This window comes from Brumicola pallidula DSM 14239 = ACAM 615, assembly GCF_000428905.1.
In the GTDB taxonomy this organism is placed as follows: domain Bacteria; phylum Pseudomonadota; class Gammaproteobacteria; order Enterobacterales; family Alteromonadaceae; genus Glaciecola; species Glaciecola pallidula.
Genome location: NZ_AUAV01000005.1, coordinates 173,015 through 343,949, shown reverse-complemented (window position 1 = coordinate 343,949; position 170,935 = coordinate 173,015). Strand labels below are relative to the sequence as shown.

The following is a 170,935-nucleotide window of genomic DNA, read 5'->3' as shown; positions in this document are numbered from 1 at the left end:
GCTATCGTTTCCAATAGTTATCCCCCACACTAAGGCAAATTCCCAGGCATTACTCACCCGTCCGCCACTCGACATCATCTAGCAAGCTAGACATGTTTCCGTTCGACTTGCATGTGTTAGGCCTGCCGCCAGCGTTCAATCTGAGCCATGATCAAACTCTTCAATTAAATTTTTTGTAAATCGTTTTTTGTTGTCGACACTCTCAATGAGTGCCCACACAGATTGTCTTGTTATAAATTGTTAAAGAACTGGCCAGCTTCTTTCTATTTCACTGGCGGCTTGAAAGTCACGTTCTGTGCCGTATCAAGCGGGATGCATATACTACCTACATCATTTTTATTGTCAAGCCAATTAATTAACTATTTTTAAATTAACTTTCTTGGCCAACTTACATTTATTTATGTTTAACAAACAACAATAAATGTAAACTTTCATGAAATTCTGTAGTCATATACTATTAGGTATCGACGTTATCTTGAAAGCGACGCGCATTGTAGCCATTTATACGATTAGATCAATAGTAATACGCAAAAAAGTTGATATATATTTCACTTAAGCGTAATTTAACATTCCTATTACAAACTCTTGTTGTGCCGATAAGATTAAAACGGAAGAGGAAAAAACATGAAATTCTCAGTACTAGCAATTAGTGTATTTATCATAAGCAACGGCTCAGCCATTGCACAGACGCAGAACACTAATGAACTAGTCAATGCCTCAGAACAATCAAGTCAATTTCTAAAACAGCAAGTCCGCAGTAGTAATTCGGTAGGCAGAGCAATTCGAACGGTTTTAGCGCGTTATCCTGAAAACACACCTGAGCTAGTTGAAATAGCATTGGATACTTATCCTGACAAGTACCGTGAGATTGTCTCGGCCGCCGTATCATCCCAGCCGGCATATATAGACGACATCCTTGAGCTTGCGCTTGCAAGGGATCTTGCGCCAGCTACTGAACTTGTGACCTTAGCTATTAATGCAGAACCTAGCTACGCAGAATATGTAGCAGAAGCCGCATGTAAATTGTCGCCAGACCAATTTAACGAAATTGTTAAGACTGCTGTATCGATGGCACCAGACTCGGCTGATCAAATAGCAAAAAGATTGGCGAAAACCTATCCAAACAAAATATTGGAGGTTTTAGTAACGACTATTCAAGAAGTTCCTTTGGTAGGTAAGTATGTTGTAGACGCACTACTGGCATTATTTCCAGTTGACTCCTCGGAGTCTGAATCAATGATCATTATATCGGTCGAACAATTGGCTAAACATCCGGAAGCACTGGAACGTTTAGTTAAAATAGCTGAACGCCGTGGTATCCAACAAGATTTAATCAGTGCCAGTGCGATGAGAGGCGGGTTAACCGATACTCAAGCGCGGCTGTACGTTGAACGACATTATATAGAACAATAAATATCTTGATGACTATGCAAGTCATCAAGATATTTACTAATTCTTATATAACAAAAAACCCGGCAACAGCCGGGTTTTTTAATTTCATTCTCTAATTCGAGATTGAATCCTATTCTGTTACTTCTACTATCTCTTCAGTAGTTTCAACAACAGGACGGTCAACTAGTTCAACGTAAGCCATTGGAGCTTTGTCACCTGTACGGAAACCACACTTCAATATACGACTATAACCACCTGGTCGTGCGCCGTAGCGCGGACCAAGTTCGTTAAACAATTTACCTACCACTTCTTTATCACCCGTTCTTGCAAAAGCAAGGCGACGATTAGCAACACTGTCTTGCTTTGCTAATGTGATTAGCGGCTCAATTACTCGACGTAGTTCTTTCGCTTTAGGCAACGTAGTCTTAATAACTTCGTGCTTAACCAAAGAACCAGCCATGTTTTTAAACATTGCTTGTCTGTGGCTGCTATTGCGATTTAACTGTCTACCACTCTTGCGATGGCGCATAGCTATATCCTTTTTTACAAATCAGTTTATCTAAAATCTGATTAATCTTTTTCAGCGATTGATTCTGGAGGCCAGTTTTCTAGGCGCATACCTAGTGACAAGCCACGAGAAGCAAGTACATCTTTAATTTCTGTAAGCGACTTCTTACCTAAGTTAGGCGTTTTAAGAAGTTCAACTTCAGTACGCTGCACTAGGTCACCAATATATTGGATAGCTTCGGCTTTCAAACAGTTAGCAGAACGAACCGTTAATTCTAAATCATCAACTGGACGAAGTAGGATTGGATCAAATTCTGGCTTTTCTTCTTTCTCAACTGGCTCTGAAATGTCACGTAATTCTACGAACGCATCTAATTGCTCAGCTAAAATAGTAGCAGCACGGCGAATCGCTTCTTCTGGATCTAAAGTACCGTTAGTTTCCATATCGATAATTAGCTTGTCTAGGTCAGTACGTTGTTCAACACGCGCTGACTCTACAGAATAAGCAATACGCTCTACTGGGCTGTATGAAGCATCAACTAATAAACGACCAATTGGACGATCATCATCTTCAGAGGAACGACGAGTTGAAGCTGGAACATAACCTCGGCCCATCTCTACTTTAATACGCATGCTAAACTCAGCTTCGCCGGTCAAAGTACAAATAACATGCTCTGGATTTACGATCTCAACGTCACCATCGTGCTGGATATCACCGGCAACAACTATACCCGCACCAGACTTAACTAATGTTAGCGTTGCTTCGGTTTTACCTTCAAGACGAACTGCTAGTCCTTTAAGGTTAAGCAAAATTTCAATTACGTCTTCTTGAACACCTTCTTTAGTGCTGTACTCATGTAACACACCATCGATTTCTACCTCAGTCACTGCACAACCTGGCATAGACGAGAGTAAAATACGGCGTAATGCGTTACCTAAAGTATGGCCGAAGCCTCGCTCTAAAGGCTCTAGTGTTACTTTTGCACGAGTAGGTGAAACATTTTCAATTTCAACTAATCTTGGCTTTAGGAATTCGGTCACTGAACCCACAATGTATCCTCTTTAGTTAATCTTTACTTAGAGTAAAGTTCGACAATCAACTGTTCGTTAATGTCCGCAGACAAATCCGTTCTTTCCGGAACGCGTTTAAAAACACCTTCCATCTTCGTATTGTCGACTTCCAACCAAGTTGGTTTTTCGCGTTGATCTGCTAATTCTAGTGCAGAAACAATACGGGCCTGTTTTTTCGCTTTTTCACGAACAGCAACCACATCTTCAGCTTTTACGTTGAATGATGGAATGTTTACTACTTTACCGTTTACTACGACAGCTTTATGGCTGACTAGTTGACGGGCTTCAGCGCGCGTGCTTGCAAAACCCATACGATACACAACGTTATCTAAACGTTGTTCAAGAAGTTGCAACAAGTTTTCACCTGTGTTGCCTTTTAGACGTGCTGCTTCTTTATAGTAGTTTCTAAACTGCTTTTCTAATACACCGTACATGCGACGTACTTTTTGCTTTTCACGCAACTGCACACCATAATCAGACAAGCGACCGCGACGGGCGCCGTGCTGACCAGGAGGAGTGTCAATTTTACACTTACTTTCAATTGCTCTTACGCCGCTTTTAAGGAACAAATCAGTTCCTTCACGACGACTTAGCTTGAGTTTTGGACCCAAATATCTAGCCATGATCTTTCTCCAACTGTCCGTCGATTAAACGCGACGTTTTTTCGGTGGACGACAACCGTTGTGAGGTATAGGCGTCACATCGGTAATATTTGTGATCTTGTAACCCGATGCATTTAATGCACGGATTGCAGACTCACGACCTGGACCTGGGCCTTTAACGAACACTTCGATGTTCTTTAAGCCGTATTCCTGAGCAGCTAATCCAGCTCTTTCAGCAGCAACCTGTGCAGCGAAAGGAGTCGATTTGCGTGAACCACGGAAACCAGATCCACCAGAAGTTGCCCACGATAGAGCATTACCCTGACGGTCAGTGATAGTCACAATTGTGTTGTTGAAAGAAGCATGGATATGAGCCATACCATCTGCAACTTGACGTTTTACGCGCTTGCGGGCGCGAGTAGGAGCTTTAGCCATTGTAACCCTCGCTTACTTTTTAATAGGTTTGCGAGGACCTTTACGGGTACGCGCATTTGTTTTAGTGCGCTGACCACGTAGAGGTAAGCTACGACGATGGCGAATACCACGGAAGCAACCTAGGTCCATCAAACGTTTAATGCTCATTGATACTTCACGGCGAAGGTCACCCTCGACTGTAAATTTAGCAACTTCTTCACGAAGTTTATCAATGATCGTTTCATCAAGATCTTTCATCTTGGTTGATTCTGATACACCTGCACCAACACATATTGCTTTCGCTCGTGTTGCGCCAATACCGAAAATTGCTTGGATAGCAATGACAGCATGTTTGTGATCAGGAATGTTAATGCCAGCGATACGGGCCATTAACAGCACTCCTTATATTTAGTGTTACTAGCCTAAAAAGCCCGATAGGATACTTACCCAGTAACAAAAATGCAAATAAAGGTTTTAAGGCTCGGGCGCTAGTACAGCAACCCGATATTAAAAACCATGTTTATACTCTAATTTAAAAGAGCTTTGGATTAACCTTGCCTTTGCTTATGCTTAGGCTCTACACAGATCACTCTAACAACGCCGTTACGTTTTATGACCTTGCAGTTACGGCAAATCCGCTTAACGGATGCACGAACTTTCATCACATCACTCCGTAAATAGCTAACTTGAAGGGTTAGGCAAATTGCCTAGCCCTTAAGATTCGCTTTCTTAAGAACATCCCCATATTGATGTGACATCAAATGAGTTTGTACCTGCGCCATAAAGTCCATTACCACCACACAAATAATGAGTAGCGATGTACCACCAAAGTAAAACGGAACGTTAAACCATAATAGTAGGAACTCGGGCACCAAACAAACAAAGGTAATATAGAGGGCACCGGCTAATGTTAAACGAGTCATCACCTTATCGATATATCGAGAGGTTTGCTCACCTGGACGAATGCCAGGAACAAAAGCGCCAGATTTCTTTAGATTATCAGCTGTTTCGCGTGGATTAAAAACTAACGCCGTATAAAAGAAGCAGAAGAAAATAATCGTTGCAGCATAAAGCATAACGTATAAAGGCTGCCCCGGAGACAATGCTAATGATACATCAGTCAAGAAAGAAAATGTTTCGTTCTGACCAACCATACCAGCAAGCGTGCCTGGGAAAAGGATGATGCTTGATGCAAAGATAGGTGGGATAACACCCGCCATATTCACCTTTAAGGGTAAATGTGAACTCTGCGCAGCAAAAACCTTGCGACCTTGTTGGCGTTTTGCATAGTTAACAACAATGCGACGTTGCGCACGTTCTACGAAAACAACCAAGTATGTCAACGCTACGATGATGGCACCGATAACTAACAAGAATAGAAGATTAATCTCACCTAGTCTTGCTTGCTCAGCAGTTTGACCAATCGCTGTTGGCAAACCGGCTACGATACCAGCGAAAATAAGTATCGAAATACCGTTTCCAATGCCGCGTTCTGTAATTTGCTCACCTAACCACATCAAAAACATGGTACCAGTAACCAAACTCACGATAGCTGTAAAATAGAAACCAATGCCAGGGTTTACTACTAAACCTTGGACCAAATTTGGCAGACCAGTAGCAATACCGACAGACTGGAAAATAGCTAACATCAAAGTAAGATACCGTGTGTATTGACTAATTTTCCGTTTGCCTGCTTCACCTTCTTTTTTCAGTTCCATCAATGGAGGGTACATATGCGAAAGCAACTGCACAATAATAGAAGCAGTAATGTAAGGCATAATCCCTAACGCTAGTACTGAAGCACGTTCAAGGGCACCACCAGAGAACATATTCATCATCTCTACTATGGTGCCTTTTTGTTGTTCAAATAATTGAGCCAACACGTTGCCATCAATACCAGGGATAGGCACATAAGAGCCCAGCCTAAACACGATAATTGCTCCAAGAACAAACAGTAAGCGGGCCTTAAGCTCGCTTAGTCCACCTTTTGCTCCTGAATCTTGTCCTGGTTTTGCCATTTAGCTTATTCCTCTACTTTACCGCCAGCCGCGTTAATCGCTTCGAGAGCACCTTTGCTAACTCGGATACCGCTTAAAGTAACAGAACGCTTAATGTCGCCACTCTTCATGACTTTTACAAACAGGATTTCTTTTTTAATAAGACCCGCTGCTTTCAAAGTTTCAAGATTAACGATATCGCCTTCCACTTTAGCAATTTCACTGAGAGTAACTTGGTCAGTTACGAACGATTTACGTGACGTAAAACCGAATTTCGGTAAACGACGTTGAAGAGGCATTTGACCACCTTCAAAACCAGGTCTAACAGTACCGCCTGAGCGAGACTTTTGACCTTTATGACCGCGACCACCAGTCTTGCCTAAGCCAGAACCGATACCGCGACCTGCGCGCTTACTTGCTTTGTTAGCTCCTTCGGCAGGAGCGAGAGTATTAAGTCTCATAGATTACTCCTCTACTATCTCAACCATGTACTGAACACGGTTGATCATGCCACGAACTGACGGAGTATCTTCCAACTCACGTACTTGTCCGATTTTACGTAACCCTAAACCAACTAACGTTGCTTTATGTTTAGGAAGACGCCCGATTGAGCTTTTAGTTTGCTTTATTTTAATCATCTTAGACATGTTCGATTACCCCAAAATATCTTTGACTGACAAACCACGTTTTGCAGCAATCTTTTCTGGTGAATTCATTTCCACTAGAGCATTGACTGTTGCACGTACAACGTTTATTGGGTTTGTAGAACCGTAGCATTTTGAAAGTACGTTCTGAACACCAGCTACTTCAAGTACTGCACGCATCGCACCACCGGCAATAATACCAGTACCTTCAGATGCAGGCTGCATGTAAACTTTAGAGCCAGAATGACGACCTTTAATTGGATGCTGTAATGTATTGCCGTTTAGATCGACGTCAACTAAGTTGCGACGAGCTTTTTCCATTGCTTTTTGGATTGCAGCAGGAACTTCACGCGCCTTACCATAACCAAAACCAACGCGACCATTGCCATCACCAACCACTGTCAAAGCTGTAAAACTAAAGATACGACCACCTTTAACAACTTTTGATACACGGTTTACAGCGATTAGCTTTTCTAACAGGTCACCCTGTTGTTGAACTTCTTGCTTAGCCATTTTAAACTCCTAGAACTGAAGGCCCGCTTCACGAGCGGCATCAGCCAGTGCTTTCACACGACCATGATATTTAAATCCACTTCTATCGAAGGCGACTTTCTTAATGCCTTTTTCGATAGCACGTTCTGCGATCGCTTTACCAATTGCCGCTGCTGCCTCTGCGTTGCCTGTGGCTTTTAAAGAACCATTAAGTTCTTTTTCCACAGTAGAAGCTGCTGCCAATACTTCAGAACCACTTGGAGCGATTAACTGAGCATAGATGTGGCGAGGTGTGCGGTTAATAACCAAGCGATGTGCACCTAACTCACTAATTTTCTTACGAGCGCGAGTAGCGCGACGTAAGCGAGCTGATTTCTTATCCATCGTATTACCTACCTACTTTTTCTTAGCTTCTTTACGACGCACAGTTTCATCTGCGTAACGAACACCTTTGCCTTTATATGGCTCTGGTGGACGGTATGCGCGGATGTTCGCTGCAACCTGACCTACGACCTGCTTATCAATGCCTTTAACAATGATTTCAGTTTGTGTAGGGGTTTCTACGGTAATGCCTTCAGGCATTTCGTAGCCGACAGGGTGTGAAAAGCCCAACGTAAGGTTGAGTTTGCTACCTTGTGCGTTCGCACGGTAACCAACACCATTAAGTTGAAGTTTCTTTTCAAAACCATCAGTTACACCAACCACCATTTGTTCTAATAATGCGCGGGCAGTGCCAGCTTGAGCCCAATGATTTGCAAACGCTTCACGAGGAAGTGCTTTCAATTGGTTCTCTACCTGGACTACTTCAACGGCCTTATTAAAGAGGCGAGTCAATGTACCTTTACTTCCTTTGACTGTGACTTCTTGGCCGGCGATTGTAATTTCTACGCCAGCTCGGATGTCGACAGGTGCTTTTGCTATACGTGACATAATTATTCCCCTGTTATGCTACATAACCGATGATCTCACCACCCATGCCCGCTTTACGCGCCGCACGGTCAGTCATCACACCTTTTGAGGTAGACACGATAGCAACCCCGAGTCCGCCCATCACTTTTGGTAACTCATCTTTTTTCTTATAGATGCGTAAACCAGGACGGCTAACTCGTTCGATTGTATCAATTACTTTTTTACCTTCGAAATACTTCAAAGTAACTTGTAATACAGGCTTTACGCCTTCAGTTACCGAAGAACCTTCGACATAACCTTCTGCTTCTAGTACTTTTGCAATAGCAACACGTACTTTAGAAGAAGGCATAGAAACCGCAACTTTAGAAGCCATTTGGCCGTTACGAATTCGGGTAAACATATCTGCTATAGGATCTTGCATGCTCATAGTCTGCTCTCCTTACCAGCTGGCTTTTTTAAGGCCAGGGACTTCACCACGCATAGCAGCTTCACGAAGCTTTATACGGGAAAGACCAAATTTGCGTAGGAACCCATGTGGACGGCCCGTGATGCGACAACGATTATGTTGGCGCGACGGAGACGAGTCACGTGGAAGTTTTTGCAGATCAAGAACAGCTTGCCAGCGCTCTTCGTCAGAAGAGTTTACGTCACTAATCACCGCTTTAATCGCTGACCGCTTCGTTGCATACTGTTTAACCAGCTTGGCACGTTTTACTTCGCGTGCCTTCATTGATTCTTTTGCCATAACCCTTACACCTTATTTTCTAAACGGGAAGCTGAACGAACTCAATAGAGCGTGCGCTTCGTCGTTAGTCTGTGCACTGGTAGTGATAGTAATATCCATACCGCGTGCTTTATCCACTTTATCGAAATCGATTTCAGGGAAGATGATTTGTTCACGAACACCCATGCTGTAGTTGCCTCGACCGTCAAATGATTTCGGGTTAAGACCACGGAAGTCACGGATACGTGGAATTGTAATTGAGATTAATCTCTCAAGGAATTCCCACATACGTTCGCCACGTAGGGTTACTTTACAGCCAATCGGATAACCTTCACGGATTTTAAAACCCGCAACAGATTTTCTAGCGACAGTAACAATTGGTTTTTGACCGGCAATCGCTGCCATTTCAGCTTGCGCTGACTCAAGAACTTTCTTGTCTGCTACCGCTTCACCTAAACCCATGTTTAGAGTGATTTTCTCAATCCGAGGGACTTGCATGACGCTTTTGTACCCGAACTGCTTCGCAAGTTCAGCTACTACTGTTTCTTTATAGAAATCATGCAGTTTCGCCATCGTACTCTCCATTTATTATACTAGGTCGCCGTTAGATTTAAAGAAACGAACTTTCTTTTCATCTTCAACACGGAAACCAACGCGATCAGCTTTACCCGTTGCTGGGTTTACTAACGCTACATTAGACACATGAATGGTTGCTTCTTTCTCAATAATACCGCCCGGCTGTTCAATCTGTGGATTGGCCTTCTGATGTTTCTTGACGATGCTAACACCTTCAACTACTAAACGGCTTTCTGACGAAAGTACTTTCAAGACTTTGCCTTGTTTTCCTTTGTCTTTACCCGCTAACACGACTACTTCATCATCACGACGAATTTTATTAGCCATTATCGTGACTCCTTATAGTACCTCTGGGGCCAATGAGATAATCTTCATGAATGAATTTCCACGAAGCTCACGAGTGACCGGGCCAAAGATACGCGTACCAATCGGTTGCTTGTTTGCGTTAAGCAAAACAGCTGCGTTGTTATCGAAACGGATGGTTGAACCATCTGCGCGACGAACGCCTTTTCTAGTACGCACCACCACTGCATTCAGAACATCACCTTTCTTAACTTTACCGCGAGGAATTGCTTCCTTGACAGTAACTTTAATGATGTCACCGATATGTGCATAACGGCGATGCGAGCCACCAAGAACCTTAATACACTGAACCCTGCGAGCTCCCGAGTTATCGGCAACATCCAGGTTAGATTGCATTTGGATCATGTTTAGTGCTCCGCTGTTAAATATTATAACTCTTTCGAGTCTCTTAGCTGCTATTTGTTCCTTGATTTCAAAAGAAATTTTAGAAAAAATAGACGACACCCCTACAAAAAGGGCGCGAAACTATAACAGAAAATAACGGTGAGCGGTAGTTTAATTTCAGATTCAACTAGGTTTATTTGTTTGCTGTAGGTGAGGTTCCTCAGCGTATGAACAACTATCTTAAGGAGATACATAAAAACACAATCGCGTTATGGATATTAGCTGATAATACGCGCTTGATTAGGTTTGGCACGCATACGATTGTGCGCTGTTTTTATAATAATCCGCAAGTACAAACTACAAGGAAAGGAAAGGAAATGAATCCATTATAGTGAGCGTTGCCTAACGATTTCATATAAACAAACACCGGTTGCCACTGACACATTCAAACTACTCACTGAGCCAGCCATAGGTAATTTGATTAACTCATCGCAATTTTCGCGTGTAAGACGACGCATGCCTTTACCCTCTGCCCCCATTACTAACGCTGTAGGGCCAACCAACTTACACGTATAAATTGACTGTTCAGCTTCGCCAGCAGTACCAACAACCCAAACACCTGCATCTTGCATGGCTTTTAAACTACGTGACAAGTTAGTGACCTGAATTAAAGGGATAGACTCAGCAGCACCACAAGCTACCTTGCGCACGATTGGTGACAATGTTGCAGATTTATCCTTGGGTACCACCACTGCATGAACGCCAGCAGCATCGGCTGTACGTAGGCAAGCGCCCAAGTTATGCGGATCTGTAACACCATCTAATACCAACAAAAGTGGTGACGCTTGGTTTTTAAGTATAACAGACAAGTCGTGCTCATCCAGAACCTTACCAGGTTTAGCTCGAGCAACAACGCCCTGATGCTGTTCACCGCTGCATTTATCATCTAGCGTTTTACGCTGGCAAAATTGAATACCTATATCATGTCGCCTAGCTTCATTAATAATGTAAGCTAGTCTTTCATCTTCTCGACCTTTCAATACAAACAATTCAATCAAACGTTCTGGCTCACGATCAATGACCGCTGTCATCGCGTGTAATCCATATATTAATTCTTGTTGCGCCATACCTACGTCCGTTTTTTATTTTTTGATGACTTTCTAACTTTCGACGCTGGCCCTGGTTTCCTTTTACCTACAGGCTTTTGCTTTGCGGTAGGTTTATCGTTTGCAGACGATGTATCTTTCGGCGCTTTGCCACCAGCATCTTTCTTACCGGCTTTTTTAGCACTGCGCTTACGAGGAGGATTTACTTTTCCTCGAGTATTGGTAACGCCATCAATCATTAAATCAATTTTTCGCTCATCCAGATTTACACCGGCGACTTTAATCTTAACTTCGTCACCTAACCTAAAGACAACACCGGAACTCTCACCAACTAAACACTGCTTTTGGTCATCATAGCGGTAGTAGTCACTTGCTAAGGAAGTAATATGAACCAATCCATCGATTTGAAATTCAGTAATACGAACAAATAACCCAAAATTGGTCACAGACGCAATAATACCCTCAAACACATCACCAACATGGTCTTGCATAAACTCACATTTCAGCCAATCAGAAACATCTCTGGTAGCATCATCTGCGCGACGCTCGGCCATCGAACATTGCTCACCAAGTTGCTCGACTTCTGCGGCGGAGTAAAACTTTCCACCGGTCTTTGATTTACGCGTATTGTGCTTATCAACAATCGCCTTTATCGCTCGATGTACTACTAAATCAGGATAGCGGCGAATAGGTGATGTAAAGTGCGCATAAGCTTCCAGTGCTAGTCCAAAGTGACCTACGTTGTCTGGCGAATAAACCGCCTGTTTCATTGAACGCAACAGCATAGTCTGGATAAGCTCTTTATCTGGCCTATGCTGAATTTTTTTCATCACACTGGTGAAATCAGCTGGCGTTGGCACCTCATTGACCGTAAATGGAATACCGATTTCGGAAAGGTAAGTCTTGAACGCGACTAAACGGTCTTCGTCAGGCTTGTCGTGTATTCGGAACAAGCCTTCTGCTTTGTTCTTTTGCAAAAACTCTGCCGCGCACACATTCGCCATAATCATGCACTCTTCAATTAGCATGTGTGCTTCATTGCGTTGTACAGCAATAATATGGGAAATTTTTCGTTGTGCATTAAAGACGAATTTACTTTCAATTGTTTCGAACTCAATAGCACCACGACCTTGTCGTGCTTTCTTTAATGCTTTGAACAAATGATTGAGATTATTTATATGTGGTACGTGTTTCTCATAGCGCTGAACTAAGGTTTCATCATGCTTAAGAATACCCCACACTTTATTGTATGTGAGCCTTGCGTGAGAGCGCATGACAGCTTCATAAAACTCGTATTCACCCAACTTACCCTCGGCAGAAATTGTCATTTCACAGACCAGACACAACCTATCAACATCTGGATTGAGTGAGCAAAGTCCGTTGGATAACACTTCTGGCAGCATTGGAATAACTTTCTCAGGAAAGTAGACAGAAGTTGCTCGATTTTGAGCTTCACTGTCCAACGCTGTTCCGGTTTTTACATAAGAGCTAACATCAGCAATAGCAACCCATAGTTGCCATGAGCCGTCTTTGTTAGGCTGACAATATACTGCGTCATCGAAATCTCTAGCATCTTCGCCATCAATCGTCATTAAGGGTAATTCACGCAAATCGATGCGATCTTTTTTCGACTGCTCTGGAACTTCTTCTGCTAAACCTTCAACTTGCTTTAAAACGCCTTTTGGCCAATTGTGTGGAATATCGAAATTGCGTAATGCCATTTCAATTTCCATCCCCGGCGCCATGTGTTCGCCAAGTACTTCTAGTATTTTACCAATCGCGTTTATTTGACGTCTCGGGCGTTGTGTAATCTCAACCACGACAACATGGCCTTGTCTTGCGCCATTTCGAACTTCTGGTGGGATCATTATTTCATGGCTAATACGGTTATCATCTGGAATAACAATAGAAACCCCTTCTTCCATAAAAAAGCGCCCTACAATGTGTTCTTTTCTTGGTTCAAGTACTCTATTGAGACGAAATTCTGCTCGACCGCGTCGGTCTACGCCGCTTTGTATACCCTCCACGATATCGTCATGCAATAAGGTTTGCATTTGGCCTTGATGGATAAATAAATCTTTTTCAGTATCAGAATGTTTTAAAAAGCCATAACCATCGCGATGGCCAATAACTCGACCTCTGATGAGTGCTTCTGCTTTTTGTACTTCATATTTTTTATCGCGAGTAAAAGCGACTTGCCCCTCACGCTCCATGGCGCGCAGTCGTCGCTGGATACCAATTCTAGCATCTTCATCTTTCGCATTGACAATATTGCAGACTTCTAAAAAGGAGAGTGACTTGTTAGCGTTGGAAAGTGTTTCGAGCAGAAACTCTCGGCTTGCTACCGGGTTTTCGTATTTTTCTTTTTCTCTTGAGTAATGCGGATCTTCTGACATTCATTCTTTTCGTTGTTAAATTCGCAAGCATTGTATCAAGCTTTGTGTTGCAAGTCTGTGACAATTATTAAAGCTTATAAATTGAGCACTAATTTAGCCTCGTTTTATTTTTTAATCAGCATAACCTATTCCCACGCCAGCCAATGCTAATTAACCATAGGTTTGCGCGCATTTCTAGCCGCTCTAGGGTGCATAAGGGATTCAAGCTCTGCCATGTAAACTGCTATACGTTGATGGGTTCGACTATCGTCACTGATGGCGTTATACAACCAATGATACAAATCCTCAAAGTCGTATGGACTGCCATAACCATCAATAAATAACTCCGCTAATTGTAATTGTGCTTTTAGATTGCCTAAAGCTGCTGCCTCACGCAAATAGATAACCGCACGTTTCTTATCTTCTTGCACTAACTTACCCACTGAATAATAACGACCCAACTGCTCTAATGCTGCTGCCAAACCTTGTGCAGCGGCTTCTCGCATATAATATATACCGCGATCTGGTTCGGCATCAACGCAAATTCCCCAAGCAAGCATATCTCCCCACAAGAATTGATATGCGGGCACATTTAGTACTTCCGCCCTAGCTTCAATATCTTGAACTAACTGACAGCGGTCAGCAACAACGCGTTGCAAATGCACATTGCTGTTAATCATTTTTATCAAGTCATCTTGACTGTATATCTGCACAGCCTGTAACTGCTGAGCTTGACTACTGCCAGTAAAAGCAAAAAGAAAAACAATAAAAATAGAAACTTTGTACACAAACACTCCAGATATTGCGATATTTTTGGCTATTCACTATCTATCGGCAATAATAACAAAAAGTAAAAAATAATTGCATTCTGCAAGTTGATCAATGCTTATGTTTATGCAGTCAAAACGTTTGTATGAAATACCTGTATTGTTGCCATACAACAATATTTTACGCTGCGATAACATAGTTATGGAGACACAAAGAATGATGTCTGTGCTTGCGAGGTTTTTTGTTAGCCTTTCCCTACAATTCTAATTCTCAGTGCTAATGAGCAACAGAGGACAGCAAATTCAAGTTGACTTATCAGTAGTAGCGGTCATTTATTCGACGATTCATGGGCACTAAATTTGTGATAGTCTGTGCCGCTGACGCAGTGTACGAGTTTAAAATGATGTTATTTAGACAATAACTACCAGAATGAACGCAGTTCGAGATACAATGTAGATGCAAAACGTTCCTATTGATAACATCTGGAACGAACATGGACCGCTTTATATCGCGCCAAAAAAAACAAATAATCTTAAAATAAGTTAATAAAGGACTTTCATGAAAGTGATTAATTGCACGGTTGAGTCAACTGAAGCGCAAACCTCAATTGTGCACAAAGTAACATTATTGCCGGAGTTCCCGCTAGAATTTTTAGCAGGTCAATACCTACAAGTAGTTATGGGTGAAAATGATAAGCGTCCCTTTTCTATTGCGAGTGCACCCAGCGAGCCTCATAAAATAGAGCTTCATATCGGTGCTGATCCCGCGAATGGTTATGCTTTCGAAGTACTAACGAAATGCAAAGACGAAGGTAAATTAGTTATTGAAGCCCCTGCAGGGAAGGCTTTTTTAAGAAATTCGACTATGCCGGCAATCATTGTCGCAGGCGGAACCGGTTATTCTTATGCAAAGGCTATTCTTTTAGATTGTATTGAAAACCAGCCCGATAGAGAACTAAAACTTTACTGGGGGGCAAAAACCATTGGGGACTTGTATGAATTTAAAGCATTAGAGGCGATGAGTCGTTCATACCCTAACTTTACTTTTATTCCTGTTGTTGAGCACGCCAATGATGATTGGCACGGGCACATTGGCTGGGTTCACAAGGCGGTACTCAAAGACATCACTGACTTGTCTGGTAAACAGGTATATACGGCGGGTCGATTTGAGATGTCAGCGACCATTAGAGATGAGTTTTGTGCGCTAGGGTTGAGCAAAGCCGACTTATTTGGCGATGCGTATGCGTTCATCTAGTTTTTTTAGAGTAGCAGGTTGAGCAAACACATAATAGTTCGCTTTATCAATATGTTAATAAAATATAAATTTGAAATCACTTTTGAGGGCGTTAAATGCGCAGATCATTTTATTCGATAAAAAAATTAAGTCGCACTGCTGCCTGTGGCGTGCTGGTTTTTTCTTCGTCACTGTTGGTTAATAACAATAATATTGCGCATGCTCAACAAACACCACCAACCTCGCTTAGTTACACTGATAGTGTGCTCTTACATCAAATAGCTAAAGAGGTATCTGCGGATAGAATCGAGCAAGACATTCGCACGCTAGTTAGTTTTGGCACAAGACACACCCTATCAGAAACGGAATCCGAAACTCGTGGTATCGGGGCTGCACGTCGTTGGATTAAAGAAGAGTTTGATAAAATTTCTACTGAGTGTGGAGGCTGTTTAGAAGTGTTCTTTCAAACTAAGGTTATATCTGGCGAAAAACGGATCCCAAATGCAACCGAAGTTGTCAGCGTTATCGCTATTCAAAAGGGCACTACCGACACAAATCGCTATGTAATGATGAGTGGCGATATTGATTCACGTGTAAGCGATGTGATGGACAGTGTATCTGACTCGCCAGGAGCCAATGATAATGCGTCGGGTGTCGCTGGCACCTTGGAAGCAGCAAGAGTGCTAAGCAAGCACTATTTTGCAGGCAGTATTGTTTATGCTGCGCTTGCAGGCGAAGAACAAGGGTTATTCGGTGGGAAAATATTAGCCGAGTATGCTAAGGCAAATAATTGGCGTTTAAAAGCGGTGTTAAACAACGACATGATCGGTAATATTGAAGGTGTAAACGGCGTTATTAATAACACCACAGCCCGAATATTCGCAGAGGGAACAAGAAATACTGAGACCGCTGATGAAGCAACTTATCGCCGATTTACCGGCGGCGAAGTTGACAGTCCAAGTAGAAACCTAGCTCGCTATATCGATTTAATGGCGGACCGCTATATACAAAACCTAGACACAATGGTGGTATATCGATTAGACCGTTTCAGACGCGGCGGACACCATCGCCCGTTCAACGATTTAGGCTATCCTGGCGTACGAATTATGGAAACTAACGAACACTATGCAAGACAGCACCAAGACTTGCGAACTGAGGATGGTGTTGTATATGGTGATACTATCGATGGTGTTAATTTTAACTATGCAGCCAAATTAACAGCCCTTAACGCGGTGTCGCTTGCTGGCATGGCTAGCGCGCCAAATCCACCGGCCGACGTCACGATCACGGGTGCAGTTCAGCCTTCAACTACCCTGAGTTGGAAACCCCATGATGATACTTTAACACCGCCTATTAATGAGCAGTTAAAGGGATACAAGATATATTGGAGATTAACTGATGCGCCACAGTGGCAGTTCAGCAAGTATGTCGGTAACGTAACCACAGCAACACTTGAGAATGTTGTTATAGATAACTACTTCTTTGGTGTTGCTAGTGTTAGCCAAGACGGCTTTGAAAGTCCGGTGGTATTTCCTGGCGCCGCAGGTGCATTCGGAGAATAATCCAAAAGTGACTGAAAACTCGTACTAACAGTAACTATGTTTTAAAGGTGGTAGAATGAGTAATACATTGTCAGTGCAAACAAACAGGTTAACTAGTGTAGTTAGCATACTTATTTATAGTAGCCAAATGAGTCAAAAAATTAAAATGATTAAAAAAAGTGCCCTACTGTTAATCTCAATTGGCTTGTTAGCATCAGCCAGTATCCAAGCACAAACCGTCAACCTGGTTGGCAATAAAGTAGCCACCTATATTGATGAACATGAAGAACTAGCCGCTCGTCAAATGGACTTAGTTACTGCTGCCTTAAATAAAGATTGGCAGGCCAACATAGTGGCAACCACCCAAGCTTGGTCTGGAAGCGGTCTAAGGTCAGGGAAGTTTGCGGGCTACATCGACCATTATTCGCTTAATGACCAAAGAGACGATTACATCTACTCCAAACCATATATGCAAGTTAACTTACACGCAGTGTCTCGTTATCAAAGAGCTGAAAATATTGTTCGCCTTGAGCAGCTTTACAGAGAGCGTGTTGGAATTGAAAATCGTTTCGCTAATACAGATCAGTTACGCGGTGAGAGAGATGTTCTGTGGGCACGGTCACCTTGGTTTTTTGACAATATAGAACAACTTGCGGAACGCCGTGTCGACTTTCTATTGATCGACAAAGCAATGGCAGATGAAATGAACCTATTGCTCAAGAGCGTCGGTGAGAAACCTATTTATGTATCCAGAGCCCCATTAATACAGGTCAATATATCGTTAGCAATGAATCGTAATTATGCAGACACAAAGGCCATTATTACTGACTTTGACAAAGGAATTGAAAGACTAAAAGCGAGTGGGAAATACTTTGAATTACTCAAACAAGACCTAGCCCGAGAGAGTCTGCTTGACGCACGCATGTATGCTGACATGTTGGTTAGATGGTAATTAAAAGATAGGTAAATAATGGGTCGAGTATCAATTTTAGAGTATACTCGACAGCATTTTTAATACCTAAATGTGACTAAGCGCAATTAGAAAAATGCTTGTAAACCCGTTTGTGCTCGACCAAGTATAAGGCCATGTATGTCATAAGTACCCTCATAAGTGTTGACTGTTTCTAGGTTGATCATATGGCGAATAACGTGAAACTCATCACTAATACCGTTACCACCATGCATATCACGAGCTTTACGAGCAATGTCCAACGACTTTGCACAATTATTACGCTTAACCATCGAAATCATCGCTGGGTCATATTGCTTTTCATCAATTAATCGCCCTACTCGCAATGAAGCTTGCAAGCCGAGTGTAATTTCTGTTTGCATGTCCGCAAGTTTGGTTTGAAACAATTGTGTTTGCGCAAGTGGCTTATTAAATTGTTTTCGATCGAGACCATATTGTCTTGCCGCATGCCAACAAAACTCAGCTGCGCCCAAAGCCCCCCAAGAAATGCCATACCTTGCCATATTTAAGCAACTGAAGGGTCCCTTCAAGCCAGACACCTTAGGCAGAATATGTTGCTCCGTCACAAACACATTCTGCATGACTATTTCACCAGTAATAGACGCTTTTAATGATTGTTTACCTTCGATTTTAGGCGCTGATAAACCTTCCATGCCTTTGTCTAAAATGAATCCATAAATCTTGCCATCCTCTTGTTTCTTTGCCCAAACCACGAAGACATCAGCTATTGGTGAATTTGTGATCCACATTTTACTGCCTGAAAGTAAATATCCGCCATCAACCTTCTTAGCAAGGCTTTTCATAGAGGCGGGGTCGGACCCAGCATCAGGCTCGGTTAGTCCAAAACAACCAATCCATTCGCCCGTTGCTAGCTTGGGTAAATATTTTTGCTTTTGTTGCTCATTCCCAAATAGGTTAATAGGATGCATAACTAAAGACGATTGCACACTCATTGCACTGCGATAACCGCTGTCTACGCGTTCAATTTCGCGCGCTACTAAGCCATAACTAACGTAATTGATGCCCGCACAGCCGTAACCTTGTATGGTCGACCCTAACAGACCAGCCTCTCCCATCTTTAACATAATTGAGGGGTCAAACTTTTCATGACGGTTTGCCATTAATATACCAGGCATAAGTTGAGTTTGGGCGAACTCATAAGCAGCTTGTTGAATAAGCTTTTCATCTTCAGTTAACTGATTATTAAGTAAAAGTAAGTCATTCCAATGGCTCAACATAATTGTTTACCTTGTATTTGTGGTTTTAGCTATTTCTGACAGCTTAGATTTAGCTAATAACATAGCTCCATCTTGAGCTGGTCGTTGCATTAACTGCACAGCTCGCCCCAGCTTCTTTTCTAACAAAGGTTGGTAACTTTTGGCTATGCCACCGGTCATGAATATTGGCAGCCCGTAGTGAAGCGAATTTAAGGTTAATACTGAGTACAAATAATCTACCCCTTGGCTGACAAGTGTATTGGCTGAGCTATTTCCAGCGCGTTGCAGATTAATGATACATGGCGCGAGCTGCGCATAGTCTGAAGCGAGTTTTGATTTAAAATGATTTAAAATATAATCGACATTGGCATTGTGTTCGTTATTCATAAACGTTTTTTCATTATTCAAACCAATGGCATGTGATATTGCCTTACAGAATTGTTGGTCATTTATAAGGTTATCATTACTTTTCAACAATAGTTGTATCGCACTCAAGCCTAACCAAGCGCCACTGGCCTCGTCACCATGAATAAATCCATGGCCACCATACTGAGTAACTTGAGCATTCTGATAATGTGCAATTGATGAGCCCGTGCCGGTAATCAGAATGACACAATCTTGACCATTGTTAGCGGCTGCGCAGCTTGCATGCAGATCACTCGTCATAAATACATGTTTATAGGGCGAAGCCCATGTTGCGAGACTCAATTGTGCTTGATTTGTTTGACCACCAGCACAACCGGCACCAACAATAAGCGCTTTTTTGTCGATAGGTATATTCGACGCATTAATAGCTAAGTCGATTGCAAGGTCAATTTGTTGCATCGCTGCAGCGAAATCACTAAAAACGTTCGCCCCCCCTGCTTTGCCAGTACCGATGGAATTCCCCTCATTATCATACAACGAGGCTCTCGAATGAGTGCCTCCCGCATCGATGCCAATAAAGTAGTCCATTATATAAGCTTCCTAGGCACTCTTTTTGATACACGCGTCATTAGCTCATAGCCAATTGTGCCAACCTGCTTAGCAATCACATTAATGGCTAGGTTGTTACCCCATAATTCTACTTTTGTACCTATTTCTACCTTTTCGATATTGCTTACATCAAAGGTCAACATGTCCATCGAAACTCTCCCTACTAATTCACCAACAACGCCATCGAATAAAGCAGGCGTGCCAATTGGTGCATGGCGTGGGTAACCATCTGCATAGCCTATCGCTACCGTGGCAATAACCGAACGTTTGCTTGCTGTCCATGTTGCTCCATAACCAACTGACTCTCCGGCAGCTATTTCTCGCAACGCAATGACTTCGCTGTTTAACTGCATAACTGGTTTAAGAGAAATCGACATTTCATTATTTTCAAAGGGCGAACTCCCATACAAGGATATGCCTATTCTATTCCATGTTTTTGCAGACTCAGGTAAACAGATATTAGCGGCCGAATTGGCAATAGATAAACAACTGTGCCGGTCGGCCATCACACTCAGGAATTGATTGACTGCTGTTGAAGACGCTTTATTCTCAGGTTCGTCTGCCGTTGCTAGGTGAGTTGCCATCACCGTTGTAGGATGAAATATATGTGTATAATCTGCGTTCAAACGGTCGTAGTCCTCAAGCATTAAACCTAAACGGTGCATGCCTGTATCAAACTTAACCCAATGGTGAAGATTACTAATCTCGTTATTTTGTATACGTTTATTTATCCAATTCAGCTGTTGCTCAACATGCAGCATCCAGACTATGTTAAGTGTTTTTGTTAGCTCACACTCGCGTTCTTCATGTGGGCCTTGAAGGACAAGAATTGGCTGTGTTATGCCTGCATCTCTTAATTCAAAGACCTCATCGATAAACGCGACCGCAAACATATCAGCCTGACTTTGCAAACATTTGGCAACAGTGACAGCACCATTACCATAGGCATCGGCTTTTACAACAACGACTTGTTTGCTGCTTGGCGAGAAACGACTCATTGCCATGAAATTGTATTTAAGCGCATTAAGGTCGATTGTTGCGTGGGTGTATCTAGCCAAAAAGAAGCTCCTTATTAATAAGTACGTCGATAGTAAACTAGTGAAACTTGTTTTTCATCATGATTAATGGGTTAATGACAACATAAATCGAACGAATGTGGAAAAAAAGCCAGTGTCTCTATTTTTGCAGACAGGCATTCCCATTAAAATACCTATAAGAGCGTTATGATTGATCAATTTTCCACTATCGATTGGCTGATTTTTGGAGGGTACGGGCTCCTCTTAATTGTAAGTGGTTGGCTATATAACAACCAAGCGTCTACCTCAAATGATTATTTTCTTGGCGGAAAGTCAATGCCAATGTGGGTAGTCGCTATTTCAGTGTTAGCCACTTCGCAAAGTGCTGCCACGTTTCTTGGCGGGCCTGACCAAGGTTACCGGGGAGACCTAACTTATTTAGCAACCAACATTGCTGGTTTTCTTGCTGCATTTTTTGTTGCCACTTTTTTATTACCCAAATTTTATAAGTTCAAAGTCTTCACGGTATATGAACTATTAGCCCAACGTTTTGGCGAACAAGCAAAATACCAAGCGGGAACGGTATATTTAGTGGGCCGCTTATTTGCAAGCGGAGCCAGACTGTATATGGCAGCAATAGCCATTGCAATGATATTATTCGGTGATATCGACGCATCCAGTGTCATAATTTCAATTGCGTTAATTGCTACTGTTGGCCTTCTATACACAGTTTACGGTGGTATTCGCACCATTATTTATAGCGATGTTATTCAATGTATTGTTTATATCTCTGCCGCTATATTAGTACTGGGCTACCTACTGTATAGTATTCCAGCCGATTTCAGTACTATTATCAACGCATTACAGTCACCGATCGATGATTCTCAATCTAAGCTGACCGTGCTTGATTTCTCATTGGATTTTACACCTTCAGGCGTTTTCGGATTTTGGTCCGTTATTACCGGTTTTGTATTGCTAAATATCGCCGCATTCGGCATGGACCAGGACGTCACGCAGCGCATGTTAACCTGTAAAGACGCGAAAGAAGCTACCAAGGCACTTACTTCTTCAATATTGATGGGCATTCCCGTTGTTTTAATTTTTGTGGTTATCGGAATGTTGCTCTATATTTACTATCAACGCCCTGACTTAATGAGCCAAAGTGTCGCAAATGGTGATGTACCCACTCCGAAATTTGTAGGTCAAACAGTAACGATCTTTATGTATTACGTGCTCACCGACTTACCCAATGGAATTAAAGCGGTAGTGACCATTGGTATTATTGCAGCGGCATTGTCTACCCTTAATTCTGGACTTAATTCGATGTCTTCAGTTGCAGTGCAAGATATTTATCGCGGCATATTACTCAATAAAGGTAAAACACTTTCAGAAAAGCAGATGGTAAAAGCAGGTAGAATTAGCATGATTATTGTTGCAATTGCCTTGAGTATAATGGCTGCATTATGCTTTTACTGGCAACAATATAGCGATATGCCACTATTGGCATTTGCGCTAAGTGTCATGATTTTCTCATACAGTGGCTTGCTTGGTGTTTATTTTACTGCTTTGTTCAGTAGCAGAGGTTCTTCGCTATCGATTTTGGCAGCATTGATCATTGGCTTCCTTATCCCGGTGCTAATGCAGCCTTACATAATGGACTTATATCTTCCTGATACATATCAATTTAGTTTGGGATTTTCATGGCAATTAGTGATCGCTACATTTGCTGCTACAACGGTGTGTTTACTTGGTAATAATAATTCAATAAAGGTCAAACTATGAGTAAAACACAGCAAATACTAGACCAGTTAAATTACATTCCTTCAGAAGGTATTAACCCAGCAAGCGAACAAATTGACCTAATGAGTACTAGGGATGCGCTTCAGTGCATTAACCAACAAGACAGTCTTGTCGCCAGCGCGGTGGCCAAAGCGATACCACAAATAACCTTAGCGGTTGATGCTGCCGTGGTTTGTTTAAAACAAGGTGGACGGCTTATATACATTGGCGCAGGCACCAGTGGTCGGCTAGGTATTTTGGATGCAGTTGAATGTCGACCAACGTTTAGTGTGCCCGACAATATCATTGTCGGTATTATTGCTGGCGGTGAAATGGCACTAATCAGCGCCGTTGAGGGCGCAGAAGATGATATTGACGCAGCTCAACGAGACCTCGACAATATACAATTTAACAACAAAGACATGTTAGTCGGTATAGCGGCTAGTGGCCGCACACCCTATGTTATTGGGGCGCTAAATTACGCTGTATCCATCAATGCCATAACAGCATGTGTTGTTTGCAATCCTAACGCACCTCTTATCGAAATAGCTGATATTGGTATTTGTGCGAACGTAGGCCCCGAGGTGTTAACCGGCTCAACCCGCATGAAATCGGGTACTGCACAAAAACTCATATTGAATATGATAAGCACTGCTAGCATGATTAAATTAGGCAAAACTTATAAAAATTTAATGGTCGATGTGAATGCAACGAACGAAAAATTGGTGGCAAGAGCAATCCATATCGTAATGCAGGCAACAGATTGCGACCAGCAAACTGCGGTCGATGCATTATCAATTGCAAAGAGTAATGCAAAACTTGCAATACTCAAGGTTCTCACAAACAGCGACATAACTACATGTGAAAACTTATTGAAAAGCAACGATGGTTTTTTACGTAGAGCCTTAGACGCCGGTTAGTCAAACATCACGAGGAATAACTGTATTGGATAAGCCCCTTTCAATGCGCAGAACAATAAAGCCAGCTAAAAAAACCTCTGTTTTTACTTATCATTTTGTATCTTAATCGTATCTTACTGTCTGCAATTTAAGCAGTAAAAGTTTATAAAAACAATAATTTATAACAAGTCAGACACAAAAAGTCACTTTAAAATATAGACAAAAAACTATTTTTTTAGCACTATCACAAGATTAAAAAGCGGGCCTTGGTGTTAACTAAACGTCAGGAGCAAAAGTACGGTATTTAGTCGATGCACTGCTATACAACAATGTCGACATTGTCACGTTGTTCGCACCCGAACACGATGTTTTAGGAACGAAAAAGGCGCTGAGTTTGTCGCGGCCGTAAGGATAGAAAAAGGATGGGAAAATGCCGCTGACAAACTGTCACTTAAGGTGGTAGAGATACATAACTAGGGTAAATCAGCAAGTAATTCAAGTGCAAACTCTTTTATCACCATTTCAGCTGTATAAAGCCTACTAAAAACATTATAGTAAAGCGCTAATATTCGAACTGATGGTTTATTGATGGACATACTTTTATCCAACGAGCTTAGCTCGCTCTACGAAAATCGTGTAGCTAATCTCGATAAACAGCAATTAATGCCTGAACATATCGATGCAATAATCGATGATTTCGCTTCTTGTGATGGTGTGACTAAAACTATTATTGGGCAGTCTTTTTGCGGTCTGCCTATCAGTTGCCTAAGTTTGGGTGATGGCCCCAAAAAAGTGCTTCTGTGGACTCAAATGCATGGTGACGAGTCAACTGCAACCGCCGCGGTGTTAGATATTATCCACCTTATTACTGCAAAACTGAGCACTTCGTTGAATGCAAATTGGCATAACCTGCTCACAATACACATCATTCCTATGCTTAATCCTGATGGCGCATCTGCCGGCACACGAGAAAATGCCCAAGGTATTGATATCAATCGAGATGCATTGGCGCTGCAAACACCCGAAGGTAAAGCACTAAATGCAGTGGTCGAAAGAATTCATCCCGACTTTGCTTTTAACCTGCATGACCAAAAAGACTACTTCCGTTGTGGTGCTCATGGCAAGTCGTCCACTTTGGCTTTTCTAGCTCCTGCATTTGATTCTCAAAAAACAATTAACCATGCTCGCAGAAATGCAATGGCCTTGACTGCTCTCATGCAAGTAAATGCCAACGCTTTACTACCAGCAGGTATTGCTCGTTATGATGGTGAGTTTTCTGCTCGCTCATTCGGTGATCAGTTCACTGGGCGTGGGATAAGCACAATATTAATTGAATCAGGCCACTACCCAAATGACCGATACCGTCAGGTTGCACGAACGATGAATGTATTTGTGTTACTGCACGCATTAAATATGCTTTGCGAAGAGTCATATTGGACGACCGATGAAAAACTAACAGAGCTTGAGATTAAATATTGGCAAATCCCTGAAAATAAAGAAAACAAGCTTTGCGATTTACTGATCAAAGATTTGGGGTTTGCAGGAAACTCCTACACAACTGATATTGCTATGCGCAAACAATCTCGTTTTTCATCGCTTACCTTGGTTGCTGATATTGGCGACTTACATCAACAACATGGGCTGAATACAGTTCAAGGATTGGGCTATACGTATGATCCGGGGCAGTCATATTTACTGAATGAAGAATTGTATTTAAGCAATGAAAGCTATATCGAGTTGCTCAAAAAAGGCTTTAGCCACTTTGTAGGCAACATCAACTTAATAAAAAATCACTCGGATTATACTATTATCGAAAATCCCAAGTATTGGCATGATGATAAAAAGATGATGAAAGGTGTGACGCCCGCCGGCTTCTTGTGCAAAGAAGGTGAACGTAAATTTGCTTTTGTAATGGGAGAGATATTACCGCTCTAAGCTAAAAACTAAACCCAGTAGCGAGACACACTTCACTAATAGAATTCCTTTAAAAACCCGTTTAGAGTTACAGATTATTGGTTTATATTAGCGCTCTTTATGATTGTAAAATAAATACAAAGTGAGCAATCACGTCCTAGGATAAAACAATCGACAATTTTATGGGCTTCTACAGTTGTCTTGTACACTTTGCCTTGTTAGATTTACCCAATACAAAATAATGTTGGGCAATGTAACTCATTGATGTGTATATTTTATGCAACACAATGACGTGTTAACCTTACACATAAAATACAGTTTGATAAACCTAAGTCATCCGATTCTAACCAAGTAAAAGCAATAAGTTTGTAAAGGAAAAAGAATGCCAAATTGGACAAGGCTAGCCCAGTCTTCAATTTTCGCTAGTGCTGTTTTTCTCATGAGCTGTTCGAGTATGTCAGATATTGAAAGCATGGCGTCTGAAAACTACAGCTATCGAGTTAAATCTTTAGTCATGCACTTCACCGCAGTGAATTATCAAGAGTCGGTTGCTGCATTGGTAGCAGAAGGCAGTGTCAGTTCGCATTATTTAATTCCTAAAGCGGATGATCCAAGCTATCCGTATAAAGACATCAAGGTGTTTCAATTAGTGGATGAAAATAAGCGAGCTTGGCATGCTGGCATTAGCTATTGGCAGGGTCGCTCTGGGATCAATGATCACAGTATTGGCATAGAAGTTGTTAACATGCCTTTTTGTCAAGAAGACAACCCCGCGGATGCTTCATTGGCGGCTATCATGCCACAAATTATGGGTGCCGAAAAAAATCGAGACTTATGTGTTTACCCTGAGTTCGAAGAAAAACAAATACAATTATTGATTAAATTGAGTAAACAGATACTCGCAAGAAATCCAGACATCGAACCGACTGCTGTTGTTGGTCATTCAGATATTGCACCCTCAAGAAAAAATGACCCGGGTCCTAAATTCCCTTGGTATAGATTATACAAAGAAGGAATTGGCGCTTGGTATGACAACGAGAATTTGACTCATCATTGGCTAGCCTTTAACCAAACCTTACCTAGCTTAGCGCTCATTCAAAAAGCACTGAGTGCTTATGGTTATGATTTGGCAGCTACCGGCAGGATGGATCAACAAACCATCGACACTTTGGCTGCGTTTCAAATGCATTTTGTGCCTTGGAAAGTGACTGGCGAGCTGGATAATCAGACCGCTGCTGCAGTATTCGCCTTATTGGAAAAGTACTTTCCAACGAGTTACCAACAATTGCATAAAATTTATCAATCTGAGGTATTAACAGCGCAAATAAACCAACGACAAGTGGTTGAAAATACACAGCAGTCTCAGCTTTCTAAAGTGTTTCCAGAGTTGCAGTATAAAACCACCGATAAGATCCGCAATAGAGATAAATTTGCTGCTTATGAAGGACGAGGTGAGCTCATTATTGAAACTGATAACGCAGTCTCTGCCGACGTATATATTAATGGTCAGAAACTGAATTTAGCCACCTTTGATCAATCCAAGCGCAATCGAGTCTCTTTACACAAACGCACGGTCAATGGACTCAATAGCCTGCGAGTTGAGAATGTACTTCCACAAGGCTCGAACATAAAAATTAGTATTCCGTATCCGACCCTTGCGTATGACGTTGCTCCTTATAAATCTCTGTTCCGGTCGGTAGACCGTTTTATTAGAGACGAGATAGACGCGGGCTTCCCTGGTGCGACTATTGCGGTTGTATATAAAGGTAAAATAATTAAGAGAACGAGCTATGGTTATGCCAAAAAATACGATAATAAGGGCGAATTACTAGCACATTTTGAACCTATGACGTCGGAGCATATGTTTGACCTCGCTTCGAATACAAAAGTATTCACCACCAGCTTGGCGATCATGCAATTAGTGAATGCGGGTAAAATCGATATCTTTAGACCCATTCAGTACTACATACCCGAATATCGAGGTGATGGGCGAGAGATGATTTTAGTCAAAGATTTGCTTTCACATGGATCGGGTTACTCTGATGAACTCAATTTTTACCGTCCCGATAACAAATATGGTGACTATTTTTATTCTCAAAATAAACTAAAAACAAGTCGTTTATTGCTTACTGCATTGCCTTTCGAATCGGTTATTGGCGCCACACAACGATATAGCGAAACTAATTTCATGCTACTCGGTCTTTTGGTCGAGCGAATTACGGGGATGCAATTGGACCAGTTCAGCCAAGATACAATATACGCACCGCTAGGTCTTAAAAACACCTTATTCAATCCATTAAAAGCACGCTTTACTGCGGATCAATTCGCGGCTACCGAAATTTTTGGTAATACCCGAGGGTCGAACATCGACTTTCCGAATGTGAGAGAGCATGTGCTGCAAGGAGAAGTTCATGATGAAAATGCCTTCTATTCAATGCAGGGGGTGTCAGGTCATGCAGGACTTTTTTCAAATACTGACGACTTGGCCATACTCAGTCAAATGATGTTGAATGGCGGCGGCTATGGTGATGTAAAACTGTTTAATCAGGCTACCATGGCTCGATTTTTACGTCCTGCAGGTCAATCTAATAATATTGGCTTAGGATGGCAATTGGCTAATGATAAAGCGCAACAAACGCTTTTTGGACCTTATGCCAGTGCGTCAGCATATGGGCATACAAGTTGGACTGGCACTGCAGTCGTTATTGACCCCGTCTACGATTTAGCGATTATTTTATTAACTAATAAGCGCCATTCAAAAGTCACCGCTAATGAAGACAACTTTGAATTTGCAACTGATACTTTTGAAACTGGGAATTATGGCAGTATCATTAGCATGATTTATGAAGCACTCATCGAATTCGAAGCACAAAATCAACTTCAAGATAAAAACTAGGAAAGAATTTATGGAATGGCTTACTGTCCTCCCGCCCGTCATCGCTATTGCTGTTGTTATCTGGAAAAAGGAAGTTATTCTTGCTCTTTTTTTAGCTATATTAAGCTCCGAACTGCTTCTAGTCGTATCCAGTTCACCTGGAAATTGGCTGGTTACACCGCTCAACACCATTGATCGTATCGTAGACACGGCTGCCTCTGTTGGTACTACGAGGATACTTATTTTCAGCTTACTGGTTGGTGCTCTACTTGCGTTTATTCGTGACTCTGGTGGCGTAAGCGCAACCGTTGATCGGGTGATCAGCAGCGGACTCATAAATTCTAAAAAGCGGGTTGGTGGTGTTACCATGTTTACTGGCATTATGATTTTTATTGAATCTAATTTAAGTGTATTAACTGCCGGTATTTTTGCTCGAGGATTATTTGATAAATATAAGATGAGCCGAGCAAGGCTGGCATATATCATCGATTCGACATGCGCTCCTATTTGCATTCTCATACTGCTAAATGGCTGGGGAGCTTACGTGCTGGCGCTAATCAGCACCTATGATTTAGGTCAAGACCCACTTGCCGTTTTGTGGGGGACATTGCCGTTTAATGTCTATGCCTGGTTAACCCTTGTAGTCGTGGCTTACACCATCGTTTTTGACAAAGTGCACGGCCCAATGAAACAGGCTGAAGAACGACTAGAATCTGTTGACTCATCTATGGACTCGAGCCCTGCGACTAAATCGCGATTTATGCTGGTGCCACTTCTGGTTATGATCATTGGTATGTTTGCTTTCATGTTTATGACCGGTGAAGGTGATATTACCAAAGGAAGTGGCAGTAAATCAGTATTGTATGCCACTTTTTTAGCCTGTATTGTCGCCTACGGTCAATTGCTTTGGCATAAACGTTTTACACATCAACAGTCGATTAAGATTGGCTTCCGTGGAATGGGTGAGCTACTCCCTTTAGTCACTATCGTATTGTTATCTATTGCGTTGGGTACCAGTCTCAAAGCACTTGGCACGGGTTTATTTGTTTCTGGCTTGGTCGGAGAAAATTTACCCCTGATATTGGTTGTCCCGATGTTATTTATTGCTGGCGCGATAATGTCATTTACAACAGGAACTTCATGGGGAACCTTCGCCATTCTCATTCCTATCGGAATGCCTTTGGTTACCACTTTGGGCCTACCTCCATCACTCGTGTTAGCGGCTATTTTAGGTGGTGGCATCTTCGGGGATCATTGCTCTCCTATTTCGGATACCACCGCTATCTCTTCTCTGGCAGCTGGCTGTGATCTATTAACTCACGTAAAAACCCAAATGCCATACGCCTTGTTTGTCGGTGCAATAACCATCGTCGCTTATGTATTATTGAGCTTGCAAATACTCTTCTAGTATTTAAATAGTGCGTGTTTTACGCACTATTCTATGTACTATTCTATGTACTATTCTATGTACTATTCTATGTACTATTCTATGTACTATTCTATGCACTATTCTATGTACTATTCTATGCACTATTTTATGCACTATTTCGCAAATAACTGAGAATCATCTGCAAAACCTTTGAACTCAAGTGCATTTCCCGCAGGGTCAAGTAAAAAGAAGGTTCCTTGTTCGCCCACTTTTCCCTCAAACCGAATGTAGGGTTCAATCACAAAAGCTTGCTCAGCAGCCACTAACTTCTGGGCAAGCGCTTTCCATTCATTCATGCTCAAAACAACACCAAAGTGGGGAACTGGGACAGCTTTCGAGTCTACTTCGTTTGGTTCTGGTAATATCGGCATCGTAGCAACAAGATGAGTAACTAGTTGGTGACCAAAAAAATTCCAGTCTATCCATTGTTCAGAGCGCCGCCCCTGCTCGCAGCCCATAAGCGTACCGTAAAATGAATTTGCTTGGGCTAGACTTGTCACGGCTATAGCTAAATGAAAAGGTACGGGCATCTCTTTATCCTATTAAAACTTTTTGAGTAACATCAGCTTAAACTTACTAAAAGGCGCATATCGTATGGCTGCATCAAACTTAAAACTGCGTTTCATAACGGACTTTGTATGACTAAAAGTATCAAATCCACATTTACCGTGATATTGCCCCATTCCACTTGTGCCAACACCACCAAACGGTAGATCGTGATTTACTAAGAAAATATTTGTGTCGTTGATACATATGGAGCCAGCACTAACGCGCTCAATAAATTCAGCTTCAAATTTAGCATTAGAAGTAAATACATAAGCTGCCAGTGGTTTCGGTTTGGCAGTAATAAAGTCGAGTATTTGCAGTTTACTTTTAAGGGTAATAATCGGTAAAATTGGACCGAATATCTCTTCCTGCATTAATGCGGAACTAGCGGCAGGTTGAATCACAACCGTAGGTTCAATAAATTTATTATCTAGGTTGTGTTTACCCCCATGAATGATATTCTCACCCTCTAAGTAATTAATTAGACGCGAACAATGTCGTTGGTTAATTATTCGCCCGTAATCTGTATTTTGTGATGGTTCTTTACCATATTGTTTTTTAATCTCGGCAATCAAACGTTGACTGAAATCGGCCAGATATTTTTCTTCAATCAGAACATAGTCAGGGGCAACGCAAGTTTGCCCTGCATTCATCCACTTACCCCACACAATGCGTCTAACCGCTACATCTAGGTTTGTTTCACCATCAACTACACAGGGACTTTTACCACCAAGTTCCAATGTTACTGGTGCTAAATGCTGAGCCGCCGCAGCCATAACAATACGACCGACTTGCTCCCCGCCGGTGTAAAAATATTTGTCGAAGGGTTGCGCTAACAACTCTGTGGTTTCGTCTTTACCGCCTTCAATAACTTTAAAAGCCGCATTATCAAGATACTTGGGCACAAGTTTAGCAAGCAGTGCTGATGTTGCCTCAGATAACTCTGAAGGTTTAATAACCGCGCAATTACCAGCCGCCATAGCAGCAACGAGCGGTGTAATAACCAATTGAAAAGGATAATTCCACGCACCAATAATTAAAGCAACGCCAAGTGGTTCGCTAATAGTGTAACTTTTCCCTGGTTGAGTGATCATTGGCGTACTGATTTTTGTCGGCTTCATCCAAGACTTAAGTCGTTTTAAATTCCCCTTGATATCGGCTATTGAATAACCAATTTCAGTTAACCACGATTCGGTCTCAGATTTGCCTAAATCGGTGTGCAATGCCAAAATAATTGCATTGCTATTCTCTTGTATTAGTTGCTTTAGTGCAGTTAATTGCTCAACTCGCCACTGATAAGGCTTAGTTCGGCCTGTGGCGAAAGTGCGTTTTAATTCATCTATATTAGTCTCACGATGAGACGAGAAATTAGCTTGGTGAACAGTTTCTGAGACTTTTTGCATTCAACACACTCGAAATAATTATGGGGTTTATATATAGCGTAGCAAAGGCATCCGGTAAAGCGAATAATAGACACCTGTTTACGCGCAATTTAATGGGTCGCTTCTGCACTTTTTAATAATCAAATCAATATTTAAGTCAATATTCAAATCGCTAGTCAGAAACAATGCCGACAAAGTGTCAGCATTGTTATCATCTTATTGAGTGAATCAATACATTATTTGTGCGGTTCCCCGCCCAAATAGATTATTCATCGAATGGATTGAGCAAGACCATGGTGTGTTTGCGGTCAGGACCGGTTGAAATTATATCGATCGAGATACCTGTCAGCTCTTCAAGACGCTTAACGTAATTTTGAGCAGCAACGGGAAGGTCAGTATACATTGTTACGCCATAAGTGTTATCAGACCAACCAGGCATGTCTTCATAAACGGGAGTGACTAAGTCATAACCTTCTGCAGCTAGTGGTGGTATTTTACTAACGTTACCGGCTGCATCTTTATAACCAATGCAAATGCGTAATGTTTCTAAACCATCTAAAACATCTAGCTTAGTCAGGCACAAACCAGAAATAGAATTTAATTGAACTGCGCGTCGCATTGCAACAGCATCAAACCAACCAGTGCGACGTTTACGCCCGGTAGTTGCGCCAAACTCATGGCCTTTAACACCAAGATGTTGGCCAACTTCACAATCCAACTCTGTCGGAAAAGGACCCGAACCAACACGAGTAGTGTAAGCTTTGACTATACCCAGCACATAGTCGAGATTGAGTGGACCAAAACCTGCGCCAGTGCAAACACCACCGACCGTTGTATTTGAAGAAGTTACATATGGGTAGGTACCGTGATCAATATCAAGCAAGGTACCTTGCGCACCTTCAAACATGATCGATTGATTATTTTGTCTTGCCGTTTCAAGTAAATCAGTTACGTCCACTACCATTGATTTTAATAGATCAGCAACCGAAAGGGCTTGCTTCAGAACAGTATCGTAATCAACCGCGTCAACTTTGTAATACTCAGTGAGCATAAAGTTGTGATAGCTGAGTACCTCTTTTAACTTAATAGCGAAGTCTGTTGGGTTGAAGAGATCGCCAACCCGCAAACCGCGGCGCGATACTTTATCTTCATAGGCTGGGCCAATACCGCGCCCAGTAGTACCTATGGCTTTGTTACCACGCGCTTTTTCTCTTGCGATGTCTAATGCAATGTGAAAAGGCAAAATTAATGGGCAAGCTTCACTGATGACCAATCGTTCTTTTACCGGCACACCGCGCTCTTCTAACATCGCCATTTCTGTTAGCAATGCCTCAGGGCTTAAAACAACGCCATTTCCGATCACGCACTTGACGTTTTCACGCAAGATACCTGAGGGAATTAAGTGAAGTACGGTTTTTTCGCCATCAATAACGAGCGTGTGCCCCGCATTGTGTCCGCCTTGATAGCGCACGACAAAAGAAGCTTTCTCAGTAAGAAGGTCAACGACCTTACCCTTTCCTTCGTCACCCCATTGGGTGCCGAGTACTACAACATTTTTAGCCATGAGAGGTATATTTCAGAAAATTAGGCGGAGATATTAGCAAAAATATGAGGTAAAAATCACCCCATATTTGCTATTTATGTATTCATTAGTAAGAAATAAGCACTTATAGCACCGATAACCACTAAAATACCACCCATTCGGCGCAAAGATTGACTAGGCTGTAACGCCATTTGCATCAAAAATTGTTTCCATTTATCTGGCATTAATAAAGGCATCAATCCTTCTACAATTAACACAAAACAAATAGCCAAAAGAATACTGTCTAACATTTAAACATCGTACCTAATATAGTAGGCTGTAAATTTTACGGCGATATTGTGATTTTAACGGGTCGCCATCGGGAAGTGCATTGATCATATCCAATGTAACTTTTTTCGCATCGCCAAAACCTAATTCTTGTCTTAACACTGATAATAACAACATTAAGGCTTCTTCGGTGCGGTGCCCTTGATGCAGCTGCACTGCAAGGCTAACTTTCAGCTCCATGTTTTGTGGATCAGCTTCAAGTTCAGTTTGTAACTGTTGTATTTCTGGTGAATCAGCCGCTTGTTCTGCCAGTTGGATTTTACCAACAATAGCCTGATACTGGCCGTCTTGGTCTACTAACTTCACTTGATCCACTAATTTTTTAGCCAGTTCCACTTGGCCTACTTCAACATAACAGTCAGCCATCATTAAGCGAATATCAGCACGTTCACTGCTTAATTCCAACGCTTGCTTGGCAAAGCTAAACGCGTCGTGGTAGTTGCCCTGCAAAACTAATTCCATTGCCGATTGCAATAAGCCATCTTCTTCTTTAGGCAGGTGTTTATCTAACATTTCACGAATTTGTTTTTCTTCTTGAGGACCTGCAAATCCATCTAAGGGTTGACCGTCTTTAACCAGAATAACGGTGGGTAGACCTTTTACGCCGAATTGACCCGCAATTTCCTGTTGTTCGTCGCAATTTACCCGAGCGAATAATAAATCACGTTGATATTCTGCAGCGATACGCTGAAGCACTGGTGCTAATTCCGTACACGGTTCACTCCATGGCGCCCAAAACTGAATCATCACCACCTTGGTTTTTGATTCTTCCAAAATAACATGTTGGAAATTCTCTAATGTTATATCAATCTGGTTTGCATTTACTTCTGGCAACATAACTCTACTTTCTTATTTTATTCAATAACACAGAGTATTGGGTTTTATTCATAGAAAGCAACCTGTTTTGAGTATACAGAGACCAATTGTTTCTCCGCAATGATGTGCTAATATCGAGTAATATTAGCGTAGAAGAGGGTGTCGGACATGGAACAAAAATATACGAGCTTTAGTGATTTTTATCCTTATTACTTGTCAGAACATGCAAACAGTACCTGCCGTTTGTTGCATTTCATTGGATCTTGGCTTGTCCTAATACTCATAGCCTTTGCGCTAATCACCAACCAATTGCTATTCCTCTGGCTTATCCCCGTCATTGGATACGGGTTTGCATGGGTAGGACACTTTTTCTATGAACGCAACAAGCCCGCTACATTTCAGTATCCATTATACAGTTTCATGGGCGATTGGCTTATGTTTAAAGACATTCTGACTGGCAAGGTCTCATTACAGAATTAGACAGTTATTGGGATTCTGAGGTATTTTGGACTGCCACTAAAGAAACTGCTAGCATTTAAACCTAGCCGTTTGGTTGATTTACAAAGCGAAATTTAGCCCTTTGTTAACCTTAATACTTTACCGTTGACATCATCAGTGAGCAGATAAATACTGCCATCTGGCGCCTGTTTTACATCGCGAATGCGTTCGTTGCGTTCTTTAAGTAGCTCCTCCTGCTTCACTACTTTTTCACCGTCCATATCCATTCTATTAAGGTATCTAAACTTTAAAGAACCGATCAGCAAGTTACCTTTCCACTCAGGAAACTCATTACCCGTGTAAAACGCCATTCCGCTTGGGGCAATAGAAGGTACCCAGTAAGTGAGCGGCTGAAGCATACCATCCATCTCAGTTTTATCGGTGATTGAACTACCGTTGTAATTTACCCCGTAGGTGATTTTAGGCCAACCGTAGTTACCACCTTTGGCTAGAATATTAACTTCATCACCGCCTTTGGGCCCATGTTCATGTGTCCAAATTTGGCCACTTGCAGGGTACAGTGCCATGCCTTGCACATTGCGATGACCATAGCTGAAGACTTCTGGCGCTTGGCCGTCTAAGAATGGGTTGTCGCTTGGCACAGAGCCATCATCATTCACTCTTACCACCACCCCAATATGATTACTGGTTAATTGCGCTTGATCTTGTTTGGTCCTGTCACCCAAAGAAATGAATAACTTTTTATCGTTATCAAAAACTAGTCTGCAACCAAAATGATGACCGGTATCGAGTTTAGGGTTAGCGACAAAAATCTCTTTGACATCTTCCAGTGTTGTGCCGACTAACTTGCCGCGATGAACTTCACTGCCTCTTTGTTTACCATTAGCAACAGACAAGCAAACATAAACCCACTTGTTATCATCAAAGTCAGGATGCATAGTTACGCCCAACATTCCCCCTTGTCCAAATACTGAGGATTCAGGCAAACCGCTTATTGCAGGACTCAGTTCACCACTCTTTGAAAGTAGGCGCAAACCACCAGCACGCTCAGTGACCAAGGCATCGCCATTATTCATGAAGGCAATACTCCAAGGGTTTTTTAATCCACTAGCGAGCTCTTCAACTTTTATTTCAGTTGCAATGGTAAACGTAGGCAGAGCAGTAAGAATGGTGGCGGCAATAAGCGTTCTGTTCATAAGTATTATCTCGTTTTAAGGCGTGCGGAACGAGACGAAAATCGATTTATATCGCCTCATTTCCATGCACACAATTTGTTCGATCTCAGCTTTTTGTGATCGACAATTTGAATTAATTTTTATAGCGTCGCACGTAACATCCAAGCTGTTTTTTCGTGCGCGCGCATGCGATCGCCAATTAAAGATGCGCTGGATTCATCATCAGCCTGCTGAGCAATTTTCAACACTCCCCGAGCAGTACGAACTACCGTTTCATGTGCTTGCATTAAAATATTAACCATTTCAGTAGCTTCAGGCACGCCATCCACTTCTTTTACCGTGCTGAGTTCAGCAAAGGCTCTGTAGGTGGCTGGCGCAGCGAAGCCTAAGGTTCTAATTCGCTCAGCTATTTCATCCACCGCGAGTGCAAGCTCAGTGTAATGTTCTTCAAACATCAAATGTAATTCACGAAATTGTGGACCGGTTACATTCCAATGAAAGTTATGCGTTTGCAGGTATAATGTGTATGAGTCGGCCAACAGTTTGTTAAGGCCGTGGGCTATTTCTTGTCTGCTAACTTCGCTTATACCAATATCTATTTGACTCATTAAATTTTCTCCAGTTTAGTTGATTTTTATCGAGCATCTTTTACTTCAATAGGAACTCGTACTACTTTGTTATTTTCAAATATCAAAGACAATATAAATTGCTCGCCTGTCTCGAGGGGTTTTTCAAGCCCCATTAACATTACGTGCTTCCCACCGGGCAAAAATTCAAGGCTTGTGCCTGAAGGAATTTCAAATCCGTCTTGGGCTTCGCGCATCATCATCATTTCTTCTTGCATTAAGGTTTCATGCAACTGAGCCTCACTCGCAACAGCAGAGTCAACGCTAACCGATAAGAGTTTTAAGTCGCTTTTACTTTGATTATCTATACTCAAATAAACGGCACCTGTTTTTGCTAGCGCAAACGTCGCTCGCGCCCAAGCATTCTCGACAGCCACTTTTCCTTTCGCCTGCTTGTGCTCGTGAGCGTGAAGACTGGCTGAATTAGCCATTAACACAAGGATTATAGAAAAAATAAATCCTATTTTGTGACGCTGATGCATAGATACTTCCTTTATCAAAAGTCATTTTAGAATTGACAATAATGTCTACATTGCACGTATATTTGAAAAAGAAAAAAAGGTGGCGATATACTGGCTTAATCAATAGCATTCAAAAATCGCCATTAGACCTCATTTCCGCAATTCAATTGTATATTTAATTATATAGTAGTCTAATTAATCAAGACTGCTTTATCTTTTTTGCTAGACCATGTGAGATGTTTATTCGCCTTGACACTAGACTGTAGGACCGACGCATCGTCTTATGCCAAAATAGCATGTTTGATGACCAACAGTGATAACACCAAAATCATACTGGTTTCGTATATCCTATACGCTCCTTAAGACACTTATAAAGTAATACAGGAATTATATGACAGATTTAGCAAAAAAGACCATTTTGATGGTAATTACCTCACATGATAAATTAGGCAACACAGGCGAAAAAACAGGTTTCTGGGTTGAAGAATTGGCTGCACCCTATTACGTTTTGAAGAATGCTGGCTTTAATGTTGTTTTAGCAAGCCCATTAGGCGGGCAACCACCTATCGACCCCAAAAGTGAGTTAGCTGATTTTCAAACTGAGGATACACGAAAATTCGATAAGGATGCAAAAGCACAAGCAAAACTAGCAAATACTTTAAAGCTAAGCGACATTGAATTTGATCAAATAGACGCTATTTTTTACCCCGGCGGCCATGGCCCACTGTGGGATTTAGTTGATAATGTAGATTCAATTTCATTGATTGAAAACTCAATTAAGCACAACAAGCCAGTTGCCGCGCTCTGTCACGCTAGTGCTGTATTTCTAAATGCTAAGGATCCACAAGGTGGATCAATCGTTAATGGCAAAACTGTTACCGGTTTTAGTAACACTGAAGAAGATGCGGTTGAACTCTCGCAAGTGGTCCCTTTTCTATTAGAAAATGAGCTAAGAGCAAAAGGTGGCGTTTACCAAAAAGGCCCTGACTGGGCCTCATTCACAGTTGAAGATGGTCTAATCATTACCGGGCAAAACCCGTCAAGTTCGGCGGCTGCGGCAAAGAGACTAGTCAGCAAATTGAACGCGTGATTACACTTAATTACTAATAGTATACAGAGGTGCCTTAAATGTCGTGTTAGCACCAATCTTAGCGCCTTATGTTAGACATCGGGTTTTGAGTTTGGCGGTCAATTTTAATGAAATACTCCTTTAAATAATCAAGCAACAGCCTCAGTTTTTTTGAGGCGGCACTGCCAGGAGGAAAAACGCCATATATGTCAATGTCTTTTAACTGGTAATCATCCAATACGGATGCCAAAGTACCTGCTTGAATTTTGGGCCAAGCATCATATACTGGGATCCGGCCTAAGCCATGACCACCCTCGATAAAAGCGGTTCGTGCCGCCGCATTATTAGTACTAATGCCACCTCTAACCAAAACACTATACACATGGCCGCCCTTATTCAGTTCGATGGCTGGTGAGGTCATTTGATACACTACCCAGTCGTGCTCTTCTAGATCTGCAGGGGTGCTTGGTCGACCTCGTCTTTTGAAATAATCTGGGGCTCCACATAAGCAGGTCGCTAATGTAGAAAGCTGACGGGCTTGTAAGCCTGAATCAGGCAATGGTGCGCCTCGAATTGCGAGATCGATGCCCTCTTGCATAATATTAACTACCTCGTCGGTGAGCATTACATCGAGGTCAATTTTGGGATACAAGCTGCGAAAGTGATTTAATGCAGGCACTACCATTTGCAAACCCACGTTGACAGGGCAGGTTATCTTCAATAGGCCCTCGGGTTCGTTTTTAATATTCTCTATTTGCTGGTTAGCAGTTATTGCTCGCTCTGCGATGACTCGGCAAGACTGATAATACTCAGCTCCAGCTTCGGTTAACGCAATTGAGCGTGTAGTGCGGTTAAGTAATTTCACCCCAAGCTCAGATTCCAGTTTTTTAATGTGGTAGCTGACAACCGCTCGGGATAATCCAATATGTTTTGCCGCGGCGGTTAGATTGCCCTGCTCAACGACTTGAGCAAAGACCACCATACTTTTGAGTTGTTCAAAATATAGATTCATACGCCATCATAGCAAAGATTGTATTAATTTTTAGAACAATGTTATCTATTTTCTTGGTATTGTTAGAAATCATCTTAAGATCTACACTATGCGTACACTAAAACAGATGCGAGAAAGATAATGAATACACAACAAACAGCTAAGCACGTATTAATGGTGTTAACTTCCCATGCCGAGCTAGGCAATAGCGGCGAAAAAACAGGGTTTTGGGTAGAAGAATTTGCCGCGCCTTACTATACGTTTATCGATGCAGGCTTAAAAGTGACTATAGTTTCGCCTGAGGGTGGCCAACCACCTATTGATCCGAAAAGTGAATTAGCAGATTTTCAAACGCCGTCAACCAAGCGCTATGACGCCGATAACGGAGTCCTAGCATTAATGGCTAATACAACTAAGTTGGCTGATGTAAACGCGTCAGACTACGACGCTGTTTTCTACCCAGGTGGTCACGGGCCATTATGGGACCTTACTGACAACCTAATTTCTATTTCATTGATTGAAAGCTTCTTAGCTGCCAACAAGCCAGTCGCCGCAGTTTGTCATGCAACAGCTGCATTTTTGAATGTCAAAGACGCTGCTGGCAAACATATAGTTAAGGACAAAGCAGTAACGGGTTTTACCAATAGTGAAGAAGATGCCGTGCAGCTAATGGATATTGTTCCTTTCTTGCTAGAAGATGAGTTAATTAAGCGCGGTGGCAAGTATCAAAAAGTAGCTGATTGGAATGTACTTGCGATCCAGGATGGCTTAGTAATAACAGGTCAAAACCCTCAAAGCTCAGAATTAGCTGCACAAAAATTACTTACAGCCCTAGCTTAGATTAAAATCCCTGAACTTTTTTTAAAAATAATGAGAAGTAATATCCATGCTAAATTTTAGTTTCCAAAACACCACTCGAATTCATTTTGGTGAGGGTCAAATAGCCTCATTAAGCAAGCAGATCCCTAGCGATGCGAAAGTACTCGTGACCTACGGCGGCGGTTCAATCAAAAGTAACGGCGTTTACGAGCAAGTTACAAAAGCATTAGCCAATCATACTTGGTTTGAATTCTCTGGTATCGAGCCAAACCCAAGTTACGACACGCTAATGAAGGCACAAGATATTATAAAAGAAAACAATATCGACTTTATTTTAGCGGTTGGCGGTGGCTCGGTTGTTGACGGATCCAAATTTATTGCTGCTGTAGCGTTGTTCGAAGGTGAAGACCCTTGGGACATCGTAAGCAAGCACGCACGCATTCACAAGGCCTTGCCACTTGCTTGTGTATTGACTCTACCAGCAACCGGTTCTGAGTCGAACACGGGTGCTGTAGTGACACGTAATGGTAATAAGCTGCTATTCGCAAGCCCGCTAGTTCGCCCTATCTTTGCGATACTGGATCCCGCGGTAACACTGTCATTGTCCGATCGCCAAATCGGCAACGGTGCAGTGGATGCATTTGTTCACACCATGGAGCAGTACCTGACCTACAGCGTAAACGCTAAAGTACAAGATCGTTTTGCTGAAGGACTACTTCTTACTTTAATTGAAGAAGGACCAAAAGCACTGGCTCCTGAGACTGCTAAAGACCTAGAAGTTCGCGGCAATATTATGTGGGCGGCAACAATGGCGCTTAATGGTTTAATTGGAGCGGGTGTGCCGCAAGATTGGACAACTCATATGATTGGTCATGAACTAACAGGTACTCACGGCATTGATCATGCTCGAACATTATCAATAGTGTTACCTGCCGTAATGAAAGTGCGCAAGGAAGCTAAACGTGAAAAATTATTGCAGTACGCCGAGCGTGTCTGGAATGTGACAGACGGTGATGAGGATTCACGTATTAATCGTGCGATTGAATTAACCGAGCAGTTTTTCGAAAAGATGCAAGTTCCAACGCGTTTATCACATGTCGATTTAGGTGCAGCGGATATTGATTTATTGATCGAAAAGTTAACTCAACATGGTATGCTTAAGTTAGGTGAACATAGTTCTGTTACAATTGACGTAAGCCGTGAAATTTTAGTCACTGCGCTTTAATTGGCAGTATCAAAAGGATACAAGCATGATTGAATTTTCATTGAACGGTAAAAAGATAAGAACGGATGCAGAGGCCGACACGCCTTTATTATGGGTGATCCGCGACGAATTCGGCTTAAAGGGCACTAAATTTGGCTGTGGTATTGCCATGTGTGGCGCCTGCACGGTGCACTTAAATGGTTCGCCCGTGCGTTCTTGCTCACTCCCGATTAATGCAATCGCTAATACAGACATTCGAACAATTGAAGGTTTAGAAAACCAGCATCCATTACAAAAAGCGTGGATAGAACACCAAGTACCGCAATGCGGCTACTGCCAATCAGGACAAATCATGCAAGCTGCTGCGTTACTCGCAACCAATGCCAATCCGAGCGAAGATGAAATCGAAACCTATATGAGCGGTAACTTGTGTCGCTGCATGACTTATATCCGTATTAAAGAAGCTATCAAAGAGGTTGCAATGCAATCCGACTCGGTGGTCCAAATTTACAAGCCGAAGACAGCAACCCGAAACACTCAGGGAGTAAGTTAAAATGACTCGATTAAGCAAAGACACATTTGTGCCCAGTCGACGTAGCTTTCTGATTGGCTCAGTTGGTGGTGGTCTAATGATGGCATTTGCTCCAGCTATTAACGCCCTTGAAGTTGTTTCAGGTGGCGTAGCAAAGCAACTGTCGGATAAGCTATTTAGCCCAACCGTTTGGTTTGAAATTGATATTAATGGCCAGATTTTGGTCAATATCGCGCGTGCAGAAATGGGCCAACATGTGGGTACCGCCATCGCCCTTATCGTTGCCGACGAACTAGGTGCCGATTGGGACAAGATTGAAATTAAGCATGTTGATACTGACCCTAAATGGGGCTACATGGTTACCGGTGGCTCATGGTCAGTTTTTCAAACCTATGTGCCTATGTCTCAAGCAGGAGCCGCCGGGCGCACGGCGTTGATTGATGCTGGAGCCAAATTACTCGGCGTCAATCCGCAAGACTGCACAGCAGAAAACAGCATGATCGTTGCCGGTAATCAATCGGTCAGTTTTGCCGACATTGTAAAAAACGGTAATATTGACCGCATATTTAGCGCCGAGGAGTTGGCAGAATTCAAACCCAAGAGTCCTGCCAACCGTCAGTTGATATCCAAGCCCAGCAACGCGCTAGACATTCCGGCTAAAACCAATGGCAGTGCGAAATATGGTATCGATGTTGAACTTGACAACATGGTTTATGCAAGACCTGTTATACCTCCTACTCGTTATGGGAGTGTCATCAAAAGTGTTGATGACAGTACTGCTAAGAAAGTAAAAGGCTATCAGGGTTACCAAATACTCAAGGATCCTAGCGATACCGTACAAGGTTGGGTGACTGTACTAGCCGACAGCTATTACGGCGCAATTAAAGCCGGCAATGCACTGCAGGTTGAGTATGACCTAGGCGAAACAACCAATGTTAGCGAACAAGATATTATCGCAGCAGGAGAAGCACTTGTTCAGGATAAGAGGTCTGGCACATTGGTGGTTGAAGAAGGTGATGTAACAAAAGTCGCTGAGACTGCAAAAACAGCCCTTGAATCTGTATATCGCACTTCGTCTGTATTGCACTTTACTTTGGAGCCTGTAAACGCAGCAGTAGAGATCAAAGACGGAATATGTCACGTCCATTGCGGCAATCAGTGGCAGTCATTATTTCTACCCGTGGTTGCCAAAGCAATGGGTATGAGCGAAGACAAGGTCATTATCCATCAGTATTATTTAGGTGGTGGTTTCGGTCGCCGCTTAATGGGTGATTACATGATACCTGCGGCATTAACAGCCCAGGCTATCGGCAAACCGGTTAAGCTCGTATTTACACGTGAAGATGACTCGCGTTTTGATTGTGTACGCTCTCCCTCTGTGCAGCAAATGAATGCGTACTGGGGCGACGATGAACAATTACTCGGAATTGAACATGGCGCCGCTGCGGGCTGGCCTACGCTAGCTGTGGCACCGAGCTCGATGCCCGAGGGTGTGGACAAAAAGGGTACTTATGACCCGTTTGCTATTGCGGGTGCCAACCATTGGTATACCTTAGCGAACCATAGGGTACGTGCGATTAATAATCCGCTGGCACAAAAAACCTTCGTCCCAGGCTACCTGAGAGCGGTAGGGCCCGGTTGGACGGGCTGGGCGGTTGAGTCTTTTATGGACGAAATAGCGCATAAGCAAAGTACTGACCCTATCGATTTTCGCTTATCTTTACTCGATGCCAGTGGCAAGAATGCAGGTACATCGCCTGTTTCTTTGGGTGGTGCGAGACGTTTAGCTAAGGTGTTAACTGATATCCGAGAGCGAGCTGATTGGGGTCGTAAGCTGCCGAAAAATCAAGGGCTTGGTATCGCAATCGCTGCTGGACAAGAGCGCGACATGCCAACTTGGGGCGCCTGTATTGCTCATGTTGAAGTTAATCCTGAAACCGGTGCCGTTAAAGTACATAAATTAACTGGCCTACTGGACTGCGGAACAGTGGTGCATCCAGACGGCGCATTAGCTCAAACTGAAGGTTCTATGTTGTGGGGAATGAGCTTAGCCTTATTTGAAGGCACAGCCTTTGAGAAAGGCCAGGTTAAAGATACGAACCTTAATACCTACTCGCCTCTTAGGATGAATAATCTACCTGAGTTGGATATCAGTTTTGTGCAAAACACAGAGTTTCCGACTGGCTTAGGTGAGCCGGGCTTAATTGCAGTCGCACCCGCTATTGCAAATGCAATCTTTAACGCCGTAGGGGCGAGGGTAAGAGACTTACCCATCCGTCCTGAAACAGTATTAGCAGCGATGCCAAGCTGATTTGAGTAGACCGATAAAGTGGGTTAATAAACAAACCCACTGCTTTTTTGTAAGCGTGTCGCTTCACCTTCCAATTTTGGGAAGTGCTCAAGCGGCAAAAATTCAATTAGTTGCTTCAGCTTCAGACCTAAATTAGCGTGTGAATCTGCAATAACATTGATATGGCCCATCTTGCGTTTTACACGGACTTCTTTGCCGTACCAATGTAAGTGTACATTGGGAATACCTATTAAGTCGCGGTTAAACGTTGTACAGCCTATAATATTAACCATTGCACTTACACCAATCACCTCAGTACTGCCTAAAGGTAAACCCAAAACCGCTCTTATGTGTTGTTCAAATTGACTTGTAGAGCAACCTTGTTGAGTCCAATGCCCTGAATTATGCACACGCGGTGCTATTTCATTTACATATAGCTCTTCGCCACATTGAAATAATTCGACAGCTAACACACCAACATACTCCATCGAGGTTGCAAGGGTTGCAAAAATGTCATTCGCTTTTTGTTGCAAAGTATCGGAAAGCTTGGTGATAGGAGCAACTGACACATGCAATTGTCCTTCATGATGTAAATTTTCAGCTAAGCTAAAACACACGACTCGTCCGTCTTTACTTCTGGCGCCCAGCAAAGATATTTCGCGCTCGAATTGCATCATCTTTTCTGCAATCAATGGCACTTTTTTTAAGTCGAGCAATGAAAACTCGTGACGTAACGCTAGTAATTCTGCAGCTGTGCTTATTCGCCACTGGCCATAACCATCATAACCATCGCGGCTTGCTTTAAAGATGACTTTTTCGCCCAGAGCAGCAACCACACCATCTAACTGATCGACATGGTTAATAATCAAATAATCACAATTAGGGATTTTATTCTTACTTAGTAAGACTTTTTCTCTGACACGATCTGCACCGGCCAAAATAGACGCGACATTAGGATAGAGCTTTCCACTTTTGTCTGCTTCTAATAATAAATGTTCAGGTACGTGCTCAAATTCGATAGTAATTGCACTTGCATCGTATATTGCTTGGCTCAGTGAAACCCCGGTTGGTTTTTTTGAAACCGGATCCACAACGGTTTCCGTGAATACATCAACTGCACTCACTATTACTCCAAGCGGTGCCGCTGCCAAATACATCATTTGTGCTAGTTGGCCTGAACCGTAAACTAAAACCTTCAAACGTCTAATTCCAAGGTTTGATTTTTCATCACTGTGTCAGTTTGTTTTTTTCGAAATGCAATAATTGCGTCTCTCACCTTAGGCTCTTGCAAAGCGATAACTTGAGCAGCAAGCAAACCCGCATTAGCAGCGCCCGCTTCGCCGATAGCGAGCGTTCCTACTGCAACACCTTTAGGCATTTGCACAATGGAAAGTAATGAATCTAAACCGTTGAGTTGACTTGAACGAACAGGACAACCAAAAACAGGGAGATGTGTGTGAGCGGCAATCATACCGGGCAGGTGAGCTGCGCCACCAGCGCCAGCAATAATTACTTGCACGCCCTGCTCAGCTGCACTTTCAGCAAACTCGACTAATAAATTAGGGGTGCGATGAGCTGAAACAACCTTCGCTTGATATGAAACACCTAGCTCTCTAAGCATAAGTGCTGCTTTCTGCATCGTAGGCCAATCAGATTTTGAACCCATTACAATTGCAACTTGCGCCATTTTAATTACCACTTCAATCGGTTAAGGCTATCAAATCAGCTTGATAATTTTTTCTAGCCATTAAAAAAGCACGATATTATACGCAATATCGTGCTTTTTTATAGCAAAACTTACTGCTTATTTTGCGTTTTTCATATAATCCAGAGTCATGTTAGTCAAAAGCTTTACGCCTAACTTCATACCACTGTCATCTACAAAAAATTCTGGCGTATGGTGAGCTGGTGAATCTGCCTCAGATACATCCAATGGTTTACCACCTACCCATAAATAAATACCTGGTATTTCCTGCTGGAAGAAAGAAAAATCTTCTGCGCCGGTTACCGCTTTTGAGTTAATTACGTTTTCCTGCCCAGCGGTGCGAACTAGCGTAGGTAGTACTTGATCCATAAGCGCATGATCATTGAATGTAATTGGATAGCTATAATCCAATGGCAGTATGACTTCAACTTCAGCTCTCATGCTATCAGCAATGCCTTTGGCTTTGCGGGGTATTGCTTCGTACATATGCTCACGGGCCGCTTTGTTTAATGTGCGAATAGTACCAACCAAAACAACTTCATTTGGAATGATATTCGAACGATTTCCACCGTGAATAGAACCTATAGTGACTACAGCGGCATCGTCAATCACCTTAATTTCGCGGCTAACAACAGTTTGTAATGCCATGATGATTTGAGCAGAGGTAGTGATTGGGTCGACACTCTTCCATGGGTATGCGCCATGAGCCTGCTTGCCTCTGACAATGATTTTAAACGGGTCAACGGCGGCCATAATGCCACCGTGCTTATAGCGTACTTTGCCCACATCAGTATTGGAGCTTATGTGCAAACCAAAAATCACATCAACATCAGGGTTCTTTAAAACGCCCTCTGCAACCATGACTTCAGCACCCCCTTTCTCTCCTGAAGGCGCACCCTCTTCTGCCGGCTGAAAGATGAATTTAACTTTACCGCGCAATTCACTTTTCATTTCTGTTAGGATTTTTGCTGCCCCCATTAGCATAGCCATGTGAGTATCATGTCCGCACGCATGCATAACGGGTACTTCATTTCCATCTAACATGCCTTTTGCGATAGATTTAAAAGGTAAATCATTTTTCTCAGGAACCGGCAAACCGTCCATATCGGCTCGCAATGCAACCGTTGGGCCAGGCTTTCCTGAATCTAAAATAGCAACAACACCAGTAATAGCTACACCTGTAGTAACTTCTAGCCCTAAGCCACGTAAATATTTTTCAACGTACTTTGCAGTTTCAAACTCGCGATTAGATAATTCTGGATTTTGATGCAAGTGATGACGCCACTTGATTACTTCAGGCTCAATTCTATCAGCCATCATAGCCACAGTGTCAGTCTCTTGGGCACTCACCATACCGGAAATAATAAGCGACAGAGCTGTAAACAGAGGAAGTAAGCGTTTCATATATATGATCTACCTTGGTTTTTATTATTGTTTGATAATTGAATTCGATTGAGTGTATTAAATGTACACTAAGTAGCAACCAAAACAGTAGCGTAAAATAGATTTCATTACGAACGTTACAATAATGACCTCGACATTTTTTCCCGAAAGAGACAGTCAATCTGCATTGTTTGAGGCATCCCCTGCAGTTTCGTTAAGCTGATTCAATTCCCCCTCGACAGCAACAAGCGATCGCGATAGACAATTTTTCGCGATACAAGAAAACCGCAATATAAAAATATCACGGCTCGAGTTTAATAACGGTTGCTAAAACTTAATCCGCATATTTAAGTTGTGCTATAAAAAAACTAGCTCTTCAAACGTTTCATTGAGTCAAAGAACTCATCGTTTGTTTTTGTCATCGCTAGACGACCAATTAAAAACTCTATCGCGTCTATCTCACTCATTTCATGGACAATTTTACGTAGTATCCACATTTTCTGCAATTCGTCTTGGGACGTTAATAGTTCTTCACGACGTGTACCTGAGCGGTTCAAGTCAATAGCAGGGAACACACGCTTTTCAGCAATCTTACGATTTAAATGCAGTTCCATGTTACCCGTACCTTTAAATTCTTCGTAAATTACTTCATCCATTTTGGAGCCCGTATCGATCAAAGCGGTAGCGATGATTGTTAAACTGCCACCTTCTTCAACATTTCGAGCTGCACCAAAGAATCGCTTAGGCTTGTGCAGTGCATTCGCATCAACACCACCGGTAAGTACTTTACCTGACGAAGGAATAACCGTGTTATAAGCGCGCGCTAGACGAGTAAGTGAATCAAGCAAAATAACCACGTCTTTTTTGTGTTCAACTAGACGTTTGGCTTTTTCAATGACCATTTCAGCAACCTGAACGTGACGACTCGCTGGTTCATCAAAAGTGGAAGCAATAACTTCACCTTGCACCAAACGCTGCATCTCTGTGACTTCTTCTGGGCGCTCATCAATTAACAAAACCATTAACTGAGCTTCTGGATAGTTTGCCGCAATTGATTGTGCGATGTTTTGCAGTAAGAGTGTTTTACCTGCTTTTGGCGGTGCCACAATCAAACCACGCTGACCACGCCCAATTGGGGATGCTAAATCAAGTATACGTGCAGTGATATCTTCAGTACTGCCATTCCCACGTTCTAGTCTAAAACGTTCATTGGCATGCAAGGGAGTTAGGTTTTCAAAAAGGATTTTGTTGCGAGAGTTTTCAGGTTTATCAAAGTTTACTTCACGTATTTTAAGCAATGCGAAATAACGTTCACTGTCCTTTGGTGGGCGAATTTTCCCCGCAATAGTGTCACCTGTGCGCAAATTGAAGCGTCGAATTTGACTCGGTGAGACATAAATGTCGTCAGGCCCAGCTAAATAGGAACAATCACCGGAGCGCAAGAATCCAAAGCCATCCTGAAGGATTTCAAGAACACCACCTCCAAAAATGTCTTCACCACCTTTCGCATGGGATTTTAATATTGAAAATATAATGTCTTGTTTTCTAGCTCGGGCTAGATTTTCTAATCCCATCTCTTCAGATAAGGATACTAATTCACTGATGGGTTTGTCTTTTAATTCGGTCAAATTCATATTGGTAGGTCTTTATGTTTAGGCGGCGTAATAAGTACAAACTATTTGTTCTTTTTAACAATGCCCTATCAAAAGTAGTCTCTGGTTAAAATTGTCAGTTATTGGAGTATGATTTTATGTTTTCTTTCAATGCTACATTTATAGACTGTTTGACTAGAGAGAATAACAACATAAGGTTGATACCAGCTGTAGACGATTAGCTGTTTACACAGCTACTATTAACAATTGTATTTCACACTACTTTAACGTGAGTAACTAGCTAACAGTGGGCACTGAAGGAATATAAAAAAAGCTTTGCTCGGGTGAGCGCTCAAATAAGTTAGCACTAAATTAAGTTATCGTCCAGTTTTACAAAAAAATAACTTTTAAATAAAAAAGGCCATCAAAATTGATGGCCTTTAATGGTTTGTCCGGCAGTGATAAATGCCAGTAACAGTGTTTAGATATTTTCGTTCAAAAATTCAACTAATTGAGTTTTTGACAGTGCTCCCACTTTGGTCGCTGCAACTGCACCGTTTTTGAAAAGCAATAGTGTTGGAATACCACGAATACCATATTTAGGTGGTGTTTCGTTATTTTCATCGACATTAAGCTTACCAACTGTTACCTTCCCTGCAAACTCGTCAGCAATCTCAGTTAAGATTGGGGCGATCATTTTACAAGGGCCGCACCATTCAGCCCAGAAATCAACTAAAACAGGACCGTTAGCATTGATTACATCTGCTTCGAATTTTTCGTCACTCAACGAGATAATTTTGTCGCTCATTCTTTTCTCCAAATTTGGTCATCCGCTGAGACTTTCAGCCTTGCCTTATAGTGTTAATAGAAATTGTTTTTAATGCAAGCAATGATAAGCTATAAGCTATGCCACAAACACATTTAACAAATACATCTTTTTCCGATCTTCCGATCCATCCGCTTATTTTAAGAGCGCTTGAGGAAGCCAATTTTACCAAATGCACGCCAATTCAGTCAATGTCACTGCCTCAACTTATTGAAGGACACGATATTGCGGGGCAGGCACAAACTGGGACAGGCAAAACTATTGCATTTTTGGTGGCTACTTTCCACCACCTCTTAAATAACCCAAAACCTGACAACGAGCCAAGTAAACCGAGTCCCAGAGCCATTATTATGGCACCAACCCGAGAGCTTGCGGTGCAAATTTACAATGATGCAGAATTGCTCAGTAAACACTGCGGCCTATCACTTGGCTTAATATATGGGGGTGAAGGTTACGAAAGTCAACGGGATCGACTAACAAAAGGTGTAGATATTGTTATTGGTACTACTGGCCGTATAATTGATTATTACAAGCAAGATATTTTTTCGTTGAAAAATATACAAGTAGCTGTACTCGACGAAGCTGATCGAATGTTTGATCTCGGCTTCATCAAAGATATCCGCTATTTATTTAGACGCATGCCAGAACCAACTCAACGCTTGAGTATGCTATTTTCTGCTACCTTAAGTTTCCGCGTTCAAGAGCTCGCTTATGAACATATGAATAATCCAACTCATGTACAAATTGAACCCGAAAAGAAAACGGCAACGAGAGTAACTGAAGAATTATTTTATCCATCAGATAAAGACAAGCCTCTGCTGTTGTTAACTCTGTTCGAAAATGAGTGGCCCGACAAAGCTATTGTGTTTGCCAATACCAAATTTGGTTGTGAAACCGTATCTGCTTGGTTACAAGCTGACGGACATCGAGTAGGTATGTTAAGTGGAGATGTGCCTCAAAAGAAACGTTTGAGTATTCTTGAGGACTTTACCAGCGGCGCAATAGATATATTGGTAGCTACCGATGTTGCTGCTCGCGGTTTGCATATTCCCAAAGTTACGCATGTATTCAACTATGACCTACCCGATGACGCAGAAGATTACGTGCATCGCATCGGCAGAACAGCTCGAGCGGGTGAAAGTGGCATTGCGATTAGTTTCGCTTGCGAAAAATATGCATTGAATTTACCAGCTATTGAAATGTATATTGAAGGTCAAATTACCGTAACTGACTATGATCCTAACCAGTTACTGAAAGACGTAAAGGCGCCTGTATTTCATCGTAAGCCACGAGGCAGAACTGATGGTCGACCAGGTAATCGAGGTGGTCGTTCTTCTGGTGGGCAGCGTCCAAGTGGTCCAAAAAGGAACCACCAAGGAAGAAACTAGAGGTAGTCGCGCTTGATCCAAGAAGTACCCAATACTGTTATACAAGACGAATATTATGCTGCCGTTGATTTAGGCTCAAATAGCTTTCACATGGTGATAGTTAGAGTGCTCAGCGGTAGTGTTCAAATAGTCAGTAAAAATAAACGCAAAGTAAGACTCGCTGCAGGTCTCGATGACGATTTCAATCTATCAGAAGAGAGCATTCAGCGTGGTCTTGAGTGTTTAAAAACCTTCCGCGAACAATTAGACGACATCCCTAAAGCAAACATTAAAGTTGTCGCCACAGCTACCTTGCGTATTGCTAATAACGCAGCCGATTTTGTCACCCGTGGAGAACGTATCCTTAATCACAAAATCAACGTTATATCGGGTGAAGAAGAAGCCCGTCAAATTTATTTAGGGGTTGCTTATACCTCTGCAAACCAAGGCAATACTTTAGTTGTTGATATCGGTGGTGCGAGTACCGAAGTTATCGTTGGCCGCGATATGCAACCGCTGCATTTAAACAGTGTGGACATGGGTTGTGTCACTTTCATGGAAAGGTATTTTAAAGGGGGGTTGATAAATAAAGAAAACTTCGAGCATGCGCTCGCAGCCGCGGAACAAATGCTAGTCCCGTATGCAGCGACGTTCAAATGCTTTGATTGGCAGCAATGCTTAGGCGCTTCAGGCACTCCTCAAGCTGTTGTCAGCATCTTGGTTAAACAAGGTATAAACGACGCTATCAGATTGGATTACCTGTATCAATTACGTGACCAAGCTGTTGCTTGTCAGCATATTGATAGTCTACAGATTGATGGACTTGCCGATTCACGCAAGCTCATTTTTCCGGCTGGCCTGGCTATCCTAATCGCACTATTTAAGCAATTGAATTTAAAAAACATGCAAATCTCAGGTGGTGCGCTTCGTGAGGGGATGATTTACGGCATGTTGGATAATTACCAACGAGCTGATCGCAGAACTCAAGGCATCAATCAACTGGTTTCACGTTTTCATGTCGATACAGCACAAAGCGACAGAGTGCGTAAAGTAGCTATGGCGTTAAGCCGTCAGATGTGTGCACAGAGCAAATTCTGTGACTTTGACACAGAAGCACTCATTTCTTCTGCGGCAGCGCTACACGAACTTGGCTTACACATCGGCTATAAGAAGTTTCATGAACATGGTGCGTATATTTTGACACATGTTGAATTAACCGGCTTCACCACACTGCAACGTATGTTTATTCGAGATTTAGTTGGCATGCACCGCCAAGACATTGATTTAACCGTATTTAATAACTACCAAGAAGACTTTAAAGAAATGCTCGTCAACGCATTGCGTATTGTCAGGATTTCCGTGATTTTATGTACTCGCAGACGAGACGACACTATTCCCAGCCCTAACCTTACTGTATCAGGCGATGATTGGCATTTACACTTCGGCGATGGCGTTTTACTCTCACAGCCACTAGTACATGCCGAAGTCATCCATGAAACTTGGTTGCAACATAAAGCGGGCTGGAAGCTAGCTTGTGAATAATGCGTGACGCAGCGCTATTCACAGGCAGAGCTGATATCGACTATCGACTATTGATTACTGAGTCGCTTACCAAATGAAATTGCATAAGATGGTGAACGCATTCTTAACACAGGATCAGCGCTTGGCGTGAAGCCAGCGGACATAATATTCGGGTCAAAGTTAGTGTTCTTGCACGCGTCGCCACCATTCGCCGTTACAGTCACTGTGCCTAACGCAACTTGCGGACGCTCAGCGGGCCACTGTTGTGAAGGATCGATATCGCTATCTTGCTCTTCACCTAAACTCGCCATAATCGTAAAGCTAACTGCGCCTTCTTCAAGCTGTTTAGTAAATGTGTCAACTAGGAACTCTTCAGGCATTTTGGCTGCTTCATCTTTATCCAAGGTTTTGACCCCTAAACTTGGTTGAATATCCCAACGAAATTTGGTTTTTTCACCACTCGCTTGATTAAAATAGAACGTGTGTAGGCCAAAGAATCCGGTGTTTGCAAAAGAAGCAGGTGTTTTAGCTTGTTGGTTCCACATTGCATTTGCTTGCACTGAAGGATTTGCCTGAATGAAAGCCATTGTTTTAGCTGGATCTGTTTTACCATTTTCGTCTGGTAATAATGTGGATAAGAAACCAAAGAAGGTTTCTGGATCTTTACCCGCGAAAACAGGGAAATTGTTCCCTGTGAACGTGTGGAATGAACCATTTGGTAATTTAATTTGCATACCTAAACCGCGAGTACCCGGCGCTCGTTCATCACTATTGGGGTTAGCACCGCCTAAAGAAAATCGCATAGCAACAGGCAAGTCGCTGTTTGCCAATAACGCAGCACCTTTAAAATGTTCGTTAGGTGACGGCACAAAAGTACCTATTGCGCACATCCCTTTGGCATGCGCTTTTCTGAAACCAGGATGCTTACCACCTAGTTTTTCGAAAATATCCACTAAATCTGTAGCCTGGACTTCTTTGTCGCTTGCGATTGCGCTGAAAGGCGCCGTTGCCCCTGCCATCAATAAACAAAGTGCAATGCTTGATGCAATCAATGTGTGCTTCATATGTGTCCCTTATGGTTGTTAATTATGTTGGTTCTAACCTAAGCTGCTAACAAATATAATTATTCAGATAGCTAGTTTTAAAATAAAATTGTTGTCTAAGACAGCTTACGCCACGACATCAACCAGCAAATACCACCGAAGAGGCCTAAACCAATACTGCACCAAACTGGCTTTTCAAAAAGGTACATCAATACCGCCACCACTGAAAATGCGGCGGCGAGATGGCTATAAAAACGGGCTTTTTGGGCGCTCTTAATGGCTTCAATGTGCATTTCATGGTGTTTTTGTTGTTCAATTGGAAGGCGTTTCAATTGCTTCATACCGTCATATATTAAGTCAGGCATCTCTGGCAACTTCTCATTCCAAAATGGTAAGTTTTCATACACCTTTTTAAACATCGCTTTGGGTCCAACTTGCTCCTTCATCCAGTTTTCTAGAAAAGGCTTCGCGGTTTTCCAAAGATCTAACTGCGGATAAAGCTGACGACCAAGACCTTCAACATATAACAGTGTTTTTTGCAGTAGCACCAGTTGCGGCTGAACCACCATGTTAAAGCGGCGGGCGGTATTAAATAGTTGCAGCAATATATTGCCGAAACTGATGTCTTCCAGTGGTTTTTGAAAAATCGGTTCGCAAACTGTGCGTATACCCATTTCAAAATCAGCAATATTAGTATCAGCCGGAACCCAACCAGAATCAACATGAAGTTCCGCTACTTTGCGGTAATCCCGATTGAAAAAAGCAATGAAATTTTCTGCCAAGTAACGCTTATCTTCTTTACTTAATGTGCCAACAATACCGAAGTCTATGCCAATATAAAGTGGATTTTCGGGGTGTTCCCTGCTGACGAAAATATTTCCTGGGTGCATATCGGCGTGAAAAAAGCTGTCTCTGAATACTTGGGTAAAGAATACTTCGACACCGCGTTCAGCAAGCAATTTCATATTTGTATTTTGCGCTCTCAATGCAGTAACATCTGATATCGGAATACCAAAAATCCGTTCCATTACGATAACGTCTTTGCGGCAATGTTCGCTATAAAAATAGGGGACATATAACGAATCAGAATCCTGAAAGTTGCGTTTAATTTGTATTCCATTTGCCGCCTCTCTCAATAAATCTAGCTCATCAAGAATGGTACGCTTGTATTCTTCCACCACTTCAACTGGACGCAAACGCTTACCGTCAGGAAGCCATTGTTTTAAAATACCCGCGATACTCAATAACAAGTCAACATCAGCTTCAATAGTTTGTCGAATGTTTGGACGCAATACTTTAATAACAACTTCTTTGTTATTACTTTTTAAGGTTGCAGTATGCACTTGTGCAATCGAAGCAGAGGCTAAAGGTTTGGCCATAAATTCTGAAAAAAGCACAGACAAATCTGTAATTTCTAATGAACGTTTGATCATATCTTGTGCTATTTCAGGATCAAATGGCGGCACATTGTCTTGTAACATACTTAATTCTGTTGCTATGTCATCGCTTAGTAAATCGCGACGCGTGGACAGCATTTGCCCAAACTTAATATAAACAGGGCCTAAGGTTTCTAGTGCCAAACGCAGTCGCCGTCCTTCGGATTGATTCTTGTGCTTATTTGGCAACCAAAACACACAGCGACGAGCGAAGCGCACGTACCATGGCTTAAAACGTGCTGGTATAATCTCGTCGAGTCCGTGCTGTAACAACACTTTACCTATGTCATAAAAGCGTCTAATTTGCACGTTAACTGCCCTGCTTAAGATGGTTAGAAAACTTATTTACATGCTCTAAACTGAGAACATTCATGGTGTTGTTGGCATCGCCTGAATAGCAATAAGAAGTGTATTCGACGACCGCATTTTGTTTCTTCATATTCATTACTGCTTTTTCCTAGCTTTGTTCTCTAGGATCGCCAACCGAGCTTCTAGTCTAGCTGCCGTATCTCGCACTTCGGACACTTCTTGTATATAATTCTCGAGCATAATTGGCCTAACACCAATCGGCTTTTCATCCAGTATTACGTCGCTCAAGGCTTGCATTGCTAGCGTATGCTTGCGTTTAATGAACTGACCAAAAGAATCCACGCTCTGCATTGCATGATGTGCTGTAATATCACCAAGATGTTTAGAAAGAATTTCTTCGATATCAATATTTAATCCAGCAAATAATTCACTCATATTCCTAGCGATTTGTAAGTCACCATCAAAATCAAGTTTATTTTCACGAATGAGCCGAGTGATATTACTGGTATCTTTTAGCTCACTAATAATAAATATCGATAGGCTTATGGCGCAATAGTTGTGGCTTTTTTGATGTTTTTCTTGCGCTGCGACCTGCTCGCCTATATCTCTTGGCAAAGGACTGACATCAACTCTTCTCGCGTGAAAGTTAAACACCAGTGGAAAGGGTAACTCTTGTAACTTTATTTCGCATTGTTTACCAACTAGAGGCTGCAACAATGTGTCACTGTCTTCATCAAAGGACAATATTTTATTTATTGCAAATTCAACTGCAGCGGTCATAACTTGAGCTTCATACATTTAGAATTTGAACCCTCTATGCAAAGCCACAATGCCACCGGTTAAATTTGTATAAGTGGTTTGTTCGAAGCCCACCTCTTTCATCATACCTTCAAGCGTTTCTTGATCCGGATGCATGCGGATGGATTCAGCTAAATATTGATAACTCTCAGCGTCGTTGGCAACTAACTGGCCTATTTTTGGCAATAGATGAAATGAATAAGTGTCATAAATTTTGCTCAATACGTCACTGGTGGGTTTTGAAAACTCCAATACTAACAAGCGACCGCCCGGCTTTAAAACACGAAAAATAGAAGCGAGTGCATTCGATTTCTCTGTCACATTACGCAAACCAAAAGCCATGGTAACTAAGTCGAAATGATTGTCTGGGAATGGCAGAGCTTCGGCATTGGCCTGCACATAATTGAGATTAGACATAATACCCATATTAGTGAGTTTTTCTTTACCCACCAAGAGCATAGAGTGATTGATATCAGCCAATGTCACTTGCCCCGTGGCACCAACCATGCGGCTAAACTTGGCGGCTAAGTCACCGGTTCCACCCGCAAGATCCAATACTTTTTGACCTGAGCGAATACCGCTGCAATCAATGGTGTAGCGTTTCCAAATACGGTGTATACCTAGTGACATCAAATCATTCATCACATCGTATTTAGCGGCAACGGAATGAAAAACATCGGCAACCATCGACTGCTTTTGTTCTTTAGCAACTTGCTTAAAACCAAAATGCGTTTGCTCCGAGGCTGTTTTTTCTGAAGCTGTATCCTCTGGAGCGCTTAAATGATCGAGTAGATTCTCACTACGCTCATCATCGGGTTTTTCTGCTGATGTTGGTTTCGTACTTTGCATTTTAGTTGCTTCTTTTAAGAATTTTGATACTGGTGAATTAGTTAACAGTGACTTTCTCTAAGTGAAATTTTATAACTAGCTAACTGATTATAAGTCTCTTTTTAATAAACGACTGTCCATGAGTGGCTTAAAGAGCGTTAATTTCTACAAGTAACTTCTACAGGTAACTTCTACAAGTAACTTGCTAGAGAAGAGCTTAGTGAAAATTCATACTCTATCTACTGAGTTAATTGTAGCTAACTAATGGCTTAATTGTAGCTAAAAATAGGAATAAATACATCAACTAAGCTGAACTTAGGCTAGGAAAATATGCGCAGTATTCATTTATCGCTGTTTTACGTTTACTGAACCATACCGACATAGTTATCACCACAACTAAAAGACACAATTTGGCTGAGTTCTTGTAGCGATAAACCACTCTCTTTTTGCCAATCAAAAAAAGTATTTTGAATTGTATTTAAACTGCGTTTCGATCTAGCAGAGCCGCTAATTAATCCATGTTCAACGAAATAAGCTTCTACATCACGACTTAATAAAAATGTGTCCACGCCGAGCGTGCGCAGAGCATAAGGCCCGGTGTTGCCTCCTAGTCTTGCGCCTTTTTTCCTGAGATAATCCCATAAACCAATAAGATCATCTTGCGGCCATTGCGTGACGAAATTTGCGAAACTGCCGTGGCTGCGACGAATGTCATCAATCATCCATGCATTTTCACGGATTGTTTTTACTTTATTAAAGTTGCGAATAATCGCGGGGTTTGTTGCTTTTTGTTCTAGCATTTCATCAGGCATTAATAATATTTTATTGATATCAAAACCAAAAAACACCTCTTCAAAATTTGGCCATTTCTGACGTACGACACGCCAAACAAAGCCTGACTGAAACACTTTCTTAGTAAACTCTGCTAAAAAGCGGTCATCTGGTGTATCTAGTATCTGTTTTCTGCTAGCGGGCTGTGACAGTAAATCTCTAACCATTGCCTCACTACCTTTGCGTTTGCATACTCGGTCATAAAGACTCGCAAAGGCTTCTGCTTTGATATCAATATCTTTTGACCGAGCTAAACTCATGCCGCAATACCCGAGTGGCGCAGCAATGCATCAACTTCTGGTTCACGACCTCTAAACGCAACAAACAATTCCATGGGTTCTTTACTGCCACCCATTTCAAGAATGTTATTCAGAAAAGCTCGGCCCGTTTCTTGATTAAAGATACCTTCCTCTTCAAAGCGACCAAAGGCATCAGAGGACAGCACTTCAGCCCATTTATAACTGTAATAACCGGCGGCGTAACCACCCGCAAATATATGCCCAAAGCTGTTTTGAAATTTATTAAACTCAGGTGGAATAACTACCGCCACCTCTTGTCTAACTTCATCTAGTATTTGCTGTACTGATTTTTCAGCATTGCTTTGCTGGTGAAGCGTAAAATCAAACATGCTTAACTCTAGCTGCCTGACCATTTGCATTGCCGATTGATAATTTTTCGCTGCTAGCATTTTTTCTAGCAATTCGCTAGGCAAGGCTTCGCCAGTTTCATAATGACCAGAGATAAAACTCAAGGCTTCGGGTTGCCAGCACCAGTTTTCAAGAAACTGACTAGGTAACTCTACCGCATCCCAAGCAACACCGTTGATACCTGACACACCACCGGCTTCAATTTTGGTTAACATGTGATGAAGACCATGTCCGAATTCATGGAACAACGTAACCACTTCATCATGCGTAAATAGCGCCGGTTTGCCATCAACAGGGCTACTAAAGTTACATACCATGTAAGCGACTGGCAGCTGTAACTCGCCATTGGGTAATCGGCGTCTGCTTCTGCAATCATCCATCCATGCACCGCCACGCTTTTTTTCGCGAGCATATAAATCGAAGTAAAAGGAACCACGATGTTGATTGTCGGCATCATATATAGTGTAAAACGAAACATCTTCATGCCACACATCAACGTTTTCTTGTTGCTCAATGCGCAAGCCATACAAGCGCGAAACGACTTCAAATAAACCATTCAACACTTGTTTTTCAGGAAAATATGGGCGTAATTCTTCGTCTGATATTGCGTATTTTTGTTGTTTTAATTTTTCGCCAAAATAAGCGTAATCCCATGGCTGTAAATCTTTTTGAGCATACTGCTGGGACGCAAGATCGACAATCTCCTGCAATTCATCTTGCGCTTGCGGTTTTGAACGTTTTGCCAAGTCTCTTAAAAACTGTGTGACTTGCTCTGTGGATTTTGCCATTTTGGTTGCCAGCGAACGTTCCGCATAGCAAGTGAAGTCGAGTAAAGACGCGGCTTCTTGCTTTAACGAAAGTATCTCATTGATGTTAGCGGTATTATCAAAATCACCTGCGTTAGGCCCTTGGTCTGAGGCTCTTGAGCTATATGCGCGATACATTTCTTCACGTAATGCGCCGTTATCGGCATACAACATGACCGGCAAATAACTTGGAATATTGAGCGTAAACAACCAACCATCAACGTCTTTTTTTCTCGCAGTTTGGGCTGCCGCTGCCTTTGCAGAATCAGGTAAACCGGCAAGGTCTGCCTCATCCGTTATCTGTTTAGTCCACGCCATCGTCGCATCCATAACATTATTACCGAAGGTAGACGATAAATCTGACAGGCGGCTTTGTATGTCTGCGTAGCGTTTCTTTTTATCGTTCTGTAAGCCAACACCAGAAAGCGTGAAGTCCCGAATGGCATTAGTGACCACTTTTTGTTGCGCTTCATCTAATGTAGTAAATTCTTGACTGTCCCGAAGTTGCTGATACAGGCTGAATAATGCTTGGTTTTGGCCAACCCAGGTACCAAATTCGGATAACATAGGCAGGCAAGCATCATGGGCTTCACGAAGTTTGTCAGTGCTAACCACCGAGTTCATATGACCAATCGGCGACCACATTTTTGACAATACGTCGTCAGTATCTTCTATACGTTCAACAACTTGGGCATAGGTAACTTGTCCGTTTTCAACTACATCTGCAATCACTGCCTTGCAGTTTTCGATGGCTTTTTTAATGGCCGGAACAATATCTTGGGTATCAATTTGTGAAAAAAGAGGAAGCCCGCTCACGTTTTCGATTGCATTCATAAAGGATCTCATCGTTATTCGTTGTTGTCAGCAAAAGTACTGACATCTTAGTGTGTTTATAATTGGGTATTCAGGATGGGATCACAATGGTAAATAAAACTTTTTTTGAAGGAACACTTGATAATTGCGGTCTAGTAGGCATATTTGACGTAGTAAATACAATACAGTGACCCTTTTAGGAACAAAATGAATTCAAGTACACAGAACGCGCAAGTAAAAAAGCATTTCGATTATATCTCCATTGGCGGCGGTAGTGGAGGTATTGCATCCGCAAATCGTGCATCAAAATACGGCAAAAAAGCAGCTATTATTGAAGCCAAAGACATTGGCGGTACCTGCGTGAATGTAGGTTGTATTCCTAAAAAAGCCATGTGGTTCGGTGCACAAGTCGCAGAAGCTATTCATAAGTATAGCCCCGACTATGGTTTCGACATTACCGTAAATAGCTTTAGTTGGGCAAAGTTAGTTGCTAGTCGCACAGCATATATTGACCGCATTCATCAATCTTATGATCGCGGATTAGATAAAAATGGCGTTGAACTTATCAAAGGCTTTGCCACGTTTATCGACAATCACACCATTGCTGTTGATGGTGATATATACACGGCAGACCACATTACTATTGCTACCGGTGGGCGTCCCATAAAGCCAGCTATTCCAGGGGCAGAACTAGGAATTAATTCAGACGAATTTTTTGACATAAGTGAACAACCCAAAAGAGTCGTAGTGGTTGGCGCCGGCTATATAGGAGTTGAATTAGCCGGTGTAATGCATTCACTGGGTTCTGAAACACACTTTTTAGTACGTCGTGAAAAACCACTGCGTAATTTCGATGATATGTTATCCGATACATTGGTTGAAATTATGGCAGAGGACGGGCCAAAACTGCATCCTCATACCGAAGTCACTGCTATTGAAAAACAAGCAGATGGGTCATTGAAAGTTAAACTTAATACCGATGGACATATTGATTGTGATGCCTTGATTTGGGCTATTGGCCGGGAACCTGCCAACGACAAACTCAATATCGAAAATACTGACGTAGAGCTAGACGAGCGAGGCTACGTTAAGGTAGATAAATACCAAAATACGACAGCGGCGGGCATATATGCTGTCGGCGATAACATCGGCAAAGTCGACTTAACACCTGTTGCAGTCAAAGCTGGCAGATTGTTGAGCGAGCGATTGTTCAATTCTAAACCTGACGCACACATGGATTATGACCTTATTCCAACCGTGGTATTTAGCCATCCTGCTATTGGTACCATCGGCTTGAGTGAGAAAGAAGCGCTTGAAAAATATGGCGAATCTAATATCAAAGTATACAACTCTAGCTTTGCTGCTATGTACACTGCAGTGACCTCGCACAGACAAGCGACAAAAATGAAACTTGTTTGTCAAGGTATTGATGAAAAGGTAGTGGGTCTCCACGGTATTGGATTTGGTATGGACGAAATTCTGCAAGGCTTCGCTGTCGCAATTAAAATGGGCGCAACGAAAGCAGACTTTGATGCTTGTATAGCGATTCATCCAACAAGTGGCGAAGAGTTCGTTACATTAACGTAAGGCACGATCGGCACTAAAAGGCATTCAAGTAATTGCTAATAAGGGTTTTTATTTAAAACTCGCGTGTATTTAAATTTTGCTTATGCCCCACGCCCCCGAAAAAGTTGTTTAACTTTCAGGGGGCACTTCAAAAATTAAGGCGTTTTTTTTCAGTTAATTCGGCTCATTATTTTCACTTCATTATTTTCACTTCATTATTTTCACTTCATTATTTGTGCTAACTCATTGAGAACATCACGTAAGCCTGCGATGCGTTTATTAGTATTTATGCCTTGTTTTGTTGCTTTGATGTCACGCGCTAACGCAGCAAGTGAGGCGGATAAATTTGCCGATTTATCACCATTAGACATCGCAATTTGTGCTTTACCTAATAAGGTCTTAGCAGCATCAATATTTACTTGGGCCATGCCTTTATCGCGCTCTAACTGGTCAATATAAGCTAATCCAACAACGGGGTTTAGTGGCCACGTGACCTGAAACTGCTGTTGAGGATTAAACGTATCACCCATGTCCGCTAGTTTCGCCGCCGCTAATTCGTTTTCAGTTAGGAATTCGCTAGCCTGCAGCTCGAGGACATCTAGACCACGCAGTATTTCAGTTCCATAAATTTTCCCGTTATACCAATATGTTGACCAATAGCCACCAATTACCATACGCTCATCATGAACAGGGCCACGGTCAAAATAGGCGATTTCAACGGGATTAACCGTATCGGTAAAATCGATAACTGACAAACCACCTTGATACCAAGCTTGAACAAAAATATCGCGCCCCGGCACCGGCACTACTGAGCCATTGTGAGCCACACAATTCTCTTGTTCCGATTGTGGTGCATCAATTTTATAATAGCTTTGAAAGATCAACTTACCATCTTTAACATCGTAAAACGCGTTGGCTCCCCACGATTTTGGATCAGACGCTCGGCAACGAGGCTGCGTACCACCGCCCCACTCATCGGTGAATAGGACCTTGGTGCCGTCGTTATTGAATGTTGCTGAATGCCAATAGGCGAAACCTGGATCAGATACTTCATCAATACGTTTTGGCTGCAATGGGTCAGAGATATCTAGTAATATACCGTTACCTGAGCAAGCACCTGCGGCTAATTTTAATGCTGGAAATACCGTAATATCATGACATTCGTCAGTCATACTTGTGCTCTGAGTGCCGTCACCGTGATCGCCACCACGCCATAAGCCGGACAAACGTCCTTCATTGTCAGAAAAAACCGCAGGACTTGAGGTAATACGCGCTTTTTCTGGGGTTTTCACCGGTATTTCTATTACGTCTATACGGAATAACGCGGTGCGATTATCACCCGCAATGTCACCAATACAACCTTCTAATTCTTCTTCATCGCGCACACTTGCCGTACCTGAGTTGTAAACAACAATTGTATCTTCATCTGAGGACACGATTGAATGCGTATGCGATCCTCTGCAGGTTTGTACGAGCCCTACTTGTCTTGGCATGGTGATATCTGAGATATCAAAAATACGCAATCCACGAAAACGTTGATCACTGATATCGTCGCTAATACCTTGCAGACCGCAATCAATGCGACCGCGGGTTTGTTCTACTGACATGATCAGTAAATCACCCACAATAGAGACATCGCCCTGACCACCTGGACAAACAATCGAACTTGCTAGGCTTGGCTCGCCATTCTCACTTAAGTTATAAATATTAAATCCATGATAATTCCCAGCAACCAAAGTATTGCCCGAAAATGCCATGTCTGTGTTCCAAAAACTAAGTAATGGCCAGCGTTCTGCCCACTCTGTTTTTATATCTCCGCCGTCTTCATCCACTCGACTTTCAGACTTATCATCTGCTGAGGGCATTTTAACTGGTGGTATGTTTGACGGGTTATCAGGATCAAAAAAACCATTTGGTCTTGGCAGTGTTTTAATTAACTTTAGATTTAGGGCGGCTTCACCCGCATCTCTAAAGCCGGCTTTGAGTCCTACTCTTTGATCCGTTGAAAGGCCTGAAAACAAAGCGTTCATTCGCGTAATTTCAACCTTTTGATCGTTCACAATATCATTCATGAAGTCATACAAAATTGGATCATATGCCGAACCTGACTGCTCAAGTAAATCATCCACCATTCTTACTGCACCCTCATGGTGAGGTATCATTAAACTTAAGAATAAGCGGTCAAAATCAGTGCCTTTCGCGGCCTCAAGTTGATCCATTTCATTTGCATTCGCCATGCCCATTAAGCTGTGGTCCATGTGCATGGAATGATCAATATCCGTGGCTTCACTGCGTTGCTCTAGCCAGTCTTGCATAAAAGCAATTTCATCGGCTTGTGATTTGCGAATACGACCTGCGATATCAATTAAATCCTCATTGTTAGTTCGATCCTCCACCAACACAGCCATGTCCACAGCCTGTCCGTGATGCGGGATCATGTTTTGCATAAACAGAACGTCGTCACGAGTAAAACTTGTATTCGCTATTTTGACGGCATCTTGCGCACTCAAGGTGCGTGATATTTGTCCGGGCGCACCAGGCTGAATAATAGGAGGCGCTTGTGCAACGCAGGCTGAACTTAAAACGCTCAAGCTAAATAAAGCAGAATACGACAAACAAGTTAGCGGTTTAGTATTGATAATTGGCATAAAGGGCAAATCCTTTTGATGAATTGTAGTCTGGGGTTCTAGCGTCACATTAGTTCGAAAATCAATCAGTGTAAAGCCTTCGACAACGCACTGTATAAAAAAAACTCCGAATAAATGTAAAATAATTGAGTCTTTTTTGTAAAAAATGATGTATTAATGATTCTCCTTTTATTAAACAAATACAAACAGTTGATTCAATAATGCATGCTAAAGAACTTGTTTGTATTCAAATTATAGTTAAATACTGAGAATAATAATATGGCAAAGACAAGACTTGATGGAGAGGTTCAACCCGGTTTTAAATGGGGTCCGTTCACGATGCGGATCCCACTGATTCATTTACGTTTTTCATTAGCTGACATGCTACAAGGCCTAGCCGTAGCAGGTGCAACCGGAATGGCGTTGGTGCCTTATTTTATGGCGTTGTTAGGCCTTAACTTCGAAGAAGCCGTGACTATGGCAATGTTCCATAGTTTACTTATTTCTTTTTCTTGGCTATTTTTTGGCGACCCCTATGCACCGGGTTGGTTAACACCCGCAATTCCCTTCGTAGTGGCATTTATAACAGCACCGGCCTATTTAGGAGACCATACTTCTCAATTTCAGGCCATGACTGCACTTTCATTAAATTTTGCATTTATTTTAATCTTTTTAGGCGCTACCGGCCTCGGAGAAAAGTTAATTAAGATTGTGCCCAATGTGTTTAAGGGCGGCATTATACTGGGTGCAGCCGTCGCTGCCTTTTTGCGCGTAACCAAAGACGGTGATGCGGCAAATGTGTTTCAGTCGGCCCCAATAGCAGGTACCTTAGGTGTTGTTGTTTGCTTAGTTTTTGCTTTTTCTAAACCTTTGCATGCCATTGCGACGGATAAGAGATGGTTGGCAAAGCTACTTGGATTTGGCTTACTACCGGGCTTTATTGTGGCTGGTACCGTTGGATATTTCACAGGCGAATTTGAATACAATATTCGCTGGGAAATTTTAGATGTTGGCACGTCGGCAAATGCACTGTGGCAAAAAGCGTCACCATTCGTGATTGGCTGGCCATCAATAGACACTTTTATTGCTTCGTTCCCATTAGCCTTAATTACCTACATTTTATTTTTTGGAGATGTGGTCACCGGCAATGAAATGATAGAGCAAGCGCAAAAAGCTCGCAGCGATGAGAAATTAGAATTAAACAGTAGCCGCGCGCACATGGCTACAGGTATCAGAAACATATTAATGGGGATCATCGCCCCGTTCTTTGCGACTCAAGGAGTGCTGTGGACAGGAATTCAAGTTGTTCTTCTCAAGCGTTGGACGCAAGGTCGCGACAAGCTAGATTCGATTTTCGACAGCATTGGCAGTTTCTATGCGTTTGGTCTGCCATTTTTGTTTGTCTTCCTGCCATTAGTCACTTTATTACAACCACTGTTACCAGTGGCCTTGGCGGTGACCTTAGTACTCACTGCGTTTGCTTGTGCCACCCTGGCTTTATCGCTTGTACAGGACGCGACAGAGCGTGGTGCGATGGTTATAACCGCAATGGCATTTAGCGTGTTTGAGCCGTGGATTGGATTACTGGTCGGCATTATCACTATCATCGGTTTATGTGGATTTAAAGTATTCAAACCCGAAGAGAAAAGTTAATTAATGATATTTGAGAAAGTATATGCCTTAATTTGTATGTTTAGACGGCGCCACTATTGCAGATGTTAGCAACACTCAATCACTTAGTGTTGAGCATAAATGGACTAATTTAGACAAAAAAAATTCAGTACAAAGGCTGTATGAGCGCAACACGCCGATCTAATGATGACTAATATAGTGAATTAAAGCGGCGTGCACTTACAAGGTTAACACTTACAAGGTTAACACTTACAAGGTTAACACTGGCAAGTAAGCCCCTAAATTGGGCTATTAGTGTGTATAAATAAGGCGATAAATTAGGCTTATTTAATAAGCAAAAAAACCCTAAATATCCATTGCAGTTTATTTCATTTGATGTGAATCTACGCATATTATCACGCCCCTTTATGGAGACTTTAGTATGTCTGAACCATTACCCGATTTGATTGAAGAGGTCATTAGCCACTCGGAATTGAGTGACAGTGGAATAGGCGTGGCTGCAATTATTGCGCAGGCTGATGAAGATGAAATGGCATTGCTTCTCGAGTCATTGCCGATAGAACAGCGTTTAAGCCTTTGGCAAACTCTGCCGGATCATAAAAAGCTCGATATACTTATTGCCATGCGCGGTGATCCTCGTGAAGTATTGGTGCGAGCGACCGAGCCTGAACAATGGGATAAATTGTTTGTCGGTATTGAAGCCGAAGACTTGCTTGAACTTGCTGACTCATTACCTGAAGAGTTAGTTGAGCGCGCATATGCGGCGATGGATAGAGTACAAAAGCAGTATTTTACTGAAGCGAATCAATATCCAGAAGAACAAGTGGGTCATTGGATTACGCATGACTATTTAGTGCTTCCTTTGAATGCCAGAGTACGTGAGGGTATTCGTCTTATACGCCGCGAAATGCCACGCCATACGGATGTGATTTTTCTCATCAACCGCTCTGGCCATTTTTCCGAAGCCGTGCCTATTTCTAAGCTCTACGCGTTGCCCGAACACGTTCCCCTTGTTGACGTTGCACTGCACGATTTTCCAGTGATTAATGCCACGGATGAAGGCCAAAAGGTAGCAAAAGACGTTTTATTTTCAAGCTATGGTGCGTTACCTGTTATCGATGAAAATCGTAAATTAATTGGTAGAATTGACGTTACCACTGCCTCTGAATTGAGCGAAGAATATTATGAGCGCCAGCTGATGGCTAGCGCGGGTATGGATGAAAACGAAGATTTATTTTCACCGGTTCGCAGGAGCGCCAAGGCGCGTGCAATATGGTTAGGTATTAACTTACTGACTGCATTATTGGCCAGCGCGTTTATTGGGATGTTTGAAGCAACCCTTCAGCAGGTTGTGGCTTTGGCCGTATTGATGCCTGTAGTAGCAAGTATGGGCGGCATTGCTGGTAGTCAAACACTGACACTCATTATACGAGGCTTAGCACTAAAACAAGTTACCCCAGCCAACACCAGGGTACTACTATCTAAAGAATTGAAAGTGGGTGGACTGAACGGCATTATATGGGCTGTTGTAATTGGTATCGTGGCGTTCGCATGGTTCGGTGACCCGTTACTTGGCGTCGTAATAGCGATCGCGATTTTCTTAAATATCGTTGCTGCCGCATTTGCCGGTGTTTTTGTGCCGGTAATACTTGCTAAATTAAAAATTGATCCGGCGCTATCGGGCTCAGTAATTTTGACAACGGTTACTGACATAGTCGGATTTGTCGCGTTCCTTGGCTTGGGAACAATGCTGCTGTTGTAGCTCTTTAGGTTATAGCTTTAGGTTATAGCTTTAGGTTATAGCTTTAGGTTATAGCTTTAGGTTATAGCTTTAGGTTATAGCTTTAGGTTAATTTGAGCGGCGAGAGTACCCACTTGCTCTCGCATTTGTTTTACTGCATTGGCGTAACCGTCAATGCTCAAATCATCAACGAATTGAAAGCGAGAGAGTGTATTTTCAGCATTTTTTGATGATATTTCAAAAAAGCCTGAGAGTAGCAGCTTACCGTCTGCCCCTGGATAGAAATGTTCTATCGTCACACTAATACTGTCGCAACTATTGCACCTACTAACAAACTCACTATTTTCATTTAAATTATTCAGGTCGTTCAGTAATGCACGCCCAATAGCATCATCTAAACTGTCAGCCCAACTGTGATAATTCGCTTTAATAAGCACCTGCCCAGTATCACGCATAACTAACTGATTAGTACTTAAATAGTCAGGTAGGTTAATTTTTTCTAGTTTAATTCTAGCATTCGTGGTTCTTTGCTTTTGCGCTGCCGGTTCAGCATCAAATAGGTAATAAGTTGGATCAGGCGATCGTGATATTGTGCCGCATGACATAACCAACAAACAAAACACAGTTAACATAAACATTTTTTGCATATTAGTTTCCTTCTTCTTTAGACGCTTGTGGCTGTTTATCACTTCCTACCGGCCCACCAAATACAAGAGAGTTGGGCTGGTTAGTGACTTCTTTTACAATAGGTTTTATTTCGTCTAAGGCGACTTCAACTTTCTTTATCAATTGCTCAACCGAGCGATATACTTGCGAGTCCGGTTGCATGCCTTTTAATGTCGACTGCAATTCTTTCAGGCTGTGCTCTAACGTACTCAGGGTCATGCTCGCTTTTTCAATTACCTTAGCCGACGTTTTGACCGTTTCATCTGCGCTATCTCTTAATTCATTTATATTTGCAAGCGTGGCATTCAATGGTAATTTTTCGAGCTCGCCCAGAATATTTTCTAACTTTTTACTTAAACTCGCAAAGCCACCTTGCGCCGCCGGGATAACAGGGTATTCACCAAATCGACCGACTACGTTTATCGGCTTTCCGCCCGGCTGGAGGCTCACTTTCAGGTTTCCGGTTATCAAGTTCGCATTTTCAATAGACGCTGTTAGGCCTTCTTTGATCCAGTCATCAACCATTGCTTTGAAAATATCAATTGATATATATCCATTCTTCATCAAGCGCTCGGGTTCAAGTTTGATCACAACAGGAATGCGATCTTCTTTGCCAACACCGGCTATATCAATAATTTCCCAGAATTCCATATAGGGTTCGCTGACCGTGCCCAGTCTAATGCCTCGATAGTCTACCGGCGCTCCTTTGTGTAAACCACCGACGCTGTCTTCAACTAAAATAACGTACTCTATAAACTTGTAATCTCGTTGCTCATCGATACTTTCTTGTGAATCATAAACTTGAAATTGATAGTTTTGCGGCACACCTACTCCCGGCTCTGCATCATCAATAAGTCCAAATTCGACACCACCAGCAACTAGTGCATCTAACGATGCCATTGTTAGACTGACGCCTTGAGTCGAGGTCGTAATCGACAATCCATTTACATTCCAAAATGAGGTGTTTTCAGTCACTAGATTGTGAAAAGGAGCATGAATAAAAATGTCATAGTGAGCTTCTTGCTCAAGGTCGTCATAGTACTTTGACTCAACAGCACCTACTTCAAACCCTTTATGCAACACAGGGTTACCGACTTTAAGTGGCTTATTGCCACGTGAAATTAGTTTTAAGTGAATACCATCTGCATTAAGTGAGGTCACCGGTGGTGTTTCAAGACCCACAAATTCGACTGTTTCAATATTCGATTGCCCGGGTGATACTTCAATATAGGCGCCAGATAGCAGTGTTCCGACGCCGGTAAAACCGGTTGCGCCAAATCTAGGTTTTACGACCCAGAACTCACTGTCCTCTACTAAAAAAGAGTCCATTGACTTGTCCACCTCAATATCCACTAAAATAGTTTTTTTACCCGAACTAAAACTGATTTTTTTGACCAAGCCAATGTCTACATTACGATTTTTTAATACCGTCTTCTTCGCCTCCAATCCCTCTGCGGTTTCGAATTCAACTTGAATGTGAATACCACGATTTTGCCAGTCGTGGTAAACCATGCCAATACCAATAAGCACGGCAATCATTGGTAATATCCATATTATCGAAAAATTTGATTTATTGACGATAACCGGTACATTAGCAGCGCTGGCTAAAGTCGTATTCTGGTCAAGGTCATTAGTTGGCTTTGCTTTGTTTTGTTGTGGCTGCTGTTTGCTTTTATCTTTTGTCAGTTGGTCTGCACTTTTGGTTTCAAGCGGACTATCGGCATTGGAAGGATGACTACTTTGGGAATGAGCCGGTTTAGCATTTTCAGATTGTGCATTTTCTTCATTCTTGTTGCTAGTCATTCTTAGTCCACTTTATCCCAAAGGATCCTTGTATCAAACTGATGAGCACTGATCATCGTCATTATTACGACAGCAGCAAACGCAGTTGCCGCGAAGCCAACTTTAATTGACATTATCTCACCCAGTTGTATTAGAGCCACTAAAATAGACACAACAAATACATCAACCATCGACCACTTACCTATGAATTCAGTCACTCGATATAATTTAGTCAGTTCATACTGCTTGATGTCGTCAGCCCTAGTTGCACAATAGCACAGCCAAGCGAGAGCAAACATTTTGGCTATCGGTACAATCACACTGGCGATGAGAATGACCACCGCAATAAAATAGGAACCGTGTTCTAAGAACAAAATTATCCCACCAATAATAGTGCTCTCCGTAGTTTTACCGAGTAATTCTGTACTCATTATAGGGTAAATATTTGCAGGTATATAAAGCAAAATCGAAGTAACTAAAAGACTCAATGATATTTGTACACTATTTTTGACTCGAGATGACAATGCTGTACTGCAACGTTGGCAATGCGTTGTGGTGATAGGTGCTAGTTGATGGCACACCCGGCAATTAACCAAGCCGCTGTTTGCCGCCGTTTTCGGTTTTATTGAATTAACCATGGGGAGATGCCCTCGCCTGCTCTATCCAATCCCATAATCTATGGCTGTCTATAACGGATACAATATGCGTGAATAACGGTGCAAAAATCACATATGCCCAAAAAGACGATTCAAGTGAGATATCGGCCATCGAAGTCATTTTAATCAGCGCAACTAACACGCCAATTAGAAATACTTCGGCCATTGACCAAGGCAAAATATAACTCATCAATTTACCTAGCCATACCGAAGGTAGTATTTCAAAATTTCGATAGGTCGACAAAATAATAAGGCAAACAGACGTTAAGTAAAGTGTAGGGAGCAGCAATATAAAGGAAAAAACGAGAACCGCAACAAAGTAGTACTCTTGCGTATATAGCTCTGTAAATGTTTGTAATAAATTAATCGTGCGGATTTGTTCATTGGAAGAAAAAGAGATAAATGAAAATGTGCATGCAATAACCATTAAAATGAGGGCGGTAAAACTCATCGCCAATACATATTGTTTGGCGTTATTGTGTCCCATGGCAATGCTGTGATTACATCTTGGGCAGTGAACATTGGTACGATGTGAAATAACATCAGGCATATCTATAAGCAGATCGCATTCCAGACATGCGTGAAGATGCAGTTGGGCTTTATTCATTTGCAACAGGTTAGCCTAAATATCTTATACACAGAAGTATAAACCATGTTCATGAACAGTAAAGACGTGTTTGCGAATGACCACCTGCCTCTAAAATTAAGATCTAACAACATTAGTACCAGATTTGCAGGTGAAGTTGTTATAGACTAGAAGCAAGCACGTATTTTAGGCATTATTCAGTGGTTGCAGAATGAAATCAGCGCAAATAAAATCAATTAAAAGTGGTCATCTAGCTAAAGACCCATCAACTGCAATGGACAAAAAAACCAATGCAAAACCTGAAATGCATCATAGAAATGCGCACAACCTTGGCTACGACTTTGTTAAATTAGCGGAGGTACATGTTCCCTTAAGAAAATTTTTATTTGCTAATCCCGCTGGTAAACTAAGCATCGATTTTTCACAGCCTTGTGCAGTAAAAGCACTTAATGCTGGGTTACTAAAGCAATTCTATCAAGTCCAAAATTGGGACATTCCTGACGGTTTTTTATGCCCTGCAGTGCCTGGGCGAGCTGATTATATTCACTACATCGCCGATTTACTCGGACAAGATAAAAACGGTCAAATTCCTCAAGGAAAACAAATCAGAGGTTTAGATATTGGCACCGGCGCGAATCTAATATATCCAATAGTGGCGAGCCAAAGCTATGGTTGGAAAATGATAGGAAGCGATATTAATCAGGCTTCATATTCCGGTGCGAGTCTTATCGTTGAATCTAATCCTAACCTGGTTAAGCTGGTAAAAGTGCGTCTTCAAAAACAGCAAAATGCAATATTTGCTGGCGTTATTAAAGACGATGAGTTGTTTGATTTTAGTTTGTGCAATCCACCATTTCATATTTCTGCAGATGCTGCTTTAGCTGGCAGTCGCAAAAAGAATAAAAATTTGGCGAGACACAGCCAAAAACGCAGGGGCAAAGACTCCACAGCCATAAACCAGTCTTCACTCAATTTTGGTGGGCAGCATAATGAATTATGGTGCGAAGGTGGTGAATTTGAATTTGTCAAAAACATGATCACTGAAAGTGTTTCGTTTAAAGGCCAAGTGAAATGGTTTACCTCATTACTATCCAAAAAAGACAATGTCGTTCCTCTGCTAACGCTGGCAGAGAAACTTGGTGCAACCGAATGTAAAACCATTAATATGGCACAAGGTGCAAAAGCGAGCCGTTTCATTGCATGGCGTTTTTGACTCAAGCGTATTTGATTCAAGCGTATTTGATTTAAAGAATATTAACCCAAGAATGGTAAAAACGGACTCACTATGACTTCTTCGGACAATCCCAAACAACACTCTTTTGACCTCGACCCCTCGTGTCGTGAAACAGAGAACAAAAAAGGTAATGAGTCACTTATTGAAGCTACTGAAGAAAGCGTGAATATTGTTGAAGGCAAAGATACGGTTGGGAGCGTTGATACTCCTGAAAAAAGTAGTGATAAATCAGAACTCGAGTCGCCTATTGAGAGCGTTCATATACCAACAGGAGTTCGCTCATTTGATGATGCAAAATCGAATCCACCGCATACACAAGAAAGTGCCAAACTAAGCGATAAAGAAACACGTGAAATGGTTACCCCGTACGCTTTTACTGTTTCTCCTGAATTACTCGGTCAATCGCTAGCAACACCCACTCGAAGAGGTGTTGCAATGATGATTGATGTGTTTCTTATCGCCGTGTTAAGTGGACTCAGCGCCCTTTTATTTGCTGGTTTTGTTGCCATGACTTTTTTTAAAGCGGGTGATCGCTTAAAGCAACAAAAGCGCTTCAATTTTACCCGACTTACGCTGCGCGCAAGTGCTGCATGTTTATTATTCTTTATCATATTTGCGATTATTTCAGATATGGGCGAACCCGATGAACCGGTGTTGACTGAAGCTGCACAACGACAAGAAAACAAAGAAACCATGGAAAGCCTTCTTGATCTTGCTGCAGCGCTGATCGATGTCAGTTGCAAAGAAAATAGTGAGTGCTTGCTTAAGTATGCAGAAGGCGTCGCAATTAGCGCTGCTGCAATGGAAATTCCTGTCGAAGACATTAATGCGACAACCAGTGATATTGTCTCTCAAAAGGAATGGAGCGATGAAAAAAAATCCTTATTTATGGACAAATTCGTCAACACATTAAACGAAGAGCGCAATGCCTACACCGACGATATACTCAAAATTACTCAAGCAGCCGACGCCGCTGAGCAAACAAGCGCAGTTTACAGTGTAATTGAATTGGTTAAAGGTATTATGTCTGACCTTGGCCTGGGCTTAGGCTGGGCAGCATTGTATTTCAGCGTATTTACCGCCTGGTGGCGCGGACAAACTATTGGTAAAAAAGTTGTTGGAATTGAAGTGGTTAAACTCGACGGAAATTACCCCTCACTATGGGAAAGTTTCGGTCGCTACGGTGGCTATGGTGCAGGCTTCGCGACCGGCCTATTGGGTTTTTTACAAATTTATTGGGACCCTAATCGACAGGCCATTCAAGACAAAATATCAGAAACTTTGGTGCTCCGTTTAAAACCTAATGTAAAGAAACACTTTTAGTTATTGTTGTCTGACGTAAAGCGACATAATTGGAAAATAATTGGAAAATAATTTAAACGTGATTAGATTTTTTAATGCAACCTGAAGCAATCACTGTTTTGGCTTAAGTAACCGGTTTTAATAGGATTCTACAATGAGTGTCTCAGTTTTACTCGCCGGTTTCTCACTCGGATTTTCACTCATCCTAGCGATTGGTGCACAAAACGCATTTGTACTCAAACAAGGTTTAAAGCAGCAGCATGTATTTGTGGTTTGCATTATTTGCGCCTTATCTGACGCCGTTTTAATCACCGCAGGTATTGCTGGTTTTAGTGTCGTCGTGCAAAAATTTCCATTGCTCGAACAAATTGCAAGATACACTGGCGCCGCGTTTTTATTCTTCTACGCTGCAATCAGTTTTAAGGCTTTTTTTACCGCCGAGCATGCATTGCATGCGCGAGGCAAGGACGTCAGCAGCATTTTCACGGCTATATTGACCTGTTTAGCATTTACTTGGCTAAACCCGCATGTGTATCTAGACACAGTGGTAATACTAGGCTCTATTTCTACCCAATATGACGGCCAGCAACTGGCTTTCGGTGTTGGTGCGGTCACGGCATCTTTTGTCTTTTTCTTTTCACTTGGCTATGGTGCCAAACTTCTTATTCCCGTTTTTAAAAATCCCAACGCGTGGAAAATCCTTGAATTTATTATTGGATTTGTCATGTTAGCGTTGGGCATCAATTTGCTGGTTTAAGTAGCAAGTCAGTTTTTATTTTGCTGAGACAAAGGTAAAACGCAGATTTTATAAATCCAGGTCCAACTCTTTCAGTTTTCTGGTTAATGTATTGCGTCCCCAACCGAGCTTTTTAGCAGCATCTTGCTTATGTCCATGGGTATATTTTAAAGCTCGCTGCAATAGAATCTTTTCAAAGGTTGGCATTGCATCACCCAAAATATTGTCATATCCCGCTCCTAACTGCGAGTCGGCCCAAAGAGAGAGTAAGGTAGTCCAGTCATTACTATGCTGTTCTACCTTTAAATCATCAGGGGTGTTCAACAGTTCTGGCGGTAAATCAGCAGGATGAATTTCTTTTCCACTGGCCATAACAGTTAACCAACGACAGGTGTTTTCTAGCTGGCGGACGTTGCCAGGCCAAGCTAGTTGAGACAGCACTTTGGCGGCAGCCTTACTTAAAATTTTAACTTCAACACCCAATTCTTTTCCGGCTTTAGCTAAGAAATGATTAGCCAATAAGTGAATGTCTTCGCGACGCTCATTCAATGATGGAATATGAATACGAATAACGTTTAAACGATGATATAAGTCTTCTCGAAATTTCCCCTCGGCAACGCGCTTTTCAAGATTTTGATGTGTCGCTGCAATGATCCGCACATCCACACTGACTGGATTATGCCCCCCAACTCGATAAAATTGGCCTTCTGCCAATACTCTTAACAACCGAGTCTGCACATCAATCGGCATATCACCGATTTCATCTAAGAATAAGGTACCGCCATCAGCTTGTTCAAAACGACCTTGACGCGCGGCTTGTGCTCCAGTAAATGCTCCTTTTTCATGCCCAAATAATTCGGACTCGACCAAATCGGCCGGAATAGCAGCCATGTTTAAGGCAACAAATGTGTTAGCTGATCTCGGGCTGTGCTTATGTAGCGCAAGAGCAACAAGCTCTTTACCCGTTCCTGACTGGCCATTAATTAAAACACTTATTGATGAACGAGACAAACGCCCCACGGCACGAAAGACCTCTTGCATTGCCGGTGCTTCACCAATGATTTCTGCTGTTGGGTTAACCTGAGCAACCTGTTTTAGCTTGCTTTGCTCCTTGGCATGTTCAATTGCACGTTTGGTTAGTGTCACTGCTTCATCAATATCAAAGGGCTTCGGTAAATACTCAAAAGCACCGCCCTGATAGGCATTAACCGCACTGTCTAAATCAGAATGTGCGGTCATAATTATAACTGGCATTTCCGGGTATTGCTGATGGATCTCATTGAGTAATGTCATGCCATCCATTTGCGGCATTTTCACATCGGAGATAATTATTTGTGGTGCTTCGCCAGATTGAAGTTGAAGTAATAAATCTTCAGGGTTTTCAAAACTGACACAGGCAATGTTGGCTGCTTGCAATGCTTTTTGCAAAACCCAACGAATAGAGCTGTCGTCATCGACAATCCAAACTGGTTCATTCATAACTATTCGTGCCTTTTCTTAATAGGTAGATAGAGGGTAAATTCGGTATGCCCTGGATAACTGACTACATCAATTTTGCCATCGTGGTGGTTAGTCAGGTTTTGCGCTATTGATAACCCCAAGCCACTACCATTTTGCTTAGTTGTTACCATCGGATAAAAGACAGTATCTTTGAGTTCCTTGGGAATGCCGGGACCATTGTCAATGATACTAATTAATGCGCTTAGTCCATAACGCTTACCTTTGATAACTGACTGCCTTTCAATGCGCGTTTTTAACTTTATACGTGCACTTTCTGTGTTGTCTGATTTCAATGCTTGCATGCTATTTCGTGCTATATTCAACAACGCTTGTTGCAGCATGTCAGGGTCAACATATAGATCCGGTATTGATGGATCATAATCCCTTTCTATTTCAATATTGTGTAAAGTATCTGCGTAAATAACTGAGCGCACTTTCTCAATTACCTGATGAATATTAATCCACTTCCTTTGTGGCAAGGAATTTGGACCAAGAAGTCTATCAACCAGCGAACACAGGCGATCGGATTGATCAACGATCATTTGCGTAAATTCTTTTTGTTCTGGATCCGTCAGTTCTTTTTCAAGTAACTGCGCCGCGCCCCGAATACCACCCAAAGGATTTTTAATTTCATGAGCTAAGCCACGCACAAGTTCCCTTGCTGCCTCCTGCTGCGCATGCTGTAGCGTTTCTTGAGTTATCTTTTTCTGCTTATCAATTTGTTTTATTTCTAGCAACATCATGCGTTGGCCATCAATTTCAAAACAACTAGCCGTGATATCAGTTAATACACTGCGTCCGTCTTTGAAGCACAGTTGTACCTCCGTTTCACTGAAATCCTCTTGATGACGAAGTGCTATTTCAAATGTCGAACGCTCAATACCATCATCGAGAAAGAACTCATAGAATTTGCGATCGTGAATTTGTTTTAATCCCGTCTCTAGCATCGCTAAAGCGGCATCATTGACATATAAAATATCGAAATGCTCATCAATAATGATCACAACTGTTTTCAACATATTGCGCAGTTGAAACGGCGATAGGTTTATTGCAGCTAAACGGTCGTCCATAATGCCCTTGTGTGTTGCACTACATTTGTGCAATGCACTATATTATGCGATTTTAGTGCGCAATCAAATAATTGGTGAAAACTCGCTAACACCCGGTTAAACCATGGATGCAGAGTTCACAACGCGGTATTACTTAATTGCTGTTATTTTGAGGCTTAATTAGCGCTGAAGGTTTGTGCATAAAAAAGCGTCTTACCGAAGACGATGCAATTACCTTGCCCGAAGTGCTAACGAAGTTAATTTGGTAGGAATAAGTTCCTCTAGGCAGATCTTTTACCAAAAAAGTACCTGAACTGGAGCGAAGTTTTTGCTCATGCAGTGAAAGTTCATAGTGCCCTGGAGCATTCGGCGAGACTGACGCACTGATGGTTACATTACCCGTTGTGTTTCGAATAGTGCCATCGCTAGCAGGAGAGGTAACGTTAAGTGAATGCTCAACAGGTTTCTTCTGTTTTATGGTTTTGAGTAGCTTAGTTTGCGTGTTTGGATTTTGCACTATCGTGGTTGTGTTAGAGGCAAAATCAACCTCAACAGACCCCGGCGTTGGCTGGTCTGAATAAGTAATTGTTCCATCTGTGTTTACCGTTTTATATATTTTACCTGCTTGCACAGAAGCAGAGAGCGCAAGACCGAGTATAATCAGCACCATAAAACCTTTGGATGTTAAGAACTTTGCTATATTCATTAAATTAACCTAGACGACATTTCATTAGTGTAGCCGTTTTCAAATAAAAAAAAGCCTGTAAACACAGGCTTTAGTATAAATATTTATATTTAGATAACGAGGAGCCGGTGTATTAAGTAAATATCGGCACTGCGTTCTAAATAATAAACGTTTAAACGCTGTAGTACATTTCAAACTCAACTGGGTGAGTAGACATGTTGAGCTTTTCAACGTCGGCCGCTTTAAGTTTAATGTAAGCGTCAATCATGTCGTCGCTCATTACGCCACCAGTCGTTAAAAATTCACGGTCTGCATCTAGTGCCGCCAAAGCTTCCTCTAGTGAACTAGCCACCTTTGGGATCTGCGCTGCTTCTTCAGGTGGTAAGTCATACAAATCTTTGTTCATTGACTCACCTGGATGGATCTTATTCTTTATACCGTCAAGACCCGCCATCAACAAAGCAGTGAACGCTAAGTATGGGTTGGCTGATGGGTCAGGGAAACGAACTTCGATACGACGTGCTCTTTCGCTCGTTACATAAGGAATACGAATAGAAGCCGAACGGTTACGGGCTGAGTAAGCTAACATAACAGGTGCTTCGAATCCGGGAACCAAACGCTTGTAAGAGTTAGTTGATGCATTTGCAAACGCATTGATTGCTTTCGCATGCTTGATAATGCCGCCAATATAGAACAATGCATCATCAGAAAGACCGGCGTAGCTATCGCCTGCAAACGTATTTTTACCATCTTTGGTAATTGACATATGGCAGTGCATACCAGAGCCGTTATCGCCAACTAGCGGTTTAGGCATAAAGGTCGCTGTTTGTCCGTATGCGTCAGCAACATTGTGAACAACATACTTGTAGATTTGAATTTCATCTGCTTTTTTAACCATTGTGTTAAACTTACAGGCGATTTCGTTTTGGCCAGCAGTGGCAACTTCATGGTGGTGAGCTTCAACAACTAAACCCATTTCTTCCATTACAAGACACATTGCTGAACGGGTATCATGTGCAGAGTCAACTGGCGCGACGGGGAAATAACCACCTTTAACACCGGGACGATGTCCCTTGTTACCGCCTTCGAATTCTGCACCAGAATTCCACGCTGCTTCTTCTGCATCAATTTTGAAAAAAGAACCTGACATATCCGTATGGTAACGAACGTCGTCGAATAAAAAGAACTCTGGCTCTGGACCAAATAACACAGCGTCACCTATGCCAGTAGACTTTAAATATTCTTCAGCGCGTTTTGCAACTGAACGAGGATCACGGTCATAACCCTGCATCGTTGATGGTTCTAATACGTCACAAGTAATATTAATCTGAGTCTCTTCAGCGAAGGGGTCTAAAACCGCCGTCGTTGGATCTGGCATAAGTACCATGTCGGATTCATTAATGCCTTTCCAGCCAGCAATTGATGAACCATCGAACATTTTACCTTCTTCAAAGAAGTCTTCATCTACTTGGTGAGTAGGAATAGTAACGTGCTGCTCTTTACCTTTTGTATCCGTAAAACGCAAATCAATAAATTTCGCTTCACTTTCTTTAATTAACTCTAATGCCGACTCAATTGACATACTGTCCTCCGATAAAAAAATTTCCTTGTGCGGATTTGTGCTCCGTACAAATGTTAAAAACTATCTAATAAGCTTTCAAAAATAGTTATGCAAAACTATAAGCGATATTCGTGCCATATAGCAATGAAATAAAAGTCCTTGTAAACACTGGCTTGCCATTGATGCACTCGCTGAGCCAAACCGTCTAGTTGCACCAAAAAGATCCCAAAATGAATTAATCTGGTGCAAACGGCGCTTAGCGTATTGTTTTGGTGCAAGCGCTAAAAATAGTGTGCATTTGAACTGCTTGACTTGTTTATGCGGGATAGTCGTTTTATTGTTAAATTAATTGTGCAACAAAATCACCCACTTTTCGCTCGTATTCGCGTATCTTAAGATGTGCTGATAAACATATTACAGACGTTGAGCTATTATGCTCGATGTTTAGACTGCAAAATCACAAAAATGGATGACATGATGAATTATTTAAAAATGGTTATTTTTACTTCGGTACTTAGTTTGGCTGGCGGTGTTTCCTCGGTATTTGCACAAAGCCCATTCAATGAGATGCCTAGGGGCGAATATGTGGTCGACTTGAGCCATGCGTCTGTGGTTTGGAAAGTATCACATTTAGGTCTATCTAGTTATGTCGCTCGCTTTGCAGATTTTGAGGCCGCTATTGACTATGACACTTCAGATATTACAAACAGCACAGTCACGGCCAAAATTAATCCGATGTCAATTCAAACGGCTTATCCGAATGCAAAAGAGAAAGATTTTGACAACATCCTCGCTACTGACGAGAGCTGGTTCAATGCCGGTGAATTTGCCAGTATTGATTTTGTATCCACTTCGATAGAAATGACGGGAGACAAAACCGCAGTAATGATAGGCGAGCTTACTTTCTTGGGTGTATCAAAACCGGTTTCATTGGATGTTGAATTTAATGGTGCAATGCTTCGCCAACCTTTTAGTGGCAAACCAACGATGGGATTTTCTGCAACTACAACTATACAGCGTACAAACTGGGGGATGAGCAAATATGCGCCTAACATTGGTGATGAAGTTGAAGTGATGATTGAAGGTGAATTTGTTAAAACAGATGGTTAATAACGTCATCGTCAAGCAACATCGATATCATAGTCTGAGTATTTTATTACACTGGACCGTCGTCTTAGGGCTTGTGTTTATGTTTGTGAGTGGCTTGTATATGGTTAACGCAGATATCAGTAAAGCGGATCAATACAAGCTCTTTCAGATCCATAAAGCGGCGGGCGTTGTTATGCTTTGGACCTTGTTTGTCCGAGTGTGCGTGCGGATATTTACATACGCACCCGAGCTCCCTATAGAATTTTCAAAAAGCGATAAAAAGAAAGCAAAAGCAGGCCATATATTACTTTATATTGCCGTTGTTGTTATGCCTCTGTCCGGCTGGCTAATGGTATCCGCTAGTCCTTTTGGCTTGCCTACATTTGTATTTGTGGATTGGATAAAATGGCCACACATTCCTGGAGTAGCTAGGAATAAGATGATTGAAACTATCGCCAACAATATACATTGGATAACAGCGTCGATTTTAGGTTTTCTGATTATAGGTCACATCGGCGCCGTTATCTGGCATAGAAATAAACATGGTGTAAATCTATTGGATCGTATGTGGTGGTCAAAGACTAAAAGATAGTCTATTAGCAATTATGACAACTTAAATTTTGGAAAAATAATAATATGTTAGAGACACAATTAAGATTTGAAGGCGCTCTGAAAACCAGACAGCAAGGGAACGGCGATTATTCATTTTATTTATCACTATTGCTATTGTTAATGACTGCGTTTATTTACACGCCGTCATCTTTTGCACAAGAGAAATTTTCTGTTAGTGCAAAAAACAGCCAAGTTACTTTTGCTGGAGTACATGTTGGTATGCAGTTTTCAGGCGTTTTTGATAAGTGGAATGCTGATATTGTGTTGCCACCCGCTGCGTCACCACAGATCCTAGCTACCTTTTACGTTGCATCCGCAAAAACCGGAGACAGCACCTACGACAGCACGTTGCCCGAGGGAGATTGGTTTGATGTTGAAAATCACCCTAAAAGTATATTTGAAAGCAGCCAAATTGTTGCCAAAGACAAAGATTACGCAGTAACAGGCACTTTAACATTACGCGGCATCAGCCAACCTGTTGCATTCTTATTGAAGAATAACGAGACAACACTGACGGCTAGTTTTACTATAGACCGACTGGCTTACAATATTGGAATGGAGTCAGATCCTGACGCTGAATGGGTAAACAAAGAAATAAAAATGACATTAACCCTACAAAAACAATAAAAAAAAGATTTTAAGGTAAATAATAAATCAAAATGTGTCGCAAAATAATGAATTCGTTGATTGAAAATAAAGGGTTTATTCGATTTTTGATTATATTTAGCGACTAAATGCTAAAGTTTGTCGCTAATTGCGGAATAAATCTGTAGAATCCGCGCCCAACAATCCTAGGGGCTTTTTCCCTTCGCATTTATTTATTGAGAGTAAAACATGCCTTCAGCCATTGCAAATCTTCGCAATATCGCGATCATCGCTCACGTCGACCACGGTAAAACGACCCTAGTTGATAAGCTTCTTCAACAATCAGGCACATTGGAAAGCCGAGGTGTAGCCGAAGAACGCGTAATGGATTCAAACGACATTGAAAAAGAACGTGGTATTACGATCCTTGCTAAGAATACAGCTATTAACTGGAATGAATATCGCATAAACATTGTGGATACCCCAGGACACGCCGATTTCGGTGGTGAAGTTGAGCGTGTTATGTCGATGGTCGACTCTGTGCTTCTGTTAGTCGATGCGCAAGAAGGCCCTATGCCGCAAACCCGTTTCGTAACGCAAAAAGCCTTCGCACAAGGCCTTAAGCCAATTGTTGTTATTAACAAAATTGACAAGCCAGGTTCTCGCCCTGATTGGGTCATTGATCAAGTGTTCGATCTTTTTGACAATCTAGGAGCGACTGACGAGCAGTTGGACTTCCAAGTGATTTACGCCTCTGCAATTAACGGCTGGGCAACAATGGATTACAATGTGCCAAGCGATAGTATGACACCCTTGTTTCAAGCCATCGTAGATCAAGTAGAACCGCCAAACGGCGATCCTGCAGCCCCATTGCAAATGCAAATTTCACAACTTGATCATAACTCTTATGTCGGTGTGATCGGTGTAGGCCGTATTACTCGCGGTACAGTTAGGGTGAATCAGCAAGTCACCGTGGTTAACGCTAAAGGTGAAAAGCGCAACGGCAAAATTGGTAAAGTCTTGGGCTATTTAGGTCTTGAACGCCATGATATTGAATCTGCAGATGCAGGCGATATTGTAGCCATTACTGGCTTAGGTGAGTTAAAAATCTCTGATACGGTTTGTGATGTTAATAACGTTGTGGCACTCAAGCCGCTGTCCGTTGATGAACCAACCGTGATCATGACTTTTCAAGTAAACACATCTCCCTTTGCTGGTAAAGAGGGCAAGTACGTTACGTCACGTAACATTCTTGAGCGTTTGCAGGACGAATTAGTGCATAACGTTGCCTTGCGTGTCGAAGAAATGGCCGACCCAGATAAATTCCGCGTTGCTGGTCGCGGCGAACTTCACTTGGGTATATTAATTGAAAATATGCGTCGAGAAGGTTACGAGTTAGCAGTATCTCGTCCTGAGGTTATCTTAAAAACAGTAGATGGCAAACTAATGGAACCGTTTGAAACGTTGACTATCGACGTTGAAGAGCAGCATCAAGGCACGATGATTGAGCAACTTGGCAAGCGTAAAGGTGAAATGACCAACATGACACCCGACGGCAAAGGTCGAACTCGTGTCGACTTCATTATTCCAAGCCGTGGCTTAATTGGTTTTCAAACTGACTTTATGACGCTAACATCCGGTTCTGGCTTAATTTATCATTCTTTTGATCATTATGGACCGCACAAAGGCGGAGATATTGGTACGCGTAAAAATGGTGTTTTAGTTGCCAACGCGACGGGTAAAGCACTTACCAACGCCATATTTAACTTGCAAGAACGTGGTCGCATGTTTATTGGTCACGGTATTGAGGTTTATGAAGGTATGATCATTGGTATTCACAGCCGTGAAAACGACTTAACCGTGAATGCGCTTAAAGGCAAGCAACTTACCAACGTTCGTGCTTCAGGTACTGATGAAGCGCAAACACTAGTGCCACCAATTGTTTACACACTTGAGCAGGCGCTAGAGTTTATTGATGACGATGAGTTAGTAGAAGTAACACCTCTTAGCATACGTCTTCGCAAGAAATTATTGAGCGAAAATGAGCGTAAGCGCGCAGGTCGCCCTAAAAAGGATTAATTCTTAGTCTTTTTTAATTTAATTAATAAAAAACCCAGCAATATCTGGGTTTTTTATTGTCAGCGCTTGATGATTCGCCGCTGCAGAAATAAAAGATTAACTAAATCCACTCTCATTAAGACTCATGGATGCTAGAACGAATACTCTGCATATAAGCCTATGTTACGGCCCATTTCAGGTACTTTTTGTGCAACTGCTATTTCGCTGCCAGAAACTCTATTAATACCACCTAAGTGCTGGGCATATTCTTTGTCCAACAGGTTCTCTGCAACTAAACTCAGTGCCAGTGTTGGCATCACTTGATAGTGCAGATTGAAATTCCAAACAGCATAACCCGGTGTTGGTCTTTCATTTTGTAATAACGACACATTGTTTTGGCTGTCTGCGATATTCAATGACAGCGATGCGTCAAGATCGGCCTTGCTCCAACGTAAAGATATATTGCCACTCAAAGGCGCTATACGGTATAGCGGGTAGCGTTGGCCGTCAATACTATCGCTTAATTTACCTTCAACCCATTGACCGCTCATAGTTGCTTGCCAATGTGTGCCAATTATTTTGGATATATATAAGTCAGCTCCATGTAATTTCGCTTTGCGGTTATTCCACTGCAAGGGTGGTTGTGCTCCCATCATATTGGCTATCATGTTGGCTGACATATTGCTTGAGAGTACACCGATAATATAGTTATCAATACTATGATAGAAAACACTGCCCATAATAGTCAGACCATCACTCTGTAATTGCAAACCTATATCAATCTGCCCAGCCGTTTCCTTTTTAAGCGCTAAATTACCCAAGTAGTTTCTTCCATCGGCTAAGCCAGCTGATACACCGAGTGGAAACCAAGAATAAAGCTCATTATAACTCGGTGCTCGTTCTTTTTGGCCCAATGATAGCGTTGCTCGTAAGCTATCGTTAATTTTTGTTTCGGCTTTAACTACTAAATCGATTAAATCAAAATCAAGTGTTCCTTGTGAAGTATTAAAATTATTTGCCAGTGTGGCAATATTTGGGTTGACCAAAACCATATTGGAGTCGACTTCATCAGTGCTGTAACCAATATTACTGAATCTGCCACCGAGTTGCCAATGCACATCGTTGCTATGGATATTGGCAGACTCTTTTGAGTTAGCTGTAATATTATATTGCACGTATGCACTCCCTACTTCGCGCTGAATATTATTAAAATTCTGAATAAAGAAAGAGCTAGTGTTCGGGTTAGTTATTCGAGAGTTGTGAGCTTGTGAATAATAGTTAAGCCCCAGTTGCCAATTTCTTTTTGCCGAATTTTGAATAACATCAAGGTCTACCCCAACGGCCTTACTATCCACTGTATTTTGTCTGTATGAAGCCAAAGTAGGCGCTGTACGAAGACCAAAATTATTCATAATGTGTTGGTTTTGATTACCAAATACCTGCACTTTAGTTTTCCAATCGTTGCTAATATTTTGTTCAAAACTAAGCTTGTACCACAGTGCATCTACAAACGATATATCCATAGCAAGTGCCGGGGTTCCTGACTCATTGGTGTTACGAGAACCAATTAAAAGATCTAACTGGTACGCATCGGTGTGTTTTCCAAGTTTAAATTTTAGGCCACTGCGCTCATAAAAAGTTGATGGAATAATCAATCCATCACCACTTTCATAATTTTGTGCATCCTGATATTGGCCCTGAAATGAGGCATAGTTTTCATCATTGGCAAGAACAGTGCTAACACCTAACATTTTAGCGTCGTTATTCGTAAACCAACTTGCCGACAACGTAGTTGAAGCAGCAAACGCTTTAGAGTCACCAAGTGATGGTATTGCATCCTTTATTTCAATCGCGCCAGCGAGCGTTTCATAACCAACAGATACCGGAGCTATACCCTGATACAACATAATTTCGTGGCTATTACCAATAGCATGAGATAATGGACTATCCATTGCATTTGGTCCTGCACCTGCAATCTCAATACCGTCAATTTTGACCTTGAGCCGGTCACCGAATAAGCCTCTATACTGGACAATCCCGCTAACCAACCCATTGCCGTTTACACTGACACCAGGGAGTTGTGACAATTGCGAACGCAGATCAGGTGAACTGGTTTCGGCCAATGCAATTTCAGATTCCATTAATCCCGTATTTATTTGACCAATAATTTCAATTCTTTCAATTACTTTAGCTTCCCTATCCTCACTATGAAGTGGCGTTTGTTGATCATCTTTTACTCTCGAGATTGATTTTTGTGTACTGTTTTTAAGTGCAGACTCAGCAAATGCATTATTTGGTGCAGTGAGAGCGAGTATTACCGCCGCATAAATTAGTGAATAAACACTGTGTTTAAACTTTATCGGCTTACTTTTTGCTCTCAATTGAATGGTCTTTTTGTTGTTTTTAGTGCTCTTATTATCTGAACACACGGGGCTAAAGCAATAACGTGAAGTCATGTATCTGTTTCCTATAAAAGTTAGAATCTAATCCATATGTTGCGGATTAGTTTTCGTGTCAACTTGGCTTATAGAAAAGCAGGGGGTCCTCTGGCAAGGAAATTATTGACGTAGTCTGTTGCAACGAATAAGCGTTTTGTAATGTTGACTAGAGGCGTAACGAAGTCATTTGTTAGGGTCTTGAGTTTACAAAATTGGTCATCTTTTGGTGAATCGTTAAATTGCGCGAAAATACAGGATACTTCATGCAGATCCTCTGGGGTATCACTTGGAGCATCGATCTCTACAATATCATCGGACTGATAGAATATAGCCGCCGATATCCACTTTACGCTTGTGCCTGTGCAAATCGCTAGGGTATCTTCATCCGCATAGCTCTGCATTACGGACATCGCATTGGCACTACTCAGCATGCCGAGGCCTTGGTTAAATATCAAGGCTAGCAGAAGCAGCGTGCTCAGAATGTAGTGATTCGCAGTTTTAAACGGCATGCTTACGTTAGCTGGTTACCTTTTTTTTGCTGTGCCTTTAAAACCTCATAATGATTCATGCATTGCTGCAATCAAAGCGCCAACAAGAGTAATGTTAATCAATATTCAACCTCAAATTGAATGTAAAAACAAGACATAAGGTAAATTTGTCAGGTAATTTATGACATAAATCAATATCGTTGTGGTTTTCAATGTCCTTTTTCGTTTTACTCAATTTATGCAGCTTGGCTTCCCTGTTGTAAGCGTAAGTTTCTGTTAACATAAGATAGTTTGTTTTAAACACATATCAAACAAGCTAAAAACCTGATCTTTAAAGGCACTTATAGCGTAGTGGTATGTCTGAAATAACAATAATTAAATGAGACCCTTTGTTTATGTTGACTCTCCGCAGTTTGCTACCTATTTTTATATTTGGATTAATATTTACCAGTACTGCCCACGCACAGTCTTGGGGTGGGCGAGCTGAAAGCAAAACACAGGTTTTGGTCGAACCATTAGCATATCAAGCACAGGAGTCAAACATCGAAGCTGTTGGCACAGCCGAAGCCGTAAAATCTATTATTTTGTTTCCGGCCGTAAGTGAACGAGTGATTTCGGTCAACTTTATTCCCGGTCAACAAGTTGAAAAAGACCAAGTGTTATTAACGCTATACAACGAACGTGAGTCAGTCGCGTTGGAGCGCGGCAAAATACAATTAAAAGATGCGAGCCGAGAATATAATCGTTTAGTTGAAAGTCGTAAAAAAGGCGCTGCATCACAAAGTCAAGTGGATATTGCCAGCACCCAGCTTGCATTTGCCGAAATTGCAGTAAAAGAGGCTGAAGTAGCGCTCAGAGAACGGATTGTCAAAGCTCCTTTTAACGGCATTGTTGGCTTCACGGATGTGGAGGTCGGTGATCGTATTACTCAGCAAACCATGATCACCACACTCGATGATAGAAAGACCCTTTTTATTAATTTTTCAGCACCTGAAGTGTCTTTGGCGGTGCTGAGTAATAAGCCAGAAGTAACGTTAACACCTTGGCAAAATCGTGACATTAATATTAGTGCCAGCATTGCGCAAATAGATACGCGAATTAATGAGCAAGATCGAACCATCCGAGTGAGGGCAAAGCTAGATAATAGCGAAGATAGATATCGGCCCGGTATGAGCTTTAGAGTGAAGTTATCGGTTAAGGGCCAAGAATATGCAGCAATTCCGGAAACAGCACTATTGTGGGGCGCAACCGGCGCCTACGTTTGGCAAATGTTTGACGGTAAAGCCAATAGAGTTGATGTACAAATACAAGAGCGTTTGCGCGGCACAATTTTGGTCATCGGAGAATTTAACGCCGAGGCAATGTTAGTTGTTGAAGGTGTGCAGCAACTACGACAGGGGCAAAGTCTTGAGGCAATTAATACGCCTGAAGGGATCTCATGAGCAAAAATAATGGCAGTCAAATAAACGATTTACCCTCACTATCCATACGCCGACCTGTGCTGGTGATGGTGCTAAACTTGCTCATTATTTTAGCAGGTTTTGCCGCCATTAACGACCTAGAAATAAGAGAATTACCTGATGTAGATCGCCCAATTGTCACAGTTTCAGCTAGTTATCCTGGCGGTTCTCCTGAGACTGTTGATAGTGAAGTAACTAGCCGTTTAGAGGGTGCCGTTGCCAGAGTCAGTGGAGTGGATTCTATCAACGCCTCCAGTGAGGAAGGCTCTTCACGGATCCGCGTTGAGTTTCGACCGGGCACAAACCTTGAAGATGCCGCTAATGAACTCCGTGAGTCGGTCAGTCGCGTGCAGCGCAGATTACCTGCAGAAGTTGAGCAGTTATCGATTATAAAAGCAGACAACGACGCTCAGGCAGTTGTGAGCTTAGCTATAAGCAGCGACTCACTTGATATGGAAACCTTAACCGAGCGCGTTGAAGTTGACCTAGCACCGTTATTCTTGAGCATTCCCGGCGTTGCTGATGTATCGCTAGACGGTCAGCGCCAGCGAGTCATGCGAGTATCCGTTGATCCACTGCGCTTAACAAGCTTCAATTTGTCGATGACCGACGTCTCTGCAGCCTTACGCTTGGCACCGTTTGATGTACCTGCTGGTAGTGTTAAATCGCAAGACCAAGAACTCATTGTGAGAGCAGAAGCAACCTCAGTCTCTACACAAGATATTGAGCAAATTTTAATCTCCGGAGACACTCGAATAGGCGACGTTGCGAGCGTTTATTTCGGCCCCGCTGACGCCAATAGTATAGTCCGACTTGATGGTAGACCCGTTGTAGGTTTAGGTATTATCCGACAGGCACGTTCAAATACGATAGAAATTTCGGATGAAGTACTGGCGATGGTTAAGGCCCTGGATACGCGATTTGCTGACCTGCATATTGTGGTTACATCCGATGATGCAGAATTTATTCGTAGCTCGGTAGATGAAGTTGTGTTTTCTCTAGCTTTGACTATATTGCTAGTTATTGGCACCTTGTGGTTGTTTTTAGGTAACTTAAGAGCGACGTTAGTTCCTGCCCTGTCGATACCAGTCTCATTGGTTGGCGCGTTAGTCATCATGTGGCTACTTGGTTTCTCTATTAATATTTTAACCCTGCTCGCATTGGTGCTTGGAACCGGACTTATCGTTGATGATGCCATTGTCGTATCTGAAAATATCCAACGCCGTCGTGCTCAAGGTATGGGTTCAAGAGCCGCTGCAGTTTTGGGTACCCGAGAAGTGTTCTTTGCGGTGGTTGCCACCACTGCGGTACTTGCTGCGGTTTTCATTCCTATCGCTTTTTTACCATCTACCGCAGGTAGATTGTTTAGGGAGTTTGGTGGTGTGCTTGCTGGCGCTGTTATCATTTCTTCATTTGTTGCATTGAGTTTAGTACCTGCGTTAACCGCTAAGTTACCCGTCAAGACGAAAAATAATAGCTTTTTTGACCGTACCCTTGGCGCCTTTGGTACCCTCATGTTAAATGGATACATGGCAGTACTGCATCAGACGCTGCGTTTTTCATGGTTAACGGTGCTGGTTTCAGTTTTATCAGCTGGTGGTGCAGCATTACTATATGAACAAATTGAAAACCAACTTTTACCCTCCGAAGATAGAGGAGTAATTCGCGTATTTGCCCGAGGTCCCGATGGTGCTGGCTTAAATTATATGAACCGGCAAGCCGAGAAAATGGAACAAATTCTGCTGCCTTATGTCGAGGATGCAGATGTTGATTCGATTTATACCGTTGTTGGTAGATGGGATCCCAATATTGTTTTCATTACTGTACCACTAGCACATTGGGACAATAGAGAAAAGTCACAGCAAGAAATTATAAATGAAATGCGACCTAAGCTTGGCGCTATCCCTGGGGCGCCAGCGCGGGCTTTTGGTAGTAATAGTTTGAATCTTCGCGGCCAAGGTGGCGGTTTGGAAATGGCGCTTACAGGAGACACTTACGAGCGTATTTATGGATCGGCATTGGCCTTCGGTAAACTGATTGAAGAAAGGCTGCCCGAGCTTGGCAGACCTGATATTGGCTACCAGCCAACGCAACCGCAACTAAGAGTGAATATTGACAGACGCCGGGCCGAAGAACTGGGCGTCTCTTTCAGTGATATCTCAACTACATTAAGAGCGGCTATCAGTGGCGATGACGTAACCGATCTCAATATTGGTGATCAAGCGATCCCTTTAATATTGCAGTCGTCGAATAGAAACAAAGCCAATCCGTCGGATTTAACCAATCTCTTTGTAAAATCTAATAGTGGTATTTTAGTACCATTATCTAGCCTTGCGTATATTACCGAAGAGGGCGTTGCCGCCGAATTAGAGCGCCACGCTCAACGCAGAGCCATTGAAATTGGATTAGAACTACCCGATGGCATACCGATGGCCGATGCTGTTAAACAAATACGTGATATCGCTAATGAAAACCTAGCCGACGGCATCGGGTTAGTGTTTTTGGGTGAAGCACTTACCTTTGAAGAAACCTCGAACCAGATCACCATGACCTACTTATTTGCGTTCATTATTGTATTACTCGTATTGGCGGCACAATTTGAGAGTATTAATAGCGCAATTGTGGTGATGCTAACCGTTCCTTTTGGTATTGCAGCCGCAATTTATGCGCTCTATTTAACCGGAACATCAATTAATATTTATTCTCAGATCGGACTGGTGATGCTAATAGGCTTAATTGCCAAAAACGCTATCTTACTTGTTGAATTCGCTGACCAATTGCGCGATCGAGGGATGGCAGTTAATGATGCCATAGTGCAGGCGGCTTCGGTTAGGTTACGCCCAATTATGATGACCTTGATGTCGACTATATTGGGTGGTCTGCCCTTGATACTCTCAACTGGAGCAGGCGCTGAAGCAAGGAATTCGATCGGTTGGGTGGTGTTTGGTGGTTTAGGTATTGCCGTTGTGTTTACTCTTTTTTTAACGCCGGTGCTATATAAACTTATTGCGCCATTCTCGAAGCCGAGAGCAGATGAAAGTAACCGTTTGGAAACTGAACTTGAGGCAGTTGAGCAACAAAATGCGTAATATCGTTTGTCACTTTAAAAGGGGAATAGACTTCTGCGATTAGTTGATCTGAAGCACTGACGCTGTGATCAACATGATGAAATATTCCTACTAGCTCTTTAGTAATTAAAGTTTGTGCTTTAGACTCAGTAGTGATGATGCCTATGAACCGTTTTTTCTATAAACGTCTTTTATTTGTATACGCTTTTTACTCTATCAACAACGCAGTGCTGCCAATAATCAAAGGACCCGCAATGAATTTTAGTAACAAACCAGACCGTACAGCATCAAAAGCCTATAAGTGGGAAAAGTACAAAGGCACCGATATATTGCCTATGTGGATTGCCGATACTGAGTTTCGTTGCGCTGAACCTATTCTAGACGCATTACATCAACGTATTGAAGATGGATTGTTTGGTTACACGCTACCAGCTCATGATACTGATGCAGTTAATGCTATTGTTAACTGGTGCGAAAAACAATATAACTGGAAGGTCGATCCTAGCTGGATAATATGGACGCCAGGCGTCGTGCCGGCATTCAACGTCGCAATAAAAGCCTATTGTAATGCAGGTGATACTGTCATCGTGCAAACGCCTAATTATCCGCCGCTATTAGCAGCGCCTAAGATCAATGGACTTGATCGAGCTTGCGTACCGACCGTCGAAATAGACGGCCGCTGGACTTTGGATTTCAGTGCGTTAGAAACAGCCGCCGCCGACCCCAAAGCGACACTCTTTATAATGTGTAACCCTATGAACCCCGTCGGTTCAGTTCTAACTCAAGAAGAGATGGATAAAGTGGCTAGCATTTGTCGAAAGCACCAGGTCTTAATTTGCTCTGACGAAATTCACTGCGATTTAATATTAGATGATGTTAAGCATTTACCCGCCGGTGCACATAAAGACTTAATCGAGCACTCAGTTACACTGATGGCTGCCAGTAAAACCTTCAACGTAGCTGGTTTAGGTACTTCTTTCGCGATAATTCCAAATACGACATTACGGGCTACGTTTAATAAATCGACTCGAGGCATTGTACCTTGGGTGACAGTCACGGGCTTAACCGCAACAAACGCGGCCTTTAGACACTGTGACGATTGGCATCAAGGCGAACTCGATTACTTAAAAGCTAACCGCGATTACTTGGTCACTGAAATAAACAAAATACCTGGTTTAAGAGCACTCTCACCGGCAGCGACGTTTTTACTTTGGGTTGACGCGAGTGACCTAAACGTATCGGACACCCAAAAATGGTGTGAGGAAAAGGGTATAGGCCCTTCGCCCGGCAGAGACTTTGGTAAAAAAGACTTTTTTAGGCTCAACTTTGGCTGTTCTCGTGACTATTTAGTAGAAGCCATTGAGAAACTGTCTTGCTAACGCATATTTTTACGTTTTAGGGATCATGACACTATCAGCAACAATTTCATAAACAACGCCTTCTTTCATTGCATCAGAGCCACCTTGCATGTCTTGATTGAAGTGCGCTACTTGCTCTGCAGTCATTTCCTTTTTGATCAGTTCGCCTGCTAGAGTCACGGTTTTCCCGGCGCTGTCTGTAGGCACAAAAAAGCCATAATCTCGAAAAGCAACACGCATAACGTCATCGTCCTGTTGAGCAATAAAAAAACAGCCTTTTTTCTGACAAACTTTAGCCACTTTAGCATCGACCTGAAAAGCGTTACCTACATACAACGCCGAATTTGCAGCCAATTCGTTCAATGTTACTTTTTGCAAGGACTTATTAAGCACTACACCAAAGGTTTCAGAATTAGCATCTGTTGCCACCGGTACCGATAATCTGAGGACGTTACTCATTTTATTGCTATCAGGCATATCCGATGCTAGCGTAGACAAAGTCATTGCAGAGAGTATCACCGTAGCGCTTAAAAACTGTTGAAACTTCATAGTAAACCTATCCTATTTAATTAAATGTATACTTTTTATTGTCTTTCATCTTAACTACATGACCGCAATAGTGACACCCGCGTGTTTAGCTAAGCGCTCAATTAGAGGTTCATTTAACGCCGAAGCAGGAGTCCAAAAGCCACCGTTCAAATCTGGAATATCTTTTGATAAACAGAGCACGGTCTGCGCCAACATTTTTGCTGTGGAACCATAACCGGGGTCACGATCACCCTCTACTTTCAAGACTAATTTGTTACCGTTGGGCATATCAGCGTAAAAACGCATATCAAACATGCCGTCCAATTGTTGCTCAGCAGTAGGGCCTTCACCTGGTTTGGCTAAAACGTAATTGGCTAATAGCTTTCTTAATGGCGGTAGACTTGCTGCTAGCATAAAAGCGCCTAAACCCAGCGTAAACGTCCACGCTTGAAAGCCACTTTTCGCGGTCATAGCTTCATCGTAAAGAAAATCTTCCCCGTATTGATTTCCTAATAACGCATTTGAACGATGCACAATGCGCTCGTTAATTGATGCCATCACAAAAGGCATCGTCCAAACACCTAATGAATTATCACGTTTCGCACCCTTATGATTCTTCTGACGCTGTTTAAACGGGTGTCCAACTGGACAAAGAACATAAGGATTTATCAACACTGTGCGCAACTGCGGATTTTCTTTTACTTCTTTGAACACGTTTAACATACTGGCAATCGTGCCGCCCGATGCAGCGCCTTTAACTTTTCTTACTCGCATTTTGATGTATTTTGCAGGTGCTGCAGTTTGTTCAATAACCGCTTGTTGTAACTTATAGACACCTAAGTCGGACGGAATCGAATCAAAACCAGTACAGTGTATAATACGCGCACCAGAACTTTTTGCATCGGCTTCATACTTGCCCAGCATTTGCTTTATCCACTGCGGTTCACCGGTTAAATCACAATAATCAGTGCCTGATTGCGCACACACTTTGACCAGTGTTTCGCCATAAAGCGCGTAGGGTCCAACTGTACTCACGACCGCTTTGGTTTTTTCACATAGCGCTTTTAGCGCAGTTTCGTCAGTAGCATCAGCAACAAAATGAGGTACTTCATTTAAATTTAAGCGTTGTTTCAATTCTTGCAGCTTACTCTCGCTTCTACCCGCCATTGCCCAGGTATACTCTTCGCTTGTGTAGCCAGCTAGATACTCAGTCATAATTTGCCCGACAAAAGAAGTTGCGCCATATAAAATGAAATCGAATTGTTGGCCACTGTTGCTCATATTGTTTTGTCACCTTTTTATTTTTAATTTGTGCTTTTACTTATTCTTTGTTGCATTTGTAGTAGCGTTTTCTTCAACATAGGCACTTTTTTATAGTCACAGTGGCCAATACCTCTCTCCCAAGTAAAAACCGCATCAGACTTTGGTTCTTCTTGTTTTTCGAGCATATTTTGGTACAGGTTCATTGCATTATTCAAATAGAAGTTGTCCATGTCCCCCATCCAAATATGTAATTTACCGGCCAATTTGGGTCCCAAAGTCGCCCAGTTGTTCTGCGTGTATAAACGCAGATCATAGTCCTCCCAGGCTTTTGCAACCTCCTTATCAATTTCACCAGTAACAGGATCCCATATTACCGAGGGTTGTCCATTTTGTTTTTTTGGTCCAAAAACAGCATTCCACCCGCCCCACTGGCCACCGCTAAATGCAAATGAATCCTCTCGACCAATGACGTTCTCCATCATTATTTCGCGTTGAATACTAAAAATAATTTCACCATCCTTAGCTCTATAAGAAGGCCTCTCATTTCCGTGTTCATTTATGAATGCGTTATTGTCGCTATAAATATCCACGAGCTGGAAATACTTAAAATCGACGCCATCCGCACTAAATGACCACGCTCCATTGAACTGCTCAGGATAAAACAGCTGTAAGGCTAAACTCACCCAACCACCGGTTGAACACCCTGTTGTAAAACGTGAATTACCGTCATCAACTAGCTTATATTTTGCAGTTAAGTAGGGGAGCAACTCCACCATATTTGCCTCGCCATAAGGCCCATTGTTTTGTGAGTCGATTTGATAGCTATCACCTAATGGAGCCTCTCCATCTAAAAAAATCATGACCATTTGTGGTGCGTCATCGCTAAACCAGAACGCTTTAAAAGCGTCGTTCTCATATAAATTTTTCGCACGCGTATATCGAGCGTGATAACCACCAATATCAAAGACCACAGGAAACTTATGGGATGGATTGTCATAATAGGTTTTTGGCAAAATAACGCCAACTCTCAGAAACATCTCATTTTGCCAAAAGTCAGATAACAGCTGGCTTGGTACTTTATCAAACTTAAGAAATTGCGCTTCTTTAGGTAATGACTCTTTTGCAATCTGCTTTTCTAAATTCAACGTTAGTGCAATATCGCTGTTGCCATCAAGATCCAACTCAACGACATTTGAATAAAAATTTAAAGGTGAATTTATTCTGGAGTCTAAAAAATCAGTGTCGTAAATCGCCTGCACATACCATTTATTACTCGGTATTTGAGCCATTTTTTTATATGGAAACCCGATAAAATCGTGGGTAAAGCTATGTGTTTCATTGACTTTAAATCCGCTGATATCTTTTGCAAAAAGAGGTTCGACATTACTAGTGGGCCAAGCACTATAAAAGCGAGGCTCTTCCTCAGCAGAAGGAGAGAAAACCAGATAAAGTCGCCCTTCAGATGGGATCGACTGCGTACTTGTCACATCAACTTTAGTATTTTGGCCGTTAGCATTTATGTTTATATTGGCGTTAGCGTTAGAAAAACCTAAAGCCAATAGTAAAATAACGCACATCGATGGTAGTTTTTTCATATAAATCCCTGTTCCATTATCCGTTTACCTCAAACAATCAAAAAATTGATGCTATTGCTGCAGCCCGTCAACAAACACCATACCCGCTGTCGGCATGTTATTTTGTGTCGTGCCGTTATTACAGTTTATTCCACATTATACGTAAACAAAATATAATAATCTCTCACATGAGTTATAGTTTACATTATTCGACGATAACTATTCAGTCACAATAGAGAAACAAATGCCTACATCAAACCTAGAAAGCTACAGCACAATCGCAATAAGTATTGCCGATGAAATTGCGCATATACAGTTATGCCGTCCACAGGAAATGAATAGCATGATTACTGCTTTTTGGACTGAGCTTCCAGAAGCAGTTAGATATATAGATGAACATGCATTGGCGCGCGTGATTGTGATTTCCTCTCAGGGTAAACACTTTAGTGCGGGCATGGATTTATCTGTTTTTCAAAATATGAGCGCTAGCTTTAATGGCGAACCCGCCAGACGAGCAGAAGCGTTTAGGCGCCACGTATTGAAGTTACAAGACGCATTTAATGCGCTAGAACAAGTTAGGATGCCTGTTTTGGTTGCTGTTCAAGGCGGTGTTATTGGAGGCGCAGTCGATATGATAAGCGCTTGTGACAGTCGTTACTGTACCCAAGATGCGTTTTTTTGTATCAAAGAAACTGAAATTGGAATGACCGCCGATGTGGGCACATTACAGCGTCTTCCCCACCTTATTGCACAAGGTTTAGTCAGAGAGCTTGCTTATACTGGTAGAAATATGATGAGCCAAGAAGCACAGTCTAGTGGCTTGGTAAATCATGTGTATGCTGACCAAGAAACAATGTTGAGGGCAGTAATGAAAATTGCAAAAACGATTGCAGGACACTCACCAATGGCCGTGGCTGGTTGCAAGGAGATGATCAACTACACCAGAGACCATAATGTTGCGGATAGCTTAAATTACATGGCGACTTGGCAAAGCGGTATGCTACAAATGCCAGACGTAATGGAGGCCATGAGCGCAGGACAACAAAAACGTCAACCAATGTTCGAGAACCTGTTGCCTAAAACCGTTGATTAATGAAGGCAAATACCATTAAGCCTAATGTTATCGCCATACCAATTGAACCGACTGTTAATAATGGCTTACGACCCAATTTATCAGCTAAAACACCAGCAAAAAGAGCACCGATGCCACAACCTAAGAGCATACTCGCTATATTGAACCCGCCGTACAAATCAGATGTGTTAAAAGCAGCCGCTAAACCGTCATATGTGCCGTTTATAACGCCACTATCGAAACCAAATAAAAAGCCACCAATAGTTGCTGCGCAAATAACTAAAACAATATACAGCATGTTTTCATTTGCTTGATCCGAACTCATTTCTTCCCCTTCATTAATAAATTTATCCACTATTTACCGCCCATGGATATTTATAATGGCATTATTATATTAACGGGGAACAAATATTGTGTCTAAGACTCATTTGAATTGTCACACTCAAAAATAGATGAAAGTAACCGAGGTGACGGGTCTTATTCGGATGTATTAGGAAAGAAATCGCAATAAATGCATTGGTTTTAAAAGCTAAGCTTTTAAAAATAGAATTGTCGAATAAGCAAGCCATGAGTCAGTCAATTATTAAGTAGCTTACATTATGTTGTCATTCACATAGCACCTAATAAGACCGACTCATTGCTTAAATACATTCGAACTTTAGCAGATTAATTTAAAAATGAGCTCTTGCACCCAATATAAATGAACGACCTTGCACCGGTGTCAAATCTTTTAAGAAGGACGTATGCACTCGTGCTTCTTCATCTGCCAAATTACGCCCCTTTAAATAAAAGGTAACGTCGGTATTATTAAAAGAGGTGACATAACTAACATCAAGATCGACTAAGGTATAGCCTTTAGTTTCGCTTTCAAATTCAGCCACTCTGTCTTGAGTAAAGTACCTATGAAGTGATAAACCAGCTTGCCAGTCTCCGACAACGTAGTTAGCACTTACACCAAGTCTCGATGGCGGTGTTCTTGGAAGATACTGACTCCCACCCAAGTTTTTATCGAGCTTGGTACGCACTAAATCACCCTGAGCTTGCAGTTGTAATGATGCTGTGGCTTGCCAATTAATTTCTGCTTCAAAGCCATATAAATCGACGTCGAGGGCAGTAAAAAGAAATACCGGCATTTCATCTTCGTGGCCTTCGTGCTCGTCAGCCATGACATCTTCTCCCAGATCTGAAGCAATATCGTCATGTCCCTCTTCAACAACGAAACCAGAATCTGCAGAGAAATAGTAATCATCTACTTGATTATAAAATGCATTTACAACAAAACCAAATTCACCGCTAAACTTTCGGAGTGAGATATCCACATTATTTGATTTTTCCACTGCCAAATCTCGTCCATTAAAAACCACATCGCCATCTTCGGTAATATCATAAAAGGCACCAACTTCGTATGTGCTGGTCCCAATATGCGGGCCAAAACTGTATATTTCCGCGCTAGATGGTGCACGTTGAGCGTGCACGTAAGACAATCCTAAGTTATAACCTTCGGTAAAATCCCAAACCGCACCAATTGATGCACTTAACGGTGTAAAAGAAACACTGCTCGACTGACTTGCGTCCAGCAGACTGGCGTGACCGTCCTCATCATGATGTTCCATTTCACCGTGTTCTGCTGCAGAGTGAATTGCTTCAAACTCAGTTTCACCGATTTGAATTGTAGGCACATCAATTTCTACTTGTTCAATTCTTGCACCCAATTGAAACAAAACGTTACCGAAGTGCTGTTCCTCTATTATACCAACGCCAAAACTATTGGTTTTTGAAGGAGGTGTAAATGCCTCTTCACCAACCGCTTCAAAATCACTCGCTTTGTAATGAAAACTTAGGCCTCCTCGCCATCCAGCTAAAGGCTGATGGATCACTTCAACACGAGCCTCATGTGATTTGTTCTCAAAAACAGTCCCTATTTCTCCATTTTCAATTTCGGCATGCTTATAGTCAGTGAAAGCAAAACCAGTATTAATGGCACTGATAAAGTCTGTACTTAATTGGTGTTTGCTTGAAATTTGGTAGCGATTTTGCTGTAAATCACCTTGAACGACCTCTTCGCCAAGTCCTTCATCAGAGTCTTCACCGTGTTCTTCGCCGTGTTCTTCACCGTGTTCTTCACCGTGAGCATGTCCAGGAATACCATAAAAGCTAGACATGTGCTCTACAGAGAAACCAATATATCCATTATCTAATAAATAACTTGCGCCAAAGGTAATTCCTTTGGTTCTGCTGGAGGAGTTTTCAACCACACCTTTACGCTCGCCTTCGTGCTCTTCATGTTCTTCATGTTCTGCACCTAGGTCATCATCATGCTCCTCATCGGAGTGAGTGTCTGGATTCTCAGCATAACCTGGGATCCGATAATCGTCGGCATCACGATAATAGCCTTGCAGGTTAAACGCAAGATTACCCTCGCCGCCTTTAATAAAGCCTGAAAAAGCTTCTTCGCTATTATTTGTATTGCGATCTGTCGATACACGTCCTTCCCAATCGTTATTGTCAGGAATACGTTGATCAACCACGTTGACAACGCCACCAATCGCGCCGCTACCGTAAAACAGGGTCGCAGGACCGCGCAGCACCTCAATCTGTGTTGCTGTTGAGGCGTCCGTAGCAACTATATGATCGGGACCAACGCGAGATGCATCTCCTGAATCCAAGCCATTTTGTGTCACTAATACTCGGGGACCGTCAAGTCCTCTGATAATTGGCGAACTGGCAACTGAACCATAAAAAGTAGAATGTACACCGACTTCGTTTTTCAGAGTATCACCTAGCGTCGATGCTTGTTTTCTGCGCAACTCGTCACCCGCCAAAACGCTAACAGGGGCTGCCGACTCAATTGTCGAAGCATGAAAAGCACTTGCCGTGACGTCAAAGATTTCAATACTCGAATTGGCAACTACAATTTCAATATCAAATAGGCCTGACTCAGGAACTGTCAATTCTGTTTTTGAATGGATGTGCCTTGAGCTTGCAACATGGATTTCCATATTTCCGGGCCTTACATTCTCGAAAATGAAACGTCCATCTGACTGAATAGAAGCCGTTTTATTAGTCCCCATAATTTGCACACTGCCATTGATTAGGGGTTTTCCCGCCTTGTCGAGAACAAGACCACTTAGCGTTTGTGCTTGAATTGAAATAGCAAAAGTAGATAAAATAGAGATTGACAGCAGAGTGAGCGGTTTAGGTAAGCATTTCACAGTTGATGATCCGTAATAGAAGTGATTTAGATATTTAATAAGATGTTATACTATAACATTTTGAGTGTAAAGTTATAATCTAACATTAATTAAACCGCTTAATTAGCTAGGAATTAACAGCTTATTGGTTAGTGGTTAGTGGTTAATAAAAAGTGAGGCGTCCTTTTATGGGAATAAAGTAGCCTTTTAAGCAATTGGACTTTACGTATTTCTGAGCCTGATTGTGCACCTAAGTTTCGCTAAACTAAATGCTTTTAGGAGTCCTTGGTCTAAAATCAGCACTAACAACCGTATTTCGCCCCATCGCTTTAGCTTCGTATAAACAAGCGTCAGTAGTTTCCAGTAGGGCTTTACTATCAAGACTACCACCATCGTTAGAGCTTGTTGTTACTCCAACGCTAATCGTCAGTGTTCTATTAATGTTTGATTTAATATGCGGGATTGCTAAATCTTCTATTTTTTGACGCACTTTTTCAGCAAGCAAGGCCCCCTCTTTTTCACTAGAGTCGGTAAGTAATATGACAAACTCTTCTCCACCATAACGGGCAACTAAATCTAAAGGCCGAGTGACCCCTTGCTCAAGTGCTCGTGCCACTTGCTGCAGGACAACATCACCTTGTGCATGACCATAATAGTCATTGTATTGTTTGAAAAAATCAATATCCAATAAGATAAGGCAAATCCTGCGTTTACTGCGCACGGCATATTTGCAGGCTTCAAAATAGCGTTTATCAAATGAACGTCGGTTTGGAATACCGGTTAAACCATCAATCCATGCCAGTTGCTCAAGCGCAGCCGTTTTTTGTACTAATTCAATTTGATTGCGAATACGCACTTTAATAAGCGGCACTAAAAAAGGTTTGCGGAAATAGTCAATGGCACCTAACTCTAGTCCTTTGAGTTCATCTTCTGGTAGGCTTTGTGCCGTCACAAAAATAATAGGAATATGCGATGTTTGCTTGTTATTTTTTAGTGCTTTACAGACCTCGTAACCGCTGATGTCGGGCAAAATGATGTCAAGTAGAATAAGGCATGGACGGGATTCTAAAGCCACTTTGATCGCTTGCTCACCGCTCATAGCTGCAAGAATATTATATTGGTCACTCAATGCATTATCTAAGATTTGAATATTGATACGTTCATCGTCGACAATAAGGATTGTGGCTCGTCGTTTTACCATATAAGTCCTACCTCATTATATTATGGCTAATTAATCTGTCGTTGGGCTGTGCATAAATATATGTTAGCTTAGAAATCCTCAATTCATTGGGTTATAAATCAAGTAATTGACATCAATCGCGCATCGACTAGTGCTCAAAAAACACTCACATTATACCATCAATTGAGTAAGTTACCAGTTCAAAGCTCTTTCTCAGCGAATTCCGCTAGACGACTCCTAACCACCCCGTCTAAATTAAAAGTCGCACTGCCTGAAAAGTTTTTAAACTTCTCCACGATATAGGTGAGACCAGAGGTTACCGCACTTAAATAATTACTATCAATTTGCGCCAAGTTACCCCCGCAAATTAATTTCGTGCCTTCACCGCAGCGGGTAATAATGGTTTTTAGTTGTGATGCGGTTAAATTTTGAGATTCATCCAAAATGACGATAGCATTTTGAATACTGCGTCCACGCATAAAGTTAACCGATTTGAACTGTATGTTGGCCTTTTCCATGATATAGCTCATAGAGCCTTTAGTATTTTCATCGTTTTTATGCAGCACTTCTAATGAATCAGTTATCGCAGCTAACCAAGGCGCCATTTTTTCCTCCTCGGTACCCGGCAGAAAACCAATTGATTCGGCGATTTCTGGTGTTGAGCGCGTTACAATAATTTTGTCATACATATTTTTTTCAATGACCATCTCCAATGCCGCGGCTAGTGCGAGTAATGTTTTACCGCTCCCGGCTGGGCCAGTTAGAATACACAAATCGATATGTGGGTCGAGCAATGAATGCAGGGCCATAGCTTGCCCAATATTTTTCGGCGATATGCCCCAAGCACGCCGAGACATAAGACGCTCATAGCCCAAGTCTAGTACTTCTAATGAATTGCTAGTAATTGATTCCACTATACCGGCAAATTGTCGAGTTTCATCAATCAGGAATTCGTTAATATAAGCTTCAGGCAAAACACTTCTTGGAATATTGTGAATAGTGTCTCGCCCTTCAGTGTGACTCTCAACAAGTTGCACCTTCTCCCAAAAGTTACCCTCGAATACATGATAACCCTTGCATAAATATTTAATATCACTGATGAGTTGGTCCCTGCGGTAATCCTCAACCAAGCCCATTCCGGCGCCCTTCGCTTTCAGACGCATATTAATGTCTTTGGTCACTAAAATGACTTGTCTAGGCGCCAATTTTACCTGCAAATGCAAGGCAACATTGATAATCCTGTTGTCGTTTTCATTACTAGTAAAAATCTGTTGGTTATCCGGCATCAACAAATCTGCAAATATCGACAGTGCACCTGTAGGTCCGTTTTCTCCAGCACCTAGCCCAGACATGCTAACCCCCGCGAGCATTTGCTCAGGCGTTGCATCGTGCAGCAAATCCTCCATCGCTCTAATTGACACTCTCGCATCGCGCGCAACATCTTTGTTACTATCCTTGATGTAATCCAATTCTTCCAACACAGTCATGGGCACGACAACGTCATTTTCTTTAAAAGACGTGAAGGCAAGCGGTTCATGCAAAAGAATATTGGTATCCAGCACATACAATTTAGTATTGGAAATTGACACGACATTAGCGTCAGTTTGATCATTCGAGTTAACAGGTGTAATTTGTGTTTGTTGTGGCATCAGCGACTCCAATAATACTAAGAAACAGCCTGAGTTCGTTGCCTCAGAGGTAAGAAAATAATGTTTCTGCGTAGCCGGTGTGAGTGCGTTAATGCGGCCACACAGTGTGCATTAGCGTCAGCAAGCATTGACAACAAAACCACCTTAAATGAGTTTGCTACAATTATCACGACCTTTTTTAAGCTAATTTGAACAGATAGCTGACAGTGGCGCCGAGTATCAGTACAATACGCACCCAGTTTATTTTTCACATTGGATTTTGTTTATGTATGCAGCACAAGAGTTTACCGTTGGCCAGCGTTGGTTAAGCAATACAGAAGCTGATTTAGGCTTGGGTGTTGTCATTGCAACCGACAACCGTACGATAGACATGCTCTTTCCTGCAGTTAAAGAGGACCGTACTTATGCGATCGCTCAGGCACCTATTACTCGTCTAATTTTAAGCGAGGGCGAGCTAGCCCTTCATAGCGATGGGTGGGACTTAAAAATCACCAGTGTCACCTCACAAGACGGCCTTTATATTTATTCTGGTATGCGCTCGGACAATGGTGAACAGGCCTCCATCATTGAAGTAGCACTGGATTGCAACGTCAAACTAAATCAACCTGAAAAACGCTTGTTTAGCGGTCAGCTTGATTCACCTAAATGGTTTGATCTTCGCCACGAATGCCTGCAAAAACAATACGAACATGCAACTTCTGGTGCCGTTGGTTTAGTTGGCGCTCGTGTCGAACTTATACCGCACCAATTACATATTGCAAATGAAGTAGGTAGCCGTTTTGCGCCACGCGTATTGTTAGCAGATGAAGTAGGCTTGGGTAAAACGATTGAAGCTGGATTAATTTTGCACCAGCAATTGCTCACAGGCAAAGCCAAACGTGTGCTCATTATAGTACCTTCGAGCTTAGTGCATCAGTGGTTAGTTGAAATGCTACGCCGGGTTAGCTTGCCCTTCTCAATATTTGATGAAGAGCGCATGGAAGCGATGGCTGAAAGTGGCGACAATCCTTTTGAGCAAGAACAACTGGTGCTATGCAGCATCGACTTTATCAAACAAGAGAAAGTACTGGAAAAAGCAACCGACGTCGATTGGGACATCTTAGTTGTTGATGAAGCCCATCATTTGCAATGGTCATCGGAGCATGTTTCAGAGGAATACAGTGCAATTGAACAACTTTGTAAAATAAGCAAAGGTGTTCTGCTATTGACCGCTACACCAGACCAACTCGGCCATGAAAGTCACTTTGCACGTTTACGTTTGCTAGATCCAGCACGATTTTACGATTATCAACAGTTTCTTGAGGAGGAAACCCACTATGGCGAACTAGCTGAAGCGGTGGCCCCTCTTATTGATAATGCACATATGAACCAAGCGCAAATTGACAAGCTAAATGCGGTGGTTAAAGATGAAGAAATAACGGATGCCATGTTGGCAAGTGGCGAACAACGACATGCCCTGCTAACTAAACTCATTGACCAACACGGTACTGGTCGTTTGTTATTTAGAAATAGTCGAGCTAGCATAAAAGGTTTCCCCGACAGGATTGCCCTGCCGGCGCCATTAAAGTTGCCAAAAGAATATGCAGTATCGTTGTCGTTGGAGGAGGATGTTGTACTCAGTCTGCACCCTGAGCGAGCCCCCTTGGTAAACGACAACTGGACTAAATATGATCCACGTGTGACCTGGTTGGTTGATTTACTAGAAACCAATAAAGGTGAAAAGGTGTTGGTTATTTGTGCTTATGCATCAACTGCGCTGCAATTAGCTGAATATTTACGTCAAAAAACCGCGATCAGGCATACTGTTTTTCATGAAGGAATGAGTATTATTGAACGCGATAAAGCCGCGCATTTCTTTGCCACTAACGAACAAGGTGCGCAAGTTTTGTTGTGTAGCGAAATTGGCAGTGAAGGCCGCAACTTTCAGTTTTCACGTCACTTGGTTTTATTTGACTTACCAATGGTGCCAGATTTGTTGGAACAACGGATTGGCCGCCTTGACCGAATTGGACAGAAATTCGATATTAATCTACATATCCCTTACTTTGAAAATACCGCACAAGAAGTATTGTTTGATTGGTATCAGGATGGATTAGGTGCGTTCGAATCTACCTGTCCCGTTGGCAGCGATGTATTTAAGCAATTACAATCTGACTTAATGTCGGCACTCAAAAATCCCGAAGACACTGAGCTAAAACTAGATATCATTGGCCAAACCACAGCACTAACAAAAGACCTTAAACAGAAAATAGAAAAGGGCAGAGACAAACTTCTCGAATTAAACGCCTCTGGTTTTGGTCGAATTGATGATTTACTAGACAAAATTATTGCTGCTGAAAACCCAGTTGGCTTACTCAATTTTATGAGCAGATTGTTTGACGCCTTGGGCGTAACTCAAGAAGAAAAGGACGACCACAGTTATATTCTTCGTCCAACTGAACAATTAATACATCAAATTCCAGGCTTAACGGAAGACGGCTTAGAAGTGACTTATCAACGCAATAGTGCGACTAAATTTGAGCAGCTGCAGTTTCTTAGCTGGGACAGTGAAATAGTGAGTCATTGTTTAGAATCAGTCACCACAGATGTTTTGGGTAAAAGTAGTATTGCGTTTACAAAAGATCCGACCCAGCCTACCGGTGCATTTTGGATAGAGACAACGAGTGTTTTATCTGCCAGCGCCGAAGCGAGTTTGCAATTGTATCGATTCTTACCACCGACACCTGTGCGCCTTTGTCTTGATGCTAAAAGCCAACCTGTAGAAGTTGAATTTGAGCAATTATTTAAAGTGAAACGCAAAATTGCACTGCAACTGCTGCAAGCGCTTGCAGACCCAATTACCGGGGGTGTTGAGGCAAGTCTAAAATTAGCTCATGCCGACTTGGCTGAGCAGCAATCAGTTGCACTAAATGCAATGCAATCTGAACTGAGTGGTGAAATTGAGCGATTACGTTCTCTACAAAAAACCAATCCTTCTATTCGAAATGAAGAAATCGACTTTATTGAAGTGCAAAAAACGACTCTCACCAATATTATAGGCAATGCTGAACCTTATCTAGATAGTCTGCGCATTGTTGTAAATAACCCATAAAATGACACTATCGCACTATTCGCCGCCTACGCATCCTTACCTCGAGATATTATATCGCGATGAGGATGTCTTGGTGTTAGATAAACCTGCCGGGCTACTTACAGTGCCCGGTAAATCGACAGACCTTAGAGATTCATTGCAAGTTCGGGTACAGCGGGTGTTCCCGACAGCTACTATTGTGCATCGCCTAGATATGGCCACGTCAGGTATTCTGATGATGGCACTAAATAAACCAGCGCACGTGCACTTGTCTCGCCAGTTTGAGAACCGTCAAACAGAAAAAATTTATTTTGCCCGCGTGTTTGGTCATGTTGAGGGTGAGTCTGGTAACATTGATTTACCACTGATATGCGACTGGCCGAATAGACCGAAGCAAATGGTAGACCATGAAAGGGGGAAACCTTCACAAACCCATTGGCACGTTGTGCAGCGTGACCGCAATTCAACGTTAATGGAACTGACTCCAATTACAGGGCGGTCGCATCAACTACGAGTTCATATGTTGGCATTAGGCCATCCAATTTTAGGTGATCGATTGTATGCACATCAAGCAGCCCGAGCTAAAAATCCACGTCTTTGCTTACATGCACAAATGCATGAATTCTCGCATCCTGTTAGTGGTGTGAAATTGCGATTCGAATCGCCGCATTCATTTCAAAAAGAGTTATAGATAAGTAAAATAAATACTTAGCCCTTATTCGCAAATTTGCTCTCCCTTATGGCACTACAGTTACAAATAAGTAACAGATTTATAACAAAAAAGTCTTTTTAGTATTGCTTAGCCTATAAAATACGTTTATTCTAAATTAATCACGCAACATCGATTTAACATGCGTGAAACGTTAACTAGGATATCAAAAAAATGAGTCAGCGGTGATATAGGGTTGAATGAACCATGAGGTTACGACCGGTAACTTTTATGTACTTAATCTTATACTCAAATAAAATAACAATTCCTCCGTAATATGATGAGAACACAAATGAGTCAATACTTACCGAAACAGTTTAAAACCAAACCCTTAGCGTTGCTTGTAGCTATGTCGCTGGGTTTTATGTCTAACAGTGCATTGGCTCAAGAAGAAGCTGATGCCGAAGAAGAATTTGAAACAATTGTCATCACAGCATCAAAACGCTCAACAGGATTACAAGAAACGCCAATAGCGGTGACTGTTGCTAGTGCAAAAGATATTCTGCAAACCAAAGTCTTGGATATGGGTGATTTACAAAGCCTAGTACCAACTTTGCGTGTAACGCCACTGCAGCGCTCAACCAATACTAACTTTTCTATTCGCGGTTTCGGCAACGGCACCAACAACACAGGTATTGAGCCCTCAGTTGGTGTTTTCATAGACGGTGTTTACCGCTCAAGAGCTGCAGCTCAAATTGGTGATTTACCACGCTTACAACAAATAGAAATATTAAGTGGCCCGCAAAGCACTTTGTTTGGTAAAAATGCCTCCGCTGGTGTTATTAACGTTCGAACTCAAGCGCCATCATTTAATCTTGAAGGTAAAATTGAAGCGACACTAGGTAACTATAACCAACAGATTTTAAAAGGTTTTGTGACCAATGCAATTACCGACGACCTTGCGTTTAGTTTGTCTGGTGGCATGAACACACGCGATGGTTATACCAAAAGCGTCGTGGGCTTAGGTGACATCAATGATAGAGACCGTTGGAATCTACGAGGTCAATTCTTATATGAACCAACTGAAGATGTTACTTTCCGCTTTATCGCAGATTACAGTGAAATAGATGAGTCTTGCTGCACCGTGGCCGATGTTATCAATGGTCCAACAACCGCAGCAGTTCAAGCTCTTGGCGGTGTTGTATTAGATGCGGCAGAACCATTTGGGTTTGAATCAGCACTGAATATCGACCCTACTAACAAAATTGAAGATGGCGGCATTTCCTTACAAATAGATGTAGATTATGACACTTTTGCCTTTACCTCAATAACGGCAATGCGTAACAACAAATCAAAGTACCTAAGTGATGTGGACTATACATCCTTGGATATTTTGACCGAAGAAGGGCATACCGATATAGATACCTTCACCCAAGAGTTTCGTTTGACTTCAACTGGCGACAACGCGTTTGATTGGATGGTGGGCGGTTTCTACTTCAATGAAACTGTGGATACTGGCGATACTTTGTTTTACGGAACAGGGACGCGGAATTTCTTTAATGTACTCGGTTTTGGCGCTTTATTTCCCGGTGTAGAGGGGATTTATGGCTTAGCACCAAATAGTTTCTTTGCCGCCGATCAATATATTAATAGCGAATTTATGCAGGACAACGAGTCTTATTCTTTATTCGTTAGCCTTGATTACGACCTAAGTGATGCATTAAGCGCTACCTTAGGCATAAGCTATACCAATGACGAAAAAGAAGTCACCATCGAATCAGATAATACCGAAATATTATCGTCTATCGATTTTACCTCTACGCCAACTATACTTGGTATACCATTGACGCAATTCCCACCCTTAGCTCCATTTGTACCAACGTTACAAAGTGTGCAATTTTTGCCACCACAACTTATATTTCCAAATTCGCTAGAGAGTGGTAAAAGCTCAGACAGCAAAACCACGTGGAGCTTACGTTTAGCTTATGAAGTTAACAAGAACGTGAATGTTTTTGCAACCGCAGCAACTGGCTTTAAAGGTACATCTTGGAACTTATCGCGTGATACACGTCCGTTCCCTGGTGACCAAGCAGCACTTGCAGCAGCTGGTTTGTTGCTGGCTAACCAGAGCTACGGTACTCGCTTCGCTGGTCCTGAAGAATCGGAAGTTTACGAGCTAGGTATTAAAACTAGATTCAGAAATGCAGCCATTAACTTGACTGCGTTCGATCAGACGATAAAGGGGTTCCAGTCAAGTACGTTTGTTGGAACGGGCTTTGTATTAGCAAATGCGGGTCAACAATCGACAAAAGGGGTGGAATTTGATTCAACCTTTAATGTTAGTGATAGCGTTGATATTACTATAGCGGGTATGTTGCTTGATCCAGTCTATGATTCATTTATAGGTGCATCAGGCTTAAATGGCCCGGTAGACTTATCCGGAGAGAAACCGCTGGGTATCTCTGAACGTACTTTAAATGCGGGTATTACGTATAACTTTGAATTTGACAATGGCATGTTCGGTTATATTCGCACAGACTATCAATATGAAAGTGAAGTAGGATTGGTAGCTAACGTACCACCGGAAATAACCCGCGCTGTGAGCACCATAAATGCGAGTGCTGGTTTAACTATGGAAAATGGCGTCAGCTTCCAAATTTATGTGCGTAATTTGAATAACGATGAGTATTACTTATCTGCATTCCCACCACCAATTCAAAGCGGCAGTTTCAATGCTTATCCAAACCAACCTAGATTATTTGGCGCGTCAGTGTCGTATGAGTTCTAAAATAATTAGAGTGTAAAAATAGAGTGTAAAAATCTAAAAACTAAAAGCAGCTCTTGGGCTGCTTTTTTTATCCTTAGATAAATCGGCGATACTTATTAAGCATCTTGTCAACCAAGCCGATAATCTTTGTAATGCGCTTTAACAAATACTAATCTATGGCTATGCGAACAACCCTAAAACATGCTTTTGCTTCATTCTCAGTTGGCTTTGTATTGGTAAGTAGCGTTGTTTCGATTGACGGTGCAGCACAATCGGCGTCTTTTGCTGAATTAACCAGTACTGACATGCGAAATCAATTGCATAGCGACCAATTTACGCTCATCGATGTGGGTGATAATAGACTGCCCATTTTAATATCATTATCTGAGCAGCCTATCACCAAGGGCGTTATCCTTATTATTGGTGACGCCGATATGCCCTTAGGTAGACAAGATTCACTCTCTCATGTTGCTAAATACTTACCCTCAATTGGCTGGACTACCGTGGTAATGCCATCTTTAGGTTTAAGCCTTGGGCCTAATATCGCACTCCCCATTGAGAGTAGCGATACCCAAGCCGTCAACGATAAAGCTGTTGATAATAAGGATAGCAACAATGCACAAAAGGCCAATGAGGATGATGTTGCAATCGCAGTTGCAGAACAAGCATCAAAAAATTCAATAAATGAAAAAAGGGAAGATACAGTAGCACATAGAATAAATAGCAGCTCCATTGTGCCTGCAATAAGTGAAGCTGCATTGGTTGTTTATTCGCAAGAAGTAGAAGCCTATCTTGCTGCCACTCTCACTTATATGGAAATGACGATGGGACATCGTATTGTGGTTAGTCAGGGCATCACAGCAGCAACTATTACCAAGCTAGTTATCGACCGTGACGCGTTGATGCAGCAAATAGATACACTTGTAATCAATAATCCGTATTGGCCAATCCGCAAATTAAACAATAAACTACCGATGCTCATTGCACAAACCTCAATACCGGTTCTGGACCTCGTCAGTCAATGGGATAATAGTTGGAGCAAACAAACTGAGCGGACACGAAGGATAAAAGCAAGGACGGAACTCAAACAAGTATATCGGCAAGCTGATATTATTGGTCAGCCCTTGGACCAGATACAAATGCAATACATTGCCGGTCAAATTAAGGGTTGGACAACTTATTTAGGTTGGTAATGCTTCTTTCGATTTTTTAATCCTTTCTATATATTTATATTATACAGTTACTTAAGCATTCACCTGAGTTGTGGTTCCACGAATTTATTTTCACTACCTATACTTTATACACATCCTAATAAAACTACGTTGGCAGATGACTTTGTTGGTTCAACATTTTATCGATCGCAAGGCAAAACAACTTGCTTTTTACATGCGTTCTTACTGGCAAAACGAGCTTCCCTATGCTGAGCTCGAATGTTTTTTGTGGGACACGTTTGAAGAATGGTCACTAGTAAAAAACCCGCAGTCACAAGCTTATAGCCATAAAGAAAGAATATTTTGGCACGTACTGCACCAAACTCATTATTGGGAGGAACCATTAATACGCAACGACGATTGTATTAAAACTCAATTATTGATGTGTATTTTGTGTTTAGAAGGGCAAGGTTTATGTCCATTAGATGTTGTCGGTATACGCCCCTAAAGTAACCGAAATTAGCATAATTATATCAAAGGCTTGTGGTTGGTGTTCAACGAACAAAATATCGATTTATGATACAATTTTAGACAGAAAAAGGGTAGACGATGGCATCGTGGTGCTCATAACCTTCAAGCATAAAGTCATCGGTCGTTACCCATGTTTCCAGATCTTTCAGTGACGTGATTTTAGGGTTGATCGTCAAGCTGGGGTTAGGAAATGGTGTTCGAGTCAATTGCACATCTCTCATCAATTCGAATTGATTCTCATATATATGAGCATTAACGATTTTATGGTACGCTTTTTTTGGATTAGTCCCCGTAATTTGAGCCACCAGGGCAAGCATTATATACACCTGAATTTGATTAAAATTTAAGCCTAAAGGAACATCACAAGAACGTTGATAGCTGGTTAGATACAAATCCTTGCCTAATAGTGAAAAGTTGTGTGTGTGCATGCATGGACGCAAACAGCCAAGGTCAAATTCACCTGGATTGTAGAATGTAACAATTTCGCCGCGATCATCGATACCTTTGGACAAGTTATCGATAACTTTAGCCAGTTGATCCAATGTCGATCCATCTGGCTTTTGCCAAGTTCTACCTTGAACCCCATAAACTCGACCCATGTCATCCTCACCTTTACGATGCGGATTTGTTAGCCAAGCTTGATTTTCATTTGCATTTGCATTCCAAGTATTGCAACCAATTAAACGGAACTCAGCTGCGCTTTGATAACCCCGTAAATAGCCAAGTAACTCAGCAATAGCAGCCTTATAAAAGCTTTTGCGCGTTGTTATTAGCGGAAAAGACTTATTTTCAACATCATATTCAAGCTCAGCATTGATAACTGTCAAACACTTTTGCCCTGTGCGTTCATTGGTTAACCAAGTCCCTTCATTGACAATGCGCTGACATAGTTGCTCATACTGACTCATGATGACAATTCCTTACCTTTAATTTAACACCTAACATTACTTTTACTAACTGTGAATTAGGCTTTTTCGCCTTTTTTAACGGCATACGCAATCAATGCTGCACCAGCCAGTATCATTGGAATACATAGCATTTGTCCTTGCGATAATCCAAGCGCATTTAAATCAAGATGAGCGTCTGGTTCACGGAAATACTCAACAAAAAACCTAAAAGTACCGTAACCTAATAAGAACAAGCCTCCTACCGAACCAATCGGACGCGGTTTAGCTGAATAGAGCCACAAAATCACAAATAATAAAACACCTTCGAGTGCAAATTCATAAAGCTGTGATGGGTGACGCGGCATGGCACCGGCACCAGGGAACACGAATGCCCAAGGCACGTCAGTAGTCCGGCCCCATAACTCACCATTTATAAAGTTGCCAATACGTCCTGCCCCCAAACCAATGGGCACTAATGGAGCAATAAAATCACCCACGCGTAAAAATGGCCAACCTTGTTTTTTAGAAAACCAAAACGCAGCAACAATGACTCCTAAGCAGCCACCGTGGAAGGACATTCCGCCTTCCCAAATACGGAAGAGATAGAGTGGATTATCAACAAAAACGCTAAAATTATAAAACAGTACATAACCAATGCGGCCGCCTATTACGACACCCATAAAACCCCAAAATAGCAAATCGCTGAGCTGTTCTTTACTCCAATCAGTACGTGAAAGTCGCCTGTTCGCAAGCCAAAACGCAGCTAAAAAGCCAATTAAATACATAACGCCGTACCAGCGCAGCGCAAGTGGGCCAATTTCGAAGATAACAGCGTTTATTGTTGGAAAATCTAAATGCGCAGGGATATTTTGTGCTGAGATGCTCATGTATTACTCAATTCCTATGATCATGCGTATGCTTACTAACACCAAGAAAGCCGCAAAAACTTTCTTCAATTTAGCCGTATCTAATTTCTGACCTAGTTTAACACCAATTGGTGCGGTTAGCATCGACGTTGCAATAATGCCCAAGGTAGCAGGCAAATAAACGTAGCCTAACGACCATTCTGGCAAATCCGGGTTTTTCCAGCCCATAATGACAAAATTCAATGTACCAAAAACCGCGACTATGACGCCGCTAAAAGCTGCACAACCGATGGCTTTTCGAATATTAACCTGAAACCACATTAGTGCAGGAACGATTAATGCGCCACCACCTATGCCCATTAGCGCACAAATAAAACCGGTGGTAGCACCTATTCCGCCAAGCCCGGGTTTACCGATTGTATGCTGTGAGGCTTTTCGAGAACCAAACACCATTTGTAGTGCAATTAAAATAACTAGCACAGCAAAAATACGCTGTAATAAAACACCTGAGATAAAACTAGCAAACTGTGCACCCAAAGTCGCACCAATCGCAATACCAAAAGCACAATAGGTAATTATACGTTTGTCTAAGTTACCTAGTTTATAATGGCTTCGTGCTGAGGAAAGCCCGGTCATAATAACCGTGGATAGAGATGTTGCTATAGCAATCGTCATTCCAATTTCAATATCTATTTGTAGAAAAAAATGCAGTAAAAAGACCATAGCAGGAACGATTAATAAGCCACCACCAATACCCAGTAAACCGGCAAATACACCGACAATAGAACCCAACATTACGCACAATAAAAATATTTCAAAATTTGGATCCATTTACATCTTACTCATTATATAAAAAACGGTGATATGCGATAAAAACGTCAAGATCCCGCTCTTACTAGTCCACCGAGCCCTCTTATTTCAAGATATTGGTCGACAATCTGTTTAACTTGGTCTGGACCAGCACATGACAATATTTGAGGTAATAACGCCTCGAGTTCACAAATAGCGACATTGCGGATAACCCAATTAATCTTACGCAGACTATGTGCATTCATACTCAATTTACGATAGCCCATAGCCATTAGAATTATTGCCCCACTTGGCTCGCCAGCTAATTCACCACAAACAGTTACTGGAATTTTACAAAGCTTGGATGTTTGCACAATTTGATTGAGGGCGATTAATACCGACGGATGATAGCTTGAATATAATTGAGCAACACGAGAATTATTACGATCAACCGCTAGAAGATATTGAGTTAAATCGTTTGTACCGACTGAAAAAAAATCGACTTTTTTTGCAATCTGTTCTAACTGAAAGATTACTGCAGGAACCTCTAACATGACACCTATAGCGGGTTTGAACAACACCTTATTAGTCTTGACCGCTTCTTCTTTTACTTCATGGAAAGCTTGCTTGATAAGTCTATTTGCTTCATCAACTTCGCTAATACTCGACACCATAGGTAACAAAATATGCAAGTTGGTTAAGCCTATACTAGCCCGTAACATTGCTCTAATCTGCATCAGGAAAATTTCTGGATGATCCAGCGTAAGACGAATACCACGCCAGCCCAAAAACGGATTTTCTTCTGATATAGGAAAATAAGATAAAGGCTTGTCGCCTCCGACGTCGAGCGTACGCATAGTCATTTCTTTATCCGGATGCGCACTTAACAGACTATGATAAAGCTCAAATTGCTCCTGTTCAGACGGAAAACGTTCGCGCAACATAAAGGGAATTTCAGTTCGATATAAACCGACTCCAGCACCCTGTTTGTTTTGCTCCATTTCTAAACTTGCCGAAAGACCTGCGTTCACCAATAATGTCATTTCACAGCCATCTGCTGTTTTAGCCGGTTGATCCGCTTCACTTTGAATACGTTGATGCAGCGCCTCTTCTTCGGCAATCAATTGCAGAAATTCAGTCCGAGCTTGATCCTCTGGGGCCAAAACAACCTGTCCTGAATAACCATCAACGAACAGCTCTTGATGATTTAACAAGCTAAGCGGAACGCCACCTAAACCCATGACAGCAGGCACTCCCATTGCACGCGCTAAGATGGCGGCGTGCGAATTGTTGGAGCCTTGAATCGAAACTATTGCTTTTAATTTCCCCGCAGGAAATTCAGCTAGCATCGGCGCTGACACTTCGCGCGCAACAAGAATGGCACTCTGGGGTATGTTCGTTGCAGTATTTATGGGTGAGCCTGACCCATTCATAATGTTATGCAATATACGATTAGACAAGTCGATTATATCAACGGCCCGTTCTTGCATATACGGGTCTTCCATAGCTGCAAATCGCGCGGCGTAGCTATCCACAACTAATTTTAATGATGATGCTGCATCCCAGCATTCACGAATTTTTTGCTCTACTTCTCGTCCCAAACTATTAGCGTCAAGTAGTTGCTCATACAGCTGAAATATAGCTTTTACGTCTTCGGGTAGGCTGTCACCTAGATTATCCGACAATCTGGCAACTTGAATTCTGGTGAGCTCAACAGCCTCCCGATAACGCTCTATTTCTTTTTGTTGATCGGTAGTTTTGCGAACGATGAGTTGGCTTAGTTCGTGCTTCATATTGAACACAACAGCCTGACCTAAAGCCAGACCAGGAGCGCCAGGCACGCCATTAATACTTTTGTGAGCATCAATAGTTGTTTCAGAGTTAACGTCCAGAACGCCACGAATTTCCGCATTCGCAATCTCGAGTCCAATTTGCGTAGCCAGAGTCACTAAAAAAGCTTCTTCGTCTTCGCTAAAGCGCCGAATAGACTTTTGCTGCATTGACATAACACCCAACAACTTCCGCTGATGAATTATCGGTGTGCCGATAAATGCAAAAAAGGCGTCTTCATTAACTTCAGGATAATGTTTGAAACGGGGGTGCAGAGGCGCATTTTCGATATTGAGTGGTTCTTCTCTTTGACCAACTAAACCGATCAGGCCTTCATTAAAACCTATCTTAACCTGATTAATCGCTGTTTTATCAAGTCCATCAGTGGCTTTTAAAACTAGTACTTGGTTCTTATAATCAGCCAAATAAATAGAACACGAATCCACTTTCATCGTTTCTCTAACCAACATAGCAAGGCGCGCCAAAGCAGGCTCCAAACCCGGAATTTGGTTTACTTCTTGAACTATTCTTTTCAGGGTTGTTAGCATGCATTAGGCTCCATTGCGGTTAACAAAACGAGTAAGGCAAACTTTAAGCATTAACTGCCTTAGGGCTATGTTTGCGGTCTTGGGCGACGCCGTTTGTTTTTTCGGTTGTTGTTAGGCAAATGAGAATGAGGCTTTTGCGCAGGCAATACGATAGGCGCAAACTCTTTCATGACTTTTCGATAAACATCACGTTTAAACGAGACAACATTGCGTATGGGGTACCAGTAACTGACCCAACGCCAATCGTCAAATTCAGGGTGCCCTGATTGTAAAAGATCGACATCTTTTTCATCACACTTTAAGGTGAGCAAAAACCACTTCTGTTTTTGGCCAATACATACAGGGCTAGATCCCTTTCTTACAAGGCGTTTAGGCAATTTATAACGAAGCCAGTTTCGGGTCACCCCCACTATACTTACGTCTTTTTCAAGCAACCCCACTTCCTCGTGAAGTTCCCTATACATTGCCTGTTCAGCAGTCTCCCCTTGGTCAATTCCGCCTTGTGGGAACTGCCATGAATGTTGGCCATATCGACGAGCCCAAAATACTTGACCCATTTTATTGCATATAATAATGCCAACATTCGCGCGGAATCCTTCGGCATCAATCACTTAGATTACCCAGCGCATTTATACTTTTATATTTGTCTATTCTTCCATAAACTAGGGATTATGCAAAGCAATAGCGTTAATTATTTAATAAGTGAAGCCTTAACCCCATGCAATCAATACAAACACCACAGAATCCTCCTTCATCTATAGAGGACCTTATGCAACGAGCGCGGGCTTTGGCAGGCCTTACCCTAGGTGACTTAGCGAGAGCGGCGAATATAGAGATACCGGTTAATTTCAAAATTCAGAAAGGTTGGACAGGACAATTAATCGAACTTTGGCTAGGGGCAAGTGCGGGGTCGAAGCCTGAGCAAGATTTCCCTGAACTAGGTGTTGAATTGAAAACACTACCTCTGTCATATGACAATAAGCCACTTGAAACTACCTATGTCTGTTATGCACCGCTCACTAATAACACTGGCGTAAATTGGGAAAACTGTAACGTACGCAATAAATTACAGTGTGTATTATGGTTACCCGTGCAAGGTGAAAGAGAAATACCACCGAGTGAGCGCATCGTAGGATCCCCTATTTTGTGGCAACCTAGCGCGCAACAAAACGCGCAACTGCAGTACGACTGGGAAGAATTAATGGACATGATTAGCTTAGGTCAAGTTGAGCGCATAGACGCAACCGTGGGAAGTTATTTGCAACTTCGTCCCAAAGCCGCTAATGGTGCAGTCGTTACAGAGGCTATTGGTGAAGATGGACAGTTCATAAAAACACGCCCAAGGGGCTTCTACTTGCGTAAAAATTTCACTCAACATATTTTAGAGAGCGCTTTTGTAGGCTAAATTGACTGATTTATTGCGCCGGATCAATTATTAATTAAGTGCTTATTGCAGAATTTCTGTTGCCTGCTATTTTCTGAGTATTACTCCTTAGCATATTATTTTTCAATGGAACGTCCTTATCCATTGAGCTGTTCAACCGAGGTACGCTGGTATGGCACTTTTTATTACTGAAGAATGCATTAATTGTGACTTATGTGCAGAAGAATGTCCAAACGAAGCAATTACAATGGGCGCTGAAATTTACGAAATTAATGCTGACAAATGCACCGAGTGCGTTGGTCATTATGAAGAGCCAAGCTGTGTTGGTGTTTGCCCCGTAGAATGCATTGAAGTTAATCCAAAACGCAAAGAAACGGTAGCGCAATTAACTGAAAAATTTGCGCGTTTACAGGCCTAAATATGTTCGTGCGATTTAGATCACAAGGTGAGGTGAGCCCTGCGGATGAGATGATATCGACAGTCGCATGTACTGTCTTGTTGTGAAACTGATGCACTCTTATAGCTTTGTTTGCAGGTATCAGTCCAGACGACAAAGATGGGTCTTGAGTAGCTACTCCCGTTGGGCATTTATTGGTATTGCAAGATAATGATTGGACGCAACCCAATGCCAACATCATGCCTCTCGCAGTGGTGAACCAATAGAATTAGAATATTCTGGCGGCGCAGCACCCGTTCCACCCTCTCCACCGTCGACAGTAACAAAATCAAGCGTGATATTGAGCTCAACCATGGCTTTGCAAATAGCCACAAATTTGCTCCGTCTGCCCAATGCAAGCTTTATCCCAATCGGCTTACCGCCACTAAGGTCACGCAAGGTTTGTACAAAATTAACCAGCTCAATAGGCGTGCTAAAAGCACTATGCGTGGATGGTGAGTCAACTTGAGTACCCACTTTCACGCCGCGAATATCAGCAATTTCTTGCGTATTCTTGCTTGCCGGTAGAATTCCTCCATGGCCAGGTTTTGCGCCTTGAGAGAGTTTAATTTCTATCATTTTAATATTTATATGTGCTGCTTGTTGGCTAAATTTTTCTGCGTCGAAACCACCCGCATCGTTTCTGCAGCCAAAGTAGCCCGTTCCAACTTGCCAGACAACATCAGCACCGTATTCAAGATGATAAGGGCTAACACCACCCTCCCCCGTATTGTGATAAAAACCGCCTAACTTCGCTCCTTTGTTCAGCACTTGCAGTGCTGGTTTACTCAAACTGCCAAAACTCATGGCTGAAATGTTTAGGATACTCGCAGAATAGGGCTGTTTGCAGTGACGACTGCCGATGATGATACGCGGATCCAAGTCAATATCATCGACGTTTAGCGCAGACAAAGAATGAGCAATCCATTCATAGCCTGTTTTATAGGTATCAACCTGTGTGCCAAATGGAATAGTATCGCGGCTGTTTTTCGCTCGCTGATAGACAATATTTCGAAACATGCGACTGATAGGCGCACCGCCAGCGTCGGTCTCTAATATGTATTGTTGAACAAATGGTCGAACGCTTTCAATAATCCATCGAGCTCTTCCGATCAATGGAAAGTTGCGCAATATTGCGTGTTTTGTTTGCCTACCATCGTATATCGCAGTCATCAACTGAGGTAACGTAATAATCAAAACTAAGCAATAAGGGGAACAAGGAGTGAAATCAACACGACAAATAGGTTAATCCCAATCAGCACTTGAAAAATAGTTTTACGCACAGTGCCCCTTGTCAAGTGATGAATAAATAATAGTCATTTAATTTCTGCGGTGTTTTTTTGCTTGCTATCGCGATGCGCTAGATCCTCGGATGACATCACAACACCGTCCTTAGTGCCATTCTTGTCGCTCTTCTTGTCGCTATTCTGGTCGCTATTGCTTCGTTCGCCTTCGCTTTCGTTCTTAGCTAATTCGTCACGAGCCTCACAAGTCACTGTGATGCTATACGTAAATACGGCTCCTAATAAAACCACAACCCAACTCAAGTACACCCAAACAAATAGAATGGGAATGACAGCTAATGCGCCATAGATGACCTGGTATGATGGAAAACTGGTTACATACAGCGCAAAGCCCTTCTTAGATAACTCAAACAATACGGTGGCTAATAGGGCACCGCAAAATGCATATTTTGCTCTTACCGTTCGATTAGGGACTATCATGTATAAGATTAAGAACGCGCCGATAGCAGCAAAACTTGGCACCAGCTTGAGAAAGAAGGTTCCCAGTCCTGGAGTGTATTCTTCGGCAAAATTAGCAAGCCCTGCAAGGTAAGAACTGACTACTATGCTGGAGCCTATTAAAAAAGGACCTAGGGTGATAACCATCCAATAAATCGCAAAGGTATAAATGAGTGGACGTTCGGCTTGCGTTCGCCATATATGGTTAAAGGTTTTATCGATATTGGATATCAATAGTAGCGCTACCAGTAATAGAGAGACAATACTAACAGCGCCCATACCTGATGCATTGGCCACAAATTCAGCCACATAATCTTGCACTACATCGCCGGCGGTAGGTACAAAATTACTGAATATAAAGTTTTCTAGTTGACCTCTGACTTCAGCAAATGCAGGAAAGGCTGACATGATCATAAAAAAAACCATGATTACAGGAACCAGCGAAAGCAAAGAAACGTAAGCCAAGTGCCCCGCCGAAATGGTGATCCGCTCAGAACGCATATGTTCGATGAAAGCCTTACCAACATCAATAATTAGCGGTTGATAATAACTTACTTGTTTAGTGACACGATTGGATAAATTCAACTCAGCAAGCTCCACTTGTTGCTGCTAGTAGCGTCTTTTGATAGCTAAAAATGAAAAATAACCGACGCATTATAAGATTGTTAGTTTACCTCTAACAGCATCGAACTTAAACCTATCTTATAAGAATGCCTAATAAAAATGCTTATTTTTGACTGCGTAAACCTAACATATGACAAATCGCATAACTTAATTCACAGCGATTCAATGTATAAAAGTGAAAGTGCTTCACACCTTCTTTTGCCAATACTTTAACCATATCCATCGCAATATTCGCGCCCATCAAATTTCTGGTTGCTTGGTCGTCGGCATCCAAGCCTTCATACATTTTATGTAACCAGTTAGGTACATGCACGTTGGTGAAGCCGGCAAATCGCTGCAGTGTTTGGTAATTCGTTACAGGAAGAATACCTGGCACAATATCTAAATCGATACCAGCCGCTGCAGCTCTATCTCTGAAACGCAAAAAGACGCTAGTATCAAAGAAGAACTGCGTAATCGCTTCATTTGCGCCCGCTTGTGCTTTGCGTTTTAAATTCAATAGGTCAAATTGTGCATTCGGTGCTTCTGGATGTTTTTCTGGATACGCAGCAACGGAGATATCAAAATCAGCAACGTCTTTCAATAAAGTCACCAGATCACTAGCATGCATGTCAGTTTTATCGACGCCTTTTGGCAAATCGCCGCGCAAAGCCACTATGCGTCGAATTCCCGAATCCCAATAGTCCTTTGCAATTAACTTAAGTTCATCGGGTGTTGCATCCACGCACGTCAAATGTGGTGCGGTTGAAACGCCGGTTTCTTTATAAATTCGTTTAACAACCGCGTGAGTTCTGTCTCTTTCACCGCTATTCGCGCCGTAAGTAACCGACATATATTTTGGTTTTAGCGGTGCGAGGCGTTCTACCGACTTCCACAATGTATTTTCCATCGCCTCTGAATTTGGCGGAAAAAATTCAAACGAAACATCTATATCTCTCAATTCTGATAGAGACTGATTCAGTGCATCGATGCCTTGGGCATATGAAACCATTGTTTTTCCGCTTATATCTGGACGTTTAGACGTCTAAACTACGTTTTAAACGCTTAGACGTCAAGAAGTTTACACTTCTAGATTGATATTTTTCCTATACGGGTTAGAATTTTAAAATAACTAAAACAACAAGGATTCACATGGCAGAGTGGAATGGTAAATATATACACCCTTATGCGGAGCATGGCAAAAAAAACGAGCAAGTTAAAAAGGTCACCGTTTCAATTCCAATTAATGTACTAAAAGTGCTTACGGATGAACGCACCAGACGCCAAGTGAACAATCTGCGTCATGCGACTAATTCAGAATTGTTATGTGAAGCATTTTTGCATGCATTTACAGGCCAACCGTTACCTTATGATGGTGACCTGAAAAAAGATAATCCGAATCGTATTCCAGCCTCAGCAAGAGAAATCATGCGAGAAATGGGCATTGAGATTGATGCAGTAGAAGCGGAATAAAATCTCACTATCAGATTGTGCGATTACTTTTATAATCGAATGAGCCCTATTCTAGGGTTCATTCATGATAATTTTAGTCGCTTTTGGTGCTTTTAATGAACTCATCTAACGCTAAATAAAATGGCTCTTTCGCTTCTTTTTGAGAACCTAGAACGTTCCCTTTATGAGCCATCAACATGTCTTATTTTCAACACCAAGTTTCCCCCACATACTATATTATGCTTTGTCTGCAGCTGATCAACAGCCATCTAAAGAAAGCGAACAACTACAAAATAATAAACGAGCCATATTAATTCCTTTTTGTTTGTAGTAATCGTCATTTTTGCATGCAGTATCTTGCCAATCAAGACAGGTGACACCGAACTAAACGACGCTAAAGTCAATTATAGTCAATACAATAATTAAACAAACGCCATTAAATTGACTTAAAGACCTTTAAAATCGTATTATAAAATCTGGTTATTACAAATAACAGCTTACATTTTGTTGAAAAATCAAAAGGAGAATGTCGATTCTCGTAAGTTTTTTATGTTTCAGAATATCAATTTATAGGGCGTCGTCCATTGCGGGATATTAACCCAAATTTTCACACTAACGTTGTTTACCAGCATCAAACTATCAAAGTTTCAGGTGGACATGAACTTTACATTGAGCAAAGCGGTAACCCCCAAGGCATCCCTGTAATATATATGCACGGTGGCCCAGGCGCTGGTTTATGCGAGAACTATCAATGGCCCTTCAACCCAAAAAAATACCACATTATTGGTGTTGCGCAGAGAGGTTGTGGACGCTCTATGCCATTTGGAGATACCAATAACAATACGACTCAGTTGTTAGTTCACGATTTTGAAACTGTTCGCCAACAATTGGGCATTGATAAATGGGTGGTGTTCGGCGGATCATGGGGCTCAACTTTGGCCTTACTTTACACAATTAAATACCCTAAACTTGTTATTTCAATGGTTTTACGCGGCGTATTCCTAGCACGTAAAGAAGACGCCGAGTGGTTTTTACTGCCATCAGGTGGCGCGGCGCAAGTATATCCAGAGGAGTACGAAAAATTTTCAAGACACCTTATTGACTCATCTTCAGCGGATGCAGTGTGCAAACGATTTATTAGTTTATTCCAAAATAATGACCCTAGCATCAGCCTCCCAGCATTAAAATCATGGTTTGATTGGGAGGGATGCATCTCCCGACTGACTGCTCCAAATGTGATGATGAGTGATTTTAGTGCTGATAGGCAAATAAAAAGCTTAGCACTGCTGGAGTGTCACTATCTTCTCAATAAATGCTTTATTGAAGAAAACTACATAATGGACAATATTACAAAAATTATAGATATCCCATGTCATATTGTCCACGGGCGATATGATATGGTTTGCAAACTAGAGGCAGCCTATTGTGTCCACAAAGCACTGCCTCAATCTACGCTAACAATCGTTAATAAAGCAGGTCACAGTATGTCTGAAGTAGGTATTGCCAAGGAACTCATTAATATAATGAATGAAATGTTTGAAACAGGTGAAGATTTTTGAAAGGCCTGATTCAAAGAGTAACCTCAGCATCTGTAAGCATAAATGGAAAAACAGTAGCTAACATTGGCACTGGTATTGTTCTTTTACTTGGCGTTGAAAAAGATGACAGCGCATTACAAATCCAAAAAATGGCTCGAAAGGTTTTCAATTATCGAATATTTACTGATGCTGATGGTAAAATGAATAAAAGCCTTTTTGATATGAATGGCGAGTTGCTAGTGGTATCGCAATTTACATTAGTCGCCGATACGACAAAAGGTAACAGGCCAAGCTTTTCGAAAGGTGCAACACCAGAACACGGAGAGTTGATCTATCAGGCGTTCATTAAACATGTTGCAACTGAATTCCACGAGTGTCAGACAGGCGTATTCGGTGCGGATATGTCTGTATCATTAGTAAATGACGGGCCCGTCACGTTTTGGATTGAAACGTAGATCCAACGCTACCCATACATCTGCTATCGAAGCGCATAATCCTATTAGCCACTAGTCAACGATGCGCCATTCAAGATACACTAGCCGACTACCAAAAGACGACGTCAACGCGAAACAACGAACGAGGTTAGCTATTGTTTACCATATCAACACCTAGATCAGAACAAGAACGCAATGACTATTTTCATTTTAGGTGGATGTGGCTTCGTGAGCAATGGGGGTTTCCTCCTGGTTCTGAGAAAGATGAATACGAGACAGTCAGCGAACATAGAGCTGTTTTGAGTCCGTCTGGCGATATTGTTGCTTGCGGTCGGATACATTTAAACTCCGCGGAAGAGGCGCAGATTAGACATATAGCGGTTGATAAGAAATACCGACGCAAAGGGGTTGGGCAACTCATATTAGGCGCATTGGAAGTGGTAGCTCGTGATTTAGGCGCCAAGCGAGCTGTCACAAACTCTCGTGAAACCTCAATGTCATTTTTCTCTGCATGTGGTTTTGAAATTGAAAGCAAAGCACCAACAGAGCTTGGCAAACTAAAACGCAAGCACATGTTCAAAATACTAGTAGACAACAACGTACTCATATTACATCCACAGTGGTGTAAAGAATTACAAGATACCTGGCATGAAAAAATTCCGATCACAGAGCACATGGGTATCAAGTTATATCAATATACTGAACGTACAATAGAAACTAGGGCATCGTTAAATAAAAACATCAACCTGCACGGTTCAATGTTTGCTGGCAGTATCTTTTCACAAGCAACTCTAACCGGTTGGGGAATGATATTTTTGCAGCTTAAACAAAAAGACTTAAAGGGAGAAATTGTGCTCGGTGACGGCAATATTCATTATCATAGACCGATTACAATTCGCCCTCGTGCTATTTGCAATATTGAGTCAGTGAAAGCCCGTTTTGATTTACTAAAAGCAAACAAAAAGTGCCCTATTGAACTTACTGTTGATATTCATGATGATGACACTTCGGTAGCAAGTTTTACCGGGAAATACTGGGTTATTCCACCTAAAAAAGACGAAGAATAAAGTTGCCAGAACAATTGCTGCAACCCTGTGCAAACCTCAGTCCCTGGGCGCTAAGCCAAATTGAGCTTACGTTGAGAGCGCCAATTATCTATGCTAAATTCGCCAGCTCCTCTTGCAGACAAGACCAATAACCCAGCCATAATTGCCATATTTTTGAAGAAATTTTGGGTTTCATGCACCACATCTGCACCCTCAGGCAGGTCCCAGAAATTATGCATATACAAACTAATGAGCAGTGTTATCCCAGCCAATAAGAATGCAGATAGCTTTGTTTTAAAACCGAAAATAACAACGAATCCTAATAAAATTTGTAATACGATGGTGACCGGAAGTAATACGTCAATAAATGGCACATTGTGTTTCGACATGTATTGCATCATGAATTCATATTGCGTGATTTTTTGGACACCCGGTATAATAAAATAGGCACCGAGTAAAAAACGGCCCAATAATAAACTGAGCAACTCAAGCAACTTAGTTATGTTGTCCATCGCTAATATCCTTTTTATAAGTGCTTTTTATAAGTGCTTTTTATAAGTGCTTTTTTTAAATTAATTACTTCGCTTACGTTAACGATAATGTTAAAAAAAAAAGTGCCCATGTTTCCATGCGCACTTTGTTGCATATTTCTAGCAAATAAGCGGACAACAAGCCTCAGCAATATCTAATTAAGCCATCGCTGCTTGTAGTTTTTTCATTGCGTTTTTTTCGATTTGGCGAACACGTTCAGCTGATACTTGATACTCATCCGCTAGATCTTGTAGCGTCATTTTATCGTCCGACAACCAACGCGTTTCAATAATGTGCTGACTTCTTGGATCTAGCGTTTTGATTGCTGAATGTAGACTGTTTGATGCATTTTTGTCATGGGCGTTGTTGATAACGTCCATTTCAACATCAGTTGATTTGTCCTCTAGATACTGAGCTGGCGCAAACGTGCTTGACTCATCATCGTCAGCTGATAAATCGAAAGATGCGTCGTGGCTGCTCATGCGAGCTTCCATTTGCAATACTTCCTTAGTACTCACTCCGAGCTCTTCTGCAACTTTTTGTACTTCTTCGTGAGTAAACCAACCTAAACGCTTTTTCGCTTTACGAAGGTTAAAAAATAATTTACGTTGCGCTTTCGTTGTTGCAACTTTTACGATCCGCCAGTTTTTCAATACGAACTCGTGGATCTCTGCTTTTATCCAATGCACTGCAAACGATACCAAGCGCACTCCAACATTGGGATCAAAGCGTTTAACCGCCTTCATTAGACCAATATTACCTTCTTGAATTAGGTCCGCTTGTGGTAAACCGTAACCAGCATAAGACTTTGCAACATGCACAACGAAGCGCAGGTGAGACATAACCAATTTACGCGCAGCTTCAAGATCGCCCTCATCAAATAGACGCACAGCTAAAGAATTTTCTTCGTCTGCTGTAAGCATATTGATGCGACTAACCGCTTGAACATAGCTTTCGATACTGCCAATCCGCGGGACACTCAATGCCAATGTTTGCATTTTTGTACTCATTTTTACCTCATTACTTAATTCTATAAAACGACTTTCAGTGCTGCTGATTTCACTGTGTCTGCATCGACACTGTTATATACAGTTTTATGCACACTTTGTATAGACAATATACAAGAACCAAAGTTCGATTAAATTATTAGGTTTAATATAGGGATTCTTTATCAAAGTTCAAGCCCAGAGTAATAAAAAGTTGGCCATTCAAATGATTTTCTTTCTAATTAAACAATTACACACTATCATTATATGCTAAATTCGTAAATTGATCACAAAATAAGCAATTTATTTCTATAGTTGCTTACATCTTTGAGCACTTAATTAATGTTTTCATATGTTGCAAGGCAAGCTATTTATAATGTTGAAAAACGTGTATTTGCTTATGAGTTATTATTCAGGGACGGTGATAGCAATTGTTTCCCCGACATGTCTCCCGACGAAGCGACTAGTAGTATGATTGCGAACAGTCATCTGACTGTAGGTATTGAAGATATTACCTTCAAAAAACCCGCTTTTATTAATTTTCATAAAGACACGCTGTTATACCGATTCCCTTCAACGCTGGACCCCTTAAGCGTCGTAATTGAAATAGTCGAAACGGTTGAAGTTAACGATGAGCTAGTGCAAGCCTGCAAACACATTCGCGACCTCGGTTATCAACTCGCACTCGATGATTATGATTTTGCCCCACGCTGGGATGTATTTCTTCCTTTCATTGACTTTATAAAGGTTGAAGTAGAGGAAATAGATAAGCAAGGCGCCGCTGCAATAGCAAAAATTCAAATACTGAATGCCCGAGGCATTAAGATTATTGCTGAAAAAGTAGAAACTCATGAACAATTTGAACGATTCAAAGCCATGGGAGTAAAGCTCTTTCAAGGGTATTTTTTAGCCCGACCAGAAATGATCCGACATCGTGATTTGAATGCGTCACTAAATTCAGTCACCAAACTTGTTAGTTTAAGTAGTTCACCTAATTTTGATACTAAAGAAGTCATCAAGGTTATTGAAAAGGATGTTGGCTTAGCTTATAAATTGATGCGCTTTATCAATAATCCAATGATTAATAAACGGCAAAAAATTGAATCGCTGCAACACGCCATTAATTATATGGGCCATGTTGAAATTAAGAAGTTTATTGCACTGCTTGCACTCGCTAATATGCGTGGTGAAAAACCCACTGAACTGCTCATTCAATCCCTAGTTAGAGCACGTTTTTGCTCTCTTATGTCCATTGAACTAGAATTACCCGAAAACCCGCCAACCAGCTTTTTGCTGGGCTTGTTTTCAATGCTTGACGCGTTGCTCGATCAAACCATGGAAAATTTGGTTGGAAAGCTTCCGGTTGGTCAAGAATTACGCGACGCCTTGTGTAAAAAGAACATCGACTCGACGATGGGACTGCAAATGCGAGCCTGCTTCGCATTTGAGGAAGCCAATTGGGACGAGGTAGATTACGTCGCACTTCAATTTGAGCTTACGGGTGAGCGTTTGTACACGCTTTATTATGAAGCAATGCATTGGGCTCAAAATATGAATGGTTCAATTAGCTAAAACCTAATAAAGGAAGCAGAGATGTTTGCATTTATTGCTCGCCAGCCAATCTTGGACAAAGACCAAGATCTATTTGCCTACGAACTTTTATTCAGAGATGGTGCCAATGGCGCATACCCTGAACATGAACCCAAAAAATCAGAGTTAATCAGTTCAAGATTCAATACATTGGGTATCGATGACATTTCGGGTAATCAACGTGCTTTTATCAATTTTCTGCCAGAAACCGTGATTAACCGTTTTCCCGAAGAGCTGACGGCAGACAATATCATCGTTGAACTAACCCAAAATCCGGCATTCAATACCAGCTTAATGAATGCCTGTGAGTTTCTTAAGAAGTCTGGGTATCAAATTGCATTGAATGACAACCTTCTTCAATCAGCTGTGTTAGCGCCATATCCTTATATCGATATTGTTAAGGTTGATATAAATAAAATCAGTCCTCGAATGCTCGAGAAACACATCCCCACGTTAGCCAATTCAGGTATTCAACTGGTCGCTGAGCAAGTGTCAACACTCGACCAATTTGCCATGTGCCTTGACTTAGGTTTTGATTATTTCCAAGGCTACTTTTTTACTCAAGCTAATACTAAGACTGCAAAATCCTTACCCTCTTCTAAACTAACCTTGTTAGAGTTGATGTCACACAGTGCAACTTCTCAATTTGACTTAGAAAAAGTCGTTTCCATTATTGAACGTGACGCTGCACTGTCGTATTTATTACTACGCTTTATTAATAACCCAATGATCAATAAACGCGAAAAAATTACATCGCTGCGTCATGCCTTGCGTTATCTTGGTGAAGTTGAAGTCAAAAAATTCATTGCACTACTATCCCTCGCCAGTCTAAATGACGAGAAGCCTGTTGAGTTACTACAAGTGTCGGTGGTTAGAGCGAAGTTTTGTGAGCTCTTCGAAATGCATAAGCATGGCAAGAAAAAAGCGATGTCCGCATTTATTGTGGGCTTGTTTTCGCTCCTCGATACAATTTTAGATGGCGAAATGGCGATTATTCTAGAAAAACTACCTATTAGTGAAGATATAAAACAGGCACTACAGGGCGTTGAGGGTGATTATTTACAGTACCTTGAAACAGCGAGAGCATTTGAAAGCGGGTTGTGGGGAAAAATAATGACACAAGCTGCAAAGTTAGATATTTCTCAGAAGGAACTGCATGGTATTTTTAATGATGCCATACGTTGGAGTAATGAAATGCGTCAAGCATTATCGGATTTCTTCCCAAGGGCTAGGCCTTAACGCGAATTAAATAGCACAACATACATACCCAAACAGAGAAGTATCAAATGGGGAAAAACAATCGTTGGTTTCACTAAGTGTCGCAAGTACTCTGATACCAGCGATACTTGTCCTCTTGGCTTTAAGTCCCATGCTGTATTAAACTGAATATGGCCACTGTTAGAGGTGCTAGATAAGTCGCTTTCTATTTTAAGCAACCTATCAGCAAACCTTGACTGAAAGGTCTTCCAGATAGCATCTTGACCCCAGCAGATACTATTGAGTACCAATATTATTTCAGGCTGTTTTAGCTCAAAAACAAACAAAGCGGCAATCAAAATAGCAACTAATTTAATGACCAAAGAGAGCTTTTCAAAAGCATCGAACTGATTTTGTAATGTTGCCCATTCAATCAGTAAAGGATTTTCTTGCAAATGAACTCATCCCTAAATAGAAATAATTGAAAGCGTCTTAAATAATCTCAGTAGACTAAAAAACACAAAAAAAGTAAATACCATTAACGCGGTTCTATATCTTTCACATGACGTTGCACTGATAAGAGTGACCCGGCTATTCCTAAGCTCACAGAAACCGACAACATTACAATTAACGTGCTTAAATCCATCACCGTCAAATCAAAGCTGACTTGGTATTTTTGCATAAAATCTTGCATGCTGTAATCAACCCATAACAAAATGATCAGTACCGTTACCCAGGCCATAATACCGCCTAAAAACCCGTACCAAAAACCAGTATATAAAAAGGGTCTTTGAATGAAAGCATCAGTTGCTCCCACCAGTTTCATGACCACAATTTCATCTCTTTTACTTAAAATATTAAGCCGAATTGTATTACCTATTATGAGCACAACAGCAAAAAATAGCAGCACTGCTAACAGGGTGACTAGATCTTTTGCGATACCGATAAGTGCGTAGAGGCGCTCTAACCATTCAATATCTAATTTACCAATCTCAACTTCTCTTTCTTTACGTAGTTTGTTTAGTAATATACCCGCCGACGTTGGGCTCGAATACTTAACGGTAGGCACAACTAAAACGACGCCTGGTAATGGATTTGTTTCGAGGTAATTCAATGCGTCACCAAGCCCAGATAAGGCTTGAAATTCTTTCAAGCCTTCAGCTGGATTAATATACACGACCTCGGCAACTTCAGGCCATAATCGCAATCGCGTTAATAGCTGTTGAGCACTCGCATCAGTCACTCCGGTCCTTAAAAACAATGAAATCTCTGATGCTTGTTCCCACTGTTGACTGATTTGTTCGGTATTTTTAACTAGCACGTATAGCGTACTGGGTAGGGTGATACTGAAACCTAACACACCAATTGTCATCAAAGAGGCAAATGGCGAACGCCATAGCTCGCCAAGGCTATTTACTGCTTGGCGCAAATGGTCTGTAAAAAACATAATTAGCAATTGGAAAACGCCAATTTTGATAGTTTCAGCACCTTGTGCACGCCCTTTAAACAATAGACTCATACGTACAAACCTTGGTTGGGTTGCTCATCTAGCCCATCGGTTATCATTTGCCCATTTTTAAGCGTCAACGTGCGATACTTCATGCGTGCGATAAGGCCCAAATCGTGGGTTGCTATAAACACAGACACACCGGCTTGATTAAAGTCTTCAAACAGCCTAATAATTTCCATCGAAAGCTTAGGATCAAGATTACCCGTGGGCTCATCTGCTAGTAGTAGCGGAGGACGATTAACCACTGCTCTGGCAATACCAACGCGTTGTTGTTCTCCGCCTGACAATGTAATTGGAAGATTTTTTGCTTTATCACGCAAGCCAACCATTTCCAGCGCAGCGTCAACCCGCTTTGCAATATTTTTTCTGGTGTGGCCTTCAATAACTAGGGGGAGTGACACATTATCAAAAACTGTTTTGTCCATGAGCAACTGATGACTCTGGAAAATCATGCCTATATCTCGGCGAATATAGGCAATTTCTCTGCGCTTTATCGAGCTTAAATTATGACCATTGATGAGCACTCTACCCACAGTAGGCCTTTCCATAATGCTGATTAACTTAAGTAATGTACTTTTTCCTGCGCCGGAATGGCCTGTTAAAAACGCCATTTCGCCCTTCTCGACATGAAAGTCGACTTTTCGCAACGCTTGCTGGCCTCCGGGATAGGTTTTGCTTACCTGCTCAAATTTTATCAACCTAACATCCTTTACTGTTGCTCGGTAACATCCTGGCTAAACAATGCATCAACAAATTGCTGAGCTTCAAATGGACGAAGGTCATCAATACCCTCTCCGATCCCAATATAGCGAATGGGAATACCGAATTGGTCGGCGAGTGAGAAAATGATACCACCTTTTGCCGTTCCGTCTAATTTTGTTAAATTAATACCACTTATGCCAACCGCCTCGTTGAATATTTTGGTTTGACTTACTGCATTTTGGCCTGTGCTTGCGTCAAGCGTTAACATCACCTCATGCGGTGCATCCAGATTAATTTTTTTCATTACTCGAACTATTTTTTTGAGTTCTTCAATTAAATGTTGTTTATTTTGTAGTCGTCCTGCTGTATCAGCAATAAGCACATCAACGCCTTTTGCTTTTGCCGATGCCAGGGCGTCAAATATCACAGATGCACTGTCTGACCCTGTTTGTTGAGCAACCACTGGGATATTATTACGCTCACCCCAAACCTGCAATTGTTCCACTGCAGCGGCTCTGAAAGTATCACCTGCAGCGAGCATTACTTTTTTACCGTCGTTTTGAAACTGCTTAGCTAATTTACCAATGGTGGTGGTTTTACCGACACCGTTAACACCGACCATCAAAATCACGAACGGTTGCTTATTGCCTTGTTCATCGCTTTGAGTGGTTAAATTAAATGGCTGCGAAACCGGTTGCAATAATGCTTTCATTTGCGCTTTGAGGAGGTAGTAAAGCGCTTCACCATCTTTTAGCTGAGAGAGCTTTGCACTTTCAGTGAGACTATTAATAATTTTGGCAGTCGTTGCAATACCAACATCCGCTATAAGCAGCTGCGTTTCTAACTGTTCATATAAATCACTGTCAATCTTTTTACCCGCAAACAGGGATATAAAGCCTGTACCAATGCTTTCTTTAGTGCGAGATAAACTTTGTTTTAAGCGGCTAAAAAAACCGCTCGAACTTGGCTTCTCTATGGTGACAGTGTCGACGGACTGAGGAGTTTGCTCTAATTCGATAGTCGATGAGTCACTTTCAAGAGTCATATTGTCGACATTATCAGCACTCTCAATCTCTGATGTTGATAAATTATCGACCGCAGTTTCTACTATATTTTCAGCTTGAGAAGCGTCATCAGAGGATGCAATGTCTTCTTGCACTGCCCCATGCGCGTTTCCTTCAGTCGTTTCAAGCTGGTTTGTAGGTGGGTTTTTAGCTTGGTCTTTTTTAAACCAATTAAACAGATTTGCCATATTGTTCAAAAAATCCTTAACAGCAGATGGGTAGATTCAGATATAGTTATAAATACAATTCAATACTAACACTTTCATAGCACATGACGCGAGCAAGAAAACAAGCCAATTCAAGCACAGGTTCTATTCGGATAATTGGCGGCAGCCACCGTGGTCGAAAGCTGCCAGTACTCAATGCAGAAGGACTTCGTCCAACAACTGATCGGACTAAAGAAACCTTGTTTAATTGGCTAATGCTAGACGTGCAAGATGCAAGTTGTCTTGACTGCTTCGCTGGGGCGGGATCACTCGGTTTTGAAGCGTTGTCTCGAGGTGCAGAGGTAGTCAGTTTTATGGAGTTGGACAAACAAGCTGCCAAGCAGTTAATGGCCAATAGCGCATTACTTAAATATAGCCCAGAGCAAGCCGGCATTTTGCAGGGCAATACTTTACATCTACTAAGCCAATTTTCAACAACGGTAGATATTATATTTATCGACCCGCCATTTCAGCACAATTTAGTACAACCTTGTATTACGCTTATCGATTCCAGAGGCATTGTGAAGCTAGGTACTAAAATTTACATAGAAAGGGAAGTTAACGGCGACTTATTGCAATTACCCGACCGTTGGCGACTCATTAAAGACAAATCAACTCAACAAGTCAGTGCTCAATTGTATGTAGTGGAGTAGTGGAGTAGTGCAATAGTGGAGTAGTGCAATAACGCCAAAGTCATCCAAGCTAGTCGCCTAAACTAAGACCAATATTAGACATCTCTTGCGCTTTCATTTCGTTACGCAGCGACTTGAAGTCGATAGACTTATCCTTGCACATTGCTAACACTTCAAGTTGAGTTTCAATTTCGAACTGCATCAACGGGTCTTGCTTTATCTCTTCATTACTCAAGTCTGTTGCAGATAGCGCTAGCAAATACGCTTCAACCCCGCCCTGACTCAATTTCGCGACTATGACGGCTCCACCAGGCTCTTCGTCGGACATGAGTTGCAATGTTGCGGTAAGTGCCATGCAAAAATCTAATGCTGGATATACACCAAAATTATCAAAATTTTCTACGTCGGGCGTCACTTCCTCTAACTTTTCTAATTGCACTGCAATATTAATTTTTGCTTTTGATGCATTGAGCCATTCCCAAATCAGGTCAACTAGCTTGGCGGCGAGTTCTTTGTCACCAAATTCACTGACATCACAAAATAATTCATAATTAGGCAGCATTCGTTGCAGCAAGGCGGCAGAAAAAGCAACCGCTGGCTTCTTTGAAAGGTCCCTAACTTGCTGAAAAGTACTCAGCTTGTCGCCCGTGAAATCGCATTTATTTTTTTGTTTAGCGTTTGCATTTGACATTATAGATAACTCAGTTTAAAAATTAATTGCTTGTGCCATATGCACGATTTTTTAGCTTAGCTGATGTTGGAAATAGGTACCAACACCATTCAGCAACATTTGAATTGCTATCATAACGAGTATCATACCCATTAGGCGCTCAACGGCATTCAATCCTTTTTCACCCAGCAAGCGATGAAAAGTATTGGACATAATTAAAATGATTGCACTCGCCAACCAGGCTGCGAACAAGGCAATACTCCATTCAGTCATCTTGTTGGGTCCTTGATTAGATAACAAGATAAGAACAGCCATCGTTGAAGGTCCTGCAATCATAGGCACAGCCAAAGGGACAATAAATGGTTCCTCTCCAGCGGGTAAGCCCATAATACCGCCCGGTTGCGGAAAAATCATTTTAAGTGCGATGATAAACAAAATAATACCACCAGCGATACTGACTGTTTCCTGCTCTATTTTAAGAAAATCGAGAAGGACTTGCCCGCTGTGCAAAAACACCATCAAAATAATTAATGCAAACAACAATTCGCGGATAATGACGATGCGACGACGCTTGGGGTCGATCGTTTTCAAAACCGACATGTAAATTGGTAAATTTCCCAGAGGATCCATGATCAGAAAAAGCATCGTTGCTGCGGATAATATTTCGATCAAATTAGTCTCTCCTGAAAAAGCGGAAGTATGCGCTATTGTGCATTGAAATGGCAGTAAAACACCAAAAAATTCAAGAATATTATCTATATCAACCGCTTTTTATGCTTTTTTCAATACACTAAATAAACGCACTTATGTCGTGATTTTTCTCATAATTTTGTTATACCTGTCGTTAACTAAGCATAGAGCGATTTTCTTATATTAATAAACGGGAGCAAAAAATGGCGTTGATGACTGTGAATGAAGTAGCTGAGTTTCTTGGTGTTCAAGACCTAAGAGTTGAAAGACTCGAAAGAGAAAGTCTATTACTAGCAAAAGAAAAGAACCAAGACAGTGGCCCTTTGTTTGACAGCGCCGACGTTGAAAAATATAAAGAATTGGCGGCAAGACTAGGCGGTCTATAAACCGCCCTGTCCTTGACTCTAGCCGATAAGTTGGTCGGCAATTGTTCTTATACCTATTGCAGTTGCGCCATTTGGCATAATGTCGGTTCCATTTCGATTGTACGCTGCCGCTAGGTCGATATGCACCCAACCTCTTCCGTCATTGCCCACAAAGCGCGATAAGAAGCCGGCTGCATTAGACGCACCGCCTCCACCACCACCTTTAACTGCGCGGCTGTTTGCGGTGTCTGCAAATGGTGACGCACACTGATCTTGATGCCAAGTCATAAGAGGTAAGCGCCAATGCGGTTCATGCACTTTTTGGGCACTGCTTAGAAAAGACGCCTGAAACTCTTCGTCTAAACTAAAAATAGCATTGAATTCCTTACCAACCGCCATGACTGCTGCGCCAGTTAACGTTGCAGCATCAATAATTTTGCGTGCACCTGACGCTGTTGCTGCCATTAAACCATCTGCAAGCACCAAGCGACCTTCCGCATCGGTATTGACTATTTCAACGGTTACGCCATTTTTATACGTGATGATATCGCCCAATTTATAAGCATGGTCGCTTATTAAATTTTCTGCACAACAAAGAAAAAGTTTGGTTCGCTTTTTGAGCCCTTGCATAATTGCAAGTCCAAGCGCACCCGTCACTGTTGCAGCGCCGCCCATATCACACTTCATATCCAACATACCTTCGCTGGATTTAATGCTATAACCGCCACTGTCAAAGGTAATCCCCTTACCTACCAACGCAAAATCAACAACTGCGTCAGGATTGCCAGTTGGATTGTAGTCCAACTCAAGCAGCACCGGTGGACGACTACTGCCGCGACCCACTTCATAAATACCATGCCAGCCGGCTTTAAGTAGTTCTTCGCCGGTTACCATAGTCGTTGTAACATGCTCGGGCGACAATGATTTGATCCATGCCGCAGCCTCGGTAGCTAAGGATACTGGACTAAGTTCTTCAGGTGTTTCGTTCACCAACTGTCGAGTAAACTGCATCGCAGCAAAACGAGTACTTAGGTCGTTTTCATCTGAATTTTTGCACCAAGTAATATTACCTTGAAAACCAGCACCGCAATAACTGGTTACAAATGCCCACTGCTGTTCGGCATCCCACCGGCCCAAGAATTCAATATTTTGTATGCCTAGTGACGCTATTTTTCGCGTTGATTGCTGAATTTGACGCAAATGCAAACTTGCATCGGGAAGGTGCAGTACTGCGCCACCTTCAACAAATGATAGTTTGCTGCTTGCGCCCCATGCAGCAGATGCAGGTTCATGGCTCAATGAAACAAGGAAATTTGACATTATGACTCCAACAGGGTTTTATAAATCGTGTTGCGGCGTATCTCCGCTTGTTCGTACAGTGATTAGTGCGGGCAAATTCGCAAAACGCAATGTTTACGTCAACAAATAATAGTAATAAAAATAACAGCAAAACCATAGAATAAGTACCATAATGTAATATGTACAACGCGCCAATAGGAAAAAACTTGCATGGTTAGGTTCGACCCACCTTTGATACAAGCTGTCCTAATGAAGCGTTATAAGCGTTTTTTAGCTGATGTAAAATTACAAAATGGTGAAATATTAACGGTGCATTGTCCAAATACTGGTTCGATGACAAATTGTGCGCAACCTGGTTGGACAGTATTGTTGAGCAAGTCGGCTAATAAAAAACGCAAATATGCTTATACATGGGAAATGGCAGTCGATAATCAAGGACAATGGATTGGGATTAATACCAATAACGCGAATAAAATAGTAAAAGGCGCACTTGAGCAGCGCAAAATAATAGAATTAGCTGAATATAACCAAATTACGCCTGAATACAAAGTAGGCGATAGCAGAATAGATTTTTTATTGCAGGGCGACGGTATGCCCGACTGCTATGTCGAAGTAAAATCGATGACTCTATGCGAAAATTCACTTGGGCTTTTTCCTGATACCGTTACTCAAAGAGGAACCAAACACGCCAACGAATTAGCTAAATTAGCGAAAGCAGGACATAAAGCAATTTTACTATTTTGTGCGCAACATTCGGGTATAACGCATTTCAACATTGCGAGCCATATTGATGCAGAATATGCTCTAGCAGTGGCAAAAGCAAAAAAAGTTGGTGTTGAAATAATTTGTTATGGTTGCAATTTTTCCAGTGATTTTATTGAGTTAGCTGATTCGATACCAAATTCCAATTAAAAAAAGATTGATTTTTGTGTAAAAATCACCATATTGACGTCCTTAAAGTAAAAAGTGATTTGCAGAATTATTGTATTTACTGCGAAATAATGCATTAAATAAACAAGAAACGACATTATTGTATGATGTTATTTGCCAGTTAACATCAGGCAGAGGGATGCAAAGTGTCGACGTTTAGGAGAAATGGCAAATGCCAACAGGAAAAGCAATAGGATTACTTGGTTTAGCTGACGTTACGCCATACCAAGAAAAGTCCGACGAAGAATATATGAACGATGCTCAAATGAATCACTTCAGGTTGATTCTAAAAGCATGGCGTAACCAACTTCGTCTAGAAGTCGATCGTACCGTTCACCATATGAAAGAAGAAGCGGCTAACTTTCCAGATCCGGTTGACAGAGCGGCGCAGGAAGAAGAATTTAGTTTGGAATTGAGAGCGCGAGATCGCGAAAGAAAGTTAATCAAGAAAATCGAAAAAACGTTGAAGCGCATCGAAGAAGACGATTTTGGTTTTTGCGATACTTGTGGTATTGAAATTGGTATTCGCCGGTTAGAAGCGCGTCCAACTGCAGACATGTGTATAGATTGCAAAACAATGGCTGAGATCAAAGAAAAACAACTACAGGGTTAATCCTGCGGACATTTCTATCGAATTGGTTAAAACCGTGTTAGCGTATGCTACACGGTTTTTTATTGCATATTAAACCACTTATTATTTTTTAATGATCAGGTTTTTGTAATGCACTCCTATGTTGGTCGATTTGCTCCATCCCCTAGCGGACCACTTCACTTTGGTTCATTAGTGTGCGCGTTAATAAGCTTTCTGCATGCTCGCCAAGCAAAGGGTCAATGGTTAGTCAGAATTGAAGATGTTGATACTACGCGAGTCAAAGCAGGTGCCGACCAAATAATATTATCTCAAATCATTGCACATGGAATGTACTGGGACGGTAACATTATTTACCAAACAAATAGACAAGACGCTTATCAAAACGCCGTAGACATATTACATAAAAAACAACTGATTTATGCCTGCTCGTGTTCTCGACAAGCGATCAAGTCAAAAGCAAAATATTACACAGGTACTTGCCGGGATTTGCATTTGCCGTTTAAAAATAACGCCATTAGAATTATTAACACGTGTCATGACTGTCGCTTTCAAGACCTTAACTTAGGCGAAGTCTTGGTTGATCCATTATTCTGTAACGAAGACTTATGCATACAACGAAAAGATGGTCTATTTGCTTACAACCTCGCCGTAGTCGTTGATGACATTAAACAAAACATCACCCATGTAGTTCGCGGTGCTGATCTTATTGATACTACCTTACAACAGCGCCACCTATATTACGTATTAGGTGAAAATTGTCCAAAATACCTGCATTTGCCTACTATTTGTAGCGAAGATGGTAAAAAGTTAAGTAAACAAAATCACGCTACGGCAATTGAAAACAGACGAGCGTCGAAAAACCTAGTGGATGCGTTGACGGTCATTGGCATGTCAAGCAACTCATTGTCAGAAAAAATGACGGTCGAGGAGCTTATTCATTGGGCTTTAGCGCATTGGTCGCCTAGTTTATTAGCAAAGCGAAGAGAAATTCTGATTTCTGCCATAAATACAGTATAATTCATCCACTTAATTTACATTGCGATATAAAGTGCGATTATAGATTGAGGTTATAGATCGCGGTTATAGATCGCGGTTAAATAGAATCTAAGACGGTTTCAAAACAGTATGAGTACGACATACACTACAATAATAACAAAGACGACGCTTAATAGCGTTGTTAATAATAGGTCAAGGTGGCATGCCAAGCACCCCAGCAACAAAAAAATCAGTGATTAACCCGGTAGTTATCCCGAAAGGACAGCACCCAGTAACGTTTTCTGACATTAGTGACAACGCGCTCTCAGTGCTTCGACGACTAAACACGAAAGGATATGAAGCTTATTTAGTAGGCGGCTGTATTCGCGACAAATTGATGGGCAAAGCGCCCAAAGATTTCGATATTGCGACCAATGCAACTCCTGAACAAATAAAAGACTGCTTTCGCAACTGCCGATTGATAGGTCGACGCTTTCGTTTAGCGCACATCGTTTTTGGCAGAGATATTATCGAAGTAGCCACATTTCGCGGACACCATGAAGATGTGAATGCAAACGAAGAAGATAATAAGGTCCAAGTAAAAGGACGCCGCGGCAACCAAGTTGATGATGTGCTGGCAAAACAAGACCAACAAGGTCAATTGTTGCGTGATAACGTATTTGGCAGTATTGAAGAGGATGCCGAACGCCGTGATTTTACTTTTAATGCGATGTATTTTAGTGCAAAAGATCAAAGCATCATTGATTTTGCTGATGGAATGACATCCATCAAAGAAAAGAAAATAGAACTCATTGGGGATCCTGCAACGCGTTTTCGCGAAGATCCAGTGCGCATGATCCGCGCTATTCGCTTTAGTTCGAAACTAGGTATGTCGATCCCTGTCGAAGTCGGTGACCAGATTAAAGAACTAGCGCATTTACTTGCCAACATCCCTGCCGCGAGATTGTTTGAAGAAGTACTTAAGTTGTTAGTGGGTGGTTGCGGACTTCGCACTTTCCATTTGCTGCACGAATATGGGCTATTTGCACAGTTATTCCCACAACTTGCTCCTTTACTCATTGATGATACGTGTAGAGAAATAAAACTCGTTGAAAAAGTGCTTAAAAACACCGATGACCGCATTAACAATGAACAGCGTGTCACTCCAGCCTTTCTGTACGCGGCGTTTCTTTGGTATCCTGTCGAAGAACGCACCCAGTTAATAATGAGTGAGTCTGGCGTTGCATATCATGATGCATTTAATATTGCTGTCGGCGAGGTTTTACATAAGCAAACTCAGCGTATCATGATCCCTAAACGCTTTAGTATGCCGGTGCGCGAAATATGGCAACTGCAGTTACGCTTGCCTAAACGATTCGGACGTCGCGCATATCAAACATTAAGTCACCCGAAGTTTAGAGCTGCTTATGATTTTTTACTGATTAGAGGCGAAATTGAAGGTGGTGATTTGCTTGAATTAGGAGAATGGTGGACAGAGTTTCAAGAAGTGACGCCCGAGCAACGCAAAGATATGATTGCTGATTTGCGTAAAGAATCTGGCGCTCCCAAAAAAAGAAAGTTCAATAAAAAACGGAAAGCTAATTAATCATGTTGTCGGATATTGCTTATATTGGCCTAGGAAGTAATCTTGGCGCTCCTGTAAAACAGCTTGAAAAAGCATTGGAAACGATAGGCATGCACAGCCAAATGGTTTTGCTTGCTAGTTCGCATTTTTACTCCAGTTCACCAATGGGACCTCAAGATCAACCTAACTACGTGAATGCTGTTTGTAAAATTAAGACATCCCTGCAACCGCAAGAGTTATTGGCAACACTACAAAACATTGAAAATCAACAAGGTCGTCAGCGTCAAGGTGATCGCTGGGGTCCTCGTACATTAGATTTAGATATATTGCTCTATAATGATATGTCCTTAAAAACTAAAGACCTCACGCTACCTCACTATGGCATGCACGAAAGAGAGTTTGTGTTAGTGCCATTATTTGAACTTTCGCCCGATTTAATCATGCAGGATGGGCATCCTGTCGCTACCTGGGTTGCCAAATGCAATTTAGAGGGGCTGTATCGTCTTGATACAAAAACGTTTAGTATCAAAATAAACGCTAGTGCGACGTAATTAATAGAGATAAGCAGATGAAAAAAGTGACCACATCAACGCTAATGCAATTAAAGCAAAAAGGCGAAAAAATAGCAGCGCTTACGGCATATGATGCCAGCTTTGCAAAAATGTTTGATGAGCAATTAATCGATGTCATTCTCATTGGTGACTCACTAGGCATGGTACTGAAAGGTCACGACGACACATTGTCTGTTAGCGTCGATGATATTACCTATCATACTGCTTGCGTCCGTAACGGAGTCAACCGAGCCTTTGTTGTAGCGGATATGCCATTTATGAGTTACGCAACGCCAGAACAAGCTTATAACAACGCGGCAAAGGTAATGGCAAGTGGCGCAAGTATGGTCAAGGTTGAAGGTGGTGAGTGGCTCGCACAGACAGTCACCGGACTGGTTGAACGCGGGATCCCTGTCTGCGGACATTTAGGTTTAACGCCTCAATCGGTGCATGTTTTTGGTGGCTTTAAAGTGCAAGGAAGGGAAAATGAACAAGCCCAAAAAATGGTAGCCGCTGCGATTAAACTTGAAACCGCAGGTATTCAATTACTGGTTTTAGAATGTATTCCAAGTTCAGTTGCTAAACTCATCTGTGAAACCTTAAAAATTCCAGTAATAGGGATCGGAGCCGGAGTCAGTACCGATGGACAAATTTTGGTGATGCATGACATGTTTGGTATTAGCGCCAATTATATGCCTAAATTTAGTAAAAACTATTTAGTCGAAAACACTGACATGCGCTCAGCCGTAACCGCCTATATAGACGACGTTAAAGCGACACGTTTTCCTGCTCCTGAACATTCTTTCGAGTAAGTTATATGCAAATAGTCTGTGACATACAAACACTAAGAGAAACTCGCCGCGAATGGCAATCACAGAAGCAGGTGATTGCATTTGTGCCGACAATGGGCAACTTACATAATGGGCATTTAAAACTGGTTAAAGAAGCCAAGAAGTACGCAAGTCGAGTGGTCGTTTCAATTTTCGTTAACCCATTGCAATTTGGACCTGACGAAGATCTGGATGCCTATCCAAGAACAATGGAACAAGATAAAGTATCGTTAGCTGAATTGGGCGTTGATGTTTTGTTTATGCCTAAAGTCAGTGATATATACAGCAGGGGTTTAGAACAGCAAACTTTTGTTGAGGTACCCGGCCTATCTTATATGATTTGCGGTGCAAGTCGTCCTGGCCATTTCCGAGGCGTTGCTACTATCGTGTGTAAATTATTTAATATGGTGCAGCCAAATATGGCTTTTTTTGGAGAAAAAGACTTTCAGCAGTTGCAAGTGATTAAGGCCATGGTGACTGATTTATCTATGAATTTGACCATACATGGGGTCACCACAGAGCGCGAAGATGACGGCTTAGCGATGAGTTCGAGAAATAATTACTTGGATAAAAAACAACGTGAAATTGCACCGGGCTTGTATAAATTGATCGCAAACATTGCCGTTGAAATAAAAGGGGGTCGCAGAGACTTTTCGATCTTGCTTCAGGAAAATAGAGAACGCTTGGCAAGTATAGGTTTTAAGCCTGATTATATCGATATTCGTTCTGCCAGTAGTTTATTGCAACCAAGTCATGAAGACAAAGAACTGGTTATTCTCGGTGCTGGTTTTTTAGGAAAAACGCGGATTATTGATAACATTCAAGTTCAGATTTAGTTTGAGGCAGTTTTAACTGCCTCCTAAAACCCAGATTCGTTTACTTAGCCCGTAGAAGCCTAGCCGCTTCTTTTGCAAAATAAGTTAGTATTCCATCCGCCCCAGCTCTCTTGAAAGCCAATAATGACTCCATGATAACCGCGTCTTTATTCAACCAACCATTCGCAAATGCAGCTTGATGCATGGCATATTCGCCGCTGACTTGATACGCAAAGGTGGGCACACCAAACTCCTCTTTGCACCGTTGAACGATGTCTAAGTATGGCATTCCAGGTTTTACCATGACCATGTCAGCCCCTTCATTAATATCCAGTTCAATTTCTCTTAAGGCCTCATCTGAATTCGCCGGATCCATTTGATAGTTTTTCTTGTTACCCCCTTTAATATTACCTGCCGAACCCACTGCATCTCTAAATGGACCATAATAGCTAGAGGCATATTTAGCCGAGTACGCCATGATACTCGTATTTTTAAAGCCTTCTAATTCGAGCGCTTCACGTATCGCCCAAATACGCCCATCCATCATGTCTGAAGGAGCAACAATATCGGCACCGGCTTCAGCATGAGATAACGCTTGCTTTACTAACACATCCGTCGTTTCATCGTTCATCACGTAACCATTTTCATCAATCAAACCATCTTGGCCGTGCACAGTGAAAGGGTCGAGTGCGACGTCGGTGATCACCGATATGTCTGGAAATTTTTGTTTTAATGCTTTTACCGCACGTTGAGCTAAGCCCTCCGGATTAAATGCTTCACTTGCACACAGGGTTTTCTTATCAGCTGGCGTCACCGGGAATAAGGCAAATACGTGCACACCTAAATCAATCACCTCCTGTACTTCGTCAATTAGCTTGTCTATGCTAAATCGAAACACGTCAGGCATCGATTCAATTGACTCAAGCTGATTAATACCCTCGATCACAAACATCGGATAAATAAGATCATTAACGGTAAGGACTGATTCACTTACTAATCGTCTGATTGAGGATGTATAACGCAGTCTACGGGGACGGCTAAGTGGAAATTGTGACATATTATTCCTTTATCAATATTTTAAAACACGGCAGACATAACTTGATTTCGTCCGGCCTCTTTGGCTTTGTATAGTAACTTGTCGGCAAATGCGTTGAGCAATTCAGATTCAGAATCTGCCGAAATAACTCGCGTAGCAACGCCAATACTGACGGTAAACTTAATCACCTCTCCTTCGCAATTAAGCTGGCTAGCTTCGGTCATTGCACGAACACGTTCCATCAACACTGCGGCACCTTCCAAATCTGTATTTGGTAAAATAACCACAAACTCTTCGCCGCCATAACGACAAATTGTATCAGAAGGACGCTTAATACATTCCTTAAGAATACCAGTAAAATGCTTCAATGCCTCATCACCGCATTGATGACCATAGGTATCATTCACAGATTTAAAATCGTCAATATCTATCATCGCAATAGCAAGAGGAGTCTTTTCTCGGCGGCTTCTGCGAGCTTCAGCTAACACTTTTTTGTCATATAGTCTTCTATTCGCAACACCGGTCAGAGCGTCGATAGCGGTTTTACGTTCTAGCTCATGATTTGCTTCATTAAGCTCTCTAATAGCAATTTCTAGCTCATAAGTTCTCTCGCCTACCGCATATTCAAGACGGTCTTTTGTTTCTATCTGCAGACGCATTAGTTCTTTCTTTGCTTGCATCGCTTTGTGTTTGTTTTCTCCAGCTTTTATATATGCTTGCTTGGCAGCAATACGTTGCGCGTTAAATCGCATTGCTAGTCCCAGCGCCATGAAAAGGGTTGCTATGGCAGATCCGACCATCATTAGGTAACTCGGTTCGAGTTTCAAACTTATCCAACCGACGCTGTCTACCAATACAAATAAACCACTGAACGACAAGGAACACCAAGCAGCTAACAAATATTTAGCAATTGAGTTTCCTTTAAACGCAATATAAATAGTCGACGAAAATATGACAAACATTATTATTAAGAGCATGGGTGCTAAGATTGAAACCACGACGCTGAAAGGCAGCATAAATATACAAACAATATAGACAACGATCACAACACGAATGGCTTTATAGAACTGGTACAAGAGGTGAAAATCATTTTTAATATCGAGTAACCTAGCTGTAAAAGAACTCGAGAAAAACACCATTGAAGACGCAAAGAACAGGGTTGCATACTGCTGAAAAAGAGTACTTTGAGGCCATAAGAACCGGTACGCTATTCCTTGGCTGCTTGCTAAGGTAACGGCTAAACAAATCACATAACCGGCGTACAACAAGGTGCTTATATTTCGGGATGTAACAAACAAGAATAAATTAATCAGTGCCATTGCAGCCATAAAACCATAAAAAATACCAATAAAGACCCTATGCGAGGCGATAAATTGAATATATTCCTCTTCTGCCCACAGTTTTATAGGAACGTTTATAAGCCCTTGAGTTTCAACACGCAGGTAAAGTGACAGCGTCGAGGCACTATCGGGAATAGCAAAGATGAATTGATCGTGGGCTATTTCTCGTTGCATAAAAGCAAAATCGTCCCCGCTTTTAAATTGACTTAGGATCACAGGTTGTTCATGAGTTTGATCAACAAACCAAACATCTACAAAATCCAAATTTGCGAAGGATACTTCGATTAAACGCTGGTCTTTAGCAGTATTACTTGGTATTTGAACCTTAAACCAATGTGGTTTTGGCGATATCCCAAAGTTACTATGCTTGATGGATTGCCATTCAGAATCAGCCAAATACATGATTTTCTGAATATTATCAGTGGCAGTTGGTGCAATATGTAATTTAGCTTTTTTATTTATCAGCGGAACTTCACTGTGCACTGACGAATTGGAGACCAAACTAAATAGGACAACGCCAAGTAACATAATAAGCACGGCAACCCACAAACCATTGCGATTTGATGCTGTTGCACCGTTTAGGCTGACTTCATTAATTACGTTGTTGCTTTTATTGTTCATTAGAAGCTACCCGACTTTATACAATTTCGACCCGCTTCCTTGGCCTGGTACAAGAGTTTATCAGCAAGTGCCAACATCTTGTCACACTCATTATCTGCGCCAATCACACTCGATGTTACCCCAGCACTAACCGTAAATTTAATACGCTGTCCTTGGGTTTCGACGACTAAACCCTGTACTGCTAGCCTAAATTTTTCAAGTATCTTTTTAGCACCATCAATAGTGGTATCAGGAAGTAAAATTACGAACTCTTCTCCCCCGTAGCGCGACAATGAATCACCGGGGCGCTTTATGATTTTCTTAAGCGTATTAGCAAAGGCTACCAGGCAATCATCTCCGCATTGATGACCGTAACTGTCGTTAACGTTTTTGAAATTATCAATATCGAGTAAGGCGACCGCAAGTGGTTGCTTTTCCCGTCTGCTTCTGGCTGCTTCAGCAAGAATATGTTTTTCAAAAAAACGCCGGTTAGTTAAGCCTGTCAGCGTATCTGTTTCACTCATTCCTTGTAATTCGTCATGTACTTTGGACAAGCCAACTAAGGCCTCTTCAAATTCTTGGGTTCGCGACACTACTTGTTCTTCAAGACTAATTTGTGCTTGTTGTTGCAATGCGAGCACGTCGTCTTGCGCCTGCATGGCATGCACTTCGTTCTCTGCAGCTTCGCTATGGGCTTTTCTTGCTTCGCGGCGCTGCACGCTATAGCTAGTTGCAACAGCAAGAGCCAACAGCAGTGTTTCAGTGGTTGCTCCGACCATTAATAAATAACTGGAATCGATGGGTAAACTGATCCAATGAAAATTATCAGCAGCTGCAGTGAGTCCAGAAAAAAGGAGCGCAAGCCAAGCGGTACTAAAAAATTTAGCAATCTCACTGCCTTTCAACGCTAAACTTAAGCTAACAAGCAATATCACAGGAATAGAAAATAGCAGCAACAGCAGTAGTAACCTAATCATGATCGCATAAGCAACAAAAAGCGAGCAAACAGTTCCCAGGGCATAGATAATGAAAAAGCCCTTAAATACCAAGTAGTATTTTGGGCTTTGCGTTCTCAACTCTAAAATTTGCGATGAGAATACAAGCACAAAGCTCATCATCATAAAAGCAAAAATCGCGGCCGCTCGTTCTTCAAACCAAGGGCTTTGTGGCCAAATGAAGCGGTAACCAAGGCCATGGATAGCGCCAATCAGTAAGGCGAAGGAGAAAACATAACCAGCGTAGGTAATAAACGTGACATTGCGGGTTGTTATAAACAAAAATAGATTAATAAGCCCCATGGCCAGCATATAGCCAAAGAATAATCCCATAAAAAGACGATGTGATGCGGTGTAAACGATATAGTCTTGCTTGTACCAAAGCTTTAGAGGTGCTTTTACCGGACCAGTAGATTGCAACCTTAGCAGCAACTGAATACCCTCTAGTGCATCCGGTAATGGGATTAAAAATTTATCATGAATAATAGGTCGCTCTGAGAACTTAAGGCTATCTCCTAGATTGTAATACTCAACAGTACGGTAATCACTGCCACTGTCGGGATTATAATCGCTGTTGTCATTTTTATGTCGAAACCAAATCTGAATGCTATCTATCATTGCATAGTCAACTTCCAAAACTTGGCTGTTTTGTGTATGTGGGAAGTCAACCTTCAGCCACTGTGAAGCATTCGTTAATCCAAAGTTCTGTTTGTCGTTTTTAACCCAGGCGCCACTTTCAATCTGATCGATAGTATCAATTGTTTGTTCATTTAACACATCTGCAAAATGATAGATTGGTTGTTCTAAAGCGTGCTTTTCGATATCTCGCCCTAATGAAGTGACCATATAAAGCATGAGCGCAGTGAATCCGACTACTAAAACAGCAAGCCAATAGGAATTGTAGGATAGCTCTCGCTCTACGTTGCTCATCAAATAACAGCTAGACCAAATGCTTTATATGTATTTTCAAGCGATACCTCTGAAAGTAGCTCGACATCTATGCCTTTTAAAGCGGCAACCTTATTAGCGACATGTGGTAAAAAACAAGGCTCATTATTTTTTGCTCTTGGTTTCACATTTTTTGGGAACAAATAAGGAGCATCTGTTTCAAGCAACAACCTATCGAGAGGCAAATATTTTACTGCTTGCTGCAAATCAATGCCTCTCTTGTCATCACAAACCCACCCAGTGATACCAATATAGCAACCAAGCTCCAAGTAGGCCTCCATTTGCCTAGTCGACCCTGTAAAACAATGCACAATTGCGTTTGGGATACTGGGTAAATATTCTTTCAATAAGCGAATTTGCGGCTCAAAAGCATCACGTTCATGCAAATAAATCGTTTTGTTGCACTGGGCAGCACAAACCAACTGAGCTTCAAAGGCGCTCAACTGATTTTCTTGTGTTGAAAAGTTACGATTGAAATCCAATCCACATTCACCAATTGCAACCATGTTGTTATCGGACGCTAGTTGATTTAATTGAATAACGACGTCGGCAGAAAAGCCATCTGCATGATGAGGATGAACGCCTGCCGTATAGACCAGTTGTTGAAAGCCGACACTGTCATTATGATTTTGCACAAATGCTTGAGCAGCAAGCGTTTCTTCAAGGTTTGAACTGATGACGCAAAGCTGACCCACTGACTGCCCTGCAGCCCTTGCAATGACGTCGGCTGCACAAAAGCGTCGATCCAGTAAATTGACGCCAATGTCAAACCAATGCATTACATCGCTCTCTTCACTCTAACGCTGCGCCTACCGTCACATTTAGATAAGTAAAATGCATCAATAAAGGTAATCATCATTAGGATTTAGTCTCATTTTCTTGATTATCGTGTTTTTGTTGGCCACTGGAGTCTTCGTATTCAGTATCGTCAGCATCAATGTCTTCTTTTTGATTTGCATCTTTGGTGTACCAACTGCCGACAACGACCCCCACCTCAAACAAAAACCACATTGGTATTGCCAACAATACTTGCGAAATAACGTCGGGTGGGGTTAACAACATACCAACCACAAATGCGGCGACAATGACATGAGAGCGTTTCTTGCGCAATTGCTCTGGGGTTGTCATTCCGGTCCAACACATCAGAATAATCGCAACCGGGATTTCAAAAGCAACGCCAAATGCGAAAAATATTTTTAGTACAAAGCTAAGATATTCAGAAATGTCAGGGCTAATAAGCACGTCATCCGGGGCCACCGCACTGAAAAAACTAAACGCGAGTGGAAACACGACAAAATAAGCAAAGGCAATTCCACTATAAAATAATAAGGTACTGGACAGTAATAGAGGTGCGACTAACTTTTTTTCATTTCGATACAAGCCAGGTGCGATAAAGCCCCATATTTGATACAAAACATAAGGAATAGCTATAAAGAAGGACAGCACCATAGTTAATTTAAACGGTGCAAAAAATGGCGACGCGACACTCGTTGCAATCATTGAAGCGCCTTCAGGAATAGTGGCAACAAGTGGGGCGGCTAAAATACCGTACAAATCTTGAGCCCAATAGGCTAAAAGCATGAAAATAACCAGCACCGAGGAGAGTGCTTTTAATACGCGAGTTCGCAACTCAACGAGGTGACTTATGAGACTACTTTGGCTCGTCATCTTTCTTTTTCTTATAGGGTTCTTGAACGGATAGTGCAGCTTGCTTCAGCTCTTCCACACTTTGGGCAACCTCAGGGCTGACTTTATCAAGTCCCATTGTCTCTGCTTTTTTAAGGTTTTCGTGTAGTTCATGGATACGTAACTGCTCTTCAATTTCAGATTTGAAACCTGAAGCCATGTTTTTCACACTACGCATTGTTTTCACTGTTGAGCGAATTGCACCTGGCAAACGCTCAGGACCGAGAATAAGCAAGGCGACTATGCCAATAATGAAGAGTTCCCAAAAGCTAATATCGAACATCGTCTACTCTTTAGTAGTGGTCTTAGTTGCGGCTGGTTTTACCGTTTTGTCGCTATCACTTTTGTGTTCAACGGATTCAAAATCTGCATCAGATTTATCAGCCTCTTTTTTATCGGTATCGTCATCGTCGTCACTCAACGCCTTCTTAAAACCTTTAAGTGCTGAACCTAAATCACCACCAACATTGCGTAACTTCTTTGTGCCAAATAGTAAAACCACTATCAGCAGTATGACAATAATACTCCAAACACTAGGACCCATTAGTAAATCTCCATTGTTAAAATTTTGTTGTTTTGCTACCTTCTATAAATCAAAGATGCATCAATATGAGCATTTAGAACTAGGATGCAAAACGGGCTAATTAGATGCATTATACGTTGCTTTTTACAAATATCACGGGCTTTCATTAACTTGTTTATGTACTTACGTTTTATAGCAAGAATTTGCACACATTTGTTTACTATTTTATGCGTGGTCAAATGACGTGATTAATTCTTCAATAGCACTCAACAATCAGCGTTACCGTAGGGTAAGGCTTTTTTTGTGCTTACTAATTTTCAGCTTCTTCAATGCTAATTTTTCATTTGCTGTTGAAGCAAAAAAAGCAGAAATCCTTTTCCCAGAAACGTTTATACAAGAACAAGCGGAAGTTGAAACACTAAGTCCAACAACAAATACCGACGGCTCTACTGCAAAAAAACCTGAGTTAAAGAGCTCAGAGTTCAATTATTGCGATGGCCAACCTTGGCTTGACGATTGGTATTGTCACTTCAACTATGGCGTCGAAAACTCGATAGTAGAAGTCAATAGATGGTTTGTGACTGACAACGCACTAAAATCTAAGCAAGCTCAAGCATCGGGTAAGTTACGTTTTGGATGGGAGCCTCGTAGCGGTGATTTAAACCAATTTGATTTTCGTTTTAAAATCCGCGTAAAACTCCCAGCATTGCAAGACAGGTTAGAACTATTACTCTCAGATGATGAAGAAGATGCGAATCAACAGGCTGTCAAAGCAGCTCGTAATCAACAATTAGGTAGTGATGACCAGGCTACAGTTGCCCTCCAATTTAAAAATAAACCGGACTCTAAAGTGGCCTATCGTATTGGCCTAGGGCGTGGTTCTCAAATTTATACTCGAGCAAGATACAGTGACAAATTTGACGTAAATGAACGTAACAGAATTAACTATTCTGCCGAGGCCAATTACTATACCGAAGACCAATTAGGCGTTGAAACTAGAATATCTTTAATCCATACATTATCTAAAAATACAGCGATTGAACTCGACAATACATTTCGCTACCGCGATAAGACAGAAGACCTTTTCTGGCGGCACGAGATCCAATATCTATTCTTGCAGGATGACAAAACCAGTTATTTATTTAGTGCCATGGTTGATGGTTCGAATAAACCATCATATCGCGAGGAACAGGTGCTTATGAGCATGAGATACAAAAAAAATGTATTACGAAGTTGGCTATATTTAGAAGTTGAGCCATATGTGATTTGGTTGCGCGAAGAAAGTTTTAGGACGTCTTTTGGGATAGCTATTAGAGCGGAAGTACATTTTTCTAATTACTAAATGGTGCGAAGGTCTGTTGCTTGTACTTGTTTGTTCTGACTAGATGATTGATAAAAAAACCAAGTTTGAAAATGCAAAACGCTCTTACATTGCACGCAGAATCCCCAATCAGGCGGGCAAAACAAGCTGAAACTATTAAGGTTAACAAGTTTATTTGTTCCCAGTTGAGTCCAGGCTTGTTTAGCTTTGTTATTCAACTACATACTAAAGCTTGCGCCGCAACCACATGTGGTTGACGCGTTTGGATTGTTCACGAAAAATCTTGAACCTTCCAAACCTTCAGTGTAATCAACGATGCCGCCAACAAGATATTGTAGACTCATTGGGTCAATAACCAAGGTCACACTTTCTTTTTCAATTGTCATATCGCCTTCGTTGATTTTTTCGTCAAACGTAAAGCCATACTGAAAACCTGAACAACCGCCACCAGTTACATAAACTCGGAGTTTTAATTTAGGATTCTCTTCCTCAACAATTAACGTTTTCACTTTTTTTGCCGCAGCTTCAGAAAACTCAATTGGCAATGCCATTTCTTCGGACATAATATTCCCCTAGTAAAAACGTTTGTGGATCATAAATAATCTCGCTATATTATCTAATACCTGAGTAATTTAATCAAGTATTCAATCAGATTCACTAAACGCCTCATCCCACTCGATAGTGCGAGCGTAAGAACCCCGTTTTCTTTTGTACTTGTAGATATCTGTTTTGATTTCAATTTGTTCAGGAATAAAATCTTTAGGCAAAGTAATTCTCAATTCTATAACTTGAAAATATTTAAACGAAAAAGCCATCTCTTCGGTTTTATCGTCTAGTAGTTCTTTCAAATCATATTTAATCGGAACGGTATTTTGACTTCCCTGTAGCGTTACATTCAATGTGCCTTTGATAATCGCCTTAATATTTTCTCGCTGCAACATCATCACCGATATAGCGTAATTGTTAGCGCTTACCGTTGATACAATCTCAACACTTTCAACCACAAAACCGTCTTGGGTTAATTCAGGCGCCATGACTTTTTGATAAAAACTTATTTGTTCGCGAAGTTCGGCATCTTTGCGCATAAATTCCTTATACGACAATTGTGCTTGCTCATTAGCAATACTGGCCACCTCAAGCTCTACTTTTTTTACATTCAATTCAGAATTAAGACTTTGATTTTCCGAGCTGAGATTATTAATACTACTTTGCATGACGTCAATTTTGGCAGACAAAAGATAATTCTTTTTATCCGCAAACTCATGCCCAGCATAAAATAGGCAAGCAAGCACAAAAACCATCGCTAAATAGTATCCAACGAAACCAAGTTGGCTGCGCAGTTCGTTTAATTTCAATGAATTCTCCATGATCCAGGGTATTGTTATTGATAAATAACCAATATATGAGCACCGAGAACCGAATCACAGATGACAAGCGAGTGCTCAAAACGTTATGATAGTCTTAATCCAAACTAGTATAAACCCAAACTCAATATGTTTCTGCACTCGCTGAGACGAGAAGTCTCGCATCCACGGACATCAATTCAATTATGCTTACTAGGCATAATTGCAGGCGCGTGTGCGGCAACAGTCATTATTATATTTAGATTAACGTTTGAATTTATTCAAAAGCTACTTCTTGGTGGTATCGCCCAGTACGCTGGAGTTGAGAGTGAATACCTACTCTTCCTGCCGATTTCGGCAATTATTTGCGTCATTATCGTTGCGAAGCTTACTGGTTTTAAGCACTACAGAATGGGTATCCCTTTTGTTATACATCGCATTAAAACATGTTATGGACACATTCCATTTCGCACTTCAATCAATCAGTTTTTTGGTGGCATATTTTCCTTAGCGGGTGGTTTTGTGGTTGGAAAAGAGGGTCCTACCGTACATTTGGCTGCAGCAGCCAGTCACTTCCTAGGCCAATGGTTTAGGTTACCCTATAATAGTTTACGAATTTTAACGGGTTGTGGCATAGCAGCCGGTGTCTCGGCGGTATTTAATACGCCTTTTGCCGCCGTCATTTTTGTAATGGAAGTCGTATTGCGTCAATACCGAGTGCATGTTTTTATTCCCATCATGCTCGCAGCCGCGTGCGGTTCGGTATTAACTCGTATCGTATTTGGTAATGAAAATGAACTGACATTTCTGAACTTTCATGTAATAGACAATGTTTTGCTGCCCTACCTCGTCTTATTTGGTATTGCATTGGGTTTTTTGGCGGCATTATTTAACAAGCAACTCATGCTGGTAATCAGTGTATTTCGCCATGTCAATATGATTACTCGCTTGCTACTTGCTGGGGCAATTACGGGTATCGTTGGCTACTTTATGCCAGAAGCATTGGGTGCTGAATTCGTTGCCATAGAAGCATTATTCGCTAACAACCCACAACTCAGTTTTCTATTGTTGCTATTTGCATTGAAATTCATTCTTGCCGTGTTAGCCATTGGTTTAGGTGTACCCGGCGGAATCATTGGTGCAGTCATGATTATTGGTATGTTGGCTGGCGTTATATTATTACAACCGATTTACAGTATAAGCGATCAAACCGAAATGACATCAACATTTGCTTTGCTCGGCTTAGCTGGCATGTTAGCTGCGGTCTTACATGCTCCAATGGCTGCATTGTCTGCCGTCATGGAGTTATCCGCAAGTTCCCACGTCATACTGCCAGCAATTATTGTGATTGTGAGCGCCTATGTGACTAGCAAGCAATTGTGCAATAATCGTTCAATTTTTATTCAACAACTCGAGTTTCAGAACTTGCCTTACACAACATCATCGATTCGTGACGCATTGCAAGAAACCGGCGTTATGGCTATTATGCAAACACAATTCAAACACTTTATTGATGCTCCCAAACAAGCCCTGTATAAACATTTGCAATCAAACCCTAGTCACTTAGTGGTGCAAGAACGTATATTTGAAATCGGTAGGGAATATCAAATAGTGTCAATGGACGTCAGTTTGCAGGAGGGTGTTTTGCCACTGACTATTGAGACGATGGAAGGCTTGAGTGATCAATCCACTATGGCTGAGGTTTACGAAACATTGCATAAAAAGCGACAAGGAGCGGTTTATATTTATGAGGAGCTTTATTTTGATGCACATGTAATTGAACATGGTAAACCTAAGCTAATAGGTATTATTACTTGGAATATGTTACATAGTTATTTATTTAGACAACAACATTAAGATCAAAGGGTAGCAGCGATGAGTATTTTGTGGTTAAAAGCTTTCCATGTATTTTTTATGATTGCTTGGATGGCTGGTATTTTCTATTTACCTAGATTATTTGTATATCATGCAGAAAATCAGCATCAGGAAACTAAAGACCAATTCAAAATAATGGAACGTCGTCTTTGGTTTTTTGTAACCCCATTTGCCCTGTTAACGCTTATATTAGGAATATTGATCATGTATCAATATGGCCTTGAGTGGTTCAAGGCATCGGTTTGGTTGCACGCAAAACTAACGATAGTTGCGCTTTTTTACGCATATCACGTTTACTTATATTATTTAGTTAAGATGTTTGCAGCAGATAAAAACACCAAAAGTCCGCGTTTCTATAGAATGATCAATGAGCTTCCAGTGTTAGCCTTACTTGCTATTGTGCTCTTAGCAATTTTAAAGCCTTTTTAAAGCTTTTTTAAAGCTAATAGACGAAGTTAACTGCAAAGTTACTATTTTAACGCAACTAATAATAGTTCGTATTGTTGTTCTCAGGACCTTAATATTATATAAAGGCAGCGCCGAACGCCTAGCTACTTTCAAGTAACAAGCTAAATTGGTTTTTGCACAAAATTCTCAAACTGATTGGGTAAGTAACTCGCAAGCACCCCGGAAATTAAAACATAAGTGTTAAAGGCGTCCGGCAATGACTGCACTATTAATGATAGTTTGTTATCAAAATCCGTTTGGCCCCGCTTTTTTGCTTGTTCGATGGCGAGTTCAACATCTGCAAATGTGCTAAACATGCCTAAACTGTGTTTCAGCTTTTTAGCCAATACCGGCGCATTCTTTGGATTTTTATCTTGCATTGATTGCCACGCATTTTGCCACACGGACTCCATAGTTGAATGGGCAGTAAGCAGGCCTTGCAACCATTGCGACAGCGGAGAGCTTTTGCCCCATTTATCGCTATCATCGGCGAAAACACCGTAACTTGGTATACATTGAGCATTGTCTTTCATCTGCTGCAGGCAATACTTGAAGTAGTCAAACAACGCATCTGTAATCACATCAGCTTGTTGATTGTTTTGCATCTGACCATGATGTTTGATGGCCCACGGCAACCAGACATCTGGCATCGGTATTTCTGGTGAAACGCCCGCACCAAATATCATGCCTTCAACGTAATATCGTGAATGCAAGATATTGGCTATATCTGAGTTTTGATAAATTAACAGTAAATTCATGATTAATTAAAGGACTTAAATTTGCGAATTCGAACAATGCAATAGATGATAAAGCGAATTCTAAACGAATAACAACTATAAAAACATGTTTTGGGGAAGGTTACGCATGAAATCTGGAAAAACAGGCCTTATCATTGCTGCAGCATTCATTGGTCCAGGCACAGTAACAACCGCTTCCATGGCCGGTGCAAACCTCGGATACGGGCTTGTCTGGGCGCTTTGCTTTTCAATTCTTGCTACTTACGTTTTGCAAGAAATGGCCTCTCGGCTTGGCTTAGTAACCGGCAAAGGCTTGTCCGAAGCCATCGTTGATATTAGTCAAAACAATCTTATCAAGTGGTTTTGTATTATTCTTGTTTGTGCTGCTATTGGTTTAGGTAACGCAGCATATGAAGGTGGTAATTTAACGGGTGCAGCGCTTGGCTTAGCGACTGTATTACCCGGTAGCATAAGCTGGTGGGTTTTGATTTTAGGTACTGTTGCTTTTGCTGTACTGATTAGTAATCGCTATCATTTGCTTGAAAAAGTACTCATTGGGCTAGTCGCTTTAATGAGCGTTGTATTTGTTACTATTATGCTAATTGCAGGTATCAACACAACAGCATTAATGAGTGGTTTATCCGCAGTAGGATTGTCCGACACAGCATTATTACTTGCTATTATTGGCACCACGATTGTCCCTTATAATTTATTTCTTCACGCCGGCTTGAGTGCAAAACAGTCGCTTGAGGCAAGCCTTTCTGAATCTGAGATCCGCTCTCATTTGCCGGCACACAAGCGACAGCTATTTGCATCCATTGGACTGGGAGGTATCGTTACGTTTGCTATTATGTCGTGCGCTGCCAACGCTTTTTACTTAACTGATAACGTACTTTCCCCAGGTAATATTGCCACACAACTAGAGCCTATTTTAGGTGATTACGCAAACCTGTTTTTTGCTCTTGGTTTATTTTCTGCCGGTTTAACCAGCGCAATAACGGCCCCATTAGCTGCAGGATATGCGATTTGTGGTTTATTTGGATGGCAACCGAAACTTCAGGCAAAGGAATTTAAACTGGTTTGTGTCGCCATATTATTGTGTGGTGTGTTGGTAGCAACCTCCGGATTTAAACCTTTGGCAATTATTATTTTAGCTCAAGCCTCTAATGCTCTGTTGTTGCCAATTTCGGTGTTATTTTTACTCTATGTCATGAATCAAAAAAAAATAATGAAGGCGCATACAAATACGCTACTTAGTAATCTTCTTGCTGGCTGCATACTCATTGTCATTATTGTGCTGGGCGGTAACAAACTCTTAAGTCTATTATTGTAGCCAACTTTTAGGGTTAAGTGCTTTGCCTTTGTGGCGAATTTCAAAGTATAAACCTGAGCTCATTTGACCACCGCTACTGCCCACTAAGCCGATCGTTTCGCCCTGTAAGACTGAGTCTCCTGGTTGTTTCAATAATGCTTGGTTACGTCCATATACGGTCATGTATCCCTCGCCGTGATCGACTATGGTTACCAAACCAAACCCCTTTAGCCAGTCTGCATAAAGTACTTTACCATCGTACACAGCTCGCACCGGTGAGCCCTCGCTGCTATTAACCACAATGCCTTTCCAGCGAACTTGTCCTTGCCTTCTTTTACCAAATAGTTGTTGAATTTGTCCTGAGGCCGGGCGCGTTAATTTACCTTTCGATGGCGCTAGCCCAACTAACATCGTATCTTCATCTTTTAGTCTATTTTTGGCATCAATTTCAGCTTGTTCAATAGCATTCATTAACGAACGTTCTTCCTGCTGGAGTTGCGTAACCCTGACAGTGTCTGACTTGATCTGTCGGTCTAATTGTTTCAATTTCTGATGACGCGATGTTTGTTGTTCTCTTAATTGACTACTTTGTTGTTTTTGAGTCACCAACAGCCCTTCCAAGCGTTCAGTCTTGTCTACTAGCTTTATATTTAGTTGCTCCAGCTCAAGGACAAGCGCCCTAAATTTACCAATTTCTTCCTGACGCGCTTTATTCAGATAATTATAATATGTAAGGGTTCGCTCAAATCGACCCGCATCATCTTGATTGAAAAACATCTTTGCAAAATCATAGTTGCCTGCCATAAAAGCCGATTTAAGCTGGCCTGCTAGCTGTTTTTGTTGATCTTTAATAACACTTGAAATCCGTGACTTTTCGCCCTCAAGTTCGACTTTTTCGCTGCGTGTTGTCTTTAAAGATGTATCAGTTTGATTTAATTGTGTTGCCGTTTTAGCAATCTCAAGTTCGGCAAGTTTAAGTTCTTGCTGTAGGCGCTCAGACGACTTAAGTTTGTTATCGAGTTGTGCTTGTGTTTGTTTTATCTTTTCTTGAATAGTGGCTAAATCGGAATCTTGCGCAAAGGCTTGTGGAACAAACAAAATAAGCCCGGCAGCTAACAAGTAACTGCCCATGTCATACACTATTTTTTTTACGCTCAACTTCATTCTGTTGCCTTTAGAGAACCAGCTTAGCTGGTTTTCAGCGTCATAATAGTTTTACCCGTCATTTCAGCTGGTTGTTGCATACCCATTAAATGCAACATTGTTGGTGCCACATCGCTGAGTGTACCACCGCTTCTTGGTGTCGCGTCGCGGCCGAAGTAAATAAATGGTACCGGCCCACTCGTGTGCGCTGTATGTGATACACCTGTTTCAGGGTTGACCATTTGTTCTGCATTACCGTGATCGGCTGTAATCAAACACTCTGCGCCAACTTCTTTTAATGCTTTAACAATGCGACCAATACAATGGTCAACCGCTTCACACGCTTTAATGGCAGCGTCTAACTTACCAGTGTGACCGACCATATCCCCATTTGGGTAGTTACAAATAATCACATCGAATTCTCGTGATTTTATCGCCGCAACTAATTCGTCAGTGAGCTTCTCTGAGTTCATCTCTGGCTGCAAATCGTAAGTTGCTACGTCTGGTGAAGGGATCAGAATACGTTTTTCACCGGGATATTCGTCTTCTTTGCCGCCGCTGTAGAAAAAAGTAACATGCGCAAATTTTTCAGTTTCGCTAATGCGCAGTTGAGTCTTCTCATTCTTAGCCAACCAATCGCCCATGACATTAATCAATGGTGTTGGTGGATATGCGCACGGAACAGGCAAATTAGATTCATATTCTGTCAGCATCATAAATTCTGTATGAATGACTTTACTGCGCTCAAAGCCACTAAAATCAGCATCAACCATTGCATGTGACATTGCGCGTGCACGGTCAGCTCTGAAATTCATAAATAAAATGGCATCACCGTCCTCAACGCCTTTATAACCAGTTATCGCGGACGCTTTTATGAATTCATCATTTTCATCACGCGCATAAGCTGCTGCAAGTGCTTCAGAGGCTGTAGCGTATGCATACTCGGTTTGCGCTGAAACAATCAAATTATAGGCTTGCTGTACTCGATCCCAGCGATTGTCACGATCCATTGCAAAGTAACGTCCGACTATACTAGCAACTTGACCAACACCTAACTCGGCAAATACTTTTTCTGCCGCTTTAATTGACGACGCAGCACTTCTTGGTGGTGTGTCCCTGCCATCTGTGAATCCGTGTAGATAAATTTTCTTTGCGCCTTTCTCGGCGGCTAATTTTGCAGCAGCAAATAGGTGTTCTTCATGCGAATGAACGCCTCCTGACGACAATAATCCCATAATATGTACGGCTTTACCCGCAGCAACAGCTTTATCTATCGTAGCCACAATAACCGGATTGTTTTTAAAGCTGCCGTCGCTAATCGCTTTGGTAATTTTGCTAAAATCTTGATACACAACACGACCTGCGCCTAGGTTGACGTGGCCTACTTCTGAATTTCCCATTTGACCATCTGGCAGTCCTACATCGAGTCCTGAGCCCGAGATTAAGGTACTTGGTCGGTTTGCAAATAAGTCATCTAACACAGGAGTATTGGCCAACGCGATAGCATTGTTGGTCGTTTCTTCTCGATATCCCCAACCGTCTAATATGATAAGAGCTAATGTTGTTTTAGTGTGTGCCATGATTAACCTTGAAATTGGATGCATTAAAAAGAGAGTAAACCGAAGGCTCAAGTTATCAATAAAACACCGTGTTATAAACTGTTTATGCTTATTTTTATGTCTATTTACACAAATCTTTTTTAATAACAGAGAATTTTGTTGCTTAAAAACCATTCTTATAAGACCACTTAGGGGATTTAAGTTAAAAAGAATTACACATGAAACCGGTTAAATGCTGGTTTCTATCCTTTTTTTCTATATACTTTGCCAACTTCAAACAGTAACCGGACGACAGAGTTTTTTATGGGCCAAATAATAGAGTTTGCTACCAGTACGACACTGATTTCAATTTTATCGATTTCTTGGGTAGTGATAGTAGCACTTATCATTTATTCCTATGTTGGTGCGGCATTGTCCCCAATTAAAGAACTTTCCACGCATGAAGCAACTTTGCTAATGAACAAAGAAGATGCGATTGTACTAGATACTCGCGTAACAAACGAATTCAAAGCAGGACATATATTAGGTGCTAGGCAGATAAAAGCCGAAGAACTGAAAAACGGAAACTTTGCTAAGCTTGAAAACTCAAAAGATAAGCCCATTATCATAGTGTGCGCGATGGGAGCGTCAGCGAAAAAGACAGCTGCTCAGATGCTAAAAGCAGGCTTTGAAAAAGTCACCGTTTTAAAAGGCGGAATGAATGCATGGCAATCAGCCAGCCTTCCCGTCTCCAAATAAGAGAATAGTTAAACATGCAAAAAGTAGAGTTATTTACCAGAGGTTTTTGTCCATATTGCACTCGAGCTAAATCTCTGTTAGGTCAGAAAGGTATTACGTTTACTGATTATGAAATTGACAAAAATCCAGAATTACGTCCTGTCATGATCGAACGCGCAAACGGTAAAACATCTGTTCCACAGATTTTTATTGGCGAAACACATGTCGGCGGTTGCGATGAATTATTCGCATTAGAATCAACGGGTCAACTTGACGCCGTGCTGAACGCTTAATCAGCACCGATTAAGCGAGATGCGGGCATTTGCTCATTGAAAGCTGACTTATACAATTTAAAAGGTTATGGACTCATAGCCTTTTTTTATTTTTAAACAATATAACGATAAGAAATATCGATAGGAACAATTCATGGCTGAAGAAAACAACACACCAACGGCAGCAGAACCAGAACAGGCTCCACAAGGCGCACAATTTAGCGTTCAACGCATCTACACAAGAGATATTTCGTTTGAAACGCCTAACAGCCCCGGCATTTTTCAGAAAGAATGGAAGCCAGAAGTGAAGCTTGATATCGATACACGCACAAGCGAAATTGAAGCCAATTTATATGAAGTTGTCTTATCCGTAACTGTGACCGCAATGCTTGGCGAAGACACCGCATTTTTATGTGAAGTTCAGCAAGCTGGTATTTTCGCTTTGGGCGAAATGCCGGATCAAAATAAGGCACACACTTTAGGTTCATTCTGCCCGAATATGCTTTTTCCATATGCTCGTGAAGCTGTTTCAAACTTAGTTAACCGTGGTACTTTCCCACCACTTAACTTGGCACCTGTAAACTTCGACGCCATTTTTGCGGCTTACATGCAAAAACGGGCAGAGCAAGGCGGTGCGACTGACACACCGCAACAGCTTGATTCATAATAACTAGTGAAACAAGCAACGGATAACAAGTTCGAGTCAAACATAGCCGTAATTGGTGCCGGTTCATACGGCACCGCACTAGCGTTCGTATTGGCTCGAAATGGTAATCCAACCGTATTGTGGGGACGTGATAAAAAACACGTTTCTACAATGCGCAAAACTCGTCGCAATGATAAGTATCTGCCAAATGCAACCTTCCCCGACGCCCTTTTAGTCTCTTCCAATCTAAAAGAAACATTACAAAGCGCCAAAGATGTGCTTGTCGTTGTTCCTAGTCATGCATTCAAAGAAAGTTTACAGGCAATTAGGCCGTATCTAACTGACCAACATAGATTAATTTGGGCAACCAAGGGCCTGGAACCGGGTACCGGAAGAATATTGCAAGAAGTTGCTTTAGACGTACTCGGTGACACTATTCCTTTTGCTGTCGTCTCTGGCCCAACATTTGCCAAAGAAATGGTTGCAGGCCTGCCCACCGCCATCACGTTGTCTTCGACTAACGCTGAGCTTTGTGGATCATTTTCACGAAAGCTGCATTGCTCCAAGGGCTTTCGTGTTTATAAAAACGATGATTTAATTGGCGTTCAATTAGGCGGCGCTGTTAAAAATGTAATTGCAATCGGTGCTGGTTTAGCTGATGGCTTAGGTTTCGGTGCTAATGCACGTACAGCATTGATCACACGCGGGCTGGCTGAAATGAGCAGGCTCGGCTTGGCCATCGGGGCAAAACAAGAAACCTTTATGGGCATGGCTGGTTTAGGCGATTTAGTGTTAACTTGCACTGACAACCAATCTAGAAATCGACGCTTTGGTTTAGCCCTAGGCCAAGGCATGTCCGTCGATGCAGCAATACAAAGCATTGGCCAAGTAGTTGAAGGCTATCGTAACACCGAAGAAGTAAGATTGCTTTCAAACGCCAACGGCATAGAAATGCCAATTTGCGAACAAATATATCAAGTATTGTATAAAGGCAAGTCAGCAACAGAAGCTGCTGTTGCGCTATTAAGTCGTGAACAAACTCAAGAATAGTCACCACACTCACATATTAACGATAACGGTAGGTAGCATAAATTCATGTTTCATATTGCTCTTTTCGAACCACAAATTGCGCCAAACACCGGTAATGCTATCAGATTATGTTCGAATAATGGTTGCCATTTGCATCTTATCGAGCCGCTGGGCTTCAGTATGGAAGAGAAACAACTAAGAAGGGCATCCTTAGATTATCGTGACCTTGCCAACGTAACCATTCATAAAAATTATGATGCGTTTTTGCAAGAAATGGGAAACAGAAGAATTTTTGCGTTAACTACCAAAGGTTCAATTCCGCATGACGAACCCAATTATAGAGCCGGTGATGTTCTATTATTTGGCTCAGAGACCTCGGGCTTACCTGACGATATTCGCAACGCTTTTGCTCCAGGCAACCGTATAAGGATCCCGATGTTAGCTAATGCTCGCAGCCTAAACCTGTCCAACTCAATCGCGATTGTAAGTTACGAAGCATGGCGTCAACTTGGTTTTGGCATGCCAAGTGTAGATTTATAAAGAAGCCTTTAACATGGCTACTAACCTATACTTGACTACTAGGATAGATACCACTCGGATAACCTAGCTGGCTATGCTGCTCTTGCGGCGGGAGTGCAGACAGGAAGTTTACGGATTGAAGGTTTTATTAAAGCGCGGCAAATAGACTCAGATTACTGGCAAGCCAATGAGACGATACTAATCCGTTCAGGGTGTTGAATAGTAGCTTAGGATCTTCGTTAATGCAGGCACCCTAAACTTGTCTTTTTCGAAAAATAATTCGTGTAGCGCTTCTGGGATCAAGGTTGATTCGCAGCCCTTAATATCATTAATTACTTGCTCAATCTCCTCGTTAGCTACAACCGTGTCCGCGCCAGAATATAAAATAATACAAGGCACAGTAATTTTGCTGGCCTGTTGGCGTATCTCTTTCATCGCGACTAATGATGCGTAAAGCCACTCATAAGTAACTCCCCCTAATTGCAGTTCAGGCTGCTGTGCATACGTTTTGCGAAAAATATCATACCGAACCTTACTACTCATTAAGCGATTTTTATAAAAAGCCGTTGGCATGTAGTCGTCGTGGCCAAAAAAATAGCTGGTCTTTTTTCCTCTAAGTTTATTAAAAACAACACCAAGTCGTACTAATGTAGTCATGATCCATGGTGGAAGTGGAGGCGTGATCCCAAACATAGGTGAACAAAAGACGGCTTTGGAAAATAATTTGGGTCTTGCCCTGACTAGCAGTGCTCCTACTGCGCTCCCCATCGAATGGCAGAGTAAATGCAATGGCGGGTAGGTTTGTTGCAGCATGATAGCAGGGCTATTGGACTTCTTTTGACTTGCTTTTAGGTACTTATCATCCAGTATCGGAAATAAAACGTTGTCGATAATATGGTTAAAATCACTTACATACGTATTGAAATCGTTAATATAGCCAAGCTGTGGATTTTCTTTTAGCCGCGTAGACAAGCCCTGCCCACGATGGTCATGAATAAATACCGAATGCCCATTTTGATGTAGGTCATAGATCAGTTCAGCGTATTTAGCAGCACATTCAACACGCCCAGATGAAATAACGATAACTGATTTTGCTTCATTGTGGTGAGCATACCGATAGTGCAGTGAAGTACCGTCACTGAGCATCCAGAATCCAAATGCCATATTGTGTTCAAACCAGGGCTTGATATAAGTATCAAACTTTTCTGGTAATTCGGTTTCTTTGGTTAACTGCATGTAATCACTATGAGGTTTTACTGAAAATAGGTAGTCGTATTATTACTGATAAGCCCGTTAAAGGCGATTGTTCTGCACAACTTCTTTCACCAACCTGAATATGGGCTTGGCTAATATCTTTATCAAAGCGCGCTTTGGCTTGAATACTGCCTCCATGCATTTCGATCGCAGCCTTCGCAATAGACAAACCAAGTCCAGCTCCTTTGCTCACTTCATGTACTTGGTGGCTGCCACGAAAGAATGGGTCAAACACGGTTTTTAATTCCGCAGCAGACATTCCTACTCCGTCATCATTAATGACAATTTCAACAAAGTCTGTAGCCAAATTGTGCGCCTCAATGTTGAGTTCACAGCTCACTTCATTGGCGGCAAAACGAATTGCATTGCGAAGGATATTTTCAATCGCACTAATCAGTAAAATCATGTCAGCTTTAATGCTAACCTCAGGAATAACGTTCACAAGCAGTGACTTATTCATTGCCTCAGCTTCAAACTGTGCATCCTGTAAGACGTTATTTAACAGCCCTGACAGCGTCGTTTCTTGGAGGTCAACGCCTTGCATAGAGGCGTTTATTTTAGCCAATGTGAGTACCTGTCCAATCATCTGATCCATCTTGACAATTTCGTTTTCAATTCGTGACAAGTGCTTTGCATTCACATTATTTATACTGTCTTCAGTTTGCGTGTTGAGCTGGTCCTCTAGCAAGGCGACAGCTAGCTGCAAGCGGGTCAATGGTGTGCGTAATTCATGCGATACATTTGCCACCAACTGTTTTTGGCTGTCAATTAAGCTTTGCAAACGAGCCGCCATTGTATTGAAATCTTCAGCCAAATTACCCACTTCATCTTTTCTATTTTCAAGACCTTCAATGCGAGTGGTCAAATCACCTTTGGCCAAACGGTTGCTGGCTAAACGCAGGGCACCCAGCGGTTTCGTAATACTTAGCACCAGCGCAAAGCAAAATACAGTACTGAGCAAAATAGCTAACGCCAAGCCAGAAATTGCCAGTGTAGAACGAGACGTCATATGTCGTTCCGATCGCAGCAGCAAACGTCCAAAATATATTTTATATTTGGAGCCCTTGAAGATCACTTCATATGGACCCACAAATTCCATATTATTAAGCCTGATAAGTAACGGACTGTCACTTTCAACAAACGCGTTTAACTCATCGATATTGCGCGATAGACGAGCAGGAAAACTGGCGTTAAGCTGTTTAGTCTTGGTATTTATAGCCACTATGTGAATACCCTTACGCTGCCCTAGCCTGCGCAATGATTGATTTAAGTTGTTGCTACGCTCAACTACGTTTCTAAAACGTTGCATTATTAACGCAGTCTCAGACTCTTGCTGTTGGCTGACTGCATTTACTTCCAAAACGTCGTTCAATTGCTTCTCTAAGAAAAAAGCACTCAACAAAATAACCACTAATGCAGTCCAAAACCAAATAAAAACGCGCCCAAATAAGGAATTGAAAGGATTAAATTTGGCCAATCTCATTACACTTTACTCTTAAATATATAGCCTGACCCACGCATCGTTTTGATCACGTTTTCAATACCCTGTTGTGATAGCTTTTTGCGTACATTACTCACATGCATATCTAAGCTACGGTCAAACGCACTGAGTCTGCGCCCAAGTATGTCCTCACTCAGTTTTTCCTTACTTAACAAATGGCCGACGTGTCGCATCAATAACGTAAGCAGTTGAAACTCAGTGTTAGTCAGATCTAACTCATGCGCCCCTACCATAGCTCTTTGGCTGGCTTCTTCAATTTTGATACCGTGAAAGTCTAAGTTTTGAACTTGATTAAAGCTGCTTAGATCGTCTAATCGACGGGTGAGCGCCTTCATTCGAGCAAGCAGTTCTCGATGATTAAATGGTTTAGCTAAATAGTCATCGGCACCCAACTCTAAACCTAGTATACGATCGTAGTCTTCACCTTTTGCAGTTAACATTATGACCGGCACAACGGAAAAAGTGCGAATTTGCTTCAGGGTTTCAAAACCATCCAATTTCGGCATCATGACGTCAAGTAGCACAACATCGAAACTTTGCTCTCGCACTTTCGCAATGGCTGACACTGGGCTGTTTTCGACGTCCGCAGTAAATCCATTTTGCTGCAAATATTCTGCTAGCATTTGCGTCAATGCGATGTCGTCATCAATTATTAATACGTGATACATGTATTTGCCTTAAAGCTATATTTACCGCTATATATTTACCCCTGATTAAAGGGCTGCTAACTCTTTTGAGCTGAGCATCAAAAACAAAGTGCCAAGTTTTATATATTACTCATTATAAGCACTCTATAACCTTATCATAAGTGAATTGGCAACAAAGCTCAGAAACCTTTACAAAAGCTTTACATTTGCTTGGCGTTTCTTTGCATTCACTGGGCTAATATTTATCTCGATAGTTTGTGTAAAGCTAAAATTTAAAACGATATTAATACGAGAGGAATAGCAATGAAAAAATTATTAACCAGTTTGACTGTCGCAAGTTTATTAAGTCTTAGTGCATATTCAATAAGTGCACACGAAGGAAAACGTTATGGAGATATTGAACGTGAAATAATCACGGATCCTTCGTTAACTCAACAACAAAAAGAAGATATTAAGCAAATATACAAACAAACGAAGCAGGATTTAGGTATTTACCGCGCCGAAGAAAAACAAGTCCGGGTTAGTATGCGCCCACTTATGCAATCAGATTCATGGGATCAGGTCGCCGTTACCAACGCAGTAGAACAACAGATGCAACTCACGTTGCAACTTCAGTTGATTAGAGCCAAAAGTAAAAACCAAGTGTTCAATCAATTGAGCGCAGAGCAACAAGCTCAATTCATGGCTAATCGTGATGATAAAAAAGGCACACAAAGGAATGGAAATTCTAAAAGAAAAATACAACGTCTAGTTAAAGCGCTTGATCTTAACAGCGATCAGCAAACTAAGTTAACTGTGATGATGACAAAAGATAAAGCTCGACGAGCAACTAACAAAGAGCAAGTTGAAAATGTTAGAGCGCAACTGACTGCTATCATTCAAGCTGAAGAATTTGATGATAGTGCATGGTTGGCCTTGCATGCTCAAAATAAACAGCAAAAGCGTGAGATGGAGGTGAGTAAGATCAAGTCTCGATTTGATATCTTGAGTCTACTCAACGCGGACCAAGGTGAAAAGTTTGAAAAAATGATGAAAAAGTCTAAACAAAGTAAAAGAAACAACAAACGCGATGATGATAGTAATGAAAACGAATATTTATCAAACTGAGTATGCCAGTTGAATAAAGACCCAAGTAAACTAATTCATTGTTTTTATTCACCACGATAATGTGTCAGCTAATTGCCGCATGAGGTTGTTGAATACTGAATAAAAATTTTTGGTCGATGCCTGTCACTCGTAATAAGGTATATCTGACTTATACTTACTAGCACAGAAAAATGCATGAAAAATCAACATATCAGTCATTGATGCGATATAAGTCGGGTTTACAGTCTAAGCTGGAATAAGTGCACGGGTTTTTAAACGTATTACTGTATTCTTTGTGTGTTGAACGTGGCTCTTATTTAATCACTAAAATACTGTTTATAGTTTTACAAAAGCGCTGCTAGGTAAAAAATAAATTAATTATTTATACATTTATATTGAATAATTATTCAATTTTGTTATTATTCCGTTATACAACTCAATGCAAATTTTTTGCTTGAGACCTAATAGCGATCGAATTTCTAAGTGACTAATTTAATTAATAATTTTTTATTACCAATGCCATTGACTTCTTTTCCTCCCTCTCTTTGCTATGAGAAAATGTTACGACGACATGATGTCTAGATTGTTGTATCGCAAAACATAGCACTTTCGCCCTTGGCACAACCAACATTTCTCTGTTGTGCCAGGGTGAGAGAATTTTTATTTTCAAGAAAAGACACCATTATGATTTCAACTTGTATTATTGGCGCCAGTGGTTATACCGGTGCTGAATTAATTAAATTAATTATTCATCACCCACTTTTTTCATTGGACGCCTGTTATGTATCCAATGGTAGTGCTGATAGTAATAAGCCTATTGGCTCTGTTCACCCACAATTATCCGCTCAAGCCGACCTAGTGACCATCGCCCTAAACCCAGAAGATTTGGTTCAAATGGCTGAGAAATTTGATGCTATATTTTTAGCTACTCCACACGAAGCTAGCCACGATTGGGCTGCAGCACTAAGTGGCAAAAAAGCGAAAATATTTGATTTATCTGGTGCATTTAGACTGCAAGACACCCAAGTGTTCGAGTCATTTTATGGCTTTAAACATGAACATACCGACATACTCAGTAATGCAGTATACGGATTGGCGGAGTGGCATGCTGATGCAATTAAAACCGCGAACTTTGTGGCTGTACCCGGCTGTTACCCGACCGCATCCTTGTTGGCAATCAAGCCAATGACAGAGGCTGATTTTATTGACCCTAGTGTGCGACCGGTGATTAATGCGACATCGGGTGTGAGCGGGGCTGGCAGAAAGCCATCGATGACCACCAGTTATTATGAAGTAAGCTTGCAAGCATATGGTGTGCTAGGACATCGTCATACACCGGAAATTGAATATTATTGTGGTACGCAAGTTATCTTTACGCCTCACCTTGGTCAATTCAAAAGAGGGATTTTAGCAACAATCACCATGCGATTGCGCGAAGGCGTGAAAACCTCAGATATACAGCAAAGGTATGAACAGCATTATGCCAATCAACCGATGGTTCGTTTGCGTGATTCATGGCCCAAAATTGATGATGTTGCCAATACTTCATTTTGCGATATTTATTGGAAGTTCGACGAAGACAACCGTTATTTAGTCGTAAGTTCAGCGATAGATAATTTGCTGAAAGGCGCAGCATCGCAGGCAATTCAATGCGCAAATTTGGTATTTAATCAGCCAACAGAAACAGGGTTATTGTAAACATGAATAATACGCGGCACTTACCCCAACATCACGTAAGCAATATTGTGTTGAAAGTCGGTGGAGACTTTTTTGAAGACGAGCAAGCACAAGCGAGTTTTTTTGCATCTGTCGCGACGCTGAAAAATCAAGGTCACAATGTGGCGATAGTGCATGGTGGTGGAGCGCAACTACAAGCGCAACTAACCGCGCTTGGGTTTAAAAGTGAAAAGCATGAAGGATTGCGCATCTCGCCTGATGAGCAGATGCCAGTGGTTGCGGGTGTTTTAGCCGGTACATTAAACAAAAAAATGGTTTGTATGGCTGCGCAGGCCGGTTTGACCGGCGTGGGGATTTCTTTAGCCGATGGGAATTTAGCGGTGTGCGAAGAAGTTGCGCCAATGTTGGGTGCCGTTGGCTACCCTCATCCGCGAAGTGCGAAATTATTGCACCAACTTATGCACGCTAATTTAACACCTATAATATGTTCAATTGGTAGTGATCTTAATGGTCGTTTATACAATGTGAATGCGGACCAAGCGGCTACCTGTATATCATCATTATTGTATGCAGACTTGTATCTTTTATCAGACGTCAGCGGTGTATTGGACGAAAAAAAGCAACTAATTGCACATTTAGATGATAGCAAAATACAGCAATTAGTTAATAGTGGAGTCATTACTGACGGTATGATTGTAAAAGTGAAAGCAGCCCAAGAAGCGTCTAGAACATTGGGAAAGGCAGTCCAAATTGGTAGCTGGAATGATGTCAGTATATTAATCGATGAACTGCATAGAAATACAGGTACGACCATCACTTCGAGTGGATTTTTATCTTAAAATGAATAATATCAACGAATAAAATCAGTAAATAAAAAGTAAAAGGAATAAGAGATGCAAGACTTACTCAGTTTTAGAGATTGGAATTCAACTTCAATGCATTCGCTATTGAAGCTTGCTGTCGAACTCAAAAGAAGCCCTGAAAAATTTGGTCGACCATTAGAAGGAAAATCCATTGTCGCGATTTTTGAAAAGCCTTCTTTGCGCACCCGAGTAAGTTTTGATATCGGTATCAATAAACTAGGCGGGCACATGGTTTATGTGGATAGCCAAGGTTCTCCATTGAAGGATCGGGAGGACCCAATTGATGTTGGCGCCAACCTTGCTTGTTGGGCTGATGCAATTGTGGCCCGGGTATATGAACACAAAACGCTGGTGGACCTTGCTGCAGGTGCAAATATTCCGGTCATCAATGCATTGTGCGACTTATACCATCCTTGCCAAGCGTTAGCTGACTATTTAGCCATGTTCGAAAAACTTGGCGATGTAAAAGGGAAAACCATGGCTTATATCGGTGACGGTAATAACGTAACTCATTCATTGTTGATAGTAGGTGCGTTATTGGGTTGTCACCAAACTGTTATTACCCCAAAAGGATTCGAAATAAACCCTAACATCGCTAAACATGCCGCTAAATTAGCTTATGAAAACAATGTCAGCTTAACTATCGCGAATGATATTAACGAATTAGGGCAGGCTGACATTCTATATACAGACACTTGGCTATCAATGGGCGACAATACCCCTTTGGCAGAAATAAAGGATAAATTTGCAGTTTATCAGGTGAATGAAGCATTAATGCAAAGATCGGGCGCAAGTCATGTGATGCACTGCCAACCAGCCCACCGCGATTTAGAAATTAGCGGTAGCTTGATGGACAGTGACCAATCATTGTTAATGCTCCAAGCTGAAAACCGCATGCATGCACAAAACGCAATTTTAGCAATGCTGGTTGGTAATGTCGCATTAGATTAATATTGCCGACTACACTAGATTAACAAATACGACTACCTATTTAGACAACTGATCGAATAACCATCGTCTCATCAGTAATTAAGGATTTAAGAATGGCATTAACAGATAATAAAAGCGCAATAAAAAAAGTCGTACTGGCCTACTCAGGCGGACTCGACACATCAGCAATCATGCCTTGGCTTAAAGAAAACTATGATTGTGAAGTTGTCGCTTTTGCCGCTGACGTTGGTCAGGGTGATGACGAACTTGAAGGATTATACGACAAAGCTATG

Annotated in this window: 160 protein-coding genes, 1 rRNA gene and 1 pseudogene (1 of these 162 only partly in view); 67 read left to right on the top strand and 95 right to left on the bottom strand. The window is 41.7% G+C overall.

Features of this window, described 5'->3' with window-relative positions; all coding sequences use genetic code 11:
• Nucleotides 1-167 (bottom strand): 16S ribosomal RNA (locus G399_RS0101605); the annotation flags it as partial.
• A gap of 457 nt (nucleotides 168-624) precedes the next feature.
• Between G399_RS0101605 and G399_RS0101600 the strand changes: the two genes are divergently transcribed.
• Nucleotides 625-1,413, top strand: coding sequence for a hypothetical protein (locus G399_RS0101600; RefSeq protein WP_006011587.1), 789 nt, complete (start codon nucleotides 625-627; stop codon nucleotides 1,411-1,413).
• Nucleotides 1,414-1,522: 109 nt separating this feature from the next.
• Here the strand turns inward: G399_RS0101600 and rplQ are convergent, their stop codons facing one another.
• The 20 genes from rplQ to G399_RS0101500 all read right to left on the bottom strand — a co-directional run bounded on the left by rplQ (nucleotide 1,523) and on the right by G399_RS0101500 (nucleotide 14,284).
• Nucleotides 1,523-1,921: a 50S ribosomal protein L17 gene (gene rplQ, locus G399_RS0101595; protein ID WP_006011589.1), complete on the bottom strand. Its 399-nt coding sequence runs from the start codon at nucleotides 1,919-1,921 to the stop codon at nucleotides 1,523-1,525.
• 41 nt (nucleotides 1,922-1,962) lie between these two features.
• Complete coding sequence (locus tag G399_RS0101590) at nucleotides 1,963-2,952, bottom strand: DNA-directed RNA polymerase subunit alpha (RefSeq protein ID WP_026843352.1); 990 nt, start codon at nucleotides 2,950-2,952, stop codon at nucleotides 1,963-1,965.
• Nucleotides 2,953-2,972: 20 nt separating this feature from the next.
• Nucleotides 2,973-3,593 (bottom strand): 30S ribosomal protein S4, encoded by a 621-nt coding sequence (rpsD, locus tag G399_RS0101585; protein ID WP_006011592.1) that lies wholly within the window; start codon nucleotides 3,591-3,593, stop codon nucleotides 2,973-2,975.
• Between the two features lie 24 nt (nucleotides 3,594-3,617).
• Nucleotides 3,618-4,007, bottom strand: a complete 390-nt coding sequence (gene rpsK, locus G399_RS0101580; protein WP_006011593.1) for a 30S ribosomal protein S11 — start codon at nucleotides 4,005-4,007, stop codon at nucleotides 3,618-3,620.
• Nucleotides 4,008-4,019: 12 nt separating this feature from the next.
• Nucleotides 4,020-4,376 carry a 30S ribosomal protein S13 gene (rpsM, locus tag G399_RS0101575; RefSeq protein ID WP_006011594.1) on the bottom strand — a complete coding sequence of 119 codons (357 nt, stop codon included), beginning with the start codon at nucleotides 4,374-4,376 and terminating at the stop codon, nucleotides 4,020-4,022.
• Between the two features lie 158 nt (nucleotides 4,377-4,534).
• Nucleotides 4,535-4,648, bottom strand: coding sequence for a 50S ribosomal protein L36 (gene rpmJ, locus G399_RS21435; RefSeq protein WP_081585804.1), 114 nt, complete (start codon nucleotides 4,646-4,648; stop codon nucleotides 4,535-4,537).
• Nucleotides 4,649-4,693: 45 nt separating this feature from the next.
• Nucleotides 4,694-6,004 carry a preprotein translocase subunit SecY gene (gene secY, locus G399_RS0101570; protein ID WP_006011595.1) on the bottom strand — a complete coding sequence of 437 codons (1,311 nt, stop codon included), beginning with the start codon at nucleotides 6,002-6,004 and terminating at the stop codon, nucleotides 4,694-4,696.
• A gap of 5 nt (nucleotides 6,005-6,009) precedes the next feature.
• Entirely contained in the window at nucleotides 6,010-6,444 is a 435-nt protein-coding gene (rplO, locus tag G399_RS0101565; RefSeq protein ID WP_006011596.1) for a 50S ribosomal protein L15, read from the bottom strand.
• 3 nt (nucleotides 6,445-6,447) lie between these two features.
• Nucleotides 6,448-6,630 carry a 50S ribosomal protein L30 gene (rpmD, locus tag G399_RS0101560; protein WP_006011599.1) on the bottom strand — a complete coding sequence of 61 codons (183 nt, stop codon included), beginning with the start codon at nucleotides 6,628-6,630 and terminating at the stop codon, nucleotides 6,448-6,450.
• Between the two features lie 6 nt (nucleotides 6,631-6,636).
• Nucleotides 6,637-7,140 (bottom strand): 30S ribosomal protein S5, encoded by a 504-nt coding sequence (gene rpsE, locus G399_RS0101555; protein WP_006011602.1) that lies wholly within the window; start codon nucleotides 7,138-7,140, stop codon nucleotides 6,637-6,639.
• A 9-nt stretch (nucleotides 7,141-7,149) separates the two neighbouring features.
• Entirely contained in the window at nucleotides 7,150-7,503 is a 354-nt protein-coding gene (gene rplR / locus G399_RS0101550; protein WP_006011604.1) for a 50S ribosomal protein L18, read from the bottom strand.
• A 12-nt stretch (nucleotides 7,504-7,515) separates the two neighbouring features.
• Nucleotides 7,516-8,049 (bottom strand): 50S ribosomal protein L6, encoded by a 534-nt coding sequence (gene rplF, locus G399_RS0101545; RefSeq protein ID WP_006011606.1) that lies wholly within the window; start codon nucleotides 8,047-8,049, stop codon nucleotides 7,516-7,518.
• A gap of 13 nt (nucleotides 8,050-8,062) precedes the next feature.
• Complete coding sequence (gene rpsH, locus G399_RS0101540; protein ID WP_006011607.1) at nucleotides 8,063-8,455, bottom strand: 30S ribosomal protein S8; 393 nt, start codon at nucleotides 8,453-8,455, stop codon at nucleotides 8,063-8,065.
• Nucleotides 8,456-8,467: 12 nt separating this feature from the next.
• Nucleotides 8,468-8,773, bottom strand: a complete 306-nt coding sequence (gene rpsN, locus G399_RS0101535) for a 30S ribosomal protein S14 (protein WP_006011608.1) — start codon at nucleotides 8,771-8,773, stop codon at nucleotides 8,468-8,470.
• Nucleotides 8,774-8,785: 12 nt separating this feature from the next.
• Nucleotides 8,786-9,325: a 50S ribosomal protein L5 gene (rplE, locus tag G399_RS0101530; RefSeq protein ID WP_006011609.1), complete on the bottom strand. Its 540-nt coding sequence runs from the start codon at nucleotides 9,323-9,325 to the stop codon at nucleotides 8,786-8,788.
• 15 nt (nucleotides 9,326-9,340) lie between these two features.
• On the bottom strand, nucleotides 9,341-9,655 hold the full coding sequence (rplX, locus tag G399_RS0101525; protein ID WP_006011610.1) for a 50S ribosomal protein L24: 315 nt from the start codon (nucleotides 9,653-9,655) through the stop codon (nucleotides 9,341-9,343).
• A gap of 12 nt (nucleotides 9,656-9,667) precedes the next feature.
• A complete protein-coding gene (rplN, locus tag G399_RS0101520) occupies nucleotides 9,668-10,036 on the bottom strand; it encodes a 50S ribosomal protein L14 (RefSeq protein WP_006011611.1) in 369 nt (122 codons plus the stop codon).
• Between the two features lie 365 nt (nucleotides 10,037-10,401).
• Nucleotides 10,402-11,142 (bottom strand): 23S rRNA (guanosine(2251)-2'-O)-methyltransferase RlmB, encoded by a 741-nt coding sequence (gene rlmB / locus G399_RS0101510; protein ID WP_006011612.1) that lies wholly within the window; start codon nucleotides 11,140-11,142, stop codon nucleotides 10,402-10,404.
• A gap of 2 nt (nucleotides 11,143-11,144) precedes the next feature.
• Nucleotides 11,145-13,517, bottom strand: coding sequence for a ribonuclease R (gene rnr, locus G399_RS0101505; protein ID WP_006011613.1), 2,373 nt, complete (start codon nucleotides 13,515-13,517; stop codon nucleotides 11,145-11,147).
• Nucleotides 13,518-13,663: 146 nt separating this feature from the next.
• Nucleotides 13,664-14,284, bottom strand: a complete 621-nt coding sequence (locus tag G399_RS0101500) for a tetratricopeptide repeat protein (RefSeq protein ID WP_006011615.1) — start codon at nucleotides 14,282-14,284, stop codon at nucleotides 13,664-13,666.
• Nucleotides 14,285-14,822: 538 nt separating this feature from the next.
• Between G399_RS0101500 and fre the strand changes: the two genes are divergently transcribed.
• The 3 genes from fre to G399_RS0101485 all read left to right on the top strand — a co-directional run bounded on the left by fre (nucleotide 14,823) and on the right by G399_RS0101485 (nucleotide 17,990).
• Nucleotides 14,823-15,518, top strand: a complete 696-nt coding sequence (fre, locus tag G399_RS0101495; protein WP_006011619.1) for an NAD(P)H-flavin reductase — start codon at nucleotides 14,823-14,825, stop codon at nucleotides 15,516-15,518.
• Between the two features lie 95 nt (nucleotides 15,519-15,613).
• Entirely contained in the window at nucleotides 15,614-17,059 is a 1,446-nt protein-coding gene (locus tag G399_RS0101490) for a M28 family metallopeptidase (RefSeq protein WP_006011621.1), read from the top strand.
• A 127-nt stretch (nucleotides 17,060-17,186) separates the two neighbouring features.
• The gene (locus G399_RS0101485; protein WP_148277410.1) at nucleotides 17,187-17,990 is read left to right on the top strand and encodes a substrate-binding periplasmic protein; all 804 of its coding nucleotides are present in this window, start codon (nucleotides 17,187-17,189) and stop codon (nucleotides 17,988-17,990) included.
• A gap of 86 nt (nucleotides 17,991-18,076) precedes the next feature.
• Here G399_RS0101485 and G399_RS0101480 read toward each other — a convergent pair whose 3' ends face one another.
• Genes G399_RS0101480 through alr form a run of 3 tightly spaced genes read right to left on the bottom strand, consistent with a single transcriptional unit; the run spans nucleotide 18,077 to nucleotide 21,258 of the window.
• Nucleotides 18,077-19,246 (bottom strand): acyl-CoA dehydrogenase, encoded by a 1,170-nt coding sequence (locus G399_RS0101480; protein WP_006011623.1) that lies wholly within the window; start codon nucleotides 19,244-19,246, stop codon nucleotides 18,077-18,079.
• 6 nt (nucleotides 19,247-19,252) lie between these two features.
• Entirely contained in the window at nucleotides 19,253-20,179 is a 927-nt protein-coding gene (locus G399_RS0101475) for a glucosamine kinase nucleotide-binding domain-containing protein (RefSeq protein ID WP_006011624.1), read from the bottom strand.
• Nucleotides 20,179-21,258: an alanine racemase gene (gene alr, locus G399_RS0101470; RefSeq protein WP_006011625.1), complete on the bottom strand. Its 1,080-nt coding sequence runs from the start codon at nucleotides 21,256-21,258 to the stop codon at nucleotides 20,179-20,181. Before alr ends, G399_RS0101475 begins: the two co-directional genes overlap by 1 nt.
• Before the next feature lie 165 nt (nucleotides 21,259-21,423).
• Between alr and G399_RS0101465 the strand changes: the two genes are divergently transcribed.
• The 5 genes from G399_RS0101465 to G399_RS0101440 all read left to right on the top strand — a co-directional run bounded on the left by G399_RS0101465 (nucleotide 21,424) and on the right by G399_RS0101440 (nucleotide 30,091).
• Nucleotides 21,424-22,998 carry a sodium:solute symporter gene (locus G399_RS0101465; RefSeq protein WP_006011626.1) on the top strand — a complete coding sequence of 525 codons (1,575 nt, stop codon included), beginning with the start codon at nucleotides 21,424-21,426 and terminating at the stop codon, nucleotides 22,996-22,998.
• Complete coding sequence (gene murQ, locus G399_RS0101460; RefSeq protein ID WP_006011627.1) at nucleotides 22,995-23,915, top strand: N-acetylmuramic acid 6-phosphate etherase; 921 nt, start codon at nucleotides 22,995-22,997, stop codon at nucleotides 23,913-23,915. The genes G399_RS0101465 and murQ overlap by 4 nt, the downstream gene beginning before the upstream one ends.
• Before the next feature lie 567 nt (nucleotides 23,916-24,482).
• Nucleotides 24,483-25,829, top strand: coding sequence for a M14 family zinc carboxypeptidase (locus G399_RS0101450; protein ID WP_006011631.1), 1,347 nt, complete (start codon nucleotides 24,483-24,485; stop codon nucleotides 25,827-25,829).
• Nucleotides 25,830-26,190: 361 nt separating this feature from the next.
• Nucleotides 26,191-28,704: a penicillin binding protein PBP4B gene (pbp4b, locus tag G399_RS0101445; RefSeq protein ID WP_026843351.1), complete on the top strand. Its 2,514-nt coding sequence runs from the start codon at nucleotides 26,191-26,193 to the stop codon at nucleotides 28,702-28,704.
• A 10-nt stretch (nucleotides 28,705-28,714) separates the two neighbouring features.
• The gene (locus G399_RS0101440; RefSeq protein ID WP_006011633.1) at nucleotides 28,715-30,091 is read left to right on the top strand and encodes a Na+/H+ antiporter NhaC family protein; all 1,377 of its coding nucleotides are present in this window, start codon (nucleotides 28,715-28,717) and stop codon (nucleotides 30,089-30,091) included.
• 134 nt (nucleotides 30,092-30,225) lie between these two features.
• Here the strand turns inward: G399_RS0101440 and G399_RS0101435 are convergent, their stop codons facing one another.
• From G399_RS0101435 to G399_RS0101415, 5 genes are all read right to left on the bottom strand, one after another.
• Nucleotides 30,226-30,642: a VOC family protein gene (locus tag G399_RS0101435; protein ID WP_006011634.1), complete on the bottom strand. Its 417-nt coding sequence runs from the start codon at nucleotides 30,640-30,642 to the stop codon at nucleotides 30,226-30,228.
• 12 nt (nucleotides 30,643-30,654) lie between these two features.
• Entirely contained in the window at nucleotides 30,655-32,061 is a 1,407-nt protein-coding gene (locus tag G399_RS0101430) for an aldehyde dehydrogenase family protein (RefSeq protein WP_006011635.1), read from the bottom strand.
• 244 nt (nucleotides 32,062-32,305) lie between these two features.
• Nucleotides 32,306-33,604: an adenylosuccinate synthase gene (locus G399_RS0101425; protein ID WP_006011636.1), complete on the bottom strand. Its 1,299-nt coding sequence runs from the start codon at nucleotides 33,602-33,604 to the stop codon at nucleotides 32,306-32,308.
• 74 nt (nucleotides 33,605-33,678) lie between these two features.
• Nucleotides 33,679-33,873: a DUF2065 domain-containing protein gene (locus tag G399_RS0101420; protein WP_006011638.1), complete on the bottom strand. Its 195-nt coding sequence runs from the start codon at nucleotides 33,871-33,873 to the stop codon at nucleotides 33,679-33,681.
• Between the two features lie 13 nt (nucleotides 33,874-33,886).
• Nucleotides 33,887-34,747, bottom strand: coding sequence for a thioredoxin family protein (locus G399_RS0101415; protein WP_006011639.1), 861 nt, complete (start codon nucleotides 34,745-34,747; stop codon nucleotides 33,887-33,889).
• A 147-nt stretch (nucleotides 34,748-34,894) separates the two neighbouring features.
• Between G399_RS0101415 and G399_RS0101410 the strand changes: the two genes are divergently transcribed.
• Entirely contained in the window at nucleotides 34,895-35,206 is a 312-nt protein-coding gene (locus G399_RS0101410) for an Mpo1-like protein (protein WP_026843350.1), read from the top strand.
• A 92-nt stretch (nucleotides 35,207-35,298) separates the two neighbouring features.
• Here the strand turns inward: G399_RS0101410 and G399_RS0101405 are convergent, their stop codons facing one another.
• The 3 genes from G399_RS0101405 to G399_RS0101395 all read right to left on the bottom strand — a co-directional run bounded on the left by G399_RS0101405 (nucleotide 35,299) and on the right by G399_RS0101395 (nucleotide 37,468).
• Nucleotides 35,299-36,381, bottom strand: coding sequence for a PQQ-dependent sugar dehydrogenase (locus G399_RS0101405; RefSeq protein WP_006011640.1), 1,083 nt, complete (start codon nucleotides 36,379-36,381; stop codon nucleotides 35,299-35,301).
• Nucleotides 36,382-36,500: 119 nt separating this feature from the next.
• Nucleotides 36,501-36,968, bottom strand: a complete 468-nt coding sequence (locus G399_RS0101400) for a Dps family protein (protein WP_006011641.1) — start codon at nucleotides 36,966-36,968, stop codon at nucleotides 36,501-36,503.
• A gap of 26 nt (nucleotides 36,969-36,994) precedes the next feature.
• Nucleotides 36,995-37,468, bottom strand: coding sequence for a copper chaperone PCu(A)C (locus G399_RS0101395; protein WP_006011642.1), 474 nt, complete (start codon nucleotides 37,466-37,468; stop codon nucleotides 36,995-36,997).
• Nucleotides 37,469-37,838: 370 nt separating this feature from the next.
• Between G399_RS0101395 and G399_RS0101390 the strand changes: the two genes are divergently transcribed.
• The gene (locus G399_RS0101390; RefSeq protein WP_006011644.1) at nucleotides 37,839-38,537 is read left to right on the top strand and encodes a type 1 glutamine amidotransferase domain-containing protein; all 699 of its coding nucleotides are present in this window, start codon (nucleotides 37,839-37,841) and stop codon (nucleotides 38,535-38,537) included.
• Nucleotides 38,538-38,595: 58 nt separating this feature from the next.
• Here the strand turns inward: G399_RS0101390 and G399_RS0101385 are convergent, their stop codons facing one another.
• A complete protein-coding gene (locus G399_RS0101385; RefSeq protein WP_006011646.1) occupies nucleotides 38,596-39,528 on the bottom strand; it encodes a LysR family transcriptional regulator in 933 nt (310 codons plus the stop codon).
• A 120-nt stretch (nucleotides 39,529-39,648) separates the two neighbouring features.
• Between G399_RS0101385 and G399_RS0101380 the strand changes: the two genes are divergently transcribed.
• From G399_RS0101380 to G399_RS0101365, 4 genes are read left to right on the top strand one after another with little or no spacing between them, the layout of a single operon-like run.
• On the top strand, nucleotides 39,649-40,347 hold the full coding sequence (locus tag G399_RS0101380) for a type 1 glutamine amidotransferase domain-containing protein (RefSeq protein ID WP_006011648.1): 699 nt from the start codon (nucleotides 39,649-39,651) through the stop codon (nucleotides 40,345-40,347).
• 46 nt (nucleotides 40,348-40,393) lie between these two features.
• A complete protein-coding gene (locus tag G399_RS0101375; RefSeq protein WP_006011650.1) occupies nucleotides 40,394-41,551 on the top strand; it encodes an iron-containing alcohol dehydrogenase in 1,158 nt (385 codons plus the stop codon).
• A gap of 25 nt (nucleotides 41,552-41,576) precedes the next feature.
• Nucleotides 41,577-42,083 carry a (2Fe-2S)-binding protein gene (locus tag G399_RS0101370; protein ID WP_006011652.1) on the top strand — a complete coding sequence of 169 codons (507 nt, stop codon included), beginning with the start codon at nucleotides 41,577-41,579 and terminating at the stop codon, nucleotides 42,081-42,083.
• Nucleotide 42,084: 1 nt separating this feature from the next.
• On the top strand, nucleotides 42,085-44,373 hold the full coding sequence (locus G399_RS0101365; RefSeq protein WP_006011653.1) for a xanthine dehydrogenase family protein molybdopterin-binding subunit: 2,289 nt from the start codon (nucleotides 42,085-42,087) through the stop codon (nucleotides 44,371-44,373).
• Nucleotides 44,374-44,396: 23 nt separating this feature from the next.
• On the opposite strand, the gene G399_RS0101360 is transcribed toward G399_RS0101365, so the two are convergent.
• From G399_RS0101360 to trxA, 5 genes are all read right to left on the bottom strand, one after another.
• Complete coding sequence (locus G399_RS0101360; protein WP_006011654.1) at nucleotides 44,397-45,551, bottom strand: 5-(carboxyamino)imidazole ribonucleotide synthase; 1,155 nt, start codon at nucleotides 45,549-45,551, stop codon at nucleotides 44,397-44,399.
• Nucleotides 45,548-46,039: a 5-(carboxyamino)imidazole ribonucleotide mutase gene (gene purE, locus G399_RS0101355; protein WP_006011655.1), complete on the bottom strand. Its 492-nt coding sequence runs from the start codon at nucleotides 46,037-46,039 to the stop codon at nucleotides 45,548-45,550. The genes G399_RS0101360 and purE overlap by 4 nt, the downstream gene beginning before the upstream one ends.
• Nucleotides 46,040-46,156: 117 nt before the next feature.
• On the bottom strand, nucleotides 46,157-47,461 hold the full coding sequence (locus G399_RS0101350) for an amidohydrolase (protein ID WP_006011299.1): 1,305 nt from the start codon (nucleotides 47,459-47,461) through the stop codon (nucleotides 46,157-46,159).
• Between the two features lie 347 nt (nucleotides 47,462-47,808).
• The gene (rho, locus tag G399_RS0101345) at nucleotides 47,809-49,074 is read right to left on the bottom strand and encodes a transcription termination factor Rho (protein ID WP_006011298.1); all 1,266 of its coding nucleotides are present in this window, start codon (nucleotides 49,072-49,074) and stop codon (nucleotides 47,809-47,811) included.
• Between the two features lie 439 nt (nucleotides 49,075-49,513).
• Nucleotides 49,514-49,840, bottom strand: a complete 327-nt coding sequence (trxA, locus tag G399_RS0101340; protein ID WP_006011297.1) for a thioredoxin TrxA — start codon at nucleotides 49,838-49,840, stop codon at nucleotides 49,514-49,516.
• 98 nt (nucleotides 49,841-49,938) lie between these two features.
• Here trxA and rhlB point away from each other — a divergent pair, with 98 nt between their 5' ends.
• Both rhlB and G399_RS0101330 read left to right on the top strand, forming a co-directional pair.
• Complete coding sequence (rhlB, locus tag G399_RS0101335; protein WP_006011296.1) at nucleotides 49,939-51,246, top strand: ATP-dependent RNA helicase RhlB; 1,308 nt, start codon at nucleotides 49,939-49,941, stop codon at nucleotides 51,244-51,246.
• Between the two features lie 12 nt (nucleotides 51,247-51,258).
• Complete coding sequence (locus G399_RS0101330; protein ID WP_006011294.1) at nucleotides 51,259-52,767, top strand: Ppx/GppA phosphatase family protein; 1,509 nt, start codon at nucleotides 51,259-51,261, stop codon at nucleotides 52,765-52,767.
• A 47-nt stretch (nucleotides 52,768-52,814) separates the two neighbouring features.
• On the opposite strand, the gene G399_RS0101325 is transcribed toward G399_RS0101330, so the two are convergent.
• From G399_RS0101325 to prlC, 7 genes are all read right to left on the bottom strand, one after another.
• A complete protein-coding gene (locus G399_RS0101325; protein WP_006011292.1) occupies nucleotides 52,815-53,810 on the bottom strand; it encodes a catalase family peroxidase in 996 nt (331 codons plus the stop codon).
• Between the two features lie 95 nt (nucleotides 53,811-53,905).
• Complete coding sequence (ubiB, locus tag G399_RS0101320) at nucleotides 53,906-55,534, bottom strand: ubiquinone biosynthesis regulatory protein kinase UbiB (protein ID WP_006011290.1); 1,629 nt, start codon at nucleotides 55,532-55,534, stop codon at nucleotides 53,906-53,908.
• 1 nt (nucleotide 55,535) lies between these two features.
• Nucleotides 55,536-55,670, bottom strand: a complete 135-nt coding sequence (locus G399_RS22720) for a hypothetical protein (RefSeq protein ID WP_006011288.1) — start codon at nucleotides 55,668-55,670, stop codon at nucleotides 55,536-55,538.
• Nucleotides 55,670-56,332 carry a ubiquinone biosynthesis accessory factor UbiJ gene (locus tag G399_RS0101310; RefSeq protein ID WP_006011287.1) on the bottom strand — a complete coding sequence of 221 codons (663 nt, stop codon included), beginning with the start codon at nucleotides 56,330-56,332 and terminating at the stop codon, nucleotides 55,670-55,672. The genes G399_RS22720 and G399_RS0101310 overlap by 1 nt, the downstream gene beginning before the upstream one ends.
• Nucleotides 56,333-57,181, bottom strand: a complete 849-nt coding sequence (ubiE, locus tag G399_RS0101305) for a bifunctional demethylmenaquinone methyltransferase/2-methoxy-6-polyprenyl-1,4-benzoquinol methylase UbiE (RefSeq protein ID WP_006011286.1) — start codon at nucleotides 57,179-57,181, stop codon at nucleotides 56,333-56,335.
• Nucleotides 57,182-57,522: 341 nt separating this feature from the next.
• Entirely contained in the window at nucleotides 57,523-58,251 is a 729-nt protein-coding gene (locus tag G399_RS0101300) for a DNA-3-methyladenine glycosylase I (RefSeq protein WP_006011285.1), read from the bottom strand.
• Nucleotides 58,248-60,278: an oligopeptidase A gene (prlC, locus tag G399_RS0101295; RefSeq protein WP_006011284.1), complete on the bottom strand. Its 2,031-nt coding sequence runs from the start codon at nucleotides 60,276-60,278 to the stop codon at nucleotides 58,248-58,250. Before prlC ends, G399_RS0101300 begins: the two co-directional genes overlap by 4 nt.
• Before the next feature lie 186 nt (nucleotides 60,279-60,464).
• Between prlC and gorA the strand changes: the two genes are divergently transcribed.
• Nucleotides 60,465-61,844 (top strand): glutathione-disulfide reductase, encoded by a 1,380-nt coding sequence (gorA, locus tag G399_RS0101290; RefSeq protein ID WP_006011283.1) that lies wholly within the window; start codon nucleotides 60,465-60,467, stop codon nucleotides 61,842-61,844.
• Between the two features lie 200 nt (nucleotides 61,845-62,044).
• Here gorA and G399_RS0101285 read toward each other — a convergent pair whose 3' ends face one another.
• Nucleotides 62,045-64,471: a DUF305 domain-containing protein gene (locus G399_RS0101285; protein WP_006011282.1), complete on the bottom strand. Its 2,427-nt coding sequence runs from the start codon at nucleotides 64,469-64,471 to the stop codon at nucleotides 62,045-62,047.
• A gap of 258 nt (nucleotides 64,472-64,729) precedes the next feature.
• Here G399_RS0101285 and G399_RS0101280 point away from each other — a divergent pair, with 258 nt between their 5' ends.
• Together G399_RS0101280 and G399_RS0101275 are read left to right on the top strand one after the other, a co-directional pair.
• Nucleotides 64,730-66,103, top strand: a complete 1,374-nt coding sequence (locus tag G399_RS0101280) for a hypothetical protein (RefSeq protein WP_006011280.1) — start codon at nucleotides 64,730-64,732, stop codon at nucleotides 66,101-66,103.
• Between the two features lie 400 nt (nucleotides 66,104-66,503).
• Nucleotides 66,504-67,844, top strand: a complete 1,341-nt coding sequence (locus tag G399_RS0101275; RefSeq protein WP_006011278.1) for a magnesium transporter — start codon at nucleotides 66,504-66,506, stop codon at nucleotides 67,842-67,844.
• Nucleotides 67,845-67,918: 74 nt separating this feature from the next.
• On the opposite strand, the gene G399_RS0101270 is transcribed toward G399_RS0101275, so the two are convergent.
• From G399_RS0101270 to G399_RS19925, 4 genes are read right to left on the bottom strand one after another with little or no spacing between them, the layout of a single operon-like run.
• Nucleotides 67,919-68,470 (bottom strand): PqiC family protein, encoded by a 552-nt coding sequence (locus tag G399_RS0101270; RefSeq protein WP_006011276.1) that lies wholly within the window; start codon nucleotides 68,468-68,470, stop codon nucleotides 67,919-67,921.
• A gap of 1 nt (nucleotide 68,471) precedes the next feature.
• The gene (locus tag G399_RS0101265) at nucleotides 68,472-70,292 is read right to left on the bottom strand and encodes a PqiB family protein (protein WP_006011274.1); all 1,821 of its coding nucleotides are present in this window, start codon (nucleotides 70,290-70,292) and stop codon (nucleotides 68,472-68,474) included.
• A gap of 2 nt (nucleotides 70,293-70,294) precedes the next feature.
• Nucleotides 70,295-70,909, bottom strand: a complete 615-nt coding sequence (locus G399_RS19930; RefSeq protein WP_051288457.1) for a paraquat-inducible protein A — start codon at nucleotides 70,907-70,909, stop codon at nucleotides 70,295-70,297.
• Nucleotides 70,902-71,534 (bottom strand): paraquat-inducible protein A, encoded by a 633-nt coding sequence (locus G399_RS19925; protein ID WP_081585788.1) that lies wholly within the window; start codon nucleotides 71,532-71,534, stop codon nucleotides 70,902-70,904. Before G399_RS19925 ends, G399_RS19930 begins: the two co-directional genes overlap by 8 nt.
• Nucleotides 71,535-71,724: 190 nt before the next feature.
• Here G399_RS19925 and rlmF point away from each other — a divergent pair, with 190 nt between their 5' ends.
• The 3 genes from rlmF to G399_RS0101245 all read left to right on the top strand — a co-directional run bounded on the left by rlmF (nucleotide 71,725) and on the right by G399_RS0101245 (nucleotide 74,806).
• On the top strand, nucleotides 71,725-72,726 hold the full coding sequence (rlmF, locus tag G399_RS0101255; protein ID WP_006011273.1) for a 23S rRNA (adenine(1618)-N(6))-methyltransferase RlmF: 1,002 nt from the start codon (nucleotides 71,725-71,727) through the stop codon (nucleotides 72,724-72,726).
• Nucleotides 72,727-72,798: 72 nt separating this feature from the next.
• Nucleotides 72,799-74,070: an RDD family protein gene (locus tag G399_RS0101250; protein ID WP_006011271.1), complete on the top strand. Its 1,272-nt coding sequence runs from the start codon at nucleotides 72,799-72,801 to the stop codon at nucleotides 74,068-74,070.
• Between the two features lie 133 nt (nucleotides 74,071-74,203).
• Nucleotides 74,204-74,806 (top strand): LysE/ArgO family amino acid transporter, encoded by a 603-nt coding sequence (locus G399_RS0101245; RefSeq protein WP_006011270.1) that lies wholly within the window; start codon nucleotides 74,204-74,206, stop codon nucleotides 74,804-74,806.
• 48 nt (nucleotides 74,807-74,854) lie between these two features.
• Here G399_RS0101245 and glnG read toward each other — a convergent pair whose 3' ends face one another.
• The 4 genes from glnG to glnA form a co-directional block, all read right to left on the bottom strand.
• A complete protein-coding gene (glnG, locus tag G399_RS0101240) occupies nucleotides 74,855-76,264 on the bottom strand; it encodes a nitrogen regulation protein NR(I) (RefSeq protein ID WP_006011269.1) in 1,410 nt (469 codons plus the stop codon).
• Nucleotides 76,265-76,266: 2 nt separating this feature from the next.
• Nucleotides 76,267-77,355, bottom strand: a complete 1,089-nt coding sequence (glnL, locus tag G399_RS0101235; RefSeq protein ID WP_006011268.1) for a nitrogen regulation protein NR(II) — start codon at nucleotides 77,353-77,355, stop codon at nucleotides 76,267-76,269.
• A 133-nt stretch (nucleotides 77,356-77,488) separates the two neighbouring features.
• Complete coding sequence (locus G399_RS0101230) at nucleotides 77,489-78,040, bottom strand: DUF4124 domain-containing protein (protein WP_006011266.1); 552 nt, start codon at nucleotides 78,038-78,040, stop codon at nucleotides 77,489-77,491.
• A 151-nt stretch (nucleotides 78,041-78,191) separates the two neighbouring features.
• Complete coding sequence (glnA, locus tag G399_RS0101225; RefSeq protein ID WP_006011264.1) at nucleotides 78,192-79,601, bottom strand: glutamate--ammonia ligase; 1,410 nt, start codon at nucleotides 79,599-79,601, stop codon at nucleotides 78,192-78,194.
• A 453-nt stretch (nucleotides 79,602-80,054) separates the two neighbouring features.
• On the opposite strand from glnA, the gene G399_RS0101220 reads away from it, so the two are divergent.
• From G399_RS0101220 to typA, 4 genes are all read left to right on the top strand, one after another.
• Nucleotides 80,055-80,690: a YceI family protein gene (locus tag G399_RS0101220; protein WP_226988963.1), complete on the top strand. Its 636-nt coding sequence runs from the start codon at nucleotides 80,055-80,057 to the stop codon at nucleotides 80,688-80,690.
• On the top strand, nucleotides 80,671-81,261 hold the full coding sequence (locus tag G399_RS0101215; RefSeq protein WP_226988962.1) for a cytochrome b: 591 nt from the start codon (nucleotides 80,671-80,673) through the stop codon (nucleotides 81,259-81,261). The genes G399_RS0101220 and G399_RS0101215 overlap by 20 nt, the downstream gene beginning before the upstream one ends.
• Nucleotides 81,262-81,305: 44 nt before the next feature.
• Complete coding sequence (locus G399_RS0101210) at nucleotides 81,306-81,908, top strand: YceI family protein (protein WP_006011258.1); 603 nt, start codon at nucleotides 81,306-81,308, stop codon at nucleotides 81,906-81,908.
• A 207-nt stretch (nucleotides 81,909-82,115) separates the two neighbouring features.
• Nucleotides 82,116-83,945 (top strand): translational GTPase TypA, encoded by a 1,830-nt coding sequence (typA, locus tag G399_RS0101205; protein ID WP_006011257.1) that lies wholly within the window; start codon nucleotides 82,116-82,118, stop codon nucleotides 83,943-83,945.
• Between the two features lie 131 nt (nucleotides 83,946-84,076).
• Here typA and G399_RS0101200 read toward each other — a convergent pair whose 3' ends face one another.
• Both G399_RS0101200 and G399_RS0101195 read right to left on the bottom strand, forming a co-directional pair.
• Nucleotides 84,077-86,380: a TonB-dependent receptor gene (locus G399_RS0101200; RefSeq protein ID WP_006013661.1), complete on the bottom strand. Its 2,304-nt coding sequence runs from the start codon at nucleotides 86,378-86,380 to the stop codon at nucleotides 84,077-84,079.
• Between the two features lie 68 nt (nucleotides 86,381-86,448).
• Entirely contained in the window at nucleotides 86,449-86,871 is a 423-nt protein-coding gene (locus G399_RS0101195) for a hypothetical protein (protein ID WP_026843341.1), read from the bottom strand.
• A gap of 374 nt (nucleotides 86,872-87,245) precedes the next feature.
• Here G399_RS0101195 and G399_RS0101185 point away from each other — a divergent pair, with 374 nt between their 5' ends.
• The 3 genes from G399_RS0101185 (at nucleotide 87,246) to G399_RS0101175 (ending at nucleotide 92,757) form a co-directional block, all read left to right on the top strand.
• Nucleotides 87,246-88,292 (top strand): efflux RND transporter periplasmic adaptor subunit, encoded by a 1,047-nt coding sequence (locus tag G399_RS0101185; RefSeq protein WP_006013650.1) that lies wholly within the window; start codon nucleotides 87,246-87,248, stop codon nucleotides 88,290-88,292.
• Complete coding sequence (locus tag G399_RS0101180; protein ID WP_006013647.1) at nucleotides 88,289-91,399, top strand: efflux RND transporter permease subunit; 3,111 nt, start codon at nucleotides 88,289-88,291, stop codon at nucleotides 91,397-91,399. The genes G399_RS0101185 and G399_RS0101180 overlap by 4 nt, the downstream gene beginning before the upstream one ends.
• Nucleotides 91,400-91,632: 233 nt before the next feature.
• Nucleotides 91,633-92,757, top strand: coding sequence for a MalY/PatB family protein (locus G399_RS0101175; RefSeq protein WP_006013645.1), 1,125 nt, complete (start codon nucleotides 91,633-91,635; stop codon nucleotides 92,755-92,757).
• A 9-nt stretch (nucleotides 92,758-92,766) separates the two neighbouring features.
• Here the strand turns inward: G399_RS0101175 and G399_RS0101170 are convergent, their stop codons facing one another.
• Genes G399_RS0101170 through G399_RS0101160 form a run of 3 tightly spaced genes read right to left on the bottom strand, consistent with a single transcriptional unit; the run spans nucleotide 92,767 to nucleotide 96,122 of the window.
• Entirely contained in the window at nucleotides 92,767-93,285 is a 519-nt protein-coding gene (locus G399_RS0101170) for a DUF4920 domain-containing protein (protein ID WP_006013642.1), read from the bottom strand.
• 54 nt (nucleotides 93,286-93,339) lie between these two features.
• On the bottom strand, nucleotides 93,340-94,545 hold the full coding sequence (locus G399_RS0101165) for a saccharopine dehydrogenase family protein (RefSeq protein ID WP_006013640.1): 1,206 nt from the start codon (nucleotides 94,543-94,545) through the stop codon (nucleotides 93,340-93,342).
• Between the two features lie 23 nt (nucleotides 94,546-94,568).
• Nucleotides 94,569-96,122: an alpha/beta hydrolase-fold protein gene (locus G399_RS0101160; RefSeq protein WP_006013639.1), complete on the bottom strand. Its 1,554-nt coding sequence runs from the start codon at nucleotides 96,120-96,122 to the stop codon at nucleotides 94,569-94,571.
• Between the two features lie 223 nt (nucleotides 96,123-96,345).
• Between G399_RS0101160 and G399_RS0101155 the strand changes: the two genes are divergently transcribed.
• Entirely contained in the window at nucleotides 96,346-97,194 is an 849-nt protein-coding gene (locus G399_RS0101155) for a crotonase/enoyl-CoA hydratase family protein (protein ID WP_006013637.1), read from the top strand.
• On the opposite strand, the gene G399_RS0101150 is transcribed toward G399_RS0101155, so the two are convergent.
• The 4 genes from G399_RS0101150 to G399_RS0101135 form a co-directional block, all read right to left on the bottom strand.
• Nucleotides 97,178-97,528 carry an MFS transporter gene (locus G399_RS0101150; RefSeq protein ID WP_006013636.1) on the bottom strand — a complete coding sequence of 117 codons (351 nt, stop codon included), beginning with the start codon at nucleotides 97,526-97,528 and terminating at the stop codon, nucleotides 97,178-97,180. The genes G399_RS0101155 and G399_RS0101150 overlap by 17 nt on opposite strands.
• 316 nt (nucleotides 97,529-97,844) lie before the next feature.
• Nucleotides 97,845-100,385 (bottom strand): TonB-dependent receptor, encoded by a 2,541-nt coding sequence (locus tag G399_RS0101145; RefSeq protein WP_006013633.1) that lies wholly within the window; start codon nucleotides 100,383-100,385, stop codon nucleotides 97,845-97,847.
• 244 nt (nucleotides 100,386-100,629) lie between these two features.
• Nucleotides 100,630-101,565, bottom strand: a complete 936-nt coding sequence (locus tag G399_RS0101140) for a diguanylate cyclase (protein ID WP_006013631.1) — start codon at nucleotides 101,563-101,565, stop codon at nucleotides 100,630-100,632.
• Between the two features lie 179 nt (nucleotides 101,566-101,744).
• Entirely contained in the window at nucleotides 101,745-103,193 is a 1,449-nt protein-coding gene (locus G399_RS0101135) for a PhoH family protein (protein ID WP_006013629.1), read from the bottom strand.
• Between the two features lie 265 nt (nucleotides 103,194-103,458).
• On the opposite strand from G399_RS0101135, the gene rapA reads away from it, so the two are divergent.
• From rapA to G399_RS0101105, 5 genes are all read left to right on the top strand, one after another.
• A complete protein-coding gene (gene rapA, locus G399_RS0101125; RefSeq protein WP_006013626.1) occupies nucleotides 103,459-106,284 on the top strand; it encodes an RNA polymerase-associated protein RapA in 2,826 nt (941 codons plus the stop codon).
• A 1-nt stretch (nucleotide 106,285) separates the two neighbouring features.
• Nucleotides 106,286-106,954: an RluA family pseudouridine synthase gene (locus tag G399_RS0101120; protein WP_026843339.1), complete on the top strand. Its 669-nt coding sequence runs from the start codon at nucleotides 106,286-106,288 to the stop codon at nucleotides 106,952-106,954.
• 310 nt (nucleotides 106,955-107,264) lie between these two features.
• A complete protein-coding gene (locus G399_RS0101115) occupies nucleotides 107,265-109,700 on the top strand; it encodes a TonB-dependent receptor (RefSeq protein WP_006013622.1) in 2,436 nt (811 codons plus the stop codon).
• A gap of 155 nt (nucleotides 109,701-109,855) precedes the next feature.
• Entirely contained in the window at nucleotides 109,856-110,872 is a 1,017-nt protein-coding gene (locus tag G399_RS0101110) for a DUF3530 family protein (protein WP_006013618.1), read from the top strand.
• A 136-nt stretch (nucleotides 110,873-111,008) separates the two neighbouring features.
• Nucleotides 111,009-111,338, top strand: coding sequence for a hypothetical protein (locus G399_RS0101105; protein WP_006013615.1), 330 nt, complete (start codon nucleotides 111,009-111,011; stop codon nucleotides 111,336-111,338).
• Between the two features lie 79 nt (nucleotides 111,339-111,417).
• On the opposite strand, the gene G399_RS0101100 is transcribed toward G399_RS0101105, so the two are convergent.
• The 5 genes from G399_RS0101100 to rppH all read right to left on the bottom strand — a co-directional run bounded on the left by G399_RS0101100 (nucleotide 111,418) and on the right by rppH (nucleotide 116,892).
• Complete coding sequence (locus G399_RS0101100; RefSeq protein WP_006013612.1) at nucleotides 111,418-112,269, bottom strand: thymidylate synthase; 852 nt, start codon at nucleotides 112,267-112,269, stop codon at nucleotides 111,418-111,420.
• 56 nt (nucleotides 112,270-112,325) lie between these two features.
• Entirely contained in the window at nucleotides 112,326-113,135 is an 810-nt protein-coding gene (gene lgt, locus G399_RS0101095; protein ID WP_006013609.1) for a prolipoprotein diacylglyceryl transferase, read from the bottom strand.
• A 3-nt stretch (nucleotides 113,136-113,138) separates the two neighbouring features.
• Nucleotides 113,139-113,945, bottom strand: coding sequence for a sulfite exporter TauE/SafE family protein (locus tag G399_RS0101090; RefSeq protein WP_006013607.1), 807 nt, complete (start codon nucleotides 113,943-113,945; stop codon nucleotides 113,139-113,141).
• Nucleotides 113,946-113,992: 47 nt separating this feature from the next.
• On the bottom strand, nucleotides 113,993-116,281 hold the full coding sequence (gene ptsP, locus G399_RS0101085; RefSeq protein WP_006013604.1) for a phosphoenolpyruvate--protein phosphotransferase: 2,289 nt from the start codon (nucleotides 116,279-116,281) through the stop codon (nucleotides 113,993-113,995).
• Between the two features lie 65 nt (nucleotides 116,282-116,346).
• Nucleotides 116,347-116,892 (bottom strand): RNA pyrophosphohydrolase, encoded by a 546-nt coding sequence (gene rppH / locus G399_RS0101080; RefSeq protein WP_006013601.1) that lies wholly within the window; start codon nucleotides 116,890-116,892, stop codon nucleotides 116,347-116,349.
• Nucleotides 116,893-116,999: 107 nt separating this feature from the next.
• On the opposite strand from rppH, the gene mutH reads away from it, so the two are divergent.
• Together mutH and G399_RS0101070 are read left to right on the top strand one after the other, a co-directional pair.
• Nucleotides 117,000-117,686 (top strand): DNA mismatch repair endonuclease MutH, encoded by a 687-nt coding sequence (mutH, locus tag G399_RS0101075; RefSeq protein ID WP_026843337.1) that lies wholly within the window; start codon nucleotides 117,000-117,002, stop codon nucleotides 117,684-117,686.
• Nucleotides 117,687-117,837: 151 nt separating this feature from the next.
• On the top strand, nucleotides 117,838-118,083 hold the full coding sequence (locus G399_RS0101070; protein WP_006013594.1) for a YfhL family 4Fe-4S dicluster ferredoxin: 246 nt from the start codon (nucleotides 117,838-117,840) through the stop codon (nucleotides 118,081-118,083).
• On the opposite strand, the pseudogene G399_RS19920 reads toward G399_RS0101070, so the two are convergent.
• The 3 genes and pseudogenes from G399_RS19920 to metF form a co-directional block, all read right to left on the bottom strand.
• A pseudogene (locus G399_RS19920) lies at nucleotides 118,070-119,384 on the bottom strand (FMN-binding glutamate synthase family protein); the annotation flags it as partial. The gene G399_RS0101070 and the pseudogene G399_RS19920 sit on opposite strands and share 14 nt — an antisense overlap.
• Before the next feature lie 33 nt (nucleotides 119,385-119,417).
• On the bottom strand, nucleotides 119,418-120,377 hold the full coding sequence (locus G399_RS0101060) for a virulence factor BrkB family protein (RefSeq protein ID WP_244877383.1): 960 nt from the start codon (nucleotides 120,375-120,377) through the stop codon (nucleotides 119,418-119,420).
• Nucleotides 120,378-120,570: 193 nt separating this feature from the next.
• Nucleotides 120,571-121,458, bottom strand: coding sequence for a methylenetetrahydrofolate reductase (metF, locus tag G399_RS0101055; RefSeq protein ID WP_006013586.1), 888 nt, complete (start codon nucleotides 121,456-121,458; stop codon nucleotides 120,571-120,573).
• 140 nt (nucleotides 121,459-121,598) lie between these two features.
• Between metF and metJ the strand changes: the two genes are divergently transcribed.
• The 4 genes from metJ to G399_RS0101030 all read left to right on the top strand — a co-directional run bounded on the left by metJ (nucleotide 121,599) and on the right by G399_RS0101030 (nucleotide 124,937).
• Nucleotides 121,599-121,919 carry a met regulon transcriptional regulator MetJ gene (metJ, locus tag G399_RS0101050; protein ID WP_006013584.1) on the top strand — a complete coding sequence of 107 codons (321 nt, stop codon included), beginning with the start codon at nucleotides 121,599-121,601 and terminating at the stop codon, nucleotides 121,917-121,919.
• Nucleotides 121,920-122,482: 563 nt separating this feature from the next.
• Nucleotides 122,483-123,457: a prolyl aminopeptidase gene (pip, locus tag G399_RS0101040; RefSeq protein ID WP_006013580.1), complete on the top strand. Its 975-nt coding sequence runs from the start codon at nucleotides 122,483-122,485 to the stop codon at nucleotides 123,455-123,457.
• Entirely contained in the window at nucleotides 123,454-123,891 is a 438-nt protein-coding gene (gene dtd / locus G399_RS0101035; RefSeq protein ID WP_006013578.1) for a D-aminoacyl-tRNA deacylase, read from the top strand. The genes pip and dtd overlap by 4 nt, the downstream gene beginning before the upstream one ends.
• A gap of 134 nt (nucleotides 123,892-124,025) precedes the next feature.
• The gene (locus G399_RS0101030) at nucleotides 124,026-124,937 is read left to right on the top strand and encodes a bifunctional GNAT family N-acetyltransferase/hotdog fold thioesterase (RefSeq protein ID WP_026843336.1); all 912 of its coding nucleotides are present in this window, start codon (nucleotides 124,026-124,028) and stop codon (nucleotides 124,935-124,937) included.
• Between the two features lie 50 nt (nucleotides 124,938-124,987).
• Here G399_RS0101030 and G399_RS0101025 read toward each other — a convergent pair whose 3' ends face one another.
• Together G399_RS0101025 and rpoH are read right to left on the bottom strand one after the other, a co-directional pair.
• Nucleotides 124,988-125,428, bottom strand: a complete 441-nt coding sequence (locus G399_RS0101025; RefSeq protein ID WP_006013573.1) for a DoxX family protein — start codon at nucleotides 125,426-125,428, stop codon at nucleotides 124,988-124,990.
• Between the two features lie 177 nt (nucleotides 125,429-125,605).
• Entirely contained in the window at nucleotides 125,606-126,457 is an 852-nt protein-coding gene (gene rpoH, locus G399_RS0101015; RefSeq protein WP_006013568.1) for an RNA polymerase sigma factor RpoH, read from the bottom strand.
• A gap of 318 nt (nucleotides 126,458-126,775) precedes the next feature.
• On the opposite strand from rpoH, the gene G399_RS0101010 reads away from it, so the two are divergent.
• Together G399_RS0101010 and G399_RS0101005 are read left to right on the top strand one after the other, a co-directional pair.
• Nucleotides 126,776-128,005, top strand: a complete 1,230-nt coding sequence (locus tag G399_RS0101010) for an EAL and HDOD domain-containing protein (protein ID WP_006013565.1) — start codon at nucleotides 126,776-126,778, stop codon at nucleotides 128,003-128,005.
• Nucleotides 128,006-128,026: 21 nt separating this feature from the next.
• On the top strand, nucleotides 128,027-129,262 hold the full coding sequence (locus G399_RS0101005) for an EAL and HDOD domain-containing protein (protein ID WP_006013562.1): 1,236 nt from the start codon (nucleotides 128,027-128,029) through the stop codon (nucleotides 129,260-129,262).
• On the opposite strand, the gene G399_RS0101000 is transcribed toward G399_RS0101005, so the two are convergent.
• The 4 genes from G399_RS0101000 to ftsY form a co-directional block, all read right to left on the bottom strand.
• Entirely contained in the window at nucleotides 129,259-129,675 is a 417-nt protein-coding gene (locus G399_RS0101000) for a hypothetical protein (protein WP_006013559.1), read from the bottom strand. The genes G399_RS0101005 and G399_RS0101000 overlap by 4 nt on opposite strands.
• 83 nt (nucleotides 129,676-129,758) lie before the next feature.
• Nucleotides 129,759-130,739, bottom strand: coding sequence for a permease-like cell division protein FtsX (gene ftsX / locus G399_RS0100995; RefSeq protein ID WP_006013557.1), 981 nt, complete (start codon nucleotides 130,737-130,739; stop codon nucleotides 129,759-129,761).
• A complete protein-coding gene (gene ftsE / locus G399_RS0100990; protein WP_006013554.1) occupies nucleotides 130,736-131,428 on the bottom strand; it encodes a cell division ATP-binding protein FtsE in 693 nt (230 codons plus the stop codon). Before ftsE ends, ftsX begins: the two co-directional genes overlap by 4 nt.
• Nucleotides 131,429-131,439: 11 nt before the next feature.
• A complete protein-coding gene (ftsY, locus tag G399_RS0100985) occupies nucleotides 131,440-132,684 on the bottom strand; it encodes a signal recognition particle-docking protein FtsY (protein WP_006013547.1) in 1,245 nt (414 codons plus the stop codon).
• Between the two features lie 83 nt (nucleotides 132,685-132,767).
• Between ftsY and rsmD the strand changes: the two genes are divergently transcribed.
• Nucleotides 132,768-133,355, top strand: a complete 588-nt coding sequence (gene rsmD, locus G399_RS0100980; RefSeq protein WP_006013545.1) for a 16S rRNA (guanine(966)-N(2))-methyltransferase RsmD — start codon at nucleotides 132,768-132,770, stop codon at nucleotides 133,353-133,355.
• A gap of 49 nt (nucleotides 133,356-133,404) precedes the next feature.
• Here rsmD and G399_RS0100975 read toward each other — a convergent pair whose 3' ends face one another.
• A complete protein-coding gene (locus tag G399_RS0100975; RefSeq protein ID WP_006013543.1) occupies nucleotides 133,405-134,025 on the bottom strand; it encodes a YjaG family protein in 621 nt (206 codons plus the stop codon).
• A 51-nt stretch (nucleotides 134,026-134,076) separates the two neighbouring features.
• A complete protein-coding gene (locus G399_RS0100970; RefSeq protein ID WP_026843334.1) occupies nucleotides 134,077-134,673 on the bottom strand; it encodes a YhgN family NAAT transporter in 597 nt (198 codons plus the stop codon).
• A 224-nt stretch (nucleotides 134,674-134,897) separates the two neighbouring features.
• On the opposite strand from G399_RS0100970, the gene G399_RS0100965 reads away from it, so the two are divergent.
• Nucleotides 134,898-135,080, top strand: a complete 183-nt coding sequence (locus tag G399_RS0100965) for a hypothetical protein (RefSeq protein ID WP_006013538.1) — start codon at nucleotides 134,898-134,900, stop codon at nucleotides 135,078-135,080.
• 18 nt (nucleotides 135,081-135,098) lie between these two features.
• On the opposite strand, the gene pepB is transcribed toward G399_RS0100965, so the two are convergent.
• Nucleotides 135,099-136,379: an aminopeptidase PepB gene (gene pepB / locus G399_RS0100960; RefSeq protein ID WP_006013534.1), complete on the bottom strand. Its 1,281-nt coding sequence runs from the start codon at nucleotides 136,377-136,379 to the stop codon at nucleotides 135,099-135,101.
• A gap of 189 nt (nucleotides 136,380-136,568) precedes the next feature.
• On the opposite strand from pepB, the gene sfsA reads away from it, so the two are divergent.
• The 7 genes from sfsA to panC all read left to right on the top strand — a co-directional run bounded on the left by sfsA (nucleotide 136,569) and on the right by panC (nucleotide 142,657).
• Complete coding sequence (sfsA, locus tag G399_RS0100955) at nucleotides 136,569-137,270, top strand: DNA/RNA nuclease SfsA (protein WP_026843333.1); 702 nt, start codon at nucleotides 136,569-136,571, stop codon at nucleotides 137,268-137,270.
• 190 nt (nucleotides 137,271-137,460) lie between these two features.
• Nucleotides 137,461-137,901 carry an RNA polymerase-binding protein DksA gene (gene dksA / locus G399_RS0100950; protein WP_006013530.1) on the top strand — a complete coding sequence of 147 codons (441 nt, stop codon included), beginning with the start codon at nucleotides 137,461-137,463 and terminating at the stop codon, nucleotides 137,899-137,901.
• Nucleotides 137,902-138,009: 108 nt separating this feature from the next.
• Nucleotides 138,010-138,897, top strand: coding sequence for a tRNA glutamyl-Q(34) synthetase GluQRS (gene gluQRS / locus G399_RS0100945; protein WP_006013527.1), 888 nt, complete (start codon nucleotides 138,010-138,012; stop codon nucleotides 138,895-138,897).
• A 181-nt stretch (nucleotides 138,898-139,078) separates the two neighbouring features.
• On the top strand, nucleotides 139,079-140,461 hold the full coding sequence (gene pcnB, locus G399_RS0100940) for a polynucleotide adenylyltransferase PcnB (RefSeq protein WP_006013524.1): 1,383 nt from the start codon (nucleotides 139,079-139,081) through the stop codon (nucleotides 140,459-140,461).
• A 2-nt stretch (nucleotides 140,462-140,463) separates the two neighbouring features.
• Complete coding sequence (folK, locus tag G399_RS0100935) at nucleotides 140,464-140,991, top strand: 2-amino-4-hydroxy-6-hydroxymethyldihydropteridine diphosphokinase (protein WP_006013522.1); 528 nt, start codon at nucleotides 140,464-140,466, stop codon at nucleotides 140,989-140,991.
• Between the two features lie 17 nt (nucleotides 140,992-141,008).
• Nucleotides 141,009-141,803, top strand: coding sequence for a 3-methyl-2-oxobutanoate hydroxymethyltransferase (panB, locus tag G399_RS0100930; RefSeq protein ID WP_026843331.1), 795 nt, complete (start codon nucleotides 141,009-141,011; stop codon nucleotides 141,801-141,803).
• A gap of 5 nt (nucleotides 141,804-141,808) precedes the next feature.
• The gene (gene panC, locus G399_RS0100925; RefSeq protein WP_006013518.1) at nucleotides 141,809-142,657 is read left to right on the top strand and encodes a pantoate--beta-alanine ligase; all 849 of its coding nucleotides are present in this window, start codon (nucleotides 141,809-141,811) and stop codon (nucleotides 142,655-142,657) included.
• Nucleotides 142,658-142,697: 40 nt separating this feature from the next.
• Here the strand turns inward: panC and hemB are convergent, their stop codons facing one another.
• The 7 genes from hemB to tatA form a co-directional block, all read right to left on the bottom strand.
• Entirely contained in the window at nucleotides 142,698-143,693 is a 996-nt protein-coding gene (gene hemB / locus G399_RS0100920) for a porphobilinogen synthase (RefSeq protein WP_006013517.1), read from the bottom strand.
• A 20-nt stretch (nucleotides 143,694-143,713) separates the two neighbouring features.
• Complete coding sequence (locus G399_RS0100915) at nucleotides 143,714-145,633, bottom strand: sensor domain-containing diguanylate cyclase (protein WP_006013516.1); 1,920 nt, start codon at nucleotides 145,631-145,633, stop codon at nucleotides 143,714-143,716.
• Nucleotides 145,633-147,537 carry a sensor domain-containing diguanylate cyclase gene (locus tag G399_RS0100910; RefSeq protein ID WP_006013515.1) on the bottom strand — a complete coding sequence of 635 codons (1,905 nt, stop codon included), beginning with the start codon at nucleotides 147,535-147,537 and terminating at the stop codon, nucleotides 145,633-145,635. The genes G399_RS0100915 and G399_RS0100910 overlap by 1 nt, the downstream gene beginning before the upstream one ends.
• On the bottom strand, nucleotides 147,537-148,334 hold the full coding sequence (locus tag G399_RS0100905) for a TatD family hydrolase (protein WP_006013513.1): 798 nt from the start codon (nucleotides 148,332-148,334) through the stop codon (nucleotides 147,537-147,539). The genes G399_RS0100910 and G399_RS0100905 overlap by 1 nt, the downstream gene beginning before the upstream one ends.
• A gap of 79 nt (nucleotides 148,335-148,413) precedes the next feature.
• Nucleotides 148,414-149,223, bottom strand: a complete 810-nt coding sequence (gene tatC, locus G399_RS0100900; protein ID WP_006013511.1) for a twin-arginine translocase subunit TatC — start codon at nucleotides 149,221-149,223, stop codon at nucleotides 148,414-148,416.
• Nucleotides 149,207-149,524, bottom strand: a complete 318-nt coding sequence (tatB, locus tag G399_RS0100895; RefSeq protein WP_006013509.1) for a Sec-independent protein translocase protein TatB — start codon at nucleotides 149,522-149,524, stop codon at nucleotides 149,207-149,209. Before tatB ends, tatC begins: the two co-directional genes overlap by 17 nt.
• A 3-nt stretch (nucleotides 149,525-149,527) precedes the next feature.
• Nucleotides 149,528-149,785 (bottom strand): twin-arginine translocase TatA/TatE family subunit, encoded by a 258-nt coding sequence (tatA, locus tag G399_RS19915; protein ID WP_006013507.1) that lies wholly within the window; start codon nucleotides 149,783-149,785, stop codon nucleotides 149,528-149,530.
• 280 nt (nucleotides 149,786-150,065) lie between these two features.
• Here tatA and G399_RS0100885 point away from each other — a divergent pair, with 280 nt between their 5' ends.
• On the top strand, nucleotides 150,066-151,106 hold the full coding sequence (locus tag G399_RS0100885) for a hypothetical protein (RefSeq protein ID WP_006013503.1): 1,041 nt from the start codon (nucleotides 150,066-150,068) through the stop codon (nucleotides 151,104-151,106).
• A 197-nt stretch (nucleotides 151,107-151,303) separates the two neighbouring features.
• Here the strand turns inward: G399_RS0100885 and erpA are convergent, their stop codons facing one another.
• Together erpA and G399_RS0100870 are read right to left on the bottom strand one after the other, a co-directional pair.
• Entirely contained in the window at nucleotides 151,304-151,648 is a 345-nt protein-coding gene (gene erpA / locus G399_RS0100875) for an iron-sulfur cluster insertion protein ErpA (RefSeq protein WP_006013500.1), read from the bottom strand.
• An 81-nt stretch (nucleotides 151,649-151,729) separates the two neighbouring features.
• Nucleotides 151,730-152,440 carry a DUF6776 family protein gene (locus G399_RS0100870; RefSeq protein ID WP_006013498.1) on the bottom strand — a complete coding sequence of 237 codons (711 nt, stop codon included), beginning with the start codon at nucleotides 152,438-152,440 and terminating at the stop codon, nucleotides 151,730-151,732.
• A gap of 138 nt (nucleotides 152,441-152,578) precedes the next feature.
• Between G399_RS0100870 and G399_RS0100865 the strand changes: the two genes are divergently transcribed.
• Both G399_RS0100865 and G399_RS0100860 read left to right on the top strand, forming a co-directional pair.
• Entirely contained in the window at nucleotides 152,579-154,285 is a 1,707-nt protein-coding gene (locus G399_RS0100865; RefSeq protein ID WP_006013496.1) for a chloride channel protein, read from the top strand.
• A gap of 18 nt (nucleotides 154,286-154,303) precedes the next feature.
• Complete coding sequence (locus G399_RS0100860; protein WP_006013495.1) at nucleotides 154,304-154,732, top strand: CopD family protein; 429 nt, start codon at nucleotides 154,304-154,306, stop codon at nucleotides 154,730-154,732.
• A gap of 140 nt (nucleotides 154,733-154,872) precedes the next feature.
• Here the strand turns inward: G399_RS0100860 and G399_RS0100855 are convergent, their stop codons facing one another.
• A complete protein-coding gene (locus G399_RS0100855; RefSeq protein WP_006013493.1) occupies nucleotides 154,873-155,508 on the bottom strand; it encodes a UPF0149 family protein in 636 nt (211 codons plus the stop codon).
• 106 nt (nucleotides 155,509-155,614) lie between these two features.
• Between G399_RS0100855 and G399_RS0100850 the strand changes: the two genes are divergently transcribed.
• Nucleotides 155,615-156,820: an Nramp family divalent metal transporter gene (locus G399_RS0100850; RefSeq protein WP_006013491.1), complete on the top strand. Its 1,206-nt coding sequence runs from the start codon at nucleotides 155,615-155,617 to the stop codon at nucleotides 156,818-156,820.
• Here G399_RS0100850 and G399_RS0100845 read toward each other — a convergent pair.
• Both G399_RS0100845 and gpmI read right to left on the bottom strand, forming a co-directional pair.
• The gene (locus tag G399_RS0100845; protein ID WP_006013490.1) at nucleotides 156,812-157,963 is read right to left on the bottom strand and encodes a murein hydrolase activator EnvC family protein; all 1,152 of its coding nucleotides are present in this window, start codon (nucleotides 157,961-157,963) and stop codon (nucleotides 156,812-156,814) included. The two genes, G399_RS0100850 and G399_RS0100845, sit on opposite strands and share 9 nt — an antisense overlap.
• Nucleotides 157,964-157,986: 23 nt before the next feature.
• Nucleotides 157,987-159,522 (bottom strand): 2,3-bisphosphoglycerate-independent phosphoglycerate mutase, encoded by a 1,536-nt coding sequence (gene gpmI, locus G399_RS0100840; protein ID WP_006013487.1) that lies wholly within the window; start codon nucleotides 159,520-159,522, stop codon nucleotides 157,987-157,989.
• Nucleotides 159,523-159,804: 282 nt separating this feature from the next.
• Here gpmI and G399_RS0100835 point away from each other — a divergent pair, with 282 nt between their 5' ends.
• The 5 genes from G399_RS0100835 (at nucleotide 159,805) to G399_RS0100815 (ending at nucleotide 162,705) form a co-directional block, all read left to right on the top strand.
• Nucleotides 159,805-160,239 (top strand): rhodanese-like domain-containing protein, encoded by a 435-nt coding sequence (locus tag G399_RS0100835; protein WP_026843330.1) that lies wholly within the window; start codon nucleotides 159,805-159,807, stop codon nucleotides 160,237-160,239.
• 14 nt (nucleotides 160,240-160,253) lie between these two features.
• Nucleotides 160,254-160,511, top strand: a complete 258-nt coding sequence (gene grxC / locus G399_RS0100830; protein WP_006011202.1) for a glutaredoxin 3 — start codon at nucleotides 160,254-160,256, stop codon at nucleotides 160,509-160,511.
• Nucleotides 160,512-160,644: 133 nt separating this feature from the next.
• On the top strand, nucleotides 160,645-161,157 hold the full coding sequence (gene secB / locus G399_RS0100825; RefSeq protein ID WP_006011200.1) for a protein-export chaperone SecB: 513 nt from the start codon (nucleotides 160,645-160,647) through the stop codon (nucleotides 161,155-161,157).
• Between the two features lie 6 nt (nucleotides 161,158-161,163).
• Nucleotides 161,164-162,186 carry an NAD(P)H-dependent glycerol-3-phosphate dehydrogenase gene (gpsA, locus tag G399_RS0100820; protein WP_006011199.1) on the top strand — a complete coding sequence of 341 codons (1,023 nt, stop codon included), beginning with the start codon at nucleotides 161,164-161,166 and terminating at the stop codon, nucleotides 162,184-162,186.
• A 45-nt stretch (nucleotides 162,187-162,231) separates the two neighbouring features.
• Nucleotides 162,232-162,705, top strand: coding sequence for a tRNA (cytidine(34)-2'-O)-methyltransferase (locus G399_RS0100815; protein ID WP_006011197.1), 474 nt, complete (start codon nucleotides 162,232-162,234; stop codon nucleotides 162,703-162,705).
• Between the two features lie 186 nt (nucleotides 162,706-162,891).
• Here the strand turns inward: G399_RS0100815 and G399_RS0100810 are convergent, their stop codons facing one another.
• From G399_RS0100810 to G399_RS0100800, 3 genes are read right to left on the bottom strand one after another with little or no spacing between them, the layout of a single operon-like run.
• Nucleotides 162,892-163,920 (bottom strand): alpha/beta fold hydrolase, encoded by a 1,029-nt coding sequence (locus G399_RS0100810; protein WP_006011195.1) that lies wholly within the window; start codon nucleotides 163,918-163,920, stop codon nucleotides 162,892-162,894.
• 7 nt (nucleotides 163,921-163,927) lie between these two features.
• Nucleotides 163,928-165,421 carry an ATP-binding protein gene (locus tag G399_RS0100805; RefSeq protein WP_006011194.1) on the bottom strand — a complete coding sequence of 498 codons (1,494 nt, stop codon included), beginning with the start codon at nucleotides 165,419-165,421 and terminating at the stop codon, nucleotides 163,928-163,930.
• A complete protein-coding gene (locus G399_RS0100800; RefSeq protein ID WP_006011193.1) occupies nucleotides 165,421-166,107 on the bottom strand; it encodes a response regulator transcription factor in 687 nt (228 codons plus the stop codon). Before G399_RS0100800 ends, G399_RS0100805 begins: the two co-directional genes overlap by 1 nt.
• A 282-nt stretch (nucleotides 166,108-166,389) precedes the next feature.
• Between G399_RS0100800 and G399_RS0100795 the strand changes: the two genes are divergently transcribed.
• The 5 genes from G399_RS0100795 to G399_RS0100775 form a co-directional block, all read left to right on the top strand.
• Nucleotides 166,390-167,193, top strand: coding sequence for a Spy/CpxP family protein refolding chaperone (locus G399_RS0100795; protein ID WP_006011192.1), 804 nt, complete (start codon nucleotides 166,390-166,392; stop codon nucleotides 167,191-167,193).
• A 663-nt stretch (nucleotides 167,194-167,856) separates the two neighbouring features.
• Complete coding sequence (gene argC / locus G399_RS0100790) at nucleotides 167,857-168,870, top strand: N-acetyl-gamma-glutamyl-phosphate reductase (protein ID WP_006011191.1); 1,014 nt, start codon at nucleotides 167,857-167,859, stop codon at nucleotides 168,868-168,870.
• Between the two features lie 2 nt (nucleotides 168,871-168,872).
• Nucleotides 168,873-169,688 carry an acetylglutamate kinase gene (gene argB, locus G399_RS0100785; protein ID WP_051288456.1) on the top strand — a complete coding sequence of 272 codons (816 nt, stop codon included), beginning with the start codon at nucleotides 168,873-168,875 and terminating at the stop codon, nucleotides 169,686-169,688.
• A gap of 54 nt (nucleotides 169,689-169,742) precedes the next feature.
• On the top strand, nucleotides 169,743-170,663 hold the full coding sequence (locus tag G399_RS0100780) for an ornithine carbamoyltransferase (protein WP_006011189.1): 921 nt from the start codon (nucleotides 169,743-169,745) through the stop codon (nucleotides 170,661-170,663).
• Nucleotides 170,664-170,755: 92 nt separating this feature from the next.
• Nucleotides 170,756-170,935, top strand: the beginning of a protein-coding gene (locus G399_RS0100775) for an argininosuccinate synthase (protein WP_006011188.1). It continues 1,041 nt past the right edge of the window; only the first 180 of its 1,221 coding nucleotides appear in the window; it begins with the start codon at nucleotides 170,756-170,758; its stop codon lies beyond the right edge, outside the window.

Excerpts from the sequence above, each read along its gene's own strand:
- mutH (WP_026843337.1), top strand. The coding sequence starts at position 117,000 with ATGCAATCAATACAAACACCACAGAATCCTCCTTCATCTATAGAGGAC.
- G399_RS0101310 (WP_006011287.1), bottom strand. The coding sequence starts at position 56,332 with ATGTATGAAGCTCAAGTTATGACCGCTGCAGTTGAATTTGCAATAAAT.
- G399_RS0101070 (WP_006013594.1), top strand. The coding sequence starts at position 117,838 with ATGGCACTTTTTATTACTGAAGAATGCATTAATTGTGACTTATGTGCA.
- G399_RS0101270 (WP_006011276.1), bottom strand. The coding sequence starts at position 68,470 with ATGCAAAAAATGTTTATGTTAACTGTGTTTTGTTTGTTGGTTATGTCA.
- G399_RS0101025 (WP_006013573.1), bottom strand. The coding sequence starts at position 125,428 with ATGGACAACATAACTAAGTTGCTTGAGTTGCTCAGTTTATTATTGGGC.
- G399_RS0101275 (WP_006011278.1), top strand. The coding sequence starts at position 66,504 with ATGTCTGAACCATTACCCGATTTGATTGAAGAGGTCATTAGCCACTCG.
- glnL (WP_006011268.1), bottom strand. The coding sequence starts at position 77,355 with ATGGACGACCGTTTAGCTGCAATAAACCTATCGCCGTTTCAACTGCGC.
- G399_RS0101135 (WP_006013629.1), bottom strand. The coding sequence starts at position 103,193 with ATGCCACAACAAACACAAATTACACCTGTTAACTCGAATGATCAAACT.
- typA (WP_006011257.1), top strand. The coding sequence starts at position 82,116 with ATGCCTTCAGCCATTGCAAATCTTCGCAATATCGCGATCATCGCTCAC.
- G399_RS0101385 (WP_006011646.1), bottom strand. The coding sequence starts at position 39,528 with ATGAATCTATATTTTGAACAACTCAAAAGTATGGTGGTCTTTGCTCAA.
- G399_RS0101450 (WP_006011631.1), top strand. The coding sequence starts at position 24,483 with ATGGACATACTTTTATCCAACGAGCTTAGCTCGCTCTACGAAAATCGT.
- G399_RS0100915 (WP_006013516.1), bottom strand. The coding sequence starts at position 145,633 with ATGAACAATAAAAGCAACAACGTAATTAATGAAGTCAGCCTAAACGGT.
- gluQRS (WP_006013527.1), top strand. The coding sequence starts at position 138,010 with ATGCACTCCTATGTTGGTCGATTTGCTCCATCCCCTAGCGGACCACTT.
- G399_RS0101175 (WP_006013645.1), top strand. The coding sequence starts at position 91,633 with ATGAATTTTAGTAACAAACCAGACCGTACAGCATCAAAAGCCTATAAG.
- rpsH (WP_006011607.1), bottom strand. The coding sequence starts at position 8,455 with ATGAGCATGCAAGATCCTATAGCAGATATGTTTACCCGAATTCGTAAC.
- rho (WP_006011298.1), bottom strand. The coding sequence starts at position 49,074 with ATGAATTTGACCGAATTAAAAGACAAACCCATCAGTGAATTAGTATCC.
- G399_RS0101110 (WP_006013618.1), top strand. The coding sequence starts at position 109,856 with ATGGCTATGCGAACAACCCTAAAACATGCTTTTGCTTCATTCTCAGTT.
- folK (WP_006013522.1), top strand. The coding sequence starts at position 140,464 with ATGTTGTCGGATATTGCTTATATTGGCCTAGGAAGTAATCTTGGCGCT.
- G399_RS0101435 (WP_006011634.1), bottom strand. The coding sequence starts at position 30,642 with ATGCCCGTACCTTTTCATTTAGCTATAGCCGTGACAAGTCTAGCCCAA.
- rpmJ (WP_081585804.1), bottom strand. The coding sequence starts at position 4,648 with ATGAAAGTTCGTGCATCCGTTAAGCGGATTTGCCGTAACTGCAAGGTC.
- G399_RS0101370 (WP_006011652.1), top strand. The coding sequence starts at position 41,577 with ATGATTGAATTTTCATTGAACGGTAAAAAGATAAGAACGGATGCAGAG.
- rplE (WP_006011609.1), bottom strand. The coding sequence starts at position 9,325 with ATGGCGAAACTGCATGATTTCTATAAAGAAACAGTAGTAGCTGAACTT.
- G399_RS19925 (WP_081585788.1), bottom strand. The coding sequence starts at position 71,534 with ATGAATAAAGCCCAACTGCATCTTCACGCATGTCTGGAATGCGATCTG.
- G399_RS0100965 (WP_006013538.1), top strand. The coding sequence starts at position 134,898 with ATGGCGTTGATGACTGTGAATGAAGTAGCTGAGTTTCTTGGTGTTCAA.
- metF (WP_006013586.1), bottom strand. The coding sequence starts at position 121,458 with ATGGTTTCATATGCCCAAGGCATCGATGCACTGAATCAGTCTCTATCA.
- G399_RS0101600 (WP_006011587.1), top strand. The coding sequence starts at position 625 with ATGAAATTCTCAGTACTAGCAATTAGTGTATTTATCATAAGCAACGGC.
- rsmD (WP_006013545.1), top strand. The coding sequence starts at position 132,768 with ATGACGCGAGCAAGAAAACAAGCCAATTCAAGCACAGGTTCTATTCGG.
- ubiE (WP_006011286.1), bottom strand. The coding sequence starts at position 57,181 with ATGCAAAGTACGAAACCAACATCAGCAGAAAAACCCGATGATGAGCGT.
- ptsP (WP_006013604.1), bottom strand. The coding sequence starts at position 116,281 with ATGCTAACAACCCTGAAAAGAATAGTTCAAGAAGTAAACCAAATTCCG.
- G399_RS0101180 (WP_006013647.1), top strand. The coding sequence starts at position 88,289 with ATGAGCAAAAATAATGGCAGTCAAATAAACGATTTACCCTCACTATCC.
- G399_RS0101115 (WP_006013622.1), top strand. The coding sequence starts at position 107,265 with ATGAGTCAATACTTACCGAAACAGTTTAAAACCAAACCCTTAGCGTTG.
- G399_RS22720 (WP_006011288.1), bottom strand. The coding sequence starts at position 55,670 with ATGAATATGAAGAAACAAAATGCGGTCGTCGAATACACTTCTTATTGC.
- rlmB (WP_006011612.1), bottom strand. The coding sequence starts at position 11,142 with ATGGCGCAACAAGAATTAATATATGGATTACACGCGATGACAGCGGTC.
- fre (WP_006011619.1), top strand. The coding sequence starts at position 14,823 with ATGAAAGTGATTAATTGCACGGTTGAGTCAACTGAAGCGCAAACCTCA.
- G399_RS0101230 (WP_006011266.1), bottom strand. The coding sequence starts at position 78,040 with ATGAATATAGCAAAGTTCTTAACATCCAAAGGTTTTATGGTGCTGATT.
- argC (WP_006011191.1), top strand. The coding sequence starts at position 167,857 with ATGATTTCAACTTGTATTATTGGCGCCAGTGGTTATACCGGTGCTGAA.
- rlmF (WP_006011273.1), top strand. The coding sequence starts at position 71,725 with ATGAAATCAGCGCAAATAAAATCAATTAAAAGTGGTCATCTAGCTAAA.
- G399_RS0101300 (WP_006011285.1), bottom strand. The coding sequence starts at position 58,251 with ATGAGTTTAGCTCGGTCAAAAGATATTGATATCAAAGCAGAAGCCTTT.
- rplR (WP_006011604.1), bottom strand. The coding sequence starts at position 7,503 with ATGGATAAGAAATCAGCTCGCTTACGTCGCGCTACTCGCGCTCGTAAG.
- G399_RS0100805 (WP_006011194.1), bottom strand. The coding sequence starts at position 165,421 with ATGAGATTGGCCAAATTTAATCCTTTCAATTCCTTATTTGGGCGCGTT.
- G399_RS0101475 (WP_006011624.1), bottom strand. The coding sequence starts at position 20,179 with ATGGACTACTTTATTGGCATCGATGCGGGAGGCACTCATTCGAGAGCC.
- grxC (WP_006011202.1), top strand. The coding sequence starts at position 160,254 with ATGCAAAAAGTAGAGTTATTTACCAGAGGTTTTTGTCCATATTGCACT.
- pbp4b (WP_026843351.1), top strand. The coding sequence starts at position 26,191 with ATGCCAAATTGGACAAGGCTAGCCCAGTCTTCAATTTTCGCTAGTGCT.
- ftsY (WP_006013547.1), bottom strand. The coding sequence starts at position 132,684 with ATGGCAAATCTGTTTAATTGGTTTAAAAAAGACCAAGCTAAAAACCCA.
- G399_RS0101185 (WP_006013650.1), top strand. The coding sequence starts at position 87,246 with ATGTTGACTCTCCGCAGTTTGCTACCTATTTTTATATTTGGATTAATA.
- G399_RS0100835 (WP_026843330.1), top strand. The coding sequence starts at position 159,805 with ATGGGCCAAATAATAGAGTTTGCTACCAGTACGACACTGATTTCAATT.
- argB (WP_051288456.1), top strand. The coding sequence starts at position 168,873 with ATGAATAATACGCGGCACTTACCCCAACATCACGTAAGCAATATTGTG.
- rpsN (WP_006011608.1), bottom strand. The coding sequence starts at position 8,773 with ATGGCAAAAGAATCAATGAAGGCACGCGAAGTAAAACGTGCCAAGCTG.
- tatB (WP_006013509.1), bottom strand. The coding sequence starts at position 149,524 with ATGTTCGATATTAGCTTTTGGGAACTCTTCATTATTGGCATAGTCGCC.
- rplX (WP_006011610.1), bottom strand. The coding sequence starts at position 9,655 with ATGGCTAATAAAATTCGTCGTGATGATGAAGTAGTCGTGTTAGCGGGT.
- metJ (WP_006013584.1), top strand. The coding sequence starts at position 121,599 with ATGGCAGAGTGGAATGGTAAATATATACACCCTTATGCGGAGCATGGC.
- G399_RS0101010 (WP_006013565.1), top strand. The coding sequence starts at position 126,776 with ATGTTTTCATATGTTGCAAGGCAAGCTATTTATAATGTTGAAAAACGT.
- rplN (WP_006011611.1), bottom strand. The coding sequence starts at position 10,036 with ATGATCCAAATGCAATCTAACCTGGATGTTGCCGATAACTCGGGAGCT.
- G399_RS0101280 (WP_006011280.1), top strand. The coding sequence starts at position 64,730 with ATGGCAAAGACAAGACTTGATGGAGAGGTTCAACCCGGTTTTAAATGG.
- G399_RS0100860 (WP_006013495.1), top strand. The coding sequence starts at position 154,304 with ATGAGTATTTTGTGGTTAAAAGCTTTCCATGTATTTTTTATGATTGCT.
- G399_RS0101365 (WP_006011653.1), top strand. The coding sequence starts at position 42,085 with ATGACTCGATTAAGCAAAGACACATTTGTGCCCAGTCGACGTAGCTTT.
- G399_RS0101165 (WP_006013640.1), bottom strand. The coding sequence starts at position 94,545 with ATGAGCAACAGTGGCCAACAATTCGATTTCATTTTATATGGCGCAACT.
- pepB (WP_006013534.1), bottom strand. The coding sequence starts at position 136,379 with ATGTCAAATTTCCTTGTTTCATTGAGCCATGAACCTGCATCTGCTGCA.
- G399_RS19930 (WP_051288457.1), bottom strand. The coding sequence starts at position 70,909 with ATGGTTAATTCAATAAAACCGAAAACGGCGGCAAACAGCGGCTTGGTT.
- rpoH (WP_006013568.1), bottom strand. The coding sequence starts at position 126,457 with ATGAGTACAAAAATGCAAACATTGGCATTGAGTGTCCCGCGGATTGGC.
- G399_RS0100850 (WP_006013491.1), top strand. The coding sequence starts at position 155,615 with ATGAAATCTGGAAAAACAGGCCTTATCATTGCTGCAGCATTCATTGGT.
- G399_RS0100780 (WP_006011189.1), top strand. The coding sequence starts at position 169,743 with ATGCAAGACTTACTCAGTTTTAGAGATTGGAATTCAACTTCAATGCAT.
- G399_RS0100810 (WP_006011195.1), bottom strand. The coding sequence starts at position 163,920 with ATGCAGTTAACCAAAGAAACCGAATTACCAGAAAAGTTTGATACTTAT.
- gorA (WP_006011283.1), top strand. The coding sequence starts at position 60,465 with ATGAATTCAAGTACACAGAACGCGCAAGTAAAAAAGCATTTCGATTAT.
- G399_RS0101375 (WP_006011650.1), top strand. The coding sequence starts at position 40,394 with ATGCTAAATTTTAGTTTCCAAAACACCACTCGAATTCATTTTGGTGAG.
- G399_RS0101405 (WP_006011640.1), bottom strand. The coding sequence starts at position 36,381 with ATGAACAGAACGCTTATTGCCGCCACCATTCTTACTGCTCTGCCTACG.
- ftsX (WP_006013557.1), bottom strand. The coding sequence starts at position 130,739 with ATGAGTCTATTGTTTAAAGGGCGTGCACAAGGTGCTGAAACTATCAAA.
- G399_RS0101005 (WP_006013562.1), top strand. The coding sequence starts at position 128,027 with ATGTTTGCATTTATTGCTCGCCAGCCAATCTTGGACAAAGACCAAGAT.
- G399_RS0101245 (WP_006011270.1), top strand. The coding sequence starts at position 74,204 with ATGAGTGTCTCAGTTTTACTCGCCGGTTTCTCACTCGGATTTTCACTC.
- rpsE (WP_006011602.1), bottom strand. The coding sequence starts at position 7,140 with ATGGCTAAGCAAGAAGTTCAACAACAGGGTGACCTGTTAGAAAAGCTA.
- G399_RS0101425 (WP_006011636.1), bottom strand. The coding sequence starts at position 33,604 with ATGGCTAAAAATGTTGTAGTACTCGGCACCCAATGGGGTGACGAAGGA.
- G399_RS0100975 (WP_006013543.1), bottom strand. The coding sequence starts at position 134,025 with ATGTCAAATGCAAACGCTAAACAAAAAAATAAATGCGATTTCACGGGC.
- G399_RS0101400 (WP_006011641.1), bottom strand. The coding sequence starts at position 36,968 with ATGAGTCAAATAGATATTGGTATAAGCGAAGTTAGCAGACAAGAAATA.
- rpsD (WP_006011592.1), bottom strand. The coding sequence starts at position 3,593 with ATGGCTAGATATTTGGGTCCAAAACTCAAGCTAAGTCGTCGTGAAGGA.
- G399_RS0101160 (WP_006013639.1), bottom strand. The coding sequence starts at position 96,122 with ATGAAAAAACTACCATCGATGTGCGTTATTTTACTATTGGCTTTAGGT.
- gpmI (WP_006013487.1), bottom strand. The coding sequence starts at position 159,522 with ATGGCACACACTAAAACAACATTAGCTCTTATCATATTAGACGGTTGG.
- G399_RS0100855 (WP_006013493.1), bottom strand. The coding sequence starts at position 155,508 with ATGAATTTACTGTTAATTTATCAAAACTCAGATATAGCCAATATCTTG.
- panC (WP_006013518.1), top strand. The coding sequence starts at position 141,809 with ATGCAAATAGTCTGTGACATACAAACACTAAGAGAAACTCGCCGCGAA.
- G399_RS0101210 (WP_006011258.1), top strand. The coding sequence starts at position 81,306 with ATGTTAGAGACACAATTAAGATTTGAAGGCGCTCTGAAAACCAGACAG.
- G399_RS0101430 (WP_006011635.1), bottom strand. The coding sequence starts at position 32,061 with ATGCAAAAAGTCTCAGAAACTGTTCACCAAGCTAATTTCTCGTCTCAT.
- G399_RS0100795 (WP_006011192.1), top strand. The coding sequence starts at position 166,390 with ATGAAAAAATTATTAACCAGTTTGACTGTCGCAAGTTTATTAAGTCTT.
- G399_RS0101465 (WP_006011626.1), top strand. The coding sequence starts at position 21,424 with ATGATTGATCAATTTTCCACTATCGATTGGCTGATTTTTGGAGGGTAC.
- secB (WP_006011200.1), top strand. The coding sequence starts at position 160,645 with ATGGCTGAAGAAAACAACACACCAACGGCAGCAGAACCAGAACAGGCT.
- G399_RS0101480 (WP_006011623.1), bottom strand. The coding sequence starts at position 19,246 with ATGTTGAGCCATTGGAATGACTTACTTTTACTTAATAATCAGTTAACT.
- G399_RS0101380 (WP_006011648.1), top strand. The coding sequence starts at position 39,649 with ATGAATACACAACAAACAGCTAAGCACGTATTAATGGTGTTAACTTCC.
- G399_RS0101220 (WP_226988963.1), top strand. The coding sequence starts at position 80,055 with ATGATGAATTATTTAAAAATGGTTATTTTTACTTCGGTACTTAGTTTG.
- rplF (WP_006011606.1), bottom strand. The coding sequence starts at position 8,049 with ATGTCACGTATAGCAAAAGCACCTGTCGACATCCGAGCTGGCGTAGAA.
- glnG (WP_006011269.1), bottom strand. The coding sequence starts at position 76,264 with ATGAATGAACCAGTTTGGATTGTCGATGACGACAGCTCTATTCGTTGG.
- rpsK (WP_006011593.1), bottom strand. The coding sequence starts at position 4,007 with ATGGCTAAAGCTCCTACTCGCGCCCGCAAGCGCGTAAAACGTCAAGTT.
- G399_RS0101440 (WP_006011633.1), top strand. The coding sequence starts at position 28,715 with ATGGAATGGCTTACTGTCCTCCCGCCCGTCATCGCTATTGCTGTTGTT.
- G399_RS0100845 (WP_006013490.1), bottom strand. The coding sequence starts at position 157,963 with ATGAAGTTGAGCGTAAAAAAAATAGTGTATGACATGGGCAGTTACTTG.
- rplQ (WP_006011589.1), bottom strand. The coding sequence starts at position 1,921 with ATGCGCCATCGCAAGAGTGGTAGACAGTTAAATCGCAATAGCAGCCAC.
- G399_RS0100910 (WP_006013515.1), bottom strand. The coding sequence starts at position 147,537 with ATGAGCAACGTAGAGCGAGAGCTATCCTACAATTCCTATTGGCTTGCT.
- hemB (WP_006013517.1), bottom strand. The coding sequence starts at position 143,693 with ATGTCACAATTTCCACTTAGCCGTCCCCGTAGACTGCGTTATACATCC.
- pcnB (WP_006013524.1), top strand. The coding sequence starts at position 139,079 with ATGCCAAGCACCCCAGCAACAAAAAAATCAGTGATTAACCCGGTAGTT.
- glnA (WP_006011264.1), bottom strand. The coding sequence starts at position 79,601 with ATGTCAATTGAGTCGGCATTAGAGTTAATTAAAGAAAGTGAAGCGAAA.
- G399_RS0101485 (WP_148277410.1), top strand. The coding sequence starts at position 17,187 with ATGAGTCAAAAAATTAAAATGATTAAAAAAAGTGCCCTACTGTTAATC.
- G399_RS0100800 (WP_006011193.1), bottom strand. The coding sequence starts at position 166,107 with ATGTATCACGTATTAATAATTGATGACGACATCGCATTGACGCAAATG.
- tatC (WP_006013511.1), bottom strand. The coding sequence starts at position 149,223 with ATGACGAGCCAAAGTAGTCTCATAAGTCACCTCGTTGAGTTGCGAACT.
- rpmD (WP_006011599.1), bottom strand. The coding sequence starts at position 6,630 with ATGTCTAAGATGATTAAAATAAAGCAAACTAAAAGCTCAATCGGGCGT.
- G399_RS0101105 (WP_006013615.1), top strand. The coding sequence starts at position 111,009 with ATGACTTTGTTGGTTCAACATTTTATCGATCGCAAGGCAAAACAACTT.
- G399_RS0101100 (WP_006013612.1), bottom strand. The coding sequence starts at position 112,269 with ATGAGTCAGTATGAGCAACTATGTCAGCGCATTGTCAATGAAGGGACT.
- dksA (WP_006013530.1), top strand. The coding sequence starts at position 137,461 with ATGCCAACAGGAAAAGCAATAGGATTACTTGGTTTAGCTGACGTTACG.
- sfsA (WP_026843333.1), top strand. The coding sequence starts at position 136,569 with ATGGTTAGGTTCGACCCACCTTTGATACAAGCTGTCCTAATGAAGCGT.
- rhlB (WP_006011296.1), top strand. The coding sequence starts at position 49,939 with ATGCCACAAACACATTTAACAAATACATCTTTTTCCGATCTTCCGATC.
- tatA (WP_006013507.1), bottom strand. The coding sequence starts at position 149,785 with ATGGGTCCTAGTGTTTGGAGTATTATTGTCATACTGCTGATAGTGGTT.
- G399_RS0100905 (WP_006013513.1), bottom strand. The coding sequence starts at position 148,334 with ATGCATTGGTTTGACATTGGCGTCAATTTACTGGATCGACGCTTTTGT.
- G399_RS0101415 (WP_006011639.1), bottom strand. The coding sequence starts at position 34,747 with ATGTTGCCAGAAGTAAATGCAAACCAGATTGATATAACATTAGAGAAT.
- G399_RS0101265 (WP_006011274.1), bottom strand. The coding sequence starts at position 70,292 with ATGACTAGCAACAAGAATGAAGAAAATGCACAATCTGAAAATGCTAAA.
- G399_RS0101170 (WP_006013642.1), bottom strand. The coding sequence starts at position 93,285 with ATGAAGTTTCAACAGTTTTTAAGCGCTACGGTGATACTCTCTGCAATG.
- G399_RS0101285 (WP_006011282.1), bottom strand. The coding sequence starts at position 64,471 with ATGCCAATTATCAATACTAAACCGCTAACTTGTTTGTCGTATTCTGCT.
- rapA (WP_006013626.1), top strand. The coding sequence starts at position 103,459 with ATGTATGCAGCACAAGAGTTTACCGTTGGCCAGCGTTGGTTAAGCAAT.
- G399_RS0101200 (WP_006013661.1), bottom strand. The coding sequence starts at position 86,380 with ATGACTTCACGTTATTGCTTTAGCCCCGTGTGTTCAGATAATAAGAGC.
- G399_RS0101120 (WP_026843339.1), top strand. The coding sequence starts at position 106,286 with ATGACACTATCGCACTATTCGCCGCCTACGCATCCTTACCTCGAGATA.
- purE (WP_006011655.1), bottom strand. The coding sequence starts at position 46,039 with ATGGCGCAAGTTGCAATTGTAATGGGTTCAAAATCTGATTGGCCTACG.
- secY (WP_006011595.1), bottom strand. The coding sequence starts at position 6,004 with ATGGCAAAACCAGGACAAGATTCAGGAGCAAAAGGTGGACTAAGCGAG.
- G399_RS0101490 (WP_006011621.1), top strand. The coding sequence starts at position 15,614 with ATGCGCAGATCATTTTATTCGATAAAAAAATTAAGTCGCACTGCTGCC.
- rnr (WP_006011613.1), bottom strand. The coding sequence starts at position 13,517 with ATGTCAGAAGATCCGCATTACTCAAGAGAAAAAGAAAAATACGAAAAC.
- G399_RS0101155 (WP_006013637.1), top strand. The coding sequence starts at position 96,346 with ATGCCTACATCAAACCTAGAAAGCTACAGCACAATCGCAATAAGTATT.
- G399_RS0101390 (WP_006011644.1), top strand. The coding sequence starts at position 37,839 with ATGACAGATTTAGCAAAAAAGACCATTTTGATGGTAATTACCTCACAT.
- G399_RS0101140 (WP_006013631.1), bottom strand. The coding sequence starts at position 101,565 with ATGGTAAAACGACGAGCCACAATCCTTATTGTCGACGATGAACGTATC.
- erpA (WP_006013500.1), bottom strand. The coding sequence starts at position 151,648 with ATGTCCGAAGAAATGGCATTGCCAATTGAGTTTTCTGAAGCTGCGGCA.
- lgt (WP_006013609.1), bottom strand. The coding sequence starts at position 113,135 with ATGAGCATCTCAGCACAAAATATCCCTGCGCATTTAGATTTTCCAACA.
- panB (WP_026843331.1), top strand. The coding sequence starts at position 141,009 with ATGAAAAAAGTGACCACATCAACGCTAATGCAATTAAAGCAAAAAGGC.
- G399_RS0101090 (WP_006013607.1), bottom strand. The coding sequence starts at position 113,945 with ATGGATCCAAATTTTGAAATATTTTTATTGTGCGTAATGTTGGGTTCT.
- G399_RS0101350 (WP_006011299.1), bottom strand. The coding sequence starts at position 47,461 with ATGAAACGCTTACTTCCTCTGTTTACAGCTCTGTCGCTTATTATTTCC.
- G399_RS0101195 (WP_026843341.1), bottom strand. The coding sequence starts at position 86,871 with ATGCCGTTTAAAACTGCGAATCACTACATTCTGAGCACGCTGCTTCTG.
- G399_RS0101420 (WP_006011638.1), bottom strand. The coding sequence starts at position 33,873 with ATGTTAGACAGTATTCTTTTGGCTATTTGTTTTGTGTTAATTGTAGAA.
- trxA (WP_006011297.1), bottom strand. The coding sequence starts at position 49,840 with ATGAGCGACAAAATTATCTCGTTGAGTGACGAAAAATTCGAAGCAGAT.
- G399_RS0101325 (WP_006011292.1), bottom strand. The coding sequence starts at position 53,810 with ATGAAGCACACATTGATTGCATCAAGCATTGCACTTTGTTTATTGATG.
- G399_RS0100865 (WP_006013496.1), top strand. The coding sequence starts at position 152,579 with ATGTTTCTGCACTCGCTGAGACGAGAAGTCTCGCATCCACGGACATCA.
- rpsM (WP_006011594.1), bottom strand. The coding sequence starts at position 4,376 with ATGGCCCGTATCGCTGGCATTAACATTCCTGATCACAAACATGCTGTC.
- murQ (WP_006011627.1), top strand. The coding sequence starts at position 22,995 with ATGAGTAAAACACAGCAAATACTAGACCAGTTAAATTACATTCCTTCA.
- G399_RS0100815 (WP_006011197.1), top strand. The coding sequence starts at position 162,232 with ATGTTTCATATTGCTCTTTTCGAACCACAAATTGCGCCAAACACCGGT.
- G399_RS0101250 (WP_006011271.1), top strand. The coding sequence starts at position 72,799 with ATGACTTCTTCGGACAATCCCAAACAACACTCTTTTGACCTCGACCCC.
- rplO (WP_006011596.1), bottom strand. The coding sequence starts at position 6,444 with ATGAGACTTAATACTCTCGCTCCTGCCGAAGGAGCTAACAAAGCAAGT.
- G399_RS0101410 (WP_026843350.1), top strand. The coding sequence starts at position 34,895 with ATGGAACAAAAATATACGAGCTTTAGTGATTTTTATCCTTATTACTTG.
- G399_RS0101395 (WP_006011642.1), bottom strand. The coding sequence starts at position 37,468 with ATGCATCAGCGTCACAAAATAGGATTTATTTTTTCTATAATCCTTGTG.
- prlC (WP_006011284.1), bottom strand. The coding sequence starts at position 60,278 with ATGAATGCAATCGAAAACGTGAGCGGGCTTCCTCTTTTTTCACAAATT.